We start from the raw sequence: 218,157 nt of genomic DNA, 5'->3' as shown, positions 1-218,157 counted from the left end.
CGACGACAAGGCCCACGCCGTCTTCGTCTACAACGCCAGCGGGAACAAGGTCGGCGAGTGGTTCCTCGACCCGGCCGACACGAGTCCCTCGGGCATCACCCTCAACCCCAACGGCGGGACCGACCTCTGGGTCGTTGACCGCGCCACCCACCGGGTCTACGACTACGCGGGCGCCACCGGGTGGACGAGCGGCAACCACTCGGCGACTAGCTCGTTCGCGCTCGCCAGCGCCGACGGCGACCCCGAAGGGATCGCCGACCCGAACCCGCCGACGGTCGCGATCATCTCCCCCGCCGACAATGGCCAGGCGACCGCCGGCAGCACCGTGCTCGTCACCGGCCAGGTCACGGCGAGCACTCCGGGCACGCCGGTCGTCGCCGCCAACGGGACGCCGGTCGACGCGGTCGACGCCGCCAACAACTTCTTCAACCGACAGTCCGTGGCCCTCGGCCCGAACGCCTCCACCTATACGGCCATCGATGCCTCGGGTCAAGCGAGCAGCCCGGTCACGCTGCACGAGACCGGCACGAACCCGCCGGCCGGCCCGATCGACTTCGCGAGCCTGTCCGACGTGACGGCCAGCTTCAGCCCGCAATACGGCCGGACCTCGTACAACTCGGCCACGACGGTGCTCTACGCCGATATGGCCGCCCAGGACGTCGGCACCTACACGGTGCATACGCCGCTGCTGGTCGCCGTGAAACACATCAGCAACCCGCTGGTGCGTGTCCGCGACTACGACGGCGTCCTGCCCGACGGCACGTACTACTATGATTTCAGCAAGCTGGTCGCCGGCCGCACGATCGAGCCCGGCCAGACCACCAACAACGGCGTGTTGGCGTTCTTCGACCCCCAGCAGGTGCCCTTCACCTATGACCTGGTCTTCCTCGCGCCGGTGAACCGTCCGCCGTCCTTCACATCGGTCCCGGTCGTCGAGACCGCCGCGCACTACTGGTACGAGTACAACTCGGACTTCGGTTCGCCGTCGGTCCTGCCCTACCAGTACACCGCGCGGGCCACCGACCCGGACGGTGACCCGGTCACCTACACACTGCTCGCCGGTCCCGGCGGGATGTCGGTCGATCGCAACACCGGGCTCGTCACCTGGGAGCCGTCGGACGGGTCGTTATACGGCGGGTCCAACGACATCGGGAACCACAATGTCAGCATCGAAGTCCTCGACGGCCACGGCGGCACCGCCGTGCAGAACTACGTCCTCACGGTCGTCAGCAACGCGGTGAACGTGCCCCCGCACTTCGTCACCACCCCGGTGGTCGACGCCTTCGTCAACGTCCCGTACGACTACCCGTCGCACGCCGTCGACGTCAACGGTGACATCCTGACCTATTCGCTGGTCACCGGCCCCTCGGGGATGACAATGCTCCCGGCCAGCGGCGCCCTGGTCTGGACCCCGAACGGCAGCCAGCTCGGCTTGCAGTCGGTCGAGATCAAGGTCGACGACGGCCGGGGGGGCTCCGACACTCAGACCTTCCACGTGATGGTCCGGCCAGAGCCGGGCAACCACCCGCCGGTGATCGTGAGCACGCCTGACAAGTCGCTCCTGCTGCCCCCGCCGACCTTCCAGGAGCAGATCGGCGGATCGGTCTTCCTCACCGGCCACGACCCCGACTTCCACGACCTCTACGGGCCGAACCCCCCCGGCGCGCGCAACATCATCACGGCCGGGATCCATTACGTCATGGACCCGGCGTATAACCCGTTCGTCGCCGCGGGAATCCACAAGTTCCTGTTCGTTGATTCCCAGCTGTCCGACCCCCAGAGCGGCGGTGGGCCCGTCGGCGTCGAGGGGATGGTGTCAGCCGGGTATGTCGAGGGGCAGGACTTCGACGTGGCCGACGCCCGTTCGTTGAACGCAGCCCTCAATGCGCTCGGCTCCCGCTACTCCGCGATCGTCGTCGCCAGCGACTTCGGCGGCCAGCTCACCCAGGCGGAGCTCGATCTCCTCAACGCCCACACCGCCGATATCACGCGGTTCATCAACCTCGGCGGCGGTCTGTTCGCAATGAGCGAGAACAACGAGCCCGGGTTCCAACCCCCCATGCTTCCCAATGGCGGTGAGTTCGGGTATCTCCCCTTCCCGGTCCTCAGCGCGAGCGTCGGCGGGGAATTGGAGAACGGCAATACGGTCACGCCGTTCGGCGAGGCTCTCGGCCTGACCAACGCCGACATCGCGGGAAACATCGAGCACAACTCGTTCCAGCCCATCGCCGGCTTCAACATCGTCGACACCGACGCCTCGAGCAAGCTCATCACCCTGGCCGGTCGCGGCCTGGTGACGTCCAACGGCTTGATTCCTGATCCGGCCCACACGTACATGTACCAGATCCGCGCCTTCGATCCGGACAACGACCCGCTGACCTACAGCCTCGTCGCCACCAACGCGCCCGGCACGGTGACGGTCAACCCCCGGACCGGCCTGCTGACCTGGCCCGCCCAGCCCGGCAACTACTCCTTCACCGTCGACGTCACCGACGGCCGCGGCGGCTCCTCGATCCCCCCCCAGAGCTGGAACCTCAAGGTCGACAACCTCGCGGCCGGCGAGGCCCGCGGCACCGTTTACCGGGACGACTACCAGACCGGCCAACGCTATCCGAACGAGCCCGGCCTGAAGGGCGTCACGGTCTTCCTCGACGCCAACGGCAACGGCGTGTTCGACGCCGGCGAAGTCGCCACGACGACCGACGTCGACGGCAACTACCGCTTCACTGACCTCGCCGTGCCGGGAACCTACCATGTCGTCGCCGTCGCGCCGAGCGGTTGGGGCGAAACCGAGCCGGCCGGCTCGACGTCGTACACGCTCACCTTCGCCGCGTCGCAGCTCCTGCTCGGCATCGACTTCGGCTTCCACGACCCCAACACCACGGTCAACCAGCAGCCCGCCTTCGCCAGCAGCCCGCCCGACGGCCTGATGGTCGTCCCGGGGCAGACCACGATCGTTTACCAGCCCACCGCCGCCGACCCCGACGGCGAGCCCCTCAGCTTCGACCTGCCGGTCCACCCGGCCGGCATGATCGTCGACCCCGTCTCGGGGGAAATCGTCTGGGAGCCCACCGCCGACGAGAAGGGGGTCTCCTGGGTCCTGCTCCGTGCGCAGGACGGTCACGGCGGTGCCACCTTGCAGGCGTTCAAGGTCATCGCCGCCGGCTACGAGTCGGCGCCGACGATCACCTCGACGCCACCGAGCGTGCCGCCCGTCAAACTACTCCCCTGGGTCTACCAGGTCCGCGCGGAGGACGCCGAGAACGACCCCTTGAACTACTCCCTGGACATCGACGCGCCCGGCCTGTCGATCAACTCCCAGACCGGACTGCTCACCTTCACGCCCCAGCAGACCGGCGAGATCGACTTCACCGTCATCGTCGACGACGGTCGCGGCGGCGACGCCTACCAGCCGGTCACGCTCAACGTCAGCGGATCGGCCCCGGACGGCAGCCTCGCGCTCGACCTCCCGGTCCGCACGACGATCCCGCTCGGCCGGACCTACTACGGCGCGGCCCGGGGCTCCGACACCGACGGCGACCCGCTCCATTACTCCATGACGACCAGCCTCGGCTGGCTCTCGATCGACCCGAACACCGGGGCGATCTCCGGCACCGCGACCGGCAGCCCGGGCACCACGCCGGTCACCGTCACCGTCAGTGACGGCCGCGCCACGCCGGTCTCCAAGACATTCAACCTCACCGTGACCACCGCCGGGACCAACAGCCCGCCGCAAATCACGTCGAGCCCGCCGCTGGTCGACATCATCGGCAACTCCTACGCGTACAATGCGCAGGCCACCGACCCGGACAGCGACGTGCTGCTCTGGAGCCTGGAGACTGCCCCGGCCGGTCTGTCGATCAATCCCGGGCTGGGTACGATCCGCTGGGATCCCACACCCGATCAGGTCGGCACGTTCCCGGTCACCGTCCGCGTCAGCGACCCCTACGGCGGGTCGACCACCCAGGCGTACGCGATCACCGTCCGCGGCGTGGATACGCCGCCCCAGATCCTCTCCACGGCCCAGACCGCCGGCGCTGTCGGCCAAGCCTACACCTACGCGGTCCGCGCCCAGGATATCGACGGCGACCCGATCCACTACAAGCTCATCGGCAGCCACCCCGTCGGACTCGACTTCCCCGACCCTTCCTCCAACCTGCTCCCGTGGGCCTCCCCCGTCGCCGGCTCGTACCCCCTGACGATCGAGGTCAGCGACGGCCTGGGAGGGACCGACACCCAGTCGTTCACGCTCGTTGTCGCCGCCGCGGCCCCCAACCGTCCGCCGGTCCTGAACTGGACGCCTAAGCAGGCGACCCTGGCCGGCCAGCCGTTCACCGACGCGGTCCTGGCGACCGACCCCGACGGCGACCCGCTCCACTACCAGATCCTGGGCGACAACCTCGGGTGGCTCACCATCGGCGCGACCACCGGCGCGCTCTCGGGCACCCCGCCGGCCGGGACGTACCACATCACCGTCCAGGTCACCGACGACACCACCGGCCTGGCTGAAGAGACGTACACCCTCGTGGCCTCCGCCGACTCCGGCCCGACGATCGCCCCGGCGACGGTCCCCACCGCGACGGCCGGCGTGCCCTACGAGTTCGACATCCACGCCTCGGACCCCGACGGCGATCCGCTGACCTACCAGCTCGACGTCACCGGCCTCCCGTCCGGCGAGGCTGCGCCGACCATCGACAACCTGGGCCGGATCACCTGGTTGCCACTCCAGGCCGACGTCGGCGTGCCGCTGACCCTCCACGTGACCGTCAAGGACACCGCCGGCGTGACGGCCAGTCACACGTACGCGTTGACCGCCGTCGGCGACCTGGAAGCTCCCAAGGTCAGCATCGAGCTCAGCCGCACCACCGGCCCGCTCGGTTCCCAGGTCACGGTCGTCGTGCTGGCCACCGACAACGTCGGGGTCGTCGCGCGCAACTTGACCCATGGGACCACAACGTACCCGCTCGACGCCCACGGCGCGGCCACGATCACCCTGGACGCCCTCGGCCCCTTCACGGTCTCCGCCACGGCGACCGACGCCGCCGGCAACACCACGAGCCCGCCGGCGACCGCGACGATCACCGTGTTCGACCCGAACGTCACCACCGCCCCCACCGCCTCGTTCACCGCGCAGTCCTCCACCGTGGCGGCCTCCAACGCCACCGACGCCACGACGCACTTGCCAACCTTCGCCGAGGTGCAGGTGGGGCCGGGTCAGTCGCAGTCCTCGACGATCACGATCAACGACGCGGCGAAGATCGCCGACCTCGCCGTGACCCTGAGCCTCATCGACCCCAACGATTCCGACCTGGTTGCCACCCTCACCGGGCCGAACGGCATGGCCCCGATCACGCTCTTCAGCGGGGTCGGCGGGGTGAACTTCACCAACACCGTGCTGGACGACACCGCCACCGTCGCATTGGCCGGCGGCACCGCGCCCTACACCGGCCGGTTCCAGCCGCAGAATTCCCTGTCGCCGTTCAACGGCAAGGTCGCCGCCGGCACGTACACCCTGACGATCACCAACCACTCGACGACCAACACGGCGAAGCTCGAGTCCTGGTCGCTGACCTACCGCAAGAGCCTCGACGCGCTGGTGACCGCGCCGATCAACGTCATGGGGACAGTCCAGGATGCCAACCTCCAGTCCTACACGCTCTCGGTGGCGCCGCTGGGGAGCACCGCCTTCACCCCGATCGCCTCGGGCGGCTCGACCCAGATCAGCGACGGCGTGCTCGGCGTGTTCGATCCCACGATGCTGGCCAACGGGTCCTACGTCCTCGAGCTGAAGGCCACCAACACGGGCAACCGGACCACCACCGTCGACCAGGAGGTGAACGTCGCCGGCAACCTCAAGCTGGGCAACTTGCACCTCTCGTTCACCGACCTGACCATCCCGGTGGCGGGCATCCCGATCACGATCACCCGCACCTACGACACGCTCAATGCGAACAAGGACGGCGACTTCGGCTACGGCTGGACCTTGAACGAGGGGGACTTCCAGCTCCAGGTCAGCCAGGCCGACGGCACCCTCGTCGACGCCGGTGTGCTCGCCCCGTTCCGGCTCGGCACCCGCGTCGTGCTCACCCGCCCGGGCCAGCAGCCCGAGGGGTTCACCTTCGAGCCCCAGCCGGTCGTCACCGGCTATTTCGCCTTCGCAAACTACGCCACCCCGCTGTTCGTGCCCGACCCGGGGGTCGCCGACCGCCTGACCGTCCCGGCCACCGAGCTGATCGCCAACGGCGACGGCACTTATTCGGGCGAGGACGCCGACCTGACGGCGTACAATCCGGCCGACTCGCTCTTCGGAGGCGCCTACACCCTGACGACGCACGACGGCACGGCCTACACCCTGGACGCCGCGACGGGCAAGTTGGCGAGCGTCTCCGACCGCAACGGCAACGTCCTGACCTATGAGGACGGCGGGATCTTCAGTGCCTCGGGCCGCACCGTCACGTTCACGCGGGACTATGCCGGCCGGATCACCGCGATCACCGACCCTCGGGGAAATCGGATCGTCTACGGCTACGACGTGAGCGGCAACCTCGTCTCGGTGACCGACCGCAACGACAACAAGACCCAGATCGTCTACAACGCCACTCAGCCGCATATCCTCGACCACATCGTCGACGCCTTCGGCGTCACGGTGGCCCAGGCCACCTACACCAACGGCCGACTGACCGGCCTGGCCGATGCGCAAGGGAATTCGAGCACCCTGGCCTACGACCCGATCACCTTGGGCATGGTGGTCACCCCGGCCCGGACCGATCCCAATACGCCGAGCGTGCCCACCGCGCTGCGGTTCGACTCCCAGGGCAACGTGACCGGTACGGTCGACGCCCTGGGCAACGCTTCCTCCGCCACCTATGCGGGCCACGATCTTACTTCCCAGACCCAGACGATCGATGGCCGGCCGCTGACCACCTCCTACACCTACGACGCCTACGGTGCCATCCTGACCGCAACCGACGCTTTGGGCCAGGTCACGCGGTATACGTACGACTCGTTTGGCGAGCCCGCCACGAGTACCGACGCGCTAGGCGGCACGACCCTGTTCCATTATGACGGGCAGGGCAACCTGCTCTCGACCACGAGGCCGACCGGCCTGACGACCTCATTTAGCTACGACGCCCACGGCAACCTGCAGTCGACGTCCACTCCGAATGGAACCACAAGTCAGACCTACGACGCTTACGGCGAAGTGGCCACCACCACGGACGTCCACGACACCACGACGACCTTCACCTACGACGCCGACGGCAATCCGACGACCAGCGACTGGACCTGGGTGGACCCGAACAACGCGGCGAACACCCGCGACATGCTCACCACGAACGTCTACGACGCCCAGGACCGGCTGATCCAGACCACCACCGCCGATGGGACGAAGACCGAGACCGTCTACGACGCCGACGGACGCCCCGTCTGGACCGTCGGTCCCCATCCCACAGGGGAATCGTCCGTGGGCGCTCACACGATCTACGACACCGCCGGCCGAGCCCTCCGCACCGAGCAGTTCCACGACGTCGTCCTCGCCATCAGCAACCCCAACACCACGCACCCGACCAGTGCACTCCAGTCCTTCGGTGACCCGCTCGCGGTCAGCTCGACCGTCTACGACGCCCGTGGCCGCGTCCTCTGGACCGACGACTCGCACCTGCCCGGTCACCCCGCCGACGGCACGCTCACCCTCTACGACGAGAATGGCAACGTCACGGGCACCCAACGGTACGCCAACGTCGTCATCGGCATCGATAACGATCCCGTGACCGGCATGCCGGTCGGCAGCGTCCTCACTTCTCACGGCGTCCAACTCTCTTCCACCACCACCGTCTACGACAGCCTGGGCCGCGTCCTCCATTCCACCGATGCCGCCAACCATACCACCAACTACCAGTACGACGACGCCGGCCGGCAGACCGAGGTCGACGATACCGTCAATGCCGTCGTCGCCGGCACCCTCCAGACGGTGGTCCGCAGCACTCACTCAGCCTACGACGCCGCCGGCCGACTGGCTTCGACGACCGACGCCGCGAACCACACCACGCGGTTTCTCTACGACGGCGACGGCCGCCTGCTCAAGACGACCTACGCCGATGGCACGTCCACGTCCACGACTTACGATGCCAACGGCCGCAAAGCGTCCGTCACCGACGCCATGGGCCACACGACCTCCTACCAGTATGATTCGTTCGGCGACCTGTCCGACGTCTTCCTGCCCCCGGTGACCAACCCCTCCACCGGCATGCCAACCAGCCCGCACTACCACTACACCTACGATACCTACGGCAACCTCGTCGCACAGACCGACCCCCTGGACCACACGACGACCTTCGCCCACGACGCCTTCGGCCGCAAGGTCTCCGAGACCCTACCCGACGGCTCCTCGACCGAGACCTGGACCTACGATGCCCTGGGACAGCTCGCCTCGACGACCGATTTCGATGGCCACATCATCACCTCTGCGTACGACGACCAGGGCCGCGTCAATCTGAAGAAGGAATACACCGACCAGGCGGCGCTCAACGCGGGGACGCCCACCAAGGTCGTGACCTCCACGTACGACAATTACGACGGCAATGGCCGCCGCTACGACACGGTAACGACCCCCGACGATGGCACGACCACCTCGTATTACGACGTCGACGGCGACCTCGTCGAGATCGACTCGCCCCAGGGCGACGTCACCTACTCCTACGACCTCGCCACCGGCGCGAAGACCGGCGTCGCCACCGCCAACACCCACATCACCTACGGCTACGACCAGGAGGGCCGGCTCCAGACCGTCACCGTGGACAAGCTCGACGGCGCCACCGTGTCGCCGGCCTTGGTCACGACCTACGCCTACGACGTCAACGACAACCTGGCCACGACCGCCTTCCCCAACGGCACCGTCGAGACCCGCGGCTACGACCCGCTCAACCGCCTGGCCTCGATCGTGACCACCCTGGGAGCGACGGGGCCTGTCATCGCCCGCTTCACCTACACCCTCGATCAGGCCGGCAATCGCACGGGCGTGTCCGAGAATTCCGGCCGTACCGTGACCTACACCTACGACGCTGACGGCCACTTGACCAGGGAAGCGATCACAGATGACCCGACCGCCGTGGACCGGACGTATGACTACACCTACGACCTGGCCGGCAACCGGAGCACGATGATCGACAGCGGCGACGGGACCGAGGGGCCTGAGCTCTCGTACTATTACTCATACTATTATGACGCTGACGACCGTCTGATGGGGGTCTACGGCACCCTGGCGGCTGACAGCTACCACAACGAAACATTCACATACGATAAGTCAGGAAACACGATAACCGACAGCGTCACCAGCTACGATCAAAACTACAACGCGACGAGCACCCAGACGACCTACGGCTGGGACCTGGAAGGTCGGATGACCTCGGCAGTGACGGTCGTCAATGGCACGACCACGCAGCAGGTCAGCGACGTCTACGACGACGCGGGCAACCGGGTGTCACAGACGGTCAACGGTCAGACGACAACGTATCTCAACGACCCGAACCAGGCGTACGACCAGGTGCTGGAGGAGTACGCACCAGGCGGGGCATTGGCGGCCACGTACGTGCGCGGTCTGGATCTGTTGTTCCAGGACCGCGGCGGCACTCCGTCGTACTACGTTGTCGACGGCCTGGGGAGCACCCGCGCCCTGACCGACGCCAGCGGAGACGTGACCGACACGTACAAGTACGAGGCCTACGGCAACCTCCTCGGCTCGACCGGGACGACGACGAACGAGTTTCTGTACGCCGGTTACCAGCATGATGCCGTCGCCGGCAAGTACTACCTTCGCGCGCGGTATCTGAATACGGCCGCGGGCCGGTTCATCTCACGGGACGACTACAACGGGTCCTACCTCAATCCGATTACGACGAATCACTACCTCTACGCCAACGGAGATCCAGTCGATGGTGTTGATCTATCTGGACACGAAACATCTACTGCAGAAGTAACCGTGCCAATGTCGCTGGGAATGCAGATTGCCGTTACCGTGGGCGTCGTCGCCCTCGCGGGAACTTACGTGGCCACAACGGCGCTCTGGGCTTACCCAGCCCTTGAAACCATCGCTAAGAGCACCGGCGTATCGATTTCAACCGGGATTGATGATCCCACGAAGGATAAGAGGTACGTCTACTTCGCCCACGGAACGACAACCGAGAGTTGGGGAATGTCAAATTCTTTCCATATTGATCGAAGTCCGAGTACACTGGATTTTGGACCGGGCGTTTACACGTGGGAAGCAACTCCGGGCGGGATCAAGCGGGCTGGGGAATGGGCTCAGGACAAGGCGGGGGAAGATGGTTCCACTGGATTTGTGATCATCGCACGCATGGACGCGGGGACGTACAATCGGCTCGGACGAAAGACGCTCGACGGGGATGGGTTCGAGTGGCAATCGATCGTGTCTTCCAACAAGGGCGGGTTCGACAATACTGATCCGACTCTTGATTTGATCATTGGGCCTCTGGTGTCGAGCCGAAGGGGGGCATGTGGCTCCCCGTGAAGAAGGCACCGAACCAATACGTGTTCAAGTCAGATTACGCGGCCAGTGAGCTTAAGATATGGGCCATCATGCCCGTAGACGCGGCCCTGCGGATGAGCGGGGGCTGAGAACGACTGAGGCAGAGGAGACACGCATGGGCAAGGAAATGACCGATGAAGAGTGGCAAGAATTAAGTCGTACCTACCTCAAGGTCTGGATCGATGCCCTCCGCGCGTTGCTCGGATGGTCCCGAGAGCACGCCGCGGAGTGGTTTCGGGAAAAATGGGGAAATCGTTTCGACGCTGACGACCTGAGTGTTCGAGAACTGTTCTATCATCGGCCTCCCGAGTATTATATCGCCGCTCAATTGACTCGCGAATTGGTCACGCGACCGATCACGGGTCAGCCACGGGTGAGGCTCTTGGCCCGCTTGGCCAAGGCGATGCGCGATCCCGAAGAATGGACGGCTATCGAGGACTATGGCGACGCGGATTGGCAAGCGGTCCGCCAGCGGGTGGGGCTTGTGTTGAGTGACTACGGAATCGACCTACCACCTGTCGCCGACGCGGGCCAACGGGGAGAGGGTCGGCCGACGCGGGAGCAGGAAATGCAGCGCTTCCACTCCTACAAACTGGCGCTACGCATCGAGGTTGATCCCTTGCCTCCGAACGGTGACATCTATTGCATCACACGTTTGGATTTATGGAATGCTCTGCTCGAAGCCATTCGTAAGTCCCAGCGTTCGGGCAAGGGGTCTGAGCAAGTGGGCCACCACAAAGTCTACGTTGACATCAATGAGTGTCGGTGCGGCTACTTGCGACCTCCCGTTGGAAAGACAGCCCGATATATTGCTGATCTTAAATATGATGTTCGGCTTGAAGATCTCGGAGAGCGCGGCAAGGACCAGACCAGGGAACGAGAACCGGAAGGAAACGAATAAGACCTGCAATGAGCGGGCGTACAGGATATTGGGGAGTCGGTAGCCAGGTGCCTAAAGACACACATTCCGCACCTCCTTTTGAAGGTTTGCAGGCGTTCCGATTTGATCCCAAGTAAGTGAAGGATGCGGCGTTGAGTGGGGTACGGTTGGCTAAGCCCTCGGGTGACCGTGGCCGTACCTCCCTGACGGACGATCACAATGCACAGCCCGCTCAAGCTCTCCATCAACGCAGGACCCGTGGGTGCCGGGCTCGGACGATTCTCGGGATACAGCCCGTACATCGCCTGACCCTTCAACTCCCGACGCATCTGACGCTCCATCAACGCCAGCACCGTCAACGCCCAGACCAGGATGCAGAGCAGTCCGGCGATCCGTTCCGGGTTCTTCAGGAACATCGGCGCCACCGCCAGCGGACCCTTCAGGTGGTGGAACCGACGCTCCACCTGAGACTGCTCCTTGTACTTCCGCAGCACCTTGGTCAGGCGATGCGTCGTCCGCGGCAGGTTCGTCTTCAGGACGTACACACCCTCCAGGTCCTGCCACCGCTTCAACGCGTCCGCGTCCAGCCCCCAGGCGAATTGGAAGCGCCCCTTCTTGTCCTTCGCCAGTCGGTTCTCGAACAGCGTCACCTCGGCATATTTCCCCTTGGCCGACTCCAACCGCCGGACGATCGCTTCGGTCGTCGTCAGGCTGTAGCGCCCCAGGTTCCGCTCCACAGCCTCGAACTCTGCGCAGACCTTGGCGACGTGACGCTCGCGGGTTGTCGCCTCCTGGCGAGCCTTCGACTCACTCCAAACGAAGATCAGTCGATAGGCCAGCTTGACCGGTTTTTGGTCCACGGTTCCTTCCAGCGTCTCGGACAATTCCGTGGCCTTGTATTGGTCGCGCTTCTCGGGCGCGAGTTTGGCCTGGCTTTGGGAATAGTAATCGACGCGGCGCAGTTGGTCGCGCAGCTTCAGATACCGCTCTTGGAGTTGGGGTGAGAAGGCGCCGCCGCAGAGAAACTGCCCCTTGCGTGCTGCGATCGCCAGCAGGTTGGCCGGCGCATCGAGCTTGGTGTCGGCAGAGGAGTCAGTGGCCAGGCACCTAACGAGGGTAGGACGGGAAACCTGGGCAATTCGTCAAGTCTCGCGACTGGGCGCCAATCTTTGCCGAATCTCCCAGATATCCCAATTGAAGTGCATGGCTGTTTGTCCCTTTTTCAGCTTCAAAAAGCTGGGGGGACCCATCAACAAGCTTATCGGTGGCTGGCACTACGGCAGCAACCTGACGGAGTTCAATAATAATCTCGCGGCGGGGATGAGCTTGAAGGATGCCGCGTTGAATACGAAGACCGGCGGGTACGCCCAGCACTTTCTCGGGTTTAACGACGCGCGGGTCATCAATGGGGCACCTGACCCGACCACCGGCAGGTATCCCGGGGTCGAGATCGAGTTCACCCGCTGAACACCGGCAAAAGGGGACGATGATGGTGAATCGAACGGAAGTTCTCGAAGAGATACGCGGGATGATGAGACGGGGGGCGACCCCCGTCAGTCTGCTTCGGATGGTTATCGCAAGGCACCACCCCGAGAATGTGACCGGCTGGGAACTTATGAACTACCTGACCGAGGCGTTCGCCCTTCCGTTGGATAAGGCGAGTCTCGTTCATGGATGGAAATCGAACGGGAGCGGCGAACTTTCCGACGCTCGGGTCAATGTCTTGCTCCTTCCAGCAATCCTTCGGACAGCCGGTGCCTGGGACGCTGACGCTCGTGAAACAGGGGAGGTCGGTCGTTGGTATCCCCCCCTTCTCGAGCCGCCAGCCGCCAGCGTTCTGGAACGAGATTCGCATTTCGGGATCAGTGAGAACGGGTGGAATCAACTCGCCGAGTCCGACCGTCAGACCTTTCGGGCCATGGGAGAGTGGAGCAAGCAGATGCTGATAGCGGCCGAAAGCCTCGCGGCACTCGCCGAACACTTGCAGCGTCGAATTGCTGAACTGGAGGTCGGTCCGCAGACGTGATGGACGCTGGACGTCAACTTGGGAGGGACGTCAGCTTGGGACGGCGGGAATTTACTGTTCGTACAGGTCGAATTCACTGAGTAACGCGGCGTCGGCCGGGACCATCTTCGACCCCGCATAGCCAGCATTCCGGACCAACTCGTCGAACCCCAGGCGCGTCAGCAGTGGCAAGAAGTGGAACACACCGGCGACGCGAGTCCTGAGGGGCAACGGATTGGTGGTCGACAAGACCAGTTCCCGACGGTCCGCCACTTCGGGAGGCTCTTTCTGAGCACCCTCGCGCGCGAGTCGGTAGCCAGGCACCTAAAGAGGGAAAAATGGGAGGTTTGGGCAATTCGCCAAGTCTCGCGACTGGGCATCCATCTTTGCTGAACCTCCTACTGACCGGTGCAAGGAAAACGACTCTTCCATAGAGCTTTCGTACTATGGGTAGGATTCGGACGAATGGGAAGCGAGCGCGTGTACCGCGGTCTCGATGGAAACCGTCAGGCACGCCGGTCCCTGCCACGCCCTCATGGCGGCCTTTGTCGAAGCGGCGCGCAAGCTGAGGGGTGTGGCATGACCACGCTCCTCAACCTCCCGCCCACTAACAGAACCAGACAACCATTTTTGGGGACTTTCTCAGCGAGGCTGGACAAGCGCGGACAGTTTCAGCAGTGGGCGCGTAGGCAGTTGGTGGCGCGGAAGTCCTTCTCCGGCAGAGCCTTGCTTCGGCTCCTCGAGCTGCCTTTGCCGCCCAAAGTGTCCGCGCTGTCCACTAGTCCTGGCATCGGCGGTGAGAAAATCCCCATTTTTGCACCCTCAGTTTTCCTCGAAGGCTGCGACAGGTCCGTACTGTTTCCCGAGCCAGTTGACAATTTTGTCGAACAAGTCCACACTGGGAGCCGCGTAGTGCCGCTCGGCGAGGGTTCGGGGGGAATGCCCCAGGAAATGACCGACGTACCGGCCGTACGACGCGTGTGACTCGATGAGCGTGGCCGAGGTCTTTCGCAGCAACTTCATGGAGTGCTCAAGGCCGATCTTCCGCTGGAGGTGCACGTAATTGCTCTTGATGGCGTCGACTTTTGATCGCTTGCCGTCATTACGGAGGACGTCACGAAGCCAGGGTTTCCCCGATTCGGTCTGGAGGACCCGCTCGCCGCTCTTCTGGCCGAATCGCTGCAGGAGCTCCCAGGTCCTTGGCCAGAGGGGGTATTCCACGGTGGGCACGTGCTCGTGATCCTCAGTCTTACTCCGTTTTCTTTTGATCCGGCCCCGCTTCCAGTCCACCTCCGAGGGGTGTAGGTCGGAGATGTCGATCTGGGTCATCCCGCAGTTGATCATCAGGAGGAGGTGGAGCTTCAGCTGGCCGGGGGCCGCGGTGATGAGCTTGGCGACCTCCTTCACCGGGATCGTCGCGACTGACCTGGAGCCCCCGCCGAAGCGGTGCCGGCGGGAGTGGAGGTTGGGAGGGACCGGGATCAACCCCTTCTCGGCGAGCCAGGAGACGAATGACCTGGCGATCCTGAGCCGCTTCTTCTTGTACTCCGTCGAGATGGCTTGGGAGACCAGGGCGGACCACCACCCTTCCCAGCGGTCGGCGTCCAGGTAGTCGACCGGATTGGAGCCGCCAAGGTGATCGCGAAAGGCGTGGAGGCACCGGCGGACGGTGTCGAACTCGCTGACGGAGAGCTGACCCGATTCCGTGCGTACTTGTTCCAGGGCGAGGTATCGCTCCATCTGGAAGGCGATGGTTCGATCAGCGGGGAGTGTGGGGATGTGGCTTCGGGCGAGCCGGTCGGACCAGACGACTTGGCCGGCATCGCCTCCCAACCAGAAAGCACTAGCCGCACTGTTGCTGAGCTCCGCGACTTCTTGACCCCGAACTTCCGCGATGGTCTCCTCAAGTCGGGGGACCTGATCAGGTGCGGAGGCGACGGCCCAGGCTTTCCGGCGTTCCAGCTCGTCGAGGATTTGCTGGTAGGCGTGGGATGGGGGCTGTCCGTCGATCTCCGTCTTCTTGGCGGCCCACCATGCGTTGGCGGCCTGATATGATTCCAACTTGGTTCCGGGAACGCCGAGGGCCCGGCAGGAGACGGTGTAGGACTTGCCCATGTACACCTTCTTCCAGCGACGGGTCCCCTGCTCCCAGGTCAGCGCGGTCTTGGCTGGCATAGGAAGTTCCGGGCGAGGTGCAGACGTTCACTTCACCCCGATATTGTGACGATTTCTGTGACGATCTGGTAGCCGAAACGGTCGGATCGTCACAGAAAATCCTTGAAAAACCCCGGAAAACAGCGTAGGAAGCCTGCTTTACACGCAGGATGTCGGGGGTTCGAGTCCCTCATCGCCCATTTTTAACCCCGCCAGCCGTATAGACTTGCGGCGACACTCGGCGGGTTACAAAACCCGGTTACAATCTGGGTTACAAATCCGTCCGGTTCAACGGCCGGAAGCCGGGGAATTCATCCCCATCGCCCAGATTGCGGCCGAGGCCGCTTAGGCAGGGAAAATATGCCCCCGACTTTGAAGGGGGACGGTGCTGGCCGTTACTTGGTAACGCGATTGGCCCAAAACTGGTAATGCGACTGGCCGAACATGACTGCGTGATTGCATTAAAGCTAATTCTCAATACGGGCGTTAGTGATGGTTGGGGCGTGCTTGGCCCCTTCGCCCCGATAAGCCACACTTGAACAGTGTGGACATACGGCTAGGGGAATTGGGGGGGGGGCAAGCGATGACGACTGCGGCACTGGTTCTCGGAATCATCGGCACGGTTCTCGGGGTATTCAACACATGCTGGACTGTTTTTATCTATTGGAATCAAGTCAGAGTAAACCTAACTCACAAAATTCACGTCGCGGAAGCCAAACAAGGCATGTATTTTGTCTTAAAAATCGCAAACATAGGTCGTTCGCCCGTCAATATCGACAGCGTCTCAATAGCGTGGTCGGGGCCGAATGGAGTCAACGAGATATTCCTGACGAATGATTCCGCGAACAAGTTCCCCAAGCCCTTTCTACAGCCACAAGTGGCACACTATTATTACATGCCCGACAACTTCCCCACCCTCGAAGACCTGGAGACGGCCTTCCCCTACAAATACTGGATTTCGGTCAATTCTCCGACTGGTGAGATTTACAGCATCAAGGGGAGGGAAGTGCTCCACAGCCTTCAAAAGTTCTATGGTGGGGCGGTACGGCCACGAAGCGAGTGAGTGAGTGAGTGGCTACGCGGAAGCGGCCCCCGAGTTGAAGGCGGGGGAGTTAATCGTCCGTCAGGGGGGTTGCGGCGGCATCGCTGGACTTACTCAATCGGCAACGGTCCAAGCCCGACAACCGCCCGAATCCTTGCCGTTAATTTGTCTCTCAAGTCGTCATACGAAGTCCAACTGACAGTGTTGTATTGACGAATATCTGCGTGAAGATTTTTAATGTCGTCGTGTCGGCAAGTCCAAATGACGTGCAACCCAAGCCCCTTGGCAAAGCCAGCCTCGTAATAGACTCCTGTACGATGACCTGTGAAATCTGCCACTATGAACCGACTTTCCTTGATTTCAGCAATGATTAGGTCGTCAAACTTTTCGCTATGTTCCTTGTAATCCACGCGAACCGGATTGAAGCCAGTCCCACGTACCGCCAACTTGATTCCTTCGTCGAACGCAGGTCTAAGGTCGTCAGCAAACGACATGGCAACGAATGCCTTGGTACTCCGTTCGTTTGGAATCTTGAGCGACTCGACAAACTCCCATCCTTTGAGGGTGAGCGAACATTCGCAAGTGGGACCCGGCGTGTCGTTATGTGAAACATGAATACATTCAATTAGCCCTAGATTTTCATAGTGCCTTAGGAAATAGGCGAAGTCCTGTTTGCTCTTTACAAAGGCCAAGGAGTGATCTCGACGAGCATCGAATCTGACCTTGGTCCCCAAGGAATCTGTTCTGCGTTCGATTGCTTGGAGAAATCGTTGTCCCTTTTCGAGCACGCCCTTTGGGGCGAGGGAGAGTAGGCTATCAAAGTTTTCGTCAGTCATCTCAAGAGCCAAGCCCCGGTCTTTCCACTCCCTAACCAGCCCCGCTAATAGCTCATTCTTCTTTGGCTCAACGGCCCTTTCAATGCATCCAAGCGTGATACTGTAACTTCCACACTGCTCGCATCGGTACTCCATAGAGGTGGTCGGGTCTTTTTCTTGGAACCGAACATCATCGACCTGTGAGGGTGCCATCCCTCTACAGAACAGGCATTCGTTGCTAACGAATTCATTCCAATTCATGCGACTGCCTCTAATTGGCTGTTTTGTCCCACCCAAGCATGCGGACTCATTTTCATTATAGTCACAAAAAACCAAATCGCCAACTTGACAGGACCGATTTCATCGTCTCCGCCAGAAAACCTACGCCGGACGTTCTTTCATGGCACACCTTGGAATTCGCATACAATAATCTAATTGTCAATGAGCGTCAAATCACACATGCGGCGAACCTGCCCTACGTAACTTCGTCTGACGACGCAAGACGGGGGAGTTGTACCCGAATGCCTACCGGCCCGAAGACGAGGGCGAGCACGGAGACGGCATTGACAATCAGCGACTCAGGCCAGCATGGACAATTCTAAGGGGACAATTCTTAGTAAGAGCCGTGATATTACCCTTGACGTGATACACTTCCCCGGTGAAGGCCCCGATGTTTGAGAGGATGACCCAGGGGTAGGCACCCGGTCGCCGACTTGGGGGCCCACTGGGCGGCTCCCGTTCGTAGCCGGTCTCGGCTTCGATTGGCGGTCAGGACTAGCCATGGGGCGAACTATGCCACGGCTGTTCGCTCGAAGGCGATTGTGCTCGAGCCTTCGCAGGTTATGCTTCCCCTCGGATAGAATCTGAACGGACGTACCTTTTTCCAGATGAGATCTAAAGCAGTGAAAGGCGGCCAGATTGGGTTCCCTTATCACACTATCCGTTGGTCGGTTGGAGGTTGATTGGGGGAAGAACAATTTTTTCATTAACCATTCAAGACTGTTCCTACCCTTGGACAATCAGCGGGCCGTCAACTTGAACGAAGAAGAAGACGAAGAGGATGAGCCGGCGTACAGTCGACCGCTCTCAAGCGTGGTCGGTCGGCTCGAACTGCTTGGCTACAACCTTGAGCACTGCCGGGGAATGTACGAGGACCTCGCCTGTGCCATGCCCTACGAGTACAAAGAAGTCGCCGTATCCTTCGACCAATTTGCGAAGGCTCTCAAGTCCGTCAGAGTCGGAAGGATGCGGCTCCCCCAGCCCGATGAAGGCTACGACCTCGGAGAGTTCACCCTCGACAACATCCTCAGAGACCCCCAGTTCACAAAGCGATTACCCCAACTAAAGAACTACTCGCGGAAGGAAGCGACGTTCTTTGAAAACATGCACCCGTACGTCATTTTACGGCTTCTCGCTGAGAATCAACGTAATCTCAGCGAGGATGTCGTTTGGCGTTACCATGACGTGGTCGACGGGGGATGGATTGAGGAGGACAAGCTTTACGAAGGACTCGAAGACGCGGATCGATACCTCATCGTGACGGAAGGAAAGTCCGATTCCTCAATTCTGAAGAAATCGCTCGGCCTACTTTACCCGGACATTGTGGATTTTTTTACGTTCGTTGATATGACAGAGAACTATCCGTTTACAGGAACCGGCAACCTCACCAACTTTTGCCAGGGTCTCGCCCGGATTCGGATTCAGAACAAGGTCTTGGTTGTCTTCGACAACGACACGGCCGGTAACGCGGCTTTCCAGAAGGTGAGGGCTCTGCATCTTCCGCGGAACATGCGGATTGCGTTGCTCCCACCGCTCCCAGACTTCGAGTCGTTCCCGACGCTAGGACCCTCCGGCCCAAACAAGGAGGACATCAACGGGAAGGCGGTCGCCATCGAGCTTTACTTGGACCTGTCACACGGCCCCGCGACCACACCGACGGTCAGATGGACGAGCTACGACAAAAAACTCGACCGCTACCAAGGGGAACTGGTCGACAAGGAGAGCTTCGCTCTCGACTTCATCAAGCAACGCACCCTCGGTCCAGACTACGACGTGACTAAGCTACGCCGGGTATGGGACCACTTGGTCGAACACTGCACGACCAAGAGCTGAGCGATGAAATAGGGATATTCTTAATTCTTGACGCAGTCTGCGCAAACTAGAGAAGATTCACCTCGTCCCCCGGGAACCCCACAAAACGACGGGGAAATTCAACGACAGCCATGTAGGAAACGGTGGATACGAGGGCGAGCAGCCTGGGGACGACAATCGTAAGTGGCAATTTATATGTATTGCCTAAAAATGCGTAAACTCGCAAATTTTATTCCCATGAGACTCTTCGTGGCACCTCATTTTGCCCAGACAATGGTAATCTTGACGAATGTCCCCAAGAGTCTGTCGTGTCAGGGCTATCGCCGCCGCGCCATCGCGTGCGGCGGCGATAGCTGCGATCCCCGCTGTGCGAGCTCGTCGATCATAACCCGTTCCGAATACGCCGCCGACAGCCTATCAGAAGCCCTGGGCAGGGCCAATTTCAACCCGGAAGCAAGTAGCCGAGCCGGTCGTTGCCACGACCCGATCAGCCGCGCAACCCGCCCGCCGTGTGGATGACCTCGCCGGTGATCCAGCCCGAATCCTCACCGGCCAAGAACAGGACGGCCCGAGCGATGTCGTCGGGCTGGCCGATCCGGCCGAGAGGGGTTTTCTTTGCGAATTCCTCAAACATCTCACCCTCCGAGAAGCCGGACGTCCCCTCGGTCATTACCGGGCCCGGATTGATCGAGTTGACCCGGATCTTCCGGCCGCCCAGCTCCTGTGCCAGACTCTTCGTGACCGCATCGACAGCCGCCTTGGTGGCCGAGTAGACCGAGGCCCCGGGCATCGGATGGGTGCTGGCTACCGAGGAGATGTTGATCACAGTGCCCCCCTCCGGGCCGAATCGTGCGGCGGCTTCCTTGGTCGCCAGTATCAGGCCCAGGACGTTCAGGTCGAAGTGCTTGTGGAAGTGCTCGGGGGTGATCCCTTCGAGCGGGGCGAAGTCGTAGATCCCCGCGTTGTTGACCAGGATGTCGAGCCGCTCGAACGCCTTCTGGGCTTCCTCGAAGAGCTTGGCAACCTCCTCGGGCTTGGCCAGGTTCGCCCCGACAGCGATGGCCCGTCCCCCCTCCTTCTCGATCGCCTGGACGACCCGTTCGGCCCCCTCGCGGCTCGACGAGTAGTTGACCACCACGCTCGCCCCGGCTTTGGCCAGGTGTCGCGCGACCGCTGCGCCAATGCCCTTGGACGCCCCCGTGACCACCGCCACCCTGCTCGTCAGATCGTTCGCCATCTTCCGGACCTTCATTGTCAGAGTCGCCGGTTCGCAACCGGCGTGGTTGCGATTCAAAGGTCATGATAGCGCGGCAAGCGACCATGGCAAGGGCCCACTAAATGGTAAGTGGCCCGGAGCGGGTCGAGGCCGCTCCATCCCGGACGTGACTGCTCAAGGCAATGGTCAGCGCCAGTCTTCTCAACAATATCCGGCATCCGGCCTGGGCGACTGGCCAAGAAGCACCAGATCGATCCAAGGATTTCTCAGGAGCGAGATGCATTTGTTTACGAAAGTAGAACGATGGAACTCATTGTTGACGTGCAATTTAATCGAAATATGTTTTCCTGCAAAGTTGCAAAAGTGAACAACAATCCGCTTGTGGCGATAACCGGGCGGGACCTGGATGGCTCCGCCCGGATTCGGGCATCAGACGATCGATAGCCGGACGTCGACGTTATTGCGGGTCGCGTTGGAATAGGGGCAGATCTGGTGGGCCGCCTCGACCAGCCGCTCGGCGTCGGGACGCTCGAGGCCGGGCAGATGCACGCCCAACGCGACGTCGAGACCGAATCCGCCCTCGGAACGAGGGCCGATGCCGACGGTCGCGGTGACGGTGGCCTCCGGCGGGACCCGGAGCTTCAAGCCCCCCGCCGCCACCTTCATCGCCCCGATGAAGCAGGCGGCGTAGCCGGCGGCGAACAGTTGCTCAGGATTGTTCCCCTCCCCGCCGGCGCCCCCGAGCTCCTTGGGAGTGGCCAGCTTGACCTCGAAGGTGCCGTCCTCCGTTCGCGCGGTGCCGTCGCGGCCGCCTCGGGCGGTCGCAGTGGTTTGGTACTTCACGTCTACACTCATGTTCCCCTCTCGTTTTGATCGTCGGATTCAAAAGACAATTGCCGGATGATCATGCGAGGTCGAAGCGGTCGAGGTTCATCACCTTGGTCCAGGCGGCGACGAAGTCACGGACGAACTTCTCCTCCCCGTCCGAGCTGGCGTAGACTTCCGCCAGGGCGCGGAGCTGGGCGTGGGAGCCGAAGACGAGATCGGCGCGAGTGGCTGTCCACTTGCCGGCGCCCGTCTTGCGGTCGAAGCCCGCGAACGCGTTGCCGCAGGGCGACACCTGCTTCCACTCGATGCCCATGTCCAGCAGGTTCGCGAAGAAGTCGTTGGTCAGCGACTCCGGCCGATCGGTGAAAACGCCATGGTCGTCCTCGCCTACGTTGGTCTTCAGCACCCGCATTCCGCCCGTAAGGACGGTCATCTCGGGCGCGGTCAGGGTCAGCAGTTGGGCCTTGTCGATGAGCAAGGCCTCGGCCGGGACGGAATACTTCCCCTTGAGGTAGTTGCGGAAGCCGTCCGCGATCGGCTCCAGCACCGCGAAGGACTCCACGTCCGTCTGCTCCGGGGAGGCGTCCATGCGGCCGGGCGTGAACGGGACCGTGACCTCATGGCCGGCATTCTTCGCCGCTTTCTCGACGCCCGCGCAGCCTGCCAGCACAATCAGGTCGGCCAGCGAGACCTTCTTGCCGGCGGATGCGGAGGCGTTGAAATCCGTCTGGATGGCTTCCAGAACCTTCAATACCTTCGCCAGCAGTGCGGGCCGGTTGACCTCCCAGTCCTTCTGCGGTGCCAGGCGAATCCTCGCGCCGTTCGCGCCTCCGCGCTTGTCCGAACCGCGGAACGTGGACGCCGACGCCCAGGCGGTCGATACCAGCTCCGAGACGGACAGGCCTGAAGCCAGGATCTTCCCCTTCAGCGCGGCGACGTCGGCCTCGTCGATGAGCGGGTGGTCCACCGCGGGGATCGGGTCCTGCCAGAGGAGTTCCTCGGCCGGCACCTCGGGTCCGAGATAACGGGCTCGCGGGCCCATGTCGCGATGGGTCAACTTGAACCAGGCGCGGGCGAACGCGTCCGCCAGTTGGTCGGGATTCTCGAGGAACCGCCGTGAAATCTTCTCGTAAGCGGGGTCGACGCGCAAGGCGATGTCGGAAGTCAACATCGACGGCGCGATGCGCTTCGACGGGTCGAAGGCATGGGGGACCGTGTTCGCGCCCGCACCATCCTTCGGCTTCCACTGATGGGCGCCGGCCGGGCTCTTGGTCAGCTCCCACTCGTAGCCGAACAGGTTCTGGAAGTAGCCATGGCCCCACTTCGTCGGCGTGGACGTCCAGGTGACCTCCAGACCGCTCGTGATCGCGTCGGCGCCGGCGCCCGTGCCGAAGTCGTTCCGCCAACCCAGGCCCTGCGCCTCCAGTCCCGAGGCTTCCGGCTCCGGCCCAACATGGCTAGCCGGCGCGGCGCCGTGGGTCTTGCCGAAGGTGTGGCCGCCCGCGATCAGAGCGACGGTCTCCTCGTCGTCCATCGCCATGCGACCGAAGGTGTCGCGGATGTCGTGGGCCGACGCCGCCGGATCGGGATTGCCGTCCGGCCCCTCAGGGTTGACGTAGATGAGCCCCATTTGCACGGCGGCCAGAGGGTTCTCCAGCTTGCGGCTGTGGATGTCCCCATCCGCATCGTCATCGCTCGAAACCACTCCGCCGTTCTTCTCGACACCTGCCGACCCGTGCTTGTAGCGGACGTCGCCGCCGAGCCAGGTGGTCTCGGCGCCCCAGTAAACGTCCTGATCCGGCTCCCAGACGTCCTCGCGGCCGCCGCCGAAACCGAAAGTCTTGAGCCCCATCGTCTCCAGGGCGACGTTCCCCGTGAGGATCAAGAGGTCGGCCCAGGAGATCTTCCGGCCGTACTTCTGCTTGATCGGCCAGAGCAGCCGACGGGCCTTGTCCAGGCTCACGTTGTCCGGCCAGCTATTGAGCGGAGCGAACCGCTGCTGCCCCCGACCGGCGCCGCCTCGACCGTCGCCGGTCCGGTAGGTGCCGGCACTGTGCCAGGCCATCCGGATGAAAAGCGGCCCGTAGTGGCCAAAGTCCGCCGGCCACCAATCCTGCGAGTCGGTCATCAAGGCGGCGAGATCCCGCTTCACCGCCGCCAGGTCGAGGCTCTTGAACTCCTCAGCGTAGTTGAACTCCCCGCCCATTGGATCGGACTTCGACGAATGCTGGCTCAGGAGGTCGAGCCTCAGCTGATTCGGCCACCAGTCGCGGTTGGTCGTGCCGCCGCCAGCCGTATGTTTGGCGGCTGCGCCGGTGATCGGGCACTTCGTGACGATTTCCTCTGACATTTAGATCTCTCGAGTGTGTCGGGGGGGGGCCGTCTTGTTGATCGAACGGGAACCCGCGAGATGGCGGGGACAATTTAAAGGGGACATTCCCATATATTGCGCAATCTGCGCAAACCAGACAAGATCATCCCTGGAGACTCTTCGTGGCATCCCATTTTTTCCGGCTCCTCAGCAAAATCTGTGGGTGTGGTTCAGCTCAGGGCGTACTGTCCGGGCCCGGATGTTCCTGTAGCCGAAGAGAATGGGATGAACCACGGAGACACGGAGGCACAGAGGAGAGGGAAGAGTCATGAATGTTTAAGATTTAACGGGTCGGGTGATCGGATCGGCAATCGAGGTTCATCGAGTGCTCGGGCCGGGATTGCTGGAGTCGGCGTAAGAAGAATGTTTGTGTTATGAATTGCGGCAAAACAACATCTTGTTTCAGAGGTAGAAGAAGCTCCCGGTCCATTACAAGGATGTCCCGCTTGATTGTGATTACATCATGGATATCGTCATCCCGAAATGCCTCCTCATCGAGCTGAAAACCGTCGAAAGACTGGCCCCGATCCACGAGGCGCAACTCTTGACGTACCTGAAACTCAGCAAGATTCGCCTCGGCCTCCTCCTGAATTTCAACGTCCGCGTCTTGAAGGAGGGAATCAAACGAACGATCCTCTTGATCAACGCTTTCCCCCCTCTCTTCTCTTCCCTGTGCCTCCGTGTCTCTGTGGTTCATCCTCCCATACCCTCCACCCACTGATTCCGCGGAAGAGCCTTTTTTCCAGACAACGGCAATATCGACGAGTGTCCCCAATAGTCTGGTGACTCGGTCGACAGGAGCGGCGGAGAGCAGTTCTTCCCGCTTGTCATTCGTAATCAAGTCCATGACTTCCCCATCTCAAAACCGGACATCATCGTCCGTGCGAGGGGAGGCTTCAGCGTATTCCAATAACAATGAGTCGCATTTTCAGTCACAAGCACAATTAAAAAAGAACCAGCCAGGGATGGGGTACGGTTCATTCGATTGAACGCTCGGACATACCATGAGCCCTCGAAAAGACATCAGAGATTCCGGCGGCAAAGTAGATTAACAAGGCCCCGCCGACCAGGTAGATCGATGCCTCGACGAGACTCCCCCCGGGTAAACTCCCCTGCCGATCCCCAATGAAACCTGTCGTCGAGGATCGCTTGTGCCAGCCTCTGGGCCGCCGGGACGGCGGACAACAAGGAATAGAGTCCCAATAATCTCGCCGCGATGATGTAGACGTCCCGCACCGTGACCGCACGATCCGTGGTGACAGGAACTGAGGGGGCTGATTCGGTTGCGAACCATGATGCGATCGCTGGTGCGAACAAGAGCAACCCTGCCGCGAAGGACGCGTACGCGACGAGGGCGAACCCCGAGGAGATAAGTAAACTCCATTCCCCCTGCCGCCCGGCACCAGAGTCACTTGACTCGGAGAGGAAGGCCACGAGGTTGACCATCGCCGCAACCGCAGTCAACAAGACCCAGAATCCCATCAGGCGCAACATCAGCGTCATGACCGCCTTGGCATTCATCGCGACATCTCCAATATTCTGATCATTTGCAACTTGCTCAGGAGCTTTAGCCACTTTACTTACGTTATCATCCTCCGATTCCATAGAAGTCGCAATGGGCCACTGTCACGACACACAAATGCGCGAACTCTTATTATTCCGAACAATTCAAATGAGACATCAATATATATTGATGCAATCTCCGCAAACTGAACAAGATCATCTCTGCGATACACTTTGTGATATCCCATTTTTCCCAGATGACGGCAATATTGACGAATGTCCCCAATAGCGTCTCCTGAGTTTGGTGTCGATGTCAGATTCCAACCGAAGAATCCGGCGTATCGTGTCAGGGCTATCGCCGCCGCGCCATCGCGTGCGGCGGCGATAGCTGCGATCCTCGCGGTGCGAGCTCCCCGATCGTGACCCGTTCCGAATACGCCGCCGACAGCCTATCAGAAGCCCTGGGTAGGGCCGATTTCAACCCGGAAACCAGTCGCCGAGCCGGTCGTTGCCACGACCCGATCAGCCGCGCAACCCGCCCGCCGTGTGGATGACCTCGCCGGTGATCCAGCCCGAATCCTCACCGGCCAAGAACAGGACGGCCCGAGCGATGTCGTCGGGCTGGCCGATCCGGCCGAGAGGGGTTTTCTTTGCGAACTCCTCAAACATCTCACCCTCCGAGAAGCCGGACGTCCCCTCGGTCATTACCGGGCCCGGATTGATCGAGTTGACCCGGATCTTCCGGCCGCCTAGCTCCTGTGCCAGACTCTTCGTGACCGCATCGACAGCCGCCTTGGTGGCCGAGTAGACCGAGGCCCCGGGCATCGGATGGGTGCTGACTACCGAGGAGATGTTGATCACAGTGCCCCCCTCCGGGCCGAATCGTGCGGCGGCTTCCTTGGTCGCCAGGATCAGGCCCAGGACGTTCAGGTCGAAGTGCTTGTGGAAGTGCTCGGGGGTGATCCCTTCGAGCGGGGCGAAGTCGTAGATCCCCGCGTTGTTGACCAGGATGTCGAGCCGCCCGAACGCCTTCTGGGCGTCCTCGAAGAGCTTGGCGACCTCCTCGGGCTTGGCCAGGTTCGCCCCGACAGCGATGGCCCGTCCCCCCTCCTTCTCGATCGCCTGGACGACCCGCTCGGCCCCCTCGCGGCTCGACGAGTAGTTGACCACCACGCTCGCCCCGGCGTTGGCCAGGTGTCGCGCGACCGCCGCGCCGATGCCCTTCGACGCCCCCGTGACCACCGCCACCTTGCTCGTCAGATCGTTCGCCATCGTCCGGACCTTCATTGTCAGAGTCGTCGGTTCGCAACCGGCGTGGTTGCGATTCAAAGGTCATGATAGCGCGGCAAGCGACCATGACAAGAGCCCACCAAATGGTAAGTGGCCCGGAGCGGGCGCGGGCCGCGGCCGCGCCATCCCAGACGTGACTGCTCAAGGCAATGGTCGGCGCCAGTCTTCTCAGCTGTATCCGGCCTGGGCGACTGACCAAGAAGCCACCAGGTCGATCCAGGGATTTCTCAGGACAATTCCAATTTTCCATTCAGATATATTGACACCAAACACACAAACTGGACAAGATCATTCCTGTGAGACTCTTCGTGGCATCCCATTTTGCCCAGAAAACGGCAATATTGACGAATCTCCCCAAGAGTCTGCGATGAATTCTGGGGCTTTTACCAAGCAGTTGAAGCGGCCTAACGAGTAAATGCAGGATAATCATTAGACATTTTGCTTAAATCCGATTCAATGCGGAGTCGAGTTGCGATATCTTCGCCTTGAGGAACCTGGCGAGATTCTCGGCGTCATCCGTGCCAACCCACGTCTTCCCGCGGTGGTGGATGATGACGCAATCCCATCCGGCGATGTTCCAGACCCAACCTCCCCGCAGGCTAAGGTGGATGCCCCAGCCGTCGAGCAGCGTGGTTCGCCCGACCTCGACAGCTCGCATGTCTTCGTACAGGATCTGCTTCCGGAATAGCGGCAACGGCCCGAAGCGGATGTCGAGCCTATCCTCTTCGTCGGTGACCGTGAGGTGCTGGAAGCATGCGCCGACCAGCAGCAAGAGCACACCCAATGTGGGTAGCCATGTCGTCACTAACGGCTCCTCCCGTAGAAGCAGGCCGAGGCCGAGCGTGAAGACGCCGATTCCGTAGAGCACCAGGGACCACGGCCCTTTCTGGGTGTGTTGGTATCCTGGTGCGTCAATGTCGTTCATGGGAGCGCTCCCCCTCGGCTGTGAGCCGAGGAAGCTACCGGCACGGGGCGGGCCGAGTGCGTTGATGACATGGCCGGCTCCGCCCACTTGAGTCGGCTGGTCCGGCAGCCGCCATTTTCGTCGTAGGATTGTCTTTCGTCAACCGGCGGTCGATCGGCCGATCCGACTTGGGGAGGCGCGGGAACGACAGGATGAAACCGGATCAGAGGGACCGATCGGACAGTCCGGCCGACGGAAGCCGGTGATCCACGGTAGCGCAAGGCTAGGCCTCTTCCTCTACGGTCGCCGCTCGCTCCAGGGGTCGCCGGCGTCCTCTCTCCCGCGCATCCCGGATGGCCCAGATCACGACGCCGAAGAGGCCGAGGGTTCCGAAGACAGAGATCAGGCGATCGGGTGATGGCGCACCGCCTCGGACCGCGATGATAATTAGGAGGGCGAGACTTACGATGGTTGCGACGACCTCCCAAGCGACGAAGAAAAGGATGAAGGTCTTGGCAAGACTTCGCCACTTTCGCAGAGTTGTCATGGCATTTCCTCGAATTCAATGACAAGAACCAATTCAAATGTCGAATTCATTCATATTGACGCAATCTGCGAAAAGCTGGACAAGATCATCCCTGTGAGACTCTGCGTGGTATTCCATTTTGCCCAGACAACGGCAATATTGACGAACGTCCCCAATGGTCTAGACAGTCCGTCTGAGGCACAGCAAGACGAAGGGGAGCGGGAGTCGGACGGCGTCCCTGACGATGGGCTACAAACTGATGGAGAGCGCATCAAAAAGTTGGCGATCGTTGATGGATCAGCGCTCTTGAGAGAGGTGATCGCTGGGGTCATCTTCGAGGACGGAGTGCAGAAAACCAACGCCGCCTGAAATTCTCCGTCCACGAAGATTGACAATACCACAATCCAGACATCCATCGAGTGCAGGCACCGACCCTCAATTGCTCGCCGCCCCCCTCAATCTCGCAACGCATCGGGGGAGTACAGCCATTGAGTCTGACGGCGTGATCTCCAATCCTCAGTCCTTGAGCGTCCACGGACCGTTCGTCAGGGCACTCACCCGCCCCTCGGCTTCGTCCTCGACCTTTGTGAAAGTGAGCTTCTTGCCGACGAGTTTCCAGGTGTACTTCCCAGTCTTGCCGGATTCGGCGCGAGATCCCTGGTCGTCGGTCATCTCGATCTCATCCTTCTTCACCGTGTACTTGCCCTCAGCGACCACGTCTTCGCCGCGTGAGACGGTGTATGTGCCCCCGTCTTCAAATCGGATCGTCCACTGAGTGCCGCCCAACTCAGCAGCGATGGTCCCTTGGGGGAAGTCGGTGGCCGAGGCTGTGGCGGTCAACAGGATGAGCGTCGTAAACGCCGCATGACGGAGTCCGAGTTTCATGGTCGATCCCTTTTTGTGGGGTGTAGGGCGCGATGTTTGAACCAGAGATATTCGGTAAGGTGGGTGAATTATTGTTGAGGCGTCTCACCGCCGCCAACTCCCCTGGGCTCCATTCGACAGACGGGAACAATTCAAATGTGATCTTTTCACGTCTCTATACAATTTATACAAACTGGACAAAATCATTCCTGTGAGGCTCTTCGCAACATCCCATTTTGCCCAGATAACGGCAATATTGACGAATATCCCCAATAGTCTCTGGTGTCACCGTTGGCCGATCGATTCGCGCAGAGTGGGCACGGCCCAGGGAAGCGATTCTGCTACGAGGCTTCGCCACCGAGGGGAAACGGTCACCAACTCACACCAAGCCGCTTATGAGACAGCAAGAGTGGGCCGTCTTCACACAACAAGTCAGCCGGCTACAGATGTGTGAGAAGTGATCAAGATCCTGCCACGGTCGACAACTCGCGATCGTGTCGGCTGGTCGGGCTCACGAGGTCAGCGCTTCTTGAAGCAGGGAGGCGGTGAGTTGTTCGGCCATTCGGGCCAGGCGATAGGCGTCGTGGGAGGAGCCGGCGATGCCCTTCTCACGTCCCGCGGCGTCGACCAGGAGTTGTTCGATCCGAGGGATGATGGCGTCGATGTGGAAGTCTCTCCAGGCGGCGGCCGCACCGCGACGCGCGATGGGCTCGGGGTCGATCCGCTGCTCGATCACGTCGGCGAAGGCGCGGGCGAACGCTTCCGGGGTCCGATCCGCTTTGAGGCAGTGGAGGCCGTGAACCAGCCACTCGGCGATCCCGCACTGGCGCGAGATGATCGGAACACACCCGCGGGCCACAGCTTCGAGTGGGACGAGTCCGAACGGTTCGCGCTCGAGTGTGGGAAAGGCGAACAGGTCGTAATCCTTGTACGTCTCCAGCAGGAGCTTCTGGGGAAGCACCCCTTTGAGAATGACGTGGTCGGACAGGTCGAGCCTTCGAATCAGTTCGAGAAGCCATTGGTCATAAAGGTTGCCGTACATATGGACCGAGAAGTCATGATGGCCGGCATCGCGGAGTCGGGCGGCGGCCTCGATCAGGATGTCACTTCCCTTGAACTGGGCCACTTGGCCGGCGGCCATGATTCGGAGGTGGCCGCCGCGGTAGAAGTCGACCCGCTCGGCCTCTTTCGGACCGGTGATCCAGTAGGGGATGGTCTCGACTCGGTCGCCCAGCGTGAGGCCGCACTCCTCGGTTTCCTGGCGGACCCGGTCGCTGACGACGATGTAGGTCCCGCGGATCCGCCGGGTGAATTCCTCGGCCAGCATCGGGAAGGTTCGTCGCTCGGTGCTGCAGAGGATCCGCGGGATGCAGTCGCCGAGTTGCCAGACCCAGGGGACGTCGAGGAACTGGAGGCAGGCCATCAGGCCAAACCCACCCAGACCGGTCACCGCGCAGACGAAGACGGCGTCAGGCTGGAATTCGTCGAGTACGGTGGTCAGGGCGTGAATATTGTAGGCATTGACAAGTCGCGATTCGGCCTCGTCCAATCGATAGCCGAGGGGATGTTTGCTCATCCCGTTCGGATTCCACTCGTCGGTCAACTTGAACCGGCGGAGGACGTGGGGGGGCGACTCGACCGGAAGCCGAGGCGCCGCGGTTAGGACCCGGACGTCGTGCCCCCGGCCGATGAGAGCGTCGACGACATGAGCGCAGCCGAGTTCGTAGCCGCCGACGAAGTCGGGAGGATACAAGTTACTGATTGCGAGAATCTTCATCGGTCGACGAGCCTCGGACGAGGAGATCGGTTCACGCGGCGATCGCCTCTTCAATGAGTGAGGCGGTGAGCTGCTCGGCCATCCGGGCCAGCCGATAGGCGTCGTGGGCCGATCCCGCGATCCCCTTGGCCTGGCTCGCGGCGCGAACCAGGAGCCGCTCGATCCGGGGCAGGATGGCGTCGAGATGGAAGTCACGCCAGGCGGCCGTCGCGCCTCGGCGGGCCAGGGGCTGGAGATCGATCCGCCGCTCGATGACTTCGGCGAAGGCGCGTGCGAACGATTCAGGAGTCCGCTCGGCCTTCAAGCAATGCACCCCATGAACCAGCCATTCCGCGATGCCGCAACGTCGCGAGATGATCGGCACGCAGCCGCGTGCCAAAGCTTCGAGCGGGACGAGCCCGAACGGCTCGCGCTCGAGGGTCGGGAAGGCGAACAGGTCGTACTCGCGATAGGACTCGAGCAGCAGCTTGTGCGGGAGCACTCCTTGGAGGATCACGTGGTCCGAGAGGTGGAGCGAATGGATCAGCGAGGCGAGATCGGGCTGATGGACCTTGCCGTAAATGTGGACCGAGAAGTCGTCGTGGCCGGCATCACGGAGCCGGGCCGCCGCTTCGATCAAAACATCGGTCCCTTTCCAACGCGCCACCTGGCCGGCGGACATGATCCGAAGGTGCCCGCCACGGTAAAAACTGCGCTGGTTCGGCCCGCAGGTCCCGGTGATCCAGTTCGGGATGGTCTCGACGTGCCCCTGGAGCTTGATCCCGCCGACCTCGATCTCCCGGCGCAACTGGTCGCTGACCACGATGTAATGGCCGCGAATATGCTGAGAGAAGGCATCGGCCAGCCCCGGGATCACCCGCTGTCGGGTACTGCAAAGGTGGTGGGGAACCCGGTCGCCGAGCTGCCAGACCCAGGGGATGTCGAGGAACTGGAGGCAGGCCATCAGGCCGAACCCTCCGAGTCCGGTGATGGCACACACGTAAACGACGTCGGGCTGAAACTCGTCGAGCACGGTGGACAGGGCGTGAACGTTGTACGCGCTGACGAGTCTTGACTCCGCCTCGTCCCGGCGAAAGGCGAACGGGCTCATCCCCATTCCGTTCTCCGACCACTCGTCGATCAGCTTGAGGCGACGGAGGACGTGCGGGGGCGATTCGACCGGGAGCCGAGGCGCGGCGGTCAGGACCCGGACGTCGTGCCCACGGTCGCGGAGTGCGTCAACGACGTCGGCACACGCAAGCTCGTAGCCACCAATGAAGTCGGGGGGATAGAGATTGCTCAGCGCCAGGACTTTCACGCAGCCGCCTCCCGGTGTTTCGCGACCATCTCTTGATAGATTGCAAACATGTTTCGGCCGGCGACCCGGAGGTCATACTCTTCCAGGACGACCGCGCGACCGCGACGACCCATTCGTTCGACCAGGCCCGGGTCGTGCGCGAGTCGGAGTAACGACTCGGTCAACTGATCGAGCCGATCGTAGACGAACCCGGTCTCCCCCTCGCGAATGAATTCGGGCATCGCGCCGACGCGCGAGCAAATCGCGGGCGTCCCCGCCGCCATCGACTCGAGGAGGGTCAGGCCCATCAACTCGGGGGCCACGTGATTCCCGCCGAAGCAATCCTGGTAGACCGACGGGAGAACGGTGACCCAGGACCGATGGTAGAGTTCGCGGATCGCGGCGTCGTCGGCGTCGGTGACGAACTCGACGTCCTTGCCCTGCTCGATGGCGAGGTTGGAGATCAGCCAGGCATAGTCCTTGTGAGTGGGGCGGCCGCAGACCGTCAGTCGCAGCCCCAGGGGAAGGGCCCTGATCAGTTGGTCGATGCCTTTGTGCGGAAGCAGACGGCCCACGTAGAGCACGCGATCCCGAACGGTCGGGAGCGGCGCCGGCGAGAAGGCCGAGGCGTCGACGCCCCCCTTGACGATCGCGATGGGCGTCTTGGTCCAGTAGAGCGAGGCGCCGAAGTCGGAGTAGGCGATAATCCGATCGGCCAGCTCGAGGCTGCCCAGGTTCAGGCCGATCGTGCTGGCCGTGCCTCCATGGTCGGTCATGCAGAGTGGTTTATGCTGCTGCTTGGCGGCCAGGATGCCGAGCTCGCTCGATCGCGTAAATGGGGAGTGAATATGGACGAGGTCGGCATCGGCGATTGCGGCGGGAAGTTCCCACGAGGCGACGTTCGTTCGATCGCCGGGTCGATTGGCAATCGCAAGGACGCGGAGCGTGACCCCGGGGCGGAGCACCCGCCGGTCTGACTGCTCGCCGTAGGAGATCAGCTCGACGATGCATGATCCTCCTGAGGCCTCGACGATCCCGGTGGCCAGGTTCAGCGGGTATCGCTCACCTCCCCCGAGACACGACTGCTCGTCGAAGTAGAGCGGAGTCAGATAGGCGATCTTCCTCAAGCTCATAGGGTCCACCTCATCCTTGACGCGGCCGTCGCAATGCCTGAGTACACCAGGCGCGTTGCCCGCGCCGGCGACACTCGTGTCGGGGTGTTCCGGGGGGTCTCGATGGGGGATGTCGAGGAGGTTGGCGGGATTTCTAACAGAGGAGAGCCGAGGGGTCAAGGCCGGTCGAATCGGCCCAGGTGCAGCGCACAGTCGACCTTTGGGGAGCGAGACCCGGTGACCGGCCCACCGATGCGATTCGGTGGGCCGGGGTCGGATCCGAAATTGGAGCGAGTCGTGACCTCAAGGCGTGGACTTGGGAAGGCCGTTCATCTCGACTCCCCCCTCGTTGAAAACGCCCATCCGGCGGAACTTATCGTAGCGGCGCTGGAGCAGTTCCGAACGAGGCAGTTCGGACACTTCGCGGATCGAACGGATCAGGTACGACTTCAGATTCGCGGCGGCCTCGCGATGATCGCGGTGGGCGCCCCCCAGCGGCTCGGCGATGGCGTCGTCGATAATCCCGAGCCGGAGCAAGTCGCGACTGGTCATCTTCAAGGCTTCGGCGGCCCGGGGCGCGTGCTCGTTCGACTTCCAGAGGATGGTCGCGCAGCCTTCGGGGCTGATGACCGAGTAATAGGCGTGTTCGAGCATCGCCAGGCGGTCGCCGATGCCGATGCCGAGCGCTCCGCCCGATCCCCCCTCGCCGATCACGACGCACACGATGGGCGTGTCGAGCTGACTCATCACCATGAGATTCTCGGCGATGATCGCGGCCTGCCCGCGCTCTTCGGCGGCGATGCCCGGGTAGGCACCGGGGGTATCGATGAACGTGATGATCGGCAGGCCGTACTTGGCGGCCATTCGCATCTTGACGAGGGCCTTGCGGTATCCCTCGGGGTGGGCGCAGCCGAAGTTGCAGGCCGTGCGTTCGAGGAGATTTTTCCCCTTCTGATGACCGACGAACATCACCTTGGTCTCGCCCAGGTGGGCGAGTCCGGTGACGATCGCCTTGTCGTCGCCGATCGCGCGGTCGCCGTGCAATTCGACGAACTGATCGAAGATCAGGTCGAGGTAGTCGCGGGTCTGCGGCCGACTGGGGAGCCGGGAAACCTGCACGGTCTGCCAGGCTTCGAGGTTGGCGTAAATCGTCCGTTTCAGATTCGCCAGTTCGCGACGGAGGCGGCGGATCTGCTCGGCGATCGCCGAAGAATCCACTCCGGTTCGATTCTTTGAGTAACCGACCTCCATCTCGACGAGGCGCGCTTCCATTTCATAGATCTGCGCCTCGAACGGGAGCCGGTACTCGCTTGGGCTGGCCATTGGCGGAAACGTCCTTCAGCGATCGATCAGTCTTCTCATCCGACAAACTCGGCCAGGGTCGGCCAGCCCGACTCACATCGAAAAGCCGCCATTCGCCGCGGGGGCAGGGTCATCCAGGAAGATACGGGTCCGCCGAAATCGACTCAGAAACTCTTCCAAATCCGCCAGGCGATCGGTCGTCCGCTTCTGAAGCATCGACAGCACAAGGTCGTTGAACTCGGGAGTGACCAACTTATTGTGCGCGGTGAGCGGAAGCGGGCGATCGCTCAGATGCTTATTGAGAAGCTCCGAGGTCGAGTTCGCCCGGAACGGCGGTCGTCCGCAAGTGATTTCATAGCAGGTGACACCGAAGCTGTAAATATCGGCCGACGGAGTCGGCGGCTCGCACCGAATTTGCTCGGGGGCCATGTAGCTGGGAGTCCCCTGCCTCGGTGGCTTGCTGCCAAGCATTTTCCGCAGCGCGCCGAACGGCTTCAATGCCAGGGCGTAGTCGATGACGCGCGTCTCTCCCGACTTGTTCACCAAGATATTCTCGGGCTTGATGTCCCGATGGACCCAGCCCTTCTCGTGAAAGAACAACAAGCCGGTCGCCGCTTGCGTGATAATCCGATGAAGCTGGGCCGTCGGCATCGGGTAGACCGACGGGCGGGCGATCGGCAGCTTGAGGTGAAACGACGGAAAGTGGTCCATGACGAAGTAGGGCTGGACCGAATCCCTGAAATATTCATGGACGTGGATCAAGTTGGGATGGCGCATCTGCATCCCCAACTTGGCCTCGAATTCGAACGACTTGCGTTCCGAGGAATCCTCGGCCCGGGACTCGAGAAGCAGCTTCAGTGCGAACCGCTTCCCCGTCGACTCTTGAATCACCTCGACCACAACCGAAGTCGCGCCGGGGTGGAGGGTCCGGACCAAGCGGAAACCACCGATCTTCTCGCTGCCAGCGATATTGGTATCCGCCGCCACAGTTCGTCCTTCCACTCGTGGAAACAGATCGGGAATGCGCGAGACCTACGAACTGCCCGCGCCGCTTGGTCAATGCGATCGATCTGAAGGAAGTTTATCAAAAGCGTGCGCCAACGACAACTTTAGCAAATCGGAGGCCAACCACCCCCAGACCGGTCGACCCGTTCGCAAAGTCGTAAAGGCCTGCCAAAATGGATCAGACTATGGCGAATGGGGTCTGGACTTCCGCTCGAATAGGCCCAACTCGGCGGACATGAAACAGGCTCGACGCCCGACTTGAGTCCAGGCGAGCGACACGGCTGGCCGATGGGAGACGCCCTTGCCACGACAACATGAACGATTCGATTCGGGCGAGGGTCGAATCCCAGTCGTTGGGTGGGCGCGGGCCTCCATCCCTCGCGCTTCGCCAACCAGGAGGTGAGGGGAGACCCAAATATCGCGAAATTTAGCCACGAATGAATGCAAAGAAAACGCAATAACAACAATAAACAATTTGATTTTTTGATAGTTCGTGTCATTCGTGGTCAAATTCCAAACGGGTGGGCCATGTCCACCCGCTTGGAATCGTTTTGGCCTCACGAGGATGTCCCGGCCGATCGCACTCGAGGCGCGGCGTTCCCGGACGATCCCGGCGCGTTTCCAAGGTTGACCGCGTCGGTGGTCAGATCACCAGCCGATCTTGGAGGATCGTGTACTTGGGGATCACCACGATCTTATCGCGGATCACGTAGTGGGGCGCATCGTCGGAGTCGATCACACCGGCCTCATTGCGAATGCGCACGCCACGGCCGATCCGGGCGTTCTTGTCGATAATCGCATTCTCGATGATCGAGTCCGCACCCACGCCGACGCCGGGGCGGTTCGCACGTGTATTGTCTTCCAGGTGCCGACTCTGTTCGTAGCTGTCCGCGCCCATGATGTAGGTATTGCGGATCGTGACGTTCTCGGCGATCTGGGCGCGAACTCCGATCACGGAGTTCTCGATCACCGACCCGCGGCCGATCACACAGCCATCCGAGATCAGGCTGTTGTTCACGGTCACCCCCGAGAGCCGCGAACAGGGCAGATATCGCGGGCGGGTGAACACCGGGTGGTCGCCGTAAGTGAAGTCGAACGGCGGATTTTCACTCGTCAGGTCGATATTCGCTTTGTGGAAGGCACCCACGGTCCCAATATCTTCCCAGTAGCCGTCGAAGAGATGGGTCTGGACCCGGTGCGAGTCGATCGCTTGCGGGAAGAGTTCCTTGCCGAAGTCGGTGGCATCACCCGAGGCGAGCATCTGGACCAAGGTGGTTCGATTGAACAGATAGATCCCCATGCTGGCCAGGTAGGAGCGGCCCTGCGACTTGATCCCGAGCCGCTCGAGCCAGTCGGGGTGGTCCGGATCCGCTCGAGTTTCTCCGGCGTTTTCGGCTTCTCCTCGAAGTCGGTGACGCGCCCGGACATATCGATTCGCATGACGCCGCAGGATTTGGCCTCTTCCTCCGCCACGGGGAGCGCAGCGATCGTCACTTCCGCCTTGTTTTCCAGGTGAGTGCGGATCATGTCCTGGAAATCCATGCGGTAAAGCTGATCTCCCGAGAGGATCAGCACCAGGTCGTAACGATTCTCCGTGAAGTAGGGAATGTTGCGCCTGACCGCGTCGGCCGTTCCCTGATACCAGGTTTCATGCTGCATCGTTTGCTGGGCCGCCAGCACCTCGACCATTCCACCGCCGAACGGGTCGAATTTGTACGTGTTGGCAATATGCCGATGGAGGCTCACCGAGTTGAACTGGGTCAACACGAAGATTTCATTCAGCCCAGAGTGAATGCAGTTGGAGATCGGTATGTCGATCAGACGGTATTTGCCCGCAATCGGTACGGCGGGCTTACTCCGAGACTTCGTGAGCGGATAGAGCCGAGTCCCCCGCCCTCCTCCCAGGATCAGACAAACCACCCGGCTCATTGCTATTTCTCCGACCTGAAGTTGAGGTGAGCGAACCGCCCGACCCGGATTTCGGTCCGTGCCGGCTCATTTGGAAGACGAACTCGAGTGCGATCGAAATATCGAAGTGTGACACAAAAAAAAGAAGAGAGGTGAACTGTCGCCGAGCCCGAGCAATCCGCCGGCCCGGCGACAGTCTCACCTCCCCTATTCGTAGGCCGAAGCCATTGGAGTCTCGGAGCAACCTCAAGCAGTTTTGCTCAGCCGCCGTTCAGTCCAGCGTTGCAAGGGTGACGCACAGCTCACCCGGTCGCGCGATTCGGAGGCGGGTCCGAATCGGATTTCACCAGCCGATTGCCATGTTCGACTCGATCGCCTTGCGAGCGCCGTCGAGGTCACAACCCGTCTGCTGCATGTACAACCGAACGGCGTGGAGCTTGTCTCCTTGGGCCTTGGCAAGGCAATCTCGGGCCGTCGTACAGGGGTCAAGCGCCCCCTTCAAACCCAGCAAATTCTTCGAGATCACCCAGGCGTCACGAGGTCGATGGCTGACCCGGAGAACCTCCTCGCTCGGGTAATTGGCGCTGGCGAACCCCCTCGCGGAGGCCTCGTCGTCAACGCATGCAATCATGATATGTGATGTGGTTTCCACCTCGTACAAGGGCATAGTCGAACCCCTTTCTGGAAGTGAGTGAGCCAGGGGCCGTGCGCACCTGCGATGGGAGTGCGGCTCCTAAAGGCGATGGTACACCTCTGGTAAGGTCGGGTCAAATGCTTGGCGGTCGCCAATTTTAATTGTCGGGACGGTGAGGCCACGCAACCCGGCGGTCGTCCCCGGGAAGTCAAGGACGTGGCGAGGCGGGAGCCCGAGGCCGGTCATGAATCGAGAGGCGTTCCCCTTTGGGATTCGCGACCGGCCCCGCTGCGATCGGTTCGCGTCAGCGTCATTTCTCGGAGGTGCCCGTGGCCACGGTCAGGGCATCGTCGTAAAGCTGAGCCAGGATCAGGCTGCCCAGGGTCACGATTTCCTCACCCGCCTTCAGACCGCGACAAACGATCACCTTATCGTGGTTCTCCTGGGCGACTTCGATCACCCGGCGCTCGAAACGATCGACCGGTGGGTTCATGGAATCGTCGCCGCTCGTCGCTCTCGGCTTGCGGACGAACACAAAGTCGTTGCCGCCGGCCGAGACCATCGCCAGCCGCGGAATTCTCGTCTGCCCGGGTTTGGGAGGAATATCGAGGATCGCCTTGACCAGCATGTCTGACTTCAACCGGGCTCCCGGGTTCGGGATTGAGGCGCGAATCTTGACCGCGCGGGTTTCCTTGGAGACTTCATTGGCGACATACTGAACCTTGCCTTCGATCTTCTCCGCCAGGAAGGGGAACTGGATCTCCAGGGTCTGACCGACTTTCACCTTGTCCTGGTCGAGCTCGTAGACGTTCACCATCACCCAGAGATGGTCGAGCGGGGCGATCACCATCAGTACGGTCGAAGTCTCGTAGAAGTTCTGCGGCACAACCTCGCGTTCGATCACGATGCCGTCGACCGGCGAGACGAGCGTCATCTTGGCCTTGCTTTCGATGTTGCCAAACTGGGCTCCCGTGGGCTTGGCGTCCACCTTGGCGTCAACGTCGCGGAGGGGGCCGAGGAGCGGCTCAATTTCCTCGTCCGGCACTTTGAGGATCTGGAGTCGGTCGCGGGCGAGGGTGTATTCGAGACGGGTCTTCTTCTCGTCGTTGATGGTGTCGACCCAGAGTTGCTTGGAGATCGCGCCGGTCTTGACCAACTCCTGCCTTAGACTGAAGAGTTTCAAGTCATGTTGCCACTGCACATATTTTTCTTGAAAGTCGCTCTTGGCGGCCGCCAGTTCCGTGCTGTGGAGTTCGACCAGTGGCTCGCCCTTCTTGACGGTCTGCCCGAGGGAGGCGTGGACCTCTTCGACCAGGGTATCGAACCGTGGGCGGATCTTCGTGAGGGTGTCGGGATCGTAGGCCGTTCGGCCGGTCAGCTCGAGTTGGATCGGTTCCGATTGTGCCGCGACGGTGGTCACACCGAGGCCGAGCGCCCGCTCCTCCTCGGCGTTAAGCTTGATTTCGTGATTCCAGGGGCGAACGACATCGACATCGACCAGGTCGGGCTTCGGAGTCGACACCTCCGAAGGTACGATGACCTTTTCCACATGTTTTAAGGCTCCTTTGACGTAAGCCTTGGATACCCCGCTCAGATAGACCGCTCCCCCCACTGCCGCGAAGGTCACGAGCGCGATCGTCGATTTCCAATACATCGAGGTCGGTCTCCAGCGATCCGACCCCCTAGATTCAGGGTCGGGATGATTCGTTCAAGAAAAGGGATCAGTCGATGAGCCGGGTCGTCGTTCAGGCTCGCGAATCACCGCGCTCCGCGTCGGGGCGGACGCAGTCGTTCAGGCGATTCGGAGCCGTCGCGACGGATCGCCCCGTCGACCGCGTCACGAGGAAAGCCCTCGGAGCAGAGCAGGTCCGTTCGAAGAGGGGCCGCGTCATGATGGGAAGAGCCATGGGTGCGTCGTCCTCATTCGACAGAGGGATTGACGTTTGACCGCGCCCTCAGACTTTCCGAAGCGCGTTCTCGAGAGCAGAGCCGAGTGGATTTTTGTTTAAGGGACCGACGGCCGAAAGGTCGACGGGTCCTATGGAGCCGCCGCAAGGCCGGAGAAGGACGTGCGCAATCAACAGCGTAAGCACAATGGTTGCGTCAGTGGGGGGGAGGAGCGTTGAGTCGAGATCATTGTGGGGACAGCGGCCGACTCCACGGACATGGAGCAGCCATAGGCCGGAAACGCGATCAGGTCAAAGGCGAACGCGCAGGCGTCGTCTCCTTCTGGCTCCGGCTCGCCAATCACCATCGAGATCGTCAGGCAATCCCAGGGGGTCCGGGCCGACGCATCACCGGACATCTGGAGATGTTGAGTCGCTTCATCAAACCGCCCTTGCGCGCCCACAGCGATCGTTTGGGTGGAACACTCCACCGCCGAGAGCGCAAGCTGCCACGGGAAGGCCAAGAGAAGGGCCAATCCGAGCGTAGTGCCGCGCAATTCTCGGCGAGAAGTGATCACGGTTTAAGGACTCGGTGAAACGGATCCGCCTTCGGTAGGTTGACTAAACACCAATCCTACGCGATTGTTCCGGTTGCGTGAATAAGGAATCGCATCGAAACCACACGATTCCCCTCCGAATTCTTTACGACTAGCATGCGGACTCAGTGCGGTCGGGCGAACCGAGGCCGGTCGGTTTTCGAAGAGCCAAGGTCAACCGCGGAGACCCGTTCTGGTGGTTTGACCGTCGGGTTTGCAGCGGATAGCATTGGCGCGGTCTTCTTTTCAAGACCGACCCACCGCTCAGTTCCGACTTCCTTTTACCGAGGGTTTCCGCATGATTCGCGTCGATGCCGAAAAGTCGGTGCGGTTTTGCGATGGCCTGTCGCGCCGTGATTTCCTTCACGCCGGCTCCCTCGCCTGTCTCGGGCTCGGCCTGCCGGGTTTGCAAGCCCTTGAGGCGCACGGAGCGGTAGCAAAGCAGCGGGACATGAATTGCATCCTCCTGTTCCTGGTGGGCGGGCCCTCGCAGCTCGACACCTGGGACATGAAGCCGGACGCTCCGGAGGAAATTCGCGGTCCGTTCCGCCCGATCGAGACCAACGTTCCCGGGCTCTGGGTTTCCGAGATCTTTCCTCGGATGGCCCAGATGATGGATAAAATCGCCCTGGTCCGCTCGGTCAACCACACGGCGGCGGCCGTTCATGATACCGGCCACCAGATGATGCAGACCGGGCGGCTCTTCAGTGGGGGCATCGAGCATCCGCACTATGGGAGTGCCCTGGCCAAGCTGAAAGGCCCCAACGGCGATACCCCCGCGCATGTCCTGCTCCCCCGCCCGATCGGGGCGACCGGCGGAAACATGCCCCACGGTCAGAACGCGGGCTACCTCGGCAAGACCTTTGACCCGTTCGTTCTGAACGCCGATCCCAATGACAAGGCGTTCAAGGTCCCCGACCTGCTTCCGCCCGACTACGTGACGGCGGTCCGCGAAGCGCGACGGCGGTCGCTCCGCTCCGCCATCGATGGCGCCGTCGGCTCGTTCGAGGCGTCAGGCGACGCGCGCCTGCTCGACGCCAACTTCGAAGGGGCGTTCAAGCTGATGGCAAGCCCGGCCGCTCGCGAGGCCTTCGATCTGAAGGCCGAACCCGAGGAACTGCGCGACCGCTACGGCCGAACCCGATTCGGGCAGAGTTGCCTGCTGGCGCGCCGCCTGGTTGAGCGTGGGGTTCGGTTCGTCACGGTCAACATGTTTGAAACCGTCTTCAACGAGATCACGTGGGACATCCACGGCTCGGCTCCGTTCAGCCCGATCGAGTGCTACAAGAACGAGGTCGGCCCCAACTTCGATAACGCGTTCACGGCCCTGCTCGGTGACCTCGCGAAGCGCGGGATGCTCGACAACACGATGATCCTGGCGTTCGGCGAGTTCGGTCGAACCCCCAAGGTGAACCCGGCCGGAGGGCGCGACCACCACCCCGCCTGCTGGACCTCTGTGTTTGCCGGGGGCCCGTTCAAGGGGGGGCAAGCCATCGGGGCATCGGACGAGATCGGCTATTCCCCCAAGGATCGTCCGGTCACTCCCGCCGAGATCGCCGCCACGGTCTACCAAGGGCTCGGGATCAGCCTGGACACCGAGTTGCCGGGTCCGCAAAGCCGCCCGTTGCGGATCGTCGACCACGGGGTCGAACCGATCAACGAGCTCTTCTGATCCGAATCCGAGCCGCGGTCGTTCCCTCCTTCCGACTTGAACCGAATTCGAAACCAAGCCCTGATCGAGGCCCGCACGCGATGCAACGTCGCCACTATTGGACCGCGCTCCTCGTTCTCGGCGGGAGCGTTTCGACCGCGGTTGGGACCGAGATTCAGCTCTTGCCCGGGGTCGCCCGCCTGGACGGCCCCAAGGCCCGCCAGCGCTTCTTGGTCGAGGCCCACGAAGGTCAAGCCTTCATTGGAGACCGCACCGCCGAGGCCCAGTTCACCGTGGGCGACCCCAAGGTGGCCACGATCTCGGACGATGGCACCGTCACTCCGATCGCCAATGGACTGACCGAAATCTCGGCGACCCTCAACGGCCAGGTGGCCCGGGCGAACATCTCGGTCGAGAACTTCGAGCGGCCGTCGCCCTGGAGTTTTCAAAACCATGTGTTGTCGGTTCTGACCAAGGCCGGCTGCAACTCAGGCGCCTGCCATGGCGCGGCGGCCGGGAAGAACGGGTTCCGGCTCACGTTACGCGGCTATGCGCCCGAGGTCGATTTCGCCGTCTTGACCCGCCAGGCCCAGGGGCGTCGGATCGTCAAGACTGCACCGGCAGAGAGCCTGCTCTTGCTCAAGCCGACCGGGGCCGTTGAGCACGGCGGCGGAATCAAGTTTTCAACCGACTCGCTCGAGTATCGCGTGATCTCCGAGTGGATCGCGGCGGGGACCCCGAAGCCAAGTGCCGATGACCCCACAATCGTCTCCCTCGCGGTCGTGCCCGAGTCGGTCCTCCTCAAGCCAGCCCAGACCCAGCAGGTTCTGGTTCAGGCCCGCTTCTCCGACGGTCATGTCGAGGACGTCACCCGCTGGGCCAAGTTCGCCAGCACCGACGACACCGTGGCCAAGGTGGATGAACAAGGGCGAGTCAAGGTCGAGGGACACGGCGAGGCGGCCATCACGGTCTGGTACGCCAGCCGAGTTCAGCGCACCACGGTCACCTCCCCCTACGAAACCAAGATCGATCCGGCGGTCTTCGCCGCCTCCCCACGCCATAACCCGATCGACGAGAAGAACCTGGACAAACTCAAGTCCCTGGGCATCCCCCCCTCCCCCGACGCCGGCGATGCCACGTTCCTCCGCCGCGCCTCGCTCGATGCCACCGGCACGTTGCCCTCGGCCGCGTTGGTCGAGGCCTTCCTCTCCGACACCAACCCGAAGAAACGCGATCAACTGATCGATCGCCTGCTCGCCAGCCCGGAGTTCGTCGACTACTGGGCGTACAAGTGGTCCGACCTGCTCCTCGTCTCCTCGAACACGCTGCCGCCGCCGGCAATGTGGTCGTTTTATCGGTTCGTCCGCAGGAGCGTGGCCGACAACGTCCCCTGGGATCAGTTCGCCCGCTCGATCGTGACGGCCAAGGGAAGCAGCCTCAGCAATGGCGCGGCCAATTACTTCGCGCTGCACCGCGACCCGATCGACCTGACCGAAAGCTCGAGCATGGCGTTCCTCGGGATGTCGCTCACCTGCGCCCGCTGCCATAACCATCCGATGGAGAAGTGGACCCAGGACCAATACTACGGCGTCGCGAGTCTCTTCTCCCGGGTGCAGCTCAAAGACGGCGGAGCGGTGGGCGACGTGGTGGTCATGGCGTCGCCCGAAGGGGAGACCCGGCACCCCCGGTCCGGGGTGGCCATTCCCCCCCGGCCACTCGACGGTCAGGCCCTCTCCCTCGCTTGGCGAGGCGATCGTCGCGAGGCGTTCGCCGACTGGCTGGGTCAAGCGGACAATCCTTACTTTGCGCGTGCGATCGTCAACCGGGTCTGGAGGAACTTCTTCGGCCGCGGCTTGATCGACCCCGAGGATGACCTGCGGGCCACCAACCCCGCCAGCGACGAACCGCTCATGAACTGGCTCGTCGCCGATTTCCTGGCACATAAGTATGACGTCAAGCACTTGATCCGGACGATCATGAGCTCGGCCGCGTACGCTCGGTCCAGCGTTCCCATGCCGGGACACCCGGCGGATCCGAAATACCTCAGCCACTACCCGGTCAAACGGCTCCCCGCCGAAGTCATCCTCGACGCGATCGCGCGCGTGGCCGATGTGCCCACGCCGTTTGCAGGCTACCCCGCGGGCTGGCGGAGCCTGCAACTGCCCGACACCAAGATCCAGAGCACATTCCTGAGCGCGTTCGGCCGGCCGGAACGGCTGAGCACGTGCTCGTGTGAACGCTCCTCGGAGCCGTCCATGTCGCAGGCCTTGCACCTGGCCAATGGCACGACGATCAATGAGAAGCTTCGCAGCGACACGAGCGCGATTTCCAAGGCACTGGCGGCCCAGGCCAGTGACGACGAGATCATCACCGGCCTCTTCCAGGCCGCGCTGACCAGGCGGCCCACCGAGAGCGAACGCCAGCGACTCAGGGCAATCCTCCGCGAGGCCGTTGCAGGACTGACCGACCCCAAAAAAGCGGCCACGGCACGGCGGCAAGCGATCGAAGACCTGTACTGGGCCACCTTGACGGGCAATGAGTTTCTGTTCAATCACTGACTCAATGGCATGAATCCTTGTTTTGGAGGGTGGGCACGGCCCACCAGGATTCGACTCAAGCCGGTCGATTTGCCGACTCCCGCCGAACGGCTTGTCCGTACCAACCCTGCAAAACAAGATGATATCCCTACCGCCTGAGACAAGCGCCGATCGATCGACCACCCCCGAGGCGACCATGTTCCGACTCTGCTTCTCGTTACTCCTCGTGCTGCAAGCCGTCACGGCGCGTGGCGACGAGGCGGCCGGACCGGTCAGCTTTCGCGAGCAGGTCGCGCCCATCCTGGTCAAGTCGTGCCTGGGATGCCATCACGCGAAGAAGGCGGAAGGGGGGCTGAACATGGCCACCTTCGCCTTGCTCAAAAAAGGGGGAGAGTCGGGCGGCGAGTTGATCCTCGAACCGGGCAATCCCGAGTCCAGCCAGTTGATCGAGCTGATCCGACCGGGCGCGGCGCCTCGGATGCCGTATAAGCAACCGCCGCTGAGCGACGTCCAAATCAAGACGCTGGAACGTTGGGTCAAGGAAGGGGCCAAGTTTGACGGTGGCTCGGAAACCGAGACACCGATCGCCTCGCTAGTCGACCCGCTCCGCGGGCTCCCGAACATCGCACTCACGGCGCCAGTTGCCGAGGCGCTGACTTCGCTCGCCTACTCCCCCGACGGCAAGTGGTTGGCCGCGGCGGCTGGGCGAAGCGTCCTTTTATTTGGGGCCGAGGCGGGCAACCTCGAGGCGACGCTTGCAGGACATCCTGGGCTCCTGACCACGGTTCGGATCAGTCCGGACGGGCGGACCCTGGTCGCGGCGGGAGGCCGGCCCGGGATCCATGGCAGCTTCACGGTCTGGGACCTCGCCACCAAGGTGAAGCGTTATGAGATCCAAGGGCATAAGGACTCGATTCTGAGCGCGGCGATCGCTCCGGATGGCAAGGTGCTGGCGACCGCATCCTACGACCGCGAGATCAAGCTCTGGGACTTGGACGAAGGCAATGAGATTCGCACACTCAAGGACCACACCGACGCCGTCTATTCCGTGGCCTTCGCCCCGAGCGGCACGATGCTGGCTTCGGCAGGCGCCGATCGGACGGTCAAGCTCTGGGACCTGACCTCGGGCCGTCGGCTCAAGACCCTCTCCGACGCCACCGCCGAGCTCTACACGGTCACGTTTGGGCCGGGGGGTGAGACCGTCCTGGCCGGAGGCGTCGATCGGTCGATCCACCGTTGGCGGGTCTCGGATCAGGATGCATCGCTGGTCAACTCGGTCTTCGCCCATGATGCCGCGGTCCTCAGGCTGGTCGTCTCGGCCGATGGCAAGACCCTGGTTTCCAGCGGCGAGGACTACGACGTCAAGCTCTGGGATCTCCCTGCGCTGACTACCCGCAAGGCGTTGAGCGGGCAGGCGGACTGGCCCCAAGGCCTCGCGTTGAGCCCCGACGGGCTCCGGGTCGCGGTCGGGCGATTCGATGGCTCACTCTCTGTTTATGAGGCGGCGACCGGCCAACTGATCGTGACGATGAACCCGCCCGCCGCGGCTGTCGCGCCGGCCAAACCCCAACTGGTTCGAAACGCAACGCTTAACCCGCTCAGTCCTCGAAGTGCGGTTCGCGGGACGAGCCTGAGAGCAGTCTTAACCGGAACCGGGGTCGGAAACGCCACGTCGATCGTATTTGTCGAGCCTGGTTTGACCGGCACGATCGTTCGAGCGGCGAAGCCGGATCCGAATCGACTGGAAGTCGACCTCGTCGTCGCAGCCGATGCTCGGGTGGGGACCCACCGCCTGGGTCTGATCACACCCCTGGGCGTCCCTGCGTTCCAGTCCTTGATCATCGTTGCGCATCCGGAAATTACGGAGCTCGACCCCAAGGACGAGGCCCTCGGTTCGAAATCCGTTTCACTGCCGGCGACCTTGACGGGGGTGATTGATCAGCCGGGGGACGTCGATCGGTTCCGGTTCGAGGCCAAGGCCGGCGATCAAATCCTCTTCGAGATCCAGGCCAAGGCGCTGGGTTCGCCGCTCCTGGGCCTTTTGACCGTCGAGGACGACGCGGGACAAGTCCTGGGAGAATCGGCTCCGGCCGATGGCGCGGGCGATCCCTGGTTGAACGTCGCAATTCCGCGCGATGGCAACTTCACGTTGAAAGTGACCGACGCCGACTATGCCGGCACGCCGGGCCACTTTTATCGGATCCGGGCCGGCCGTCTGCCCTACCTCACGGATCTGTTCCCGCTCGGAGTCGAGCGCGGTCTGCGTTCGTCGATTCAAGTGGAGGGAACGAACCTGCAAGGGCTCTCGACGGTTACGATGACGACCGAGGCCGTCGCCGAGCTCGGATCGATGCCCGCGGTCGCGGTGGTGCTCCCCGACGGAACGAGTCCGCTGAATCGGCGGACCGTCATCGTCGCAGAGGGCCGGCAGGGGGTCGAGTCGGCGGACAACGACCGAGCCGATCGCGCCGAGCTGATTGCGGTCCCCGGAGGGATCTCGGGGCGGATCGAGCAGGGCGGCGACGTCGACCACTTCCGCTTCACGGCCAAGAAGGGGGAACGACTCATCCTTGAGGTCTTTGGCCGCCGGCTTGGGACCTCGATTGATCCGGTCCTCGAGGTTTTGGATGAGCAAGGGATGCCCGTGCCGCAGGCGGTGCTTCGCCCCTTGGAACAGACCGAGGTCGCCTTTCGCGAGCACGACTCCAGCAAGCCGGGGATCCGCCTGACCCGCTGGGGGAATTTGGCCGTCGGCGATTATGTGCTGATTGGCCGTGAACTGACCCGGATCCGGTCGTTACCGCGAAACCCCGACGACGATTGCACGTTCTGGAACGAGCGCAACCAGCGCGTGGGGTTTCTCGGAACGACCCCCGAGCATCACCCGATGTTGCAACCGATCTACAAGGTTTCGATCCATCCGCCGGGCACCCACTTTCCCCCGGGAGGGGTGGCCCCGGTCACCTTGACCTATCGCAACGACGACGGCGGGCCCGACTCCTTGAAGGATTCCCGCCTGACGTTCGACCCGCCGGCCGACGGCGTCTACGTTGTCCGCGTCGAGGACGTGAGAGGGCTGGGTGGAAAGACGTTCGGCTACCACCTCGTCGTTCGCAAGCCGCGGCCTCGGTTCCAACTTGCGCTCAGCACCGAGAATCCGAGCGTTCCACGCGGTGGCACGACGCTCGTGACGGCAACGATCGCACGGCTCGATGGATTCGATGGGCCGGTCGACTTGACGGTGGACCGACTTCCCGCCGGACTGACCGCGACCGCCGCGCGCATCGAACCCGACGCTTTCTCCGCGAGCATCGGCCTTTCGGCCGACCCCTTCGCACCGGCCTACTCGCCGCCCACCTGGCGGGTGACCGGGCGCGCAAAACCGGCCCTCGGCTCGAATTCGGAGCCAGGCGAGTGGGTTCAGGTCGTCGACCCGGGGGGGCCGGCCGGCGGCTGGATCGTCGTCTCGCCGGAGCCCAACCTCACGGTCGAGGCCGCACCGACGCAGGTCGTGATCCAGCCCGGTCAAGAGATCTCGATCCGCTTGACCGTTAAACGTGCCGATCAATTCACAGGACGAGTGCCGATCGAGGTCCGCAACTTGCCCGCGGGCGTTCGCGTCCTCAACATCGGGCTCAACGGAGTCCTGATCACCGAGAAGCAATCCGAACGAACGATTTCGCTTTATGCCGAGCCGTGGGCCAGCGCGACGGAACGGCCATTCTACGCAGTCGGCAAGGCCGAAGCGGCGGGGACTGAGCACAGCTCGGCGCCGATCGACTTGATCGTCGGCCCCGGCGGCGGAACGTCCCCGGTCACCTCCGCGGCGAAGCCGCGATAAGTTCAGACCTTTATGGCTCAAAACAATGCTCCGCCCCACCGCTCCGCGATCGAGGTGACCTCGACGCGTCCGCTCCGAGAGCTCCTGATCACCGCGCTGCACAACTGGAACCGGAACCAGGTGTTCCGGATCGTCGCGGCCATCAGTGTCGCCTGGGTGGTGGGAAGCGTGGGGCTTCATCTTGCCGAACAGGGAAATCATTCGGACTTCGAAACCTGGACCGAGTCGTTCTTCAACGTCTGGGTCCTGCTCTTCAGCGGCCTCGATCAATCGCCAAAGACCGCGATGGGGCGGTTCTTTGCGATGGTTCTCCTCGGCACCGGTGTGGGCCTGGCCGGCTTATTTACAGGGACCGTGGCTTCCGTCTTAGTCGAACACCAATTGCGGAGACGCGACGTGTCGCATTTTGAAATGGACGATCACCTCGTCCTCTGCAACTGGGGTCCGCGCGGCCTCGCCTGGATCCGCGAGGTCCATAGCAAGATCATCCAGGACAAACGTCCGGTCGTCATCATTCACGACGAGACCGAACAGATCGACCTGCCCGACAAGCAGGATGACGCCGCGTTTAATGATGTCTACATTGTCAAGGGTGATCCGACCAACGAGATCATCCTCCGCCGCGCCCGGGTCGCCACGGCGCACTCAGTCGTCGTCCTGGTCGACGAACGGCAAGGGCATTACGCCGATGGCAAGTCGATCCTGACCTGCATCGCAATCCGCGATATCTGCAAAGGGGCCGATCAGCCCAACGTCGCGGTCGAATGCCGTAACCCGGAAAATCGTCACCGCCTCCTCAAGGCGGGCGCTGACGAGATCATCTCCTCCGACGAGCTCGGCCTACGGCTCCTCGCCCGCACCGCAATCTACCATGGAATGACTCGGGTCTATCAAGAACTCCTCACCGTTGGCCGTGACGCCAACGAGATGTACCTGTTCCCCGTCCCCCGCGAACTCGTCGGTCGCGACTTCGTGGAAATCTCGAGCATGTTCTTACGTTATCGTGATGACAAGAAGTGCTGTCTTCTGATCGGCCTTCAGCGTGGCGAGCAAATGATCCTGAACCCGATCGGCAACGAGGCCGGTCCCGTCAAGGAAGATGACCAGTTGATCCTCCTGAGCCGAATCTTTCTCCTCACCACCCAGAACCTGCCAACGGTCCCCCCGGTTTTAAGATCGTCATGACTCGCACCTGGTGGGCCGTGCCCACCCTACAAATCGGGAAATCTTGATCCGATCTCTTGTCGGGTGGGCACGGTCCAGCAGCTTCGACGGTCTGGAGAGGGACCAAACGCGACGCGCTCACCCGGAATCCTCACGGCTTGAACCGAGCGGAGGAAAGGGGCTCAATCTCCTGCGCTCGTTCCGGGCCGAAACCGTGGTGGGCCGTGCCCGCCTTACGAATACCATTATTTCGGCATGGCTGACATAATGTTTTTCAATTCTCTTATCATTAGGAGTTACGCAGTTCACGAACAACCGTTCATAGGTGTGTGAGATTCTGGAGCCCATGGGAAAGTTAGGTTGTCGCGTCCGAAGGCTGGAACCTGGTGAACTACGGACAAACATTCACTATATGCGGCTCAACTGCGTAACTCCTAATCATGCAAAAATAACCAATTCTCTTCGACTCAAGCCTCACGGGCCGAGTTGATCCAGCTCCTTGCCGATCAGAGTCGGTGGCCAGGCACCTAACCCGGGAGAGCGATCCTCTAAGCTGGCGACGAGGTCTGCCGACCAGTAAGGGTCATTGGCCTAATGTCCAAGGCGTGCTTGATCGACCTGCATCTCACCACTCCTGCGCATTTGGGACTTTGACAAGAACTGGCCTGGGGAACCCTCGCGGGTCATCTACCCATTTTATCCCCCAGACGGGAAGTACTTTGGCACCCGGAGTCCCCGGCTCGATCCATCCGTTCGTAGGGGTTAATCGTTCCGTAGGGTCAACCGTTAAGTCCACTACAGGGACTTCAACTTCAGCGACAAACCTGGAGGTCGCGGCTGGCGGCACATTCCGCTGGAGGTGTAATTCCAATGCAGTAAGCGTTCACGCCCCATCGCCCAGGATCGATGGTTTCTGAGACCCATTCTGGTGGGCCGTGATGGCTTGTGTGAGGAACTCCAACACGTCGCGTCCCTGGGGTCGGCAACTGGCCACCACGGTTAGGATCCGTTCCACGAACCGACTGCCCCGTTCACTGTCGGTGCCATAGCTCGTCTTCCGCCAGCAGACGGCATGACGGATGGCACGTTCGGCCGCATTATTCGTCGGCTCAACACCAGGCCTCGACGCGAACGTCCAAAGGCTGGCCTCAAGGGACAGGAGTTCATTACAAACGCCGGCGGTCTTCGAGCCACCACATAGCGATCCGGACTCAAGCAGGAGATGGACCTCTTCACGTAACCAGGGGAGGATTTCCCGCTGAAACCAGGTCCGGGTGCGAGTCCCGGCGCGGACTTTCCCCCACTCCTGGGCGAGGATATCGGCGTGCAGCAACAACTCCTCGCCGACCCCCGAGCCGGGATCGCGACGATCGATCATCGCCTGAAAATCGCGTCGGAGATGCGCCCAGCAAATTTGGCGTTTCTCGCTGGGCAGGTGAGTGTAGACCGAATATCGATCGGTCGTCAGCACGCCGGGTGCGGATCCGACCAGTTCATCGAATGCTCCCCGATTGCGATGCCTACGGATCAAGAAAACGATCACCAGGCGGGTCACCGCGGCCCAGAGCCAGGCCTTCTTCTTGCCTTGTTTCCAGCCGGTCTCATCGACATTGGCGTCGCGCGTTTGTGTGTGATTCAAGGCCTCGTCGTGGATCGAGTGCAAGGCGAGACTGGTCCTGGCTTCGAGCTTGCGGACGCTGCCCAAGGCCATGGGGATGTCGTAGAGATCGGCGAAGAGTAAAGCGATGGTTCGCTTGCTGAGCCGGCCGACGCCACTGAAGTAGGCTGTGGCCGCTTGGATTCTGGGGCCAAAGCCGTTGGCCGCCTCGGGGACTGGGGCTGCGGTCGTTCGGGCCTGGCAGAGAGGGCAGTCGAGGGTATGGCGGCGATGATGGGTGACCCACCGTAGCTTCTCGGGGAGTTCGATCACCTGATCGATGGAGGGTTCGGGATCGTCGCCAGCCAGTGAGGTGCCAGAACGCCCGCAGTGTGACGGTTTGTAATCGACGACTTGATCGGGAGGCAAGATCACGCGGTCATGTTTGGAATGTCCGGTCTGGCCACCGCGTCGCCGCTGGCTGGGCGGACGTGGCACGCCCCGCTTGTGCTGAGGACCATCGGAGGAGGGAGGGCGGGAGGAGTTGGACGAATTCTGCTGGAGCTTGGCTTCGAGTTGAGCGACCTGCGCCGCGAGTTGCGTGGCAAATGCTTCGAGTTGGCGCAAGTAAGTCTGAACCGCGACAGGCTGTGAGGCGAAGAGTTCCTCAGGGAGTGGTGGAGGCATCGTCATGAAAGAGACGCTACCATACCTGGAACGATCGCGCAAGGCCGTGAACGGTTACGGGAACTGGTCACCGCCTACAGTCAAGTATTCTCACACGGCGACGCCCTACGTCTTCAAACGAGTAAAGTAGTAGGATCGGTCAGGAGGGACATTACACGCTAACAAGTGTTCGCGTGAAACATCCGATGATGGAAGTTATGGGCGATTCGCGTTTTCCCATGGTTTTGCCATAACGATTCGCTGTCCTGCGAGGGTTATCCGTGCCTCATTTCTGGGCAACCGGCCATGTCCTGGCGGTTATATTAGATGGATCTCACGATGTGACGTTTATTTCAGTTATCCGGACAGGTGCCCCCGGGCGGAAATCAACGGGCAGGTTCTATGCGTTGGGCGCGATCAGTGCCACCCGCCGCAGATGAGTCGCCCTTGGGCACCCAGCCCATGATCGGATGATCGGCCCCCTGCCCTCCTGAGACAGAGGCAGATAACTCCTTTGTCAGGCGCCATGCGAAGGGCAAGGAATTAGACATGCGGCCCGGCTAATCCATCCTCGCGAACGTGGTATGCTCGTTGCTCAGCTCGCTCCTACGGCCAAGTTAAAGTGTTGGTTTCTACCGAATTAAGCAGCGTTGAGCCATTGTAAAACCGCACGACCGCCTTGAAAGTTCCTGGGGCCAACACGATCGCTGGCCCCCCCCAGTTGACTTCCTGCAAGACAGGATTAGCTTCCCACCCCGGTGTTGGCGTCGCATACTGCACCCAGGCCGATCCGTTCCATTTAACGATCACAACTGTTACGGTCGTACAAGTCCCTGCGGTAGGGAACGAGGTAACTCCCATGTAGTACGAAGTGTATTGTACGAGTCGCGGCGGTGGTTCCGCCATCAGAGTCGCGGAATCAGCGGCTACATCGGCAGCCGGAAACGCAATTACAGCCAGAAAGAAAGCCCCGCATAGTCGAACATTCATGGATGCACCTCTATCGTAGAATTCACTTGGAAATTAATCGCTCTCGCTGAGAGCGAACGTCTCACCACCTGACCGACTTCCGAGCGCCTGCCAAACTGGTGTAGAAATAGTTGTTTTCGCAGACGTAGTACTTCCATCAGCTCTCAGCATATTTACGCAATTAGCATGATAGCTATTCGCCGTAATCGCGCCTGTCGGCAATGTGTCACCGTTCAAACAACTGTTGGCGCCGGGCGGCTCCGTATGATTATAGAGACTTTGCGTCAAACCACTGCTCTGCCACTCAAAACCTTTCTGCGTGGACGCGATTTTGGCGACCGAAATATCTAATGCTTTACATGTCGCGACAAACGCTTCAAGCTGGTTGGGCTGCTGCATCATTGGCGAATGAAAGACAAACTGTTTTGCATCGGCATTGCCCAAATGCCGTTGCCCATCCACTTGACTTGCCTTAAAGAATGACCCCACCACCCATTCGCTCATCATCACTGTTTGACTCAGTCCATCGGTAATCGCGGCCGGATTAACGCAATTCGCTGCGAACACCCCATTATCGCGATGCCGCTGATATCCGTACCCAACGCAAGCCGCATAGTTTGCGACGGATCCAGGAGTTCCGTCGGACGGACATACGTAGCATGCGATTGTTGACAACATCGCTGTAGCATTTATACTCGCGTCACCAAACAAAGTAGGAATAGAAAAATTAATGCTATTGTATACAGAGCTCTGATCGATGTGCGGCAGTATCATTGATTGTGGCGAATAGCCTCCGCCGGAGCTCTCAGCCGGAAAGCATCCGACAGTTGACACATAGTTGTGGAATCCAATACCTATGTGATGGAGGTTGTTTACGCACTGAGCTCGTCTAGCAGCCTCACGCGCCGCCTGGACCGCCGGTATAATCAGTGCGATCAAAATCCCAATAATCACAATGACAACCAAAGTTTCGATGAGCGTAAATGCTCTTATCTGCGCGCAATAATTTCTCGCTGGCGAGAATGTCGAGGATCGCATGCGAGTCCCTTCTGAACTTCCGTGGAGTGCGTCGAAGACGTAACCGAAACGGAGAGAGAAACGCGGTGTGCGGGGCGACTGATTGGTAGGAAGCGACACCATCACGTTTGCCGCATGCGGTCACTTGGATACCACCAATATTCGAGTGAATTTTATCCTGAGGGAGTTAGTTGTCAAGCTTTAAGTTTCGCAATCTGATCCAAGCCGTTCGTCCTGGTCAAATTCTGCCGTCCTATTAGTTGCGTGCACATAATGCAAGTTAGTTCGTCACTGGCGAGTCAACTGCTGACGCCGGTCATGTCCCTCGTCTGCGGCGGAACGGCTCCGCTTCTTGATGGGGCTCTAATCGCGGAGCCGGCCAAGAACACTGGCCCGTTCTCGGCCGGCCCCGCTCCTCTGTTTTATGTCGCCTCCTGTCCCCTCGCCCCTAGTTCACTCTCAACCAAGGGGGCCTCCTACCGAAGCATCGCCAAGATCGCCTTGAGGCCGCCAGCCTTCTTCGGCTCGACGATATCTTGCCGGCCGCCAGGCGGAACGTCCCCTGTTCGGGCCCGCCGTCGTCCCGCCTCTTTCCATCGGGGCGGTGCCCTGCCAAATCCATCGCCAGGGCCGCGTATCCGCGTTCGGCCCAGTGCTGCGCCCACTTGCGGAACGCCGCTCCCCCTCCGCCGTGAGCAAGAAGCATCGCGAGAAAGTGGCCTTCCCCCTTCGGCTTCGCATAGTAGGCAAAGACCCGGGTCGGCCTTCCCTGAAATGGTTCCCCATCGTAATCGACCTCGCGGATGAGTCCGGTCTCTGCTCCCCAGGTGGCGTGAGGCTGTTTTTTCAAGGCCGCAACGTTCCAAGGGCAGGAAAAAGACAGCCATGTAGGAATCGGTCAAAACGAGGGCGGGCAGCCTGGGGACGAAGTGGCCCCGTCCCGGCCAGGAATACTGGCGGTTTGTTCAGATTCCGGGGACGAACCGCGGGCCGATGGACCATCTCTGTCGCTGCAGATCACGCTCGCCACACTGGTAATATCAGGGGAGTGACCCCACACAGCCGGATCCGACGTTGGTGATCGGACAGAGCGCCACGCTTTAACCACGGCTTTGCGCCACGGGGACATTCGACGTTATTCGGTCCCTCGGCCGGGTCGTCACTCTGTGGGATCAGGCTCCCCTGACACGCTCGATGGTAGCAAATTCACCCCCAGCTTCGCCAAGACCGCGGGGAGAATCTCGCCCAAAAGTTGCGGACCGGTTCCCCGCTTCGACCGGGGCCGCGACAGTTCCTCGGTCAGCGGGACCGCCTCCGACCGATGCTCCGATCGGGGAAGCTGGCACACCGCCGAATCCAAGATCAACATAGTACGTGCACAATCAACATTGTGTTCGTTCAAAAATTTGATCAGTTTTTCAAGAACATAATGCCGATGCTGACAGCTCGGGTGGCGGTAGACCGATTGCCCCGCCACCATCTGGTAGGCGATCCGGCAGAATCGGCCGCCGACCTTGACATGGATGTCGCGCGGATCCTTGCCACTCAATCGCCACTTGGCGGCTTGGATCCTGAAATAATCATTACATGTGATCAAATTGTCGGCGATCCGGAGGATCACTTCGCGGAGCGAGTGATTGCCGCGGCGCACCAACGCCCCGTTGCTCCGGTCGACGGTGTCGCTTTGATACCGCGAGGGAAACAGCCCGGCGCGGCCGGTGATCGAACGGGCTTTGGGATAACGGCCGATCGGCCCCATCTCGCCAGCGAACTCGGCGGCGGTCGCCACGTTGATCCCCGGAATTCCCAGCAACAGCACGTAGGGGGTGCGAGCCAGGAACCCGGCGAGATCCCCTTCGACGGTCCGGATGGCCTCAAGCTTGGTCATCCGATCTCCATCAAGTGACATGAGCAACCGCAGATGACTTGGCGATTGCGAATGTTGTGCGGGAGCCGCCTTGGACCAGGCGACGATCTTCTCGACGGTCTTCAGATGCGGATGGAATCCCGCCTCACGAAGCCGCCTGAGGAGCCCGAGGACACCGACCTCGAGAATCGCGTCGGCCGATTGCAAGTTCTTGACGATCCAGAGCGGCAGTGGGCTGTCAAACGGATCAATGACCGCACTAAACCCTGGCATGATCAATTGAAAATGGTCGTGAATTTGGTTTCGAAGTGTGACGTTCTTGGTGACAAGATCGCGGCGATGACGAGCCAGGAGTTGGAGGTCAGCGTAGAGGGGGTCGGGTTCGTGCTCGAGGAGTCCGAAACCGTTGACCGCCGCGCGATGGATGGCGGAGAGGTCGGTGTCATCGGTTTTATTGCCGGGATCGGCGGGCTGGCGAAATTGCTTGGTGGCGAAGGGATGGACGATCCGGACCTCAAAGCCAGCCGCCTGGAACGCGGCCTGGACCGGCAGGTGAAACCGCCCCGTGCGTTCGACCACGACGATCACCACCCCGAGCCGAAGCCGCTGAGCCGCCGCGTGGACCGCATGAATCGCTGCCTCGAACCCCCCGCGATCGTGGTTGATGACCGTGGGAGGGAGCAGGACCGTCCCATAGAAATCGGCCAGCAGGAACTTGGATCGTGCCTTGGCGCAATCGATGCTGACGATCCCAAACCGTTCTGGGCCCACGGCTTGCACTCGGGGATGCAAGGTTCCCGTAGGCTTCTGAATCTCGTGGGAGCGACGATGCCGCCTGGAAGCAGTGCGAGTTGCCATGCGAATGGACCTCCAAGAAAGGACCGGGAAGAAATCCCACTCCTACTATGGAAGTCTTTATGAGCCAGAGAGTTAAGAGTTATTCTCTCTGATTTGCTACATACCAGGGGACATAGCGATTTATGCCTGCTCCTTCCGGGGACGCCCCCGGTGACGCAAGCACGACTCCAGTCCCAGCCGGATCGCCGTTTCCCGGGTCCATGATTCCCCACCATAAGGTCGGCCCCGGGATACCGAGTGCCGCAACCGTTCGAGGTCGCCGACGGAGAGGGGTTCGTTGACCCGCTCCAGCCACCCCTCGTCCCGGACCGACACCTCGCCCTTCCACAACCACGGATCGCCACGCTGCCAACCGGGCAGACTCGACCACTTCCAGTCCTCGGCGCGCGCGACCAGTTCGGCACGCAATGCGTTGCGTTCGACGTAGCGGAGCACCGTGACGAGATGGCCGTCGTCCTGGACGGGGAAGGCTTTGAATCGCCCCTGCCAGACGTGGCCCGTGGTGCCGTAATGGCGATGATAACGGCGGGCGTGCGCCGTCAGCAGCCATTGCATCCAACGGCCGAGGTCGCCATCGCTATGAGGCCTCACGAGGAGGTGAAAATGGTTGGGCATCAGACAATACCCGAGCAAGTCCACCGGCACGCGGCTCCCTGCGTCAGTCATCGCCTGGACGAAGGCGTCGTAATCGCCGGGCTTGTGGAAGACGGCCTCGCGGCGGTAGCCCCGATTCAGGACGTGATACCAGAGGCCAGCGACGGAAGCACGAGCGGTTCGCGGCATACCACACACGATAATCGTCGTGGCGACTGCTGTCAATAAAGTGCTATGTCCCCCTTTTCCTCACTGCCCGACAAGCAGGATGACGCCGCGTTTAATGATGTCTACATTGTCAAGGGTGATCCGACCAACGAGATCATCCTCCGCCGCGCCCGGGTCGCCACGGCGCACTCAGTCGTCGTCCTGGTCGACGAACGGCAAGGGCATTACGCCGATGGCAAGTCGATCCTGACCTGCATCGCAATCCGCGACATCTGCAAAGGGGCCGATCAGCCCAACGTCGCGGTCGAATGCCGTAACCCGGAAAATCGTCACCGCCTCCTCAAGGCGGGCGCTGACGAGATCATCTCCTCCGACGAGCTCGGCCTACGGCTCCTCGCCCGCACCGCAATCTACCATGGAATGACTCGGGTCTATCAAGAACTCCTCACCGTTGGCCGTGACGCCAACGAGATGTACCTGTTCCCCGTCCCCCGCGAACTCGTCGGTCGCGACTTCGTGGAAATCTCAAGCATGTTCTTACGTTATCGTGATGACAAGAAGTGCTGTCTTCTGATCGGCCTTCAGCGTGGCGAGCAAATGATCCTGAACCCGATCGGCAACGAGGCCGGTCCCGTCAAGGAAGATGACCAGTTGATCCTCCTGAGCCGAATCTTTCTCCTCACCACCCAGAACCTGCCAACGGTCCCCCCGGTTTTAAGATCGTCATGACTCGCACCTGGTGGGCCGTGCCCACCCTACAAATCGGGAAATCTTGATCCGATCTCTTGTCGGGTGGGCACGGTCCAGCAGCTTCGACGGTCTGGAGAGGGACCAAACGCGACGCACTCGCCCGGAATCCTCACGGCCTGAACCGATCGGAGGAAGTGGGCTCATTCTCCTGCGCTCGTTCCGGGCCGAAACCGTGGTGGGCCGTGCCCACCCTACGAAACTCATCATGTCGCTATGGCCGACATGATGATTCCTGACTCTCTTGTCGGGTGGGCACGGTCCACCATCTTCGAGTCAAGCCTCACGGGCCGAGTTGATCCAGCTCCTTGCCGATGGCGTCCATCAAGGGGCGTAAGGCCGGTTCGCTGAAATCGAACCGGATCCCCGCGGCCGCGAATAGCTCAGGCAAGGGGCGAGCTCCCCCGAGGGCCAAGGCACGGCGGTAGGCCGCGACCGCCTCGGGGCGATCGGCCAGGCTCCGCTGCCAGATCTGCAAGGCACCAAGCTGCGCGATGCCATACTCGATGTAGTAGAACGGATAGAGGAAGATATGGAGTTGACGGTGCCAAGAGTGGGCCTTGGCCTCCTCGAGGCCCGACCAATCGACGATTCCCCCGAAGCGGTCGATGAGCGCGGACCACGCCTCGCTCCGTTGCTCGCGGGTGTGGTTCGGGTGGTTGTAAACCCAGTGCTGGAAGGCGTCGACCGTGGCGATCCAAGGGAGAATCAAGACGATCCCCTCGAGCAACTGGCGATACGATCGGTTCGCGTCATCGTTGGAGTAGAACCACTCGAGATTTCGGGCTCCGAGCAGTTCCATGGACATTGAGGCCACTTCGCAGAACTCGATCGGGCTCTCGCGGTAGGCCGAGAGCGGTTCGCCGCGGCTGGCCAGGGCATGGAACGCGTGCCCTCCCTCGTGCAGGAGCGTGCGAACGTCGCCGTCGAGGCCGACCGCGTTCATGAAGATGAACGGGAGCCGGTCGTCTTCCAAGGTCGTTTGATAGCCGCCGGGCGCTTTTCCCTTGCGGTTCGCCAGGTCGAGCAGGCCATTCGATCGGAGGAAGGCGAACTGGCTGCCGAGTTCGGGGTCCACGCCCGAGAAGATCGCTTCGGAGCCTTCGGCCAAACGATCGATCTCGCTGAATGGGCGAAGCGGAGCGCGGCCGAGGGGGTCGACCGCGACGTCCCAAGGACGCAGGGTCTCGATCCCGAGCGACTGCTTTCGCTCTTCCTGAATCCGCCGAGCCAAGGGAACGACGACGCGCTCGATGGCCGACTGGAACGCAACGGCCTCGTTGATACCGTAGTCAAACCGCTCGCGGAGCCGGTAGGCGTACTCGACGTAGTTCGGGAATCCAGCCTCACGCGCCACCTCGACGCGCACCTTCACCATCTGGTCGAACAGAGCGTCGAGCGTCTCCTTGTCGGCCAGGCGGCGATTGGCAACGAGTTCCCAGGCGGTCTGGCGGATCGACCGATCGTTCTCCTCGAGGAAAGGCGCCATCTGTGAAGGGGTGCGTTCCTCGCCCTGGAAGTTGACCGTCATCGCGCCGACGATCTTCTGATACTGCTGATCGAGCTCTGACAGCTCGGTTTCGCGCGGGATGTTGGCTTCGCGGTAAAGCGCCCGACGGTTCTCCTGGGCACGATCGAACACGTGGTAGCGCTCGATCGACAAGCTCGAGCGGTGCGGCGAGTCGAGGTACTTGGTTCGAATCTCGTTGTGAACGGGTTTGAGCCGCGGCTCGATGTCGCGCACGAATTCGAGATAGGCCGCCTCGCGCTCGGGATCGTCGGTCTGACAGGTCATCGCCACGTAGCGTTTGGTCCCGACCTGCCCGACCGCCGCGTTCAGCTCGCCGACGGCGAAGAGCCACTGCTCCAACTCGGCCGACGACTCGATGGGCTGGTCGAGCAGCCGACGATACCAGGGTTCGATCTGCTCCCAAGTGGTGAGCTCGGCATCGGCCGGAAGCCAGCGCCGAGGAAAAGATTGAGGGACGTAAGCAGTCGAACCCATGGAAAGCCCCGCAACAATCGAAAGAAACCTTCGTTCAAGCCACAACGACCTGAACCACCCAAGCACCGACAAACATCCAGCCTGTCATAATCGCGGTGGAGACCGCGAGAACCACCGTGATGGCAACGAGGGCCTCGGCGTGAGCGACGAGCCCCCTGGCCTCGCCGAGCGAGCCGAGTGTCTGGAAAAGCGCCAAGATCGCGGTCGTGCCGACCACCACTTCGCCGAGGCCGGTGACAAACACAATGATCGCGACCATGCCGACAGGGTCTTGGGCGATCGTCAACCCCAACGCAATCAGGACGATCGCAAACGACAGGTGCCAGAGTCGCATGATGTTCCTGGTCCTCTCGGCTCACCATCCCTTTTGGGAGTGGGTTTGTAAGAAATTGATCGCGCAAAAGCGGCGACGGCTCGCTAACTTAGGGCCAAAGTTTCTCCCAAGGGTCTGCGCGGATCAGTGAACGCATCGATCGCGCAGTCCAAGTCCTGCCCAGATTCTAAAGAGGATTGACCTTCATGGCCAACGGCGCCTCACCCACCCAGTACCGCTTTTCTTTCGGCCCCTGGAACATCAGCACCGGCGCCGACCCGTTTGGCCCTCCCGCCCGCAAAGAAATCGACTTTGCCCGCAAGATCAAAGCGTACAAAGAACTCGGTTTCGATGCCGTGCAGATGCACGACGACGACATCGTTTCGGCCGACCTCGACTGGACTGCAACCCTCAAAGGGGTGGCGCAAGTCAAGTCAATGCTTGACAGCGAAGGCTTGTTCGTCGAGATCGTTGCCCCCCGGCTCTGGGAAGATCCCCGAACGGTCGACGGCGGATTCACATCCAACAGCGCGAGCGATCGCAAGTACGCCCTCGACCGGGCCAAGCGAACGGTCGACATCGCCCGCGAAGTCGGCTGTCGCAACTACGTGCTCTGGCTCGCTCGGGAAGGCTCCTACATCCGCGAGGCCAAGGACGCAAAAACCGCGGTCGGTCGGATCGTCGATGCCTGGAATACGATCCTCGAGCATGACCCGGACATCCGCGTGATGGGCGAAGCCAAGCCCAACGAGCCGATGGATCAGGCCTACCTGCCCACCGTCGGCCATATGATCGGGATCGCCTACAAGACGGTCGACCCGAGCCGCTCCGGCGTTCTGATCGAGAGTGCCCACTCGATTCTCGCCGGCCTGGATCCGGCCGACGACATGGCGTACGCACTCTATCACAACAAGCTCTGGAGCGTCCACCTGAACGACCAGAACGGCCTTAAGTACGATCAGGACAAGGTCTTCGGATCCGTCGACCTGCGACGAGCCTTCGACCAGGTGCTCACCCTCGAGACCAACGGCTTCGGCCGCGACGGCGAATGCGTCGGCCTCGACGTGAAGGCGATGCGCACCACCAGCGTCGAAGACTCGATGCAGCACCTCAGCAACTCGAAAACGATGTTCCTGCGGCTCCTCGAAATCGTCCGGGAGCTCGACCTCAAGCACGTCGAGGAACTTCGCGAAGCTCGGCAGTACGAGCAGCTCGAAATGCTCATCCTCAACGCCCTGACCGGAAGGAAATAAGCGGAGCTTGAGTCGTCCAAGGCGCGAAACCGTTCGCGCATCGGATCGCAAGTGGCCGCGGTTGTCTTCCAGCAATCGCGGCCACAAGCATTTTTCATGGTCTTCGAGGAAGCGATCAGTTGGTGACCTACCGTCCCGGCCTCTGGTTGAGCCGTGGGGCATCCAACATCATGAGGTTTTCACAGGCCCCGGACGAACGGGCGGCATCCAACGTCGATTACTGATGCCTCATCCTACTGCACTCATGTGCTTGTTTAGCAAGGCTTTCTGTTCCTGAGTCAGGGTGTGGAGCACAGGCGGTTTCGGCGGCTTATGCGGTTTGCGACGAGGCCACTTGCGTGTGGCTTTCGGGCTCTTCTGCTTCCGGCACCCGGCGCGGCAGCCCGCGAGTCGCTTGTGGTAACACTTGGCCTTGGGTTTCACGGCCGCGTCGATCTCCTTGCGGATCTCGATCAGAACTTTGCGGGGGCTGATCACTGGGCCATCGGTCGCCGACGCCGACGCCGACGCCGGCCGAAGCGCCAGGTCGGCATGCGCCAGGAGGATCTGCGTGGCCAGCAGTGACAACTCGGCCTCGCGATGCACCAAGGCCACCGTGCGGCTAGCGAGTTTCAATTTATTGATTATACGCTTGTATGTGCGAAATAGTCCTTCATTACGCCATCTCCAGCGGTAGAATTTGGCGGCCGTCGCCGCCGACATCCGGGCTGGGTCGAGGACGTCGGTCAGGAGCCAGACGTCGCGTTTGACCGACCCCTTACCCTTGCCCTTGGCCGGGATCCGGATCAAGCGGCATTGGATCGGCGCTTCCCCTTTCTTCTGGACATAGTTCGGCCAGTACAAGACAGGGCCTTCGGTCCAATCCTCCAGGTTCGCCACTTCGAGGGTGTAGAGGTCGACCCGCGACGACATCCGGAACAGGAACGATCGCTTGACACCGAGGATCGCCCGGACCAGATCGAAGCCCATATAAGCGGCGTCGCAGACGATCAGGGCCTCGGGCGAGAGGGTGGCGAGCAAGTGCCTCAAATGCTCTTGCTCGGCCGCGGTGCCCGGGCCGAGTCGCCACGACCAAAGCAGTCCCGTGGGCAAGTGGACGAACGCCGTCAGCCAGACGTTGGGGGCCGCGTCGTTCTTGCCGGCCTGCCCGAGTCCCCGTTCCAACTCGGGGGTGCGGGGGCACTCGATCCGCGAGCCGTCGCAGCCCATCGGCTCGAAGCCGTCGACAATCCGCCGCGACCCCAGTCGGGCGTGGATCTGTTGCCGAACCCCCGCGGCCAACGCCCTGAGTTGTCGCATGGGGACGCGTCGCATCGCTTTCTGGAAGCCGACGAGGGTCTTTCCCGGGCGTCTTCGCGACTCATGGCAGGCGACGTAGTATCCCCGGGCCTTCTCAAACCTCTCGGACTCGGAGTCGCCGGTGGCCCAGGTCATGGCGAGCATGACCACGACCAGTGGCTGGAGATCCCACCGCGGCGCCGACCGCCTTTGAGGAACAACCCCTCGGGCTTGCTTCCAGACCGTCGGGGTGAGAAACTGTCGGACATAGCCGATCAACGACTGCGGTTGCTGCAAGCCTTGCAGCGTCCGAGCTGCCTTCATCGCCGTTCTTCCTCAATCCAGGTGAGTGCCGGTTGCTAGCCGCACCCATCATGACGAAGAACGGCGATTTTTTGCCCCCCCTTCTCTCGAACGAACCGCAGCCACGGAGCGGCAGTAATTCTCTGGTCCGGTGAGAGTTACATCCGTTGTTGACGACGCCGAGTTACTGACGTTGGGCGGCATCCCCCTTTTCGCCGGAACATGATCGGTTATACTGGGTAAAGGCTCGCCCCCCGCAAACGGCCGACGGACAGCTTCCCCCGTGGTCGCAGCCGGTCTCGTCTCAAGACAACAAGTTCGACTCTCCTGCCCTGCCCTTTGGCTGCCGAGGTGTTCTGTGAGGCACCCGCGTTCCTCCGTTAACCGTCGCGACCTATTGCGCCTGCGGCGGCTCCACGGCGCTACGCCCGTCTCCAACCCGGTCTCGAGCGATCGCCCGAGCAGCGGCGACCTGATCAAGGCAACTCGACCGGCGATGGGGTCCTATTTCGAGGTGAGGATCGCGGCCAACACCCCAGGGGCGGCGGACCTGGCGGGGCAGGTGCTCGACCGGATCGATGAGCTCGAGACCCAACTGACGGTTTACCGCGACGATTCCGAGGTCAGTCGACTGAACGCGTCGGCCCACCTCGGACCGATCGAGGTTGAGCCCGGACTGTTCCGCCTACTCGAACTTGCCTTGGAGTTGGGTAAGGCGACCGGCGGAGCCTACGACGTCACCACGGGAGCCCTCTCCGCGGCCTGGGGGTTCTTCAAAGGGCCAAAGCGGGTGCCGAGTCGGCAACTCTTGGCGGACGCTCGGGAACGAACCGGCCAGCATCATCTCACGCTCGACCCCGAGCGTCGAACGGTGACGTTCGACCACGCCGGGGTGGCGATCAACCTCGGGAGCATCGGCAAGGGCTATGCGATCGACTCGGCCGCCGAGGTCGTCAAGGAATACTGGTGGCCGACCTCGGCCTTGATCCACGGGGGACGATCGAGCCTGTACGCCCTCGGCTCCCCCCCCGGTCGATTCGGGGACCGCTGGGAGATCGCGGTCCGGAACCCGTTCCAGCCCGAAACCCCACTCGGAATCCTCCGGCTGCGAAACCGAGGGATGGGAACTTCGGGCACCGACTTTCAGCAGTTCGAATCCGAGGGACGAATCTACGGCCATATCCTCGACCCGAGGACCGGCGAGCCTGCGTTCGGCCCGGCCAGTGTCACGGTCCTGGCCCCCACGGCGACCCAGGCCGATGCCCTCTCGACCGCCTTCTTCCTGCTCGGCCCCGATGGCGCGGCGGCCTATGTGGCCGCCCATCCCGAGGTCGGTGCCATTTTCGTGAATCAAGGCGACGCCGACGGTTCGCCGTCGATCGTCACCTTCGGCCTGACCGACGATGATTTCCTGCGAGCCCCCTGAAACCAAGGGGCTGAAGGTTCCTTTACCTGTCTCGCTCGTTGATTTGAGCAAAGGAGGACTCCCCTGGCTGCCTCGCGACGTTACTATCCCGGATTTCTTGGGGCGCTCTTCCTCGTGCTCTTGAGGATTGCGATTGGCTGGCACTTCCTCTACGAAGGCCTGGAGAAAGTTGAATCCACCCGAAAAGCAGGGAAAGCCTTCACGGCCGAACCCTACTTGCGGTTCTCGACCGGCCCGCTTGCACCCACGTTCCGTGGGCTCATCCCCGATGTGAATAGCATTCACAAGCTCAACCCCGATGATCGCAAGGCAAGCTGGAAGGACGATGTCGACCGGATCGCCGCGCATTTTCACCTCGACCAGGCGCAACGCGACAAGGCGCAGCTCCTCCTGAAAGAGAGCGAAGACTTCGCCGACATCTGGTTCGAGGATCATGAAACGATCGAGAATCGGCGGAAGTATTTCGTCGAGTTGGGAAAAGTGCAGAAGATCGAACAAAACCCCAACGCACTCTCGTATGAGCGTGAGCGAGCCGCGGCCAAACGCAAGGATCTCGACGCCGATCGCCGGTCACTGATCGCCGATCTCGACGCGCGAGGCGCGACCCTGCGTGACGCCGTGACGATGCTCGCCACCCCGAACAGCGCGAGGCCGCCGGCCCTTATGTCCCCCCACGCACCACAATCGATTGGGTCAACCTCTCGACGATGTGGGGCCTGGTCATCATGGGGGGCTGCCTGATGGCCGGCCTGTTCTCGCCGTTGGCGGCCTTGGCCGGCGCGGTCTTCCTCGGCCAGATCTACTTGAGTATGCCTCCCTGGCCCGGCTTGCCAGCAAATCCGATGGCCGAGGGGCACTACTTCATCGTCAACAAGAACCTGATCGAGATGCTTGCGTGCCTGGCCCTGGCTTGCATCCCGACCGGCTCCTGGATCGGGATCGACGCCCTGCTCTTCGGCGGCCGTCGTCGTCGCCGCGAGCTCGCCCGAGAACTTGCCGAAGCCGAGTCGGCGCCTGCGGCCGCACGGTCCCGCTAGCCTCGATCGCAGGCCAAAGACGTGGATATGATACCGATTTTGCCCCTGCCCTTGCCCCAGAGCCATTTGGACCATCCCAGGACTTCCTGACCCGAAAGGGATTCAACTATGGGTAGCTTGACCCCCGAGCAGCGTACCCTGGGCCGCGAGAACGCGAACCGCGTGCTCGGCGTCTCCCGCCGCGACATGCTCAAGGCGGCCGCCGCGACACCAGCCCTTGGCGCCTTCTACTTCGGCTATGAGAAGCTGGACCGGCCCCCGGTTCGCGCCGCGATCATCGGCACCGGCAACGAAGGTTGCGGGGCGATGATTCATGATCATAACCGCGACTACCTGAACTACATCGGCTTCTGCGACATCCGGCCGTCCAACCAGGCTCGGGCGATCAAAGAGTTCTCCGCGCACAAGCAGTACACCACCGACGACGTCAAGAAGCTCAAGAAGTACAACGATCACAAGGAGATGCTCGCCGATCCCGACGTCGAAGTGGTCGTGATCGCCCTGCCGCTCTGGTTGCATGCGCCGATCGCGATTGAGGCGATGAAAGCGGGCAAGCACGTCTTCTGCGAAAAGCTGATGGCGCACAACGTCCGTGAATGTAAAGAAATGTGCCGGGTCGCTCGCGAGACGAACAAGCTCCTGGCCATCGGCCACCAGCGGCATTACTCGGTGCTTTACGACAACGCCAACTACCTCGTCCAGAACGACCTCCTCGGCGACGTCCGCCACATCCGCGCGCTCTGGCACCGCAACAACGCCCGCCCTGCGCCGACGCTCAAGGACGGCAAACCGGTCTTCGACCCCGAGACGGGCCTGGTCGTGCCGCTCCGGGATGAGGATGGGAGCATCGTCTACCTCGACGGCTGGAAGCCCAAGATCGACGACCTGGACAAGAAGGTCGATTTCAAGAAGTACGGCTATGACAGCCTCGACCAACTGGTCCGCTGGCGGCTCTACAACAAGACAGGCGCCGGCCTGATGGCCGAGCTCGGCAGCCACCAGCTCGATGCCTGCTCGATCTTCTTGGGCAAGAAGCACCCGATGGCCGTGACCGGCATTGGTGGCACCTACCTCTACACCGATGGCCGCGAAGTGGACGACCACGTCTTCGTCACCTTCGAGTTCCCCGGCAAGGCGAAGAACGACCACGTCGTCGTGACCTATTCCTCGATCAACACCAACTCGTTCGAGAAGTACGGCGAGACGATCATGGGTTCCCGCGGGACCATGATCATCGAAGAGGAGAAGGAAATCCTCCTCTACAAGGAGGCCGGCGCCTCGGCGACCTCGCGTTTGACCAGCATCGCGTTGGAGAAGGCCGGCAAGAAGCCGCTGGTCGAAGCCAGCCCGAGCACCGCCGGTCCTTCCGCGGCCACCGCCCTGGGAGGCCTGGCCACCGCCGACCCGTCACGCGGTTACCGCGAAGAACTCGAGCACTTCGCCTACTGCGTCCGCCACGGCAACCAGTCGAACTACCACGAAGACAAGGAACACCAGCCTCGCTGCCGGGGTGAAGTGGCCCTCGCCGACGCGGTCATCGCCTTGACCAGCAACCTGGCGATGAAGCAGAAGCGGCGAATCGAGTTCGACGAGCGCTGGTTCGACTACAAGTCGGACGAGGTCCCCGAAGGCTCGGACCACACGATCGCCAAGCGATCCTGAACTTCGACCGAGCCTCTGAATCGGATCCACGCCCCCATTCTTGCCCCCACGGGTCAAGGATGGGGGCGTGCTCGTTTGGTAGACCACGCCAATATCCGCAAGATTAGCCGAGCCCGTTTTCCCCGACTTCACCGTGATCGGACCGGGCATCATCGTGGCTCTGATGTTCTCCGTAGGCTGGATATGGCCCACCATTCAAGAATTTAACCACGAATAACACGAATGACACGAATCATTAAATTAATTTATTATTGATTATTTTTTTCATTCGTGTCATTCGTGGTTGAATTCTGCGATTTTTTTGAATTGACACGGATTCGGCGAACCTTTACTCATCATCTCTGTACGCCGCCCGCCCCTTGCGACCTCGTGATGATCGTCAAGTTAGCACGTTTCCATCGAGTTCTTGATCCCAGATCCCAGTGCACCGCTCAGACGTAAACAACGCGGGTTTCACCCACCGCTGACTTTCGGACTGAGGTCCTCGAGTCGACTCCGGTTCCGGAGCCAGCCAGTCGAAGTCACTGGTTCGCATTTCGAGAACGACTTCGGACGGGAGGGATAGCATCGCCACCCAGTAAAACATGCCGAAGCCAAAACCCAAGGCGAGGGTCGATCCGAGGAGTGTTTCGTCATCCATAATGATGACTTTGCCCGCGACCGCGACGAAGATACCACAGACAAAGGCTCTCACGAGGAAAACTCGCCTTCTTCGCCAGAGCAACTCGGCATCAGCCTGTGCCAAGGTCTCAACATCCAACTCGCGGCCCTCCGCTTCATCGTGCGCGCATCGTGTCTTGATCCGATTTTCGTCCCCTACCCCTCGGTTAGCAAGCCCTTGTTCTCTGGCTTGCAAGGGCGTTGATATCAGCGGGCTGATTACGTCACGATCGTCGCCGCACGCTTCCATTCCATCCAAATCATCATGATGGAAAACGGATTCGCTCCGACAACGTCGCAAACCTTTCGGCCAGTCGGGACGCCGCAAACCGCGTTAATTCCCTGGCTTGCCTCAATGCAAGTCGACTCTGAACAACCTTGCCGAGATCAAGGAATGCTTCGCCCGCCAGTCGGCCTTGCCAATAATCGAACAAATGCCGAGAATGACCAAAACGCCCAGGGAAGGGAGTTTCGCGGCCGACCAGACGCGCTCACCTTTCATCCGACTCGAATCTTGAACCCTCGCGAGCTGGTTTCAGAAGGAGCGTCATCAGGATGGCCGTCGCCTCGCCGCCCGCCCCGAATCCGGCGTTCCACGCGACGCCCGTCCATCGCGTGGGCGAGCAGATCTTCGACATGGTCGCTGATATTGGCGACGTCGGACTCTTCTCGGCCCTGACCATCTCCTGGCTGTTTCGTCGCCGGCCCAGGTGGTCGACTCTGATCCCGAGTTTTTACGCGATCGGCGTCTCGAGCGTCCCGGTCGTCGCGATTACGGGAACGTTCATCGGCATGGTCCTCGCGGTGCAAGCCCACAGCCAGTTCGCGATGATGGGCCTGGCCACCCGGCTCGGCTCGGTCATCAACATCTCGCTGGTGAAAGAGCTCGGACCGGTCCTGGCGGCGACGATGCTCGCGGGCCGCGTCGGATCGGCGATGTCGGCCGAACTCGGAACGATGCGCGTGACCGAGCAAATCGATGCCCTCTCCGCGCTCGGCACCAACCCGATCAACTACCTGGTCGTCCCCCGGTTCCTCGCCTGCTTCCTCTTGATCCCCTTGCTGACGCTCATGGCCGACTTCATGGGCGTGATCGGTGGCGCGGTGATCAGCACCCAACTGCTCGCGGTCGACTCGTTCGCCTACTGGCAACACTCACGCGAATATGTCGGTGGAATGGACCTGTTCGCGGGCGTCTTCAAGAGCTTTTTCTTCGGCGCGGCGATTGCATTGATCAGTTGCCATCGGGGGTTCCATTCCCGAGCGGGCGCCGAAGGGGTGGGACGCGCGGCGACCGAGGCATTCGTTTACTCGTTCATCGCAATCCTGTTCCTCGACCTGACGATCGGGATCGCCTGGAATGCGATGTACCGTGCCATCTGGCCGCAATCGTCGGGGCTGCTATGAGCATAGGCGGAACGGAGCTTCAGCCGCAGCCCCAGGGCGATTCCAAGGCGATCATCGAGATGCTCGGCTTGACCATGCGCTTCCGTCAGCAGACGGTCTTGCGTGATATCACCCTGCGGATTCGCGCCGGCCAAACCCTCTGCGTGATTGGCGAGAGCGGTTGCGGCAAGACGGTCCTGCTCAAGCTCATGATCGGTCTGCTGCGTCCAACCCGAGGCGTCGTCAAATTCGACGGCCGTGACCTCGCCAAGCTCGACGAGCATGAACTGACCATGACGCGGCTTCGGTTCGGCTTCCTGTTTCAGATGGCCGCGCTCTTTGACAGCCTGACGATCTACGACAACGTGGCGTTCGGGCCTCGCGAGCACAATCTTTACGATGAACAGACTTTGAGTAAGATCGTCGCCGATCGATTGCAGGAGGTCGGTTTGCCGACCGGCCTCGAGCACAAGAAGCCGGCCGAGCTTTCCGGGGGCCAGCGGAAGCGCGTGGGCATGGCCCGCGCACTTGCCCTCGACCCCGAGGTCATGCTCTACGACGAGCCGACGACCGGTCTCGACCCGATCATGAGCGACGTGATCAATGAACTGATCCTCCAGACGGCGGTGACCAAGAAGGCGACCGGAATCGTCGTGACCCACGACATGAAGACCGTCCTCAAGGTGGCTGACCGCGTCGTCATGCTTTATCCGTTGGCTCGGCTCCCCGCCGGAGAGTCGCAGATTCTTTATGATGGTCCCCCCGATGCCCTGGAAGACCACCCCGATGCGCGCGTCCGGCAGTTTGTCCGGGGCGAGGCAGGCGAACGCCTCCGAGAAATGGCCCAGAATCGAGGCAATAGCTAGCCGCTTGCTTCCCGAGAGAGGATGTTCATGAACGAACGGGTCATGCAGTTCCGGATCGGGATGTTCGTCATCGTGGCGGGGTTGGTCCTGACCATGCTGATCGTCTGGTTCGGCGAGTCTCCCCAACTGTTCCGCGACCATGGCTACGTCGTCGTGCACTACGCCGAGGCGCCGGGCGTGGCCGAAGGAATCCCGGTCCGCAAGAGCGGGATCCGCGTGGGCGTCGTCACGGCGATCGTTTTCGACGACCGGCCGAACAAGCCGGACGGGGTGCTCGTCACCCTCTCGTTGGAGAAGAAATACAAGATCAAATCAGGCTCGGTTCCTCACCTGTCCCGATCCTTGATCGGTGACGTGACCATCGACCTGTTGCCGGGGACCGGTCCCGGCTTGCTCGCGATGGCCAAGACGCCGTTGGGTGCGCCTGTGATTGAGGGCGCCATCGCCCCTGATCCATCCAAGGCGCTGGCGGCCGCGACCAAGGCGTTTGAGAAGGCAGGGTCCACCTTGCAGGCGATCGACCTGGCCGCCAACGGCATCGCCAAGATGACCAAGAGCGCCGAACAGATCGGCGACTTCATCGACATCTGGACCCAGACGGGACGACGAGTGGCTTCCGCCGCGGATGGGATCGACCGGTTCATCCTCGCGAACGAGAAGGAATTCCAGCCCGCGGTCGCTAACCTCCGGGAAGTCTCCCAAAAAGTGAACGAGACGCTCGACCCGACCACGCAGGCGGCCTTGAAGGCCGGGATCGATCGCTTCTCCTCAAGCTTCGCGCGGTTCGACAGCGGGATGGCCAGCGCCTCGCCCCTTTTCAAAGACCTGGGGGCTCCCGCCAATACCATGCCCACGACCGAGTTCGGCGTGACGCTCCGCCGCCTGAATTTGATCGCGAGCGACCTCAGCTTATTGACCAGGGCGCTCAACGATGGTCGGGGCCGGCTCAATCCGGACGGGAGCATTCAGAAACTCCTGCTCGAAAGTGAGCTTCACGACAACATGAATAAGATGTCGATCACGGCCAACGAGATCTTTGGGGCACTCCGTCCGATCGTGGCGTCGTTCCGGGTCTTCGCCGAGAAGGTGGCCCGCGACCCCTCGTCCATGACGCGCGGGGCCCTCCAACGGCAATAACCGATGCGGTGGTGGTCAGCGATCGAGGAGTGACGACGGAATCCGGATGAACCGAGGCAAGCCGCGACGACGACTCGGGGCTTGCGCCACCTTCTTGGTCTCAACCGGCCGCGCCGTTTTCGGGGTCGATCGGGCCGCCGAGGGGCCGGGAGGCTCGAGAGGCAATGGTTCGAGCGACATATCGCCCGATTCGTCCGGCGGAATCGGCGAGGCTTCGACCGGAGCGAGGGGCATGGACTCGACAGGCGAGTCCAACGGTCCTGGCGTCAGCGGGGTGAACGACTCCACGCTCGATTCGAACCGCGGTTCTCCCAACGTCTTGCCGGGGATCATTGGCAGGCCGGGAGCGAACGTTTCGCCGAGGATCGTCGTCGGCAGGACGATCGCTCCGGAAGTTCCGGGCTCACAGACTTCACAGGTCCCTTCGCAGCGGCCACGAAGTGCTTTCAGACCTTTCCGAGCCCAATGCCTGGTCGCATAGTCGCGGTCGTTCTCCGCGGCCTGGCTGAGTGCGGCATGGGCCTCCGGGAGGCAAGGGGCCATCTTGGTCAATGACTCGGCCGCCTCTTCCCGAACCTCTTCTTCCGGGTCGTTCAGAAGCGTGTACGCCAGGGCGCCGACGATTTCGGGGTGGCATCGCCAATCGAAATCACGAAGATCGTGAGCCGCGTCGTCTCGATCCCGCCAACGCGGAGCGGTCTGAAGCCGCGAGACGGTCGCGAGAATGTCTCCGTTTTTCTCCCCACAGCGATCGCAAGCCCCAACCTTCGAGCCATGATGGCCGTGACCGCCGAGCGCGGACTGGCAAATCAGCAAGGCGGTTCCGATGGTCGCCGTCAACATGGTGCCCCGTCCCTTTCCGTCGCAAATCATGACCGAACACAACTAGTGTACAAGATGGTTTCGAAGTGTGCCGATAAACTTAGCTATTTTCCCATCGTCCCCTAAGCCCACTCGGGAGTGCGTCGCTTGAGTCCATGGAGCATTGGGATCCGGATCCTCTTGGCGCTCGGGGGCCTGGCCCTGATCTTCGACCCTGGGTGGGCACCGGCCTGCGTCGGCCTCGCGTTGGGGACGGCGATCGTCCCTTGGAGGGCGGCTTGGCGAGGCGCTCAGGGGACGGAACTCCGACCGGCAGTGGCCTGGGCCGGCCTCGCCATCCTCATCGGATTGGTCTCGCAGGGCGTGGCCGGGACGGAGACGATCGCGTCGGGTCGGCCGATGGCGGGGCACCTGGTTTATCTCGCGGTGCTCGCTTCGTTTGCGGCCTTGATCTCGGTCCTGAATGCGCGTCGGCCCGGTGGAGGGGCTTGGGCGATCTTGATGGCGCTCCTCGTCCTCGTCTTTCTGATCCCGTGGCTCGAAGGCCCCGGTTGGGCCCGGAAGGCGCAGGGCTTGAGCCGGCTACGGCTCGACGCGCCCTGGAGCCTCTTCTACGGGCTCGTGGTCATCGCCGGGGTCACGAACTATCTGCCGACCCGCTATGGGCGCGCGGCGGCCTGGCTCGGGTTTGGGTTCGTCTGCGAATATTTGGCACTCACACGCAGTGAGCTTCGATTGAATCAAGGGGCGAGACTCTGGTCGGTCTATCCCTGGTGCCTGGCGGTTTCGGCCTGGACGGCGTTCCGGAGCGCGGACCGCGTCAGCCCGGCACACACCGGGCTCGACGCCACCTGGCTCTGGTTCCGCGATCACTGGGGCGTGGTCTGGGCGCTCCGGCTCCAGGAGCGATTCAACCGGACGGCGGAATCGCTCGGCTGGCCGTTGCGCTTGACCTGGACCGGGATCGTTCCCGCCCCAGGGTCGATCGAGGAGCCAGTCAAGGCCGTGCTGCCGGCCGCCGACACGACTCTGAAGGGGCTGCTGCGCCGCTTCGCCGACCTCGAGCGGATCGATCGGATCGCATCGAGCGTCCCTTCCGACTCTTGCCAAGCGCGCGATGCCGAGTGATGATGGATCGGGTGGAACGATGAGCAAAGTGCGCGGGCGGTCGAGGAGGCAGGAGTGGATCGAGTCACCAAACTGACCAGTCCCTCCCTGGTGGTTCTGGCCACTCTCGGTGTGATTGCCGCGCTCTACCTTCTGAAGGCGATCCTCATCCCAATCGCGCTAGCACTCGTGCTGGCATGCATGCTCAACCCGCTCACGACTCTGCTCCGTCGCGTGCTCCCGCTCAGTCCGACGGGTGCGGCGGTCGTCCTCTTCTTGTTAACGGTGCTCTGCGGCCTTTACGTCGCGAGCCTGACGGCCGAGAGCCTGGTCCAGGCGGCCAACACGCTTCCGGCGGACATCGAACGTCTTTCCGGGCGGATCAGTCACCGGATCAATGACATGATTCGCGACCATCCGTCGATGCGGGGGATCTTGCCCGAGCCGGGAACGATCGACTTACTCGGTGACGCGAACCGGGCGATGGTGATCGATACCTTGAGCATCGGCCTGGCGGACCTCTCGATCCGGGTGGCCCAGGGTTTCTTCATCCTGATCCTGGTGCTCTTCCTACTGGCTGAGAGCGACATGCTGACGACCAAGGTGATCCGCTTCTTCGCCGCCACTCCCGGCGACGCGAATGCCGCGGCCCGGATCCTTGGCCGGTTGACCAGTCAGATCCGCAACTACCTGGTGGCGCGGACGATCATCAACCTCGGGCTCGGCATCGTGTTGGCCCTGTCGCTCTGGGGCCTGAACGTGAAGTTTCCGTTTGCCCTGGGACTGTTCGCGGGCTTGATGAACTTCATTCCCTACGTCGGTCAAATGATCGGGGGCGGCCTGCCAACCTTGATCACGATCGGCCAGTCAGGGTCAATCGGCGATGCCCTGATCGTGGCGGCAGTCTACCTCGCGGCGGTCGGAATCGAGGGGTATATCGTAACCCCGTTCGTGATGGGCCGCTCGCTCGACATGAACGGGACCACGGTGCTGATCGCCTGCCTCTTCTGGGGTTTCCTCTGGGGACTCGTCGGCCTCATCCTTGCCATGCCGATCGCGGTCACGATGAAGCTGGTCTTTCAGACGGTCCCCGAATTGAATCGATGGGCCGAGTTGATGAGCCTCGACTGGAGAACCCCCGGCGCAGACGATTCGGCCCTCAACCTCCCTCCCGATTCAGCCCCCGACGCTCCCGGACTCCCCGAACCTTCGACCGCAAGCTCGGAGGCGATCCGGCCTGGCAGCTCCGCCCCGGCTGGTCGCCATTGATCCAACAATGGCTGGCGCGACCGTTCGTTCGCCAGATCGAACTCGCTCGCCCCCACACTGGCACACTCGCTTACCGGAGCCCGACCACTGATGACCGGATTCGTTCTGATCGTGACGCTCGTTCTGGGTGGGGTGGAGCAGGGGGAAGCCCGCTTTCAGCCGACGGCGGCGGAAGCTCAAGTTCCCGAGCTCTACCGTCTGACCGCGGCTCAATTCCCTTACGAACGCGAGTTGATCCGGACCGAGTCGACGTTTTCGGTGGACGCCGTCCGGTTCCCGTCGCCGATCACGACTCCGGACCCGGAAAACAATACGGTTCACGCCGAATATTTCTGCCCGGTGGGACCGGGGCGTCGTCCGGCGGTGGTGGTCTTGCACATCCTCGGAGCCGATTTTGCCCTCTCACGCTACCTGGCGGCCCGTTTAGCCCAGCGCGGGGTGGCGGCACTCTTCGTCAAGCTCCCCTACTACGGAGAGCGACGGCCGGCGGGAAGCGACAAGAAGTTCCTCTCGGCCGACATGGAACGCTCCTTGCTGTCAATGCGCCAAGGCGTGTGCGACGTCCGGCGCGCGGCGGCCTGGCTGGCGGGCCGACCCGAGGTCGATTCGACCAAGCTGGGCGTCACCGGCATCAGCCTGGGGGGAATCGTCGCCTCCCTGGCCGCGGCCATCGATCCCACGATCAATCAGGCGGCCCTGCTCCTGGCTGGCGGCGACCTGGCGCGAATCCTCTGGGAGATGCCCGAGGCGGCCAAGTATCGCGACCTCTGGCTGAAATCAGGCCGCACCCGAGCCGACTTCAAGACCTTGACCGCCCCGTTCGACCCACTGACCTATGCCCATCGCCTGGTCGGCAAGCGTCTGTTCATGATGGCCGGAAATGTCGATGAGGTGATCCCACCGGCGTCAGCCATGGCACTCTGGGAGGCTGCGGGTCGACCGCGCATCCAGTGGTTCGACTGCGGCCACTACTCCGCCGTCGGGTATCTCCTCCCCGCCATCCGGGAGACCGTGGACTTCTTCGCAGGCGACGAGGCACCTTGAGCGGCCGAGCCGCTCGGCTCACTTCGATTTCTACGATTTGAGAAGTCGCGGGTCTAGCATTTGCATCACTGGAATTCTCGATGCCTTCGTTCTCTGGATCGAAGTCTCGACAGACCCGCCAGGGAAATGGGCGAGCGCGAATTCGTGTGCCTCGCCCCGGTGTGCGGCCCCCCTCGACGGGACGAAGAGGCATTGCCGCTCTGGCAATCCACCACGAGGAGCCGAACGATGACGACGAAAATCGAAGCGACCAACGCGAGCAATCGAGTCAAGTTGCCGGCCGGTCAACGGCTTCAGTGTCGGAAGTGCGGTTCGGAGATCGAGATTATCAATCCCTGCACCTGCTCGACGAACGCCCAGTCCTTCACCTGCTGCGGCGAGGCGATGACCCCCGCGTCGACGGGCACCGTGCATCTGGGCGTGGAGTAACCTTCCCTGACTCGGGCTGGAACAGAGCGAACGCTCGCCCTGCGTTGCGAACGTATCGAAACAGAGAGCGAGCGTTCCGAACGCTTGAGTTTCGAAGCCACGTGAATCAATGCGCGTGCGCCGTTGCGGGAAAAGGTCCTTCGGGGTATCCTCCGGCGGGTGAATTTCCTGGCAGGCGAGAGGGGGATGCGGATGGCGGGGCAAGTTACTAGCGTCTTCATGTATGTGGAGGACGTGCTCAAGTCGCTTGAATTCTATAACGAAGTCGTCGGTGCCGAGGTTGCCCAGATCCACGCCGAAGAAGAAGGCGCTCCGATCAGCCTGGCGATCCTGCGGATTGGCGACTTTAGCCTGATGCTTCACCCTCGAGAGGCGCATGCCGCGGAGTTTGCGGATACCAAGCCGGGTGTCGGGATCCATCTTCAATTGCGCGTGGATGATATTGACGCCTTCTACCAGCACTGCCTCGACGAAGGGGCGATGCTCAGCCTTTCGAGCGAGCCCACCGATCAATCATGGGGTTGGCGCGAGTTTGCCCTCAAAGACCCTGACGGCTATGTCTGGTCGATCTATCAGGATAAATCGGGCGGCCAATGGACCTGAGCGCTCCCGCCGTTCCGTTCCGGGCGGGGACGATCGCAAGCGCCCCGCCGCGCCGATCAATGGGCTATGACGGCCCACTCCCGACTGCTGATTCGTCCCCAACCTCGTACTGAGCCAGGACCGCCGAAGCGCCGACGAGCCCAGCCGTCTCGATCCGCAGGATGGTCGACCCGAGTCCCACGATCGACCATCCGTGCGTCTGGGCCTCGTCGACTTCCGCGTCGGTGAATCCCCCTTCGGGGCCCACGGCGAGCGTCACCGCCCCCGCTTGGCCCTCCTCACTGCGCGGCCACCGCCCGCGCGGTGCTCCGCTGGGGTGAGCCAGAAGCCGAACTCCATGGGCTCTGCTCGTGAGGAGCGCCGACCAGGGGGTGGGCCGCTCCACCTCCATGAGTCGGTTCCGACCACATTGCTTGGAGGCTTCGACGACCCGACGACGGAGCCGTTCGAGCTTGGCGTCGCGTGGGTCGACGACCGATCGCTCCGTAATGATCGGGATGAGCTTGGTCACCCCCAACTCCGTCGCCTTTTCGATCAGCCAGTCGAACCGTTCTCCCTTGGGGACCGCCGTCGCCAAAGTCAGCCGGCAGGGCAACGGCCGATCGGGCAACGCGGCGCCGACGGCGACCAGCTCGACCCGATCGCGCCCCACCGCCCTCACCTCGGCGCAGGTGGCATACCCTCGGCCGTCGAAAAGCTCGACCTGATCCTTCACGCCCAGCCGGCGGACCCGGACCAGGTGGCGGGCCTCATCGCCTTCGATGGTGAACTGGCCGGAGATTGGGGGATCGGGGCAATAGAAGCGGTCGGCCATCGCCACCCTTTTTTATCGGGTTCGAACCAAAGGAAAAGGCCGATTTTACCGATCGTAGCAAGGGAACGCGATGCCGAAGCCCGCGCTGACTGAGGAGGTCTCTGCCCCGTGTGGAAGCGTTACTGGAAGCTCTCGCGAGACCCGTTCGACGCGCGGTCCTCGCCCTTCGTCCCGCTCGAGGCGCACCAAGAGGCGGTTGCGCGCCTGGTTGAGACGATCGAGTCGGGACGCAAGTTGGCCATCCTCCAAGAGAAGGAGGGAATGGGCAAGTCTCGGGTCCTCGCCCAGGCGCTCGGCGAGGTCCGCGGCCCCGGGCGTCGAATCGCGCGGATCTCGAGCCCCGTGGATGGAGTTTCCTTATTCTCCGAGCTCGCCGAGGCCCTTGGTGCTCCTGTCCCGGCCGGCGCCAGCCGAGGGGCGGCCTGGAAGCGGCTGGGCGAGGCGCTCCGGCTCTGTCGATGGCAACGGCTGCAAGTCATTCTGGCGATCGATGATTGCCAGGACTTGCCGGATCCGACCGATCGCCTCGATCTCGATCGGCTCGTGCATGCCGACTCCCATCCGGCGGCTCGTCTTTCCGTGATTCAGGTGTTCCGCAGTTCGGAGGACGACGAACGAACGCTGGACCCTTGGGGGTTGTCGATCGCCTTGCCTGCATTGATGCGGACCGAGAGTGAACGCTACATCACGACCAAGCTCGCCGTAGCGGGCCGCGATGAGCCGATCTTCACCCCTCGAGCGGTGCACCGGCTCCACTCCTTGACTGAAGGGGTGCCCCGAAGCCTCGACCGCCTCGCTTCGCTCGCGCTGATGGCCGGTGCGATGCGCGGGCTCGAGATTATTCCCCCCGAAGTCGTCGAAGGCGTCTCCGCGGAATGCCGGCGCTCGGCGTTCTGTGCCTGACGCGTCTGAGTCGGATCGGACTGGAAGGGCGCTGCCCCGCCGTGTTAAGATCGACGGGTACGTCTGGCACCTCGCCGTCGGGGCGATGGCTCGTGCGGTGGACCTGGGACCGGGATGATCTCGCAACCCATGCCTATAACTCCAGTCCCCCTCCGTAATCGTTACCTGGCCGCGTTCCTGGCCTGGCTTGTCCCCGGGTCGGGGCACTTCTACCAGGGCCGAACGGCCAAGGGTCTCCTTTACGCCCTCTGCATTCTCAGTCTTTACTTTCTTGGGTTTGCCCTCGGAGACGGCAAGATCGTCTACTGGCGGTGGGTGAACCCGATGCACAACCCCGATAAGTTCTGCCTCCACTACGTGGGACAGTTCTTTGTCGGACTGCCCGCCCTGCCCGCCCTCGTGCAGAGCACGTTGCAATATTACGGGCTCGAGCCGATCCTGGGCGGATTCATGGCCGAACCGTCGCAGAACGTGATCAATGGTCTGCAGCGCTACGGTAAGCTCATCGAAGTCGGTACGATCTATACGACCGTCGCCGGCCTGCTCAATGTGTTGGCCATCTACGACGCCTTCGAGGGACCTGCCTACGCCGAGCTTGATGAAGCGGAGTTGGCCGACAGCGTCTCAGCCGACGTCAAGCTGGAAGGCCTCAAGGCGGAGGGTTCGGCGTGATCTTCGGAATGATCCATCTCTACTGGTTTGTGCTCCCGCTGGTGGTCGCCATTAGCTTGGTCTACTCCGCGTCCCGACACGAAAACTGGCGATTGATCTGGCTCCACGCCGGCCGGCTCAGCACCTGGATCCTGGGCATCCTCGTGCTCACGACGGCCGTCTTACTCCTGATCAACACCCAGGTTTGAGCCTGGCTGTTGATCCGCCGGTCCCGGCACCGGCGGCCTCGGGACACGACGAATCCACCGACTCGCCGCGCCGATCACGATGAGCTGCGCGGCCACGAGCGGGACGAACTGGAGCCCTTGCCAACGCTCGGGGAGCTGGGCCAACGGACCGGGTATGAGCAGGCTCACAAGATTCCGTGCAAATCGCCCGCTCACCCACCAAGCGGGGAGCGGCGAGCCGCTCCAGAGCGGCAGGACGACGTCGAGCAACGGATCCGCGATGAATTGCGGGACATGCGCACCGATTCCTTGAAAGAGGAGCATCAAGACTCCTCCCGCCAGGGCCAGTCCAACGCCAACCCAGGTCGTCAGCGGGCCCCCGGCGGCCAGCGAGGCGGCGACCGGAAGCATGGCGAACGGGATCAGCGGGACGAGGAGTCGCGGCCCCGTGGACCATCCCCCGGTCCATTCCGGATAGCTCAGGTTGACCAGGAAGATCGCGAGGACGGTGGCAGCCGAAACGACGGCTACCCCCCACTTCCGGCGGTTCGCAAGCACGACCCAACCGGGAATCGCCAAACCGAGGATCGGTGCGTAAAAGAAGAGGCCACGATAGCCGCCCCAGAGCAAGGGGATGATCCGTGCCCCCGCGATCCCGCGCAGGCCAAGCGGATTCTCCGCCGAGTGGACCTTCTGGAAGGCATCGGTGGCATGGTGAAAATAGCCCATGTCCCAGGGAGAACCGAAGGCGAGAAAGTTGTAGCCCAGCAGCACGAGCGTCGGCAGGCTCGCCCCCACCGCAAATTCACCGAGCCTGGCCACCTTTCGCTGGCCGGTCACAACCTGGGCCAACAAGTAAAACCCGAGGATCGCCGAAACCGGCCCCACCTGAATCTCGATGACCGCCGCATAGGCCGCCATCACCCCTGCCAGGAAGGCACGCACGGCGGGCCGGGCCTGCTTTTCCCGCCAGAGGAGCGTGAACGAGGCGAGCAAGCTGAACGCGGTGGCCTGATGGCCATGGCTCATCGTCGCGTAGGCGTAGGCAGGGGTCGCCAGGCCGTATCCGAGGCCCACCAGCAACGACCGGCGTGGACCGCAACCGAGGTCGCGGGCCAGAATCGTCAGGAGGACGCCACTCAGCGCGGAGAGAAACCCCGAGGTGCCAAGGGTCGTCCAGTAATCGGCCGGCCAATAGGCCAGGCCCGCGACATTCCGCGGGTGTGGGGGAAGGCCCAGCACCGTCTTGGCCACCGCGTACGGCAAGGTCGCCAGCAGTGAGTAACCGGGCAGCTTGTCGGAATAGTACCGACCATGAAACTTGGCGATGTCCCCCGTCTGTTGATCCAGGCCATCGAGCAGGACCGTCCCCCGATCGACGATTGAATAAGTCAGCATCAAACGGCTGGCGCTATTCCAGTCGCGGGCGTGCCAGAAGAAGGCATAGCTCCCCAGCAGGATGACAAAAACCCAGGTCTCGGGGCGACGGAGCATACCCACGACTTATGATCCTTCCGCGCCGGCACGGCGACTGAAGAGACGATCGGCGACCGCCACAACCGCCACCGCCGCGAGCAGCGCTGAGCCGGGCTGGAGCGAGAGGTAGTAACGATCCCAGGCGAGTGGCAGGTACATTGTCACGACGAGCAAGGCGACCCCGGTCTGGATCAGGATCGCCCAGGCGGTAGGCGCATCTCCTGACTTCGTTTGAGCCCGCCCGCGAACCGCGGATTGGACGGCCCCGAGCACAACGAGTGGGAGCCAGATCAGGGCCCCCCAGTCCTGGTTCGGATCATAGCGGATCCGCGAGTTCGATTCATGGGGGCCGAACGGCCCGAACCGGCCGAACCCCTGAACGCAGACCGTCGCAATCTTGTCGAACGCGGTCGGGAGGGCGTTATGGGGAAAGATCTCCATCTGTCCGCGCGAAATTCCCATGCGATGGTCGACGAGAAAACGCATGCGTTGGCCGAGCGACAATCGGGCGGTCGCTTGTAACTGCGAGTTCAAAGCGCCCCGCGGTTGGGCGGTCAGGAACGGGTTGCCCGCGATGAAGGTCGCGATCGAGACGCCGACGGCAACCAGGGCCGCCACGACGACCGCCCCCTTTCTTGCGGACGCGATCCGGGGCAGAACCAGGGCCAGCAGAGTCCAGGCGACGACGATGATCATCGCCAGCGCTCCATTGAGTTTCGCCAGCGCGGCCAAGCCGCCCGCCAAGCCTGCCGCACCCGCCAACAGCCAGGTGGATGGCCCGAGCCGGCCGTTGAGCAACCTCCGCCAGGCCCAGAGGAAGACGCAGGCCGTCAGCACGATCAAGCTTTCGGCGATGACGTCGGACATCGCCCGGCGCGCATGGACTCGATAGAGCGGGTTGACCATCAGAAGCAGAGCCGCAAGCCCGCCGACTCGGCGATCGAAGGCGATCGTTCCCAGCCCATAGACTGCGACACATCCGAGCGCACCGATCAAAACGGTGGGCCACCGCGCGACCAACAGGGTGGCTGGGGTGCCAAACTGGCTCCGCGTGTCGGCATACCACTTCAGGGCATCGACTCGCCCTGATCTGCGGTATCCCCCGGCGCGGAGCGAGAGGCCGAACAGATACTTGGGTAACGGGGGGAGGTCATAGGCGGGATACTCGAGCCACTCCGCGCGGTTGGTCGCGCCTTCGATCCAGAGGTCGGCGTAGTAGGTCTGGGAAAGATAAGCCCATTCGTCGACGAATGAGGGTTCTGAGGGCAAATCGTAGGCGAACGCCACCGTGGCCACCGCCCCGATCACGATCGCTCCCAGCCAAGCGGGTCGGGTCCGTCGCTGCGAGGCGGGGACTTTCGCATCGGAATTCGCCATGGAGCCGCCGAAGTTGTGGAAGTTGGGGAAACTTTGCGGAATTCGCGGTAAACGCTCACAAAATCATTCTAGAAATCGCCATGGATTTTTGGCAACCACTCGAACGTCGGCTAAGTTTCATCGACGATCCTCAAGCCCTTGGTCGTCACCCGGACTCCGCACCCAGGCGGCCTTGATTTCGGTCGGTGATTTCGCCGATCGGGATGCATCGGTCGCAACGAAGACGCGGCCGGAGTGCCGCCTGAACGACGTGGAAGGCGAGCGTCTTTTTTTTCGACTCGCTTCGTCCAGGGATCGGTTGCGTACCTGTAGAGTTGACACCCATTGAGCGTCCCGATGCCAACCGTCTCCCGGAGCCGCATCTCTGTGCATTGTCTCGAGCGATCTCGCGTCGCGACGCGGCTCCTCTCTCCTGATGGTCGGCAAATCCTCGGCGTGGTCGACGCGACGGACCCGTGGCGTCTTTCACACCGGCAACAGAGACGAACTTCTCGCCATTCATTCTGTCGACCGCAGAGCGTCCTGCCCTGCATCAGGATCGGCGCGGAGTTCGATCTGGGGAACGACCCGGTGACGTGCGAATGGGTGTCGGAAGACGGGAGATACAAGCGATGACGATGCGATGGATTGGAACCGGTCGCTCCGCTCGGGGCGCCCCTGGGCCACGGCGTTTGTTTCGGCTCCGACCACTGGGCCTGATCCTGCTTGCCTTGGCGGGACTGGCTCAAACAGGCTGCCAATCAGGATTCTTCGGACCTTGCGGCTCCAGCCCTTGCGGCGGTGCTTGCCGTGGTGTCGGTCCCTGCAATTATCTCAAGGGACTTCGCGATCGGGTCTTCAATCGAGGCGCCCGACTCGGCACCCCGATCGGGGCCAGCGTCGTCAGCGGCGGCGCAGGCTGCTGCGGTGAGAGTGCCCCCATGAGCATGGGGGGGGAAGCCCCACTCGAGTTCGGTTCACCGACCGTCGTCGCCCCGGGGGGGGGGCCGAGCCTGCCGGCGCCTCCGGTCGATAGCACGCCGCTGGATCTCTCACCGGCGCCCATTGAAAAAGAACGCCCCCCGTCGGCCGCGCCTGATTCCTCGACAGGAAGCGTGACCCCGTCGGGAACGAAATCTTCGGCGGGGCGAGCCAGCTATGAAGCGGCTCGCCCACGCAACTCTCTTGGAGAGAACGTCGCACGAGCGGTGGTCTCGACCCCTGAGCCGGCCTCACGGTCGGCCCGGGGGGCCGACCCGGCCTCGGAGAGCTGGCTCGACAACTTGCCACCGCTCTCGATTCCCCGTGACGAGTCACGTAACGAACTGCCTGAACCCGCTCCCCTCGCCGCCGCGGAAACCGCCGCGGTGAAGCCGGCTACCCTACCGGACGCCCCGGCGACGACCGAACCTCCGGCCACCTCGGAGGTGAGCGTCGCTCCCGGCATTCGCCGATTCGTCGCGCTTGAGCCCAAGCTCTCGGGGGGGAGCCTGCCGACGACCGCCGGTCTCGATTGGCTCGCCGAGAAGGGATACAAAACGATTCTCGACTTGCGCGAGACGAGCCAGGTTCAGCCGTCCTTCATTGAGGACGTGGCGAACCGAGGGATGCGCTACGTGGCTTTACCGGTTGGTCTGAAGAAAATGGATGCGGAACATGTCGCCCGTTTCAATCTCGAAATGACTTTGTCCGACGCTCGTCCGCTTTATTTCTGTGATACGGATGGAACTCGCTCCGGAGCGCTCTGGTACATCCGCCGGCTGACCGTCGATGGGGTCGATGCCCAGGTCGCCAAGCATGAGGCCGACGAACTCGGACTCAGCGACCAAGAATTCTGGGCGGCGACGAATACTTACCTCAATGGTTTGAAGCCGACGCAATCTCCCGCTCCCGCTCCCGCCCCTGCCACTGTCCCGAGTGCTTTGGCTCCCACCGACGCTCTGAAGTCGGCCCCGTCGGCCGCGGCCGAACCCCAACCGGCCCCCATCGCCGCGTCCCAACCCGCGACGACCTCACTCCCGGCGGAGACGATCACCGAGGTCGCCCAGGAATCGTACGAATCTCAGAAGACCCTCGACTCACGCCCGCACGACACGACCGTTTGGCGAACTTGCGCTGCCATGGTGGTCACAGGGTTGGGGGTGCCTCTGGCGTACTGGAGCCGGTCGTCGCTTGACTCGCTTCGGTCACAGGCACGGGCCAGTCTCTCGGGACCGGAGCGGCAATCGAAATCACTTCCCCCCGCGTCGGGTGAGTGAACGTGAGTTTTTGAGCGTGGAGCGCGATCCGAGGGCGGTCGTCACTCATCCTGAGGGTACTGACCGCCCCATACTTGCGGTCACCGACGATCGGACAGCCTCGGGCGGCGAGCTGCACCCGAATCTGATGGCTCCTCCCCGTAATCGGCCGGAGCTCGAGTTGGGTCGTCCGGGGAAACCGGCCGAGCACCTGGAAGGCAAGCCGAGCCTCCTGACCACCCGGTGTGTTCGGAGGCACGACCCGAACGACGTTCCGCTCCTCATCCTTCCAGAGCGTGTCGTTCCACTCCCCCGAATCTTCGGGACACGACCCATCGATCACCGCGTGGTAGATCTTCTCCACCGACCCCGCGCGGAACTGCGCCGAGAGCCGGCTGGCGGCCTTGCTCGTCTTTGCCAGGAGCACCACGCCCGAGGTCGGGCGATCGAGGCGATGCACCAGGCCGACGTAAACGTTCCCCGGCTTCTGATACTTCGTCTTCAGGTAAGAACTCGCCAGGTCGACCAAGCTCAGATCGCCCGTCACGTCTCCCTGGGCAAGCAACCCCGCCGGTTTGTTCACCACTAGGCAATGGTTGTCTTCGTAAAGTACGTCGAGGTTCAAGGTGGGCGACTTTCTCACATGGGTGAGTACCGCTGCTGAGCGGCGTGGATCGGATCTTTACGAGCAAATCTGAACAATATTGCACACAGAAGCGCTTAGCCCCCACGGGGCGGCCCAAGACAGCCTGGGGCAACGCCCCGAGAAATCGAGTCTGTCGCAAGGAAGCCGGGCCGTCTGACTGCTCCGGAGGCCGAAATTCGCGGGAGAAACTCGTTCCCACGCAGAGCGTGGGAACGAGATCCCGGTATCCTTGCTGCAGTCTCGAGAAATCCGACCCTGTTGGTCGCTCTGGGCGACCTTGGACCGCCCCCTTGGGGCTAAGTTCAACCAGACGATTCATCGCAATTCTGATAACATGCGGCTTTGCTGCTATCACAAGGGCTCGTCAACTCGCCGCGTCGGTCACGCGTTTGACGAGGAGTGTGGCATACGCCCCCTTCGGAAGCTCGAACGAGAGCGTCAGTTTCTTCCTCCTGCGATCGAGCTCGTCGGGCGCGCCGGAGTACTCCAAGTTCTCGGCGAAAAACAGCGCGGGTCGCGTTCCCTTCGAGAAGAAGACATCCTTGAGGTGCTTCACCCGGAGATTTTCCCAACTCAAGCCGAACTCCGCGACGACCTCCTCGGCGATTTCGCGCATCGGGCCCTCTGGTAAGGGAGAACGCGAGGCGGGCAGAGGGATCCGACTGAGGCCCAGGAGTTCGGCCTGTACCGGGTCCAACCCATGATGGATCGGCAGGGTGGCGACCTTGAAGTCGATCGGCACGCGCTGATCTTCACGGGTGTTGCGCTCGATCCAGCGTCCCAGGATCAGGTTCCAGAGGTGGCTTTGGAACGCGGAGAAGTAGAGCGATCGCAGTTCACGGCGAAGGCGAGCGAACGCTCCTCGAAAGTCGGTGGGATGGTCCACCAGGTAGGTGACCAAGCTTCGGGCATTCGACCGATCGAGCCGGCCCTTGGCTTCGACCCAGTTGCCCCAGGTCTCGCGGAGAATCGCTTTTTCGGCCTTGGCGGTGGGCCGGTCCGACGGATTGGGCTCGGCCATCGCCAGTCGGAGGGCGCGCTCGTGGTCACCGGTCAGCCAGGCCTGCGCGATGAAGCCGCCGTCGAAGCCGACCGAGCCGAACCGCTGGTCATCGAAATAGTTGGGCAAACCGTCCCGCGGGATCTCCGAAACGGCCTTGAGGGCCTGGTCGAGCGAATGCGGCGAGAGGTCGCGGAGCACCACGGCGAAGCGATTCCCACGAAAGTGGCTGGGGCCGTAAGGTTCGGGCAGCCGACCGACCGGTTCGAGGTCGAAGCTGGTCTCATGGAGCGGGCGTTCGGGGCCCTCGAAGATCGTGAGGTACTGGACCGTCACCGCATGCCGGTCCTTCAATCCCCCGTAGCTGATCCGCCGGCCAGGGATATTCCAGCGGCGGCTGACCGCCTCGATCGCTTCAAGCGTGCCCAAGCCACGCTTGGTCAGTCGATAATAGACGAATCGGCCTCGGGGTTCGCCTTGCGCGACCACGGGCAATTCTTCAACCTGAAAGTCTTCGGGCAAGCGTTTAAGTTTCATGATCCCGCGATGGCAGGCGATCGGATCGGAGACGCGTCCGGTCTCAAATCGGAACTCGGATCGGAGCGTACAACGATCCTATGCTACCAAGACAGGGTCGCATTCAGCGAGGGCGACGTGCGCGGGAATGGCGGGTCAAGAAGCGGCCGTGTTCACGGCCTTGGTGATCTGATCGGCGTTGTTCTGCATCAACGCGGACGTCGTGGATCCGACGGAATTAATGGCGGCGAAGACGGCCACCAAGATCAAGGCGAGCATCACGGCGTATTCGACGGCCGTCGGTCCCGCTTCATCGTTGAGAAATCGCTGAATGACAGAGGCAATTTTCATTGGGGGGCCAACCTTTTTGATGAGACGCCCTTCCGCGGAGAGCGTGGCTCCTGTGCCTCTGCCGGGTTCTCAACTTCAAGACCTTCAAGAATCGAGGTCAGACCGTTTGACCCGATCGACTTGATTAAGCTTATTCCGAAATCGCAAGTCCGTCAAAGCGCGATGATCGGAATCACCAATCGGCGATAGAATGGACCTTGAGGAACCCTTTGTCGCGGAGCACACGCCCATGGATTCGCACCCCCATCCACCGCACCCCAACCTTCCAGGGCGGATGTTCCCCGTCTTACCGATCGTCACGCCCGATGCGAATCCAGACTCGCGGGACACGCCCGGTTTTGTCTTTCCCGGTCTCCCGATCGTCACCCCAGATCCGCCCCGACTCTCCCAGCGCGAGAAGTACGGGTCGCTCTTCTACGTGGGTCTGTTCGGCCTGGCCGTCCTCATCGGCCTCATTGGCTGGTTCGCCCACGGTGCCTGGGCCCTCCGCGACGTGTGGCGGAATGTCTATGTCCTGCACGACGAGGCCCGCCCGGAGGCCGAACGCATTCGAGCGGCTTCGTCGTTGAGTCGTGACCCGAACGTCAATCAAAGGCAGCGTTGGGACATTTGCCTGAGGACCCCGCTCCCGGCATTGGCGCGGTATGTCCTCGCCGAATCACTGACGGCCGAAGCGGCCTCGGCGGATCCGCGCGAGTACGCGTTGACGATCGCTCGAAGCCCAGGCTGGCCAGTCTGGCTCCGACTGCTCCTGACCCGCCCGATGGCCTACGCCGCGGTGGACGGGGTCAAGTTTCCCCCGGTCGCGCTGGACGAGTTGAAGAAAAACCCGGATCGAGCCACTGCGCTCTGGGCCGCGTTCGTTCTGGGGCAACAGGATTTGACTGCGAGCGCGGGACGCCTGGAATTGGCCGCCGCCTGCCAGGGTTCGGGACCGGAGCGTGACCTTGCCTGCCTCTTACTCGACGCCAGTCGGCTCAAGGGGCGACCCGACGACCAGAAGCGATTGCTCGACCAGGCCACCGCCTGGCTTCGGACGCACCACCCCGAGAGCAAGACGCTCTGGTCGCAACCGGGCCTCAAGGCGGAATCAGGGTGAGCACTCCGTCAGCTAAAGCAGACGGCTTCTTGGGCGACGCATGCCGGTGCTACATTACCGCCCACTGGCCCGCTCCGGGCCAGCCAGCCCGCGAGGGCTGGGGTTCGCTTCGGGGCCGTCTCCCGACGGTCCATCGCGTAGAGGAGGTTGCCCCCCCCGATTCTTGCACGGGTGGTTACGGCGAAGCCCTCGGGACGAACAACGTGTTCTTGGTTTATTTGATTTCACTTATTGACTCAAGGGCGGCGATTCCCCTGTTGCTTAAAAGCAACGGCCCCCTCGCCGAATTTTATGGAATTTCCCTCGAGGGCATGGGGAGAAGCGCCAGTCGAGCCCAGTTCAGGGCGTGCTTGGCGGATCGTCGCTGAATGATCTCACGAGGTTGTTCGGGGCCGATCTCGAGCTTGCGTGTCTGGACTTTCCCATCGGGAGTTGCTAACCCGAGGAAAACGAGACCAACCGGCTTCTCAGGCGTTCCGCCGGTCGGCCCGGCAACGCCGGTCACGCTCAGGCCGAGGGTCGCGTGAAACCGATCGCGGACCCCCGTGGCCATCGCCTCGGCGACTTCGGCGCTGACCGCGCCATGGGTCGCGACCAGTGAGGCGGGGACACCGAGGAGCTCCTGCTTCGCCTGATTGGAATACGAGACGACCCCTCCGGGGAAATAGGCACTGACGCCAGGTTGAGCCGTGATCATCTGGGCGACCAGCCCCCCCGTGCACGACTCGGCGGTCGCCACCGTGGCTCCGGTTCGGACGAGTTGAGCGAGCAGCGCCTCGGCCACGTCATCCGTGCCTTCGCCGACGATCAGCTCGACGAACCGCGTGCGGATCAGGTCCAGGGTCGGCTCCATCGCCCGCCGTGCTTCGTCCTCGGTCGTTCCTTCGGCCGAGATCCGAAAACTGATTGTGGCGTCATGGGCCGTGATCCCAACCTCGGGGACGCGACCCCGGGCCGTCAAATCGAGGGCTGCGGCCTCGACGTCCGACTCCCCTCTGCCGAACAGGTTGATCTTGTGGTGGAGAATGACCCGACCACCCAAGGCGAACTGATTCAAACGGGGGCGGACCTGTTCGTCGTACATCACCCGCAGCTCGGACGGGACGCCGGGTAAGCAAGCGACAACGGCATTGCCCACCTTCATCCAGATCCCGGGGGCCGTTCCCACCCGGTTGGGGATCATCTCGGCTCCGAGCGGAAAGAGGGCTTGAACCCGGTTCCGTTCGGCCATCGGCCGGCTCCGCCGCGCGAACATGGCTGCGATTGCGGCGAGGGCCTCGGCGTTTTCGACCAACGGAACACCGGCGACCCGAGCCAGGGCCTCTCGGGTCAGGTCGTCCTGGGTCGGCCCCAGCCCTCCGCTCACCAGGATGAGGTCCGCGTGCGCAATCGCGATCTGGAAGGCCGCGACGTCCTCGTCAATGTCGTCGCCGAGCGTGGTGTGAAAGTGAACGGGGATCCCAAGCGAGCCGAGTTCCCGGCTGAGCCACTGGCTGTTTGTGTCGAGGCATTGCCCGCTGACCAGTTCGCTACCGATCGCGATGATTTCCGCCTTCATTCCCTCACCTTTTTATGGCTGAGCGGGCGCCGGCTTCGAGCGGCGTCCGCCTCGATGGCGTTCCCTGTTGGAGCCGCGGGCGCTCCGCCCGCAAGACCTATCATAGCGAACCGTGTCCAGGGGCTCAGACCTTGTTCGCGTCCGGGTTCGCGACCGGTGAGCGAATATAACCGGAGTCGGCCGGGGGTTGGTAATCGATGGTGGCGAGGTCGGGGGTCTCGATCCGCTGATGATTCCGGATCCGGCTCTCGAGCGCCGCGTCGAGGATTCCTCCGGTCAACAGGGTTCGCTCAACGGGATAGGGCGGCCGCTTCTTGTGCATGAAGTCCTCGATCCGCAAGACGAGCGGATCGAAGAACCGCGCACCCGGGGGCGCCGGTAGGTATGCCAAGGTGGAGACGATCTCGCCCCCCAGTCGGCCGGCGAAGGTCGTATCGTCGACGTGGCCATTGAGGATCAAGACGCTGGCGCGAAACCCATCGGCATATTCCACGAGGAAGGCGATCGGATGGCGCAGCCTCGTTTGAAAGTCGCGACCGGAAGGGGGTTTGAAGTCGACGGTGTTCTGCCTCATGTCTCCGGGGTTGACGGTATGGCTGCGGGAAAGCGCTTGATCGAGTAGCTGCCGCGACCAGATCCCCTTTTCGCCGGCGTCCCAAACCGCGTCTCCTTCCAGGCAAGTCACGGCGACCACGCCTTGGGGCTTCCCTTGCCGATCGCGGCGCTCGACCATGCACTGCAAGGTCTCGAGTGCGTGAAAGCCGAAGATTTCGAGGTCGCCGCGCGAGACCACCAGCGCTTCATTCCAGCGCCTGCCCAGAGGAACCTCGAGCGCGGGGAGCCTCCAGGTCACCGGCAGGCTGGAGCCGGCCATCAGGGGAAATTGAAGCTCCTGAGACTGCTCGACCATCGAGCGCGCCTCGGGCCGGCTGTAGGAGAGGTGCTTGTCGACGAAGACGGGGACCGAGCGTTTCGAGGCTCGAAAGACGTCGGTGACCTCACGGAAGAACCGGCCACGTGGGTAGAGCTTCTGGAGCTTTTCGTTATACGGATAATCGCCGTGCTCGGCGATCAGGAGAACTCCGTCGACGGCGAGTTTCCCGGTTCCCAGAGTCAGGGCATCGGCGATCGAGGGGCTGAGCCGGACCTGGTTTCGCGCCGCCTTGGCTCGCCCCAGGTCGGTCTCCTCGGCCACTTGCTCGATGAACAGGCTCGCAATCTCAAAGTCAGGGCGGTGCAGGCCACTGCCGTCGTGGACCACGAAGCCGTCGAGGAACCGGCCCATGATGTGGTAGGCGTGCGAAAGGTAGTGGTAGACGCTCGTCACCACGGCCAGCTTCATCCGGGGAGCCGACCCAGGAGCTCGAGGCCGCTCGTCCGACGCCAGGGCCAGGCTCGCCGACCCGACGGCCAGTCCGGTCGCTCCGAGGAACTCTCGTCGTGTCGCGGGCGGCGTCATAAGCTTTGACTTTCGTTTTACGTGCCGAAATCAGGCGGGCGGGTGAAGGACACTCGTCCCCGCAACCCCGGTTGCCAGCCGCGTTGGGTTCCACGCCTGGGATCCAAGGCAGTTTGGCGACCTGGAGAAGCTTTGGCAAGCGGCATCCGTCCCGCGGCGAGTCTTCGGTTGTCGCCCCGTCGTTTCTTGGTAAAATCGGCCTGTGCCCCGGCTCGGGAAAGGGAGTTCCCCCATCATGGTCAGACCGCTTCACGAACTACGCGACTTGCACCCCGCCCGGGTCTGCATCATCAAGCCAAGTGCGCTTGGCGATGTGGTCAATGCCTTTTCGGCACTCTCCGCGCTCCGCGCAATCTGGCCGCAAGCACGAATCAGCTGGGTGATCAACGCCTCGTTACGCGGGCTGGTCGACGGCCACCCCGAGCTTGACGACGTGGTCATCTACGATCGTGCCAGGACCAATTTTCGTCCCAGGGGCATTGCGACGTTCGCCCGGTTCCTGGCTCAGCTCCGCAACGGTCGCTACGACCTGGCGATCGACTTGCAGGGATTGCTCCGTTCCGGCTTGATGGCCGCCGCGACCCGAGCGCCCATTCGCGTGGGACTGGCCGATGCGCGTGAAGGCGCCTCGCTCTTTTACACCCATCGGGTGACGCCGCCGCCCTCGGCCACGCACGCCGTGGATCGACTGCTCAGCATCGCCGAGTCGTTCGGAGCCGACATCGCGTCCCCCCGCTTCGTGGTGGCGGCCGGAGAAGTCGACCGGGCCTGGGCGCGCCAGGTCCTGTCCGATGTGCCGACGCCTCGGTTGATGCTGAACATGGGCGCCCGCTGGCAGACCAAGCAGTGGCCCCCCGAGCATTTCGCCGAGGTCGCGCGCCGAGCGATCGCGTTGTACGGGGCGGGCTTGGTCGTCGTCGGCGCCCCCGAGGATCGGCCCATCGTCGACGCCTTTCGACGGCAGCTCGGCACGACCCCGGTCGTCGACCTGTGCGGCCGGACCACCCTGCCCCAACTGGCCGCCGCCTCCGCCGCGGTCGACCTGGTTCTCTCGAACGACTCCGGGCCGCTCCACCTGGCCACGGCGGCGGGGGCTCGCGTGGTCGGGATCTATACCTGCACGAGCCCGGCCTTGAACGGGCCGTATGGCCCCAATGCCACGGCGGTCGAGACCAAAGTCTGGTGCGCCGCGAGCTACGTGACGACGTGCTCCCGGCTCGAATGCTTCGCCGAACTCACGCCCGATCGGGTCTGGTCGGTCGTCGCGACCCAACTGGCCACTCGCAAGTCACTCCCCTCCCCGGCCGCTTGATCGGGTTTCGACTCGCAGGCATTCCACACCCGCCGGTTTCGGGAGAACGGAAACCTTTCAAGCGCGATTCGCTCACTCGCTCGGAATCGGCTTCGAGCGGTCGTTGCCAACGACAACGGTGGTGTCGGGATGTTGACCAAGCCAGGAGCCCCAGGTCGTCGAGGCGACAGGACGAAACGACTTGAGCGATCGGCCTTTCAAGGGTCCCGCCACGCAGACGAACTCGTCACTTTCAAGGGCCCAAACACTGCGCGTCTTGCGGTCGTAGAGGACAGGCTGTTTGAACCGCGAGTAGCCGGTCGAGCCAAAACTGACCGGTGAGCCGTCAACGTCACGGCGAAATGACAAGACTTTCGACCGCCCGCGATCGTAGAGGACGAGAAACGACGTGTCGCCGTCACGATCGTTCACCATTTCGATTTTTTCGAGCAGATCGCGAGGATAGACGCGTGTGCCGCCTTCAAGATCGAGGCTGAACACGTCTTGTCGTTTACGAAGTTTCTTTCCTCGCGCGCCTTGGGACGTTTCGATCATCGGGTAATCGATGCCCGGGATTGAGTCGCGTCCGAAGCCACCCTCAAGGGCGGCCAAATCGATCGAAGCCTCCGTGACGTCGTAGACTTCGTCGGGTTCGCCGCCCCCTTTTTTGGCGGCGAAAAGCTGCGTCCGCCCGTCTTTCTTCGAGAGAAAAACGGCGGCGCGGTCGTTATACGACCGTCGGAGATTCAAGCCGACATAGCCGATCGGCGCATTGTCTTCCGCGGCTTGAGACTCCTTCCTCAAGTTGAGGTACGAGCTCACCAAGTCACGAACCACCATTTGCCAGACGACCCCAAGTGCAAAACCGACGATGCCGATCGTCACGAGAAGACGCGGCCAGCGACGCCTCTTGCCGTCGAACGAACCGGCGATCTCGACGCGTGACATAGGGTCGAAACCGGTCCCGGAGTCTGAGGTTGGCCGCGTTGGATTCATGGTCGGAGACTCTCGACTTGGCGACGTACCTTCGCCGTGACGACCGCCAGGGCCTCTCCCGTTTCGATCTCAGGGGCGACGCCTGAGGGGCCATCAGAGCGAAGAAGCAAGGGACGGGGATCAAGATCAGGCCTTCGGGTTTGACGAACTGTGGTGGCAAGGTCTCGGATCATCGCCGGGGTGACCGTCGGAGTCCGGCTCAAACCAAAGGGTCCGGACTCCCAGGAAATCAAGGACGGATCTCACATCGGCGATATCAACATTCCCAATGAGCCTGTCTTGCCTCTTATTTCTTCGCACCCGTTTGCTTGAAGCCCCCATTCCCGTACTCTTTCCTCATGATGACCTCTCGCTCCTTCTTGGCCTCGGCCAATGCCTCGGTCGTGATCGGTGGAGGCGGTGCTTCTTGACAGCCTGCCGCCAGGAAGCCCAAGAGCATCAACAACAGGGACGAGACCGACACGAAAATCCGGCGTCCATGAATAGGCATTGCGAAACCATCTCATCTTGAAGTGACGTTGTGGATGGGTGATCGTCCGAACCAGGCGGTCCATTCACACTCGAATGGACCGCCGTCTCCTGATGAGCGCGTGGTCTACGGGGTCAGTAGGCATCCGAACTGATCACCTCGCCACCACCCCTAGTGCTCAGAGCCATCCAGACCTGGCGGTTGATCGAATCCTTGACGAACTTGACACTGCCGTCACCCATGGTGGCGTTGATTCCGCCGGAGTGGTAGGACGAGGCGGGCTTCATGATGTACCACCAACTCTGGTCGTCCATCGTGCAGCAAGTTTGGTTCGGGGTCCGAATCGTATTGAACCAGTTCCGCCAGATGCTTCCCTCGACCCACGTGTAGCCTTTGTAACGCCAGCCTCCAGTCCAGGGGATCGGTCCTTTGGCCCAGTCAATCGCATTGCAGGCCGCGACGGCTTGATCGACGGTGGACGTGCGCGTCAGCCCGCGAACTTCGTAGCAGTCCGAAACCTTCGATCGTGGCGCGCCGCTTGTGAGCGGTCCATTGGCCACTTCGGAAGCGAGCAATGTATTGCTGGTGCCATCGGTCACCGCCGCCAGGTTGAAATTCCCGGGCGTGAATGGCTGAAGCGCGGCGTCGTCATTGTAAGATCGACCGAAAACTCCATCCCACGAGCCCATCCGCGGCCACCACGTCCCTGAGTTCCACGCATAGGTCGATGCCCAGAAATTATATCCATCGTTGGCATACTGAGTATTGATTTCCGAGGGACAGAGATACGAGTTAATTCGGGTTCGACCGACCGTCAAGGTCATCGGTTCGGTCCAGATCCACCGCGCAGAATTGTTAAAATTGAACGAGTTGTAGATCGACGACTGTTCGATAAACGGCAAAAGGCCGACTTGGGCCGACAGCCCACCGGGCATCTCACCCATGGGGAGTTGTCCCCACGTGTCATGGTAGTTGTGGATCCCCAATCCGAGCTGTTTCAGATTGTTGACACACTGCGCTCGGCGCGCGGCCTCTCGGGCCGATTGGACGGCCGGAAGCAAAAGCGCAATCAAGACCGCAATAATCGCGATCACGACAAGAAGCTCGATCAGTGTGAATCCCTTGGGTCTGCATCGCATGTCTAAGGCTCCCCTGAACGGACTCAATGAAGTTTGATAAGAGCGACCGCTCCTATCCTCATCACCGCCGATGAGGTCTTCTCAGACTCGAACTACGGGGAAAGCGACTCGTCACTGCGAGGAGATACCTGCCAGCGGAGGACAGCCCTGCTTTACAAAACAACAATCGCCGCCACAAAATTCTTTATTAAACCAATCGTCAGGCAACCGGAGAAACTTGTCAATAAAAAATCCGTAATTCCTGAAAACCACATAATAACGACTCTATCGCTTGCATTTTTCCAATCACTGCACACAGCCATAACTGCTTACATCCACTCACATACGCACAAAATCCCATCGTGAATCGGCAACGAAACTCAAGTGGCACGCGGGCCGACGCAACGAGGACCGGGTCATGACCGAGCAAAGCCATCGCATCTGGATCCGCTTTCATGCAACGGCGATGATTTGATCGTGGAGGCGGTCTCGCCTTCCGAAGGTTTTGGGGAACGGTGGGGATTGGGATCAGTCCGTGGGTGAATCAGCATGACAGGACCTTGATGGCGGGTTTGGGGGCGCCGTCCCGTGTGCGAAGTCGATACGTCCTGACTTGGCGTCCGCAATTCCTGGCTGGCGTGGGATGAAGCGGCCGTGGTCTTTTTGTAATTCACAATTACCCGTTGGTCAATACCCAAGTCATCTTAGAATTCTATTTAACTTACTAACCAATTAGGCGCAATGACTTGCCATTACCACTCATAATCACACCCACAATTCCACAGTTTTCAAATTTTCTGCTCGAAACATTGTCAGACCCGAGTCGCGCAAAGCGACGCAGTTGGAGATCACAGTCGGGGATCGCCCTGATCCCAGCGGCATTCTCGTGACGAGAAGCTCCCGCGACACGAGCCCTACCCCGAACAGGTTGTACAGGACCATTGCCACGACGATCGAGACGAACGTCTGGTCCGCCGGGTCTCTACGGGTTTTACCGTTGACGTCTACGGCAAAACCCGTAGAATGTCCGCCGTCACATGGGACCGAGTTCTGGAACCGGGAGTCAATGCCCTCATGGCACGTCCGCGAGCCGAACAGCCGACCCCCGCCGAGTTGGAGATCCTCAAGTTACTTTGGGAGCGCAACGGCCCGGCAACGGTGCGTGACCTTCTGGAAGTCGTCAACCAAAAGGCCGACCCGCCTCGGGCCTATACCTCGGTCATGAGCCTGATGAACGTGATGACCGAGAAGGGGCTGTTACAACGCTCCCCTCAGGGACGTGCCTTCGTTTACGAGCCGGTTTCACCCCGTGAGCAGACACTACGGTCATTGCTCAGTGAAACGCTCGAGCGGGCCTACAGTGGTTCGGCCAGTCTGCTCGTCGCGCACCTGCTCGACCAGTCGGCGCCGTCGGCTGATGAGCTCGACCAGATACGGTCGCTCCTCGACGGGTATGAGCGCCGCGTAGGCGAAACCAAGGAAGGAGGTGCCCCTTGCAAGCGCTCGCGACCGAAGCGATCCAAGGGTTGAGTGGGGGCTTGGTCTGGCTCGGACTGCTGCACAGTCTCTGGTTCGGGCTGCTCACAGCCGCTCTCGTTGCGCTCCTCTTTCAGACCTGCCGGGCCATTTCGCACAAGACGCGGCACGCGACCCTACTGGCGGCGCTGTGCCTGGTTGCATTCAGTCCTCTCGTTCTTACGACGATTCATTACTTCTCGATTACTCAGCGCTCGAAGGCCAACGCGGTGAGCGTGGCGACGGCCGCCGAGATCGTGCCGGGACATTCGACGATCCAGCCGCGGGACGAGTCGTCCATGGCCGTGAAGGTAAGGCTCGGAGGAGTCGCTCGGGCGGCCACGTTGTCTCGATTCCTCGGCTTCACACGCGATCGCGGGGTTGTCGTTGCGCGTCTGGTTCGGCCATTCGCACTGACCGCCTGGGTGCTAACCGTCCTCGGCCTTTCGATCGTGTTGGCCCTCGGCATGATCAGATTAAATCAACTCTGTCGTGATGCATCCCCTGCCCCTGGAGATCTGCGGAAGCGGGCCCAAAAACTGGGTCGGCGATTGCGGCTCAAAAATATTCCGGCGATGCGGATCCACCCGACACTGGACGAGCCCTGTCTATGCGGCGCGTTCCGCCCGGTCATCTTGTTACCGGAACGTTGGCTCGCCGCCGCCCGCGCGGATTCGATCGACGCCGTCCTCGCCCACGAGTTGGCCCACGCGCGACGGGCCGACCACCTCGTGAACCTGGCCCAACGGATTCTGGAATCCGTTCTCTTCTTTCACCCTGGAGTCCGCTGGCTCTCGCAGTCGCTGCGCCGCCAGCGTGAGCTCTGCGCGGACGCCCTGGCGGTTCGCATCACGGGCGACCCGCTGGCGCTGGCCAGGGCCTTGGAAGCCGTGGCCCGCCTCCGCGTTGGGCCCCCCACGCCGCGCCACGTCGGTGCGACGTTCATGGGTGAGGGCACCTCGCTTCTTCCTCGCATTCAGGAGCTCATCGGCATGAAGCCCCATCGTCTCCGCCCTCAGTTCTGGCCCTTCGCCGCCCTCCCTTCGGCCGTGGCCGTGGCCTTCGTAGCCGCCTCCCTCGGATTCGCCGAGGACGATCCTGCTCCGCCCCGCACAGTCGTCCGTCCGCCTGCGGCACCGCAGGTCGGCCGCACGAGTGCGAACTCGCGTTCGGCGCCATCGATTCCGAAGGCCGAACTTAAGGGGCAGGTGTCCTACCAGGTTCGTTCCATCGACCTTGATGCGGACGCCTGGCGACACCACCTCCAGGATCGGCTCCCGTCGCTCGAGCAGGACGCGGACGGTCACGAGTGGATCTTCGACGAGCCAACCCTTTTTGCCCTCATCAGGCACGCACAAGCGGAAGCCAAGCCCTGTCTGATCCAGGCACCGACGATTGTCGCCTATGAGAACGATCGTGCGTTTGTCTTCATCAAACCCGGATGGACTTATTACGGCTCCGGAGGCAGCACGGCCCGATCCGGCGAGGGAGGGATCCTCGGTCTCGGAGAGGATGAGGGCAGACGCGTCAATATCACTGGATCACACTTGCCCCATGGGACGAACCTCCAGGTCGAGTTATTTGACTCGACGCTCATCCCTCGCCAAGCGGGCCCCGAGCGCGATCCAAAACGCGTCTCCGTGCACAAACTCACCAACGCGAACGTGGTCCGTTACAAGGGCTCGAGTGACGTTCCCGATGGTTCCAGCCTGGCCGTCAGCCTGGGACGTTACACACGCGAGGTTGGGCCTGGGGCGGCGATGATCGAACGGCTGGTTATCGTGACACCACGAAGAATCATCCTCGAACTCGATTCCGAGGGACAGCCGGTCATCAAGTCCTCCAACAAGCCAGCCGCCAGCCCAGAGAAGTATTGAGACGCGACCCCAACCCGATTCAAGAACCAGGCTCCGACGCGTCGGTTCGCCGGCGCGAACGGGACGGGGAGTCGACTCCCTTGTCCCCTTTCGGCTGCATCGCGTCTTGTTGGAGTTGGGGGTCGGGAACTCACCGATCCCTGTTCACTCCGCCACCACGAATTATCGGGGCGGCGGGATGACGGGGCCGTTCAGGCCGTCCTCGCGGGGTGCGAGACGGGTATCGACATCAATATGATCGATAACGACCTCGTTGGGGTCTTGGCTGGGGTGCTCGGGGTGGTCGTGCTGAAGACTCCGGCGCTGGATTTGATCGAGCAGGTGGCCGGCGTCGAACCGTTCGCCGAGGTAGTAACGGCGGACGTCGGGGTTGAGGAGCACCTCGCGTGGCGATCCATAGGCGAAGACCTGACCTTCGCGAATCAAGTAGCTCCGATCGGTGACCTCAATGGTCTCCCGAAAGTTGTGGTCGGTCAGGAGGATGCCAAGGTTGAACCGGACGGCGAGTTCGCGGATCGAGTCCTGGATCTCGTTGACCGTCTTGGGATCGATGCCCGCGAATGGTTCGTCGAGCATGATCAGCTTCGGGTCGGTAATCAACGAGCGCGCGATTTCCAAACGACGTCGTTCGCCGCCCGAGACGCGATTCGCCTTGGTTCTGCGAATGTGGACGAGGCCGAACTGGTCGAGCAGCTCATTCTGGCGGTCGACCCGCTGCCGGCGGCTCAGCTTGGGGAGCGTCTGGAGGATGGCCATCAGGTTGTCTTCAACCGAGAGCTGCTTGAAGACGCTCGAATCCTGGGCGAGGTAGCCCATGCCGAGCCGAGCCCGCTGGTACATCGGCATGCTCGTGACATCCCGACCGTCGAAGGTGACCTTACCGCCATCGGCGTTGATCAGGCCGATGGTCATCCGGAAGCTGGTGGTCTTGCCGGCTCCGTTGGGACCGAGCAGGCCGACCACCTCACCTTGCGAGACGTCGAAGGTCACACCGTTGACGACCTGGCGACGCCCGTACCATTTCTCTAAACCGCGGACTTCCAGCAAGGCCATGGGCCGATCCTCCGTGAAGACCCATGCGGGCCGATGGACCGCGTCCGGCGGTCAACGAATCCACTTCATCCGTTCAAGATAGGGCCGGAACGGCACGCGAAAATCGGGACTCAGGCGAATGTCCGGCCCGAACGGCTTTCCGTGTGGCCAGTAGACAAAGAAGGCTTTCCCCGTCAGCAAGTTCCTAGGGACTTCCCAACTCGCCCGATCCGACGTGTCCCAGCCAGCGTTCCGCTCGTCGATCGGTTTACTGAGGTCTCGGCGGTCCTCGTTGTTCCATCCTCGGCTATCCCGACTCATCGGGCTGTTGTCCCCGAGCATCAAAAAGCGATTCTCGCCGATCGAATACTCTTTGGGCGGTAAGTTGGCCAAGAAGGCGAATCGCGCGGGATTGGCCAAGTTGTCAAACAACTCCACCGTCGTCCTCGGAATATGCTCGTCGTCCCAGAAACTATCGTAATCGGGATGCCCAGGGGTGAGGGTATAGTAGATATCGCGTTTCAAGACAAGGTCGCTCACGCCAATCGAAGCCCCTTCAGCGCGGACGGCTGAGGGCGCCAGGTCGGCGTCCGTTGGTAGCACGGCGGTTGCCAGGTCTTCGTCATAGGCCAGGCCATCGCCAAAGATGGCTTTGCCATCGACGACCAGGGACAGGCGGTTATCGAAGTTGGCGAAGTAAACGTCGTGCGAGCCAACGCCGACCGACACGGCCGCGCGTTCCGAGCTCAGCGGTTTCCCATCGCGTGACAGGCTTGCCGTTCCGTCCGCCAGGTTGATCTCGGCCTGATTCCTGACCCCGCCCTCGACCAGCTCGAACTGGACGATCCCCTTGGCTTCCTTGACCTCAAGGCGGGTGGAAAGGCTCAGGTCGCCGACCCAGTCCGGGTGCGAGAGCGCGCCACTGTCGTCACTACGGGAGTTCGTCGATTGATTCGTGTTGTAGGAATAGAAGTCGGTAATCAGCGTGGGGCGCGGCTTCCGAGGCAATTCCTGCTCGTTCAGGATCGCGTCCCACTGCTCCGGGTCGGGCACGAGGTTGCGGTAGCGAAGTTCCGCCACCTCACCGGGGTTCGTGGCAATCGAGTACGACCCGACCACCCCTTCCTTCCAGGTGGTGGAGGTGGTTGACGACCAACGCAACCATTCCGGCTTATTCCACATCGCCGCCGCGCGATGTCGATCGTCGTAAACCATCATCGCCATCGCCCGCTGATGCTTCAGCGGCTTGCGTGCGATCTCGTAGTCCGCGCCACTCGAAGGCGGCTTGATGTAGATATTGCCATGCCTGATCCGCAGGTTCTCACCCGGGAGACCGACGAGTCGCTTGATGTAGCTGACCTCGGGTTCCTCGGGATAGCGGAAGACGACAACGTCCCACCGCTCGGGCACGGAGGCTCCGGGCAGAAAGGGCATGTCGTAGCCGAATTTCATGACGAGGATGCGATCGCCGTTGAAGGTTGGCTCATTGCTCAGGTCGGCATGGAATCGGCAGTTGACACATGTCCCCCCCACGACCCGTGAACCCAGCCGTCCCTCGGCGTTGCCGCGGAACCGGAACCCACCGATGCCGAGGGGCTGGGCGCCGCCGCCATCTTCCCCAGAGGCGTTGACCGAGTAGACGAACTTGCATTGGGGACAGGTCACTTCTTTATGACGCCCCATCAAGGTCGGCGCCATCGAGCCGGTGGGAATGACGAAGGCCTCGGCCTCGAACCCACGGACCAGAAGCGCAAGGATCATGGCGACGACGATGGCCTCGACCGTCTCGCGGTGGCCTTCCTTCTTCGCTGCCTTGGGCTTCGCGTCGGGACTCACCACGTCGGGGTGAGTCGCATAGCTCCGGTTCATCGTCGAATGTCCCCGCTTGGTTCGGCCAGGCGCTGATTGTTGCTATCGAATGTAACGAATTTCGCGAGGATCGGGAACCCAGTACACCGACCGTCCGAAAACCTTAAGGGGAACCACCTGGCCCGGCAGATGGACCAGAAACGGCTTGCCCAGGAACAGGTCGCCCGGGACGACCGGACTTGTGGACCAGAACCGCGAGTCGTTCGAGACCGAACTGTTATCGCCGAGCACGAAAAACGAATCCGGGCCGAGCTGGTACGGCTCATCGACCCCGAACGGACGCCGGGGCGTGTTGGCCAGTGCGCTCGTGTAGAAGACGTCGCGGAAAACCTTCAGGCGTTCGATCGTCAAAGAACCACGGCGCACCCCGACCCCGATCGGGCTCACTTCCGATCCGTACCCGGCCGCCGGGTCGTCGTAGTCCACCGGGTCGAACAGCGGGACGCCGTTCAGTGAGACCGAGAGCCGGTGGTCCATGATCGAGGCTTCGAGCACGCTCGACCGCGGCGCTTCGCCTGGCTGGAACGGAATCGACACCGCGTTGCTGACCGGAACGGCCCGGTTGTTGCGGCGGACGCGTGGGAGGGTTGCCTCGTGGAACGGGAGGGTGATCACGAACCGATCCGCCCCGGAGTCGAGCCGGACGTCCACCGTCGGGGCGTCGGGACCGACGAGCAACCGGGCCTCGACCATCAGGTCGGACACCCGGTTCTCCCCGCGCAGTTCGCCACCGTTATACGGGTTGAAATCATAGATTGGGGTGTACTGCCCACGGTCGGGGTCACGGTGGCGGTACTCCGCCCAATCGATCGCGTCCTCGGTCAGCTCGTCGGCATCGTGGATGAGGAGTGGCCCTTCGGTCCGCCACGTGCTGGTCAAGCCGCTTCGCGGTCGGCCGCGATGGAACAGGAAGCGGGGAACGCGATTGGCATCTTGAGCAACGAACTGCGAGTCATACACCAAGATCCGGATCGCACGCTGCTCCTGGAGCGATTTCCGAGCGATCTTGCCGTTGATGTAAACGTCGCCCCGCAAGATTTGGACCGACTCACCGGGCAAGCCGACGACCCGCTTGACGTAGGCCTGGGTCGGATCGGCGGGGAAGTGGAACACCGCGACTTCCCAGCGCCTCGGACGCTTGAAGTCATAGAGTCCCTTTTGAACGAGCAACCGATCGCCGCTGCAAGGGACGACCGGCACTCCGTCGAGTTTGTCTTCGCCGCAATTGGGGCAGACCGGTTGGCCCGCCCTCCCCTCCTCGTCGAGACCCAACGCGAATCGCATCGCGCAATTCGGGCAGGCCACCTCTTCGTGATTGCCGAGGAGGGTGGGAGCCATCGACCCGGTCGGAACTACGTAGGCCTCGGCGGTGAAGGTCCGTAACACAAGAATGCCGAGGCTGAGTGCGATCAGGAACTCGATGGTCTGGCGCACGAACCCGGAGCGGAGGGGTGCCACGGGTGTCTCAACTGGGTCTGCAATGAGTGGGCTCATGGGCGTCGCTGCGTTGAGTCAGTCGGACGATCGTCTGGGGGAAGACAAGGGACCGTGGAACCGAGGCCACGCCGAATGCCGTCGGGGCGATCGACTGTGTCTCCCCCCGGCTCGGCTTACTCGTCGCCGTCGTCGAGGACCGAGAGGAAGGCTTCCTGCGAGATCTCGACGTTCCCGATCTGTTTCATACGCTTCTTGCCTTCTTTTTGCTTTTCCAGCAGCTTCCTTTTTCGGGAAATATCGCCGCCGTAGCACTTGGCCGTCACGTTCTTGCGGAGCGCTGAGATCGTTTCTCGGGCCACGACGCGGGTGCCAATGGCGGCCTGGATGGCGACCTCGAACTGGTGGCGGTCGATCTCCGCGCGGAGCTTGCGAACCAGCTTGCGGCCGCGACGATCCGCATGAGCACGGTGGACCACGATCGAGAGTGCATCGACCTTGGACCCGGCCACCAGGATATCGAGCCGGCAAAGGTCGCTGGCGCGGTAGCCGATCAACTCGTAGTCCATGGTGCCGTAGCCGCGGGTCGCGCTCTTCAGTTTATCGTAGAGGTCATAGATCATTTCGGCCAGGGGCAGCTCATAGCTCAGGATCGCACGCGTCGGCGTCATGTACTCGGTTTTCAAGTACGTGCCGCGGCGGTCCTCGCAGAGCTGCATGATGGCGCCGATGGAATCGGACGGGAGAATGAAGCTGACCTTGGCGACCGGCTCGCGGAATTCCTCAATGTCCCCCGCGTCGGGAATCCGGGTCGGATTGGAGACGAGCATCGTCTCCCCTCGTTTGTTGAGGATTTCGTAGGTCACGTTCGGAGCGGTCTGAACCAGAGCGAGGTCGCTCTCGCGTTCCAGCCGCTGCTGGACGATCTCCATGTGGAGCATGCCCAGGAAGCCGCAACGGAACCCAAACCCGAGGGCGTCGGACGTTTCCGGCTCGAACGAGAAGCTCGAGTCATTGAGCGCGAGCTTCTGGAGCGCGGTCCTGAGGTCCTCGAATTGGTTGTGCGTCGCCGGGAAGAGCCCGCAGAAAACGACCGGGACCGGTTCCTGATACCCTGGTAGGGCAACCTCCGCCCCGCGCGGCGACTCGGTGAGAGTATCGCCGATGTTCACGTCAGCGAGCTTCTTGATATTGGCGTGGACATAGCCGACCTGCCCGACCCCAAGCTCGTCGCACGCCACCGAGTGAGGGCGGAAGCGACCGAGGCCGATGACCTCGTGCTCGGTCCCCCCCGCCATCAGGCGAACCTTCTGGCCGACGCGGAGAATGCCGTCGACGACCCGGACGTAGATGATCACCCCCTGGTAGTCATCGAACTTCGAGTCGAAGATCAAGGCCCGCAGCGGGGCCGCCGGATTTCCCGAAGGCGCGGGGACGCGATCGATGATGGCGCGGAAGACATCCGGCACGCCCAGCCCCGTCTTGGCGCTGATGGCCAGCACGTCGTCGGGGTCGATCCCGAGGGTGGCCATGATCTCCTCGCGGATCTCATCGGGCCGGGCCGCCTGCATGTCGATCTTATTCAGCACGGGGACGATCGCCAGGTCGCCGGCGATCGCCAGGTAAGCGTTGGCGACCGTCTGGGCCTGCACCCCTTGGGTAGCGTCGACCAGGAGGATCGCCCCCTCGCAGGCCGCCAGGCTGCGTGAAACTTCGTAGTGGAAGTCGACGTGGCCGGGGGTATCGATCAGGTTCAACTCATACGTTTGACCGTTCAGGTCGTAATTGATCGCGACCGCGCGTGCCTTGATCGTGATCCCGCGTTCCCGCTCCAGGTCCATATCGTCCAGGAGCTGCTCGCGAAACTCGCGCTGAGTGATCGCCCCCGACTGGAGCAAGAGCTGGTCGGCCAGCGTGCTCTTGCCGTGATCGATGTGCGCCACGATCGAAAAATTGCGAATAAATTTGGGGTCGAGGACCATAGACAAGGATCCAAAAGTAAGAGAGTCTGTCGCGAACAAGGGGCCGAGGTTGTCAACGCGCTCAAGAAAAGAAAAAAACTAGGAGGGCCGGCGGGACGAACCCGTCCGGTCAATGGATCCGCTGCGCTCTCTCGAGCCTCGCGGCCACTCTCGATTGTTCGACATCCTCGAGCGGTCCGTCAATCCGGCGATTTCCGTAAGCGGGCAAATTAACCCAACGCGAGAGCGCATGGTCGGCGTTGATCGCACGACGGAGCATCATCGCGACGTCGTAACTCAAGACGGCCGCGCCGTCTCGAGCCAGGTGGTGAGGGTCGAAGAATACCTGGGGATCATAATTGGCGTGGCGACCGTCGAGCACGGTCACGTTCGAGAATTCCGCCTGGAAGCCTCGGACAAATTTCTGGTGCCGCGCGTCGAATCCGCTCTGCTCGCAACGCTGCTGAAGCGCGGGTTGGATCGGCGGCAATAACCAGAATACCCGGATCTTACGCGCTGCGGCCAGTGTCAGGATCCGCCGGATGTATCCGTCATTCACCGGATGGCAGGCCCAGTCGCCTGGAAAGTAAGTCTTTGACCAAGTCTCCAGGTCCTTCTCGAGCACCGAGCTCGGGGTCGAGGGACAGAGGAGCCCCCCCGATTGATCTCGAGGTTGCGTCTCAGGCTCGGGGGAACATGGTGGTGGTCACCTCGGTCCTCGCCGTTCAACGCGGCCAAGACGTGGCTGCGAACTTCCGGTCGAGACCGAACGGTCGGAACGATTTTGGCGATGGCGACTCGGCCCAGGAACTCGGCGTCCCAGCCCGCCCAGGCCAGATCGATGAGCTCGTCAAACCGGGCGAGCGACGTCCAAGGGTCGAGGCCAGCCAACGGCGACGACTGCAAATGCCGTGGGAAGAAGTCGAGCACGAGAGCGTCGGGCCGCCCCCCTGTATCGAGCACCCGGCGGAGCAGGTAGTAGGTCGACGCCGCCTGACCGCCGCTGATCGCCAGGTTGCAAGTCGATAGCCCCGTGAGCTTTTCGACAACCGGCGAGGCCACGCCAACCTGCACCAGGCTATCCCCGAGACAGACGACTCGAGGCGACGGGCCCGGCCGCTCGGCGCGACGGCCGGTCTGGTTCCAGGTCCAGGCGTCGATCTTCAGGAACAGGTCCTTCTCATGCTTGGCCGCGAACGACTCAAAGACGAGCACCAATGCGACCATCCCCAGGAAGCCCCAGGGGAGCGAGCGGAGGGGAGAGCGAGGGTCATGACCGCTCATGAAACGTCTCACCCTAAGCCCATGTCGGAGCGTGCGAGAAAAGAACGCGGCGCCGGATTTCGATCCCCCGCACCGAGTGCTCCTCTCGTTCCGAGAACCAATTGATGATGGGCAAATGGTGCGCGGAGCGGGGGCATTAGGGTGATCTCTTCTGGGAGATTATATCGGACGGGTCGGCGCACGTTAAGTACAACTTGGTCCTGAATCTCAGCCGAGCACGCGTCGAACGGGCACCGATCGTCGACAAAACCTATCGTGCCGAGAAACTCTGACGCTACAATCGTCGCGGCATCAACCCTGGCTGCGATCCTCCGCCCCGAGGAATCGAAGGAACCTTCTCATGAAATGCGTCTCGGCCCTTTCGACTTTGACGAACACCGAGGCGGCGATCCAGGAAGTCGTGGAGCGCGCGGCCGCGTTGATGGGGGGCGAACCTGGCGACCTGGCCCTTGTTTTCGCCTCGCCCCACCATGCTGCCGGCATGGCGAAGCTGACCGAAGCGATCCGAGCCCACCAACTGGGGCGTCATGTGCTCGGCTGCACCGGGGAGTCGATCGTCGCCGACGGCCAGGAGATCGAAGGCGCCGCTGCGCTGGGCCTCTGGTCGGCCCGGCTTCCGGACGTGGACCTGAAGCCGTTCCGTCTGACGTTTGTGGACGGCGAGTTTTCCGGCATGCCGACCGCCGGCGGTTCGTCTCTGCTGCTTCTGGGCGACCCTTTCTCGTTTCCCGCGGATCAGTTCTTGCTCCGGGCAAACGGCGAACTCCCCGGGCTCCGGGTGGTCGGGGGAATGGCGAGCGGAGCCAACGCTCCGGGCCAGAATCGCTTGATCCTCGACGGTGAGACTTTTCAGGACGGAGCCGTCGCGATCAGCCTGGAGGGGGCACTCGTCCTTCGAACCATCGTCAGCCAGGGCTGCCGTCCGATCGGCCGACCCTACATCGTCACCAAGGCCGAGCAGAACCTGATCCGGGAGCTCGGCCGACGCCCGGCACTCGAGGTCCTGGGCGAGCTGTTCGCGACCCTCCCGCCGGGCGACCAGCATCGCGTCCAGCACGGACTTCACGTCGGCCGCGTGATCAACGAGTACCAGGAGTCGTTCCAGCGCGGCGACTTCTTGGTTCACAACGTCCTCGGCGCCGACGAGGTCGGCGGGATTGCCATCTCGGACCGCGCGAAGGTCGGGCAGACCGTCCAGTTCCACGTCCGCGACGAGGAGACGGCCGACGAGGATCTTCGCGCGCTCCTCGAAAAGGATCGCGACTTGCATCCCGATGCCAACGTCCGAGGCGCCTTGCTCTTCACCTGCAACGGACGGGGCACTCGCCTTTTCAGCGAGCCTCACCACGATGTGACCGTGCTGCAAAACGTCTTCAACGCGATCCCGACCGCCGGCTTCTTCGCGATGGGCGAACTCGGACCGGTCGGTGGCCAGAACTTCGTCCACGGGTACACGGCCAGCATTGTTCTCTTCGAAGAGCCCGGTTCTCCGTCCGCCTAACGCCGAAGAGGCTCGACCCATGCTCGCCCCCTCTCGCCCCGGCTGGCTCGCCGAGGTCCAACAGCCCCCGGCCCTGATCCCCAAAACGGCCGCGCAACCGGCTCCGCTCTTGTTCGACGCACTACACCAACCGATCCGGACGATCGAAGCCTGGGAACAGCGTCGCTCAGAACTGGCCGACCGCTGGAAAACCTTCCTGGGCACGATCGCCGCGCCCCGAGCCCGCCCCAGCTTGACCGTACTCGAAGAGGATAAGTCGGAGGGGGTCGTCCGTCAGTTGGTTCGCTACGAAGCCGAACCCGGCCTACCGATTGAAGGATACCTGTTACGGCCCGAAGCCCTCGGCCAAGGCCGACCCGGCGCCGTGGTCCTCCATTCGACGGTGGAGTACACGATTCGCCAGCCCGCGGGCCTCGAAGGCACCGCCGACAAGTTCATCGGCCTGCATCTCGCCCGACGCGGCTACGTGACCTTCTCCCCGCGCTGTTTCCTCTGGCAGTACAGCCGCGGCAATAAGCTGCTCCAGGCCGTCGATTGGCTGCATCAGCGTCATCCCAACGTGACCGGCATGGGAAAGATGCTCTTCGACGCGATCCGAGCGGTCGACATCCTCGCGGGCCAGGACGACGTCGACCCCAAGCGGATCGGCGCCATCGGCCACTCACTGGGTGCGAAGGAGGCCTTCTATCTCGCCGCTTTCGATCCCAGGATCAAGGCGACCGTCTCCAGCGAGGGCGGGATCGGCCTGACCTACTCCAACTGGGAGGCCCCGTGGTATCTCGGCGAGGCGATCCGCCGCCCGGGTTTTCCCCTCGATAACGCCGAGGTTCTTGCCCTCATCGCCCCTCGGGCCTTCCTCCTGATCGGCGGCGACTCCGCCGACGGTGACGCGAGTTGGCCCTACATCGACGCCGTCACCCCGGTCTGGTCGCTCACCGGCGCGGCCGACGCCGTCGGCCTCTTCAACCACCGCCATGGGCACGCCTTCCCGGCCGTGGCCCAGGAGCGATCCTGCCAGTGGCTCGACTGGTTCCTCGGCTGACCGGGTACTTACGAAAAGGTGCGTACTTGCCCCGTCGAAAGCCACGCCTATCATACCCCCCGTTCCGGCCTTTCAACCGAATGGGGGTGGTGCGATGGGGAAGCTTGACAACAAGGTTGCGGTCATCACCGGCGGTAACAGCGGCATGGGCTTGGCCACGGCGCAGCGGTTCGTCGCCGAAGGGGCGTATGTGTTCATCACAGGCCGCCGTCAAGCCGAGCTCGACAAGGCCGTCGCGCTGATCGGGAAAAATGTCACCGGCGTGCAGGGCGACGTCTCCAACCTGGCCGACCTCGACCGGCTGTACGCCACGGTGAAGGAACAGAAGGGGCGCGTTGACATCCTGTTCGCCAACGCCGGAATAGGCGAACTCACCCCGCTCGGGTCGATCACCGAAGAGCAATTCGACAAGGTGTTCGACATCAACGTCAGGGGCTTGCTTTTCTCGGTCCAGAAGGCGCTACCGTTGTTCGTCGACGGCGGGTCGATCATCCTGAACGCCTCCATCGCGTCGATCAAGGGAATGCCGGCCATGAGCGTCTACAGCGCCAGCAAGGCGGCCGTGCGCTCGTTTGCCCGGAGCTGGACGGTCGACCTGAAGGAGCGCAAGATCCGCGTCAACACCCTTAGCCCCGGCCCGATCGATACACCGATCCTGAAGGGAATCGCCTCGACCGAGGAAGAACTCCAGCAGATCAAGTCGAGCTTCGCCGCGCAGGTCCCGCTCGAGCGCATGGGCACCTCGGATGAGATCGCGAAAGTCGCCCTGTTCCTGGCATCCGACGACAGCAGCTATGTCACGGGCATTGAACTGTTCGTCGACGGCGGAATGGCGCAGGTCTGATCCATCGCTCGGAACGTCCACCCCGACACGAGCCCGAGGTGGACGAACCTACATATTCCCGAACTTCCTGTAGGGTGGGCACGGCCCACCTGGATTCCCCCCCGGACTGAAAGCTCAACAACGCGCGGCTCAATCAGGCGTCTCGGTGATTGAAAATCATCAGACCATCAAGACTCGTTCAAGCCCGTTACCGTCCGTGGGTGAGCCCAACGAAGTGAGAGGTAGAAGAGTGTCCCGAAGGCGAGTCCCAAGAGCAGATGGACCGCCAAGTTCGCCAGAAAAAGTGTCCCGGTGATCATGGCGATGTCGGGGAAGATGTAGCCCCGCTTCAAGATCAGAACAGTGAGGATCCCCTGACAGATCCCACCGACGCCGCCGCCCGTGATCAGAGCGGACCGATCCTGCCGACAGGCCAGTGCCGCGAGCGTCGCGCCCAGCAGCGGTCCGGTGATGTAGAAAAACGCCTCCTCCTGGAGTCGTACAAAGAGTCCAAGGATCAGAGCGCAGACGACAACCAGAAGCATCACGCCGAGTATCGAGATGCGAATCACTTGAGTCCTCCGTTCTCGGCACCACACTCGCTCAACCTCTCGCTCTGGTACAAGGTCAGATGGACGAGCTCTTGGGTTGCAGCATCCTCGTGCGTCTCAGTCGCCACAAGTCGAGCATCAGCCCGGCCCCTGGAACGAGGACGACAAGATACCAGTACCAGAAGCCCCGCATGAGGCGATCATCGACGAAGACAGCGAAAGTCCAGCCGAGGATCAGGTAGGGGATCGAGCAGCAGCCAAGTCGGACCGCTAACCGTTTTCCAACCTCGCCCGAATTCATCGGTTCAAACAGCATGTCGGCTCGCTGGTTGAATCGGATTGGTCGTAACATGGAGTCGCCTCTGAATCCCGCCTAATGGCGGTGGCCAACCGCCCGCGACGCCTCGACTGTACCACAAGGTTCCCTCCCCCGGCGTGAGCTATTCCCCCTCTCGTGGCTCAATCAGGCCTGGTGGGCCTACAAACAGGAAAACACATTCTCGCGCAGGCTCTAACTGATGTTGGAGCCAAGTTTGCTGAATCGACCCGGCGTGGAAACCGCCTCAGGTGCCTGGCCGATGCCGGTCACTCATTGATTCGTTTCGAGAATCGAAGCGCTTCCACGCAACCTGTTCAGCAACCGACCAACGATGGCGATGGCGATCAAGCTCAGGGCGGGGTAAATCGATAAGGCCAGCCAGCCTTCCGATCTGAAAATCTCGGCGTGATACATTTGATACATCGCCTCATGCCACGTCTTATTGACAATGCCGTTCTGCATGGCAGCTGGACGATATGCCATCTCGGCGTGGAAATTGTTGAGGTGGACAACGCGAACGTGGTGCGAAACGAGCCAAATGAACCAGCCCAGAATGCCAACGGCCACCATCAAACCCCGGATCGAGAGTCGAAAGGGTGGCAGAGTCCGCCATTGGACGTCAATCTGTAACGGAAGTAGCGGGATCTTGAGTCGCAGGGAGCCTCCGAATCCCAGAAGTGCTCAGCAAAGCGATACCGACCTTCACGTGGCCTCGTCTTCGGCACGGGCGAGGGCCAGCCTGCGATTCATCCGGGGGATCGAGAACAGGATAGGCAAGTTGAAGAGCATCGCCGCCTGATTCCACGGGCGTGGTATCAGAAACATCCAGACAAGCATTCCCGCAAACCAGACCCAGCACATAGCCGCCAGCCGGATCATCAAGGAACGTTCCCTGGGTCGTTTCGTGTTCCTGATGCTGAAGTAGGTGCCGATGACGCCTCCCATCACTCCGAGGCTGCTCCCGACGATACCCAAGACCAAACCCGTGCCCATCTCGTCTGTTCCGATGCCGGCCGAAGCCAAAACCATCAACTGACCTCTTGATTCAGTTCATGTAAGACATCCGTAGCCAAGCAGGACAGCGATCACGACCGCATCGAACTTGATACCCAAGAGGCCCCAAAGACAGAATCACAGGGAGCCGGCGGCCAGAAACTTAAAGAGGGTAAGGCAAGAATCCTGCGTAATTCATCATGAGTCGCGATCGCACGCCCATGTTACTGAATCACTCGGAAGACCCAACGGATAAGCCAGGATACAAACAAGGCTTCTCTTGAAAACCTCTGGAGGGCCCCGCATGACCTGAGCCTCGATGCGATGCAAACCGGGATCGAGTCTACCGTCATGACGAGAGCTACTCAGTGACGTTGGACCCAATCTTGCGAAATCACGTCAGCACGGGACTTGACGGCTGGTAGTCGACGTTCCTGCCAGTGCGCGGCGATGGAAAGTCCAATGGCGAGGGCCGCCGCGACCACCACGAACGGATCGCGACGCGGGTCGTGATAGACGATCCCTGCAACCAAGATTGCCAAGGCGAGCAGGAACGCTCCCGACTGTACCCACCAGCAGGCCAGTCGGGATCGCACCAGCTCTCGCCCCTGCGAGAGGCAGAGAAGCAGCAGCGCTGTCACCGCCGTGGCCATTCCCCCGACGAGGAAGAGTGTCGGCCGGCCGTTGCCGAGTGGACTGGGATTAGGAGGTGCGGGTTGGCGGATGGTCCAGATGCCCACCGCGATCAAGACGATCGACCAGGAACCCAGGAGTGTGGCGACCCCAAGTAACAGCCTCCTGCGATCAGTGGGAGCGATCATCAGGGGGGGCGGCGGCGGCTCGAGGGTCAAGACGCACGAGTTCCCCCGCCGAGTGGTGCGTCGCCCGACGGCCTCGATCTCGGAGCAGCCGGTCTCTTCGAGGCAGTCGAGGCACCAGCCGAACACGACCAGGCCGTTCGGCAAGTGCCCGACAGCCTGGGGGATGGCGAGTCGATCGCATCGAGCGCAACGCATGGATATCCGGTCCTACACGATCGCCCGCGACCGCGTCGGCGGTTCCGACCCGGCGCGCGGAGCGGGCTCCTGGTTTCAGGCGGGGCGAACTCCGATATCCTCGAGCTTGCGGTAGAGCGAAGAGAGGCCGAGACCAAGCCGGCGGGCCGCCTCGCGCTTGTCATCCTCGCATTTCTCCAGGACGCGTTGAATGTGCTGGCGTTCGTAATCCCGAAGCGCGGCACGGAGGTCATCGCCCTCGGTCGTCGTCTCTCCGAGGTCTTCGATCAGGCCGGGTGCGAAGTCCTCGGGCGAGAGAATCGGCCCTTCGCTGAGGATGACCGCGCGCTCCAACGCGTTATCGAGCTCGCGAACGTTCCCCTTCCAGGGGGCGTTCATCAGGCCGCGAATGGTGTTGTTGTCCACCCCGTCGACGGGTCGCCCCATTCGTTTCGCATGACGCGCCAGCAGCACGGCGATGAGTTCGGGGATGTCTTCACGACGATCGCGGAGTGGGGGCATCGTGATGCTCACCACGTTGAGCCGGTAATAGAGATCCGCGCGGAATCGGTTCTCCGTGACCTCGGTCGCGAGCACCTTATTGGTGGCCGCCACCACTCTTGCCTCGACCCGAACCGTTCGGGTCGCGCCGATCGGGAGCACTTCCTTGTTCTCGATCGCCCGCAGCAATTTCGCCTGGGTGGCCAAGGGGAGCTCGCCGATCTCGTCGAGGAAAACCGTCCCGTGGCCGGCGGCGACGAAGAGGCCCGCATGGTCGCGATCGGCGCCGGTGAACGCCCCGCGGACATGGCCGAAGAGCTGGTTTTCCAGCAAGTCGTGGGGAATCGCGGCACAATTGACCGCGAGGAACGCGGAATCGGGGTCGGGGCCGAGCGTGTGCAGGGCATGTGCACATAACTCCTTGCCGGTGCCCGACTCGCCGGTGATCAAGACGTTGCTCCGAGTGGGCCCGACCTTGCGGATCAGCGTCTTGACCGATTTCATCGCCTGACCCTGCCCGACCAGGGTTTCCAGGTCGGTCGGCGCGTGCAGTTGCCGGCGCAGTGCCTGGTTCTCGATGAGGAGTCGGCGATAGCCCATCAATCGATCAATCTTAACAAGGAGCTCCTCGAAGATGACCGGCTTGATCAAATAGTCGTGGGCCCCCCGCTGGAACGCGCCGACGGCGTTTTCGACCGTCGCGAACGCCGTGATCATCATCACGAGCGTGTCGGGGCGGACCTTGAGAAGCCGGTCGAGGAGTGCAAGTCCGTCGAGGCCCGGCAACTGCACGTCACAGAGCGCCAGGTCGGGCTCGAGACGTTCGGCCATGGCGAGCGCCGAGGGCGCATCATTGGCGACGCCAACCTCAAATCCCTCACTCGTGAGGAATTCTTCCAGAGTCGAGGCCAGCACCTCTTCATCATCGACGATCAGGATCCGGCCGCGACCGTCGTTGGGTCGGCTTGCGGAGGGATCACGTTTCTCTTGAATGCGAATCAAGGGGCCGCACTCCTTTCAGAGTCGGCGGCAACGAGGACGGGTTCAGGATGCTCGGCTCGGAGTCGGACGGTGAATTTTGAGCCCCGGTCCACTTCAGATTCGTAGGACAATGAGCCCCCCATCTCCTCGAGGATTTGCCGGCAGACGAACAGGCCCAAACCGGTGCCGTGCGGCTTGGTGGTGAAGAACGGCTGGAAGAGGCGGCTACAGTCGGATTCGGGGATGCCTCGACCCTCGTCCTCGACGGCCAACATTACCCACCCGTCATCGGCTTTCGCCGCGAGGTGGATCCGTCCCCCCGTGTCGGTGGCGTCGATAGCATTTAAGACCAGATTGAGCACTACCTGGGTCAGGTGGTCGCGAACCGCGCGAACCGGAAAGAGATCGATGGCGAAATCCGTGGAGATCGCCCGTTGCTTGGTGCGTTGATAGTACTTGGCGATCCCGAGCGCCTCCTCCACCACGTCGGCCGGCCGCACCCGGACCATCGCGGTGGACGCGGGCCTGGAGAAGTCGACGAGCTCTCGAATCGTCCGCTGGATCCGCCCAAGCTGCTGCGCCGCGAGATCGAGCTTCTCCGCCGTGTAGGGGTCGGGGCCTCGTCTCTGGAGGATCTGGACCAGTGAGCTGAGTGCGGCCAACGGGTTGCCGACCTCATGGGCGATGCCCGCGGCCAGGAGGCCGAAGGCCGCCATCTTCTCATGCTGGATCTCCCGGGCCTGGGAGGCCCGCAGCGCGGCGGTTCGGTCGGCGACCCGGCGTTCGAGATCGAGGCGATGGCTTTCCAACTCGGCATTGAGATTCTCGAGGCGTGCTCCGGTCCGTTTCAAGAGCGAAGCGAGCGACGAGGTCGCCCAGGTGGACCAGGCCATGATCGCCAGCGTGAGGGGCCAGTCCGACGTTTCCCCGGGCTTGATTCCCAGTTCCAAGGCCAAGGTCAGGAGGCTCAGGCAGTGAATGCCCAGGGTCAGCCAGGCCGTCCTCGGTTGATACCTGATGGCGCAACAGATCAAGGAAAGGAGGTAATACCAGCGGAACGGGCTGGTCAACCCCGTATCGTGGTAGCAAAGCAAGGCGATAAAAATCGACTCCATGAGCGACACGAACAGCGGCCAGCGCTTGAGGAAGACTTCCCCCATCCTGTAAAACGCCAGATCGAGCGCGGCATAGCCGGCCCCCAGCGCCAGGAAAGCGCGGACCGCCGACGGGTTGTGGAGCCCCGTCCGGGTCTGAACCAGAACGTACCCCATCACGATCCCGAACCAGCGGATCTTGACCACGATCGACTCGGTGGCCAGATCCCATCTCAGTCGTTCTTTCGGTGTCGCAAACATCGCCTTCAGCCGTCAGGATCATCGCGCAAGGGATCGTGATCTCCGGCCACTCGCCGGCGCCCCAGCCCTACTACAAGGATTATAGCCGGTCGTCGAATTTCGAACACCGACGGTCGGTGACGGTCTCGACTTGAGACGTCGCCAGTACACGTCACCCGCCCGACCAACGGCCAGATGGATCGCCACGAATCGTGGGAATCCTGGAGCACCCGTCGGCCAAGATCGACCGTGACTACCGGACCGGTATCTTTTCCCAGGCGTGCGTCGTCGTGACGGTCTGGATTTTTCGCCGGTAGACGCGAAACGTATCGACGTCAGAGATTCTTTCATATTCCCGCAAAAAATCGGCGAACCGCGGGTCAAGAGAATAATATGCCAGATAGTCAAATCGCCGTCCGTTGAACGCTGGCATCTGCTCGGTCGCATCAACGAGGAGAAGCGTGGGCCGATCCCTCAAGAGATCGTTCACCACGATCTCAAAGAGAGACCGCTCAGTTCGCCCCATCTCCCCCGTCATCCCCATCGCTTCAGCTTGCGTAGCGAGCAGTCCCTCGGGATAGAGCTTAGGCAAGAACAAGAGACAGGCATGGCCCGCCTTCCAGCTCACCTCGCCGTAATTCACCAACGGGAATGAGGCCGCGACCGCAGGTGAGAACGTATAGAGGCTGCCGGAGCGCGCGTTGTCTCTCACGAGCCGGATCATCTGCCCCAGGGTCGTATCCGACTCGCCCGGACATCCTCTCCAGATCAGCGAGTCGCCAATCCGCGCGTACGCCGCGCCGCAGACGATGGCGACCAGAACGCACCGGGTCATGAGGATCGAGCCCCGCTGGAGCCGGTCTTCGACACCTCGCGCTCCCACCGCGAGGAGCCCGATGAGCATCATCGCCGTGGCGAAGGCTGGGTAGAAATGATAGCTGTACCCCTTGTTTTGAAGGAACGCGATTCCCAGCAGGCTCAGATTTGCAATCAGGAGTAGTTGGCAGTACGCGCGGAGTTCCCCCCGCGGACGGATGGCCAGAAACGCCAATGAGGCGACCATCGACAAGCGCGTCGCCGGCGCGCTCATCAGAGTCGAGACCGAAGCCTGGCTGCATGCGGCATACACGGGCGCGATCCACCGGAGCCAGCCCGGGTATTCCGGGGTGAACACCAGAATCGCGATCCCATAGACGAGCCCGACCACCATCACTGCGATCGCCTCAGGTCGGAACCAGATCCGCCATCCCCGCCACGCCCACGCCAGAGTCACTTCGATCGCGATCCAGAGCAAGAGAAAGTGAGGCTTGAGCGCGAGGCCGACTCCGGCAATGAGACCCACCAAGCACGGCATCCCAACACCCATGGGACGGTCCTTCACCCGAGCCGAGCCCAACAGGAGGAAAGGAAAGCACAAGATGAGCATGAGGTGTTCACGCTGTCCAAAGTCGTACCCCGCCAGCGGGAGAAAGGCGACCATCGCAATCCCAAGAACATACCGACGCATGGATAGGCTGACGAGATTGGCTCGAGCCAACGTTCTGCCTGACAAGAAAAGCGATCCTGCCAGCACGCCGAGCATGAGGATACGGAACGAGAGGATTTCCGAAATCTCCAGACCGCGAGCGAGCAAGACGGGTGCAAACGTGAGCCAGACAATGAGCGGAGGGTTAATCTCCAAGACTTCGACATAGAGCCTTCGCCCCCCCAACACGGAATCGGCCGCGCAGAGGAGCCAGGCGACATCGTGATTCAAGAGGCCGAGAAACACCGGCAGGGCAGCGAGGCCGAACCCGACGACCCAGATGCAGACGGTGAGTCCGCGACGGGCCAGGGACTTGCTGGGTACGGTCACGACGGGCATCGACTGAAACCTTTAAAGAGCCGTTGAAGGGTGAAATCCATCGATCGACAAATCCGAATCGACGCGAGGCACGGCCGTCGCCCGGTTTCGCTTCGTCCACAAGTGGAGCGACCAGGCCGCACAGGCAAGCAGTGAGACCAACGGCCAGGAATATCGTTTTGCGGCCACTGAGAGGACCTCGACTCGCGTCAGGGGTCGGGTCAGGTCTTGGTCGGCGAGCGCGATGTCGTAAAAACCGTTAAACATTTCTTCCCAGCTCTGCGGACCCGCGAGCACGGTGGCATTCGGATCTGGGTTAGCCGGATTGTCCTTCGAGTTATCGTAGTGCGCGATGCACCGAAGCGTGGTTCCGGCCGGCAATCGCTTCGGTTCCGCCAGCTCGTAACTGTTCTGCCACTGAAAATCGTAGCGGGGAACGTCGAGCAAGGTTTCCACGCGTCCATCGGGAAAGATTGCCTGATAGCGGAAAGATTTCCCTCGAAAATGCATGTGGGGGAACATCGCGAGCAGGACGACGTCGCGCTCGAAGCGGCGCGTATGCTCGACCCGATGATTCGCCGCATGAGGAGGGATCCGAAGCTCCAGGTCGAACATCAGGTTGGTAGCGACTTCCTGTTTCACCGTGGCCGGGTCGGCGAACCGAAGTCCGAGACTCGTCCGGTCCACCTGGACGGTCCCGATCGGTGAGTAATGGACGACGAACACAATCCGCCAGCCCGCGGGGATCCGCTTGGCCATCCCCGCCGGGAAGACCGATGGCGGCGCCCCGGGCGTGGTCGTGGTCAGACAATACGATCCCAACTCCCCCAAACTATCCGCGAAGTCATGGCTTCCCGGTGCCTTCAGGAAAACGTTGCAGTGATGCACAACCTTGCGATTACCCGGCCGGATCTCCGCGGCTCGGATCCACCGATCCTCGCGGAACCCCGGGTCAACCTCGAACGTTTGATATTCGACCACCCCCTGCGCGGGGACGGTGAACGGCGCAGGCATCGAAACCACGAGGTCGGGTTCGGGGATCCGCCAACCGGCCGGGTAGGCGACCGGCTTCGGAAGGTCGGCGGAATCCCCCTCGGGGCAACCGCCTTGGGCCCAGTCCAGAAGCATTCTCTTCTCGTGATCCGTGAGGCGACCATCGTTGGCGAACTTGCCGTAACGCGGGTCGGCGTGCCAGGGGGGCATTCGGCCCGACTCGACCGCTTCGGTGATCGCCCCGGCACGGCGGGCCGCCCCGCGATAGGTCGTGAGCGAAAACGGGCCGATCTGGCCCGAGCGGTGGCAGGATACACAGCGCCGTTCCAGGATCGGCGCGACGTCTCGGCAATAAGTCACCTCCGTCCCCGCGGGCTTCAACCCCGCGGTGGGGCGCGGAATCGGGCAGCCAACCGCCTCGGTCTCGGGCCGGCCGACCTCGCGTCCCTCCAGGAGGTCGTCAAGGGCCGCGATCAAGTCGTGGCTCCGCGCTTCGTCCCGCCTCGAGCCGACTGCGTACCGGTCATCGATTCGCCCGCGGTAGCGGATCCGACGCTGATCGTCGAGCACGACGACCTCAGGCGTTCGCGTAGCACCAAGCTGGGCGACCAGTTCACCTCGGTCGCTCAAAAGTGGAAATTTGATGCCATGCTCCGTCGCGTAGCGGGCGAGTTCGGCCGGACCATCCTCCTCGTCAACCGACACGCCAATGAACCGGACCCCGCGCGGCTGGAATCGGTCAGCCAGGCCGGCCAGCGGGGTCGCATAGAGTTCCGCGACCGGACACCCCGCACGAAGGAAGACCACGCAGACGAGTCGGCGGTTCGACTCATCGCCCAGGGGGCGAACCTCCCCCGGTTCGCGGTCCAACGCGAAGTCGGCGACGGTGGAACCGATCGGCGGCTTCGAAGGCCCGGTTGATTCGCGAATCCCGCCCGCAAAGGACGCCACGGTCAGAAGGAAGATTAGGGGCATTGCCGCATCCGGTCGCTTGAGAACTCAGGAGGCGAGACTTCCTCGCTCACTGACCTCCGGGAACCGCTTGGTGGATCACCCGACTCACTGGGAACCCACCCGCGAGAGCCCAAAACTCTCGCCCAGGGGGAACGTTTCGACTCTCGTTCCCAAGAAGCCTAGATCACGACAGACAAAGCCGACTGGGGAATCGCTCCAGGGGCACGACTTCCGTATCATGGGAAAATCGGCCGACAACCCAACGACGCCCGCCGCCGGCCTGTTCCGGCACATCCTCAAGGAATCGCGATGAGATCCATGACCCGATGGCGCGGAGGACTTGCCATTTGGCTGGCGTTGGTGACAACGGTCACCGCGGCTGAGCCCCTCAAGGACGACGCGGCCGATCCCGCCACGGCCGCCGAGTTGCTCGGCCACATCCAGGTCCTGGCCTCGGATGAGTATGAGGGCCGAGCGCCGGGGACAGCGGGCGAGGAACGAACGGTCAAGTATCTGACCGACCAGTTCCGCAAGCTCGGCTTGAAGCCCGGCAACCCCGATGGGACCTTCGTCCAGGAGGTGCCGCTCACCGGATTTCAGGCGAGCGCGGTTTCAGGCGGGTTCCGGGTCGGGCCTCGGTCGATCGATCTGAAGTACCCGGACGACTGGGTCGCCGTCTCACGACGGATGGCCCAAGAGGTCAAAGTTGAAAACTCCGACGTGATCTTCGTCGGCTACGGGGTCGTCGCGCCTGAGTACGGCTGGGACGACTACAAAGACGTCGACGTTCGTGGCAAGACGATCGTCATGCTGGTCAACGACCCGGCCGTCCCCGACCCCAAAGACCCCACGCAGCTCGACCCCGCGCTGTTCAAGGGGAAGGCAATGACCTACTACGGGCGCTGGACGTATAAATACGAGATCGCTTCGGAGAAGGGAGCCGCGGCCGCCCTGCTGGTCCATGAGACCGGCCCCGCCGGTTATCCCTACTCCGTGGTCGTCGGCAGTTGGGGCCGTGAGAACTTCGATATTCGCCAGGCTGCCGAAGACACGGCACGCGTAGCGGTGGAAGCCTGGATCGGCCTCGAACCGGCCAAACAGCTCTTCGCCGCTAGCGGCCAAGACTTCGATGCCCTCAAAAAAGCAGCCCTCTCGAAGGACTTTCGACCCGTCCCGCTCAACGCCAAGGCGCGTTTTTCCGTCCGAAGCACCATGCGTGAGGTCAAGTCGCGCAACGTGGTCGCGCGACTCGAGGGCGCAGACCCGGAACGGAAGAAGGAGCAAATCATCTACACCGCCCACTGGGATCACCTCGGGCGCGACGATTCGCTGCACGGCGACAAGATCTTCAACGGCGCGGCCGACAACGCTTCCGGAGTGGCCGCGATACTCGAGGTCGCCAAGCTCTTCTCGGAGCTCAAGCCCCCTCCGAAGCGATCGATCTTGTTCCTCGCTCTGACTGCCGAAGAAAAAGGACTCCTGGGCGCGAAATATTATGCGGAGCACCCGCTCTATCCGCTCGCGGAGACGTTGGCCGACATCAATATGGATGTCATCAATCTCTGGGGGCGGACGCGCGACATCACGAGCGTGGGCCTCGGTCAATCAACCCTCGACGACCTCCTCCGTGAGCTCGCCCAGGTCCAGGGTCGCACGGTCATCCCCGACGCCGAACCGGAGAAAGGCCTCTTCTATCGGTCGGATCATTTCGAGTTCGCCAAGCAAGGCGTCCCCGCCTTGAATGTCAAGGCAGGCGTGAGCTACGTCGGCAAGCCCGACGACTTCGGCCGGCTCAAACGCGAGGAATACACCCAGAACGACTATCACAAGGTCAGCGACCAGGTGAAGCCGGACTGGGACCTCAGAGGCGCGGTCGACGACCTGAAACTCGTTAAGGAAGTCGGTCATCGCCTCGCCAACGGCGACCGATTCCCGGAGTGGACGCCGGGTTCCGAGTTTCGCGACCGCCGTGAGGCGATGCTGAAAACCTACGAGTCGACTCGCCCAACGCCACCAAGCCGATGACCCACGGCCCGCCGATTTTTTGCACTTGAAAGCCAACGAAGTGCCGCCTGATCCCGACGAGCTCTCAAGGACCAAGCCGGGTCGCGCGCTCGCAAGGTCTCGTCTCCGGAGAGTGAACATGAAACCTATTGTCTCGCGCATTTCGGCGACACTTCTCTTCATGCTATCATGGGTGGACCAGGGGGGGCAGCGGCGGTGGACATCACCCCCCAGGGTGTCAAGGGGGTGCTTCCCGAACTGGATCGGCTCGTGGAACATACTTTGAAGCAGACCGGCGTGCCCGGCATGGCCGTCGCCATTGTCTGCAAGGATCAGGTAATCCATCTCAAGGGCTACGGGATCCGAGAGTCGGGCAAATCAGCGCGGGTCGATGCCGACACGGTCTTCCAGCTCGCGTCGCTCTCAAAGCCGATCGCCTCGACGGTGCTGGCCTTCTTGGTCGGCAAGGAGCTCATTCACTGGGACGACCGCGTAATCGATCACGACCCCGGTTTTCGCCTCGCCGACCCCTTCGTCACGCGTGAGGTCACGCTCCGCGACCTGCTCTGTCACCGGAGCGGCTTGCCAGACCACGCAGGAGATCTTCTGGAAGACCTGGGCTACGAGCGGGCTGAGGTTCTGCGCCGGTTGCGTTTTGAGAAGCCGGAGAGCCGCTTTCGCACGCACTTCGCCTACACAAACTTTGGCTACACGGAAGCGGGACTCGCCGGCGCGCGGGCGGCCGGGACGGCCTGGGAAGACCTCGCCGCCGACAAGCTCTTCCGTCCCCTGGGCATGAAGTCGTCGAGCTTTCGGTTCGCGGACTACGCGGCAGCCGAGAACCGCGCCTCGCTGCACGTCCGCGCCGGCGGCCAATGGGTCGCCCGGTACACCCGCCAGCCCGACGCCCAGTCCCCGGCCGGCGGTGCCAGTTCGACGGTACGCGACCTCTCCCATTGGCTGCGTCTGCAACTCGGCGGCGGCAAGTTTGCAGGCGAGCAAGTCGTCGCGGCCAACGCCCTGGCAGAGACGCACCGGCCCCAGATCATCAGCCACCCGCCGGAGGACCCGACGACCGACCGAGCCGGCTTCTACTGCCTCGGCTGGAACGTGAATTATGACGCCGACGGCCGGGTCCGGTTGGGCCACTCGGGCGCATTCGACCTGGGCGCTGCGACTACGGTTTCCTTACTGCCGGCCGAAAGCCTCGGTATCGTTGTCCTGACCAACGCGGCGCCGATCGGCGTACCCGAGGCGGTCTGTGCGAGCTTCTTCGACCTGGTGCTGAAAGGAAAAATCGAGAAAGACTGGCTCGCGATGTTCCAGCCGATTTTCGCCTCCCTGGCCAAGCCCGCTTACGGTACGGCGACCGTCGATTCCATGCCCCCCGCGCCGAAGTTGCCGCCACTGCCCTCGGTAGCCTATCTCGGCAGCTACCGCAATGACAACTTCGGCGACCTCGAAGTGCGAGAGCAGGACGGGTCACTGCGGCTCTCGATCGGTCAAACAATGAACACGTTTGCATTGCGGCACCGCGACCGCGACGTGTTCACATACCAGCCGGAAGGTGAAATGGCCGGCGGCCCGAGCGCGGTGACGTTCTGGGTCGTCCCGGACCGGAAAGCGGCTCGAGTCGTGATCGAGAATCTCGACATCCGGGGCCAGGGCACGTTCACACGCCAGCCGAAACCGGAGTGACAGAGCGAAACAGGTTGCAGGGCAACCTGTTCGGAAGCCCGCGTCGAGGGAACTCACACCGCGATCGCCGAAAAGGGGGGGGGGGTATTGCCAATCCTCGAAGATCTCTCAGTCTCCGGCACGGTGTGTCCGCGGTACGTCGCCCTCTCGAACCAGGCGGGGCGAGCCACCAACAAAACAAAAAATATCGGCATTTCAATCAATAAATTTACATGTTTTGATCGCAAAAACCGGGTTTCTACTCATGGGTTGAGTCCAACCTGTGATCGGGATCACCCCATAGAATCCCTGACTCCTCCAGCGGTTTTCCGTCGGAGACGGATGGCGCACGTCCTCGCCGTTTTTAGCACTAACAGGGCGGCCTAAGTCAACCCGGGCCAAAAACAATTCAACTCTCTACATTTCAAAACACAAACCACCCAAAGACGGTCTAACCCAAGCGATCGTCCTCTGAGAGACTATCACAATGCCCTGTGGGCGGGCGGGGCGAATGCGGTTCCAGGGAGCAACCGTTCATTCGACGAATGGGTTACCCGAGCATACAATTGCCATTTTTCTCTTTTTCTGTGGCAATTTTAGAACCAGTGAGCTTAATAGATCATAATCGTCTGAAATGGCTTGTCTTGACAGATCCGTTGTTCAAGACGTGAGATCGACGATTGTTCCATGAATTCATCGGTGGCTGATGAAACGCGGCTCGCCTTGGCCGGGAGCGAAGCCGTCACACTCGATGACCGCGCAAACGGGCAAGTCCGGCAGACCTCACTTGCCGATTGGATCTCCCCCGAGTTGGCGGGTTTGGCATGTGTTGCCACGAAACAAGCATCTATGTAGGTCCCACAACAATCTTAGGAGGTGGATAATGAGAGGGTCTCGCTTGATATCCGTGGTCTGTACGGCGAAGGGTTCGATGACCGTCGTTACCGCTTACTTGACGATTCTGGCCCTGGTTCCCATGGCGTGGGGACAGATGCCCACTCCGGTCATCAACCAACCGCAGGTCCCGGCGGATGTTTCGATCCCCGGAGGGTCCCCGGGGAATCCGATCGCATTCTTCGATGATTACTCGTGGCGGGCCTTCATCGCCGTGGTCTGGCCGGCTTTGAAAAACCAACGGGGCAAGCCCGATCCGAGCCAGACGGTCGACGGAGCCGGGCCCCGGGTGTTCGAGACGTACAAATCGTTGGCGGAAGTATTCCACTCCGACGGGTCGGCGCCCACGGCCTGGAACCAATTCGACTCGCCCCAGTACAACCCCTGCGGAGTGACTGAATCCTGGGGCGATCTGACGCTCGGCTCGTTCTCGAAATTCAGCAACCTTGGTCAGGCGGGGTTCGGAACTCTGGTCGGTCCCCTGCTCGTGCAGAACACCACCTCTGTTCGATTCCAGACAGCCTACAATGAGACCGAGTTCAACCAGATCCGCAACCAGAAATGGTATCTGCGGAGCAACCTGCCGACGCCGCCAGCCACGGTCACGTTCGACGACGGCGCACTCGACGTGAAGGCCGCCTGGATCGATATGACCAACATTCCCCATCCCGAGCGGTATTACACCCGCACGGCAAGCATGCTCGACCCGGTCTCGGGCCAGTGCGCAACGACAAAGGTGGGACTCGTCGGGCTGCACATCGTCCAGAAAACACCGAGCCGACCGCAGTGGATCTGGACGACGTTCGAGCACGTGGACAACGTCCCGCCGGCCCAGCCCGGCGCGCCCGGGACGTTCACGTTCAACGACGGCACCAGCTCGCCCATGCCCGCAACGAACCCCTACTCACTCTCCCAGGTGCTTTTGGCACCGACACCGCCCCCGTTCAACGTGACCCGGGTCAAGCCAATCCACGATTCCACGCAAACGACGAATGCCGCGTACCACGCCGCGCTCCCACCCGACTCCGTCTGGCGGTACTACGACCTCGTGATGACTCAGTGGCCCCTCCAACCGAATAGCCCAACCACTCCCGGGACCGCGCCCAATACGTTCCCCGGGTTGCCCGCGCCAAACAACACCACAGCGTTCGCAAATACGACGCTCGAGACGTTCGAGCAAGGCTCCGTGTTCACGGGGTGCATGGCCTGCCACAACGCAACGATGAAGCCCACCGACTTCGTTTGGTCGCTCAACGACCACGCGTTCCCCGCCAGTTCCTCGACCCCCAACCTGCTCATGAATAACCCGGCATTTCGGGCGCTGCGCGACACGCTCCAGCAGAGTAAGAATCTGAACGAGCGCGAGGCGGCCGCGAAGCGACAGCAACCGTGAGCATGCCGCTGGTCGACCGATCAGCTTCTCCCAACATGGGCGTTCCAACGACCGTGAACCTTACTCGGACCCGGATCCGTTTGACCCTCGACCCGAGCTAACGAGAGAATACTCATGGCAATCGTATTCGCCGACGTCCAAAATTTGCTCGACGCGATCCTAGCCAAGAGTACATGGGCCCAGGGCGCTCATCCGCCGCTGCACCCCCAGCCTCACGGAGCCTTCTGGCGTCAGACCGGGGACTACGACCAGGACTATTCCCTGTTCACGACCGGCGAGGTCCCAAACGTCGGGATCCCGATCATGAACACCTCCGTGGGCCAAGGACTTCAGTCCAACTTCTATGTCATCCTCACGAACCCCAATGGACTGGCAGACGACGGCATCCCGCAGATGCCGGGTGGCCCCGGCGGCCCCTACCTTACTGACTCCGGCTACGAGGCGGACGTCGCGGGCACGACGATGACTGGCCAGCAGATTCAGGAAGCACTTGCCAGTTGGCTAACCAACGGCTTTCCCAAATGAGCCGGCCCCTGCTGTCGCCTCGCAAGTGCGTGGCCTCTCCAACGGTCTACCGTCGAATGGCGCCGGTCCTGTGACGCGAGCTTCCCGCCTTTGCCGGTCCCGCAGGGACCGGCAAAGGCGGGATCATCTTGCTAGCGAACGTTCGCGTGGGCGGGTTGGCAACGCTTTGTTGAGGCGACCGCGTGCTCCATCGTTATGGTAAACCGCCGAAGGATCAATTAGTAAAGTGATGTGCGCATTCTGCAATTCCGAAGAGACTTCAAGGAACCCAAGGAGTGGCCCCCTTCGCTATCTCTGGTAACTGCTCCAGGGATAGATCACCCCGTTTTGAAGCAATCGCAGAGCGGGGTCGGTCGCAACCCGCCGTTCAATTCGGCTCCAAGGATCACGCAGGCCCGCCACGCCGTAGAGGCTTCCGACCACCAGAAGGATGACGAAGCCGGCCCACGCGAGCTTGCTCTTCAACCGACTGACTCCGGCCACGGCGAAGAAGTAACAAGCGGGAGTGATCGCGAGTAGGTGCCGGGTTCCGAATGACTGACCCGCGTAGTCGGTTCGCCGGACGCCCCAAACATAGTAGACGACGAGCACGCCGACCATTCCACCGACGGCCAGCGCCAACGGCCGGAGCGGGTCGTCCCGTCGCGCAAGCGCCGAACCGAGACCGATCGCAGCGAACGCAAGGACCGGTGTCACCGTGATCCAGCCTTGTGGTCCGAACAGCAACTCGAGGGCGAACCGCCAGCGGGGTCCTGTCTCCTTCCAGACCCCGGCCGTCGCCCAGTACGATCCAGGATAGTCAAACGCATCGGGATACATCTCGACCGGCAACGGGGTTCCGGTCACGAGCGGCTGGAGCACGCAATGGAAGAGTAAGGGGAGGCAAGCTCCCGCCAGAAACGACCAGGGCATCGTGCGCGAGCGAAGCGTCAGCCAGACGCTCAGCGCCACCAGCAAGACTCCCCCCATCGGGAGGTCGACGGTCGCCGTCAGGCCGGCAAGTAAACCCGCGAGCGCTCGGCGAAGCGGCACACGCTTGTGCTCGGGATCCTCGAGCAACGTCAGTGCCAGGGCACCCGTGACAAGTCCGGCCGCGACACTGTGGTTATTGAAGGTGACCCCATACGCCAGCAACAGCGAGCCGAACCCGAAACCGAGCGTCAAGCCATCGGCGACCCAGGGCGCGATCGGAATGGTCTGGAGGAGTTGACGAAGCCAGACCAGGGTCAAGGCCGACGCCACCCCGACGATGCTCACCACCAGAACCCAGTTGGCGACCACGAACTCAGACATCGAACCGCTGAATCGCACACCTGACTGGTAGACAACCGCGTAGACGGCCGCTCCAATCGCCGACAGAACGGGGGGCTTGTCGGAATAGAGGTGACGGCCGAACCGGACCAGGTCCGGGGTGCCGCTGGCGGCCCGCAGCGGCGACGACTCCACGGACAGCGTCCCACGCTCCACGATCCCCTCGATCGTCATGTACCGCGAAGAAACGTTCCCGCTGATCTTGGGTGAGAATGCGAGCGGCACCAGGGCGAGCCAATAAACCACTCCGAGCAGCCAGGGCCGAGCGGGGTGGACGCGAGCGACGATGGGCGAAACCCATCGCGGCGGATTCAGGTTCCGGATAAACTTTTCCATGACGATCCCTTGAGATGTCGAGGCCCGCCCGACATCCGATCTTAACACGGCGAAACGAACATCGACACCGTGACAGACATCAAACCGGCCCGTACCCCGCGTTGGTCCTTGCTCGTCCTCGCGGGCCTCCTCATCTTCGACGTCTGGCTCCGCGGACACACCTTCGGCCCGACCTTGCGCGATCGCTTCGGCCTCGATCTCTGGCCCGTCTCAGGCGCGGAGGCCGAGCCGCTCGACTGCGACGAGGCGGCCTACGCCTACATCGGCCGCCGGATCGACCAAGGCGCAGTGATGTATCGCGACCTGACCGAGAACAAGCCGCCCGGGGGCTACTGGCTCTATGCCCTGGCCCTGGCGATCGGCGGGTCTGACGAGCTGACGGTTCGCGTCATGCCGATCCCGATCATCCTGGCGACGATCACCTTGGTCTGGTGGCTCGGCCTGAGGCTCCGAGGACCGGGCGCGGCCTGTCTGGCGGCGTTCCTCTACGCCGTCGCGAGTACCGACCCCTACCTCTACGGCAACGGCGCGAACTTCGAGCACGCGATCAACCTCTTCGCCATCGCGTCGGTCGCGGCCCTCATCGCCGCCATCGATCGCGGAAGTCGACGCTTGCTGTTTGCCTCGGGTGTTTGCCTGGGAATCGCCTGCCTGTTCAAGCAGGTGGTGATCCTGCATGGCCCCGTGCTCGCGATTGGCCTGCTCTGTCAGGCGCGACCGTTCCGGGACCGCCTGAAGGACGTAATCACCCTGGCGGCTGGATTCGTGTTGATCTGGGGATCGGCCGCCTTGATCCTGGTGCTCCAGGGAGCGGGCACGTCAGCCTACGAGGACATCTTCCAATACGGCCGCGCACTGGCCACCGACACTCCGGCCGAACCCAACGCACCTCCGTTCTGGATGCGCTGGGTGACCGGAAATGCCGACCCGTCGGGGCATCTCCCCCCCCGTTTGGAAAGACCGACTACCTCGTCTGGTGGGGGTCGGGAACCTGGCCGTTCTGGCTCGCGGGCCTCCCCTCGGTCATCGCGTTGGGGTTCACGAGTACCTCGACAATGGCCAGGCGGCTGGTCGCGGCCTGGACGATCTCAGCCTGGATCCAGGTCGCACTCCCCGGCCTCTTCTGGCAGCACTATTACCTGCTTCCCCTGCCCGGCCTGGCGGTCGTGGTGGCGGTTCACCTCGCCGATTCGGTGTCGCGAATGATGGCGGGAGGGGTCCGTGCCGTCGGTTGGGCGGCCTGGGTCCTCTTACTTTGCCTGGCCCTGGTCTGGACGGTCCGAATCCAGGTGCGCGACTACTTGATGACTCCCCCCGAGATGCTGACCGTCCAGTTCAAAGGGGGCGGACAATGGGTGGTGCTCCGCGACCTCGGTCGCGACCTCGCGGCGCGCTCCGCGCTCTGGACCGACGCCCCTCAACTCTACATCTGGGGCTGGCAGAGTCCGCTCTTCTTCTACTCCGGCCTCGATGCCACCTCGCGCCACTTCTTCGTCGACAACCTCCTCAAAGCGTACGCGAATTCCAATCACCCCTTGATCCGGCCTCGGATCGACCGAATCATGCGCGACCTCCACGCTCATCCCCCGGCCTTGATCTTTGTGGGCTACCCCCCGTTCCCCGAGTTGCAGACCTTCCTCCGCGAGCGCTACCTCCCCTCACACCTCGTCGGGAACGAAGCGCAAGGCTACCCGCTCTGGGTGGAGCGGGCGAAATACCGCGAATTCGAAACCTACCACTCGCCGGCGCGGCCCCGCTGAACACGCTCGATTTATGAGGCCAGCACAGGTGAGAGATCCTGGGGTGTTACTTCGCTGATGATCTTCTCATAGCGTTGGCGGAGCAACTCCATGACGGCATCCCAGCTTTTCCCCACCGCAAAAGCGCGAGCCGACTGCGCGAGCCGTTGCCGCAGCGCCACATCGTCGACCAGTTCGATCAGGGTCTCGGCAAACTGCTCCGGAGATTGGTCGGGCTCGAGCAAGAAGCCGTTGACCCCTGGCTGGACGATGTTGCCCACCCCCCCTGCCCTGAGCGCCACGACGGGAAGGCCCGAGGCCATCGCTTCGAGAATGACGTTGCCGAAGGTTTCGGTCAGGCTCGAGAAGGCGAAGACGTCGGCGGCCGCATAGTGATCGGCCAGGTCGTCGCCACTCCGATAGCCAACGAACCGGGCTTGCCCGCCGATCTTCGACTCGAGGTCGGCCCGCGCCGGTCCGTCGCCAACCAGCAGGAACCGCGCGTGGGGGCGAGCGGCGGCCACGCGCTCGAACGCCTCGACCAGGTAGGCAACGTTCTTCTCGACGGCCAATCGACTCACATAGCCAAGCACCACATCCTCCGGCTCGAATCCGAGGTCGGCCCTGATTCGCGCTCGCCCCGGGCGATCGGAACGAAACAAGTGGCTATCGACGCCGCGTGGCCAGAGCACCAAGCGCTCAAACCCGCGCTCTTCCAACTCCGCAATGGTGGTTAACGACGGAACGTAGGTTTCCAGGGTCCGATTGTGGAACCAGCGAAGATAGCGCCAGATCGTCCCCTTCGCCCAGCCGACCCGATAGTGATGGCTGTACTGGTCGAAGTTGGTGTGAAAACTCGAGACCACCGGAATGTTGCGCCGCCTGGCGTGACCGAGGAGGCTCAAGCCCAGGGTCGCCTCGGTGGCGATATGGATCAGGTCGGGGCGAAATTCGTCGATCCGCCGGTGGATCTTGCCGAACGGCGGCAGCGGCAGGCGGAGTTCCCTGTAGAACGGCAGAGGCCAGGCCCGAACCAGGAGCGTCCGATCCTCGTTGGGTTCGACGCCATAGTCGGGATGAATGAGTTGGACCTCATCCCCCGCCTCGCCGAGGTAACGGACAAGCTGTCCGAGCGTGCGTGAGACGCCGTTGACTTGAGGATAGTAGGTCTCGGTGACGACGGTCACTCGCATGGATCACTCACTCGCAACGAGCGAAATTCCACAAAGGACGCCAAAGAGGAGGCCGATTCCCGCCAGGTGCCCAACGGACTGCCTCAGTCCGTCGACCGCACGGACGAACAAGTGTGCTGCATTTTACGGAATCTCCAAGTCGGAACGCGAGTCCGAGCGTTCGAATCGATCGGACAGCCACGAATTCACGGGGCGAGCCCCTCCTCCGACACGACCAAACCGCCCGGACATGTTCCGCGGCGTGATCGGCAGGACGCAGGACATGAGCCCACGGATTCGCGACGCAGACGTCACAAGGTCATTTGGCAAGGAGATCGGAATCCTGGGCCGTAAAGCATCGCCGAACCCGTGATGAATCCATCCACGATCTGCGATCGATCGGCGGTCAGGATCGGATTCGTCCCGTCGGGTGGGCACGGCCCACCTTCCCTTATCTCTTTGCCAAAATGGAGGTTAAGAGGTGGGCCGTGGGCGGTGCCCACCCTACGGGGTTCGTCGGCCCATCGATAACGCCACGGCTGATCGCGCCGAAGAAGGGGGAACGGGTGGGGTGAAGCGTGAGCCAATGGGTGGACTGGCTCGGCCACTCGGTGTTCCTGACAGGCAGGGGTCGCGCCCCGCCCATCCGGAGAGAGGGAGGGCGGCGGCCGCGGTGAAACGGGGATTGGCGACGGAGGCGGAGTGGGATAACGAGATGGCGTGAGGTGAGATTCAGGGCCCGCGACGTTCGCCCACTTTCGGGAATGAGGCGGGTTTCGGTTTCTTATTGTCAGCCGGTGAATCGACCTTGGGGAACGGCTTCGAGGCCAGGGCCGGGTCAGGAGTCAACTCGGGCTCCTTGCTGCCGCAGCCCGTGAGCAAACCGAGAACGAGCGCTTGACCGCCCACCACGGCGCGACACCAGGTCGTGCGCGTCATCATCGTTACCTCTCCAAACGAACTTGAGGATTCCAGAAATCGACCACGGGAGGCGCAGGTCGAGGCGCCACCCATGATTTCCAAGTCGAAAAGGCCCGCCATTCGGAAACAGAACGGCCCGTTCGTCCCGAGCCGACTCCAACACGGCAGTCGCCCGACTCAGAGCGAGCTGGCGTCGATCACCTCGCCGCCACTCATCGTACCGAGGGCCCGCCAGGTCTGCAGCGAGATCGTGTCCTTGTAGAACTTAACCGAGCCGTCACCCATCGCCGCGTTCACGCCGCCCGAGTGGAAGCTTCGCGCCGCATTAAACGACACGGTGGGAGTTGCACTGGTGGAATCGACGCAGGGCGGGTTGGTCGCGTTCGGATAAAGGCAGTAGCCCTGCATCCGATCAGGAATCTGCTTCGAGTTCGGCGACGAGTAGGAGTTAAAATAAAAGCAGTTATGATCATCATTATAGAGATCGCCCCGGTGGTCGGAATTGACACCGTTGTTCGCCCCGACGATGATTTCCGACAACAGCAGGGTATTGCTCGTGCCGTCGATCATGTCGCGAAGGCCGGCCGATTTGTTCAAGCTGAACGGAGCGGCCTGGTAGTACACATCAGGCTGCCCCGTAAGCTGGAGTGGGTTGCCCCCCCGATCCTGGTCGAAATGCGTGTTCCCAAAGTTGACCATGTAGTCGGCCTTGGCACGAGGGTAGGCGGAGGAAGGCTCTTCCAACGCCGAGCTGTTGACGTCCGAGGGGCAGTCAAACACGTTGACAGCCGTCCGAATGATTGTCGTGTTCTGGGGCTGGTAGAAGTCAGTGGTAAAATTGATCGCGTTATAGAGAGCGGTCTGCTCAATGTTGGCGAAGATGCTGAACGCCCAGGTCCGCCTCGGTCCGCTCTGGCGGCCGATTGGGAACGAGCCGTTCACGTCGTGGTAGTTGTGCATCCCAAGCGCGAGCTGCTTGAGGTTGTTGACGCACTGAGACCGGCGGGCGGCCTCGCGGGCGGCCTGCACGGCCGGCAGGAGCAAGGCGATCAGTACCGCGATGATGGCGATCACCACGAGAAGCTCAATGAGCGTGAAACCGCGGCGGCTCTTCATAATTGCGTCCCTTTCTCTCTTCTGATGAGTCAATAACGACATGAGGCCGCTCGATCACCTGGACCCCGGAAGTGAAACATTCCGGATGAGGCCGCTCGATCACCTGGACCCCGGAAGTGAAACACTTCGGTTGATAGGCTGGAGTACGTCGGGCGAACCAATTTCGAAGGCGATAAAAAAAAAGAGCTGATCGGAGCGTTCGCTCGATCGCGCCGATCCGAGGAACCCAGGTTCACCAACGCAGAAATCGAGTTCGGCCAAGGTGGGTGGTGGGGGGTTTTAGATTATACACCTGCCTAATCGACAAAACTAGCCTGGATTCGACCCGGAGTGTGTTGAATTGAACCGGACGATCACGTATTTCCTCATGATCGAATCGTGACAACCCGCTTCGACTTCGACGCTGAGGAATCCGTCGGATGGCTACGATGTGCCCCTCGCACGAACGCAACCTTTCCATCCACGCTCGCCGCCATGTGCGGGGCGATCGCGACGGCGGCGAACTCGGCTCGACACACCCCGAGGCCGCACCGGGTTCACTCTCCGGTTCGCTGACGCCTTCACCGATCGCGATGATCCCGAGCTCAGCGTTCCCTAACTTTCTCCTCAGCCCATACGTTTATAACCTGACTCCAACCTCTCGCACAAGGCAGTAATCAATAACGACCGCTGCCCTGATTCGTGACTGGCCACCTTCGACGCTCAGACCAATTTTGCCCTCATCACCGGCCACGGCCCACCGATCGAGGCCTGCCACTCGTCAGCGAGAGCACGCTGGACCGACTCGCGTTCACCATTCCATTCCACTCGCAGCCAATGGGCGATCTGCTCCGAAAAGCCGCATGGCTGCATGCATTTCGGCGGACTTGAGATCGGGACCTTCACAGGGTGGCCCGCGGAGCTTGCGTGAACCGAGCGCACTCGGTTGGGGATCGCCTCTTGCCGGACCGTTCGGGACTTGGCAAACTCGCCCCGGACGATCTGACTTTGGTCCAATGGTTGAGCCCTCGTCAGCCGGCGGCAGATGTTTGGCGGGAGAGATGCATTGAAACCGAATCCGGTCAAGAAGGCGTTGCGCGAGGGGAAACCACAAATCGGCACATGGTTGTCGCTCGGGAGCGTAGTCGCCGCGCGATTCCTGGCGCGGTCGGGTTTCCCCTGGCTGACGGTCGACATGGAACACACGCACACCGACATCCAGACCGCCGCCATGATGTTCGGCGCCATCGCCGATGCCGGTTGCGTCCCGTTGGCCCGTGTCCCCGCGTCACGCCACGAATACATCAAGTCGGTTCTCGACTGCGGCGCAATGGGGATCGTCGTCCCCATGGTGATGGACGTCGCCGAAGCGAAGGCGATCGTGGCCGCCGCCAAGTACCCACCCGTGGGTAACCGCTCGGTGGGGGGCGGCATGCACGCCATGAACTACGGCGCTACCGCGGAAAACTATTACCAGCAAGCCGATAACGAGATCCTGGTCGTCATCCAGACCGAGCACATCGCAGCCGTCGATATCGCCGACGAGATTTACGCCGTTCCCGGCATCGACGCAATCTTCGTCGGCCCCAACGACCTCGCCGCCTCACTCCGCAAGCCCGACGGCACTCCGCCCAGCCCCGAGCTGATGGAAGAAACCCTGACCCGGATTCGCGAGGCGGCGAAGCGCCAAGGGGTTCCTTGCGGCATCCACCTGCACTCACTCGCCGACGTCGAGCGCCGCGTTGCCGAAGGCTGGCAGTTCATCGCCCTGGGCAGCGAGCTCAAAATGATGCTCGACGGCGCGAGCAGCTACATCCGCCAGCTCCATCCCGAACGTGGCACGGCCGAGATGGCCAAGTACTAACACTCAAACAAGTGACAATATGAGCCCCATCCCGGATCAGACCCGGTCCGGGATGGCTATGCATCGGCTCCGGGCCGGGCCGTCGCCCCATGCTCGGTAAAAAACTCGAATCCTCACGATATAAGGGCGGGGCATTCCGAACCTCCCGGCCTCGATTCGGCCGCGGAGATTGCTGGCTGAGGACAGGCTCATCCGTGGTTTTCGTCTGCTCCGACGACGGTAAATCGGAGGTCGCGCCGTGCACAGGCCAAGTCGATTCTTAGCGGCGAAGATTGTCTTGTCCGCACTGGTGATTGGGGCGATTCCGAGCCTGAGCCTGAGCGGACGCGCGGCGCCGTTTCCCGCGGAGGCCAAGAAAAAAGGGGCGGTTGCGATCGCCACGGCTTACCCCGCCGTGACCGAGCGCTCGGTCGTCGCGTTTGGCTTCGGTGGAAAAGTCGGCCCCAAGGACGAAGGCTTCATCCCTGGCTTCGAGTCGTACAAGCTCCGGTTCGGGCCGGGCGACTGGGCAGGGGCCCGGATCATCGTCACGAGCGCCTGGGGGGACAAGAACCCGGACACCGACCTCTGGGACTGGACGGGAGGCCTCAAGGTCCGATGCACCGACACGCTCAAGGATAAAGATGGGTTCTACGTCATCGATTCGTTGGCAACGGCCAACGCACCGAACTGGGTGGTCGTGAACCTCCGCTACACCCTGCGCGACGATTGACACGGGGTCGCCAATGCCCTGATTCCCTATCAAGGCCAGGCGAAAATCCCCACCGACACGGTTGCAGTCCTCGGTTTCGGTGGCAAGCTTGGCCCAAAGGATGAAGGGTATGTTCCTCAGTTTGAATCCTACAAACTCCGGTTCGGGCCAGGCGACTGGTCGGGAACCAAGGTCAGCTTGGGCAGCCATTGGGGCGAAGGGTCGGGCGCGATCGATGTCTGGGGCTGGAACGGGACCGAGGCCCGATTGTCGGAGGTCCGCCGCGATGCGCAGGGATATTACTTCATTCACTCGCTGCTCACGGCCGGCCACTCGCGATGGGTCGGCTCGCTCTTCCGGTTTACGCGGAAGGACGGTCGGTCGGGGGTCGCTCAGGCGTTGTACTCCTACTCAGGGGCGCTGACACCGCCGAAGCCGATCGGCCAACCGACCTCCTATCCGGTCGCCGCGACCTTCACGGCCAACAAACGTGCCAGGCCGACCCCACGGATCCTGGCGGCGGCTCGTCCGACCAAGGCCGACTTGACCTACCTCCAGTCGATCTCCGACGAATTCCAGGAAATGGAAGTCGAAGACCTCGCCACCTTGACCGACCTCGACTTGCGCGCCAAGGCGATCGACGACGACGGGATGGTTCATCTTCGAGGCTTGAAGCAGCTCCGCACGCTCTCGTTGCGCGAGACCAGGGTGGGTGATGCCGGCCTCGAAAATCTCGCGGCGCTCACCAGCCTCCGCAACCTCGACCTGATCCGCACTCCCTTGACCGATGCCGGACTCGAAACCGTCAGTCGCCTGACCGGCCTGAACCAACTCAATATCGACACGACGCTCGTGACCGTCTCGGGATTACGTGCGCTCCGAAAACTCCGATGGCTGAACATGCTCACGCTCCACACCACCGACGTTGGCGATGCCGGCCTCGCCGTGTTGAAGGACCTGCCGGAGCTCAGCTACCTCGATATCGGCAAAGATCCCGCCTTCGAGAGCGAACGGATCACCGAGGCCGGCCTCAAACTCCTCAAAACATTTCCAAGCCTTGACAAGCTTATGCTTGGATGGCTCAAAATTGGTGATAACGGCCTGGCTCAACTTCGCGGCATGTCCAAACTCTACTGGCTCGAACTGACGTCGACCGACATCAGCGACGCCGGTCTCGTTCATCTCCAAACCTTGCCTGAACTCAGGCAACTCGAACTGGAACAGACCCGGATCACCGACGCCGGTCTCGTCCATTTGAAGTCGATCCCCAAGCTCAAATACCTGTTCCTCGGTCATTCCGATATCGGCGACGCCGCGATGGCCCAGCTCGCCCCCCTCAAAAATCTCGAAGTCCTCGCTGTCACCAAGGGGAACGTCACCGACGCTGGTCTCGCGCATCTGCGAGGGCTCACGCAACTCGATCGCCTCTTCCTCCCGGACAACAAGATCACCGGCGCAGGCGTGGCGAACCTCCAGCGCATGACCCGGTTGAACCAGCTTAACCTCTACTACAACAAGCTGGACAACGCCTCGCTCGACGTGTTGAAGGCCCTGCCGGAACTGGGGCAGCTCTACATCTCTGGCGACCAGATCACGGACGCGGGCCTCGTCCATCTCAAAGCCTTGAAGAACCTGCGCTACCTCCATATCTCGTGGACCAAGGCGACCCAGGCCGGGATCGACAACCTCAAGAAGAGTCTCCCGAATCTCCAAGTCCACTTTGGCGATCACTAACGAATTGTCCGTGGAGGCTGTGACGCCTGTGCGCTCGATTATCGCTCGACGAGGCGCTTCATCCGTTCGATGCCGGTCTTGGCCACCTCGAAGGGGTCTTGGCCCCAGAGGGTGGGGTTGAAGAGTTCGAGCGAGAGCGGACCGCGAAAGCCGATGGTGCGGAGGTTGGCGATCACTCGGGGCAAGTCGGCGATCCCGTCGCCGAGCATGACGCGATCGGCATCGGTTTGAGCCAACGGGTCGGGCGACGCGGGGAGGTCGTTGAGGTGGAAGCAGGCAAGCTGCCGCCCTTCAAGGGCGAGCAGGTCGTCGACCGAACCCCCACCACGGATCATGTGAAAGACGTCGGCGACGACCGTCGCCCGGGGATCGCCCGAGCCGGTGGCGATGGCCAGGGCGCTGGCGACGTTCTTGACGCCCGCGACGAAGCCGAGGAATTCCATGGATGGAGTCACGCCGCACTGACGCCCCAGCTCGAGGAGTTCTCCAAACCGGGCGGCCGCCTGATCGAGATCGACTTCCTCTTGGGGCGGGCTCGCCACGATGGAGGGACTGCCCAAGGCGGCCGCTTGCTCCATCCTCCGCCGGCAATCGTCCTTGACTTTGGCGTAGTCGGCTCCCTGGGCCAGGACCCAACCGTGGAGTGCAATGACGCTCACGACCTTGAGCCCGGCGTCGGCGAGTGCATTTCGCAGGTCAGGGAGGGTTCCTCCCGAACGCAGATATTCGTCGATCTCGTTGTTCCAAGGCTCCAGCGCCTGGTAGCCCAAGCGGCCGGCGATCCGGATCTTCTCGAGCAACGGAGTGGGCCGAATCGTGCTCGTGTTCAGGCAGTAGAGGAATTCACTCACGACCAGGGCTCCGTTGGGGACGGTCAAGGATTCGGGGTCGGCTGATGATAACGGACAAATTTCTCGTGCGGCAGGTAGACCATTCCCGCGTCGTCAGCAATATGAAGTCCCGAGTCGAGGTAGAGGATGACCCCATTGGCCTTTCGGCCGGCGGGCGACGCGAGAAAAACGACGGCGCCTCCGACGTCTTCGGCCGTGGTCAGGTGACTCACGCCCTGGGGGAATTCCGGCCTCCCCTGCTCGGCTTGGATCAGGCGTTCTCCAGGGGTATCCACCCAGCCGGGAGCGACCATGTTGCAGGTGACTCCCTGGCCGAGGGTTTCGACGGCCACCTGACGGGTCAGGCCGAGTAGCCCGGCCTTACTCGTCACGTAGGAGAAGAGGCCGGGCATCGGTCGGGTCGCCCGGGTCGAGCCGATGTTCACGATCGTTCCCCGGCGCCGCTGGAGCCAGGGAAGCGCGGTCTTGATGCCGAACCACGGCCCCTTCAAGTTGATCGCCAAGGTTCGATCCCAGAGCGCTTCGTCGGTCGATTCAACCGTCCCTCGCGGGCTGATCCCCGCGTTGTTCACCAGGAGGTCGAGCCCGCCCCAGCGCTCGGTGACTTCCGCCACGGCCCGCGCCCAGGCGTCCGCCTGGCTCACGTCCAGCCACACGCCGAGCGTCGGAAAGCCTTGATCGCTGAGGTGGGACGCGGATCGAGCGGCCGAGGCTTCATCAATGTCGCTCAGGGCGACGCGATATCCGGCGTGGGCGAGGGCGGTCGCGATCCCGAGACCAATACCGCGGCCGGCTCCGGTCACCAGGGCCGTCGGGAGGGACGAAGGTTGACCTATCGGCATAAAATCAAGCGCCTTCGAGAGTGTCGAGGTTCATCCGGTCATGGCACGAGGGTCTTTCCAAACTCGGCGGAACTTGTTCCAATCCGATCGGTTATCAAAATTGGCCGTAAAACCCCCGACTTCAGTCGTGGGGATATCAGGCATTAATCTGCTTGACGTCTGAACAGACACTTCGCATACTTGAATCGTCCTTTCGAGGACCGCTCTTTGACAACTCAGAGTTGCCGGTTGCCGGGAGAACATTCCTATCCGGCGTAAAACTTTGAAGGGACAGAAAGCGTCTGGGGTGGCGAGAACCAAGTCATCCCCAACTCGACGCTGTCGGAAACGTCGAGAGACGTCTTCGTCAGATACGTACTGTGGGGCACACAGGAACGGGAGGCTTCGGCCTCCAAACGCTCAGGGAGTGGGTGTAAGACCTTCGCATTGTAGGCGGTCCACGTTGAACTGAGAATCCCCCGCCTTCTGGCGTGGGGAGTGTCAAGATGATGTGGTACGAGCCGGGTGTCAATCAGACTCCGTCCCCACCTCACTGCCTTTTGATTCACGACGAGGTCTCTCGTGCGAGCCAATCTCGTTCTCCTCGTGGGTACCCTTGATACCAAAGGGCACGAATTGGCGTTCGTTCGCGACCTGCTGCGGAAACAAGGTCTCGAGCCCCTCGTAATTGACGTCGGTTCGTGGGGACCTCCCGTCTTTCCTCCCGACATCGACCGCGACGAGGTCTTTCGACTGGCGGGAACGACGTTGACCGCGGTCCGTGAGTGCGGCGACCGGGGCGAGGCCGTCGCCGCCGCCGCGCAAGGAGTGGCCAGGCTGGTCACGAAACTCGGGTCGGAGCGGGCGATCGCGGGAATCTTTGGCCTGGGCGGCTCCGCCGGTACCGAGATCGCCACCTCGGCGATGCGCCAGCTCGCCTTCGGGGTCCCCAAGGTCATGGTCAGCACGCTGGCGAGTGGCCAGACTCGCCCTTATGTCCGTGGCAGTGATATCACGATGGTTTTCCCCGTGGCCGATATCGCCGGCCTGAATCGCCTGAGCCGAACGGCGTTGACCAACGCCGCGCTCGGACTCGCCGGGATGATCTGTCTGCCGCGCGATTCGCGCGAAATCATCCGTTCGAGTTCGCGGCCGGTGGTCGCGGCCACGATGTTCGGGGTCACGACCCCTTGCGTCGATTGCGCCCGTCATGTCCTGGAGGGTGAGTCGGTCGAGGTCATCGTGTTCCACGCGACGGGGGTGGGCGGGCAAGCGATGGAGGGCCTCGTCCGCGACGGCCAGATCGCAGGGGTGCTCGACTTAACAACCACCGAGATCGCGGACGAACTGGTGGGAGGCGTGCTCTCGGCGGGCCCCGATCGACTCGAGGCCGCGGGGAGACATGGCGTCCCTCAAGTCATCAGCCTCGGTGCGCTCGACATGGTCAATTTCGGACCGAGGGCGACGGTGCCCAGACAGTTCATCGGCCGCAAGTTCCACCTGCATAATCCGTCGGTGACCTTGATGCGGACGACCCCCGAGGAGAACGAAGGCTTCGGCCTTTACATGGCCGAAGTCCTCAGCCGGGCCCAAGGCCCGGTCGTGCTCCTCATTCCTCGTCGCGGCCTGTCCGCGCTCGATGCCCCGGGTCAGCCGTTTCACGACCCCGATGCTGATGACGCCTTATTCTCGACTCTGACTTGGAAACTCGCCGCACACCCCCACGTCCGCGTTGAGTCGCGCGACGAGCATCTCAACGATCCATCGTTCGCAACGGCCGCGGCGCGTGCAATGATGGAGTTACTGCCCCTGCGCAAAGGTCTCTGATGTCTCATACCGTTTCTCTGTCTCGCAGCGAGATTCTCGATCGATTCCGTCGCAAGATCGCCCAGGGTCTCCCCTTGATCGGAGGAGGAGCCGGGATCGGCCTGAGTGCAAAATGTGCCGAGTCAGGCGGGATCGACCTGATCATCCTCTACAATTCCGGCCGATTCCGGATGGCGGGGCGTGGGAGTCTCGCGGGCCTGATGCCATACGGTGACGCCAATAAGATCGTGATGGAGATGGCGGCGGAAGTCCTTCCCGTGGTCAAGCATACACCGGTCCTGGCCGGAGTCTGCGCCACCGACCCGTTCCGGGTCATGTCGCGATTTTTGAAAGAAGTGCGTGACGCCGGGTTCGCGGGCGTCCAAAATTTCCCCACCGTCGGCCTGATTGACGGACTTTTTCGCCAGGGCCTTGAAGAAACAGGGATGGGTTTCGATTTGGAAGTCACAATGATCGCCCAGGCCCGTAAGATGGATTTGTTGACTTGCCCCTACGTCCACAACGTCGATGAAGCGCGCGCGATGGCGGAGGCCGGTGCCGACCTGATCGTGCCCCATGTGGGCTTGACGACCCGGGGAATGATCGGGGCCAAATCAGCCATCACGCTCGCGGAGGCGGCGAGCCGGGTTCAGGCGATGGCCGACGCGGCCAAGGCGGTTCGCCCGGAGATCTTGGTCCTCTGCCATGGCGGACCGATCGCCGAACCCACCGACGTCGCGGAGATTTTCCAGCGGACTCGGGGGATTGTGGGCTTCTTCGGCGCGAGCAGCATCGAACGCCTGCCTACCGAGCCGGCGATCGTGACCCAAGTCCGTGACTTCCTTTCGCTCCGGATTTCGACTTCCTGAATGAGACCGAGGTGATTATCGAACCGCTTCCCCCTGGGCGAAGGTCAACCGACACGCTCCCGATCCTCGTCGAATTCGTCCCACCATTCGATGTCTTGGTGGTCGGGTTCGACGTCCGGGGCCGGTTCGGGATCGGACGGGTCGGAGGAGACGACGACGACCGTGACCAGCGCTCGTCCCGTGGGCAGGTTAGCGGGCAGTTGCAGACAGACATAGCGGTCGTCGGCGATGAACACCTCGGTGCGATACTGGGCCACAATCAGGGACCTCGGGGCCGAACGGGAAGAGAAAACGGGGATGGGGCGGCGGCTTGGGTCGAGTTCAGGCGTCAGACGCACGTCCCCTCGTCGCTGACCTCGGGGCGGGTCCGGCCGCGAACGAGCGTCTGGGTCGAGCCTTCTTGGACCACCTGCCCGTGCTGGTTGAGCAGACGGCGCTGCCAGGTGACCACGCCCCGTCGTCCGCGCGACCGCGGTTCCAACGCCACGACCTGGGAAATCACCCGGATCGTGTCGCCGAACGCGATCGGTTGCAGAAATTTCCATTCCAGGATCGCAAGAAATGCCATCGTGTCGACCCAGGGGGCATGGCTCGTCAGCCCCGACGTGATCGAAAGTCCAAGAAGTCCGTGGGCCACGGGCTTGCCAAACGGACCGCGACGGGCCCCCTCATGGTCCACGTGCAACGGATTGAAGTCGCCGGAAATCCCCGCGAACGCCGTGACATCCGCCTCGGTGACGGTTCTCCCTGGGCTTTCCCACTCGTCGCCAATGGCCAGATCATTGAATGTGAGGGGGGCGTGCGCGTGCCGTGTCACCATTTCCACTCTCGACCGAGGAGGATCCGTGCCCAGGGATATGATACGATAACATTTTCGCCGGAAGGAGATGGGTACGAATTGTGCGTGCTCAAAGTGAGATCGTCAAGATTTCCCTCCGGCAAAACTTGGGCTTGCCTCAGAACCGGCGAGTTTGGCGCTGTGGGCAAACATTCGCCGCGATTGCGACGTTCATGGGATTTGCGCAGGTTTCCGTCCGAGTGGGACGTTCAAGGGAGGTTGGTCTTATGAATCGACCGTACAAGGTGCTGATCGCCGATGACGAGAAACCGGTGGCCGCCGGCCTCCAGGGTCAACTCGAATCGCTCGGCTACGACGTTGTGGCCGTGGTCAATGACGGACATCACGCCATCGAAGTTTGTCGACGCTCCCTGCCCGACGTCGTGTTGATGGACATCGAGATGCCGGGGCTCGATGGCCTGTCCGCGGCGCGACAAATCGTCCGGGACCCGGGGACGCCCGTCATCATTCTGACCGCGCATGGACACCCGAACCTGATCGACCAGGCCGTCGAGGACGGGGTTCTCTACTACTTGCTCAAGCCGGTGACCAGCCCGAGCCTGCACGCCGCACTCCAGGTGGCCGTGGCACGAGCCCGTGAGATCCGCACACTACGTGAAAATGTCAACACTTTAGAACTCACACTCCGGGAGCGCAAGCTGATCGAACGCGCCAAGGGTATCCTCATGACCCGACGCAGCCTCTCCGAGTCCGAGGCCTTTCGGCTCCTCCAACGGCAGAGCCAGGACCGCCGGATGCCGATGTCCAAGCTCGCTGAGTCCATCGTCCAAGCCGACGAGCTCCTGGAATCCCCCCATCAGCCGTCGGAACCCGCGCGGCGAAGTAGCGGTTATTCGCAAGATCTGTAAACTTCCTGTTTGACCTTCGGTATCGACCTCGCTAGGCTAAGGGTGTTTGGTTCGACGCGAAGTCGCCGCCAAACGGCTTCGGAGCAAGAGCGCCAGTGGAAATCTCAAGGAGGGTGGCGAGGGCCCCGGCCGCCTGGAACGGTGGGACGCAAGTCTGTTCATCTCCCACAAAGCAAAGTTCTGGGCGAGTTCCTTTCCACCACCACTGGCTCGGCATTGTGTGAGCATCGGATGTTCCTGTAGCGCTGCCGAACACCATGGAGACTGGGCATGATGACGTTTGACTCCGGGATGGACCCTCGGCGGTCCGGACGTGGCGGGAGCATCGAACGGCTTGCCGAGCAATTGGAAGGCTATATCGAACAACGTGCGAGCGGTCGGATCCGCGACCTCCACGTGGTCTGCTCGGCCGATTCGATTGTCCTCCAGGGCCGCTCCCGTACTTATCACGCCAAGCAATTGGCCCAACAGGCCGTGCTTGATCTCACCGACGGCCACCAGGTGCTCTCGAACGAGATCGTGGTAAGCTAGCTAAGCGACTTCGTTTGCCATCAACTTCGCCTTCCGACGACGGCCAAGGGCGCTCGGGAGAGGCCAAGGCGGCCTCTCTTGATCGAAGGCCACTCGCATTCGTCCCCCGTTGCCTGGGGAGACGTTGAGAGAGGAACATGGACGCGCGCACTGATTTGCATACCTCAGCCCCGAACCCCGCGGCTCGGCCCTTGATCGCGCATGACGAGTTGCGGACGATCCTGTCGAATCTGAGTCACGAGCTCTGTCGACCGTTGATCTCGCTGCGCGCCGGCTTCGACCTGATCCTCGGCTCGGCGGCGAAACCGATCTCAAACGACCAGCGCGGGCATGTCCAGACGATGGTCGTCCTGTGCGATGACTTGCTCCGCCTGACACGAAGTTATCTGGACTACGCCGGACTCGTCCAAGGCACCCGGCCGCTCTGCTATGGCTCGTTCACCATCGGCGCTCTGATTCGCGAGATCGATCGGCATTTTGCCCAGGATGTCGTCGCGCGCAAAGTGAGCTGGGAATGCGTCATGGAGGGGGCTGACACCACCGTGTCGACCGATGCCGCCCGCTGCCAGCAGATTTTCGGAAACGTCGTCGCCAATGCGCTGAAATACACGCCCGCCGGGGGACAGGTTCGATTGGCCGCCCGCCACGAGGGGGAAACCTGGACCTTCATCGTCACCGATAGCGGGCCCGGAATCCCCGCGGACGCGATCTCGAAGGTTTTTGAGCCGTTCTATCGACTCTCACGCGAGGAGCATTCCGGAGTCGAGGGAAGCGGACTCGGGCTGGCGATCTGCCGCGAGATGGTCGACCAATTGGGTGGTGAGATCTCGATCAGCTCCACCGTGGGCCAGGGTACGCGGGTGATCGTCCGCTTCCCAGTCGCACAACCCTCCTCCCATGGGTCACTCGCCAGCCAACGGAATTAACCCAAGGGCTTCGGCCTCGATTGGACTTGCTCGTCGGGGTGAGCGAGTCGGCGTCGTGACGAGGATCGCGGCCTCACCCGGCATCGGGTGCAAGGGCCAAGACATTCTGATCGGCCGATCCACGGGCCGCGATCCCTCAACCTCCAGTAGTGGACGCTCGATCTGAGGCCGGGTCCATTCCATGAGTCCCTATTACAAGATTTCCTTGATTTGTGGTGCAACTCCGCTTTTCGTCGGTATCGCCATTTTCTTGCTCTGGCTCATCACCCGCTGGGACTGGCTAATGGCCGCGGGTCTGCTCACGCTCTACCTAGAGCGGTTTTCCTTTGCATAGCGCACAGCGGAGGATAAAGGGGACTGGCTCCCGGCCCCTGAGCCCTTGAATCTCGCCAAACGCTTGGGAGGCCGGGTGCCTGTCCCCCTTTTTCCGTGCGCCAGCCGGTCGGGAACCGCTCTAGGTTTCGCAGCCTTTCTCATCGGGGTCATCAGCCTCGTGATCTCCCCGAACCCCGGCGTACGCAACCGATGTTGGCCTGCACGGCGCTGTTGTTGGTAAACTTCCCGGTGGCGCTCGCCATCAGTCTCACGGCCGTCGACCTCGCGACCCGTTACACCGTTGCCGTTCACAACGATTCAGCGAAGACACTCAGACATGTTCGCCTCTCCGGTGGCGGCTACGATGTCGCCATCGGCACCATGCTTCCCGGTGCGAGCGTTCATCAAACGATGCACTCTCGGGAGGAGGGACAACTCGAAATCCATGCCACCAGGGACACAACGGCTCACGTGGCGGTCGTTGATGATTACGTCACAGGTGACATGGGTCGACATACCATCGTCCGTATCAACAGGGATGGCCGGATCTCGCGCTCGGCCACACGCGGGACGAAGGGTTAACGTCATCGCCCATCACGAATTCTGGTAGGGTTCGACGCAGAGGCGAAGGACGGTCCCTTCACCAGGCTGGCTGCGGAGCGAGAGGGTGCCGCGATGGCGGCGCCAAATCCCGTTGGCGATACTCAGCCCGACTCCAAGGTGACCGTTTTTGGAGCTGAAGAAGGGTTCCACCGCGCGGACCATCGTCTCGCTCTCCATCCCTTGTCCCGAGTCGCGAAGCTCGAGCACGACCCAACCGCGCGAGTCGGTCGAGGTGGAGAGCCAGACCGTTCCTTCATCGTGAGGCATCGCGTCGTAGGCGTTGCTGATCAGGTGGCCGAGCATGCCACGGAGCTGGTCGTAGTGCCCGCGGATCAAGGGGATCGGCGCCAGGTCGGTGATCCAATCGACGCCGGGAGGGCCATATTCCAACTGGTCAGACACGAAGTCTTCCGCCAGTCGGTCGAGCGCCACGACGGCGGGGGCCTGGGTTCGATCGTCGGCATCGATCGAGGTGACCGGACGGGTGTAGTCGATGAGCCGGCGGGCGACGGTCGAGGCCTCGAGCGCCGTCCGCACGATGGTGTCGGCGAGTGAAGCAGGGTCGACGACCAGTGGCATCGGGGTCTTCAGCCGCAGCAGTTCCGCGTTGCTCACGATGGCGCTAAAGGCGTTGATCACGTGATGGCCAACCCCTGCCGAGAGGTGTCCCAAGTTGTTGAGCCGCTCGGTGGTCTCAGCCATCTTATTGTCGGTCATGTTGCTAAATCCAGGAACGTTCGAGAGTGGATTCGACTTGGTGAGACAATCCCGCATCCGTGCCGATCAGCGGAGGATTCGCGCTTCGACCCAGTCGGCGAAGTCGCGGACCTCACCGCGTTCGCCAAACTCCGTAATCAAGATCAGCAGCTTGGCCCCTTCCAGGTCAACGTCGATCGCTTTGGGGGTGTCGCGTGCGGAGATCGGGGGCGTAATCAAGCGTTCGTGGGCATCGACAAGAACTCGGAAGACAACGCTCCCGAGCGGTCCGGCGCGGTCGTCGAGACCGACGAGTGCCTGGAAGCGACGGTCACCGGGCAACAGCCGATAGGCCAGGATGGTCCGGCTCCGGGTCCCCAGGCCACGATCGTAGGTCTGACCGGCAAGCCGAAGCGGATGGCCTTCGACCGAACTGTTGCGACGAAACGGGCGCGTCGGTCCGACATAACCAACGTATTTTGCGTCGGCAACCTCGCGCTCGGCCAGGTAGACGATCGAGTCCGAGCGCGTATGGAGGTGGACGAGGTCGTTCAATGCCAGTCGAATCGGGGCGCCGAACCGGGTGGTGGCGATCACCTCGCCTTGTTCGAGGCGCGGCTTCGTTACCCCCAGCCGCGAGCCATCTGTGGAGGTGAGCTCGAAGCAAGGTCCGTCGGGCTTTGGGTAGGTGACGAGACTGGCGTCGAATCCGAGCGCCTCGACCTTGGCGAGCTCCAGCGTGATGGGACCGGCGTTTGCCTGGAATTTGATGGTTTTCTCGTCGAGTCCGAGGAACCCGCCCTGAACGCGGTCGCCGTTGGGCGCGAGCCAGAGGATCTCCGACGTTCGCGGTTCGGTCCGAACCCGATGCACCAAGTCGAACGACGCATCCTCATCTTCAGGGGGTTCGAGGACCAGGCCCGCGAGACTCTCGAGCGGAACGGAGACTTTGCCGAACGTCAAGGATTGCACGTCGAGCTTCGTTTCGGTCGCCGCTCCGATCACGGCGCGATAGAGCCGATCGCCCTCGGGGAGCAGAACGAGTTGCTTCTCGGGTGCCCTCATCGGCAGCATCCCGTCCCGGCTCAATTTGACCAGCCGGCGGAACGCAAGGACCTGCTCGGCGCCTCGGCTGGGAACGAGGGTCACGTCCCCGTTCGGGCCGATCTGACGGATCCGCCCCGAGGCGACGGTGCCGTCGGTCATGAGGGCCGAGAAGACCGGGTCGGACGGGACTGTCGGCCCGGCCGCGCGCGGCTCGTCAGCCCCCAGGCCGAAGCTTGAGACGATCAAGGCGAGTGCGAGCGGTGCGAGTCGAGGCGCGGGGATCGTCATAGCTCCGGTCATCAGGGATCGCCTCGGGTCGGGCTCAGCGTTGGAAGATCGGCAGAAAGTTGTTGGGCATCTGAAGAATGATCAGCGCCATCGCCGTGCCGTACTCATTACAGATGCTATCAGGCCAGTGCCCCGTCGTCGCCAGTTGCCGGTGAATCAACTCGTCGCGAATCGCGGGATACCACGTGTTCCAGTCGTCCCCGCCGCGGATCCACATCGCCTGAGCGGCGTAATAGTGGCCGTAGAAATAGTGACTGTACCGGCTCCCGAGCTTGATTTCGGGCATGTATTGACGAAGGTAGGCCAGGCCCGACTCCACTTCCTTGGTGTCGTAAACCGCCGCACTATACAAGGCAACGACCCCCGCGGCCGAGCGCGGAAAGGCGCTTGCCCCCCCTTGGAGCATGTACCGAAACCCGCCGTCCGGGTTCTGCGACTGCTTCACGTAGCGAATGCAGTTCTCGACCGTCTCCTTGGGTACGAACAGACCGGCATTGCGTGCGGCGCGAAGCGCGTTGATCTGGCAGATCGTGACCGAGAGGTCGGCATCGCGACGGACGGGCTGATACCGCCACCCCCCCTCGTTATTCTGGGTGTCGATGATCAGTCGCACGGCCTTCTGAAGTTTCTCGCGGATCTCCGGTCGATTCGTCATCCCGTACGCTTCGGCGAGAAAGAGCGTGCCGAACCCGTGGGAGTACATCGGCCCGTGGGTCGCCGCCGCCTGAACGGCAATGAAGCCGGACGGCGAGGTGTTCTCCATCACGTAGACCAGGGCCCGATCGATGTTGGCCCCGTACGGCCCGCGGCCGGGGCTCGATCCCGAGGCCATGAACGCCAGGCCGGCGAGGCTGGTGACGGCGATGTTGCCTCGATACGTGGCCGAGCCGTACGATCCGTCGCTATTCTGCGAACGGGCGAGCCAGGCAAGTCCACTATTGATCGCGCGATCGGTCTCGGCGTTGAGCATCTCGGCAGCCCCTTCCGGGATCTTGCCGTGTCGCGCTTCGCCGAAACCGGTCACTTCGTTGGGCTTGTCGGCGGCCCGAGCTGCGCCTTGCGGAGCGATCGAACCGAGCACGAGCGCCGCGACCAGTGCGAGTCGGATCGTGATCGTGGGGAATGGGTCAGGACAGGAGCGCTGTCGCACGGCGATTACTCCTCTCGGGTCAGAAGCTTTTTGGAGAGGGATAGGTAATAGCGCCTGATGTGCTCCGCCTTGTTCGGCAGCCCCTCTTCCTTGAAGATATTGACCATCTGCTGCCTGAGCTCGGGGGGGAGGTGGCCCCACTCGTCCTTGCCACCAGCATTCGCATGTTTATCCGTCGGCCGCTCCGGCTTCGAGGCCCCGGTCCCCTTGGCCATCGCCCCCTGCTCCTGCCCCCCCTTGGATCCGGGCTGGTTGGCGGGCTTCATGCTCAACTGTGACTTCTTCTTGGCCTGGGATTGCGACTGCGATTCGCGCATCTGTTCAATCAAGCCTTCGAGGTTCTTGACGATCTCGCTCTGTCGCTTCCTGGTCTCTTCCCCGGTGTCCGTCTTGCCCAACCGCTGCTCGACGTCGCGCATCTCCTTGATCACCTTGGAGAGCGGACCGCTCGGCTCGCCCTGTTCTTGTTTGCGATCCTTCTTCTTCGCCGCCCGACCGGTGAGCTCTTCGAGATGCTCGTCGAGCCCTTTCGCGTCGCCCTTGAGCTCGTCGCCCTTGGCCTTCTTGCCCGGCTCGCCAGGGGAGGGGGGAGGAATCTTCAAGCCCGGTCCTGTCCCTGGCTGTTTGGACGGATCGTCAGGAGTGGGCGCATCGGTGGTCTGGCCCAGCTTTTCGAGCAGGCTGTCGAGGTCTTTGTCCCCGGGAGCGACGTCCGCCGCCTTCTTCTCGGCGGCCGGCTGATTGCTATCGGCCTTGGGCCCCTCGAGCTTTTCAAGTAGGCGTTCGAGCGCATCGTCGGCCGGCTTGGGAGGGTCTTGCGCCAGGCCGAACGAACCGCAGAATAATAGGGTGGCGGCAAGCGTCGTCGCGAGCGAGCTCAATTGCAGCTTCGACATGGTCAGTCCTCCCCGTCTTCCTTCTTGGGCCGGGTCAGGTCGCGAGCGAGGTCGGCGAGCGTCCCCTGGTCGGTCTCCAGTCGTCCGAGTTCCTCATTCTGCAGCGGGGTCAGTTCGTGCTTGCGACGGCGCAACTCGTCGAAAAATTCCGTTCGGTCGTTGATTTCTTCTTGCAGGGCCTTGAGCATCTTGACCTGCGCGGCGGGGGGGATCCCGTCGCCACCTCCGCCCCCCCCCTGCCCGTCTCCGCCCCCTTGACCCTGGCCGCCGTTCTTGGGCTTGTCGGGTTTGAGCGAGTTGATGAGCTGCTCGAAGCGGCGCGCGGCCGAGCGGGCGGCCCGCTGGGTTTCTTCGTCGGTCTTGAGCGTAAGCAAACGCTGGGCCGCTTCATCCATCGCCTGTCCGGCCCGTTTCAGAGTCAGGGCGAAGACCGGGGCCCCTTCCAGTTTCTCGGTGAGGCCGGCCGATTCGTCCTTGAGGCCTTCCTGAACTCGCCCCAGGCCCCGGACACCGTTTCGCTGCGCGATGGTGAGTGACCCTTCGCGCTTGGCCCGGAGCGTCTCGTAGCCGGTGATGTCCTCGACCATCTTCGCTTGCCGTTCCGCAAGCGATTTGAGCTCGTCGCCCATCTTCGCGAGCTGCTCCATGGCGAGCTGCTCTTCCAGGTCTTTGCGGGTTTGAGCGACCTGTTCCTCGGCGTCTTCGAGGTCCGCGAGCGCTTCCTCCTGGTCATTGCCCGCCTGTTCGCCCTGGTCCTCGTCGAGTTCGGCCTTGGCCTTGCTCATCTTGGCGGCGGCGCGGGACCCGGCCTGGGCCGCGCCTTCGGCATTGAGCTTGGCCAACTTCTTGAGCTGCCGCGTCAGTTCTTTCTCGATCTCCGCTTGTTCCTTGGCGAGTTTCTTCAGTTCATCGCCGCGCTCTTTGGCGTTCTGGTTCTTCCGCGCGGCTTCCGTCTTCTTGAGATTCTGAGTCTGTCGTTCCTTGAGCGCTTTGAGCTCGGCCTCGGCGTTCTTGAGCTCTTTGACGAGCCGGGCGAGTTCGCGCTCGCGGCGGTTCTGAATCGAGTCCACCAGGTCTTTGAGTTCCTGCCGCGCCTGATCTTGCCCGGAACGTGCCTCACCCATCTGGTTCTTCGCGAGCTGATCGGCGGTTTCCCCCATCTTGGCGGCGGTCCCCTTCTTTCGGCTCTCGTCGGCCGCCTCGCGGAGCGCGGCCGCGGCCAGCGGATCCGACTCGTCGAGTTTCGTGGCCATCTCGTTCATCTGTTCCTGGAGGCCTTGGAGCCCTCGGGAGACGTTGCCCTGGCGATCGGCGAGGTTGGCGAGATCCGCCTTCTGCTCGGGCGTGAGGTTTTCAGGCGTTTTGCCCATCAGCTCCGCCTTGCTCGCCGCCTCGGCCGTTTGCTTCATCGTCTGCTCCTGCTCCTTGAGCAGGTTTTGCGCGTCCTTGACCACGCCGCGATAGGTCTCGAACTCGCTGAGCCCGTCGAGCATCTTCTGCAGTTCGTCGGCGATCGCCTTCTGATTGGCCCGACTCTCCTTCAGGTCGTTCCGGGCGACGTCGCTGAAGCGATTGCGCGGGGGTTGCGGCGCAGGATCGGCTTTCGCCGGATCGCCGGCCGCCGGCTTCGGGTTGGACGCGTCAGGGTCCGGTCGCGTTCCATCCTTGGCCGGCTCTTGGGGCCCGTTCTTGGGACGGGTCGCGCTCTTGCCCTCGGGCTTGGACGGGGTTTGCGCCCCCTTTTCTTGTCCAGCCTCAGGGGCAGGCCGCGCCGCATCTTGAGGGTTCCGGGCGTCCTTCGGCTTCCCCGCTTGCGCCTCGTCCAGGTTTTTCGCGGCATGGGTCAGGCCTTGTTCGGCCGGCCCAAGGTGCTTGTCCCGGATCCGTTCGACGCCAGACTTCATCTCCTGCATCTGCTTCTCGGCGTCGGGGTTGGGGACCTTGAAGTTCTTGAGGTCGTCGAGGAAGCGGTTGATCTTTTGGTCCAAGCCGTCGGTGCGGCTGTTGATCCGGCTGCCGACCTGACGCTGAATCATCTCTGCATTTTTCAGGTCATCCCGCCCCGCTTGGTCGAGGGTGTCGGTGGTCTCGAGCTTGCGGATCGCATCGTTGACGGGGAGTTGTGCCTGCTTCTCCATCGCAAGGATCCGGGCGGTTTCCTCGCGGATCTCGCGGCGCTGATCGTCAAGCTGGCGGCCAATCTCCTCCTCGGAAACGATCCGCAGCCGCAGTTCTCGACTCTTTCCCAGGTTCGGTCCCTTGAGGTTATCAATGTCGAGCGCCTCGGCGTGGAACGTGATCACCGACCCCGGAGGGAGGTTCAGCGGAGCGAGGTTCCACTCGTAGGCCACTTCTTGATGCTTGCTCGGTTGGCCGGCCGGCTGATCCTTGGCATCCCAGAGCGGCAGGACCACAACGCTCGTGGGCTCGGATCCCCCCGAAGCGGTCTGATAAAGGATTCTCGCGGTCTGGATCCCATAGTCATCGTCGACCGTGAATCGAACCGGGACCACCGCCTTGGCCGGCACGTCTCGGTCATTGGGGGGCTGGTCGATCACGACCCGAGGCGCCTCGTCGCGAATCGAGCGAACGTCGTACCGCGGGGCTTCGCGATTGGCGAAGCCGTCGGTATCGTGAAGCTCGAACCAGAACGGGAGCGACGCAACGACCTCGAAGCTCGTGTTGAGCCCGGTGCGTGCCTTGTCAATCCGGACGGGTTGCGGAGCCGCCGACTCGCCCAGATGCAGCGCGGCGGCCCGAATCGGCTTGTTCGCTTGCGCGTTGATCTCGACACGAGTGCCTTCAACCGCGCGGATCTGGGTATTACCCGCGGCGAGCGTAAACGGGGCGATCGCGGTGTACGCCGGGGGAACCATGCGAATCGCAACCTGCTTCAAAGCGGGAGGCGGCACGACCCGAACGGCGACGTTACGAATCGAAGTGGAGTCATCCCCGGCGGCAACGGAGAAGGTGAAGTCACGTTCGACCGTCTCCAGTCGGCCGCGAAAGATCCCTCCCTCGACGGCCCGCAACGGCTCCGTCACCACCTCACCATTCGAAAAGCGATAGGTCGCCCGCGCGGAGGCCGGAACGGTCTCCCCCTTGGCGATGCTCACCCCCAGGGTGAACGGCTCGCCCCGCGCCACTTTCCCTGGCGTCTCGCGACGGAGCAGGCTGAGATGAGTCCGCTGCGGCCATCGGGTCGATCCGAACGGCTGGAACAGGCGTTTCAACGCGATCGAGCTCAGGTCGGGAGCGGCCAGCAGAAAGACAAGGCCGAACATCAAGGCGGCCGAGGCGGCTCCCAGGGCGCGCACCAGCGGCTTCGGCTCGATCACCTCGCGGAAGTCGATCGACCGCGTCTCCTCGAGCGTCTGGCGAATCGTCGCTTCCCGCAACGCCGGCGAGCCGAATCGATCGTCGTCGCCCGACATCCGCAGGAACTGCACGGTGCTGGCCAGCCGGTCGTTCAGGCCGGGCCAACGCTCCTCGATCCGCATCGCGATCTCAAGGTCGGGAAAGCGGACGATCAAAGGGGCGATCACATGGCGAAAGCCGAGCCAGAGTCCAAACCCGATCAGCCCGATCAGCGCGGCCAGTCGAACCAACGGATCGAGATGGACCATCCAATCGAGCAGGCCGACGATGACGATGACCGGCACGACCAAGCCGATCACCCAGCTCATTCCGTGCAGCGCCAGGATCCGGCGGACTTGAGCACGGAGTGTTGCGATTCTGGACTCGAGACTGGTATCCACGTCGGCCTCCCGCCCGGAACATGGCCAGACCTTGATGATTCTAACGACAATTATACCATCTGCTTGCGTTTCCTCAAAACCCATTCCGCCCCGATCACCGTCAAGAACAAGGCGAGGATCGGCCAGGTGTTCCAGAGGGGGATGGGGGGGTCGGTATCGAGGGGGACTTTCTGCGGTTTCGGAAGATCCTTGAGCAAGGAGGACGTGTTCTCAGGCGTGTAGAACTTACCTCCCGAAGTGGTCGAAGCGCGAATCAGCTCGGCCTCGTTCATCTGGACCCGTTCCATTTCACCGGCCGGGGCATCGACCCGGAAGGTTGCGAGCGGGGCCGGTCCCACGAGCACCGGCGGGGGAAGGAGGCGGACTTCATACTCGCCTTCGGAGGCTTGGGCCAGGGCGCCCTCGAACAGGTTGCGGGTCCCCGGGGCTTGCTTGAGGGTCAACTTTCTCGGCCCTTGTCCCTTGCGCTCGATCTGGACGACGACCTCGCCGCGGGTTGGCGCCAGCGCGGGGTTGGGAAAGCGGACACGGATCTGGATCGGTTGATTTCGCTGGTAACGACGACGGTCAGTCTCGATTTCCGCCTGCTTCTGGCCGGTGAGCTTGGTTCGCGCCAGGAATCGAATCGTCTGGATCCAGTAGCGATCGAAGTAGCGATCGCCGCCGCGAAACCGCCAGCGCCAAGTGTCGTCGACAGCGCTGAACATGGTTTTACCCGAGCCCACGAATTGATAGAGGAAGATCGGCAGCTTGCCGTCCGAACCGATCTGGGTGGGATGCTCGGCGAGCGCCACGGCGGCCGGCTTCTTGCGTGGCGCTTCGAGATACCAGTAGAGCTCGGGGAGGTTCTGCCAGATCTGCGTGCTCGACGCTTCGTCATCGCCGAACCGAAAGATCGGGCTGGCCCGACCTTCCCCGGTCAGTTCCGGGCGGAACGCCGTGATCGCGTTGCCGACGGCGGTCGGGTCGCGTGCGTCGGCCAGTTCGATCGGAAGGAGGACTTCCAGGGGGGTCGCCTTGTAGTGCAGCGGGTTGAAGCCGGCCCCCGCCATGAACATGAGCCCGCCCCCCTTCTCCGTGACGAACTCGACGAGGTTCTGCATCTGGGAGACGCTCAGGTAACTCGGGTCCGCGTCTCCCAGCAGAACGACGTCGTAGGCGAAGAGGTCTTCCTTGGCGGCCGGGAAGGTGGGTAAGGCAAACCGATCCTGCTCGCTGTACTCAGGGTCGGAGGAGATCAGGAGCACGCTCAGGTCGATCGTTTCCTCGCGCTCGAGGTAATTCTTGAGGTAGCGATACTCGTACCGCGGCTCGCCGTCGACGAGCAGGACCTTGAGCTTCTCCTTGCGAACGTTGACGGTCCGGACGATCCGGTTGTTATCCGCCTGGAGCTCACGGGGGCGTGGATCGACCTCGAGGACATAGGTGACATCCCCCGTCTCCTTGGGCCGGTGGCCGAGCTCGACGCGAAGCGGTTGACCGTCCGGGGGAGCCTTGACGCGGATCGACTCGAGTTCGCGCGCCGACAGGGGATCGTTGGATGTCCGATCGCGCTCTTTCAAGCGGATGACGACCTCCTGACCGGCGAATCCGCGCGACAGCAGCTTCGCCTGAAACCGGACCAGATCATCCACGAAAACCACTTCGTCGACGAGCAGTTCGGTCAGTTCCAGGTCACGGGCGGGCTCGGGGTCACCCAGTCCGATCGTGTAGAGCGGCACCCCTTTGCGCGCGGCCAGCTCGGCCGCCTTCGCGAGGCCGAGGCCCTCGGTCGTCTGACCGTCGCTCAGAAGCAGGATCGCCGAAGGGGGCGCTCCCCGAAGTTCCGTGAGGACTTGCCGGACCCCTTCGCCCAGTTGAGTCTGGCCACCGATCGCCTCCACCTTGCGAAGCTTCTCGATGGCGGGCTGAACGTCGTCCGCTTGATCCACCTCGGCGAGCATTCGTGCCGACGACGAGACCAGGTAGAGCCGGACCTTGTTCTGCTTCTGGAGCTCGCGGAGGGTTTGGGCGTCGTCGCGCTCCAGCCAGGCCTTGGCCACCTCGAGCCGGCTCGGCTCAGGCTTCTTGGTCAGGTCCGTGAGTGCGGTCTTCGTCTTCGGGTTGGCATACTGGTCGGCGACGTGGGTGCTCGCCGAGTCATCCACCATCACGACGAAATAGGGTAAGCCGGTCCGCTCGACCGAGAGCACGGCCTCGGAGAGCATGAACAAGGTCAGCAGGACGAGAGTGATCCTGAGCGTGGCGAGCCCCATCTTGTAGAGGAACGAGGCGTTCCCCTCGCGGCGATAGAGCCAGACAATCAGGGCCACGGACGCGAGAACGATGAACCCGCAGACCGCCTGCGACCAGGGCTGCTCGAAGCGGATCTGGGGAACGATCGCCTCTCCGGCCCGCGCGGGCTCAACTCCAAGTCGGTCGGCGATTTTGAGCAGCAGCCACTCCATCACGGTCAACCGTCCTCACGCTCGGGATGCATGGTGTCCGAAAATCCAGGCCAGGACCGACTCGAGGAGGAGCAGCACCAGGACCCCGTACAAGAACGGGCGATGAAGCTCCCCGCGCCGGCTCACGGCGCCGGCGTTATTCGACAGTTCCTTCCAGTTCGTCAAGTAGGCGAAATTCCAGCCCGGAACCGCGGCCGCCAGGCCCGCGCGATCAAGCTTGGCCGGGTCACTCTCCGCCGGATTCGGGTTCGCCGTGAACAGGCTCTCCAGGGCCAAGGGGGGCCCCACTTTGACCTGATACGGACCCGAGATCTCGGTGTCCTCGAAGTGGAGCTGACTGACCCCACCCTCGGCCTGGAGCTTGGTGGCCAGGGTCCGCTTGTCGGGGGTCACGACCGTGACCGCGGCCGAGGCGCCGCTGACCGGCAGGGATTGATCGAGCGGCTGTCCGACCTGCACGTTCCGTTCGGCGAGCCGACCGACCGCCGCCTCAAGGACGATCTTCTCCATCACCGGGGGATAGCTCGGGTGCGCCGGCCAGTTCGTCCACCCTGAATCGGCGGATGTCGCCACCTGGATGACCGTACCGCGATACCTCGGACTCTCGATCACCGCAGGGTCGCCATTCTCGAACGCAAGCGCGATCTTGGCCCGCGACCCCTTGGGGAGTGTCAGCTTATGGAACTCGTAGATTCGGGTCCCGGTTAGACTCGCCTGGACCGTTTCGGGCTCGTTGGCGAACTCTTCGACGATCGGGTGGCGGTAGCCGAGCGGCTGGAAGCCAAACGCCGACTCGTTCTTCTTGGACGCGTCGCCCACGTTCGCCCCGATCGCGGCGGGCAGAAGCCCCTTGCCGTCGGCGTAGAGCAGTCGGTTGTAGTTCTCGCGGACGACCTGATCGCCTCCGAAAACGACGACGCCCCCCCCTTGCTTCAGGTAGTCCTCGAGTGAGCTGACCTCCGACTCGGTGAACTGGGCGATGTTGCACAGGACGACCGTGTCGAACGCGGCCAGTTCGAGCCGCGAGAGCTGCGACTCGGAAACGACCGTGGTGCGGATCAGGCCGGGGGCGCCGGTCGAATCCGACGCAGGGTTCAGGGCGGCGGCCAGGAAGTCGGTCTCCGCCTCGAACGGCTCGGGCTTGAAGTGGCCGTCGACGAGCAGGACGTTGAGGAACTCACGGACCGGCACCGCTTGCCAGCGATGGTTATCGAGCGGCAGCGGGTCATCGTCGATCCGGACCTCGATGTCGTGGTCGCCGGGCGTTGCAAACGCGTGGCGGAACACCACGGCCTGGTCTTCGCCGACGGGTAGGTCGACCGTTTCCTCGGGTCCGAGCCGACCGTCGACGATCAGGCGGACGTGGACCCCTTCGGCCTTCTCAGGTCCGAAGTTACGGACGACCGCCCGGATCAAGGTCGAGGTCCCTACGGTCACGATCGGGGGCGTGAGCCCCAGGTCGGTCACGGCCCGGTTGGCCCCTCCGGCCTTACCCAGGTCGATCACGACCGATCGGGTCTCCCGTTTGGAGAGGTTGGCGATCGCACGCTTGAGCCCTTCGTCCTTATCCCCCTCGGGTTTCCGCCAGCTCGCGGCCTGGAGGTCCGTGAGGAAGACGACCTCCTTCTGAGCGATCGGCGAGGCTTCGAGGACTCGGTCGATCGCGGTAAAGCTCGCGGCCAGGTCGGTGCCGCCGTGAGGGAGGGTAATCCCATCGATCTCTTTGAGGACCTCAGAGTGGTTGGGCGATGGGTCTTTGATGTAGATCCGTGGCGGGTCGGCCATGAGGACCACGCTGACGGCGTCGCCGCGTCGGGTGTCCTTGACCAGTTGTTTGGCCAGCGCCTTGGCTTGCTCCCAACGGGTGGTCTCGCCCGCCGCGTACGCCATGCTCAGCGAGCCGTCCAGGACGAGGACGTGGTGGGTCCGCTGTCCGGCGATGATCGGCAGCGCTCCCAGGCTTTCGAGGAACGGTTTGGCCATGGCCGAGACAACCAGGAGGATCACGAGCGTCCGGATCGCCAGCAAGAGCCAATGTTCAACCCGGATCCGCCGGGAGTTCTTCTGAATCGCGGCCAGAAGGAACCGCATCGCCGCCCACTGCATCTCGCGGAACTTCCGCCGATTCAGCAGGTGAATGATGAGCGGGAGCGACGCCGCGGCCAGGCCCCAGAGAAGCGCGGGATTGGCGAAGTTCAGGGCCAGCACGATCGGGAAGTCCAACGTCGTCTCCTCTTCCTGAACTCGCTGCCGGGGCCGGGGAGGCTTGGGGCTTACTTGGAACCGACTCTCACGAGAGAAGGAAATCGACTGATCCACCTCACTCCCAGTCGAGCGTCACACTACCGTTTTCGGGCCGCGCGAGACGCGAGATAGGTCGACAGGGCGAGGTCGAGATCCATGTCGGTCCGGATCGGGACGTAGTCGATGTCGATCATCTGGCATCCCTTCTTGACTTCGGCGAGGTAAGCGCTGATCTCGGCTTGATACGCCCGCCGCAAGGCATGGGGTTCGGTAAGGATCTCGGGCATCCCCTCCATCCCTTTGAAGAGGGTGGTGTCCCGGAACGGAAAATCGAGCTCGGCCGGGTCGAGGATGTGAAAGACGATCACCTCGTGGCGGCGATGGCGGAAGTGCCGGAGCCCGGCGATGATCTTCGGGACGTCATCGAAGAGGTCGGAGAAGATCGCGATGACCCCGCGCTTCTTGAATCGCTCCGCCAGGTCGTGAAACACGATCGAGAGGTCCGACTTCTGCCGCGCGGGGGAGGTGTCCATCAGGTGGATCAGCTCTTTGAGGTGCGACGGCTGACCGGCCGGTTTGAGGTAGCGGCGGACCATGTCGTCGAACAGCGCCAAGCCGACGGAATCTTGTTGCTGAAGCACCATGTAGCCGAGCGCCGCCGCCACGAATTGCGCGTACTTCAGCTTGGTGACGTTGGTGCCGGAGGCATAGCCCATCGACTCGCTGGTATCAAGCAGCAAGTACAAAAGAAGGTTGGTCTCTTCTTCGTACTGCTTCAAATAGAGCTTGTCGGTCTTGGACCAGACCTTCCAATCGACGTGCCGAATGTCGTCCCCGGGCACATACTCACGGTGCTCGGCGAACTCGACCGAGAAGCCGTTGTAGGGGCTCGGGTGCATGCCCGCGACGTAGCCCTCGACCACCAGGCGCGCCTGGAGGTCGAGGCCTTCGAGGCTAGCTAGCGTTTGCGGATTTAAATATTTTTGGGAGTTTTCCACTTTGCTCAGCCTCGTGCTCGTCGATCGGGGCGGCCTTGATCAGTCGCTGGACGATATCGTCAGGCTTGAGCCCCTCGGCCTCGGCGTTGAAGTTGGTGACGATCCGATGCCGAAGCACGGGCCCCGCGACGGCGCGGATGTCCTCGGTCGAAACATAGTAGCGTCCATAGAGCACCGCGCGGGCCTTGGCCGCCAGCACCAGGAATTGACTGGCGCGGGGGCCGGCTCCCCAGCTCACGTAGTCACGAATGAAGTCGGGAACGTCCCCCTTCTCGCGCCGGGTCATCCGGGTAATTTTCACGGCGTAACGCGAGACGTGGTCGGCCACCGGGACCTTCCGAACAATCTCTTGGAGCTCGAGGATATCGGCCCCGGACAGGACCTTGGTCACGTTCGGCTTCTGGAGTGAGGTCGTGAGCCGGACGATCTCGAGTTCTTCGTCCTCGTCGGGGTAGTCCACCAGGATGTTGAGCATGAACCGATCGAGTTGAGCCTCGGGCAAGGGATACGTCCCTTCTTGCTCGATCGGGTTCTGGGTGGCGAGGACGAAGAAGGGGTCGGGCAACCGGTGGCGTTCGCCCCCCACGGTCACCTGGCGCTCCTGCATCGCCTCCAGGAGCGCGGCCTGGGTTTTGGGCGGGGTCCGATTGATTTCATCGGCCAAGACGATGTTGGCGAAGATCGGCCCTCGCAAGAACTTGAATTGGCGAACGCCGGTCGCCTTGTCTTCCTGGATCACTTCCGTGCCGGTGATGTCCGACGGCATCAGGTCGGGGGTGAACTGGATCCGGTTATAGGACAGGTTGAGCGCATCGGCGAGCGTATGAATCATCAGGGTCTTGGCCAGGCCGGGGACCCCGATCAGCAGGCAGTGGCCCCGCGCGAAAATTCCGATGAGCAGTTCCTCGAGGACCGCTTGCTGGCCGACGATGACCTTGCTCATCTCTTGCTTGAGCTTGTCGAACGCGTCTTTGAGTCGCTCGACCGCGGCGAGGTCGTCGTTCTGGAGTGGTTCGGTTGTCGGTTCGTCGCTCACGCCTGGAACTCCCTGGAACGGATTCGGCGGCTCGGCCGGTTCGAACATTTCACGACAAGACAAAAGAGGGCGAGACGGTTGACCAAGTCCCCTTGGGCCTTACTGACGAGCTCCGAGTGCCCAGAAGCCTTCGCGGGTCGCCACCATCGCCCCGTTCGGAGCGAGGCGGATCGTCACGTCGGAGGCGGTCATGGGAAAGAGCATGCGTTGCACCAAGGTCCCCGTGTCGCGACGGCGGAAGACGAGCGGCAGCCCCTCGCCTTCTCCGGGCGTCGATGTCGGAAAGAGCGGAAAGGCTAACACGCAACGCTCGGTCAATGCGAGAGACCAACCGGAATCCGCCCCCGTCAAATGACTCGACCAGATCGGCAGTCCGTCTTTGAGCGAAAGGGCATTGAGCGTTCGATCACTCGCCCAGTAGAACCGCTGACCGTCGACGATCGTCGCGTCGAGCCGTTCGCTCAAGTCTTCCGCCCCCAGCGGATGCGACCAACGCTTCACTCCCGTCGCCGGGTCGAGGCGGATCAGCTCGGTCCCCTCGTGGATCACGAGCAAACTTTCGGCGTTGCCGAGCAAGCGGGGCGAGCCGTTCTTGGGCAGCGTGTCGCTCTCGCGAAAAACCCAGGAATCGCGCCCCTTGCGTAGGTCAAACAAGGCGATCGTCCGGCGGTCGGATACGACGGCGATATGATCGTCGTCGACCGGGAGCGGAGTTCGTAGCCACCCTTCGCGGCCCGCATGGGGAAACTCAGCCTTGCGCTGGCCCCCCTCGGTCTCAAGCACGAGGATCGCGTTGGGCTTCAAGATTTGGAGCACGATCTGTTGTGGGCCGATCAACGCGAGCGGGTTGATCCTCCCTGTCCCCGGCGCGTACGACCAGTCGATGAGCCCGGTGTCACCGTCCAAGGCCCGCAGCTCGAGCGTCTCCCCTTCTTTCAAGAGTTTGTGCGTCCCTCGAAAACAGAATAAGCGATCCCCGACAATTTGGAATCCGTGCAACAACGCCGTGGCGTTGTCCTCCGGATTGGCGTCGGCCTCGGCCTTGGCGAACGGGTTCGCCCCAATCCTGCCTTGGGGGACTCCACTGAGCTCGTGGGTCCACTCGGTCGTCCCTTTCTCAAGACTCAGTGCCACCAGCCGCGTCTCGGTAGCCGCGACGACCTTGTCGGCCAGGTAGCCCACCCAGACGGGAACGCCTTCGAGGTCGGCCGCCCAGAGCGAAGCTCCCGAGTTGGGGTCGACCGAGGCGAGTTCAGTCCCCTGAACCAAGAAGATCCGGTTGGCGATGGCCGAAGGGGGCACGCCATGGGCGCTGAGCGGCCGAGCCGGGCCGGTCAGGGTCCGCCCCCAGCGGCGAACCAGGGGGATCGGCAGGCTCGGCTCCGCGCGATCCGCCGTCATCCGCGCGAACGGTTCGCGGGCGAGCCGCTCGGAAACGAGATCGCCAAGCCTCGACACGGCTCCGACTTCGTCGATCCGCAGGTTGCCGAACCGAGTCATCGCCTCGACATAGGCGTCGCGCGACGGCACCCAGAGCCGTTGCGTTTCATAGGCGCGAGCTAACCCCCATAACGCCCGTGCTCGAAATTCATCGCTGGGCGAGTTCGCGAGCAGGCGTTTGTAGGCATGTGCGGCATCGGCCGGCCGTTGAATCGCGTCGCAGAGTCGCCCCAGCGCCAGCAAAGCGTCGGGAGCAACCTCCGCGACCGGATAGCTCCGACCGACCTCTTCCAAGAGCCGCGGACTTTTCTGCTCCCGCCCCTTTTCCAGGAGGTCTCGAGCGGCTTCGTCGTAGTCGGCATAGAGGGAGCGGCCATGGTCGCGGATCAGGGTCGCGAGCCGATCGCCAAGCAGCAGGTCGGCGCGGATCGTCCGGTGGCCATCATCGGCGGCGAGGTTCAGGAGCCTCATGGGCTCCTCCTCGAGCAACTCCTGGAGGATTTTCACCGCGTCACGAGGCATGCCCCGCGCAACTTCGACGTCGGCGAGACTGAGTCGAGCCGCGAGCCGATCGCGGTCGAGCCGAGCCGCCTGGGCCGCCGCCCCAAACCGGGTCGCTCCTTGATCCCACGCCTTCGTCGCGGCCGCCTTCTTGCCCAGCTTCATCAACAGCCGATACTGATGATCGCGCGTGGCGTCGGCAAGGGCGAGCCCATCGATCGACTCGGAGGGACGAGCCTTGCTCAAGGTCATAGCGAACGACTCGATCGCCAGCTCATCCTGATTGGTCGCTTCCGCGGCTTGGGCCAGGCGAAAATAGTTTCCCGCCTGATCGGGCGCACGTGCGATCGCGTCGCGATAGCGTTGGATCAGCCGGCTATTCTGGCAGAAGGCGACCAACGCGTCGGTCTGCGCGACGATCAGATAGCCGTCGCCGACGGCGAGGTTTCCGCCGCTGGTTTGGTACGAGGCCTGCAATTTGATTGAGGGGTCGGCCCTGAGACCACTCGCCTGGTCGAGGATGTGAATCTCGTTCTTGGTGGGCCAGTAGATCCGATCGCCCGCCAAGACGCCGCGTCCATATCCTTCGTAGCTATGGCCACTGTCGGGCCATGTGTTGATCAGCTTACCGGTCTTGACGTCGAACAGCAGGACGCGGTCGCCGGTGGCGATGAGCCGGCCCTTGGCGACGCCGAGCAAGTGGGCCAGCTTGACGCCGCTCGGGAGCGCTTCGCTCTTCCAGACGAGCCGGCCGCTTCCCGCGTCGAACGCATAAATGCAGACCGAATCATCGGGAGCGACGATCACCAGGCCGTCGTGAACGATCGCGGGATTGAGGTCACGTTCATTCTTTGCTCCCCCCTCGGCCAGGTCTTGGCGGGGATAAGTGGCCACCCAGCAAATCCCTCCGGTTTCCGCGTCGAGGGCGACGACGGCGCCGAGGTTGGTCTGATAGTAGATGGTGGGTCCGTCGAGCGTGAGCAAGCGATGCCCGAAATCGTGCGACATGGAGGCCATGCCGAAGCCCATTCCCCCGCCACCGAACGGCATCATATTGTCGCCGTCCGCCGAGGCGGCGCCGAGGTAGCGGACCCAGCGCGTCCGGCCACTCTCGGCGTCCAGGCAGGCCACGTAGGTTGAAGTCTGCTCGCGACGGTCGGTCATGGCGACGTACACATTGCGGGCATCGGCGACCGGAGTGCCCTCGAACCCGGTTCGATTGGTGCCGTCGGCCGGCCGCCGGGGGATCTCGACCTCGCTGGCCATGGCCGACCAGAGCACTTTCCCTTCAGTCTTGCGGTCGAGCGCGACGATCCGGCTCGAGGACGGCGGTACCCCTCGCCCCTGAAAGACCGGAGTGGCCGGCCCGAGCCGGGCGTAGATCCGATCGCCAAAGGTCGTCAACGTAAAACGAGGAACCGTAGAGCTCGGCGTCAACGCGATCGGGGAAGTCTCCTGGTTCTCGGGAGGAGCCTCCCAGACGGGGTTCACGGTCAACGCGGCGGTTCCCGCTGTCGCTTCGGGCCGATCGTTCAGGTTGTACGCCAACACCTTATTCTCAGTGCCGACGATGACCTGATCGCCCAGGACGATCGGGTGGTACGAGAGCAGTCGATCCTCGGCCACCTTGATCGCGCCCCCCATCCCCACCGGAGAACCAAACGGGTTCATCGGCGAGCGCCGGGTGGCCTCGAACGTCGGAAGCGGAACCCGCCACTGGAGCGAGCCGACGTCGATCGCGCCGGGCATGACCTTGGTTCGTGTCGGTGAGCCCGCGAACGTCGGCCAACGCCCGTCCGGTTGGGTCGGGGGAGCAAGCTGGTCCGATCGCAATGCGGCGGCGAGGGTCTTCAAGTAGGGGCCCGTCCGCCCCGCCAGCGAACCGCTGGCATCGGGATAGGACTTGGCATAGGCCTCGAGCGCGGCCTGGTCCGGCGCGGCCTCGCCGAGCGCAGCGCGACACAGGACCTTCTTGGCCGCGACCCGCGCCAGGTCCACGCTCGGATCAGGGTAGATCAGACCGGAGCGGTCGTCCGTCGGGTCGGGGACAAGCTGTTTGTAGAGCGCGATCGCTTCCTCGAACCGCCCATCCTGGAAGGCGAGGTCGCCGAGCATGTCGAGCGCATCGTCGCCCCAGGTGCTGCAAAACGCTTGCTCGACAATCCGCCGAAGCGAGCCGCGGTCCCGTTCGTCGCGGCCCAGCCGATACCAACGCTCCGCCTGGGCGTCGACCCGCCGTCGATAGATCGCCAACGCCTCGGCGGGAAGCGTAGCGAGCCGCCGCTGGCAGAAGTGGCGAAGGTCGACGTAGAGGACCGATTCGCCCGTGCGATCGCTGGCCGCGTCATCCTTCGGCAGCTTGGCGACCTTATCGCCGTACTGCTGAATGACGCGCTGATAGATATCGATCGCCTCGCCCCATTGGCCGTCGCGAACATGGCTCGACGCATTGCGGAGCAGCGCGTCCGCCGTGTCGCTGAAGTCGGGATAAAACTTCGTCGCCGTGCGATTCGGTCCCTGGGCGAGGGTCGGACTAGGCGCGAGGAGTGGGAAAAGACATGCGATGATTGCGAGCGGAAAACGACCTGCCCGATCCGGCCGAGACTTCGTCATGAGCGGACCCTCCGTGCCCGATCGTCCGGGGTGGACGTCGATCGAACAGGGGATAGCGAACTTCCACGGGAGAACCAGGAATCAGAGAGCGAATACGCGCTCGACTCCGCCTTGATCGTTCACGAGAGCAAACGATAGCGCCGCCCTCTTGCCCTCAAAGCTCGGAGCCTTCCTGTTCCCGAAATTTGACCCCATTCTCGCTTACGGTGCGACCTCGAAATCCAGCATCTATTCGACACCAGATTCGCCATCCTTTGCAACAGCAAATCAAATACCACGACTGATCGGACTAACAGTTCACACCGGATACCGGTCGACCTGAACACGTCGCCGCCAGAATTATAGGCAACAATGCAACCAAGAAGTGCAAAACCCAGTTCATGGTCGGTGTTGCATGACATAACCGACGTAAAAAATCAGCGCTCCCCCGGCGGCAATCAGGAGTGACTGCCCCAAACCGACCTTGTCGACCAATTCCGATGCGATCCCAAACGGGAGGATGATCAAGCCGAGGAATTGGAGCCCGCGGCCGAGGCGTTGACGCGACATCATAAGAGAGTCAGCCTCGTCCTTTTGTACAGGGGAAGAACCGAGGGCCTTGGCCGGGCGAACCGACCGGCAAGGCCCCGATCGACGAAAGTTCCACGCTTAGTTTTTTTTGATCTTCTTCGGGTCGAGCTTCACATCCCCGAGGTCGACGGTGCCGCCGGCTTTGACCTCAACGGGAACGCCAGCGGCGAGGCCCGGGGTGACATACCCAGCCTTCTCCTGCCAGACGACGACGTTCTGCTTGCCGGCGGGGACGCCCTTGATCTCGAACGAGCCATCTTCGCCGGTGACGGCGAAGAACGGATGATCGAAGACCATCAAGTAGCCCGTCATCCAGGGATGGAGGTCGCAACCGACGGCGATCGGCCGCTTCTCCACCGCGAACTGCTTCTCGACCTCGCTTTTCGCGGGCAGCATCTGGTTGAAGCCGCCGTTGGCAAACCCAGCGTACCGCAGGTTATGGCTCGTGGGGTCGCTCGACTTGAAAACGACGATCTGGTCGGTCGTCACGGCAACGGTGTGGGGGACAAACCGACAGTTCAACTGGTCGAAGACGACTTTGGGCGTCTTGACCTGAATTTCTTTGAGGGCTTCAGGATTCTGGCCGTTCGGTTTAGCCACGTAAACGAACCCGGATTGAATCCCTTTGGTCTTGGGATCGACAACGAGCTTATCGTCGAGGATCGCCGCATCTTTCGCACAGACCTGGCCATCCTTCGTGGCCTGGCCCTTCTGCTGAAGCACTTCGCGAGCGGGCGCATCAGCTGCGTCCAGGACCAATCGGCCCTTGATCGTGCCGAAGCCGGCCTGAGTCGGGAGCTGAGCACCGAGGAGGCCCATCGGCAGGGCCGCCTGACTGGGCGTGGCAGACACCGTGAGGAGCGTCAGAGCCGCCAAAACTCCGGCAGCCCGAGCGGCGGCCGCGGAAAGCCATCGTGTCGCGAACTTCATTACGATCGACCCTTGTGTGCAGTGTGTTTTATTTCGCTGGGTGGGTGCGCGGCCCTTGCCTCGCAGAAACGGCGGACTTTCAATGGTATCAGTTCAAGCCGATCGAGGGTATCCCCTCCATGAAATGACCGAGGGCCGCCGTTCCTGAAGAGACAGGAACGGCGGCCCTCGCGATCAGTCGCGGGAGTTCATGCAATCCAGCGCTCCGGCCCTGGTTATTCCGGGCGAACCTTGCCAGCGTCGATCTTGAGGTCGAGCGTGCCGGTGCCGTTGGCGGCGATGGTGACTGCTTGGCCGGAGGGGGCGGTCACGAAGCCGCTACCGGTGACAGCCTCTTGCCAGACGACGACCTTCTGGGTGCCGGCCGGGACGTTCTTGATCTCGAAGTTCCCCTTCTCGTCGGTCACCGCGAAGTAGGGGCTGTCGGTCACCATCCAATAGGCCTTCATCCAGCTATGGATGTCGCAGACGACTTCGCCGGGGGTCTTCTCTCCCCCTTGGGTCACGAACGGCAACTCGCTCGACGGGGGGACGTTCGGGTTGGTCCCGTTGTTCTTGAGCTTGGAGTTGACGTTGTGGTTCACCGGGTCGCTATTCTTCAGCAAAATCTTTGCGCCGGTCATCACGGCGAGCACGTGAGGTTCGAAGATGCACTTGGACTGGTCGAACACAACCTCGGCCGTCGCCGCGCCACTCTTCGCTTCGGGATTCACCGCGGTCGGCTTGGGGATATAGACCAGGACGTTCTTGACGCCCTTGCTCCCGGCATCGACGATCAGCCGTTCCGTCTTGATCGGCTGATCCTTGGCGCAATACTCGGGGTCTTTGGGGGCCTTCCCCTTCTCGACCAGGTCCTTGGGCGCGGGCGGCGTGCCCTCGAACGTGATTACCCCTTTGAGGGTTCCCCAACCTTCCGCCTTGACGTTCTCAGTCGGAGCCGGGGACGTCGACGAAGCGGCAGTCGTGGCCGCGGGAGCGGGAGCCGCGCCGCCATCCGCCGGAGCCGCGGTGGGAGCGGCGACGGTCGGGTCGGGGATGACGACCGAATCATCCGTCTCCGGTCCCTTGCCGCCGCAGCCGCTGATCGTCAGCAGGAGGGCGCCTGCGAGACCGAGTCCGGCTATGAACGAAGGGCGGGGCCAAGCGTGTGACATGGGGAAAGCTCCTGGTGCCTGAGGATGGGAATGACCGCGTCGCGCCGGCCTGTGAAGCCCGGCACGACGGAGCCTTGGAAGCTGGAGTTCAAGGCGTTTGACCCCTCGGCGGGCCTGCTCAACAGCAGGGATCCCATCCGAGGGGTCAGCGGGAGGACGGCTCGAGGGTGAGGGAACCCGTTGGTTCCCTCACGACGGAGGCCGAGACGTTACTCGGTTGCGCCCGGCTTGGTCGGTTGCGCGGGTTTCGGAGTGGTGCCGGCCTTGGAGTTCGTGGCCAGTTGCTGCTCGACGGCGTTCACGTAGTTCAACAGGGTATCCCGAATCGCCATGACCATGGCGGTCGGCTTGTCCGTGAACGTCTTGGGAACAAAGGGCGGCGGGGGTCCGTGCGGCGGGACGTTCTGGGGCATCGCCGTATACGGGACCAGTCGTTTCGGGTTCGCCAGCCATTCTCCGAGATAGCCCGGCCGGAACCGCGGTCCAACCTGACGTAGGTCGGGGCCGTTCACTACCTCCGCGCCACCGGTCGGCTTGAACTGGCCGAGCGAGTGGCACTGAATGCAGGCCCCCTTGGCCATCAGGTCCCAGCCCGCGCCCAGGTAGTCGGGATGCTCCGCCTCCAATTTGGCGAGGTACGCCTGCTCACGCTCGGCGATCGGCTGGTAGGGGAACTCTGCGCCGTCACGGGCTGCGAAGTAGTTGGCCAGTCCGGCCGTTTCTCCGGCGGCCAGTTGCTCCGACTTGCCGAAGTGGAACTTGGGCATCCGCAGGTTGACCGCCGGTCGGATCGCGTACGGGTCGTTCAGGAACGAGGTGAGCCAGGGGGTTTGCACCTTCTTCCCTTCACGGAGCAACGGCGGTGGCAGTCGGTTCCAGAACGTGGAGAAGTCACTCCCCGTCTTCTCCGCTTGATAGCCGGCATAGAGCCAGGCGAAGTTCCCCCCTCGGCCTCGGTCTTGGTGACCTTGGTCTTGTCGAGCGTGAGGTTATCGCCGACCTGGAAGGTGAACCCGCGAATGGTGACCGGCTTCCAGAGTTGGACGGTGAGCTCGTCCTCGAAGACACCGATCGGCATCCCCTCGATCGTCACTCCTTGGCCGTCGTCCGGCGTCAACTCGGGTGTCGTCTTGGGGTCGTACGTCAGGCCGGCGGAAAACTCCTTGAGGTAGTCGTTCGCTCGGCCGTTGTACGCCACCTTCACGTTCGTCTTCAGGTCGGTGAACGCTTCTTCAAGCGGCTTGCCCGCGGCCACCGTGTACTTGGGCATGTCGACGACATGGCAGCCGGTGCAGTTATACCGGTTCAGGAGCTTGGTTCCCTGCGCCACCGCAAACTGCGACGGATTGTAGTGCGACTTCGGCAGGTACTTGCTGGCGATCTTCTCACCCGTCAAGCCGAGCACGAAGGTCATCACCTCTTCGACCGCCTCCGGTTTGTCGGCCCAGGCGAACTGAGGCATCCGCAACCGTTCATCCCAAGCTTTGATGTCTTCGTTCGTCTTGGCGTAGTCATAACTCCGCGGCCGGTGCAGCTTCTGGTAAAGGAAGCCCGCGCGAGTGTGATCCTCGAGCTGTTCCTGGAAGTACTCGTCAGTGCCGTCGCGCGCCTTGTCCTCATCTTCATTCTTATCGATGAGGTATTCGGCGATATGGCCATAGTCGAGCTTCGTGGGGCTCTTGGTGCCCCAGCCATTGAGCGGCGTGCCAATCGGCTTGGCGGTCTCGAATCCGTTGATGTTATGGCAGCCGAAGCAGCCGAGGCGGGAAATCGTCTTCTCACCGAGGAACAACAGTTTGTCTTCCTGTGAGAGCTCAGTGGCGACGAAGTCATCCACTTTGCTCAACGGGACGGATTCAAGCTTGCCGTTCCGCTTATACCCCCCCTTGGAGACATAGAGCCGGACCAGCTCGTCCAGGCCTTCCTTAACGGTCGGCGAGTCGGCGGCCGGAACGTCGACCAGGACGGGCCACTCACCGGGGACCGAGAGGATCCAGGCGGCGATATTCGCCGAGTCTTCCATCGTGAGCTGCAAGTTCGGCATCAGGCTCTTGGGATGGTAGGCCTCGGGCGACTTGATCCAGTTGGCCAGCCACTTGTACCCCTCGGTGTGCGACTTGAACTTGGCCGAGATGTTCGACAGGTTCGGCCCGAAATCGGCCTTTGCATAGCTGCGCACCGATTCGGGGAATCCGCTCGGGTCGAGGGTGGCCGTCGCATCGGGCTGGTACTTCGGGTTGATCTGGCCGCGATCCGCCCGCTGAACCTCTCCCTTGTCGTAGGGGCGGTGCGAGTGGCAGGCCATGCAGCCCTTCTGGAGGAACAGTTCCTTCCCCTTCGCCGGGTCGCTCTTGGCGGGGGGATCGACAAAGCCGACCGGCGGCTTGCTGGTGGCAAAAAGGTAGTGGGTGATCGCCTGGATTTCCGCGTCGTTCTTCGGCGCATCGGCGGGCGAGTCATTATTTGACACGCCATAGAACCGAGGCATCCGGGAGTCGGGGCGGAACGCGTGCGGATTCTTGATCCACTTCGCCGTCCAGTCGCGCGAGACCTTCGAGGCGAGGTGCCCGAGGTTCGGCCCCACCTGCCGTTCATCGGTCAGGTCCGGTCCGAACGCCCCTTCGCCACCAATCGTATGACAGCCGGTGCAGCCATACTTCGTGATCCGCTCGAACCCAGCCTGAAGCTTCTTGGCTTGCGGGACGTCGGTCACATCGTGGTGGCACTTCAGACAGCTCGACTCCATGAACCGGGAGGGCAACATCGGCTCGTCCCAGTGATGAATCTCCTGCCAGTTGTTCGTGTGCTCCCACTCATGTTTCTGCTTGAGGTCGTTCGGGGTGTGCGACGCATAGGTGAAGTCCGTGCCCGACCCCTGACCGCCGTGACAGATCGTGCAACCGAAGCTGTTGATCTTGTGCGGCCCATTGCCGTCGAGGTAGAGGCCAGCCTTGACCACGTTGCCGCGGGGGTCGATGGCCGTCGCGCCATCGCTGAGGTGAGGATGGGCCGCGAAGACCGTCTTCATCGGCTTGCCATCAGCGTCGGTTTCGTAGCCGAGCCGGTCGATCCCTTGATGGCAGGTCGTGCAACGGTCGTAGCGCGGAACATCTTTGAAATTGTAGTTGATCGTCAGGTCGGGGAGACTGATCTGCTGGATCTTGTCCGGGGGCATCAGGTCGATGCCCGGCAGGCTCCGGAGCCAGGCAGCCAGGCCGAAGAACTGCTCTTCCTTCTGCTTGATCGTCCGCTTGACTCGGTCGGCGTCCCGCGTGAGGGTCTCGCGCTTCTTCTTGAGGTCGTCAACGTGACCGAGCAGGGCCTCTTTCTTCGCCTTGAGCTCCTTCTCTTGCGCCTCAACCTTCTCGAGACCCTCCGAATACTCCAGCAGCTTCCGTTCACACTCGACGATGATGGTGTCGCGGTAAATCCGCGCTTCCCGCTTTTCATCGCGATCGATCATGCCGTCGTAGAGGCTGCGAACGCTGTCGAGTTCCGCCTTCTGGAACTTCTTGGCGGTATCGAGTTTGTCTTTCTGGCCACCGACCTGACGCAGCTCGGCGTCGACCTTTCGGATATCAGCGGCGTTCTTATATTCGAGTTGTTCGGCCTCGCTGATCTGAACGTCGAGCTGCTTGATCTGCGTCGCAAACTTCTCCGTCTGGAGACGAAGTTTCTCTTTTTCAGAGACTTTGAGCTTAGCCTCCTCGATCCGGTGAAACTCGCGCTGGACGTTCTTCCAGGGTCGGAGGTGGTCGGCCATGATCATCCAGACAATGACGAGCGTCATCGCGATTGACGAGATCGCGAAGACGACGTGCAAGGTCGGCTGACTGCGGTAAGTTTCCTCAGTTGCGGGCATGGGCGTCCATCCTGCGCGGGTCCGGGTGGCGGAGCATCACCCGATCCCGGTTGTTTTAGATGTTGAAGAAATATTCCGGGATGGCGATCAGGTATTTCAGGTTGATGGTCCAGCGAAGCACCATTTTCAGGGGCAGGCTGGCCATGAACAGGAGCAAAAGAGTGAGCACGGCAAAGCGGAGCCAGCCCCCTTGAGCGATGATCTTCTTGAAGAACGAGATCCGCGTCAGAATCAGGGGCACGACCAGGAAGTAGGCCGCCACAACCAACAAGCCGGGAAGTTCTCGGACGAGGATGTATTCATGCTTGGTTCGACCCAAGATCTGCACCCAGAAGATGTCCGAGAGGTTGACGTTGTTGAGTGGGATAACCTTGTGCAAATCCCAGTATTCATAGGGGCCGAAGAAGTTCCAGTTCGGACCACGGAGGAAGGTCCCCAACAGGATCAGGATCACCCAGAGCACGAGGAATCCGTACTGGAAGGTGATGTAGGCAAACTTGCGCTGGCTGATCGTGTAGTAGCCGTTGCCCGACTTGTTGGTGTCGATGTAGGGCATGGCCATCAAGCCGACGACAATCATGCTGGGCAGGACGACTCCGGCCATCCAGGGGTCGAAGTAGACGAGCATTTCCTGAAGCCCGAGGAAGTACCAAGGGGCCTTCGACGGGTTGGGGGCCACGGTGGAACTGGCCGGCTGCTCGAGCGGCGCCTGGAGGGCGATCGCCCAAACCACGAGGAAGATCGTCTGACCCACCATCGCGATCAGCTCGGTGTACACGAGGTCGGGCCAGGTCAGCGTCTTTTCGGGCTCGAGCTCCTCGAGGTTGGGTAGCCCGAGCGCCATCCGCGAGTCGTTGATGACCGCGCGGCGCAGGCTGAGCCAGGTGAAGAAGCCGACCAGGATCATCAGGCCGACGATCGGAACGTTGTCGGGTTTGGTGACGATGTCTCGGAAGTCGAAGTCGGTCATGCTCAGACCGAACGCGAGCAAGGACAGGTTCACCAGGCCCCAGGCCACGATTCCGTTGGCCAGGATACGCCGGTAGGCGATCATCGCGGCGAAACCGATCGTGGCACCGATGAAGAAGGTCGTCGGCCCCGAGACGAAGTTGACGCCGTCGCGGAAGAACTGCGGGAGCGAGAACTCACGCCCGAGGATGTAGACCAGGCCCATGACCTGGAAGATCCCGGCGATCGAGCCCCAGATCAGGGTCCAGAGCGTGCGATTCATCGCCTTGCCGAGTCCGACCGCGGGCTGGTGGTCGTCGAGGCTGGGCGGACCCACCTCGTCGCCCCGGCCGTGCCCCTCGTCCTTCACTTCGCTGAAGTGGGCGGCGGCCGCCGCCGCGCCGATCGCCACCAGGAAGTTGCCGATGGCGCAGAGGATGTAGGCGGTCCGAGGCGCCTCCGGGAGGTAGGCACGCCCGAGGATCAACAAGGTGGCCAGACCATAGAGTCCGAAAAAGCTGATCATCAGCCATTCCGGGAGCCGGCGTGTCCGGGGAGCGAGCCCAACGCGCGAGGCTCCCTCCGAGACGATCTCCATGGAGGAGACATACGCCGCCGCGGCTGCGTTGAGCATGGCCGCGAGGAGGTAGTACCAGGCGAGCCCGGTCATGACACCGGGGGTCAGATCCTTATGCATGGTCGTCTTTTCGAAAGGTTAGTGGCTCAAAGGACCCGCCCAAGGGACACGCGGGGACTGACACCCCAGGCGGGCGTGTCCCATCGTCACATCGGGCCGCTGATCCCGCCATCTTTCCGGACCCGCCAGAAGTGGATCATGATCAAGAGTGAGACCGCCAGCGGAATCGCCACGCAATGGAGCACGTAGAACCGATTCAAGGTCATTTCGCCGACGGTCCGTCCACCCAGGAGCGCGAACTTCGCATCCGAGCCCGACGTGATCATGCTCACATGATTCAGTTGGATCAACGAGGCGCCTGGGCCTTCCACACCCAGTAATGGAGTCGCCCGCGCCATGTTCGAACCGACCGTGATCGCCCAGATCGCCAGTTGGTCCCACGGAAGCAAGTAGCCGGTGAACGAAAGCAGGAGGGTCAGCACCAGCAGGAGGACGCCAACCACCCAGTTGAATTCGCGCGGCGGTTTATAACTCCCGGTCAGGAAGACTCGGTACATATGGAGCCAGACCGCGATCACCATCGCGTGCGCTCCCCAGCGATGGAGTTCGCGAAGGATCCCCAAGGTGGTCACATCCCGGAGCGCCAGGATGTCGTTGTAGGCGTGCTCGAGCGTGGGCCGGTAGTAGAACATCAAGAGAACGCCGGTCACCACCTCGACGATGAACAGGAAGAAGGTCGTCCCGCCCATGCACCAGGTGTAGCTCAGGGCGATCCCCTGCTTGCGGACGCTCACCGGGTGCAAGTGAAGAAAGAAGTTGGTGAGCATCACGACCACGCGATTGCGCCGGTCCGTGGGCATCGGATGGCGAAAGACGCTCTTCCAGACCTGCGACTCGGTGATCGATTTAGTGATCTTATCAACGATGGCCATGATCGTCCTTTGGTGACGAACCGAACGCGTCCGCCGGGGCGGAGCCGCGGATCCGCAAGTCGTGATTGCTCAATTGATCGCGATACGATACGACCCGAGCGGCAGCCTGTCGATGCCCCGCCGGTGACAACCCGGGCTTCACGATCAGGCCGTGATGTAGCTCTCGGGTTCCGACCACTGACCCAACTCTTGCTGAAACTTTTGACTCTTATCGACGAGCATCTGACCGTCGTCCGCCAAGGTCACCTTGAAGCGCTCGAGCGGCCGGGGTGCGGGTCCCTCGAAATTCACGCCCGAAATGTAGAATCCACTTCCGTGGCACGGGCACTTGAACTTCTGTTCGCCACCCAGCCAGTTGGGCGGGCAACCGAGGTGCGTGCAGACCGACTGAAGCGCGTAAACGATGTCTTCGCCGTTGTAACGCGTCGAGCGAACGATCCAGAAGCCCCACTCGGCCTTGAACCGTTCGTTGACCTCTTCGGGCTCGAAGTTCGTGGGCAGCCCGACCTTGACGGTGCTCGGCGGTTCCGCCAGCACGTTGGGGAACATGAACCGGCCGAGCATCGCCGAGAAGAGCGACACTCCGGCGGCGAACGAGGCCCAGCCCAGGATGATCCAACCGACCGGCGTCACCGCGAAGCTGCGCCGGGTTACCCCGGCCACGCCGGCCGTGGCCTTGCTCGGCTTGGGGAGCACCGACTGCGGCTTGGCTTCTTTCTGGGCCGCCGCCTTGCCGGCGGTCGCGGCCTTGGCCGGAGTGGCCCCCGCCGCTTCGGCCGCCTTGGAAGCCGCGGCGACCGCCGACTCCTTGGCCTTCTTCGCCCCTGACTGCCGGAGCGCCTCGGCCAGGTCCTTGGGATCGGTGATCTTGTCGAGCGGAGGCAGCGTTCGCGGGGCCGCCGCCTTGGACGATCCTGCCGCCGCCGCGGCACCAGCCGGCTTACCCGCCGCCGGCGTGGCCGCCGAGGCCGCTGGCGTGGTACCACCGACTCGTGCGGCCGCGAGCTTCTCCTTGAGCGTCATGGGACGACCCAAAGAAGGCGCGGGGGCCGGTACGGCAGGCCCGGCCGCAGGTTCCGCCGCGGCCACATCCGCGACGCTCGCCGCAGCGGCTTCCGGAGCGGAGGCGACCGGCGAGGCCGCCGCGGCGGGAGCCGGGGGCACGGAGCCACCCGCCCGCGCCGCCGCCAACTTCTCTTTCAGGGTCAAAGGCCGGCCCAACGACGCGGCCGACGGCACGTTCGCCGCGGGGGCAGGCTGCGGAGCCGCGGCTGCGGCCACGGGGGCCGTAGGCTCGACGGCGGGAGTATCGGGTGTCTCGGGGGGAGCGGCTGACGCTTCGGTATCGGCCGGTTTGGCCGGCCCTCCCTGCCGTGCCGCCTCCAGCATCTCTTTCACGCTCAGACGTTTCGCCATCGGTCGGTACCAGCCTCTCGATAAACCGCGGTCCCTCGACTCATCATGTCGTTTGCGGGAGCACCGGGCGAGATGATCGGAATCAAGAGCACGTAGCAAAGCCAATGCCGTGAATCCCCACCCAGAAATTGAGACGTAAGTGGCTTCGAGGACTGAGGATTCCAGCGAGATCATTTGTTGCTTCGTTCGGACGAAATTCCCGCGATCAAGAAACGCGTCTCGCGTCATTCTCATTTCTGGGAATCGTCCGAAAAATCCTCGGTTCGCTTTCGCAACCATTGGGCGCGGACGCACTTCGATCCCAGGAGAGACCTTTAGGGTAGCAAGCCGGACCCGGCACGGCAACAACGTGGTTCGACCCGTCCCGCTCTTTCCTGGGACGCGCCCGTGCTCGCTTTGGAGCGAGCGGCCAAGCAACAGGTCATGCAGAATCAAAGACTTCTAGAGCGCTCGAGATCTCATGAAGTCTCGCGGTCAGGTAGGTGCGAATTTCCTCGCTCGTCTTGAGCTGGAGCACCTGGTGGGCGAACCGTTCGGCCTGCGCCGTGGTGACCGAGCTGAGCAGGGCCTTGATCGTCGGCACGAATGCGGGGCTCATGCTGAACCGCCGCAATCCCATTCCGAACAGGGCGAGGACGGAGCGGGGCTGGCCGGCCATTTCGCCGCAGAGCGTGACCGGAGTCCCGGTGCGCTGGCAGGCGTCGAGGACCATCTGGAGGACCTTGAAGATCGCCGGGCTGAGGGGTTCGCAGAGGTGGGCGACCTTGGGGTTATCGCGATCGGCGGCGACCAGGTACTGGATCAGGTCGTTCGAGCCGATCGAGATGAAGTCGGTCTCGCGTAACAGGGCGTCGATGCAGACGGCGGCGGCGGGAACCTCGACCATGACGCCCGTCTTGACGTCCTCGCCGAACGGAACGCCCTCGCGGCGGAGGTTGCGCCGGGTCTCCTCCACGAGCTTGTTGACGTAGCGCAGCTCCTCCAGGGTCGTGATCATCGGGAAGAGCATGTTGACCTTGCCGTGCCGTCCGGCCCGGAGGATCGCGCGGATCTGACGTTCGAAGAGTCGCGGGTGCTCGAACGAGAGGCGAATCGACCGCCAGCCCATGAACGGATTGGCCTCACTCCGCCGCCCCAGGTAGGGGACCGTCTTGTCGCCGCCGAGGTCGAGAGTCCGGATCGTCACTGACCGGCTGGGAGAATCTTCGATGATCTGGCGGTAGTACTGATACTGTTCCTCTTCGTCGGGAACGTCCTGGTGGGTCAGGAACAGGTACTCAGTGCGGAACAGGCCGACGCCGGTCGCCCCGACCTTGAGCGCGGCCTGGGTATCGGCCAGGTTGTTGATGTTGGCCAGCAATTCGATCTGCGAACCATCGGCACTGCGGGCCGGCTGGTCGCGATTGAGCACGAGCCGGTCTTTGAGGTCGAAGAACTCGCGCTGAAGTTTACGGTAGGCGGCGGTCGTCTCGCGGTCCGGGCGGACCAGGACGACTCCATCGCGGCCGTCGACGACCATGAGGTCGCCGGAGCGGACGTCACCGGTGATGCCGACCACGCCGGATACGGCCGGGATCCCTCGGCTTCGCGACAGGATCGCGGCGTGGCTCGTGCCCCCTCCGGTCTCGGTCACGATCCCGGCGATCGGCAAGTTGCCCAGGCTCATCGCCTGGCTTGGGAGAATCTCGTGCGCCACCAGGATCACGGGCTCGTCGCCATGGCCATCGACATGGGTGCCGGTCGGGATCAGCGGGGACTGCAAGGTCAGGTGGGAGCCGATCCGCGAGATCACGTCGCGAATGTCGGTCATCCGCTCGCGAAAGTAGTCGTGCTCGATCCGCGCGAACGTGGCGGCGTAACTCTGGAGCACGAGTTGGAGCGCGGAGAGCGCGGTCAGTTGTTGCGTCTCGATCAGCGAGCGGACCTTGGCCAGAAGCGTCTGGTCATTGACGATCTGGAGGTGGCTCTTGAAGATGTCGGCCTCGCTCCCCCCGAGCTGCTGGGCCACCTTGACCACGATCGCTTCCAATTCGGTGGTCGATAACACGACCGCCCGATCGAACCGCTCGATCTCGGCCGGAATACTCTCGGGACTTTCCAGGCATTGCGGTTCGCTCGATCCGAAGACGGAGTCGAGCCGATAGGCGACGCCGACCACGACTCCGGGACTGACCGCGATACCCTTATGCATGACAGACTCAGTCCAGATTTTCCAAGCGTTCAAAACCTTCCGGAGACAATTCCAGGAGGTTCAAGCCATCCACCTGCCTCATTAGGCAGCAGCCTGCAATCACATTCCGAAGTCACCAGCGTTTCGACGTCGGCCTGGGAAATTCTTGCGGAGGCCTCGGGGACCGCTCGAGAATGGCGGGAGACATGGGTTAACCCGACCGTAGACCTTCGTGACCACCGATCGGGTTCACGCACGCACCAGTCCCCCGATGGCAATTTTCATACCTAAAATTGCCAAAATTATCAAGACCGGCTCTGCGCTCGAACCAGTCGGACCATCGGTCACAGGATTCATCAACTACGAGTGCGTGCATGATACATGCTTCCCTCAGGACCAAGGATCCGGGGGTGACATGACCGCCGGATCCGCCGGCGCTCGACCGACCGTTCCGATGATCAAGAGGATCAGCGCGAACCCTCCGTAGGCCACAGCCCAATGATAGGGGGTCTGGTTCGCCGAAGCCAAGTCTCGTCCTTCCGCTTTCAGGCGCGCCAGCGCCACGCGCGGGGTGACAATTGGCCCGGACGGCAACGGCGAATGGATAATTCCGAACCAGGCCATCACGCTCGCCACAAGCATCGCGGCGGCCGCCGCCCGGATCCGACCATCGATCAGGTGGGCCAGGGTCGTCGCCCAGATCAGGCTGGTCACAATGAAGCCGCCCGAGAGGATGGTGACCGTCTGGACCCAGCGCTGGGCCGAGGGGGAAGGGCCTGGAATTCGACCGAAGGGAGGACCTGGTTGAGCGTGATCAGGGCGAGGTACGCCAGCGCGGGGACGCACGCAAGGGCAACGGCCGGATAGTGGCGGACCGCCGTCGCCTGGAACGATTGCGACGTGATTTCCAGGCCGACGAAAATCAGGATCGGGAAGACGGCCGCTTTGGGGATCAGGTAGAAGAACCAGTCAAAGTAACCGAAGACCCCCGCGGCCCCGACAAAAAGTGCGGCCGCCAGGGTATACCCTGCCCGCGCTCCCATCGCCTTGTAGGCAGGATGGCCGATATACGGGGTCGATTGGATCACGCCGCCGAACAGCCCCCCCACGACCGTGGCCAAGCCCTCGGCGGCGATGATCTGGCCGGTCGGGTAGTCGTCCCCGGCCGCCGCCGCACTTTCCGTACAGTCAATCCCTCCGACCACCGTCGCAAGGGCCAGAGGAATCGCCACCGGGAGGTAGTTCACCGCCTCGAGCCAATATTGATTGAGCCAGGACAGGAACGGGCCGATCGGCAGTGGCAGGACCGCCCGCAACTGGGCGGAAGGTTGCTCCCCCTCCCCGCCCAGCCCCGGACCGAGGCCAAAGGCGTACATCCCGTAGTAGATCAGACAGCCCACGACGACGGCGGCCAGTGCCCCCGGGAACTGACGAGGCAGCTCCCACCGCGCGGTGAGCGTGGCCAAGACGATTGCCAAGGCCGCGAACCCGACGATCGGCTGGGCCGCGATGTCGACGAGGGGCAAGAAGCTGATGATCACCAGGGCAATCGCCGTCAGCGAGCCGAGCAGACCCGCGCGGGGCACGATCTTTCGGACCAGGCCGCTCACCACCGCGCAGCCGAGCTTGAAGAGGCCGGAAGCCAGGATCATGGCGATCCCGAGATACCAGGCGTGATGGGCCGCGTCGATCGGGTCGAGCCCCCGCGCGGTCGCGGCGCGGAACGAGGGGCCGATGATCAGGAAGACCGTGCCGAAGGTGCTCGGCGTGTCGAGTCCGAGCGGCATCGCCGTCACATCGGTGCGCCCCGACCGGCGGGCGAGCCGGATGGCCATCAGGGTGAAGATCAGGTCGCCCACCATCACGCCGACGGCCGTCCCCGGAATCATCCGGGTGAGCACGAATTCGGCGGGCATGCCGAACACGCCGACGAGGAGGCCGGCCATCAGAATCATATCGCCGAGATTATCGAGCGTGAGTCCGAAGAAGGCGTTGATGTCGCCCCGCGCCGCCCAGCGATAGCCGGTCCGCGCCTGCTCTGCGGTCGAAGTCGATGGGGATATCACGGTCGAAAAACTCCGAGGGCTCGTGAACCAGGTGCCCCCATAATGACCTCATTTCCGCGTGGATGCACGTGAGTCTTCGTCCGGAATCCGTTCCGCCGGCAATCGAAACCCTTGTTTCGTGATTCGCCGGCCATTGACCTGGGCGGAGTTGACGTACAGACCCGCATTCCCATGGGCTGTCGCGGGCGCTTGGAGACGGTCCCCCACTTGGGTGACGACCAACTCGTCCGGGTCGTGCGACGGGAGAAAACCGAAGGTGTACCCTCGGAGTGGAGCCTTTTCCTTGGCTCGGACCCGCTGTCGGAGGAACGCGTCGGACCAACGGATGATGTTATTTTTGAGGCGGATCGTCATGTAGGTTCGACCTTGGTTCGATTTGGTCTGCGGGGAATGCTCCACGCCAACAAGGCCCCCCTGCATCGAGTCCTCAATGATGTTTTCCTCGAACAATCCGCCCAAGAAGGGAGCGTGGGACCAGCCCCAGCGCATCGGCGACTCGCTGGCGGCCGCCGCAAGCCGGATTGTCTCTCCCCCCCCGAGGAATCGATTCTTTCGGACCAGGGTTCCAAAGTGATTCCCGGGTAACACGAGACAGCAGGCGAGTCGACTGCCCCGGGCGTCGACCGTATTCCCCTCGATCCGCATGTTGTCGAATCCGCCACTGATCGAGATCACGGTCGCATCGGAGGGGAGCGGCGCGTCGAGCAAGTAGGTGGCCGGCGAAACCGATTGCGCGATCGTCCGCCACTCGCCCGCATGCGTTCCCGTGAGCACCGAGACTCGAGAACCGATCTCGGGAGCATGCCCCAGCCCCCTGTTGATCGTCAGAAGCTGGCCGTCTGAGGAGACCGCGGAGGGCCGGCCCTCGAAGGCGAGTTTGTACGACTCGGTCAGGATGATTTCCGGGGCGTTCTGCGAGGGGATGGTATCGTTGTCGCGCGGGCCGACGCCCTCGACCGTATTGTTCTCGACCTGGACCGAGTGCCCGAACCCCGTCATGACCAGGAATCGCCACGTCTTGCCCGAGGGGCGAACCGGCTTGATCCGATTGCCTCGGACGACCAGGTCATTGACGAAGTGGCCCACGATCACGCCATGGCTGAAGGTTCCGCTCGGCGTCCCGCGATAGGTGTTGTCCACGAACTGCCAAGGGCCACCGAAGAACTCGATCATCCCCCCGTAGAGCGTGCAGCCGGTGACGCTCCCCAGTTGCGCTCCGTTGAGTCGCATCAACCGCACGGCTTCTTCCCATTCGGTGGCTCCGGACGGGGAGGGGCTCGCAAGGTCGAGCCGGTCAAAGGTCAGTCCAAGCTTGACCCCGCCCCGCGCCGGCTCGAGGTTGTCGGTCGTGCCAATCACGGCGGGTCCGTAGCTCACGTTCGGATTCCAGCGCACCCGGCCCGCGAACCGGACGGCAAATTCCCGAAGCGTTGTTGAACCGCTATGAATCTTGATCGCGGTCGTCCAGGGCGGCTCATTCGAACCTTGCGAGAACTCGAGCACGGTTCCGGGCTCCCCCGTCAGCGTGACCGGATTGTTCAACACCAATGGCTTGGAGAGGCGGTGGATCCCGGTCGCCAGCGTGACCGTCCCAAACCGGTTGGCCAGATCGTTGAGGTCGTCGCCCGGCTTGGCCACAACCGTCGTGGCCGCCGGTTTGGGCAATCCGGCGAGCGGGTCGCAGACACCCGCTCCGAAATGGGCGAACGTGCTCGCGCCATTCTCAAAAATGAGGCGCAGGGTCAGGGTTGCCCCGACTTCATCGCGGTAGGGAGTGAAATAGAGCTCGGCCTTGGTCGGGTCATTCCCTTTTTGCAAACTCAGGGGTCGTTCGCCCGGCTCGACCTCGAGCTTGACCTGGGGGCTGCGCCTGTAAATCCAGCACTTGCTCACGGAATCACTCAAGATCGCCGCGTCGATCACCTGTCCAGCCGGTAAGTCAGCGAGCGCGACATGGATCTCGTGTCGGTTCCCCTCTCGACTGCCATCCTGGCCGAGCCAGCGGCCGGTGAACGTCCCCGCTTCCAGCTTCGGCACGGTGAGACGAGGCATCGCCAGCTTCGGATCGGTCCGCTCGCCCTTGATTCGAAGCCTGTCCCATTTTTGGTTCGCATAAGTCACGGTGACTTCGAGGTTCCGGCTGATCAGGTCGCGATCGGGTTGGAAGTAGACCTGGGCAATCGACGGGTCCTTGGAATCTCTGAGAAATTCGGCGTTGTAGTCCCCCTCGGGATTGCGTCCCGCATGCCACCGAAGTTCCTCCCCGGCATCAAGGACCACGCTTTCGATCGTGTCCTTAACGGCCAGATTCTCGAGAGTCAGGCACGCATCCTGAAATCGGTCCGGCCCGACACCCAGCTCCAACGCCGTGAAGTCTTGTCCGTCCTGTCCGGCCCAGCGGATTTTCGGGAGGGTTGCGGTCGTGCGCAAATTCGGATCCGATCGGCCTCCCCGGACCGACAGGTTGGCGGCCGAGCCATCGGCGTATTCGATCTTGATTTGATAGGTTTGCCCCTTCTGAGGAGACCCCGCCTCAAAAAAGAGGTCGGCCGTCGGCGATTCGGGCCGGCGCTCCACGGCAAGCCTCCAGTGCCCCGACGTCTGGTCCGAACTCCAGAGCCCGCCCGCATCGGGCCGAAGCTCGACCGTCTTGATCGCCCGCCGAGGAGGCAAGCCACTCACTCGAATATGGAGATCTTGATATCCATTCGGCTCGAGAGTCGCCGATGCGCTCACCAGGTCGTGACCATCCTGGCCGAGCCACTGAACTGTTGGTCCACCAGCGGTCACGAGGGCCAGACTCAAGGCGATCGTCCATGATGTGGCCAGCATTGACTTCTCCCTACGGTCGGTGATTCTGCAGGTCGATTCTTCGGGCTCAACCAGGAAATCGAGAGACCAAGCCGGTGAAGCTGGTCATCCTATCCATTGAACAATGTGCAACCCGTGGTACTCAACGGCTTTGACATCGCCTCGGTTATGTCTCAGAAAATCAAAAGAAAAACGAGTCCAATGGCTCAGCAAGCTCTTGCCCGATCGTCCGGCGATCATACCATAAGTGCCGCTTCGCGAAGGTGAATCCCTCTCTCGAGTCGCGCGGCGCCCGGACCTCACGTACTTCCTCTGAAGAAACGCGTGTTATACTGGACATTCAGTCATGTCAAGCCGCGTCGCGGTGCGGACGGACGAACCGGACGAATGTTCGAGGATGCTCACGATGGCCAGGCAGGAAACCAGGGACCTCTTCGGCGAACCGGAAGAAGAAGCGGTGGCCGCGCCGGCAATCGATCCAGGGGCCCCGCTGGCGGAGCGGATGCGGCCACGCACGCTCGAGGAATACGTCGGCCAGGAGCACCTGACGGGCGAGGGCAAGCTCATTCGCCGCCTGATCGAAGATCAGGGCCCCCTCCCTTCCTTGATCTTGTGGGGCGGACCGGGTACGGGGAAAACCACCCTGGGTCGGTTGCTGGCCCAGCGTGCTCACGCGCGATTCGTGCCGCTCTCCGCGGTCCTTTCCGGAGTGAAGGACTTGCGCGAGGCGGTCGCGGAGGCGAAGCGCGACCGTCGCGGGGGGCGGCGAACCGTCTTGTTCATCGATGAGATTCATCGCTTCAATAAATCCCAGCAAGATGCGCTTTTGCCTTCCGTCGAGGACGGCACGGTCTCGCTGGTTGGGGCGACGACCGAGAACCCGTCGTTCGAGGTGAACTCGGCACTCCTGTCACGTTCGCGGGTCCTCGTCCTGAACCCGTTGGGCGAGGCGGAGATCACCGAGATCTTGCGGCGGGCAATGGCGGATACCGAGCGAGGCCTCCGCGCGTTCCAGGTCACGATGTCCGACGAGGACTTGCGGCTGCTCGCTCACTCCGCGGGGGGCGACGCCCGCGTGGCACTCACGGCGCTCGATGCGGCGACTCGGTCCACTGAGCCGGGGGCCGACGGTGTTCGCCGCGTGGACCGCGAAACCCTGGTCGAAGCCCTGGGCCGTTCGCGGTTTGCTTATGACAAGGGGGGCGAGGACCACTACAACCTGGCCTCGGCCTTGATCAAGTCGTTGCGAAACTCGGATGTTGATGCGGCCCTCTACTGGCTGGCCCGCCTGATCGAGGGGGGAGCCGACCCCGTCTTCATCGCCCGTCGTCTCTGCATCCTGGCGTCCGAAGACGTCGGACTCGCCGATCCCCAGGCGATGGTCCAGGCCGCCTCGGCAGCCGAGATCACCCGCCTGATCGGTCTGCCCGAGGCGCTCTATCCGCTTTCCCAACTCACGATCTATCTCGCCCACGCTCCCAAGTCGAACGCCGTGAAGCGTGCCTATCACGCGGCCGCCGCCGATGCGGCCGCCACTCCGCGCGAACCGGTCCCGCTCCACCTGCGCAATGCCGTCACCTCGCTGATGAAAACGTCGGGTTATGCGCAGGGATATCGCTATGTCCATGACGATCCGAAAGCCAGAGAGGAGATGCCGTGTCTCCCAGACTCACTCCGCGGACGTCGCTACTACGAATCCGAAGACAACATTCGTTGACAACGTATTGTTCGATGGCATCGAAGAATTAGCGAGTGATTCTCCGAGGTAGAATTGATTCGCCGCCGAGCGAATCCGACGATTCGCGGGCAACTTCGGATTGATCCCCACCATCGCACTGGTCAAGGAAACACACCGTGAAGCACCCCTTGCTTTCAACGTTCGTCCTCGTGACGACTGCGATCTGGCTTCTCAAAGCTCCCGTCGCGTACGCGTGCACGGGCATCTCATTGAAGGCCCAGGACGGTGCGGCGCTGTTCGGCCGCACGTTGGAATGGGGCGCCTTTGACCTCAAATCGCGACTGGTCGTCGTCCCGCGGGATTACAAGTTCACCGCTCAGACACCGGACAGTAAGCCGGGTCTGTGCTGGAACGCGAAGTACGGTGCCGTGGCACTGGACGGCGCGGGAAAAGCCATCGTCATCGACGGGATGAACGAGAAGGGAATCACGGTCGGCCTCTTTTATCACCCAGGAACCGCCGTCTACCAGAAGTATGATCCGGCCAAGGCAGGCGAATCAATGGCGCCTACCGATGTCGGTATGTATCTGCTCACGACCTGCGGATCGGTGAAAGAAGCCCGGTCGGCCATCCAAAAAGTCCACGTCGTGCCCGTGGTTGAACCGACCCTGGGGATCGTGGCGGGGGTCCACTACATCGTGACCGAGCCCAGCGGCAAGGCGATCGTCATCGAGTACCTCAAAGGGGAACTGACGATCTTCGACGCGCCACTTGGCGTAATCACCAACGCGCCGAGTTACGAATGGCACGAGACCAACTTAATACTACAGCGCTAAGTCGTATCCCATTTGCATCGGGGCAACTCTGTGAGTTTGATGCCCAACTCATGCAGCCTTCGCCTTGTCCGCTTGGTGTGGCACCGCTGTGCCACGGCGTTTCGACGTTGCGCCCGCTCGATCTCTTCGGAGGTTCGCTCCAGTAGCTTCCGCGGAGCACTCAGTTCAAGTTTCGCATAAACAGGGACGGATCGGGAGCGGCCCGAGGCCTGTTATCGACCCCGGCGACCCCTTGATCAAGTGCGAGTGAGGGCCGAAATCTCCGGCCGATGTCGGCTCAGCCCGCGCGGCTGAGAAACTCGGTGAGCTGCGCAATCCAGGCTTTTAGGTCATACCGGTTGGATAGCGCTCCCTCGGTTTTCTCCTCATAGCTGACCCGCCTCAAGGTCGTCAGCAGGTCGGCAAACGAGGCCTCTTGCTTCTTCGGATACCACGGGCGGACCGGAAAACGAAGAAATCGATGACCGGTCTGGTGGAACCAAACCACCACCAAGCTGTAGAGAAACAACGCCATCGGCGCGGTTCGCTCGATGGCCTTGGGGAGGCGATTGGCGGGATCCTCGAGGCCGAGAAGTTGCTTGGTATTTTCAAAAGTACATTCGATTGCCCAACGGTACGAGTAGGCCGAGAGAATCTGCGGGACGGTCCAATCGAGCTTGGTGCAGTAGAACATCTGATCGGGACGTTTCCCCTGGAGGTCACGCACCAAGACGATCGTCAGGAGTCGGTCCTTGCCGGCCTTGTAGTAGAGGGCCTGGATCGTCTTGACCGCCAAGCTGGCATGGAGCCCGAACTGGTCAAAGTCGTGTGGGGTCCAGGGTTGATTCGCATCCTCGGCCCACTCCTTCATGCCGGGGAGGCGCTGGCCTTTCTTGCGGGGCGCCCCTTTGGATTTCTCCTCCTTGGGAGGCGCTGGCTCATAGAGGGCCCCCTTGGGATGGACATGGCTAATGAGATGGACCGTGGGCGGAAGTTGGCCGAGGATGCTCTGGCCCCCATAGGCGCTGTCGCCGGTGATGACGATCTCGTCGTCGGGGAACCAGTCCGCCGCCAAGTGGATCAATTCCATCGCGAGTTCGGGGCGGGTGCGATGATTGGGATCGGGCTTTGCCTTTTTCTTTTTCTGGTTCTTTTTGCCCTTGGTTAAGCCTTGGCGGTTGACATAGAGCCGCATGGCGATGGGCAAGGCAAAGACTTTGGTCGGTGCCCAGAACGGGTGGACGACGATCAGGCAGAGGACGACCCAGTCGTGTCCCCAACTGACGAGAGCTTTGGCTCGACTGGAGATGAGTGGGTCGTAGTGCATGCCGGCGCCGTAGAGGGCGAGTCCGCGTTTTCGGCAGAGGGTGTCGTCGACGGCCCAGTAAAAAGTGGCGCCCGGTGCGAGGATGGAGACGACAAGCTTGGCCAGGGACATCGAGAAGTGATCGAGGTCCCAAGCGGCATGGCTGAAGAAGCGATGGAAGCGTGACCAATGTCCGATGCCAACCTGGCCGCTGGAGAAGATGAGTTCGGTAATATAGCGGTGGCGATTCGAGAGGATCCAGCCGGAGGCGATCAAGGTGAAGGTGTGGAAGGAGGGATTGGTGAAGACGGGTGTGAATTGCTGTAGCAAGAGGAGGAAGGAGGGTGTAAGTTCCATGGGTCGGCGTCCTGTGTCAGGGGAAATTGTTCGGTGTAAGGCCCAAACAATTTGCCAAAAACTGACAGAGACGCCGACGTTTTTTTTTGGAGCCCTATTGAATCTACAAGTCGGAATTTGACATTTGGGAGAAGTGCGAAACTTGAACTCAGCCCCAACCACCAGAATGGGATCAACGCCGCTACTGCGGTGTGTACCTGGCACTCCGTCAGGCCCAGGTTTTTCCCCCCCGAACTCCTGTCGCATCCGCGACAGGAACAGGTAGCTCAGGCAACTCAGGATCAGGTGGCGTTTGAGCCCCTGGTAGCGTCGGCCCTCGTACTGATCCAGCCCGATCTCGGACTTCTGGTCTTCGAAGCAGCGCTCGACTCGCCACCGCGAAAATGCGACGAGCAACAGCACCTGCACCGACGTCTCCTCGGGGGCGTCGCCGACGAAGAACTTCAACTCCGCCGGGTTCAAGACGTCGCGGGCGGCGACCAGGTGCAGCGGCTCGCCCGGCAACCCGTCCGCGCCCACGGGGGAAAACCGCAAGTGCTTGACTTCCCAGACCATCGGCCCCTTGTGCCCGTCCTTGACCCGCCACCGGACCCAGGGCTGGTTGCGAAACCCGTCCTGATCGAGCATCGCCTCGACCCGCCGGGCCGGCGCGCTGCCGCTCGCCAGGCGAGGCGTCTTGCGGCCGCGGCCCCGCCCGTGCTTGCGATACTTCCTGGTGACGACACGCGGTGCCTTGATCCAGCCCATGAAGCTCCGCGGCACCTCGCCGACGTACTTCTGGCTGCGGCCCCTCAACCCCCGCAGGAACTCGGGCTTACTGCCGTAGCCCTCGTCGAAGGTCACCCAGTCGAAGTGCAGACCGTTGGTGATGGCGCGGTCGTAGAGTTCCAGGGCGATCGTCCACTTGGGCCGGTAAACCATAGCGTCGGGGATGCCAGTCTCCCGGCAGCGGTCGCGGTCAGAGGACCAGGACTCCGGCAGATACAGTTCGCCGTCGAGCAGGCAGTGAAAACCGTCGCGGGCGTAGGCGAGGTGGACCGTGACGATGCAGTTCTCCTTCTTGCCGACGGAGCCGCACCACTGCCGCTGCACGCCGGGGGTCTTGTTCCCCTTCTTGACGTCGCTGGTCTCGTCGAAGACGCCGATCGCGTTGGGGCCGGCGTGCTCGTCGCGGACGATGTGCTGGAGCCGGTCGCGCGCCCGGTCCTGGTCCCAGCAGTGCTGGCTGAGGAACTCCTGCAGGGTCCTGACGGGGACGCCGGCATTGATGGCGATCGGCTCGACACTCTTTTCGGGGATGTCCGAGAGTTGCCCGGAGACGTACACCGGCAAATGGGACCGCGTGTCCTTGCGCGGGAAGCAGTCATCGAACCGCTTGAGGAACTTGTTCAGCGCGGGTTTGAGCTTGCGGATCTGTGGGATATCCATACTCGTCCCTCCATAAACCATGAAGGCGAGCATACTTTCGCAATGGCTGGCGGATCAAGACGGTACAACTTGGCGCTGTAGTATTAAGGAACTACATCAACCTCTCGCCGGTCGCCCTGCCGGATAAGAGGATCGCCGACCTCGACTTCAAACCACTGGGAGGCGGCAGTGGCATGATCGGCCTGCCCGGCGACTACACCCCGCCGTCGCGGTTCGTCCGGGCCGTGGCGTTCTCCAAAACGGCCCGCTCCACGAGCTCGGGCGAGGAAGCCATGTACGAAGTGTTCCGCATCCTGGACAACTTCAACGTACCGCTCGGCGCCGCCGAAGGATCAGGCGAAGTCAAGACCTCGGGAATGCGGAGTGCTACACAATGGACAACCTGCAGCGACACCAAGAACCGGGTCATCTATTACCACACGCAGCATAACCGCCGCGTCCGCAGGATCGAGCTCGACCACATCGACTTCGCCAAGCCCACCGAATTGGTCCATCTTCCCTTGGACAGGGAGAAAACGCAGGATATCGAGGATGTCGTTCCGATCTCCAAGTGATAGGAAAGCCACCTGAAAAACCGCTTCTGGCATGACAATCGCATTCGAGGCAAGCAGACTTCTTCACAGCAACGAGTAACCACTTTGACCAAGTACTGGCCATTCCAGAGTCCTCTGTCTCCAAATATCGCATCATGTTAGCGCCTTGACACTCTGCGGATCAAGCTTCGCCGAACCCGCTATAAATCCATCAACAATTTCCGATTAATCGACAGCCAGGATCGGATCCCTCCCGTTGGGCAGGCACGGCCGAGCGCGTCGAAAAAGCGGGAAAACGGGTTCGGCGAAGCATTGCGTTTGCGGCAACTACGGGGGCAAACAGATTGCCGCTACCTCTGCAAACTGTCGGCTCAAATGGCGCGATCCTCGCGGCGTGATGCCCAAAAAATCACAACATGTCTATTATCACTCATCAAATGAGGCGGTCGGTGGAGCACTACTGCCGAGGATGAACGCGGAAATCCCCAGGAAATCGCCGAACGCCCTGGTCGACGATCTTGGTGGCGATCTTTTTGCCGTTCCGCATCATGGCGTCCATCAGAGTCTCGCCGAGTTCGGGGGCGAATTTGATTGGGGCGGAGACGAGGGTCGGCTCGCGGGTGCGATCGTTGGCATGAGGCGGGTTGTTAACCCAGTTGACCCGGACATGAATGGCCCCGATGAGTTGGCGCGGGAGGTTCTGCGGATCTTCAGCCTGGATCGACTTGTCAACGAGGTTCACCGTGCCATCGACAATGGTATCGGCCTCTTCGAGCCTGCCGACAACCTTCCAGGGGGTCTGCGATTCGATCTGCTTCTGGACCAGCTCAGTGAGTTGCAGTTGAACAACACGGGACAAGGAACCTGAGCGAAAAATCGGGACGTAGACCTTACGATCATTACGGACGAGAGGAGCGGAATCTGGGGACGTTCGTTCCTCAGGTCGGCGAGCTCCGGCCGCCTGGGCGCCGCTCGCGAAACCGCCGCGCGGAAGGGCGGGCTCTCCGACCAGCAACACGATGCCAATCAGCGCGGTGGCTCCCGGTCCGACGATAGGTAATCGATACATCGACATGATCTCCGGATTAAGGATTCGGCGGATCCGGGCCATGAGCGGGCCGTCCGAAGCCGCCAGGGAGGGTTGAGAGGCACTGCGGAGCCCCTCCATCGTGGCCAGGGCTTGCGCATAAGCAAGGCGATTGCCACACGCGCGCACCGCCAGGTCATCGCAGCAGTGCTCGCGTTCGTCGCGGATCACCCGGGAAACCCACCAGGCCGCCGGATGGTAGAAGAGCAACAGTTCGATGACGCTCTGCGCGAGGTTGACCAGGTAATCGTGACGGCGGATGTGGGCCAGTTCGTGCGCCAAAATCACTTCCAATTGTCGCGGAGGCAATCCTGTCAGGCTGGCGATCGGCATCAAGATCACCGGACGGAGCCCACCAATCACCATCGGAACCTGGACCTGGGAGGATTCGAGCAGGCGCAGTCCTCTGCGAATCCCGAGCACCCCAACGAGTCGGGCGAGCATCGCTTCGAGTGGGCCGGCGATCGGTCGAGTGTGTCGGCGGCAGAGTCGCCGTATCAGGAACCAGCCACCAACGAGCCGAATCGCCAGTGTGGCCACGCCGACAACCCAGACGCTCACCAACGCGGGCAACAGCGTTCGGGGCCGAGCAAAGGACGGCAACCATGGGGCAAGAAACAATGATCGGGGATGGATCGTCCCCATCGGGCCGGTCGTAACCGGGATCGTCTTTGACGCCCCGATCGCCGCAACCGATCCGACGCGATTCACGGGGCGATCTGCCAGCCCGATGCGCCCCGCCGTGACCGCTGGCAGTGCCACCATCGCGATGAGCGCCGCAGATGCCGCCAGGTAACGCGTTTGTGCCGCGGCGTGGCGCATCCACCTCAACATCACGGCCAGGACCAGCACGATCACGGCACACTGCCAGAGCGAATGCAGCAAGGCCAAGCCTATCCCATCCACGGGCGGCGAGTTCAATAACCCCATCGACATGCTCATGGCTCATCTCCCTCGAGCTGAGCGAGCCAGGTGCGAATCGCGGCCAACTCCTCGGCCGATGCCGGTTTACTCGCCAACGCTTGCATCACCAGTTTCTGGGCTGAGCCACCGAACGCTCGATCCAGGAGGTCGCCGACCAGTTGGCATTGAGTCTGTTCCTCGGGCCGGCTCGCCCAATAGACATGGGTGCGCCGCGATTCATCACGGTCGACCAAGCCCTTCTCGGCCATGATCTGGAGTAGCTTCAGCGCGGTGGTGTATCCCACGGATTGCGCGACGGCGAGTTCCTCCTGCACGTCTCGAACCGTGCTCGGGCCTTTACGCCAAAGCACTCGCAGGATGGCCAACTCGGCATCGGTCGGTCGGGGCGGGTTCAGATTCGGCTTCGGCTTCGACGGTGCCATGATCGCGTAATGCTCCTTGAGTCCGTTGGACCGAGGAGCACGTTATACGAAAACCTTCGTATTGTCAACGAAGGTCTTCGTAACGTTCGATTGGTTGGCGAGGGAGCCACCGAATGGGGCCAGCCGTCACCGTCGCGGTCGCGGCGGTGACGGCCAACTTGTCACAAGTACGTGGCAATTCCGGTCACGGACCGGGTCATTTGACGACAAACTCCAAGGCGTGCTTCACCGGGTCATTGCCGACCGTGACCAGCAACGTGTACTTCCCGGGGGCGAGGCCGCTCGTGTCGAGCTTGTACTTGTACTTTGACCCGTTTTTGTTGAAGACACCGCCGGGGTTTGCATTGCCTTTGGCGCTTGGAATGAAGGTGGCTCCCTGAGCGTCGACGATCTGAACCGCGGTGACGACCAGGCTCGACGACGCGAGGGAACCGCCGGTCGCGTCTTGGACCGCAATCTCGATCGTGACGGCTTTGCCGGCCTTATACGCCTTCGTCGTATCATAGAGGGCGACCACATGGGTCGTTACCGCCAGAGCCGCAGTTCCCTCGGCGCCTTTGAAGTTCAGATCACCCTGGTAAACCATATGGACCGCGAACGCTCCGGCCGGCAGTGAGGCGGTGGGGACGGTTACGGAGAACCGGCCATCACTGCTGATCATGCCCGTCCCAGATGCCATCGGCCCGTTCGGCCCGAAGATTGTCACTGTGACCGACTGGCCGACCGGCAGCACGGTGTTCGACCCAAGGACGCCCGTGACGGTCGTCGACGCGGTCCCAACGATGACCGTGGGCGAACCGAGCGCCGAGAACGCTGTCGTCGCCTGGGTCACCGAGAGGGTGCCCTGGAGGTAGTACACGGTATAGTTCGGCGAGTTCAGGCCCATGGGCGTGATCGCATACGAACCCACGGGCTTGTTGTCGGCCGGGAGGCTCGTCGCAAACGTCAGCGTACCGTCGAGCACGCCCGGCCCCTCGCCCGCGACGAACCCGTCGAATAGGGCCGAGAACTCGGGGTCAGGAGCACCGTAGACTTTCGAAACATTCCGCGCGAAGATCCGCAAGTCACGGGGGGTAACATTAAACCACCACGTGGTCACGGTGACCGGGGCGTAAGTGCCATCACCCAGGAAGCTGTACGTGATCGCATAGGGCGAGCCCAGGACGCCGAGCGTCGCGGTCGAGAAGTCGAGCCTGAATTCACCCGTCGCCGGATCGATCGCGACCGTCTGGGTGACGCCGGCCAAGGTGACGGAGACATCCCCATGCGCGGCTCCCGCGCTGCCGGTGACCAGCCCGCCGAGCGTCGCGAATTCTTGCCCGTAGGTGATCGATCCGCCCAGCGTGTAGAGCGTGGGGGTGAGCGGGTTCACCGTCACGAGCAAGGACGCATGGTCCGTGCCGCCGTTGCCATCGGTCACGTAAACGACGACGCTGTACGTCCCGGCCCGCGAATAGACGTGACTCAGGTCAAACGTCCGATCGGGATTGAGGGCGAGTACCTGCAACCCCGCGCCGTCGCCGTAATCCACCGAGGCGCGGAAGTCCTCACCGACCCCGGGGTCGGTAAACGACCCGTACGCGGTGAAGGTGTCGGCCACGTTGATCGCGATGTCCGGGCCGAGAGTGACGATCGGCGGCCGGTTATCAATGGTGATCGTGCTGGTGGCGAGACTGGTCTGCCCGCTTGCGTCGATCACCTTGAGGCTGATGGTCAGGATGGCCCCGCCAGGCAATCCGGCGGCGGAGAAGACCGGGTTCAGGCCAACCTCATCGCCGTTGGAGGCGGCCGAGCCGGTCTCGCCGAACACGCCGTTGCCGTTCAGGTCCCAGAGGTAGGTGAGTGAACCTGGATCCTGGTCAGGGTCGGTCGTGCCTGAGGCATCAAGCGTGACGGTCGTCCCTTCTTCGACCGTGTACGGCCCCCCGGCACTGGCCGTCGGCGGAGTGTTAACGGGGGGTTGGGTGGGCATGGTGCCGACGGCAACGCCCAGCGGGTTATGCAAGATCCCCCCCGACGCGACGACGGACTGCGCTCCGGTCACCAGATCGACGCCGATCAACGCGCCGAGGCCATCGAGAGCGCCGGGATCGGCCACGATCAGACGACCGTCGGGGGCGATCGCAAGTCCGATCGGCGCTCGGAACAGGCCCCCCTGGGAGATCAAGGTCTGGACGCCGGTCGCAGGGTCAATCCGGAAGATCGCGCCCTGGCCACCCATCGCCGAGGGGTCGGACACGATCAGGCTTCCGTCGGGAGCCACGACCACGTCGGTCGGGTCGACGAGAGCACCGCCGGTTGCAATCAGGGTCTGCACGCCGGTGACCGGATCGATTCGGAAGACCTGGCCGGTCTCACCGACGTACCAGGAGCTCGCTACGAAGATCGTGCCGTCAGGGGCGGTCGCGATCCCGAACGGTCGCTGGAGCATGCCGGCGTCCGACACGAGCGTCTGCGCCCCCGTCGTGGGGTCGACCCGGACAACCCGCCCCAACCCGCCGTAGCCGAAGTCGGCAACCAGGAAACTGCCGTCCGGGGCAATCACGACTTCAAAGGGGTCGACGAGATACTCGCCCGTGGTGATCACCGTTTGGACCCCGGTGACCGGGTCCACGCGGAAGAGGGTACCGGTGCCACCCAACAAGCCCTGATCGGCCACGATCAGCGAGCCGTCAGACGCCTGCGCCACGCTGTACGGGTCAATGAACTGACCTCCCGCCGAGACGATGGTCTGGGCTCCGGTGGCCGCGTCGATCCGGATCACTTTGCCGGTCCCTCCGCCGTAATCCTCAAGGTCGGCGACGTAATACGCGGCCGGGGCGGAGGGTGGATGAATTTGACGGGTCTGGATGCTGACCGAGTCGACCGCGAGATCGAAGAAGTTCTGGTTCTCGGCGATCGCGATCCGGAGTCGCACCGTCCGGCCGGCGAAGGCGGAGAGGTCGGCATTGATCTCGGTCGGGGCCAGCGAGTTCGGGTCGCCGGACTTCGTCTGGAAGACGGTCATGAGGACGTCACCGGCCGCCGTCGAGAGAATGTCGGCGGTCGGGTCGACAATGTCGATGCGAATCTGTTGGTTCGCAAAGGTTTGAAAACTCAGCGCGTCGAGTGTGTCGGGCGTGAAGAATCCGATCGCCTGATTATGATAGGCTACGAGCATGGACAGGCGGGCCGACTGCCCGGCCGGCAGGGCAACGTTCTGGTAGAGAACCTCCGTCCCTGGCCCGTACAAGTCGTTGGTCGCCGCGAAATGACCCTGCGGCGGGGCCGGATACGGCCGACTCGGTAGGTCGGCAACACTATAGGTGTGAATGCTCTGCCCGTTACTTCCGGGTTGAGTGTACGTATACCAGCCGGTGAGATCTCCGCTTTCGAAATCACCGTTGATAATCTGCTCCGCGCCTGGTTCGGGCTCGGTATCAACTACGACCCCGTCGCCGGCGAGGGCCGAGACCGGATAGGGAATATTCAGCGTCTCCAGATAGTTCCCCGTGCGGTCGGTCACATAGACCTGGCCCATTTGCGCGGATCCGAAGTAAAGCTTACCATCGACAAACGCGGCCCCTAAGATCGGGCCAGGGAGCGCAAACCGTCCCAGGACATCACCCGTCGCCGGGTCAATCCGCACGGCGGTCGTGAAGGACTCGGTCGCCACCAGCTCATCCGGGCCGTCCGCGCCGGTGAGTCCCCCGGCCAGGTTGGCCGCCACGTTCAGCCGACCGACGACGGTCTCAGTCGTCGGGTCGACTACAACAAGCTGGTGGTTGAGAATATCCTGAAGATAGACCTTACCGCCCACCGCGCCGATCCCATCAATCTGGCCACTCCCATCACCCACGGCCGCGGATCGGATCACGGAACCAGTATCCGGGTCGAGTTCCCAGAGCCGGTCCGTATTGTCGTGAGGCATGTAGTAAAGGACCCGGCCGTCGAACGCCAGGCCGTTCTCACCGAACGGGTCCGCCGGTACCGGTGTGCTGAACCGACGAAGCTCGGCCCCACTCTGAGGGTCGAGCTCGGCAATCACCGAGGGACCATTGAGCGGGAGCGCAAACAGCCGGCTCGCGAGCAACGTTCGGCCTTCGAGAGCCTCAATGCTGAAGTTGCTCGTCCGCCTGGCCGCTCTGGCCTGACGTTGCCTCCGGGAAAACAGTCCGTGTCCTCTGCCCTGTTGTGCTCTCAAGGGATCGTCCTCGGGGGGGGTGGGAGAGCTTCGCGGCCGCGGGACCGCTGAAATACGGCCGGGTTGGCGTCCTGAAGCCCAAAAAATCGACCGCACCGGTCCGCCTTATATGGCCGGCAGTGCGGGACGAATAACATCAATCATGAGACATTGAATTGCAAGATGCCTGAACGCATTTCTGAAGCCGATGTTTCACCTTGGCAACATGGGCCTCAAACAATTCCTGGAGTAGTGCGGTGAACAGAGGTCGAGCGGCAAGTTGGAGATGAAGCGGGGGATCGAAGTGGACTTGGCACGAATCCTGCACAGCGAACGGCCGCGTCCGCATCCCATCGATAATCGGCGCCATCGCTGCTCGGTCTAAACCGGTGCCGTCCCCTGAATTTCGAGGGCACCGGCAAGCGGAGCACGCCCGCGGCAACCACAGGCACCGCTGTCATTCGGAAGAAGGAAGTCAGAGATCACCGGATCTATGAGACCAGAGGCTGAGACAAATACCACCACCACCGGCGTGATTTGAGCAAAAGGGAAGCTTGGCCGGCGAGCGGATTGCCCTCCGCAAACGCAATCGCTCAAAACCACTCCGACCCCCGCGGCGAATCAGAACGGCGAGCGCATAAGTGTCGACACGGAAATCGGATCGAGTCGGCAGCCTGATTTCCTTAAGACGGCGATCATAGTCTCCACGGAAGTGATGACGACATCCTCCTCCCTAATTCCGAATTCCTTAATACATAAGAACCTTTTTTCGGTTCGCTAAATCCTAATTCTTTAAATCACGATACCTCGCTAAGTTTGTTCTTGCTTTTCGGGCAGTGCGTGCTTATACCTCAAGATGCCTGATGGAGTTTTGTGCTGCTTCCATCCATCTCTAATCGTCCAGTGAATCATGAGCTTTAAGACCGCCTGGTGCCAGACGCGAGGTCCGACCTCACGTCCCTGGTTCCCCCTACCAGACGTATTCGTGCCCGAGCCGCAGACGATTCGGTTAGTTTGCTAGGCTGGTTGCACGGTGGTCGGTGGGTGAATTCCGAGTGCAGAGTCGCGATGGCGTCAAGCCATGGGGACTTTGCACGCGCGGAGAAGTCTTGCTCAGCAAGCTCGTTTGCGATTAGTCGTCATCGTCATCTCTGATCCATCTTTCACGCTTTCACGTGGTGGGAGTCAATTCCGATGAGAAGAGTTTGTCGTCGTGCGTTCACTTTAATCGAGTTGCTCGTCGTGATCGCGATTATCGCCGTTCTGATCGCGTTGTTGCTGCCGGCCGTGCAGGCCGCACGTGAAGCGGCGCGGCGTTCACAATGCATCAACAACCTGAAGCAGCTTGGCATTGCGCTGCATAACTACCATGGCACCGTGAATGCGTTGCCTTGGGGGCAAGGACCCCGCGGATGGAACGACTGGGGGCCGCATCCTTTGATGCTGACCTACATCGAACAGAACGCGCTGTATAACGCCTTGAATTTCACCGCGGGGATGGCCGACCCCGGCAGGGCGGAAAACACCACGGGGATTCGAACGGTGGTGAATGCCTTCCTTTGCCCGTCGGACTCCGATCGTTTGTCCAACGTTGAAGGGAAGACGAACTATGTCGCCAACGCGGGCGCCAGGCCTGACTCGTTCTTCCTCGCGGGGATCCCGGACGGAATGTTCGGCGTGGTACCGGAAACCAAGGCGGTCTCATTCGCGTCAGTGACGGACGGACTGAGCCAGTCCGCGGCGTTCAGCGAACGGGTCAAGGGGACCGGCAGCGGCGCGAACAACAATCGGCGCGATCAGAATCGCCCGTCCGCCACCATCTATGATGTCGCCGCGCAAACGCCCGGGGATAGCGCCCTCGCGTACGCCACCGCATGCAAGGCGATTAACCCCGCGACCGGTAACATGGCCGGTGGCATGGCGTCGGGTCGATACTGGCATACCGGCCACCCGGCCACGGGGCGATACAACCATGTCATGACGCCCAACGGGACCAGTTGTCTCTACGCTCCGGACAACGGTGGCGGGGCGTCGACCGCGAGCAGCTACCATTCCGGTGGGGTCAACGTCCTGTTCGGCGACGGGACGGTCCGCTTCGTCAAGAACACGATCTCCCAAACGACTTGGTGGTCCGTAGCCACGATTCAGGGAGGCGAGGTGGTCTCGAGTGATAGCCTCTAAATAATCGTTGGATCGAGTTTCACCCCACGGGTTCAAGGCGCTTGAATCCAGAGGGCGACCGAAACGACGAAGGTCGGGCGGAAGATTCCGTCCGGCCTTCGTCATGCGCCAAGCTCATCCTAGAAAAGTGTTCGAGTGCAATGACGGCCACTTTCTCATGAGCGATTGACCACGCCTCAATTGGGGGGCGGAAGCACGATTTCGTACGTATTCTCTCCCGGCTTGACCTCGAAATTCAGTTGAGTGCCGATCAGAGTGCGGTCTTTCTCCATTCCGGGGACGGTCACTCGGACCACGTTATCTCCGACCAAGGTCTTCACCGTGTAACTGCCGTCTTTGCCGATCTCCGCCTTGCGTGCCGTTTCATTGGGCCTGGCTTTGTTGGTGGGATCAAAGGAGACTTGCCCATCGGTGGCCTTTTTTCCCTTGATCGTGACCGTTCCCTTGATCGTGCCCTCCTCAGTCGACGCTGAACCCGAGGGTGCCCCTTCCCCGCATCCGGCGAGGCTCATCATCGCCGTCGCCACGACCAGCGCCGGGATTCGAAATCGTTTCATGACTTGGCGTCTATCGCTCATCTGTCCACTCCTTGTTCAAATAGGGAAGAGGGCCGTTCTCTGACTGAAGCGTCGGAAAACGACGGGAAGTTACGTCCGTCGGGACTGCATCCAACGGACTCGTTCCGACAAAAATCATTGACGTGAAGGGAAATGAAACGACGACACGTCCCCTTCGGGATGGACCTGGCCGCAGTCGACTCATCCGCGAGACTCGGAACCGGACACGAGAGACGTGCACATGGATCTGAAGGCGCCGCCTTGATCCGCGGTCTGAGCGGCGAGGATCCTGATATCCACACGGAAGGTCGTCGGCCCAAGATGTCCAAGCCTAGATTGTATTCTCTTGCGGGAGGATGTCCACCGCCTGGACAACAGCCCGTCCAATCTCCATACAAGTGGTCACGCGACGGCACGGCATTACCGCGAAGCCGTTGGTCTCGGTTTTTTTGATTTTCTGACGGTTAACCGCGGGGGTGCAAAGCCCACGGAGTGCCACGGGCTGGACTCAACCCGTGGCACCCATGGCTTACACATCATCCAATTTCATGGATAATAATGCCCACCGGCTAAGAGCTCCCGGGGTGGCAACCTCGGCGTGCGCCAGCTTTCCCCTTCGGATCCCTTTCAGCCGGTTCATCGCCCGCCAGTTTCATCGACCTGAATGACACCTTCGTTCACAAACCCGAGCCGGCGACTGCCCGCGGAATTCCCAATTCGCCATATTTGCATTAAACACAAGTCACGTTTTGATTTACCCATCTCCCGTTTCAATATGCGAGATCAGCACCCCTTGAGCGGGAGACCGAGAGGTTTCCCCACCATCCGAGCATGATCTCAAGGAAGCGTTGAGAGCGGAAGAAACTGGAACGAGAGCCCACCCCATGAGGCTTCCGGCGACCAGTTCTCGTTGGCTCGCGCCAACGCCTCGTTCGAGTCGAGGAGGGACAACGAATCGTCTCGGGACGTGAAGACCTGTACGGGAAGAAACGCGATCGTCGCGGCCTGAGCTTGGGCCGAGAGGGGGCGATCGTCCGATAAGCGGCCGAGAATCGCACGGAGTCTCGTGAGCTTCGCGGGTTCGGGGGGGTTCGGCCCGGTCCTCCGCAGCAGGCTGAGCAGTTCGGGGCGGCTGATCCAGACTCCCCAGTCGTCGGGACGAAGCTGAGTGATTCGGATCGGGGTGCGCCCCTTCACGGACTGCCAAGGGAGCGACTCGTCCCAGGTTGCGACCTCAACCGTGTCGGCGGTCCAGGAGAGAACCGGAAGGGCCGGTCGGCTCGGGGGCCGTGGGCGATCTTTTGACGGGTTTGCAACCGCTGATGTCGACTCGACCTCGGGAGAGTGGACGACGAGCCGGGTATCCCAGGGCAAAAGGTCGTTCGCATTCACCCAGCCGATCGGCCGGCGATTGCCGACTCGGTAGAAATCGGGTGGGCCGCTCAATGGCCAGATGTCGTAGATATCAACAAACATCCGCAACCGGATCGGTTCGGACGGAGCGCCTGACGGGCGGTCCGACGTGGCCACGGCGTCGTGAAGCAAGAGTGCCTTGCGCACGATGGGCCCGGCGACGACTTTCGGCTCGGTCGAATTGGGGACCGGCGGGCCCGCGAATTGACGTTGCCAGCGCTCGGCCAAGGACGATCTCAGAGGGCGCGTCATCGTCTCTCCACGCCAGGCGAGGAGGCCCAGAATGACGAGGAGCACGAACGTGGGGAGCGGGTAGCGGATGGGTGGTAGCATCGACACCGATCTCAACAACGGAACGGGGGGCGATTCGACCTCGGTCAAGGAGTCGCGGGCTTCCGCTTCCGCGCGAGCCAGCCCGGGAGCGCGGCCAGGGCGATCAGACCCGCGACGAGCAGGAGAAAGAGTTGAGGCCAGCCGCCCGCGGGGACGACCATTCCTGGGATGAACACGGCGGTCTCGCCCGCCTTGCGGCTGGCCCGGTAATAGATCCGGACCGGTCGAAGGGTTCCGTCCGGAAGCGCTCGGTCACTCTGGTAGGCCAGAGAGTAGCTCGAACGCAGTCGTTCGGCGAGTTGTTCATAGATCGTTCGCAACTGATCGGCCTGGCGCGCGGGATAGTATTGGCCGCGAGTCTCGACGGCCAGGCGACGGAGTGCATCGCTCTCGATCTCGTCCTCCGTACCGAGTCCCAAGGTGTGGACGGGTAAGCCCAGGCGTCGGGCCGCCACGATGACCGAGTCGAGCGAGGCCGACTGGCTGAACGTGTCCTCGCCGTCCGTGAGTGCCAGCACGGCGCGGCGGCCCTTCTCGCGATTGAGCATCTCGAGCGCTTCGGCGACGGCGTCGTAGTAACGGGTGGCTCCTTCCGGGGTCAGGCCGTCGACGGCCTCCTGGACTTTTTGCGGGTCACCGGTGAACGGGCAGATCGTCTTCACGTCGGAGCCGAAGGCGACCACCGCCACGCGCGATCCCGGCGGGAGCCCCTTCACGAACGAAGAGACCGCACGCTTGAGGCCGCCGATCCGGTCCTCTTCTTCCATGCTCCGGCTGCGATCGACCACGAGAACGACCGTGGTCGCGTGGGCCTGGGTGGTGACGGGTGACTGGAACTTGCGGATCAGGACCGGCTGACCTTCTTCGGTGACCCGGAAATCCTTCTCGGTCGCATCAAGCAAGTAAGTCCCATCGGGTCGCTTGACCTCGAATTCGACGGAGATCTCCGGAAAATTGGTGTCGCTCGCCCCGGTGACGATAACGTCGTTTTCCTCGCCCCCGGTTCGGGGTCGGGCTTCCTTCGCTTTCTCGGCAACGGGAGCCTCGTCGACCGGCTTGTCGAGTCGAGGAGCGGTGGGAAGCTTGAGGACGCGATCGAGTTCGAACGCGAGGTTGGCTTTCCGGAGAAAGAGCAAGGCGAGGCAAGTGTTGGGAATCCGGCCCCAGGCGGGCTCAGGCCAGCCGCCGTCGTCCATCTGACGGCGGAGCAACTCGTGGGCCCCGGTTTCATACCAATCGAAGCCGTCCAGTGCGCGGAGGCCAAGGGCCACACAGACCCGTTCAAGTGACCAAATGTAGTAAATGTCGGAATTTTGACCGATCTTTCGCGCATCCTTGGCGACCGCTTCCAGCGCCTTCGCGAAGATTGGATCGGCGGCCAGGGCCGCGCCTCGGGCGCGGGCGGTCTGGCGTTCGGCCAGGTTCGGCCGGGCCGCACTGATTGCCAGGGCCATCAGGCCCGCGCAGGTCATGGAGTCGGTCCCCGAGGCTCCGCTGACATAGCCCCAGCGACCGTTTCGGTCGGGAGAACGGCGGAAGTGAGCGTCAATCGCCGCCAGGCTGGCGTTGGGGTCGAAGCCGTGGCGGCTGGCCGCCCAGATTCCGAGCAGGGCGAACTGGGTATTCGAGTTGTCACCCGCTTCGACGGCCCTCCTCGACAAGTCGCGCCGAGGCCTGCGGGAGCGCACGTCGTCATCTTCGACACTTTCGAGCGGCACCGTGTACGACCACATCCCCCCCTGCTCTCCCGCAGCGAGCCGCGCGGCCAGACGTTGAATCAGGGGGTCGTCCGGTCCGCGCGTCTCCACCTGGGCCCGAGCCAAGAAGAGGATGGCCAGGGCGAGGTCATAGGTCTGCGTCGATCGGACCGCGAGGCTGCGCACCACAGAGCCGGCCCGGGTGATCGTGGGATCGTCCCGATCGATTCCGTTCTCCATCAGTGCCAGACCGGCGAGTGCGGTGATTCCCAGCGTGTGGTCGTGGTTGAACGCGAACGACCAGTTCCCTCGCGGTTCTTGCTGCGCCTTTAAAAAGGCCACGCCACGCTCGATCGCCTGGGCGATCGCGTCAGCCTGAGGATCGGCGGCCTTGGCCTGGACGGCGCCGACCCCAGCGAAAACCAGGGCCGCCGCCACAACGGCACGGAGATTCATGATTCGGACTCCGCGACGGGGCGAGGGGGCGCAGTCAGCAGCGAGAGTCCCGCCATCCCCGCGCCAAGGCCAGCCCAGAGCAGGCCCGAGCCCCAGAGCGAACGGGACAGAGCCGGTCCGAGGGCCGGCTCGACGGCACGACCGAGTGCAACGACGATTGCGGCGACGAGAACGCCCGCACAGGCACCGGCGAAACCGGCCGGCGGCAGGTCGCGCGCCTCCCTGCGCTTCACGGTCAGCGCCAGACCGATCGCGCTCCCCACCGCGGCGAACAGAATCGCGGGTCCGAGCAAGCGAGGCAGGGCTTCTGTCGCGCCGAGCCCAATCGGAAGCAGTCCGCCGAGCGCGACGAGCGATCGAACCGCGAGGCCGCCGAGGGTTCCCAGCGCGAGTCGAAGGCCGGTCGGTTGTCGCGCGACGAGTTCGAGGAGATCGGGCCCCCCCTCGCCATAGATCGCCGAGGAGAGTTCGGGGATCGACTCCGGCGCGGGGAGCCGCTCGAGCCGCACGGTCACCCGCCGGGTCCCGCCGTTGCTCTCGATGACCACGGTCCCAAGCTTCGGCGCCGCAAGGTTCTCGGGGATCACGATCTCAAGCGGCACCTCGGTGCGATCCACCGTGACCACGGGCGTCCCCGCGAACGCCGACGACAACCGGATCCAGGCCGCCGCGCTGGGCTCAACGCTCAGTTTCGAGCGAAGCAGCCGGTAGCCTGTGTTCGTGATCGCGAGGACTTGCCGCGTCACGCCACCACCCGCCACGGCCCGGACAGTCAGGGTTTCGGGATGAACGTCGAGTTCCGGTAGACTCGGCCGCGTTGTGGGCAGCAGGGCGAGCCAGACGTCCAACCGCTCGTCAGGAGTGCCCGGGGCATCCGCCGAGGGAGCCAGATCGCCCAGCCGGTTCGTGGCGAAAAAGGCGGCCAGCCGGCCCGAGGTGAGCTCGTCGCGCAACGCCTCCCAGCGCTGGGCCGACACGGTCAGCAGGTCGTCCCAGGTCCGGCACGACGTCCCCGTCTTGAGCACAAACGGAATCGGAAGCGCTCCGCTCTGCACCGGCCTCGAAGGGGGTGGAGGCGGAGCGGAAGCCGGCCGTGGTGGAGGCTTCGCCGGGGACGACGTCGCGCCTGGAGCATTCGCTGCCGGTGGTGGAGCAGGCGTTGACGCCGCGGGGGCCGTCGCCGGCCGAGGCGCCGGTTTTGTGGGAGCCGCCGGCACCGGGGCGGGCCTACGAGACGCGGGCGTGGCTCGCGGCTCTGGGGAGCTCGTGGGAGCCCTGGCAACGACCTTGAGCTGGACACCGCCGATCTGAATCAAATCGCCGGGTTGGAGCGTCATCGCTTGGCCCGGCAGGATCCGTTGGCGGTTGACGAACGTGCCACCGGGACTGTCGAGATCGCGGACGACCAGCCCTTGGGGGAAAGGTCGATCTGCGCCTGCCGCCCGGCCATCCGCCGCGGACTGCTCCCTTCCTGGTGGCCGAGGTCGAGCCCAGGGCCACCGTTGAGGGCATTCCCGAGCACCGTCGCGGCGCCGTCGAGCGCGTAGCTTCGACCCACTTCGGTTCCGCGGACCACTTCCAGCGACCAGCCGCTTTGATTCATGTTGGTTTTTACTTACGGCCGGGGTGCCGGCCGGGCTCCTAGCGTTGTCGGAACACGAGCAGAGTCTGCCCGAGCTCGATTCGATCGCCGTTGCTCAAGACGTGGGTGTCGTCGATGACCGTGCCGTTGACGCGAGTCCGGCCGCTGGGGGCATGGTTGCGGAGGACATAACCTTGGGGGGTCGACTCAATCTCGGCGTGACGTCGCGCCACCGCGCGGTCGCCAAACAGGCCGACCTCCGCACGCTCGTCGAGGCCCACGGCCGAGACCTTTCGCGCAAGCAGGTAGACCCGTCCCTCTTGCCGCCCCGAGATGACCTGGATCCAGGCCCGTCTCAAGACTTGCTCCACCAGCGCCAGGAAAAGGCCCAGGCCGGCCCCGAGAATGACAATGCCAAGCCCCTGGCCCAGGCTGTTGTTATAGCGATGGCCCAGGCCCTGTCTCAGCCATTCAAAGAGGTAGCCGCCAACCAGCCCTCCGAGTCCACCGCCGATCAGTCCGTAGATGAGCCGCTGCCGCGACCGATCGGCAATCCCCTGGCTGACTCCGATCCCGAGACCGAGGACTGCCCACGAGAGCGCGCGGCCGATCAGCCCCCCTTGGAACCAGCCAATCACGGATTCGCCGAACACGAGTCCGAGAGCGCCCCCCGCGGCGCCGGCCAGGGCGCCCCAGGTGGAGGCGCGGCTGAGCTTGATCCAGGCCCCGTCGCGAAACGGCCCGGAGGCGTTCAAGAAGAACCCGATCGTGCCGCCGATCGCGACACCGGCCAGGGCATCTCGGACCAAGACCGAGTCGGCCCGCACGAGCTCGACGTAGAGGTAGAGTCCAAAGATCGCGCCGAGCGCTCCCGCCAGGGCGAGGTCATAAGCCTGGCGGATGTTCCCATACCGATTCCGGGAGATCGGGACAGGCTTGGCGGCGACGCTCATTGGATCTTCCGCAAGCTACGGCCTCCCTCGGCAATGACCCGGGCGATGTGACCGAACGTCTTCACGAGCTCGCCGGCGTGCGCGAAGATCGACCCTTGCTCACTGCTTGCGATCCGCCGGAGATAATCGAGGTCGGCGTCGCCCATGCCGATGGCCACGATCTCGATTCCCTTCTCCCGCGCGGCCTTCGCACTCTCCACGGCGCTCTCGGGGGCGTCGGGATAGCCGTCGGTCAACACCACCATATAGCGGATCCGATCGGTGGCGTCGAGCTTCTCGCTGGCCAGTTCGATCGCGTCGGTCAGGTTCGTGCTGCTATCCGGCTCGAGCCGGGAAATCGCGGCTTGCACTCGTCTCGAGTTGTCGGTGGCCTCGGCTTGGAGCGTGACCTGGGTCGAGAACGAGATCAGGCCGACCTCCATGGTTGTGAAGTCGCACCGGTCCAGGAACTCACGCGCGGCCGTTTGGGCTTCGACCAAGGGAAACCCGGCCATGCTCGCCGAGACATCCATCAAAAGGTAAACTCGCACCGGCTCGGGCCGGCCCGGCGCAGCGATCGACTCCGGCGGCCGGCCGAGCCACGACAGGTCATTGGGGACCGGCTCGACTTCCATCGCCAGGGTCTGTCCGGTGTCGCGCTGAACGGCGCGGACCTGCACGACCCCGTTGGCATCATACGACATATCCAGATCGATCGTCACTTCGGCGTCGGTGGCATGGATCCCCGAACAAACATATTTGCCGAGAATCGTGCAATCCAACGGCCGTTCGCTTTCCCCCTGCGTGATGTAAACTTCGAGCTTCGAGTTTTCGCCGCCGTGCGTGGCATGAAGATACGACTTGGTGTTGGCGGCCGGAATCGGCAGGTTGCGGCGGATGACGATATCGTTGAGATAACTTGACCCGTCGGGGCTGATGGCGACCGTACCCAGGCTGTGAGACATTACGTCATGGACCCGACGCGCACCGGCGAGACTGTACTGCGGCGTGGCATCGCGCGAGGACTGCCCCACCTCCATGGCCGCCTGGATCGCCGCGCCCAGCGCCACGACCTCGTCGACGTTGACCCCGGTTCGAGGCGGTGCTCCCGCCATCTGCGTGACATAGGAGCGGACCATCGGCATCCGCGTGGACCCGCCGACCAGGAGAACCCCGCTGAGCTGTTTCCAACCGAGCTTGGCTTCTTCGAGAGCCTCTTCGGTGAGCCGCCGGGTCCGGTCCATCAAGGGGAAGGTCAGGCTCTCGAACTCCGTGCGGGCCAGCTCATAGCTCCGCCGCTCCGTCCCAAGTTGCAGTGTGATCCGGGTTGTGACGCGGTCGGAGAGGGCCCACTTCGCTTGCTCGCTCCGGACCAGCACCTCGTTGAGGGCGACCGGATCGTCGAGCGGGTCGATGCCGGTATCGGCGGCGAACCGCTCGGAAAGAAACGTGGCGATCCGGTCATCCCAGTTCTTGCCACCGAGGTCGTGGTCGCCCGCGGTGCTCAACACGGCGATCTCATCAGGGTTGATTTGCGCGACGGTCACGTCGAACGTGCCGCCCCCCAGGTCGTAGATCAGCACTGTCTCACTGGTCCCGGTCCGTTGCAGGCCGTAGGCGAGCGCGGCGGCGGTCGGCTCGTTGATGATCCGGAGCACCTCGAGCCCCGCCGCGTTGCCGGCCTCGATCGTCGCCTTGCGCTGGGCGTCGGCGAAGTAGGCGGGGACCGTGATCACCGCGCGGTCGACGACTTGCCCGAGCTTGGCCTCCGCGTCCTCCTTCAGTCGTTTCAGCACGAGCGCCGAGAGATCGCTCGCGTTATAGTCGCGCTGGCCAAACCGGAGTTGATAGAGCGGGCTCCCCATGTGCGGTTTGAAGAAGCTGGCAATTTCGTCGTTGCCCAGCCGCGCCCACTCTTTCGCCTCCTGACCGACCACCGGAGGATCGGTGCCGAAGTAGACCACCGAGGGGGTAATGTTCTGCCCCTCTCGGTTGGCGATCACCTCGGGCCGGCCATAGGTGTTGCGCCAGGCCACCACCGAATTGGTCGTCCCGAGGTCGATGCCGACAAACGTGCTGGCCATTCTCGACTCCCGCTGAAAGTCAGTACGCTTGAACAGTTCTCGAGATCGGAATGCCTTGGGAGACGATTCAGGAGACGTTTAGCAAGCGCAAGGCCGACGACCGCTCGGCCACCTCTTCGGCGTTCAGGACCGCCTCGGTCTCGAACTCGACGTCGATCGAGGCCCCGCCGGTGAGGTCGGTCGCGGTGACGATGAGCCGACCGTCGCGGTTGATGGCGAACTTCACCCGGATCGGGCTCCGCGCCGGCAGGCTCGGAGGAAGATTCAGCGTGGCCGTGCCGACATCCATGCAGTCGAGCGGTTCGGGGCTGTCCCGTTCGCCGGCCATCACGCGGATATCGACGCCCGCCTGGTTCGCGGTGTCGGTGCCGAAGTCACTGCTATATTCCATCGGGACTTCGCCGTTGCGCGGGAGCAGGTACACGACGACGTCCTTGTTCTTCTCGTCGCGCGCCACGACCCCAAGGCTCTTGCTCAGGACGTTGACGATCTTGGTGTTGACGAGTTCACGGACCGGCCCGGTGAGCGTGAAGCCGAGTTGCTTCTCGATCCGGTCGAGCGCTTCGGCCACCTGTTCCTCGGACGCCGCTTCGAAGCCTGGTTCGTTCGCCGCCCCGTTCGCCGTGCCGCCTTCGGGTGCGAGGATCTCGCGGACCGAGTCTTCGAGTGACTCCTTCAGTCCAAAGAGCGCGGCCCCCTTGGCGACCGACTCATCGGGGTCGAAGCTTTCCGGTTCCTTGGCAAAGTCGGCGACGATTCGCTCGCGAACTTGGGGCATCCGCGTGGCACCGCCGACGAGGATGATCTTATCGAACGACTCGTGCCCTTTCCCCTTGGCATCGGTCAGCATTTCGCGGGTGAGTTCGAGCGTGCGATCGAGCAAGTGCTTGGTGATCTCATCAAACTTGGCGCGTTCGAGCTCAACGCGTGCTTGCTGACCGGCGTGGGTGATTCGGAACGGGGCCTTGTCGCGCTGGGTCAGCGTCTTCTTCCCGCGCTCGGCCTGGAGGAACAGGTCGTTGAGCACTTCGGGATCGTCCATCGGGTCGGCGTCGAGCCCGGTCTGCTCGCGGAACTGGTCGGCCAGGTACATCACGATGGCCTCGTCCCAGAGGGTACCACCGAGTCGATGGTCGCCACCGGTGCAGATGACCCGGATCAGGCGATCCTTGATCTCGATCATCGTGATGTCGAAGGTTCCGCCACCGAGGTCGTAGACCAGGACGGTCTGATCGTCCGCTTGCTCGAGCCCATAGGCGATGGCGGCGGCGGTCGGCTCGTTGAGGATTGCACGCACGTTGAGGCCGGCCAGGCGTCCCGCATTGGCGGTCGCCTCGCGCTCGGGCGTTCCGAAGTAGGCCGGGCAGGTGATGACGACGTCGGTGATCTTCTCTTCGCCGAGCGCCAGTTCGGCATCACCGACGACCTTGCGCAGGATGAACGACGAGATGTCTTCGGGGCTAAAGACTTGCCCATCGTGCTCGAAGACGTAGTTGGGGTCGCCCATGTGCTGCTTGACCCGGGAGACGACGCGGTGCGGTTCGACCTTGGCCGACTCCTTCGCCGTGTTGCCCACGATGATGTTGTCGCCGTCGAAGAGCACGACCGAGGGGGTGATGCGCTCGCTCTCCTGATTGGGAACGATCACCGGCTTCCCGTGCTCGTCGACGTAGGCGATCGCCGAGTAGGTTGTCCCCAGATCGATTCCGAAGACGCGCTTGAGACCTTCGCTCACGGCAAGGGCTCCCTTGGGCTGGGCCACTGCAAATGGGGACTGGCTCGAAAACCAGGCGTCGAACCAACGCGCCCTGGATCTTCGTCCGGCCGAACGAATTATTGATTGTAATCGCAGAATCGGGCCGAGGGCAGTCGCTCGTTTTCGAAGGAATCTCGGCAACCGCAACCGCGCGGGTCGCGTCTAAAGAAAGAGGCTGGGATTTTCCGCCAATTGACCACGAAACTAAGGATTGTCGCGTTCGCACGTTCTTCGATTAGGTCCGATCGCAATCGCCGGATCGTCATGTCGCTGAGGAGGGTCTCTCATGAAACCTCGAGTCGGACGATACCTGATCGTCTTCGCCCTGGCCCTGACGGCCCCGCCATACCGCGCCTGGTCGCAAGGCCTGCTGATCGACCGTCGCCCCAATCACCCGGTCGCGCGGTCGTACGAAATTCGCGAAGTGACGGTCGACGCCAAGGTGCGCGACCAGGTGGCAGAGGTTCAAGTCGCTCAGACGTTCCACAACCCGGGCTCGACCGTGCTCGAGTCAGAATACTACTTCCCGTTGCCCGAGGAGGGGGCGATCCAGAACTTCGTCCTGATGGTTGACGGCAAGGAACTCCCCGGCCGGCTCTTGCCCAAGGACGAAGCGAGACGAATCTACGAGGAGATCGTTCGGTCCAAGCGCGATCCCGCCTTGCTCGAATACATGGGGCGGGGCCTGTTCCGGACCAGCGTCTTTCCAATCCCCCCCGGGGCCGATCGCAAAGTCACGATGCGCTACACCCAGCTCTGCAAGCGCGATCGCGACCTCGTCGAGTTCGCATATCCCTTCGGCACCCAGAAATTCACGGCCAAACCGATCCAGCGGCTCTCGCTCGTGTTGCAGATCCAGAGCCGGGACGCCATCAAGTCGATCTACAGCCCCACCAGCGACACGACCATCCGCCGCGACGGCGACCACGACGCCCGGATCCTCCTGGAACAGCGTGACATCGTTCCCAACAACGACTTTCGCCTGGTCTACTCGCTGGCCGAGGGCGCACTCGGGGCCACGGTGATGAGCTACCGGCCCAGTGGCTCTGACGACGGCTATTTCCTGATGCTCACCAGTCCGCAGGTCAAGGCGGCCGACGTCAAGCCTCAGCCCAAGACGGTCATTTTCGTCCTCGACCGCTCAGGGTCGATGGCAGGCAAGAAGATCGAACAGGCGCGAAAGGCGCTTCAATTCGTTCTCAACAACTTGCGTGACGATGACCTGTTCAACATCGTCGTCTACGACGATCGGGTCGAGACCTTTCAGCCGGAACTCCAGCGCTACACGTCGAGGACCCGAGCCGAGGCCGATCGATTCGTGGACAACATCCGTGAAGGGGGAGCGACCAACATCGACGCCGCCCTCAAATCGGCCCTGGACATGATTCACGATGATTCCCGACCCAGCTATGTCTTGTTCCTCACCGACGGCCTCCCCACGGCCGGTGAGACCGGCGAGATGGCCATCGCCGAGGGCGCCCGCAAAGCGAATCGGGAGCATGCACGGATCTTCGCATTTGGGGTCGGTTACGACGTCAACTCACGCTTGCTCGACCGGTTGAGCGGAGGCAACAGCGGAACCAGCGAATACGTCAAACCGGACGACGACATCGAGTCCCACGTTTCCCGGTTCTACGCCAAGATGACCAGCCCGGTGTTGACCGACATTCGGGTCGAGCTCGCCGACACCGACGTCAACCGGACCTACCCCCGCGATCTCCCCGACCTGTTCGAGGGGGGCCAGCTCGTCTGGGTCGGTCGCTACCGCCAGTCGGGACGCACCACCGTGCGCCTGACCGGCCGCGCTGGTGGTGAGCGCCGAAGCTTTGAGTTCCCGGCCGAGCTCGCCTCGACCGACCGCGGCATGGCCTACGACTTCGTCGAGCGGGTCTGGGCGATGCGTCGCGTCGGCCACATCATCGACGAGATCGATCTCCGTGGACAGAACAAGGAGTTAATCGATGAACTCGTCTCCCTGAGTACGAAGTACGGCATCATGACCCCGTACACCTCGTTTCTGGCCGACGAGCGAGTGACGTTGCACGCCGGAATGGCGAACACGCTCCGCGCGGGCGAGAGCCTCCGCGAGCTCGAAGTCACCGACGGTGCAAGCGGCGTCAACCAGCGAGGCGCCAAGCGATTTTATCAGGACGCGGCACGTCCCTCGGCCCCTGGCTACAGCTTCTCGATCAACCCTTCGGCACCTGCGGCAAGTTCGCGGACACCTGCCGCGGAGAGTTCGCCCCTGGCTGGTCGCTCCGAGCGACTTGGTGGGATGGGAGGATTTGGCGCCGGGAGCTTGAGTGTGCGTCGGGATCAAGCTCAACTGGCTCTCAACCCGAACGGCAACCAACCAGGGCTGAGCGATCTGCAGGCGAAGGACGCCGACGGGAAACCGTCGGTTCGCCAGGTCGGCGCGAAGACTTTTTACTTCAAGAACGGGCACTGGGTCGACTCCACGGTCAAACCCGAGGAGGCCGCGAAAGCTACGGTCATCGAGCAGTTCAGCGATGCCTTCTTCAGGCTGGCGGAGACCCAGAAGTCCGAGTTGAACCAGTATCTGACCTTCGACGAGCCCGTCACGGTCAACCTGGACGGCCAGGTCTACCGCTTTGAGATCGCGAAGCCGTGACGGGTGCAGAACCTGCCCCCGTTCGTCAGGTGGGTGGGTCCGACCGACCCACCTGATCCGCCGGGCCTACTTCTTGAGGGCGTAGACCGAGACAATCTCAGCGCGGATCACCCGATCGCCCGCCTGGAACCCTTTGCGGTGCCGGGCGGCGATCTGCTTGTTCAGACCGGCATCCTCGGTCACCACCGTCGCGACCGCCCGCTGCCGCCTCGGGTCGAACGCCTCCCCCTCCTGCGTATAGGGTTCGACCCCTTGGCGATAGAGGATGTCCTCGATCCCTTGCTGAAAACCACGCATCAAACCCAGGAATCGGCCGACCTCACCCTCGCCCTCGCCATTCCCCTCACCCTGGGCCTCGGCAATTTTGCCGATGTCGTCATGAAGCTGGATCAGGTCGACGAAAATGGGTCGAAGCACATTCAGGAGGAGGCCCTGCTTGTACTCCTGCAACTCGGCGTGCAAGCGGTCGACCACCTTCTCCCGGGTGGCCTCAGCGCGGATCTCGCGATCGAAGAGCGTTTGCAAAGCGTCGAGCTTGCGATGGAGCGTTTCTCCCAAGGCCGCGATGGCCGGCAAGGCCAGAGAATCCACCGGCTCAGGGCCACTCGCGGGCGGCACGGCGAGTTCGGCTTCGGTATCGATCGACTCATAGGCCGCCGCCGGGATGACGAACGCGACCTCCTGTGCGATCGCCTCGGGAACGAGGGGTTCGGGAAGTGCCGCCAGGATGAGGTCTTCCTCGGGATGCAATTCGTCGGCCATTGCGAATCCACGGCGGATCATCTCCGCCCGCTCCGCTTCGAGGTCCCGCGCATGGGGTGTACGGACTCGTTGCCGGCCGCACACGAAGGAACGCCACGATAAGGAATGAGTCCGGGAAAGGAAAGGGGGATGCTGGGAGGTATCATCGTGGGCGGTGAGTGTCTCAAGCGTTCCGGGAACCTTCGTAAACCCGCGGAAAATCGGCAAGTGCTGAGAAAATTCGACCTCCTGTAATTTCCTCGCAATCGGTTGGCATGGCCGACCTCGGACGAGGCGTGATAGAATAGCAGCATGTCAACCGAGCTGAGCACTGCGGCAACCCGCGGCAAGACCGGAGCAGCCATACTCGGTCGGGTCATCAACCCCGATGACCCGACCTTGAGCCCGGAAGCCGCACGGTCGATCCTGAAACTCACTTTCCCAAAGGCGGACAAGGACCGGGTCTCAACCCTCCTCACAAGTAATCAGGAAGGTCGGCTCACGACGGACGAGCGGGCCGAGCTTGACGAATACCTCCGGGCCGATGCGTTCCTCGCCGCTTTCAAATCAAAGGCACGACTCTCACTCAAGCGCGCCGGTCTTAAGCCCTGACGAATGAAGGGGCAGAGATGCTAGCTCGGGGGGCGGCGACTGTGACAGTAGCCTACTACGTAATTCATCTGCGATGTAACTTCGAGTGCATTCATGCCCTGCTGGGTGAGACGATCCAGGGAATTAGTCTGTAGCGATCGCTGGTCGGTCTACAGCAAGCGGCCGCTGCCACCGCGCCAAAGCTGCTGGGCCCACCTGAAACGCGACTTTCAGAAACTGATCGACCGAGGAGGCCCCGCTGAAGCAATTGGCCGAGTTGGTCTGAAAGTGGTCGAATGTCTCTTCGCCGACTGATGGACGTTCCGCCGCAGCTCACTTGATCGACCGGGCCTGCAAACGCCATTGGACCTGATCGCCCACGAACTCCAAGACGTTTTGGAGCGGAACATGGTTGATCGTGCGCGGATTCCAAGTGCGGCGAATTTTTTTGCCAACGTCCTGGCTCTCTACCCGGCCCGGTGGTTGTCCACGGCGATCGAGGGAGTCGAACCGACCAAGAACCATGCGGAACAACTCCTGCGTTTGGGCGTGCTGTGGCAAAAGAATGACTTCAGTTGCCACAGCGCAGTGGGATACCGGCTAGTGGAGCGGATGCTGACCGTGGTCCAAACCCTGCGGCTACAGAAACTTCCGGTGCTGGATTACCTGAATCGAGCGACGATGGCTCATCGGGCAGAGCATCCCGCCCTGCAACTCCTGGGCCAAACCAGGGACTGTACGGCTACAACTTTTGACAGTCTTGAGTTTACGGTTTTAGGAAATGCATCCGCTCCCACAGGTTGACGGACGACCACCATATCATCCGATATATAGTTCGCAATCCGCTCCCTCAAGACGATTGCCATTAACTGCCGAACCCGGGTCATTGTCTGAACCATAGCTTGTGCATTGCCATAGGCCGTTCTGCTGCTGAGTGCATGCAATCTCGCAGTATTGAGTTTGCGTGCAATAGAGGTGAAGGACAGAATAACCCTCTTTGCCTTTACCCTCTACTTGAGGTGCAACTTTTGGATAGGAACTCATATTGAGAATCCCTGGAGAGTCAAGAGTTGGAGAGATCTTGCAGTCGTGAGTGGCATCGCATGCTCCCCCAGAACATGGGGAACCGTTCGTTGGAGGGCAATAATCTGGATTGAGTGTGACACAGAGTCCGCCCACGATGCTTGTTGTTTCGTCCTCAGTAAGAAGTCTGATGTGGCACCCCGCTAGGACGCTGTAATTTGCTATTGCTACGAACAGAGCGATTGCGGGAATCAGGTAAGCTCTTGGCTGGTGGGTTCGAAAGAAGTTCATGAGGAAACCTTCTGTGGGGATGACTGAGAGCCAATAGACGCACGCCTCTGAGCATCTTGCAAAGTGGGATGTCTTAGACGTTGGACTAATCTTACCTGATCAGTTACCTAGTTCCACAAGGAAAATCCAAAAAAAAATTTGTTATGGTTCGCTAGCCAGATATGCGACCCCGGAAAAATTCGCGAGTTTAAGAGTGGATTGATGCGATATGATCTGATAGCTGGGAGTCGAAAGGAAGCCGAAGCGGCGGGGCTTCTAGGATTTGCCCCATTCAACGACGACGGCGATCCACTCGGCGGCGAAGCGAAAGGGGCGGCCGGGTCCTCGACCCCATCCTTGGGAACCGCTTGACCCAACGGTCGATTGTTCTGGAGCTACAGACCAAGAGCCTGTAGACGGTCGCCTAGGAGTGGCAGTCGTCCAGGAGGAGCAAGATTATAGGCGTGGAACCGGACGTTGGGGGGAACGATCCTTAGAGGCTCTGCCAAAACCTACTTTGTCACGCGGCTTGAACATAGAAGGGTGATCGCTCCGCGTAGGAGTCACCCGTCATGGCCATTGCCCGCATGCCCGATGCGTTTTTCGATTTAGCGGCGCCTCACCTGCCGCCCGAGCGTTCCGTAGACCCAGCCGGTGGACGACCGCCGATCGACAACCGGCACATCGTTAAAGTCCTGTGGTTCGTCCTGGCCACCGGCTGCCGCTGGGAAGACGTGCCGCCCGAGTTGGGCTGTTCGGGTCGATCGGCTCATCGCTTCCTCCAACTCTGGGAGGAGATGGGTTGCTGGGATCGCCTTCATGCCGACTTGCTTCGGCTGCTCCGTCAGGCGGGCAAACTCGACCCCGACTTGGTCATCCTCGATGCCGTCATTCTGCGTGCCTTCGGCGGCGGCGACCTGACCGGCCCAAGTCCCGTAGATCGGGGCAGAAAGGGCACGAAACACACGCTTCTGGTCGATCGGCACGGGTGCCTCTGGCGATCCGGACGGCGGGGGCCAACGCCAGCGATCACATGCAGATCATCCCTTTGGTGCTGGACTTCCCCAGGGTGATGGGCAAGCCGGGCCGGCCCAAGGAACTGCCCGACGAGCTTTACGCCGACCGGGGCTACGACAGCGACGACACCCGTTGGCTGCCGCGCTGGCTGGGCATCGAGCCGCACATCACGAAAAGGAAGACGCCGCACGGTAGTGGACTAGGCAAGGTCCGCTGGGTGGTGGAGCGGACCATCAGCTGGCTCAAGGGGCTACGGCGAATGAGAATCCGCTACGACCGACAGGCCGTCATCCAGGAAGCATGGAATACCCTGGCTGCGTGCGTGATCTGCTTTCACATGTTACATGACGATGAAATCCCAGCTGGGTAGGTTTTGGCAGAGCCTCTTAGCGATATCGGTCAACCGACACGACGGCCTTGCAGACCCATGTCGACCAATTCCTGGTCCCCTCGTTGCACGAGAGGGCGACGTGGTCGTGTTGGACAACATCAAGCTCCAACTGGCTCCCGGCGTGACCGGGGCCAGCGAGCAAGAGGGGCGCGTATTGCCACTGCCACCGTACAGCCCGGACTACACTCTGATCGAGGAGATGGATTCGAAGGTTAGGGTGTTTCTCCGCCGGGTGGTCGAGACGGACGTCGACAGGACTCACTGACGCCATCCGTGAAGGATTGAAGCAAGTGAATCTCGAAGACATCATCGGCTGCATCAAATACGCTGGTCTGCGCACAACCCGTGGGTAAACCAATGCAAATTACTTTAATCGAGCCTATAGTCCGAACTGGCGATCAGCACGTGCCGGACCTCGCAACTTGGCGGTCGGAATGCCGCGTCGTTTGGCCAAAGGATCAAGATACCATCGATAACCGCCAACGTCACTGAAGAAAAGGAAAGCTTTGTGCTCTTTCCACCAGTCGGCCCAAATGGCGGCCGGAGCGGTTAGGCCGGGACCCTCGGGGGGCGCGTACCGTACGAGCAGGCGCCGGGCAAGCTCAGCGCGTTTTACCGGACCTTGCAGTGCGGCGATCATCCCGTCGAAGAAGCCCGGTTTGTTGGGCGGGATGCCGAAAACCCTTGCCTCCTCGTCAACACAAAGCTTAGCATTCTCGTCCGCGTGAACAAAGTCCCGCACTCCATCGTACCAGATCTGATATGCCGCGGGTTTCCCTGGATCAGCCGCCGAGAGCATCGAGGATGCAACGGATCCCTTCAAGTACATGACAGTATCCAGGTCCTCCCTTTTCAGGATGCGGTCGATGCGTCCGCGCGGCTCGGGCGCTGGACCCGCGAATGGAGAGGGGGACCTAACGATGGGCCGGTCCTCAGTGAACGTTGCGATGTAGGCGATCGAATTGACCAAAAGTGCTCGGCCATCATCAGACATTTCCGCGGGGGACAGGTCGAACCCAAAATGCAGTAGGTTGCCTTGCCTCCAGATCGCGGCGGCCGTGGGGGTTTTGTCATTAATGCCGCCGCAGAGGATCTCCACGTCGGGCGACTCTAATGGTCCCTCAACGTAGGTGCACCAGCCGGAGTTGTGCTGGCCTACAAAGTCCTGGACCAAGGGCAACACGCTGACATTTGTACTTTCAACAAATCCCTTCCAGGAGGATGGCGCATCACGACGAATCATCCTGGATCGCTCGATCGGGATCGGCTGAGTAAAGATTACGTGCGCTCGCAGCCCGTAAGCGAAGGGCTTCAGGCATGTACACCCAGAGCCACCGTGAACCTGCCATGGTGCTGCCAGAAGGTGACCGGCGCTGCCCAAAAGGACCGTAGGCTTCTCCCAGCCCGCCCGCTCTCCAAGCGGGGACTTCGGTATGCGCTCGGGCCGTGAAAATTCCGCTCGGCCGATTGTTTGCGCGTCATTCTGCGACCAGTCCAGAACAACGACGTCGGCCTTTGAAGCCGAAGTGAGATCAAAAGCCTCTCGATCGGCACTTTCAACTTGAGCGAAATGGGTTTCCAAGAACTTGGTGTGTGCTTGGGCACGAGTAGTGCCCGAATTGCCAACATAGAGAACTCGTTGAGGCAATGGCGGCTTCAGGACTTCACTCGCGCGTAGTGAGTCACCCACGACGAGCATAAAGAAAAACGCAAATAAAGGTCTCATAGTTCAATCTCTATGAAATAGTGAGGTCGTAGCGAACTTAGTGGTGTCCTAGACGGCTTGAAAGGTCAGGAAGCTCAGCCAATCGTCCCGCAACCAGACCCGATCTGCCATCGCCGCTGCGTGTGACAGCCAACGAGCGTCCCCAGTGCGAAGGCGTAGATTGCGGACCACCAAGCAAATGTTATCACCATACATAGTGAAATAGGCCATCGCTTCGTGAACACGCCAGACCATGCTGAACCGACAGGTGGCCACGCTAATTTCTGGAACCTGACCACAAGCGCGAGTATTGAACAGCGGATCCTGGCACACAGTAGGGTTGCGCACGCGGAGGACGAGACTGAATGGCCGCTCTTCCCACCTCTGCGGACGACTTGGGACCGCGGGGCGAAGTGGCCAAGGTTTGGCTGAGCGGTGGCAAAGCTCAACGTGCCGTCTTTGACACAATAAGTTTGATGACGGGGTAACGTTTGCTGTCGCCCAGGCTCAAGGTGCGGAGGGACGACTACCACATGTTCCTCAACGAGGGCTGGGGGCACTACTGAGGGCGACACGTGGCGTTGCTGCCGGCCGAGGACACGGACCACGCATACATGAACTCCGTGAGGGCAATCACAGGAATCATGCTGTTGTAGCTGCGGCAAGGTTAACTGCAGTTGACTCCGAGAGACACCCATTGGGGTCAGGTCAAGGAAGTCGTGAGCAGCGAATAGTAAAAGGTAACGGTCGACGAACGAGAGGCCCGCTTCATTAAGTACCGACATGGCCTGTCGAGTTGCTGGAAGGAGCTCCATGCGTCCGGCGTCCTCTCCCGTAACTATCGACTGAAACGTAGCTTGAATACAGTTTTCGAGGATCTGCTCATGTGCAATCGTCAGGTTTGTTGACGAAAGCTGACGCATCAAAAGGAATGATCAATCCATTGGCCAGGAGAGCCCTAGGTTGTCTACTCCCTTGCCGAACGCACCACCTAAGCGAATAATTCGACAGAACAGGCGCCCCACATTGCAATAGCATAAGTCCAAACAAAGCTTAACGCAGGCCAATGATGCGTAGCGAATAGATTTAATAAGGAGAGAAGGACGTCTTGCGGGACTTCCAGAAGAAAACAATAACACTTGCCCAAAGTCCAACAACAGTAAGAAACCACCAATACGACTGCTGATGTGCATGCAACAGTTTTTGACTATCAATCGGATCTGCGGAAGTCAGCAACGCAAAACCCGTAAAAGTTTTATCGACTTCAGTAGCATCCATCTCAAATCCCCCAAGTAAGCCGTCCCACATAGTACCTCGACCGCTTCGCTTATTACGAATCCACACTACGAAATGCTTGATATTGTTTGGCTTCGACAACTGCAAAATGACTGGCTCATGCCATTCGATATCTTCGACACTCTTGCAACATATTGGCATCGCGTACAGATTGAAATCTTGCATTTTCCCACGCAACGCCTTGAACGTCAACAGCCCATCTACCTCCTGTGATTGCATTTGAAGAATAAGCTCAATTAGGTCTGGTCCAGGAATGTTGTAAAATTTCAGCAAAAACTCTAGGCATCTTTCGCCACAGTACTTGTCTTCAGGTGACTCTGGGTGCGAATTTTCCCCATCAACTTGTGCAGCCCTTTCGTCGCCAGAAACGCTCTCGTTTTGGCGAGAGACTAGAAGGTCGGAGGAACCCTCGCACATAACAGCAAACCAGGAATTCACAAAATTCATGCCAACCACCGAAATGATTAGCATCATGCAAGTTGCATTTTGCTTAATCCGCCACTGTGTCACTCCAGAAAACATGAACCGTTTTTTGTTTTGCTGTGAAGGATTCGCAATCTTCATGAAATATCTCTTGGCTAAAGATCCGGATACCGTTTAAGACGATGTGGATCCACCGCAACTGAAAGTTTTGAGCAATCTGGCGTCCACCAAATTGCTTGAGCCGACGGAATTGCTTGGTAAGGGCTAGAAAGAGATCGGCCGATCCGACGCCATCGACAAGGCAGCAAAGGTTGGATTTCCAACATTTACGATTCGTCACAAATCTATTCCACAAACATGCTTCCATGACGAGCTTACCGCTTATCAATCCTGAATCATTTTTACATGAAGAGGCAGTCGAATAGATTGCACGGATGCATCAGCCATTTCGAACCTCAATAAAAGCTCGGCTTGTTGAATACTGTGGATCGTCGGATCTGAAGGAATAAGTGTTAGATCAACTCGAAATTGATTGGGACTAAGAAGTGCAACCTGATGCTTTGAATGGGCCAAAAACGATGGATAGTGTATGCTCTTAAACTTTGGTTTCACATCACGTAAGAACGAAACGAGTATACTTGCTTTCTTCTCGCTGTCATGAGCCATTTCGCCAATAAATAACATCGACGGCACTACCTTAACAGAAGGCGACACAGAAAGGCGAACACGGATTTTGTTTGTTAATTTATTTTCTTTTGATTCCAAAATATCATCCTTTGGATGCGCAACTATGACAAGATCTGCAGCTTGTTGATGCTGCGCAAATCGTGTTTGCCCATTAACGCTTACATCAATTCTCCAGCACTGTTGGCTACCTAATCCATAATGGTTCCCCACATAGGATTCGTGAATTTTAGCACTAAGCCACGGTTCGGAAGAAATTAGTTTTGGAAGCATCAGCACTTCTTGGGTGTTATTAATGAGTACCAGTGACATCTGTTGACTATGAACCTGATCAAAATTCCTAAATGCAATTTCTTTGGGAATAGTACTAAGTTTGTTCAATATGCGTGCTTTTACTGTAATACGTAACTTGGGGGCGAGCTCTTCAAAAAACACCACGCTCAAGGAACGCTCTTGAGTGCCCTCGACATCCGGAGCCAGATATTGAAGTTCGATTTGATTGGGTTGATTTGGGTAGAATGTTTTTTGCGGAATATTAGTTACGGTGCAAGA

Annotated in this window: 159 protein-coding genes and 5 pseudogenes; 61 read left to right on the top strand and 103 right to left on the bottom strand. The window is 62.2% G+C overall.

Annotated features, from left to right (window positions below):
• A partial coding sequence (locus tag BUS42_RS41415; protein ID WP_074317932.1) for a putative Ig domain-containing protein occupies window positions 1–10,525 on the top strand: 10,525 nt, incomplete at its 5' end.
• Between the two features lie 789 nt (window positions 10,526–11,314).
• On the opposite strand, the gene BUS42_RS43415 is transcribed toward BUS42_RS41415, so the two are convergent.
• Entirely contained in the window at window positions 11,315–12,283 is a 969-nt protein-coding gene (locus tag BUS42_RS43415) for an IS1634 family transposase (protein ID WP_074317929.1), read from the bottom strand.
• A gap of 343 nt (window positions 12,284–12,626) precedes the next feature.
• Between BUS42_RS43415 and BUS42_RS41405 the strand changes: the two genes are divergently transcribed.
• Both BUS42_RS41405 and BUS42_RS41400 read left to right on the top strand, forming a co-directional pair.
• Window positions 12,627–12,890: a hypothetical protein gene (locus tag BUS42_RS41405; protein WP_074317927.1), complete on the top strand. Its 264-nt coding sequence runs from the start codon at window positions 12,627–12,629 to the stop codon at window positions 12,888–12,890.
• Between the two features lie 61 nt (window positions 12,891–12,951).
• Complete coding sequence (locus BUS42_RS41400; protein ID WP_143206716.1) at window positions 12,952–13,449, top strand: hypothetical protein; 498 nt, start codon at window positions 12,952–12,954, stop codon at window positions 13,447–13,449.
• Between the two features lie 51 nt (window positions 13,450–13,500).
• On the opposite strand, the gene BUS42_RS41395 is transcribed toward BUS42_RS41400, so the two are convergent.
• Window positions 13,501–13,701, bottom strand: coding sequence for a hypothetical protein (locus BUS42_RS41395; protein ID WP_143206715.1), 201 nt, complete (start codon window positions 13,699–13,701; stop codon window positions 13,501–13,503).
• Window positions 13,702–14,250: 549 nt separating this feature from the next.
• On the bottom strand, window positions 14,251–15,603 hold the full coding sequence (locus BUS42_RS41390) for a tyrosine-type recombinase/integrase (protein ID WP_074317922.1): 1,353 nt from the start codon (window positions 15,601–15,603) through the stop codon (window positions 14,251–14,253).
• A 562-nt stretch (window positions 15,604–16,165) separates the two neighbouring features.
• On the opposite strand from BUS42_RS41390, the gene BUS42_RS41385 reads away from it, so the two are divergent.
• Entirely contained in the window at window positions 16,166–16,645 is a 480-nt protein-coding gene (locus BUS42_RS41385; protein WP_143206714.1) for a hypothetical protein, read from the top strand.
• 89 nt (window positions 16,646–16,734) lie between these two features.
• Here the strand turns inward: BUS42_RS41385 and BUS42_RS41380 are convergent, their stop codons facing one another.
• Complete coding sequence (locus BUS42_RS41380) at window positions 16,735–17,700, bottom strand: hypothetical protein (RefSeq protein WP_143206713.1); 966 nt, start codon at window positions 17,698–17,700, stop codon at window positions 16,735–16,737.
• A gap of 657 nt (window positions 17,701–18,357) precedes the next feature.
• Here BUS42_RS41380 and BUS42_RS41375 point away from each other — a divergent pair.
• Window positions 18,358–19,551 (top strand): HEPN/Toprim-associated domain-containing protein, encoded by a 1,194-nt coding sequence (locus BUS42_RS41375; RefSeq protein WP_074317916.1) that lies wholly within the window; start codon window positions 18,358–18,360, stop codon window positions 19,549–19,551.
• 466 nt (window positions 19,552–20,017) lie between these two features.
• Here the strand turns inward: BUS42_RS41375 and BUS42_RS41370 are convergent, their stop codons facing one another.
• From BUS42_RS41370 to katG, 3 genes are all read right to left on the bottom strand, one after another.
• Window positions 20,018–20,767 carry an SDR family NAD(P)-dependent oxidoreductase gene (locus BUS42_RS41370; RefSeq protein WP_074317960.1) on the bottom strand — a complete coding sequence of 250 codons (750 nt, stop codon included), beginning with the start codon at window positions 20,765–20,767 and terminating at the stop codon, window positions 20,018–20,020.
• A 408-nt stretch (window positions 20,768–21,175) separates the two neighbouring features.
• On the bottom strand, window positions 21,176–21,601 hold the full coding sequence (locus tag BUS42_RS41365; protein WP_074317914.1) for an organic hydroperoxide resistance protein: 426 nt from the start codon (window positions 21,599–21,601) through the stop codon (window positions 21,176–21,178).
• Window positions 21,602–21,650: 49 nt separating this feature from the next.
• Window positions 21,651–23,924, bottom strand: a complete 2,274-nt coding sequence (katG, locus tag BUS42_RS41360) for a catalase/peroxidase HPI (protein WP_074317912.1) — start codon at window positions 23,922–23,924, stop codon at window positions 21,651–21,653.
• A 316-nt stretch (window positions 23,925–24,240) separates the two neighbouring features.
• On the opposite strand from katG, the pseudogene BUS42_RS46910 reads away from it, so the two are divergent.
• A pseudogene (locus tag BUS42_RS46910) lies at window positions 24,241–24,582 on the top strand (GxxExxY protein); the annotation flags it as partial.
• A gap of 386 nt (window positions 24,583–24,968) precedes the next feature.
• Here BUS42_RS46910 and BUS42_RS41350 read toward each other — a convergent pair.
• From BUS42_RS41350 to BUS42_RS41335, 4 genes are all read right to left on the bottom strand, one after another.
• Window positions 24,969–25,466 (bottom strand): hypothetical protein, encoded by a 498-nt coding sequence (locus tag BUS42_RS41350; protein WP_254054141.1) that lies wholly within the window; start codon window positions 25,464–25,466, stop codon window positions 24,969–24,971.
• 504 nt (window positions 25,467–25,970) lie between these two features.
• Complete coding sequence (locus BUS42_RS41345; protein WP_074317958.1) at window positions 25,971–26,720, bottom strand: SDR family NAD(P)-dependent oxidoreductase; 750 nt, start codon at window positions 26,718–26,720, stop codon at window positions 25,971–25,973.
• Between the two features lie 460 nt (window positions 26,721–27,180).
• Complete coding sequence (locus BUS42_RS41340) at window positions 27,181–27,663, bottom strand: hypothetical protein (protein WP_074317908.1); 483 nt, start codon at window positions 27,661–27,663, stop codon at window positions 27,181–27,183.
• Window positions 27,664–27,925: 262 nt separating this feature from the next.
• Entirely contained in the window at window positions 27,926–28,189 is a 264-nt protein-coding gene (locus BUS42_RS41335) for a hypothetical protein (protein ID WP_074317907.1), read from the bottom strand.
• Between the two features lie 18 nt (window positions 28,190–28,207).
• Between BUS42_RS41335 and BUS42_RS41330 the strand changes: the two genes are divergently transcribed.
• Complete coding sequence (locus BUS42_RS41330) at window positions 28,208–28,537, top strand: hypothetical protein (protein WP_074317905.1); 330 nt, start codon at window positions 28,208–28,210, stop codon at window positions 28,535–28,537.
• Window positions 28,538–28,684: 147 nt separating this feature from the next.
• Here BUS42_RS41330 and BUS42_RS41325 read toward each other — a convergent pair whose 3' ends face one another.
• The 9 genes and pseudogenes from BUS42_RS41325 to BUS42_RS41285 form a co-directional block, all read right to left on the bottom strand.
• Window positions 28,685–29,053, bottom strand: coding sequence for a hypothetical protein (locus BUS42_RS41325; protein WP_074317903.1), 369 nt, complete (start codon window positions 29,051–29,053; stop codon window positions 28,685–28,687).
• Window positions 29,054–29,543: 490 nt separating this feature from the next.
• The gene (locus tag BUS42_RS41320; RefSeq protein WP_074317900.1) at window positions 29,544–30,809 is read right to left on the bottom strand and encodes a glycosyltransferase family 4 protein; all 1,266 of its coding nucleotides are present in this window, start codon (window positions 30,807–30,809) and stop codon (window positions 29,544–29,546) included.
• Window positions 30,810–30,840: 31 nt separating this feature from the next.
• Complete coding sequence (locus BUS42_RS41315) at window positions 30,841–32,106, bottom strand: glycosyltransferase family 4 protein (protein ID WP_074317899.1); 1,266 nt, start codon at window positions 32,104–32,106, stop codon at window positions 30,841–30,843.
• A complete protein-coding gene (locus tag BUS42_RS41310; RefSeq protein ID WP_074317897.1) occupies window positions 32,103–33,218 on the bottom strand; it encodes a glycosyltransferase family 4 protein in 1,116 nt (371 codons plus the stop codon). The genes BUS42_RS41315 and BUS42_RS41310 overlap by 4 nt, the downstream gene beginning before the upstream one ends.
• Before the next feature lie 282 nt (window positions 33,219–33,500).
• A complete protein-coding gene (locus BUS42_RS41305) occupies window positions 33,501–34,520 on the bottom strand; it encodes an acetyl-CoA carboxylase carboxyltransferase subunit alpha (protein ID WP_074317895.1) in 1,020 nt (339 codons plus the stop codon).
• A gap of 72 nt (window positions 34,521–34,592) precedes the next feature.
• The gene (locus BUS42_RS41300; RefSeq protein ID WP_074317893.1) at window positions 34,593–35,486 is read right to left on the bottom strand and encodes a serine/threonine protein kinase; all 894 of its coding nucleotides are present in this window, start codon (window positions 35,484–35,486) and stop codon (window positions 34,593–34,595) included.
• A 661-nt stretch (window positions 35,487–36,147) separates the two neighbouring features.
• Window positions 36,148–37,433: pseudogene (locus BUS42_RS46905) on the bottom strand (glucose-1-phosphate adenylyltransferase).
• 322 nt (window positions 37,434–37,755) lie between these two features.
• Entirely contained in the window at window positions 37,756–38,079 is a 324-nt protein-coding gene (locus BUS42_RS41290) for a DUF6793 family protein (protein WP_074317890.1), read from the bottom strand.
• Between the two features lie 277 nt (window positions 38,080–38,356).
• Window positions 38,357–39,700 (bottom strand): efflux RND transporter periplasmic adaptor subunit, encoded by a 1,344-nt coding sequence (locus BUS42_RS41285; protein ID WP_074317887.1) that lies wholly within the window; start codon window positions 39,698–39,700, stop codon window positions 38,357–38,359.
• 1,126 nt (window positions 39,701–40,826) lie between these two features.
• On the opposite strand from BUS42_RS41285, the gene BUS42_RS41270 reads away from it, so the two are divergent.
• The 4 genes from BUS42_RS41270 to BUS42_RS41255 all read left to right on the top strand — a co-directional run bounded on the left by BUS42_RS41270 (window position 40,827) and on the right by BUS42_RS41255 (window position 49,742).
• Window positions 40,827–42,200: a DUF1501 domain-containing protein gene (locus tag BUS42_RS41270; RefSeq protein WP_074317880.1), complete on the top strand. Its 1,374-nt coding sequence runs from the start codon at window positions 40,827–40,829 to the stop codon at window positions 42,198–42,200.
• An 80-nt stretch (window positions 42,201–42,280) separates the two neighbouring features.
• The gene (locus BUS42_RS41265; protein ID WP_074317878.1) at window positions 42,281–44,737 is read left to right on the top strand and encodes a DUF1553 domain-containing protein; all 2,457 of its coding nucleotides are present in this window, start codon (window positions 42,281–42,283) and stop codon (window positions 44,735–44,737) included.
• Between the two features lie 175 nt (window positions 44,738–44,912).
• Window positions 44,913–48,557 carry a c-type cytochrome domain-containing protein gene (locus BUS42_RS41260; protein ID WP_074317876.1) on the top strand — a complete coding sequence of 1,215 codons (3,645 nt, stop codon included), beginning with the start codon at window positions 44,913–44,915 and terminating at the stop codon, window positions 48,555–48,557.
• 12 nt (window positions 48,558–48,569) lie between these two features.
• Window positions 48,570–49,742 carry a potassium channel family protein gene (locus BUS42_RS41255; protein WP_074317874.1) on the top strand — a complete coding sequence of 391 codons (1,173 nt, stop codon included), beginning with the start codon at window positions 48,570–48,572 and terminating at the stop codon, window positions 49,740–49,742.
• Window positions 49,743–50,604: 862 nt separating this feature from the next.
• On the opposite strand, the gene tnpC is transcribed toward BUS42_RS41255, so the two are convergent.
• The 5 genes from tnpC to BUS42_RS41230 all read right to left on the bottom strand — a co-directional run bounded on the left by tnpC (window position 50,605) and on the right by BUS42_RS41230 (window position 57,478).
• Window positions 50,605–52,011, bottom strand: a complete 1,407-nt coding sequence (gene tnpC, locus BUS42_RS41250; RefSeq protein ID WP_074317871.1) for an IS66 family transposase — start codon at window positions 52,009–52,011, stop codon at window positions 50,605–50,607.
• 996 nt (window positions 52,012–53,007) lie between these two features.
• Window positions 53,008–53,991 carry a DUF1559 family PulG-like putative transporter gene (locus tag BUS42_RS41245; RefSeq protein WP_074317869.1) on the bottom strand — a complete coding sequence of 328 codons (984 nt, stop codon included), beginning with the start codon at window positions 53,989–53,991 and terminating at the stop codon, window positions 53,008–53,010.
• 427 nt (window positions 53,992–54,418) lie between these two features.
• Window positions 54,419–54,820, bottom strand: coding sequence for a dienelactone hydrolase family protein (locus tag BUS42_RS41240; RefSeq protein ID WP_254054139.1), 402 nt, complete (start codon window positions 54,818–54,820; stop codon window positions 54,419–54,421).
• A gap of 309 nt (window positions 54,821–55,129) precedes the next feature.
• Window positions 55,130–56,608 carry an IS110 family transposase gene (locus tag BUS42_RS41235; protein ID WP_159452259.1) on the bottom strand — a complete coding sequence of 493 codons (1,479 nt, stop codon included), beginning with the start codon at window positions 56,606–56,608 and terminating at the stop codon, window positions 55,130–55,132.
• A gap of 207 nt (window positions 56,609–56,815) precedes the next feature.
• Window positions 56,816–57,478 (bottom strand): transposase, encoded by a 663-nt coding sequence (locus BUS42_RS41230; protein ID WP_074317867.1) that lies wholly within the window; start codon window positions 57,476–57,478, stop codon window positions 56,816–56,818.
• A gap of 45 nt (window positions 57,479–57,523) precedes the next feature.
• On the opposite strand from BUS42_RS41230, the gene BUS42_RS41225 reads away from it, so the two are divergent.
• Window positions 57,524–58,186, top strand: coding sequence for a potassium channel family protein (locus BUS42_RS41225; RefSeq protein ID WP_074317865.1), 663 nt, complete (start codon window positions 57,524–57,526; stop codon window positions 58,184–58,186).
• 301 nt (window positions 58,187–58,487) lie between these two features.
• On the opposite strand, the gene BUS42_RS41220 is transcribed toward BUS42_RS41225, so the two are convergent.
• Both BUS42_RS41220 and BUS42_RS41215 read right to left on the bottom strand, forming a co-directional pair.
• Window positions 58,488–60,209, bottom strand: a complete 1,722-nt coding sequence (locus tag BUS42_RS41220; RefSeq protein ID WP_074317863.1) for a M3 family oligoendopeptidase — start codon at window positions 60,207–60,209, stop codon at window positions 58,488–58,490.
• Window positions 60,210–60,243: 34 nt separating this feature from the next.
• Entirely contained in the window at window positions 60,244–60,543 is a 300-nt protein-coding gene (locus BUS42_RS41215; RefSeq protein ID WP_074317861.1) for a hypothetical protein, read from the bottom strand.
• A 185-nt stretch (window positions 60,544–60,728) separates the two neighbouring features.
• On the opposite strand from BUS42_RS41215, the gene BUS42_RS41210 reads away from it, so the two are divergent.
• Entirely contained in the window at window positions 60,729–61,775 is a 1,047-nt protein-coding gene (locus BUS42_RS41210) for a TIM barrel protein (protein WP_074317858.1), read from the top strand.
• A 228-nt stretch (window positions 61,776–62,003) separates the two neighbouring features.
• Here the strand turns inward: BUS42_RS41210 and BUS42_RS41205 are convergent, their stop codons facing one another.
• Window positions 62,004–63,377 (bottom strand): transposase, encoded by a 1,374-nt coding sequence (locus BUS42_RS41205; protein ID WP_074307590.1) that lies wholly within the window; start codon window positions 63,375–63,377, stop codon window positions 62,004–62,006.
• A 337-nt stretch (window positions 63,378–63,714) separates the two neighbouring features.
• On the opposite strand from BUS42_RS41205, the gene BUS42_RS41200 reads away from it, so the two are divergent.
• From BUS42_RS41200 to BUS42_RS41190, 4 genes are all read left to right on the top strand, one after another.
• Window positions 63,715–64,782: an FAD:protein FMN transferase gene (locus BUS42_RS41200; protein WP_074317856.1), complete on the top strand. Its 1,068-nt coding sequence runs from the start codon at window positions 63,715–63,717 to the stop codon at window positions 64,780–64,782.
• 114 nt (window positions 64,783–64,896) lie between these two features.
• On the top strand, window positions 64,897–65,523 hold the full coding sequence (locus BUS42_RS41195; RefSeq protein WP_254054138.1) for a hypothetical protein: 627 nt from the start codon (window positions 64,897–64,899) through the stop codon (window positions 65,521–65,523).
• Window positions 65,523–65,819, top strand: a complete 297-nt coding sequence (locus tag BUS42_RS45915; protein WP_254054137.1) for a hypothetical protein — start codon at window positions 65,523–65,525, stop codon at window positions 65,817–65,819. The genes BUS42_RS41195 and BUS42_RS45915 overlap by 1 nt, the downstream gene beginning before the upstream one ends.
• Window positions 65,820–65,927: 108 nt before the next feature.
• Entirely contained in the window at window positions 65,928–67,481 is a 1,554-nt protein-coding gene (locus tag BUS42_RS41190; protein ID WP_074317854.1) for a Gfo/Idh/MocA family protein, read from the top strand.
• Window positions 67,482–67,860: 379 nt separating this feature from the next.
• Here the strand turns inward: BUS42_RS41190 and BUS42_RS41185 are convergent, their stop codons facing one another.
• Entirely contained in the window at window positions 67,861–68,469 is a 609-nt protein-coding gene (locus tag BUS42_RS41185) for a hypothetical protein (RefSeq protein ID WP_143206711.1), read from the bottom strand.
• A gap of 227 nt (window positions 68,470–68,696) precedes the next feature.
• On the opposite strand from BUS42_RS41185, the gene BUS42_RS41180 reads away from it, so the two are divergent.
• From BUS42_RS41180 to BUS42_RS41170, 3 genes are read left to right on the top strand one after another with little or no spacing between them, the layout of a single operon-like run.
• Window positions 68,697–69,548, top strand: coding sequence for an MlaE family ABC transporter permease (locus BUS42_RS41180; protein WP_074317851.1), 852 nt, complete (start codon window positions 68,697–68,699; stop codon window positions 69,546–69,548).
• The gene (locus tag BUS42_RS41175) at window positions 69,545–70,393 is read left to right on the top strand and encodes an ABC transporter ATP-binding protein (RefSeq protein WP_074317849.1); all 849 of its coding nucleotides are present in this window, start codon (window positions 69,545–69,547) and stop codon (window positions 70,391–70,393) included. The genes BUS42_RS41180 and BUS42_RS41175 overlap by 4 nt, the downstream gene beginning before the upstream one ends.
• Before the next feature lie 27 nt (window positions 70,394–70,420).
• Window positions 70,421–71,530 carry an MlaD family protein gene (locus BUS42_RS41170; protein ID WP_254054136.1) on the top strand — a complete coding sequence of 370 codons (1,110 nt, stop codon included), beginning with the start codon at window positions 70,421–70,423 and terminating at the stop codon, window positions 71,528–71,530.
• Window positions 71,531–71,545: 15 nt separating this feature from the next.
• Here the strand turns inward: BUS42_RS41170 and BUS42_RS41165 are convergent, their stop codons facing one another.
• Window positions 71,546–72,373, bottom strand: a complete 828-nt coding sequence (locus tag BUS42_RS41165; RefSeq protein WP_074317956.1) for a HEAT repeat domain-containing protein — start codon at window positions 72,371–72,373, stop codon at window positions 71,546–71,548.
• Between the two features lie 126 nt (window positions 72,374–72,499).
• Between BUS42_RS41165 and BUS42_RS41160 the strand changes: the two genes are divergently transcribed.
• From BUS42_RS41160 to BUS42_RS41140, 5 genes are all read left to right on the top strand, one after another.
• Complete coding sequence (locus tag BUS42_RS41160) at window positions 72,500–73,480, top strand: hypothetical protein (RefSeq protein ID WP_254054135.1); 981 nt, start codon at window positions 72,500–72,502, stop codon at window positions 73,478–73,480.
• 54 nt (window positions 73,481–73,534) lie between these two features.
• A complete protein-coding gene (locus tag BUS42_RS41155) occupies window positions 73,535–74,728 on the top strand; it encodes an AI-2E family transporter (protein WP_074317845.1) in 1,194 nt (397 codons plus the stop codon).
• A gap of 90 nt (window positions 74,729–74,818) precedes the next feature.
• The gene (locus BUS42_RS41150; RefSeq protein ID WP_074317843.1) at window positions 74,819–75,772 is read left to right on the top strand and encodes an alpha/beta hydrolase family protein; all 954 of its coding nucleotides are present in this window, start codon (window positions 74,819–74,821) and stop codon (window positions 75,770–75,772) included.
• A gap of 228 nt (window positions 75,773–76,000) precedes the next feature.
• Window positions 76,001–76,201 (top strand): hypothetical protein, encoded by a 201-nt coding sequence (locus tag BUS42_RS41145; RefSeq protein WP_074317842.1) that lies wholly within the window; start codon window positions 76,001–76,003, stop codon window positions 76,199–76,201.
• Window positions 76,202–76,393: 192 nt separating this feature from the next.
• A complete protein-coding gene (locus BUS42_RS41140) occupies window positions 76,394–76,804 on the top strand; it encodes a VOC family protein (RefSeq protein ID WP_074317953.1) in 411 nt (136 codons plus the stop codon).
• A gap of 64 nt (window positions 76,805–76,868) precedes the next feature.
• Here BUS42_RS41140 and BUS42_RS41135 read toward each other — a convergent pair whose 3' ends face one another.
• Window positions 76,869–77,618, bottom strand: a complete 750-nt coding sequence (locus tag BUS42_RS41135) for an RsmE family RNA methyltransferase (protein ID WP_074317840.1) — start codon at window positions 77,616–77,618, stop codon at window positions 76,869–76,871.
• Window positions 77,619–77,726: 108 nt separating this feature from the next.
• Between BUS42_RS41135 and BUS42_RS41130 the strand changes: the two genes are divergently transcribed.
• From BUS42_RS41130 to BUS42_RS41120, 3 genes are all read left to right on the top strand, one after another.
• Window positions 77,727–78,521 carry an ExeA family protein gene (locus BUS42_RS41130; RefSeq protein WP_074317837.1) on the top strand — a complete coding sequence of 265 codons (795 nt, stop codon included), beginning with the start codon at window positions 77,727–77,729 and terminating at the stop codon, window positions 78,519–78,521.
• A gap of 129 nt (window positions 78,522–78,650) precedes the next feature.
• A complete protein-coding gene (locus tag BUS42_RS41125) occupies window positions 78,651–79,193 on the top strand; it encodes a DUF6677 family protein (protein ID WP_254054134.1) in 543 nt (180 codons plus the stop codon).
• Window positions 79,190–79,381 carry a hypothetical protein gene (locus tag BUS42_RS41120; RefSeq protein WP_254054133.1) on the top strand — a complete coding sequence of 64 codons (192 nt, stop codon included), beginning with the start codon at window positions 79,190–79,192 and terminating at the stop codon, window positions 79,379–79,381. Before BUS42_RS41125 ends, BUS42_RS41120 begins: the two co-directional genes overlap by 4 nt.
• Here the strand turns inward: BUS42_RS41120 and BUS42_RS41115 are convergent.
• A complete protein-coding gene (locus BUS42_RS41115; RefSeq protein ID WP_074317831.1) occupies window positions 79,355–80,854 on the bottom strand; it encodes a hypothetical protein in 1,500 nt (499 codons plus the stop codon). The two genes, BUS42_RS41120 and BUS42_RS41115, sit on opposite strands and share 27 nt — an antisense overlap.
• A gap of 9 nt (window positions 80,855–80,863) precedes the next feature.
• Window positions 80,864–82,213, bottom strand: coding sequence for a phospholipid carrier-dependent glycosyltransferase (locus tag BUS42_RS41110; protein ID WP_083671428.1), 1,350 nt, complete (start codon window positions 82,211–82,213; stop codon window positions 80,864–80,866).
• Window positions 82,214–82,794: 581 nt separating this feature from the next.
• Here BUS42_RS41110 and BUS42_RS46900 point away from each other — a divergent pair.
• A pseudogene (locus BUS42_RS46900) lies at window positions 82,795–83,928 on the top strand (fused DSP-PTPase phosphatase/NAD kinase-like protein); the annotation flags it as partial.
• Between the two features lie 391 nt (window positions 83,929–84,319).
• Here the strand turns inward: BUS42_RS46900 and BUS42_RS41095 are convergent.
• From BUS42_RS41095 to BUS42_RS41085, 3 genes are all read right to left on the bottom strand, one after another.
• Complete coding sequence (locus BUS42_RS41095; protein ID WP_074317823.1) at window positions 84,320–85,054, bottom strand: RluA family pseudouridine synthase; 735 nt, start codon at window positions 85,052–85,054, stop codon at window positions 84,320–84,322.
• Between the two features lie 385 nt (window positions 85,055–85,439).
• Window positions 85,440–86,612: a tRNA pseudouridine(13) synthase TruD gene (gene truD / locus BUS42_RS41090; protein WP_074317820.1), complete on the bottom strand. Its 1,173-nt coding sequence runs from the start codon at window positions 86,610–86,612 to the stop codon at window positions 85,440–85,442.
• 135 nt (window positions 86,613–86,747) lie between these two features.
• Window positions 86,748–86,942: a Flp family type IVb pilin gene (locus BUS42_RS41085; protein WP_074317818.1), complete on the bottom strand. Its 195-nt coding sequence runs from the start codon at window positions 86,940–86,942 to the stop codon at window positions 86,748–86,750.
• Window positions 86,943–87,171: 229 nt separating this feature from the next.
• Here BUS42_RS41085 and BUS42_RS41080 point away from each other — a divergent pair, with 229 nt between their 5' ends.
• On the top strand, window positions 87,172–88,041 hold the full coding sequence (locus BUS42_RS41080) for a hypothetical protein (protein WP_074317815.1): 870 nt from the start codon (window positions 87,172–87,174) through the stop codon (window positions 88,039–88,041).
• 289 nt (window positions 88,042–88,330) lie between these two features.
• Here BUS42_RS41080 and BUS42_RS41075 read toward each other — a convergent pair whose 3' ends face one another.
• Both BUS42_RS41075 and BUS42_RS41070 read right to left on the bottom strand, forming a co-directional pair.
• Window positions 88,331–89,599, bottom strand: coding sequence for a competence/damage-inducible protein A (locus BUS42_RS41075; RefSeq protein ID WP_074317813.1), 1,269 nt, complete (start codon window positions 89,597–89,599; stop codon window positions 88,331–88,333).
• Window positions 89,600–89,723: 124 nt separating this feature from the next.
• Window positions 89,724–91,058: a hypothetical protein gene (locus BUS42_RS41070; protein ID WP_074317810.1), complete on the bottom strand. Its 1,335-nt coding sequence runs from the start codon at window positions 91,056–91,058 to the stop codon at window positions 89,724–89,726.
• A 235-nt stretch (window positions 91,059–91,293) separates the two neighbouring features.
• Here BUS42_RS41070 and BUS42_RS41065 point away from each other — a divergent pair, with 235 nt between their 5' ends.
• Window positions 91,294–92,370, top strand: coding sequence for a glycosyltransferase family 9 protein (locus BUS42_RS41065; RefSeq protein WP_074317808.1), 1,077 nt, complete (start codon window positions 91,294–91,296; stop codon window positions 92,368–92,370).
• A gap of 72 nt (window positions 92,371–92,442) precedes the next feature.
• On the opposite strand, the gene BUS42_RS41060 is transcribed toward BUS42_RS41065, so the two are convergent.
• The 3 genes from BUS42_RS41060 to BUS42_RS41050 form a co-directional block, all read right to left on the bottom strand.
• Entirely contained in the window at window positions 92,443–93,345 is a 903-nt protein-coding gene (locus BUS42_RS41060) for a DUF3179 domain-containing (seleno)protein (protein WP_074317805.1), read from the bottom strand.
• A 286-nt stretch (window positions 93,346–93,631) separates the two neighbouring features.
• On the bottom strand, window positions 93,632–93,835 hold the full coding sequence (locus tag BUS42_RS41055; protein ID WP_074317802.1) for a hypothetical protein: 204 nt from the start codon (window positions 93,833–93,835) through the stop codon (window positions 93,632–93,634).
• 113 nt (window positions 93,836–93,948) lie between these two features.
• The gene (locus BUS42_RS41050; RefSeq protein ID WP_074317800.1) at window positions 93,949–94,953 is read right to left on the bottom strand and encodes a DUF1559 domain-containing protein; all 1,005 of its coding nucleotides are present in this window, start codon (window positions 94,951–94,953) and stop codon (window positions 93,949–93,951) included.
• A gap of 1,053 nt (window positions 94,954–96,006) precedes the next feature.
• Between BUS42_RS41050 and BUS42_RS41045 the strand changes: the two genes are divergently transcribed.
• Together BUS42_RS41045 and BUS42_RS41040 are read left to right on the top strand one after the other, a co-directional pair.
• Window positions 96,007–96,462 carry a BlaI/MecI/CopY family transcriptional regulator gene (locus tag BUS42_RS41045; protein WP_074317798.1) on the top strand — a complete coding sequence of 152 codons (456 nt, stop codon included), beginning with the start codon at window positions 96,007–96,009 and terminating at the stop codon, window positions 96,460–96,462.
• Window positions 96,426–98,324, top strand: coding sequence for a M56 family metallopeptidase (locus tag BUS42_RS41040; protein WP_074317796.1), 1,899 nt, complete (start codon window positions 96,426–96,428; stop codon window positions 98,322–98,324). The genes BUS42_RS41045 and BUS42_RS41040 overlap by 37 nt, the downstream gene beginning before the upstream one ends.
• 162 nt (window positions 98,325–98,486) lie before the next feature.
• On the opposite strand, the gene lptB is transcribed toward BUS42_RS41040, so the two are convergent.
• The 6 genes from lptB to BUS42_RS45900 form a co-directional block, all read right to left on the bottom strand.
• The gene (lptB, locus tag BUS42_RS41035; RefSeq protein ID WP_074317794.1) at window positions 98,487–99,377 is read right to left on the bottom strand and encodes an LPS export ABC transporter ATP-binding protein; all 891 of its coding nucleotides are present in this window, start codon (window positions 99,375–99,377) and stop codon (window positions 98,487–98,489) included.
• Between the two features lie 51 nt (window positions 99,378–99,428).
• Window positions 99,429–101,225 carry a signal peptidase I gene (gene lepB, locus BUS42_RS41030; RefSeq protein WP_074317792.1) on the bottom strand — a complete coding sequence of 599 codons (1,797 nt, stop codon included), beginning with the start codon at window positions 101,223–101,225 and terminating at the stop codon, window positions 99,429–99,431.
• 42 nt (window positions 101,226–101,267) lie between these two features.
• Window positions 101,268–102,683 carry a signal peptidase I gene (lepB, locus tag BUS42_RS41025; protein WP_254054132.1) on the bottom strand — a complete coding sequence of 472 codons (1,416 nt, stop codon included), beginning with the start codon at window positions 102,681–102,683 and terminating at the stop codon, window positions 101,268–101,270.
• A 152-nt stretch (window positions 102,684–102,835) separates the two neighbouring features.
• Window positions 102,836–104,641 (bottom strand): translation elongation factor 4, encoded by a 1,806-nt coding sequence (gene lepA, locus BUS42_RS41020; protein ID WP_074317788.1) that lies wholly within the window; start codon window positions 104,639–104,641, stop codon window positions 102,836–102,838.
• Window positions 104,642–104,750: 109 nt separating this feature from the next.
• A complete protein-coding gene (locus tag BUS42_RS45905) occupies window positions 104,751–105,179 on the bottom strand; it encodes a hypothetical protein (RefSeq protein WP_254054131.1) in 429 nt (142 codons plus the stop codon).
• Complete coding sequence (locus BUS42_RS45900) at window positions 105,176–105,904, bottom strand: hypothetical protein (protein ID WP_254054130.1); 729 nt, start codon at window positions 105,902–105,904, stop codon at window positions 105,176–105,178. The genes BUS42_RS45905 and BUS42_RS45900 overlap by 4 nt, the downstream gene beginning before the upstream one ends.
• Before the next feature lie 340 nt (window positions 105,905–106,244).
• Between BUS42_RS45900 and BUS42_RS41010 the strand changes: the two genes are divergently transcribed.
• The 3 genes from BUS42_RS41010 to BUS42_RS41000 all read left to right on the top strand — a co-directional run bounded on the left by BUS42_RS41010 (window position 106,245) and on the right by BUS42_RS41000 (window position 109,291).
• Window positions 106,245–107,405 carry an FIST signal transduction protein gene (locus BUS42_RS41010; RefSeq protein ID WP_074317786.1) on the top strand — a complete coding sequence of 387 codons (1,161 nt, stop codon included), beginning with the start codon at window positions 106,245–106,247 and terminating at the stop codon, window positions 107,403–107,405.
• A 19-nt stretch (window positions 107,406–107,424) separates the two neighbouring features.
• Window positions 107,425–108,447, top strand: coding sequence for a dienelactone hydrolase family protein (locus BUS42_RS41005; protein WP_074317784.1), 1,023 nt, complete (start codon window positions 107,425–107,427; stop codon window positions 108,445–108,447).
• A gap of 94 nt (window positions 108,448–108,541) precedes the next feature.
• Window positions 108,542–109,291 (top strand): SDR family NAD(P)-dependent oxidoreductase, encoded by a 750-nt coding sequence (locus BUS42_RS41000; RefSeq protein ID WP_074317782.1) that lies wholly within the window; start codon window positions 108,542–108,544, stop codon window positions 109,289–109,291.
• A 167-nt stretch (window positions 109,292–109,458) separates the two neighbouring features.
• Here BUS42_RS41000 and BUS42_RS40995 read toward each other — a convergent pair whose 3' ends face one another.
• From BUS42_RS40995 to BUS42_RS40955, 9 genes are all read right to left on the bottom strand, one after another.
• Window positions 109,459–109,842, bottom strand: coding sequence for a hypothetical protein (locus BUS42_RS40995; RefSeq protein ID WP_074317780.1), 384 nt, complete (start codon window positions 109,840–109,842; stop codon window positions 109,459–109,461).
• A 55-nt stretch (window positions 109,843–109,897) separates the two neighbouring features.
• Entirely contained in the window at window positions 109,898–110,173 is a 276-nt protein-coding gene (locus BUS42_RS40990; RefSeq protein ID WP_143206710.1) for a hypothetical protein, read from the bottom strand.
• Window positions 110,174–110,410: 237 nt separating this feature from the next.
• A complete protein-coding gene (locus tag BUS42_RS40985; protein ID WP_074317776.1) occupies window positions 110,411–110,710 on the bottom strand; it encodes a hypothetical protein in 300 nt (99 codons plus the stop codon).
• Window positions 110,711–110,842: 132 nt separating this feature from the next.
• A complete protein-coding gene (locus BUS42_RS40980) occupies window positions 110,843–111,133 on the bottom strand; it encodes a hypothetical protein (RefSeq protein WP_143206709.1) in 291 nt (96 codons plus the stop codon).
• 365 nt (window positions 111,134–111,498) lie between these two features.
• The gene (locus BUS42_RS40975; protein WP_074317769.1) at window positions 111,499–112,149 is read right to left on the bottom strand and encodes a hypothetical protein; all 651 of its coding nucleotides are present in this window, start codon (window positions 112,147–112,149) and stop codon (window positions 111,499–111,501) included.
• Between the two features lie 75 nt (window positions 112,150–112,224).
• A complete protein-coding gene (locus BUS42_RS40970; protein ID WP_074317766.1) occupies window positions 112,225–113,631 on the bottom strand; it encodes a sigma-54-dependent transcriptional regulator in 1,407 nt (468 codons plus the stop codon).
• The gene (locus tag BUS42_RS40965) at window positions 113,628–114,965 is read right to left on the bottom strand and encodes a sensor histidine kinase (RefSeq protein WP_074317763.1); all 1,338 of its coding nucleotides are present in this window, start codon (window positions 114,963–114,965) and stop codon (window positions 113,628–113,630) included. The genes BUS42_RS40970 and BUS42_RS40965 overlap by 4 nt, the downstream gene beginning before the upstream one ends.
• 232 nt (window positions 114,966–115,197) lie before the next feature.
• Window positions 115,198–116,808, bottom strand: a complete 1,611-nt coding sequence (locus BUS42_RS40960; protein WP_143206708.1) for a hypothetical protein — start codon at window positions 116,806–116,808, stop codon at window positions 115,198–115,200.
• 12 nt (window positions 116,809–116,820) lie between these two features.
• The gene (locus tag BUS42_RS40955) at window positions 116,821–118,755 is read right to left on the bottom strand and encodes a redoxin domain-containing protein (RefSeq protein ID WP_074317758.1); all 1,935 of its coding nucleotides are present in this window, start codon (window positions 118,753–118,755) and stop codon (window positions 116,821–116,823) included.
• 288 nt (window positions 118,756–119,043) lie between these two features.
• Here BUS42_RS40955 and BUS42_RS40950 point away from each other — a divergent pair, with 288 nt between their 5' ends.
• The 4 genes from BUS42_RS40950 to BUS42_RS40935 all read left to right on the top strand — a co-directional run bounded on the left by BUS42_RS40950 (window position 119,044) and on the right by BUS42_RS40935 (window position 125,227).
• Window positions 119,044–120,759, top strand: a complete 1,716-nt coding sequence (locus BUS42_RS40950; protein WP_083671422.1) for a M28 family metallopeptidase — start codon at window positions 119,044–119,046, stop codon at window positions 120,757–120,759.
• A 195-nt stretch (window positions 120,760–120,954) separates the two neighbouring features.
• Window positions 120,955–122,436, top strand: coding sequence for a serine hydrolase (locus BUS42_RS40945; protein ID WP_074317752.1), 1,482 nt, complete (start codon window positions 120,955–120,957; stop codon window positions 122,434–122,436).
• A 910-nt stretch (window positions 122,437–123,346) separates the two neighbouring features.
• Window positions 123,347–124,702 (top strand): hypothetical protein, encoded by a 1,356-nt coding sequence (locus BUS42_RS40940; protein ID WP_074317749.1) that lies wholly within the window; start codon window positions 123,347–123,349, stop codon window positions 124,700–124,702.
• Between the two features lie 114 nt (window positions 124,703–124,816).
• The gene (locus tag BUS42_RS40935) at window positions 124,817–125,227 is read left to right on the top strand and encodes a hypothetical protein (RefSeq protein WP_074317746.1); all 411 of its coding nucleotides are present in this window, start codon (window positions 124,817–124,819) and stop codon (window positions 125,225–125,227) included.
• Between the two features lie 288 nt (window positions 125,228–125,515).
• On the opposite strand, the gene BUS42_RS40930 is transcribed toward BUS42_RS40935, so the two are convergent.
• Window positions 125,516–126,874, bottom strand: a complete 1,359-nt coding sequence (locus tag BUS42_RS40930; RefSeq protein WP_074317744.1) for a hypothetical protein — start codon at window positions 126,872–126,874, stop codon at window positions 125,516–125,518.
• 69 nt (window positions 126,875–126,943) lie between these two features.
• Here BUS42_RS40930 and BUS42_RS40925 point away from each other — a divergent pair, with 69 nt between their 5' ends.
• Window positions 126,944–128,080 (top strand): ArnT family glycosyltransferase, encoded by a 1,137-nt coding sequence (locus tag BUS42_RS40925; protein WP_254054129.1) that lies wholly within the window; start codon window positions 126,944–126,946, stop codon window positions 128,078–128,080.
• 565 nt (window positions 128,081–128,645) lie between these two features.
• Here the strand turns inward: BUS42_RS40925 and BUS42_RS40920 are convergent.
• The 3 genes from BUS42_RS40920 to BUS42_RS40905 form a co-directional block, all read right to left on the bottom strand.
• Window positions 128,646–129,806 (bottom strand): glycosyltransferase family 4 protein, encoded by a 1,161-nt coding sequence (locus BUS42_RS40920; protein ID WP_074317741.1) that lies wholly within the window; start codon window positions 129,804–129,806, stop codon window positions 128,646–128,648.
• A gap of 711 nt (window positions 129,807–130,517) precedes the next feature.
• A complete protein-coding gene (locus tag BUS42_RS40910) occupies window positions 130,518–130,727 on the bottom strand; it encodes a hypothetical protein (protein ID WP_074317947.1) in 210 nt (69 codons plus the stop codon).
• A gap of 156 nt (window positions 130,728–130,883) precedes the next feature.
• Window positions 130,884–131,822, bottom strand: coding sequence for a DUF1559 domain-containing protein (locus BUS42_RS40905; protein ID WP_074317735.1), 939 nt, complete (start codon window positions 131,820–131,822; stop codon window positions 130,884–130,886).
• 1,045 nt (window positions 131,823–132,867) lie between these two features.
• On the opposite strand from BUS42_RS40905, the gene BUS42_RS40895 reads away from it, so the two are divergent.
• The 3 genes from BUS42_RS40895 (at window position 132,868) to BUS42_RS40885 (ending at window position 136,090) form a co-directional block, all read left to right on the top strand.
• Window positions 132,868–133,665, top strand: coding sequence for an HpcH/HpaI aldolase family protein (locus BUS42_RS40895; protein ID WP_074317730.1), 798 nt, complete (start codon window positions 132,868–132,870; stop codon window positions 133,663–133,665).
• Between the two features lie 277 nt (window positions 133,666–133,942).
• A complete protein-coding gene (locus BUS42_RS40890) occupies window positions 133,943–134,377 on the top strand; it encodes a hypothetical protein (protein WP_074317728.1) in 435 nt (144 codons plus the stop codon).
• A 177-nt stretch (window positions 134,378–134,554) separates the two neighbouring features.
• The gene (locus BUS42_RS40885) at window positions 134,555–136,090 is read left to right on the top strand and encodes a hypothetical protein (protein ID WP_074317726.1); all 1,536 of its coding nucleotides are present in this window, start codon (window positions 134,555–134,557) and stop codon (window positions 136,088–136,090) included.
• Window positions 136,091–136,128: 38 nt separating this feature from the next.
• Here the strand turns inward: BUS42_RS40885 and BUS42_RS40880 are convergent, their stop codons facing one another.
• Together BUS42_RS40880 and BUS42_RS40875 are read right to left on the bottom strand one after the other, a co-directional pair.
• Window positions 136,129–136,941, bottom strand: a complete 813-nt coding sequence (locus BUS42_RS40880) for a sugar phosphate isomerase/epimerase family protein (protein ID WP_074317945.1) — start codon at window positions 136,939–136,941, stop codon at window positions 136,129–136,131.
• Window positions 136,942–136,964: 23 nt separating this feature from the next.
• The gene (locus tag BUS42_RS40875; RefSeq protein ID WP_254054128.1) at window positions 136,965–137,783 is read right to left on the bottom strand and encodes an SDR family NAD(P)-dependent oxidoreductase; all 819 of its coding nucleotides are present in this window, start codon (window positions 137,781–137,783) and stop codon (window positions 136,965–136,967) included.
• A 561-nt stretch (window positions 137,784–138,344) separates the two neighbouring features.
• Here BUS42_RS40875 and BUS42_RS40870 point away from each other — a divergent pair.
• Together BUS42_RS40870 and BUS42_RS40865 are read left to right on the top strand one after the other, a co-directional pair.
• A complete protein-coding gene (locus BUS42_RS40870; RefSeq protein WP_074317725.1) occupies window positions 138,345–139,589 on the top strand; it encodes a Tm-1-like ATP-binding domain-containing protein in 1,245 nt (414 codons plus the stop codon).
• Complete coding sequence (locus tag BUS42_RS40865; protein WP_074317723.1) at window positions 139,589–140,437, top strand: phosphoenolpyruvate hydrolase family protein; 849 nt, start codon at window positions 139,589–139,591, stop codon at window positions 140,435–140,437. Before BUS42_RS40870 ends, BUS42_RS40865 begins: the two co-directional genes overlap by 1 nt.
• Before the next feature lie 44 nt (window positions 140,438–140,481).
• Here BUS42_RS40865 and BUS42_RS40860 read toward each other — a convergent pair whose 3' ends face one another.
• On the bottom strand, window positions 140,482–140,694 hold the full coding sequence (locus BUS42_RS40860; RefSeq protein ID WP_074317943.1) for a hypothetical protein: 213 nt from the start codon (window positions 140,692–140,694) through the stop codon (window positions 140,482–140,484).
• A 71-nt stretch (window positions 140,695–140,765) separates the two neighbouring features.
• Window positions 140,766–141,257, bottom strand: a complete 492-nt coding sequence (locus tag BUS42_RS40855) for a MaoC/PaaZ C-terminal domain-containing protein (RefSeq protein WP_074317721.1) — start codon at window positions 141,255–141,257, stop codon at window positions 140,766–140,768.
• A gap of 245 nt (window positions 141,258–141,502) precedes the next feature.
• On the opposite strand from BUS42_RS40855, the gene BUS42_RS40850 reads away from it, so the two are divergent.
• From BUS42_RS40850 to BUS42_RS40830, 4 genes are all read left to right on the top strand, one after another.
• Window positions 141,503–142,144: an ANTAR domain-containing response regulator gene (locus BUS42_RS40850; protein WP_074317718.1), complete on the top strand. Its 642-nt coding sequence runs from the start codon at window positions 141,503–141,505 to the stop codon at window positions 142,142–142,144.
• Between the two features lie 270 nt (window positions 142,145–142,414).
• Entirely contained in the window at window positions 142,415–142,675 is a 261-nt protein-coding gene (locus tag BUS42_RS40840; protein ID WP_074317713.1) for a hypothetical protein, read from the top strand.
• Between the two features lie 137 nt (window positions 142,676–142,812).
• Window positions 142,813–143,601, top strand: a complete 789-nt coding sequence (locus BUS42_RS40835) for a sensor histidine kinase (protein ID WP_074317711.1) — start codon at window positions 142,813–142,815, stop codon at window positions 143,599–143,601.
• Window positions 143,602–144,126: 525 nt separating this feature from the next.
• Window positions 144,127–144,498, top strand: a complete 372-nt coding sequence (locus BUS42_RS40830; RefSeq protein ID WP_074317709.1) for a hypothetical protein — start codon at window positions 144,127–144,129, stop codon at window positions 144,496–144,498.
• Window positions 144,499–144,510: 12 nt separating this feature from the next.
• Here BUS42_RS40830 and BUS42_RS40825 read toward each other — a convergent pair whose 3' ends face one another.
• From BUS42_RS40825 to BUS42_RS40730, 22 genes are all read right to left on the bottom strand, one after another.
• On the bottom strand, window positions 144,511–145,236 hold the full coding sequence (locus BUS42_RS40825) for a sensor histidine kinase (protein ID WP_074317707.1): 726 nt from the start codon (window positions 145,234–145,236) through the stop codon (window positions 144,511–144,513).
• Window positions 145,237–145,302: 66 nt separating this feature from the next.
• On the bottom strand, window positions 145,303–146,562 hold the full coding sequence (locus tag BUS42_RS40820; protein WP_074317705.1) for an NPCBM/NEW2 domain-containing protein: 1,260 nt from the start codon (window positions 146,560–146,562) through the stop codon (window positions 145,303–145,305).
• 22 nt (window positions 146,563–146,584) lie between these two features.
• Window positions 146,585–147,700, bottom strand: coding sequence for a prenyltransferase/squalene oxidase repeat-containing protein (locus BUS42_RS40815; protein WP_074317703.1), 1,116 nt, complete (start codon window positions 147,698–147,700; stop codon window positions 146,585–146,587).
• A gap of 5 nt (window positions 147,701–147,705) precedes the next feature.
• Window positions 147,706–148,596, bottom strand: a complete 891-nt coding sequence (locus BUS42_RS40810) for a hypothetical protein (RefSeq protein WP_074317701.1) — start codon at window positions 148,594–148,596, stop codon at window positions 147,706–147,708.
• Window positions 148,597–148,598: 2 nt separating this feature from the next.
• Window positions 148,599–152,354, bottom strand: a complete 3,756-nt coding sequence (locus BUS42_RS40805) for a DUF4175 family protein (RefSeq protein ID WP_074317699.1) — start codon at window positions 152,352–152,354, stop codon at window positions 148,599–148,601.
• A gap of 50 nt (window positions 152,355–152,404) precedes the next feature.
• Window positions 152,405–154,801, bottom strand: coding sequence for a VWA domain-containing protein (locus BUS42_RS40800; RefSeq protein WP_074317697.1), 2,397 nt, complete (start codon window positions 154,799–154,801; stop codon window positions 152,405–152,407).
• A gap of 15 nt (window positions 154,802–154,816) precedes the next feature.
• On the bottom strand, window positions 154,817–157,024 hold the full coding sequence (locus tag BUS42_RS40795) for a BatA domain-containing protein (protein ID WP_074317695.1): 2,208 nt from the start codon (window positions 157,022–157,024) through the stop codon (window positions 154,817–154,819).
• Window positions 157,025–157,143: 119 nt separating this feature from the next.
• Window positions 157,144–158,043: a DUF58 domain-containing protein gene (locus BUS42_RS40790; protein WP_074317693.1), complete on the bottom strand. Its 900-nt coding sequence runs from the start codon at window positions 158,041–158,043 to the stop codon at window positions 157,144–157,146.
• Window positions 158,000–159,127, bottom strand: a complete 1,128-nt coding sequence (locus BUS42_RS40785) for an AAA family ATPase (protein ID WP_074317691.1) — start codon at window positions 159,125–159,127, stop codon at window positions 158,000–158,002. The genes BUS42_RS40790 and BUS42_RS40785 overlap by 44 nt, the downstream gene beginning before the upstream one ends.
• 51 nt (window positions 159,128–159,178) lie before the next feature.
• Complete coding sequence (locus tag BUS42_RS40780) at window positions 159,179–163,633, bottom strand: outer membrane protein assembly factor BamB family protein (protein WP_074317689.1); 4,455 nt, start codon at window positions 163,631–163,633, stop codon at window positions 159,179–159,181.
• 378 nt (window positions 163,634–164,011) lie between these two features.
• Window positions 164,012–164,185, bottom strand: a complete 174-nt coding sequence (locus BUS42_RS44045) for a hypothetical protein (protein WP_159452364.1) — start codon at window positions 164,183–164,185, stop codon at window positions 164,012–164,014.
• Between the two features lie 96 nt (window positions 164,186–164,281).
• Window positions 164,282–165,133, bottom strand: a complete 852-nt coding sequence (locus BUS42_RS40775) for a carboxypeptidase regulatory-like domain-containing protein (RefSeq protein WP_074317687.1) — start codon at window positions 165,131–165,133, stop codon at window positions 164,282–164,284.
• Between the two features lie 215 nt (window positions 165,134–165,348).
• Window positions 165,349–166,287 carry a carboxypeptidase regulatory-like domain-containing protein gene (locus BUS42_RS40770; protein ID WP_074317684.1) on the bottom strand — a complete coding sequence of 313 codons (939 nt, stop codon included), beginning with the start codon at window positions 166,285–166,287 and terminating at the stop codon, window positions 165,349–165,351.
• Window positions 166,288–166,496: 209 nt separating this feature from the next.
• Complete coding sequence (locus BUS42_RS40765; protein ID WP_074317681.1) at window positions 166,497–167,123, bottom strand: c-type cytochrome; 627 nt, start codon at window positions 167,121–167,123, stop codon at window positions 166,497–166,499.
• Entirely contained in the window at window positions 167,093–170,149 is a 3,057-nt protein-coding gene (locus BUS42_RS40760) for a c-type cytochrome (RefSeq protein ID WP_074317679.1), read from the bottom strand. The genes BUS42_RS40765 and BUS42_RS40760 overlap by 31 nt, the downstream gene beginning before the upstream one ends.
• A gap of 55 nt (window positions 170,150–170,204) precedes the next feature.
• Complete coding sequence (locus tag BUS42_RS40755) at window positions 170,205–171,794, bottom strand: hypothetical protein (protein ID WP_074317677.1); 1,590 nt, start codon at window positions 171,792–171,794, stop codon at window positions 170,205–170,207.
• An 86-nt stretch (window positions 171,795–171,880) separates the two neighbouring features.
• The gene (locus tag BUS42_RS40750) at window positions 171,881–172,666 is read right to left on the bottom strand and encodes a cytochrome b N-terminal domain-containing protein (RefSeq protein ID WP_074317674.1); all 786 of its coding nucleotides are present in this window, start codon (window positions 172,664–172,666) and stop codon (window positions 171,881–171,883) included.
• Window positions 172,667–172,810: 144 nt separating this feature from the next.
• Entirely contained in the window at window positions 172,811–174,082 is a 1,272-nt protein-coding gene (locus BUS42_RS44575) for a QcrA and Rieske domain-containing protein (protein ID WP_216821143.1), read from the bottom strand.
• A gap of 421 nt (window positions 174,083–174,503) precedes the next feature.
• Window positions 174,504–176,273, bottom strand: coding sequence for a phosphoenolpyruvate--protein phosphotransferase (gene ptsP / locus BUS42_RS40740; RefSeq protein WP_074317672.1), 1,770 nt, complete (start codon window positions 176,271–176,273; stop codon window positions 174,504–174,506).
• Window positions 176,274–176,642: 369 nt separating this feature from the next.
• Window positions 176,643–176,966, bottom strand: a complete 324-nt coding sequence (locus BUS42_RS45895; protein ID WP_254054127.1) for a hypothetical protein — start codon at window positions 176,964–176,966, stop codon at window positions 176,643–176,645.
• On the bottom strand, window positions 176,963–178,318 hold the full coding sequence (locus tag BUS42_RS40735; RefSeq protein WP_254054126.1) for a SulP family inorganic anion transporter: 1,356 nt from the start codon (window positions 178,316–178,318) through the stop codon (window positions 176,963–176,965). Before BUS42_RS40735 ends, BUS42_RS45895 begins: the two co-directional genes overlap by 4 nt.
• A gap of 48 nt (window positions 178,319–178,366) precedes the next feature.
• Window positions 178,367–181,150, bottom strand: coding sequence for a hypothetical protein (locus BUS42_RS40730; RefSeq protein ID WP_074317669.1), 2,784 nt, complete (start codon window positions 181,148–181,150; stop codon window positions 178,367–178,369).
• Window positions 181,151–181,475: 325 nt separating this feature from the next.
• Between BUS42_RS40730 and BUS42_RS40725 the strand changes: the two genes are divergently transcribed.
• Entirely contained in the window at window positions 181,476–182,846 is a 1,371-nt protein-coding gene (locus tag BUS42_RS40725) for a replication-associated recombination protein A (protein WP_254054125.1), read from the top strand.
• 137 nt (window positions 182,847–182,983) lie between these two features.
• Window positions 182,984–183,643: a linear amide C-N hydrolase gene (locus BUS42_RS40720; protein WP_074317667.1), complete on the top strand. Its 660-nt coding sequence runs from the start codon at window positions 182,984–182,986 to the stop codon at window positions 183,641–183,643.
• A gap of 277 nt (window positions 183,644–183,920) precedes the next feature.
• Here the strand turns inward: BUS42_RS40720 and BUS42_RS45890 are convergent, their stop codons facing one another.
• Complete coding sequence (locus BUS42_RS45890) at window positions 183,921–185,285, bottom strand: IS701 family transposase (RefSeq protein WP_254054145.1); 1,365 nt, start codon at window positions 185,283–185,285, stop codon at window positions 183,921–183,923.
• 186 nt (window positions 185,286–185,471) lie between these two features.
• A pseudogene (locus tag BUS42_RS45885) lies at window positions 185,472–186,713 on the bottom strand (IS701 family transposase); the annotation flags it as partial.
• Window positions 186,714–186,766: 53 nt separating this feature from the next.
• Here BUS42_RS45885 and BUS42_RS40705 point away from each other — a divergent pair.
• Window positions 186,767–187,267: a linear amide C-N hydrolase gene (locus BUS42_RS40705; protein WP_083671416.1), complete on the top strand. Its 501-nt coding sequence runs from the start codon at window positions 186,767–186,769 to the stop codon at window positions 187,265–187,267.
• A gap of 436 nt (window positions 187,268–187,703) precedes the next feature.
• Here BUS42_RS40705 and BUS42_RS40700 read toward each other — a convergent pair whose 3' ends face one another.
• The 3 genes from BUS42_RS40700 to BUS42_RS40690 form a co-directional block, all read right to left on the bottom strand.
• Window positions 187,704–189,275, bottom strand: coding sequence for a M56 family metallopeptidase (locus BUS42_RS40700; RefSeq protein ID WP_083671413.1), 1,572 nt, complete (start codon window positions 189,273–189,275; stop codon window positions 187,704–187,706).
• The gene (locus BUS42_RS40695; RefSeq protein WP_074317657.1) at window positions 189,272–189,679 is read right to left on the bottom strand and encodes a BlaI/MecI/CopY family transcriptional regulator; all 408 of its coding nucleotides are present in this window, start codon (window positions 189,677–189,679) and stop codon (window positions 189,272–189,274) included. The genes BUS42_RS40700 and BUS42_RS40695 overlap by 4 nt, the downstream gene beginning before the upstream one ends.
• A 196-nt stretch (window positions 189,680–189,875) precedes the next feature.
• Window positions 189,876–193,862, bottom strand: a complete 3,987-nt coding sequence (locus BUS42_RS40690) for a PKD domain-containing protein (RefSeq protein WP_143206706.1) — start codon at window positions 193,860–193,862, stop codon at window positions 189,876–189,878.
• 1,173 nt (window positions 193,863–195,035) lie between these two features.
• Here BUS42_RS40690 and BUS42_RS40685 point away from each other — a divergent pair.
• On the top strand, window positions 195,036–196,022 hold the full coding sequence (locus tag BUS42_RS40685; RefSeq protein ID WP_074317652.1) for a DUF1559 domain-containing protein: 987 nt from the start codon (window positions 195,036–195,038) through the stop codon (window positions 196,020–196,022).
• Between the two features lie 176 nt (window positions 196,023–196,198).
• Here BUS42_RS40685 and BUS42_RS40680 read toward each other — a convergent pair whose 3' ends face one another.
• The 4 genes from BUS42_RS40680 to BUS42_RS45880 all read right to left on the bottom strand — a co-directional run bounded on the left by BUS42_RS40680 (window position 196,199) and on the right by BUS42_RS45880 (window position 201,503).
• Entirely contained in the window at window positions 196,199–196,600 is a 402-nt protein-coding gene (locus BUS42_RS40680) for a hypothetical protein (protein ID WP_083671410.1), read from the bottom strand.
• Window positions 196,601–197,416: 816 nt separating this feature from the next.
• The gene (locus BUS42_RS40675) at window positions 197,417–198,325 is read right to left on the bottom strand and encodes a hypothetical protein (protein WP_074317936.1); all 909 of its coding nucleotides are present in this window, start codon (window positions 198,323–198,325) and stop codon (window positions 197,417–197,419) included.
• A 44-nt stretch (window positions 198,326–198,369) separates the two neighbouring features.
• A complete protein-coding gene (locus BUS42_RS40670; RefSeq protein ID WP_074317650.1) occupies window positions 198,370–200,478 on the bottom strand; it encodes a VWA domain-containing protein in 2,109 nt (702 codons plus the stop codon).
• On the bottom strand, window positions 200,475–201,503 hold the full coding sequence (locus tag BUS42_RS45880) for a hypothetical protein (RefSeq protein WP_143206705.1): 1,029 nt from the start codon (window positions 201,501–201,503) through the stop codon (window positions 200,475–200,477). The genes BUS42_RS40670 and BUS42_RS45880 overlap by 4 nt, the downstream gene beginning before the upstream one ends.
• Between BUS42_RS45880 and BUS42_RS45875 the strand changes: the two genes are divergently transcribed.
• Complete coding sequence (locus BUS42_RS45875; protein WP_143206704.1) at window positions 201,496–201,789, top strand: hypothetical protein; 294 nt, start codon at window positions 201,496–201,498, stop codon at window positions 201,787–201,789. The genes BUS42_RS45880 and BUS42_RS45875 overlap by 8 nt on opposite strands.
• 41 nt (window positions 201,790–201,830) lie before the next feature.
• Here the strand turns inward: BUS42_RS45875 and BUS42_RS46895 are convergent.
• The 4 genes and pseudogenes from BUS42_RS46895 to BUS42_RS40645 form a co-directional block, all read right to left on the bottom strand.
• Window positions 201,831–201,887, bottom strand: a pseudogene (locus BUS42_RS46895) (hypothetical protein); the annotation flags it as partial.
• A gap of 232 nt (window positions 201,888–202,119) precedes the next feature.
• Window positions 202,120–203,013, bottom strand: coding sequence for an FHA domain-containing protein (locus BUS42_RS40655; RefSeq protein ID WP_074317641.1), 894 nt, complete (start codon window positions 203,011–203,013; stop codon window positions 202,120–202,122).
• A complete protein-coding gene (locus BUS42_RS40650; RefSeq protein WP_074317638.1) occupies window positions 203,010–205,076 on the bottom strand; it encodes an Hsp70 family protein in 2,067 nt (688 codons plus the stop codon). The genes BUS42_RS40655 and BUS42_RS40650 overlap by 4 nt, the downstream gene beginning before the upstream one ends.
• A 67-nt stretch (window positions 205,077–205,143) precedes the next feature.
• Window positions 205,144–206,811: an Hsp70 family protein gene (locus BUS42_RS40645; protein WP_074317635.1), complete on the bottom strand. Its 1,668-nt coding sequence runs from the start codon at window positions 206,809–206,811 to the stop codon at window positions 205,144–205,146.
• 307 nt (window positions 206,812–207,118) lie between these two features.
• Here BUS42_RS40645 and BUS42_RS40640 point away from each other — a divergent pair, with 307 nt between their 5' ends.
• Window positions 207,119–209,464: a VIT domain-containing protein gene (locus BUS42_RS40640; protein ID WP_074317633.1), complete on the top strand. Its 2,346-nt coding sequence runs from the start codon at window positions 207,119–207,121 to the stop codon at window positions 209,462–209,464.
• A 66-nt stretch (window positions 209,465–209,530) separates the two neighbouring features.
• Here BUS42_RS40640 and BUS42_RS40635 read toward each other — a convergent pair whose 3' ends face one another.
• A complete protein-coding gene (locus BUS42_RS40635) occupies window positions 209,531–210,247 on the bottom strand; it encodes a nucleotide exchange factor GrpE (RefSeq protein ID WP_254054124.1) in 717 nt (238 codons plus the stop codon).
• A gap of 270 nt (window positions 210,248–210,517) precedes the next feature.
• Here BUS42_RS40635 and BUS42_RS40630 point away from each other — a divergent pair, with 270 nt between their 5' ends.
• The 5 genes from BUS42_RS40630 to BUS42_RS40610 all read left to right on the top strand — a co-directional run bounded on the left by BUS42_RS40630 (window position 210,518) and on the right by BUS42_RS40610 (window position 213,762).
• The gene (locus tag BUS42_RS40630) at window positions 210,518–210,817 is read left to right on the top strand and encodes a hypothetical protein (RefSeq protein ID WP_074317631.1); all 300 of its coding nucleotides are present in this window, start codon (window positions 210,518–210,520) and stop codon (window positions 210,815–210,817) included.
• A gap of 387 nt (window positions 210,818–211,204) precedes the next feature.
• Window positions 211,205–211,600 carry a hypothetical protein gene (locus BUS42_RS43390; protein ID WP_143206703.1) on the top strand — a complete coding sequence of 132 codons (396 nt, stop codon included), beginning with the start codon at window positions 211,205–211,207 and terminating at the stop codon, window positions 211,598–211,600.
• Window positions 211,601–212,661: 1,061 nt separating this feature from the next.
• Window positions 212,662–213,162, top strand: coding sequence for a transposase (locus BUS42_RS45865; protein WP_315850763.1), 501 nt, complete (start codon window positions 212,662–212,664; stop codon window positions 213,160–213,162).
• A complete protein-coding gene (locus BUS42_RS45860; RefSeq protein ID WP_254054123.1) occupies window positions 213,078–213,476 on the top strand; it encodes a transposase in 399 nt (132 codons plus the stop codon). Before BUS42_RS45865 ends, BUS42_RS45860 begins: the two co-directional genes overlap by 85 nt.
• A 100-nt stretch (window positions 213,477–213,576) precedes the next feature.
• Entirely contained in the window at window positions 213,577–213,762 is a 186-nt protein-coding gene (locus BUS42_RS40610; RefSeq protein WP_074317621.1) for a hypothetical protein, read from the top strand.
• A gap of 114 nt (window positions 213,763–213,876) precedes the next feature.
• Here the strand turns inward: BUS42_RS40610 and BUS42_RS43385 are convergent, their stop codons facing one another.
• The 3 genes from BUS42_RS43385 to BUS42_RS44035 all read right to left on the bottom strand — a co-directional run.
• Complete coding sequence (locus tag BUS42_RS43385) at window positions 213,877–215,223, bottom strand: hypothetical protein (RefSeq protein ID WP_143206702.1); 1,347 nt, start codon at window positions 215,221–215,223, stop codon at window positions 213,877–213,879.
• A 1,065-nt stretch (window positions 215,224–216,288) separates the two neighbouring features.
• On the bottom strand, window positions 216,289–217,062 hold the full coding sequence (locus BUS42_RS40600; protein ID WP_083671407.1) for a cysteine peptidase family C39 domain-containing protein: 774 nt from the start codon (window positions 217,060–217,062) through the stop codon (window positions 216,289–216,291).
• 243 nt (window positions 217,063–217,305) lie between these two features.
• A partial coding sequence (locus BUS42_RS44035) for a hypothetical protein (protein WP_159452362.1) occupies window positions 217,306–218,157 on the bottom strand: 852 nt, incomplete at its 5' end.

It is taken from the genome of Singulisphaera sp. GP187, assembly GCF_900129635.1.
GTDB lineage: Bacteria > Planctomycetota > Planctomycetia > Isosphaerales > Isosphaeraceae > Singulisphaera.
The sequence above is the reverse complement of the archived record's forward strand: the minus strand, read 5'-3'. Positions and strand labels throughout refer to the sequence as shown.

Coding starts and splice junctions, on each gene's coding strand:
- BUS42_RS41220 (WP_074317863.1), bottom strand. CDS start 60,209: ATGGGTTCGACTGCTTACGTCCCTCAATCTTTTCCTCGGCGCTGGCTT.
- BUS42_RS40940 (WP_074317749.1), top strand. CDS start 123,347: ATGACCGTCGTTACCGCTTACTTGACGATTCTGGCCCTGGTTCCCATG.
- BUS42_RS40825 (WP_074317707.1), bottom strand. CDS start 145,236: ATGACCGACAATAAGATGGCTGAGACCACCGAGCGGCTCAACAACTTG.
- BUS42_RS40750 (WP_074317674.1), bottom strand. CDS start 172,666: ATGGCCATCGTTGATAAGATCACTAAATCGATCACCGAGTCGCAGGTC.
- BUS42_RS40655 (WP_074317641.1), bottom strand. CDS start 203,013: ATGAGCGTCGCCGCCAAGCCTGTCCCGATCTCCCGGAATCGGTATGGG.
- BUS42_RS40965 (WP_074317763.1), bottom strand. CDS start 114,965: ATGTTTGCGACACCGAAAGAACGACTGAGATGGGATCTGGCCACCGAG.
- BUS42_RS41340 (WP_074317908.1), bottom strand. CDS start 27,663: ATGAACGACATTGACGCACCAGGATACCAACACACCCAGAAAGGGCCG.
- BUS42_RS41405 (WP_074317927.1), top strand. CDS start 12,627: ATGGCTGTTTGTCCCTTTTTCAGCTTCAAAAAGCTGGGGGGACCCATC.
- BUS42_RS41045 (WP_074317798.1), top strand. CDS start 96,007: ATGGCACGTCCGCGAGCCGAACAGCCGACCCCCGCCGAGTTGGAGATC.
- BUS42_RS41170 (WP_254054136.1), top strand. CDS start 70,421: ATGAACGAACGGGTCATGCAGTTCCGGATCGGGATGTTCGTCATCGTG.
- BUS42_RS41215 (WP_074317861.1), bottom strand. CDS start 60,543: ATGCGACTCTGGCACCTGTCGTTTGCGATCGTCCTGATTGCGTTGGGG.
- BUS42_RS41370 (WP_074317960.1), bottom strand. CDS start 20,767: ATGGCGAACGATCTGACGAGCAGGGTGGCGGTGGTCACGGGGGCGTCC.
- BUS42_RS41255 (WP_074317874.1), top strand. CDS start 48,570: ATGGCTCAAAACAATGCTCCGCCCCACCGCTCCGCGATCGAGGTGACC.
- BUS42_RS40820 (WP_074317705.1), bottom strand. CDS start 146,562: ATGACCGGAGCTATGACGATCCCCGCGCCTCGACTCGCACCGCTCGCA.
- BUS42_RS40650 (WP_074317638.1), bottom strand. CDS start 205,076: ATGGCCAGCACGTTTGTCGGCATCGACCTCGGGACGACCAATTCGGTG.
- BUS42_RS40980 (WP_143206709.1), bottom strand. CDS start 111,133: ATGGGCACGGGTTTGGTCTTGGGTATCGTCGGGAGCAGCCTCGGAGTG.
- BUS42_RS41365 (WP_074317914.1), bottom strand. CDS start 21,601: ATGAGTGTAGACGTGAAGTACCAAACCACTGCGACCGCCCGAGGCGGC.
- BUS42_RS40830 (WP_074317709.1), top strand. CDS start 144,127: ATGTTGGCCTGCACGGCGCTGTTGTTGGTAAACTTCCCGGTGGCGCTC.
- BUS42_RS40770 (WP_074317684.1), bottom strand. CDS start 166,287: ATGTCACACGCTTGGCCCCGCCCTTCGTTCATAGCCGGACTCGGTCTC.
- BUS42_RS40780 (WP_074317689.1), bottom strand. CDS start 163,633: ATGACGAAGTCTCGGCCGGATCGGGCAGGTCGTTTTCCGCTCGCAATC.
- BUS42_RS41140 (WP_074317953.1), top strand. CDS start 76,394: ATGGCGGGGCAAGTTACTAGCGTCTTCATGTATGTGGAGGACGTGCTC.
- BUS42_RS40775 (WP_074317687.1), bottom strand. CDS start 165,133: ATGAAGTTCGCGACACGATGGCTTTCCGCGGCCGCCGCTCGGGCTGCC.
- BUS42_RS41085 (WP_074317818.1), bottom strand. CDS start 86,942: ATGAAAATTGCCTCTGTCATTCAGCGATTTCTCAACGATGAAGCGGGA.
- BUS42_RS41135 (WP_074317840.1), bottom strand. CDS start 77,618: ATGGCCGACCGCTTCTATTGCCCCGATCCCCCAATCTCCGGCCAGTTC.
- BUS42_RS44575 (WP_216821143.1), bottom strand. CDS start 174,082: ATGGCGAAACGTCTGAGCGTGAAAGAGATGCTGGAGGCGGCACGGCAG.
- lepA (WP_074317788.1), bottom strand. CDS start 104,641: ATGGTCCTCGACCCCAAATTTATTCGCAATTTTTCGATCGTGGCGCAC.
- BUS42_RS41285 (WP_074317887.1), bottom strand. CDS start 39,700: ATGTATTGGAAATCGACGATCGCGCTCGTGACCTTCGCGGCAGTGGGG.
- BUS42_RS40985 (WP_074317776.1), bottom strand. CDS start 110,710: ATGGTGGCCGTTGGCATTCTGGGCTGGTTCATTTGGCTCGTTTCGCAC.
- BUS42_RS41385 (WP_143206714.1), top strand. CDS start 16,166: ATGACGACTGCGGCACTGGTTCTCGGAATCATCGGCACGGTTCTCGGG.
- BUS42_RS40865 (WP_074317723.1), top strand. CDS start 139,589: ATGTCTCATACCGTTTCTCTGTCTCGCAGCGAGATTCTCGATCGATTC.
- BUS42_RS41005 (WP_074317784.1), top strand. CDS start 107,425: ATGCTCGCCCCCTCTCGCCCCGGCTGGCTCGCCGAGGTCCAACAGCCC.
- BUS42_RS40640 (WP_074317633.1), top strand. CDS start 207,119: ATGAAACCTCGAGTCGGACGATACCTGATCGTCTTCGCCCTGGCCCTG.
- BUS42_RS41310 (WP_074317897.1), bottom strand. CDS start 33,218: ATGAGCTTGAGGAAGATCGCCTATCTGACTCCGCTCTACTTCGACGAG.
- BUS42_RS40730 (WP_074317669.1), bottom strand. CDS start 181,150: ATGCTGGCCACATCATGGACGATCGCCTTGAGTCTGGCCCTCGTGACC.
- BUS42_RS41330 (WP_074317905.1), top strand. CDS start 28,208: ATGACAAGAACCAATTCAAATGTCGAATTCATTCATATTGACGCAATC.
- BUS42_RS40695 (WP_074317657.1), bottom strand. CDS start 189,679: ATGGCACCGTCGAAGCCGAAGCCGAATCTGAACCCGCCCCGACCGACC.
- BUS42_RS41150 (WP_074317843.1), top strand. CDS start 74,819: ATGACCGGATTCGTTCTGATCGTGACGCTCGTTCTGGGTGGGGTGGAG.
- BUS42_RS40930 (WP_074317744.1), bottom strand. CDS start 126,874: ATGGAAAAGTTTATCCGGAACCTGAATCCGCCGCGATGGGTTTCGCCC.
- BUS42_RS43385 (WP_143206702.1), bottom strand. CDS start 215,223: ATGAGACCTTTATTTGCGTTTTTCTTTATGCTCGTCGTGGGTGACTCA.
- BUS42_RS41265 (WP_074317878.1), top strand. CDS start 42,281: ATGCAACGTCGCCACTATTGGACCGCGCTCCTCGTTCTCGGCGGGAGC.
- ptsP (WP_074317672.1), bottom strand. CDS start 176,273: ATGCATAAGGGTATCGCGGTCAGTCCCGGAGTCGTGGTCGGCGTCGCC.
- BUS42_RS41390 (WP_074317922.1), bottom strand. CDS start 15,603: ATGCCAGCCAAGACCGCGCTGACCTGGGAGCAGGGGACCCGTCGCTGG.
- BUS42_RS41245 (WP_074317869.1), bottom strand. CDS start 53,991: ATGCGATCCTCGACATTCTCGCCAGCGAGAAATTATTGCGCGCAGATA.
- BUS42_RS40685 (WP_074317652.1), top strand. CDS start 195,036: ATGAGAAGAGTTTGTCGTCGTGCGTTCACTTTAATCGAGTTGCTCGTC.
- BUS42_RS41210 (WP_074317858.1), top strand. CDS start 60,729: ATGGCCAACGGCGCCTCACCCACCCAGTACCGCTTTTCTTTCGGCCCC.
- BUS42_RS40760 (WP_074317679.1), bottom strand. CDS start 170,149: ATGCCCGCAACTGAGGAAACTTACCGCAGTCAGCCGACCTTGCACGTC.
- BUS42_RS40850 (WP_074317718.1), top strand. CDS start 141,503: ATGAATCGACCGTACAAGGTGCTGATCGCCGATGACGAGAAACCGGTG.
- BUS42_RS41180 (WP_074317851.1), top strand. CDS start 68,697: ATGGCCGTCGCCTCGCCGCCCGCCCCGAATCCGGCGTTCCACGCGACG.
- BUS42_RS40785 (WP_074317691.1), bottom strand. CDS start 159,127: ATGTTCGAACCGGCCGAGCCGCCGAATCCGTTCCAGGGAGTTCCAGGC.
- BUS42_RS43390 (WP_143206703.1), top strand. CDS start 211,205: ATGGTTGATCGTGCGCGGATTCCAAGTGCGGCGAATTTTTTTGCCAAC.
- BUS42_RS40955 (WP_074317758.1), bottom strand. CDS start 118,755: ATGCCCCTAATCTTCCTTCTGACCGTGGCGTCCTTTGCGGGCGGGATT.
- BUS42_RS41145 (WP_074317842.1), top strand. CDS start 76,001: ATGACGACGAAAATCGAAGCGACCAACGCGAGCAATCGAGTCAAGTTG.
- BUS42_RS40600 (WP_083671407.1), bottom strand. CDS start 217,062: ATGAAGATTGCGAATCCTTCACAGCAAAACAAAAAACGGTTCATGTTT.
- BUS42_RS41225 (WP_074317865.1), top strand. CDS start 57,524: ATGTCCCCCTTTTCCTCACTGCCCGACAAGCAGGATGACGCCGCGTTT.
- BUS42_RS41070 (WP_074317810.1), bottom strand. CDS start 91,058: ATGACGCCGCCCGCGACACGACGAGAGTTCCTCGGAGCGACCGGACTG.
- BUS42_RS40675 (WP_074317936.1), bottom strand. CDS start 198,325: ATGCTACCACCCATCCGCTACCCGCTCCCCACGTTCGTGCTCCTCGTC.
- BUS42_RS41125 (WP_254054134.1), top strand. CDS start 78,651: ATGCCTATAACTCCAGTCCCCCTCCGTAATCGTTACCTGGCCGCGTTC.
- BUS42_RS41350 (WP_254054141.1), bottom strand. CDS start 25,466: ATGAATGCCAAGGCGGTCATGACGCTGATGTTGCGCCTGATGGGATTC.
- BUS42_RS41115 (WP_074317831.1), bottom strand. CDS start 80,854: ATGCTCCGTCGCCCCGAGACCTGGGTTTTTGTCATCCTGCTGGGGAGC.
- BUS42_RS41230 (WP_074317867.1), bottom strand. CDS start 57,478: ATGCCGCGAACCGCTCGTGCTTCCGTCGCTGGCCTCTGGTATCACGTC.
- truD (WP_074317820.1), bottom strand. CDS start 86,612: ATGAAACTTAAACGCTTGCCCGAAGACTTTCAGGTTGAAGAATTGCCC.
- BUS42_RS41325 (WP_074317903.1), bottom strand. CDS start 29,053: ATGAAACTCGGACTCCGTCATGCGGCGTTTACGACGCTCATCCTGTTG.
- BUS42_RS41175 (WP_074317849.1), top strand. CDS start 69,545: ATGAGCATAGGCGGAACGGAGCTTCAGCCGCAGCCCCAGGGCGATTCC.
- BUS42_RS40635 (WP_254054124.1), bottom strand. CDS start 210,247: ATGATCCGCCGTGGATTCGCAATGGCCGACGAATTGCATCCCGAGGAA.
- BUS42_RS44045 (WP_159452364.1), bottom strand. CDS start 164,185: ATGATGTCGCGTCAACGCCTCGGCCGCGGGCTCCAATTCCTCGGCTTG.
- BUS42_RS41110 (WP_083671428.1), bottom strand. CDS start 82,213: ATGGCGAATTCCGATGCGAAAGTCCCCGCCTCGCAGCGACGGACCCGA.
- BUS42_RS41345 (WP_074317958.1), bottom strand. CDS start 26,720: ATGGCGAACGATCTGACGAGCAAGGTGGCGGTGGTCACGGGGGCGTCG.
- BUS42_RS40835 (WP_074317711.1), top strand. CDS start 142,813: ATGGACGCGCGCACTGATTTGCATACCTCAGCCCCGAACCCCGCGGCT.
- BUS42_RS40725 (WP_254054125.1), top strand. CDS start 181,476: ATGTCAAGCCGCGTCGCGGTGCGGACGGACGAACCGGACGAATGTTCG.
- BUS42_RS41165 (WP_074317956.1), bottom strand. CDS start 72,373: ATGTTGACGGCGACCATCGGAACCGCCTTGCTGATTTGCCAGTCCGCG.
- BUS42_RS41065 (WP_074317808.1), top strand. CDS start 91,294: ATGGTCAGACCGCTTCACGAACTACGCGACTTGCACCCCGCCCGGGTC.
- BUS42_RS41260 (WP_074317876.1), top strand. CDS start 44,913: ATGTTCCGACTCTGCTTCTCGTTACTCCTCGTGCTGCAAGCCGTCACG.
- BUS42_RS45915 (WP_254054137.1), top strand. CDS start 65,523: ATGGCCGGCCTGTTCTCGCCGTTGGCGGCCTTGGCCGGCGCGGTCTTC.
- BUS42_RS40855 (WP_074317721.1), bottom strand. CDS start 141,257: ATGGTGACACGGCACGCGCACGCCCCCCTCACATTCAATGATCTGGCC.
- BUS42_RS40950 (WP_083671422.1), top strand. CDS start 119,044: ATGAGATCCATGACCCGATGGCGCGGAGGACTTGCCATTTGGCTGGCG.
- BUS42_RS40960 (WP_143206708.1), bottom strand. CDS start 116,808: ATGCCCGTCGTGACCGTACCCAGCAAGTCCCTGGCCCGTCGCGGACTC.
- BUS42_RS40975 (WP_074317769.1), bottom strand. CDS start 112,149: ATGCGTTGCGCTCGATGCGATCGACTCGCCATCCCCCAGGCTGTCGGG.
- BUS42_RS41080 (WP_074317815.1), top strand. CDS start 87,172: ATGGATTCGCACCCCCATCCACCGCACCCCAACCTTCCAGGGCGGATG.
- BUS42_RS41320 (WP_074317900.1), bottom strand. CDS start 30,809: ATGAAGATTCTCGCAATCAGTAACTTGTATCCTCCCGACTTCGTCGGC.
- BUS42_RS40810 (WP_074317701.1), bottom strand. CDS start 148,596: ATGTCGAAGCTGCAATTGAGCTCGCTCGCGACGACGCTTGCCGCCACC.
- BUS42_RS41335 (WP_074317907.1), bottom strand. CDS start 28,189: ATGACAACTCTGCGAAAGTGGCGAAGTCTTGCCAAGACCTTCATCCTT.
- BUS42_RS40630 (WP_074317631.1), top strand. CDS start 210,518: ATGTCAACCGAGCTGAGCACTGCGGCAACCCGCGGCAAGACCGGAGCA.
- BUS42_RS40905 (WP_074317735.1), bottom strand. CDS start 131,822: ATGAAGAGCCGCCGCGGTTTCACGCTCATTGAGCTTCTCGTGGTGATC.
- tnpC (WP_074317871.1), bottom strand. CDS start 52,011: ATGACGATGCCTCCACCACTCCCTGAGGAACTCTTCGCCTCACAGCCT.
- BUS42_RS41305 (WP_074317895.1), bottom strand. CDS start 34,520: ATGGCCAGCCCAAGCGAGTACCGGCTCCCGTTCGAGGCGCAGATCTAT.
- BUS42_RS40700 (WP_083671413.1), bottom strand. CDS start 189,275: ATGAGCATGTCGATGGGGTTATTGAACTCGCCGCCCGTGGATGGGATA.
- BUS42_RS45900 (WP_254054130.1), bottom strand. CDS start 105,904: ATGAGCGGTCATGACCCTCGCTCTCCCCTCCGCTCGCTCCCCTGGGGC.
- BUS42_RS40935 (WP_074317746.1), top strand. CDS start 124,817: ATGGCAATCGTATTCGCCGACGTCCAAAATTTGCTCGACGCGATCCTA.
- BUS42_RS40680 (WP_083671410.1), bottom strand. CDS start 196,600: ATGAGCGATAGACGCCAAGTCATGAAACGATTTCGAATCCCGGCGCTG.
- BUS42_RS41270 (WP_074317880.1), top strand. CDS start 40,827: ATGATTCGCGTCGATGCCGAAAAGTCGGTGCGGTTTTGCGATGGCCTG.
- BUS42_RS45865 (WP_315850763.1), top strand. CDS start 212,662: ATGGCCATTGCCCGCATGCCCGATGCGTTTTTCGATTTAGCGGCGCCT.
- BUS42_RS41290 (WP_074317890.1), bottom strand. CDS start 38,079: ATGCCCTTGTACGAGGTGGAAACCACATCACATATCATGATTGCATGC.
- BUS42_RS40800 (WP_074317697.1), bottom strand. CDS start 154,801: ATGGAGTGGCTGCTGCTCAAAATCGCCGACCGACTTGGAGTTGAGCCC.
- BUS42_RS45890 (WP_254054145.1), bottom strand. CDS start 185,285: ATGGAACTTACACCCTCCTTCCTCCTCTTGCTACAGCAATTCACACCC.
- BUS42_RS41205 (WP_074307590.1), bottom strand. CDS start 63,377: ATGAAGGCAGCTCGGACGCTGCAAGGCTTGCAGCAACCGCAGTCGTTG.
- BUS42_RS40670 (WP_074317650.1), bottom strand. CDS start 200,478: ATGAATCTCCGTGCCGTTGTGGCGGCGGCCCTGGTTTTCGCTGGGGTC.
- BUS42_RS41055 (WP_074317802.1), bottom strand. CDS start 93,835: ATGCCTATTCATGGACGCCGGATTTTCGTGTCGGTCTCGTCCCTGTTG.
- BUS42_RS41060 (WP_074317805.1), bottom strand. CDS start 93,345: ATGAATCCAACGCGGCCAACCTCAGACTCCGGGACCGGTTTCGACCCT.
- lepB (WP_074317792.1), bottom strand. CDS start 101,225: ATGAACCGGAGCTATGCGACTCACCCCGACGTGGTGAGTCCCGACGCG.
- BUS42_RS40840 (WP_074317713.1), top strand. CDS start 142,415: ATGATGACGTTTGACTCCGGGATGGACCCTCGGCGGTCCGGACGTGGC.
- BUS42_RS41400 (WP_143206716.1), top strand. CDS start 12,952: ATGATGAGACGGGGGGCGACCCCCGTCAGTCTGCTTCGGATGGTTATC.
- BUS42_RS41050 (WP_074317800.1), bottom strand. CDS start 94,953: ATGCGATGCAGACCCAAGGGATTCACACTGATCGAGCTTCTTGTCGTG.
- BUS42_RS41000 (WP_074317782.1), top strand. CDS start 108,542: ATGGGGAAGCTTGACAACAAGGTTGCGGTCATCACCGGCGGTAACAGC.
- BUS42_RS41380 (WP_143206713.1), bottom strand. CDS start 17,700: ATGAATTGGAATGAATTCGTTAGCAACGAATGCCTGTTCTGTAGAGGG.
- lptB (WP_074317794.1), bottom strand. CDS start 99,377: ATGGCCTTGCTGGAAGTCCGCGGTTTAGAGAAATGGTACGGGCGTCGC.
- BUS42_RS41010 (WP_074317786.1), top strand. CDS start 106,245: ATGAAATGCGTCTCGGCCCTTTCGACTTTGACGAACACCGAGGCGGCG.
- BUS42_RS40910 (WP_074317947.1), bottom strand. CDS start 130,727: ATGATGACGCGCACGACCTGGTGTCGCGCCGTGGTGGGCGGTCAAGCG.
- BUS42_RS40875 (WP_254054128.1), bottom strand. CDS start 137,783: ATGCCGATAGGTCAACCTTCGTCCCTCCCGACGGCCCTGGTGACCGGA.
- BUS42_RS40755 (WP_074317677.1), bottom strand. CDS start 171,794: ATGCATAAGGATCTGACCCCCGGTGTCATGACCGGGCTCGCCTGGTAC.
- BUS42_RS40990 (WP_143206710.1), bottom strand. CDS start 110,173: ATGTTACGACCAATCCGATTCAACCAGCGAGCCGACATGCTGTTTGAA.
- BUS42_RS40920 (WP_074317741.1), bottom strand. CDS start 129,806: ATGCGAGTGACCGTCGTCACCGAGACCTACTATCCTCAAGTCAACGGC.
- katG (WP_074317912.1), bottom strand. CDS start 23,924: ATGTCAGAGGAAATCGTCACGAAGTGCCCGATCACCGGCGCAGCCGCC.
- BUS42_RS41190 (WP_074317854.1), top strand. CDS start 65,928: ATGGGTAGCTTGACCCCCGAGCAGCGTACCCTGGGCCGCGAGAACGCG.
- BUS42_RS41075 (WP_074317813.1), bottom strand. CDS start 89,599: ATGAAGGCGGAAATCATCGCGATCGGTAGCGAACTGGTCAGCGGGCAA.